Raw genomic sequence first — 230,686 nt, 5'->3', positions numbered from 1 at the left:
CCGTCGTGGGCGGCGAGCGGATCGAGGTCTCGGCGGTCCAGGCCCAGGCGGCGGACGTCCGTGCCGCCCAGGAGAGCTCGCCCGAGGCGGCCCAGCTGGTCAACAAGTCCGGCCAGCTCAACCGGGCCAAGCTGCACGGGCTGATCTTCGGCCGGATCCTGGACCGGGCCGCCGAGGACGCCGGGGTCACCGTCACCCGCAAGGAGATCCAGGAGGCCCGGACCGCGAGCCGCGCGCAGGCGGGCGGCGAGGAGCAGCTGCAGGCGATGATGCTCCAGCAGCGCTGGGTCGCCCCGGACCAGATCGACGGCGACATGCGCCAGGAGGTGCTGCTGCCGAAGCTCGCCAAGGCGCTCGGCGCGGACCTCGGCACCCCCGAAGGGCAGCAGGTCGTCGGCGAGGCGCTGACCAAGGCGTCGAAGCAGCTGGACATCGGCGTCAACCCGCGTTTCGGCGCCTGGGACGACCAGAAGATGCAGCTCGGCAACTACCAGGCGCCGTGGATCACCCAGGTCACCGAGTTCGCCCCGCAGGAGCCGGAAGCGGGCGCCTGACCGGGGCTCCTGACCGCGAGGGCGGGCCGGGCGGTAGGTTCGGGCGGTGTGAACGCTGAAGCCCCCGACCACGCCGGCGAAACCGGCCGGATCGTCCTGCTCACCGCCAGCCACCGGGTCGCGCCCGGCCTGCTCTCCTGGCCGGCCTGGCAGACGCTGCACGCCGCCGACCAGGTCCTGTGCGGAGACCCGGACCACCCGCAGCTGCCCTACCTCCGCGAGGCCGGCGTCCGCGTCGAGCACGCGGCGCCCTCCGCCGACGAGCTGGTCGCCGCCTGCGCGGGCGGCCGTACGGTCGTGGTCCTGGTCGGCGGCGAGGGCGACGGCCGCCTGACCGACGGCCTGGCCCGGCTCGGCGGCTCCGGCCGGGTCGCCATGCCGGACCTGGAGCTGCTCCCCGGCTCGTACGACCTGCCCGGCGCCCGCCTCCTGGACCTGATCCAGGTCATGGACCGCATCCGCCGCGAGTGCCCCTGGACCTCGCAGCGTACGCACCAGGGCCTCGCGAAGTACGCCATCGAGGAGGCGTACGAACTGGTCGAGGCGATCGAGGACGGCGACCGGGACGAGCTGCGCGAGGAGCTGGGAGACGTGCTCCTCCAGGTCGTCTTCCACGCGCGCATCGCGCAGGAGGATCCCGAAGAGCCCTTCGACGTGGACGACGTGGCGGGCGGCCTCGTCGAGAAGCTGATCCACCGCCACCCGCACGTCTTCGGCGACGAGAGCGCCGAGACCCCGGAGGACGTCCACGCGCACTGGCTCCGCACGAAGGCGATCGAGAAGCAGCGCACCTCGGTGACGGAGGGAGTCCCCCTCAGCCAACCCGGTCTGGCCCTCGCCGCGAAGCTCGGCAGCCGCGTCCGTACGGCCGGACTCACCGTCCCGCTGCCCACCGGCGACACCATCGGCTACGAACTCCTCGCCCTGGCCGTGACCGCCGAGGCGAACGGCACCGACCCGGAGGCCGCCTTGCGCGCGGCGGCCCGGGTCTACCGGGATGCGATCGTGGCGGCGGAGGGCGGGGCGGGTTAGTACGGTGACCTGAGGGGCCGTACGAGGGGTGGGGGACGGGCGTGGACGCCGAGTTGAGGACGCTGGCTCTGACGGTGGCGCGGATCATCGAGAGCCCCGACCAGAGCGCTTACCGGCTCATGTCCGAGACACTGCGGGGCACCCGGAACACCTTTCTGGAGGTGCGGTTCGACAACCTGTGGGGGATCCGCCTCCGTGGTGAGGACACGGGCACGCCGAGCGCCGTACACGAGCTCCTGGTCGAAGTGAAGCGGACGGCGCCTTCCGCGTACGAGGAGCTGCAAGCCATCGCCGAAGCCTTCGCCGAGGACGAGCAGGCACGCGCGGTCGGTGGTGGCCGGACACCCGATCCCGTTCCGCCCGGTCCCGCCGCCCGCGCCACGGCCAACTCCGTCCAGGACGGCACCTTCCACGCCCCGGTCGTCCAGGCCGGCACCTTCTCCGGCGGCGTACACACCTATTACGCTCAGCCGCCGCACTCCACCCTGCCCCCGGTCGCCGACTGGCCGCACCTGCAGACGGCCGACCCGGTCACCCTCGGCGTGCACCGCACCCGGCGGCTGCCCGGCGAAGCGCCGCTGCCGCCGTACGTGGAGCGGGACTGCGACGCCGAGTTGGGTGACCGGGTCCGCGAGGCGGCCCGGGAGGGCGGTCTGGTGGTGGTGACCGGGGCGCCGCTCTCGGGCAAGACCCGGACGGTGTGGGCCGCCCTGGCGGCGAACCTGCCCGGTACGACCCGGGTGTTCGCGCCGTCGCCCGGGACGGACCTGCGCGGGCTTCCGGCGGTGGTACGAGGACGGGGCGAGGCGGACCGCGTCCTGTGGCTGGACGACCTGAGCGGCCACCTCGGGGAGCACGGGCTGACCCCGGCGGTCCTCGCGGAGCTCGTACGGCTGCGCGTGCCGGTGCTGGCCACGATGGAGGACGAGGCGTACGACGCGCGCCGGTTCGGGACGGCGGACCGCGCCCGGGTGCTCGACGGGACGCGACCGGTCGAGCTGAACCGGGTCTGGAGCGACAGCGAGTGGGCACGCCTTGAGGCGCTGGACGAGGAGCCCCGACTGCGGAGCGCCCGGCTCTGGCGCGGAGCGCACACGGTGCCCGAGTACCTGGCCGTCGGCTCCGACCTCGTCGAGGAGTGGCGGCGGGCGGCCCGGCCGACCCGCCACCCGCGCGGCCACCTGCTGGTGCGCGCCGCGGCCGACCTCCACCGCTGTGGAGTCCCGCACGCGGCGATCTCCGACAGTGTGCTGCGCGGCGCGCAGAAGCTGCATCCGGAGGCGTACGCGGCAGCCGAGGCGGAGTCGTTCGACGACGGGCTGGCCTGGGCTGCCGAGCAGCGGTACGGGGTGAGCGGGCTGCTGGTTCCCGGGGAGAAGGAGGGCACCTGGGGCGTCTTCGGCGCGCTGCTCGCCGATGCGGTCGACCGGCCCGACGGCTGGCCGGTCCCGCTCGGCCTGTGGATGTTCGCGCTCGAAACGGTGGGGACGGAGGGCGCGCGCTGGACCGTCCGGTCGAGCGCTCACGCGCACCTGGTGGAGCGGGCCAAGGGCGATCCGATGGCCGCGGCGGTGCTCGGCGACATCAACGTGGCCCTCGGTGATCTGGAGACCGCCGAGTTCTGGTGCCGCGCGGCGGCGGACGCCGGTCACATCGAGGCGGCCGCCGCCGCGGGAGAGCTGATGGTCGCGCGCGACGCGACGGCGGAGGCGATCCCGTACCTGGAACAGGCCGCCGAGGCGGGCGTCGTACGGTCGCAGTTCGCCCTGGGCATGCTGCTGATCGACCGCGCCAAGAGCTGGATGAACCGGGCGGCCGAGGCCGGCCACCCCTTGGCGGCGCGGGTGCTGCCCCGGCTCCACGCCGTGACGTACACGCCGCCCGATACCGTCAAGGAGTGACCGACACCCCCGCCTGCCCCCGCACGCCTGACGCGCCCGAACTCTTCACCTGGGAGTTCGCCACCGACCCGTACCCCGCCTACGCCTGGCTCCGCGAGCACAGCCCCGTGCACCGGACCGCGCTGCCCAGCGGGGTCGAGGCGTGGCTGGTGACGCGGTACGGGGATGCCAAGCAGGCGCTCGCCGACGCGCGGCTCTCCAAGGATCCGGCGAACCACGCCGGGTCCGCGGCCGCCAAGGGGAAGACGGGGATCCCGGGGGAGCGCAAGGCGGAGCTGATGACGCATCTGCTCAACATCGATCCGCCGGACCACACCCGGCTGCGCCGGCTCGTCTCCAAGGCGTTCACCCCGCGCCGGGTCGCGGAGTTCGCGCCCCGCGTGCAGGAGCTGACGGATCGGCTCATCGACGGCTTCGTCGAGAAGGGAGAGGCGGACCTCATCCACGACTTCGCCTTTCCGCTCCCCATCTACGCCATCTGCGACCTGCTCGGCGTCCCGCGCGAGGACCAGGACGACTTCCGGGACTGGGCGGGCATGATGATCCGCCACGGCGGCGGGCCGCGCGGCGGGGTGGCCCGGTCGGTGAAGAAGATGCGCGGCTATCTCGCCGAACTCATCCACCGGAAGAGGGAGAACCCCGGTGACGACCTGATCTCCGGGCTCATCCGGGCCAGCGACCACGGCGAGCACCTCACCGAGAACGAGGCCGCGGCGATGGCGTTCATCCTGCTCTTCGCCGGGTTCGAGACGACGGTGAACCTGATCGGGAACGGTACGTACGCCCTGCTCCGCCATCCCGGACAGCGTGCCCGGCTCGAGGAGTCGCTGGCGGCGGGGGAGAGTGCGCTGCTGGCCACCGGGATCGAGGAGTTGCTCCGGTTCGACGGGCCGGTCGAGCTCGCGACCTGGCGGTACGCCACCGAGGCGCTGACGCTCGGCGGGCAGGAGATCGCGGCCGGGGACCCGGTGCTGGTGGTGCTGGCCGCGGCGGACCGGGATCCGGAGCGGTTCGCGGATCCGGACGCGCTCGACCTCTCACGCAGTGACAATCAGCATCTCGGTTACGGTCACGGCATCCACTACTGCCTGGGAGCACCGCTGGCCCGGCTGGAGGGCCAGGCCGCGGTGGCGACCCTGCTGAAACGCCTTCCTGGCCTGCGACTTGCGGGGGAACCTGACGATTTGCGCTGGCGTGGCGGGCTCATCATGCGCGGACTGCGCACGCTGCCGGTCGAGTTCGAGCCGGGACGGCGCCTTGAGGAAGGTGACACGCTGTCACCTCTGTGACTTTCACGTGATCTGCGCTGCATCGACTTGTGACATGCGTTCGAGTCCCGCTAGGTTCACGGTTCGACGCGTCGGCCCACCGTTCACCGTTGGCCCGTCCGTCACTTGCGTATCAGCTTCACGCACGCGCGTAAGAGCTTCACGCACGCGCGCAACAGCTTCACGCTTCTCAGTTCCTGCTTGTCAGTCGCACGGAAGGCAAACTCCATGGGCTCCGCGAACGGCAGACACCGCCGCCCTCGTCAGGCACCCGCCATCGTCGTCGCCGCAGGTGTGACCGGATCGGCCATCGCCATTCCGCTCCTCGGCGCGGCAGGCGCACACGCGGCCGACGCCACCACCTGGGACCGGGTCGCGGAGTGCGAGAGCGGCGGCATGTGGAGTGCCGACCTCGGCAACGGCTACTACGGCGGGCTCCAGTTCTCGCAGGAGACCTGGTCGGCGTACGGCGGCGACGCCTTCGCGGAGCGGGCCGACCTGGCCAGCCGTTCGCAGCAGATCTCCGTCGCCGAGAAGGTCCTGGCGGACAAGGGCCCGCAAGCGTGGCCGAGCTGCGCGGTGATCTCGGGCCTCGCGGTGGACGGCAGCCTGCCCGGCGTCGACCCCGGTACGGTCCCCTCCGTCGACCCCACGAGCCCCACCACTCCCACTCCGGACCCGACGACCGCCCCGGCGAACGAAGCGGATGAAAAGGGTGGAGCGGAGGATTCCGACAAGACGGACTCCACCGGCACGACGGATGCAACCGGCAAGGGCGAGAGGAAGGGTGGCGGCGACACGCTCGACCCCTCGGCCGAGCCCTCCGCGCCTCCGGCCGCCGGAAAGACCGGAACGCCCGGCTCTCCTGACGCCTCGCAGCCCGCCACCTCCGCCCCCGACGCCTCGAAGGACGCCGACCGCACCGGCGGCAAGCACCGAGGCGCGCCGGCCCCCGAGGAGGCCGGCACGGTGGGGCAGGAGGACGGCCCGCGCGAGTCCGGCCGGCACGCCTCGCGCGGCGAGGGTGACGCGCGGGACGGCGGCGCGGTCACCGGCGGCGGCTACACCGTGCAGCCCGGCGACAACCTCTGGGCCATCGCCGACGCGCAGGAACTCCCGCAGGGCTGGACCGGCCTGTACGAGGCCAACAAGGACCTCCTCGGCACCGACCCGGACCTGATCCTGCCCGGACAGAGCCTGGACCTGGGGCTGGAGCAGGCGGGGCAGCAGACCGGTCAGCAGGCCGGTGAGCAGGACGGTCAGCAGGCCGGTGAGCAGGACGGTCAGGCGGACGTCCCGGAGGGCTCCGAGGTGCCTGCCGCCAACTGATCGAATTCGGGAAAACACCCCAAAAACGCGGGTAGTTCAGAGGCCTATGTCCACTTATGCGTAAGTGAGACATGGGTCTCTTTGCTGCAACTGGCGTGTTGCGTCCGCCTGCTCGGCGTAGATCGCCTCCGACCTGCGGAAACACTCCGTCAGGGCAGGCAAGTAAGCGCCGATTGAGTCGGTATGTCCATCTTTGAATGTCGGGGTTGCCTGTGTTTACGGTCGGAACCGCTCGCACCGCGGGCCCCGTCGACCGTCACGCCGAATCCTGCCGTCGGTCGAAGGGAACAGACGCGTAAAGCGCCGTAGGCAGGAGCGGGGGACCCAGGTAGGCCGCCGGGTCCGGACGGCCTCGTCGAAGACGAAGACGGGGACGTACGGGAACGGCTTGGGGTGAAGTCGCGCGCAAGGTCGCGCGACCGGGCAACTCATCAGCCCGAACCCGACAGCTCACCTCGTAGGCGTCGGTGAGGAGATCCGTTCCATGCTGCTGAACAGCAAGGGCAAGCACCGCCGCCCCTCGAAGACCGTCCGTCTCGCCACCCTCGCGGGTGTCACCGGTGCCGCCGTGGCCGTCCCGCTGATGGGTGCGACCAACGCTTCCGCCGCCTCCGTCGAGACCTGGGACGCCGTCGCCCAGTGCGAGTCCGGCGGCAACTGGTCCATCAACACCGGCAACGGCTACTACGGCGGACTGCAGTTCTCGCAGTCCAGCTGGGCCGCCGCCGGCGGTACGCAGTACGCCTCCCGTGCCGACCTGGCCTCCAAGGACCAGCAGATCGCCACCGCCGAGAAGCTCCTCGACATGCAGGGCCCGGGCGCTTGGGCCTGCGCCGGCGCCGGCGGCCTCACCAACGACGGTGTGGACCCGGGCGTGAACACCGGTTCCGGCCAGTCCGCGAGCAAGCCTGAGCAGGCGCAGCCCGAGCGCAAGGCCGAGCAGCCCACCACGCGCAGCGAGCAGCGCGAGGCCCCGAAGGCCGAGAGCTCCAAGAAGACCGTCACCACCCCGACCGGCGAGAAGGTCCAGAAGGGCGACGGCGAGTACAAGGTCAAGGTCGGCGACACCCTGAGCAAGATCGCCGACAAGGAGGGCGTCAAGGGCGGCTGGAGCAAGCTCTTCAAGCTCAACGACGACATCGTCAAGGAAGCGGACCTGATCTTCCCGGGTCAGCAGCTCCACCTGAAGTAACAGCCGTCTCTCCTCCCCGGAGGGAGGGGGTCCGGCGGCACCCTCCCTCCCTCGGCTCCCCGGCCCGGCGCGCTCTCCCCCCGTGCGCGCCGGGCCGGGGTTCTTCCGTGTGAAGGGCGCCGGCGGGTGAGGTGATGCGTTCACCTCTTGTCGCCAACACTTGTTACCAGCCAGTAGATTTCTGGAGTTTTGTCCCGTGATGCTGGCCCTTGGGTCCTTTTTCGTCCCAGGAGACGGGCGGTCGGCCGACTGACGCGGCCGGGCCGGTTAGGCTCGTGTCGCAAGGCCACAGTGACCCTGCACAACCAGCGTCATATCCCAGAAGGAGATGCCTCGTGCCGTCCATCGACGTCGTCGTAGCCAGGGAAATCCTCGACTCCCGGGGCAACCCCACGGTCGAGGTCGAGGTCGGCCTCGACGACGGCAGCACCGGTCGTGCTGCTGTTCCGTCCGGCGCCTCCACCGGCGCCTTCGAGGCCATCGAGCTTCGCGACGGTGACCCCAACCGCTACCTGGGCAAGGGCGTCGAGAAGGCCGTCCTCGCCGTCATCGAGCAGATCGGGCCGGAGCTCGTCGGGTACGACGCCACCGAGCAGCGCCTGATCGACCAGGCGATGTTCGACCTGGACGCCACCGAGAACAAGGCCTCGCTCGGCGCGAACGCCATCCTCGGTGTCTCGCTCGCCGTCGCGCACGCCGCCTCCGAGGCGTCCGACCTGCCGCTCTTCCGCTACCTCGGCGGCCCGAACGCGCACCTGCTGCCCGTTCCGATGATGAACATCCTGAACGGCGGCTCGCACGCCGACTCCAACGTGGACATCCAGGAGTTCATGATCGCGCCGATCGGCGCGGAGTCGTTCTCCGAGGCCCTGCGCTGGGGCGCGGAGATCTACCACACGCTGAAGAAGGTCCTCAAGACCAAGGGCCTGTCCACCGGCCTCGGCGACGAGGGCGGCTTCGCCCCGAACCTGGAGTCCAACCGCGCCGCCCTGGACCTCATCGTCGAGGCCATCAAGGAGGCCGGTTACGTCCCGGGCCGCGACATCGCGCTCGCGCTCGACGTCGCCGCGTCCGAGTTCTACAAGGACGGCGTCTACGAGTTCGAGGGCAAGTCCCGCTCGGCCGCCGAGATGACCGAGTACTACGAGGAGCTCGTCTCCGCGTACCCGCTGGTCTCCATCGAGGACCCGCTGTACGAGGACGACTGGGCCGGCTGGAAGGTCATCACCGACCGCATCGGCGCCAAGGTCCAGATCGTCGGCGACGACCTCTTCGTCACCAACCCCGAGCGCCTGGCCCGTGGCATCGAGGAGGGCTCCGCCAACGCCCTGCTCGTCAAGGTCAACCAGATCGGTTCGCTGACCGAGACCCTGGACGCCGTCGAGCTGGCCCAGCGCAACGGCTTCAAGTGCATGATGTCGCACCGCTCCGGCGAGACCGAGGACGTCACCATCGCCGACCTCGCCGTCGCCGTGAACTGCGGCCAGATCAAGACCGGCGCCCCGGCCCGCTCGGACCGCGTCGCCAAGTACAACCAGCTGCTGCGCATCGAGGAGATCCTCGACGACGCCGCGGTGTACGCCGGCCGCTCCGCCTTCCCGCGCTTCAAGGGCTGACCCGCAGCCCTTGGGCGGTGGCCTCCGTCCGTCCCCGCACTCGGTCCCGTACCGTGTGCGGGGACGGACGTGCGTCAGAGCTTGTCGTCAAACTGCCGCCTGCCGGGCGGCGTCTGGCACGCACGCTCGCGGCGTTGCCGAAATGGCCAAGTAGCTCCGCTACGAGACCATCTCGGCGCCTTGCGATCGCACGCACCAGTCGCCGCCCGGCCGCCCTTCGGGCGACGACGGCAGTTTGACGACAAGCTCTGGGAGGCGGGAGACATGGCCGGGAAGGACCGGGACCGGTTCTCCACCGCGACCAGGCTGCGGCTGCTCGGCGAGCAGACCGCGGCCCGCGTGTACCGCTCGCAGAACCGCCGCCAGGCCCGCCGCTCCCGGCTCACCGGCCGGGCCGCGTTCCTGGCGCTGGTGGTCTGCTCGCTGATCGTCGCGCTCGCCTATCCGATGCGTCAGTACGTCTCCCAGCGCGACGAGATCGCCGAGCAGGAGCGGCTCTCGCAGGAGGCGAAGGCGCGCACCGAGGAGCTGCGGGACGAGAAGGCGCGGCTCCAGGACGACGCGTACATCATGCGGCTGGCCCGCCAGCACCTCCACTACGTCCTCCCCGGCGAGACCGGCTACACCGTGGCCGACCCCGACGCGGCGGAGGACCGGCGCGGAGAACCCGGCGCGAACCACCGCCCCTGGCACTTGAACGTCTGGGACGGCGTCGACAGCGCCGACCGCGACTGACACCCCTCCCACCACCTCTTTCCTCCTACGAGCTTTCGACGAGCTTCCGAGCAGAACCAAGGCAGGCATGGAAACGCCCCCTCCGCAGACCGAGTCCACCAAGCCCACCGACGCGGACATCGCCGCGTTCGAGCAGCAGCTCGGCCGCCCGCCGCGCGGCCTGCGCGCCATCGCGCACCGCTGCCCGTGCGGCAACCCGGACGTGGTGGAGACCCAGCCCCGTCTGGAGGACGGCACGCCGTTCCCGACGACGTACTACCTGACCTGCCCCCGGGCGGCCTCGGCGATCGGCACGCTGGAGGCGAACGGGGTCATGAAGGAGATGACGGCCCGTCTGGAGACCGACCCGGAGCTGGCCGCCGCCTACCGGGCCGCGCACGAGGACTACATCACCCGCCGCGACGCCATCGAGGTGCTGGAAGGCTTCCCGAGCGCCGGTGGCATGCCGGACCGGGTGAAGTGCCTGCACGTCCTGGTCGGCCACTCGCTGGCCGCCGGACCCGGGGTGAACCCGCTGGGCGACGAGGCCATCGCGATGCTGCCGGAGTGGTGGGCCAAGGGCGCGTGCGTCACGCCGTGTGCCGTGAGCTCCGAGGGCTCCGAGAGCTCCGAAGGGCAGGGCGCATGACCCGGGTCGCCGCCGTCGACTGCGGTACGAACTCCATCCGGCTCCTCGTCGCCGACGTGGACCCCGCCACCGGCTCGCTCACGCAGCTGGACCGGCGGATGACGATCGTCCGCCTGGGCCAGGGCGTCGACAGGACCGGCCGACTCGCTCCGGAGGCGCTGGAGCGGACCTTCGCGGCCTGCCGGGAGTACGCCGCCGTGATCGAGGAGCTGGGCGCCGAACGCGTCCGCTTCGTCGCCACCTCCGCCTCCCGCGACGCCGAGAACAGCGCCGACTTCGTGGCCGGCGTCCGGGACATCCTGGGCGTCGAGCCCGAGGTGGTCACCGGCGACCAGGAGGCGCAGCTCTCCTTCGACGGCGCCACCAAGGAGCTGACCGGCAGCGACCACCTGGCGAAGCCGTACCTGGTCGTCGACATCGGCGGCGGCTCCACCGAGTTCGTGCTCGGCTCGGACGCCGTCGACGCGGCCCGCTCGGTCGACATCGGCTGCGTACGGATGACCGAGCGTCACCTGACCGTGGACGGCACCGTGGTGGACCCGCCCACCCACGAGCGGGTCGCCGCGATCCGTACGGACATCGAGGCCGCCCTGGACGTGGCCGCCGGGACCGTGGCGCTCACCGAGGCGGCGACGCTGGTCGGCCTGGCGGGCACGGTCACCACGATCGCCGGGATCGCGCTGGAGCTGGCGGAGTACGACTCGGAGGCCATCCACCACTCCCGGGTCTCCCGCGGCCAGGTCCGCGCGATCACCGAACACCTCCTCCAGTCCACCCACGAGGAACGCGCCGCGATCCCCGTGATGCACCCGGGCCGCGTCGACGTGATCGCCGCGGGCGCCCTGGTGCTGCTCGCCGTGATGGAGCGGACGGGCGCGCACGAGGTCGTCGTCAGCGAGCACGACATTCTGGACGGGATCGCGTTCACAGCGGCAGAAGACGGACCGCTCGGCGGCTGACACCGGCGATGTCCGACGGGATCGCCTGGAGCGCCGCGTAACCGTCCGATGGGGGCGCACGACATGACCGACACCGGCACGCCGCGCGGGGCCGTCGAGCGGATGGAACACCACCAGGTGGCCGTCTATCTCGCGGCGATGGCCCTCGGCGCCCTCCTCGGGCTCGCGGCGCCGTCCGCCGGGCCGGGGCTCGAGCATCTGATCAACCCCGTCCTCGGCGCGCTGCTGTTCGTGACCTTCCTTCAGGTGCCGGCCGCCGAGCTGCTGCGCTCGCTGCGTGACGGGCGGTTCCTGACCGCCGCGCTGGTGGTGAACTTCCTCGTCGTACCGCTCGTCGTCGCCGCCCTGTTCACTTTCCTGCCGGCCGACCGGGCGGTGCGGCTCGGGGTGCTGCTCGTGCTGCTCTGCCCCTGCGTCGACTACGTGATCGTCTTCAGCGGTCTCGCCGGAGGTTCGGCGCGCCGGCTGCTCGCCGTGACCCCGGTCCTGCTGGTCGCGCAGATGGTGCTGCTGCCGGTGTTCCTGTACGGGTTCCTCGGCTCTGGGCTCGCCGACATCGTGGAGGCCGGACCGTTCCTGGAGGCGTTCGCCTTCCTCATCGTCATCCCGCTCGCGCTGGCCTGGGGGCTGCAGGCCTGGGCGGGGCGGCGGGAGAGCGGGCGGAAGGTGTCGGACCCGGCCGCCACGACGATGGTCCCGCTGATGGCCGTGACCCTGCTGGTCGTCGTCGCATCCCAGGTGCCGAAGGTGGAGGGGAACCTCGCCGATGTCGCCGCCGTCGTCCCCTTCTACGCCGCGTTCCTGGTGGTGATGGCGTTCGCCGGGAAGGCGGTGGCCCGGCTCTTCCGGCTGGACGTGCCCGGTGGGCGGGCGGTGGTCTTCAGCGGCGCGACCCGCAACTCCCTGGTCGTCCTGCCGCTCGCGCTCTCCCTCCCGGACCCGTACGCGATCGCCGCCGTCGTCGTGGTCACGCAGACCCTCGTCGAGGTCGTCGGCATGGTGGTCTACGTCCGTGCCGTGCCGCGCCTGCTGCCCGCTCAGCCGGAGCGTCACCTGCACCTTTGAGCCTCCGCGAGGCCCTGGTCGGCCGCTCGGGGGACCCTTCCCGGGACACGCCGCCACGAAGTTCGTGAACTTCTTCACAAGGAATTCGGCCCTCTTGGGCGCAATGAGGAGCCGCAAGGGCCGTCCGGGCCGTTCGCGGGGCCCGGTGGCCGTCGTACGGGGGTGTTCCAGGGGTGTTGCGTACGCATGAAAAGGGCGGCCGTCGCGGCGCTTCCGGAGGGCCAAGGGCCAGCTCACAGGCGGTCAGGAACGTTTCCCGGGGCGTTGCGGTTCCCTTGCGGGGTCATGACCTGGGTCACGTGGGCGGCGAAGTGTAGCAGAGGGTGGATGAATCCTTGTGAAGGGGCTCACGAGCACCCCCCTGAGGGGAGGTGGATACTCGATGGCATGAGCACCACGGAGCGTCCCAGGATCCTCGTTGTAGGCGGTGGGTACGTAGGCCTGTACGCAGCTCGTCGCATTCTGAAGAAGATGCGATACGGAGAGGCGACCGTCACGGTCGTCGACCCGCGGTCGTACATGACGTACCAGCCCTTCCTCCCCGAAGCTGCCGCAGGCAGCATCTCGCCTCGGCATGTCGTCGTCCCGCTGCGACGCGTGCTGCCCAAGGCTGAGGTTCTCACCGGTCGTGTCACGACCATCGACCAGGACCGCAAGGTCGCCACGGTCGCGCCGCTCGTCGGCGAGGCCTACGAGCTGCCCTTCGACTACCTGGTCATCGCGATGGGCGCGGTCTCCCGTACCTTCCCGATCCCCGGCCTCGCCGAGCAGGGCATCGGCATGAAGGGCATCGAGGAGGCCATCGGCCTGCGCAACCACGTCCTGGAGCAGCTGGACAAGGCTGACTCCACGACCGACGAGGACGTCCGCCGCAAGGCGCTGACGTTCGTCTTCGTGGGCGGCGGCTTCGCCGGCGCGGAGACCATCGGCGAGGTCGAGGACATGGCCCGCGACGCGGCGAAGTACTACACCAACGTGAAGCGCGAGGACATGCGCTTCATCCTGGTCGACGCCGCCGACAAGATCCTTCCCGAGGTCGGCCCGAAGCTGGGCGCCTACGGCAGGGAGCACCTGGAGAGCCGCGGCGTGGAGGTCTACCTCTCCACCTCGATGGACTCCTGCGTCGACGGCCACGTGGTGCTCAAGAACGGCCTGGAGGTCGACTCCAGCACCATCGTGTGGACCGCCGGTGTGAAGCCGAACCCGGCGCTCGCCCGCTTCGGCCTGCCGCTCGGTCCCCGTGGTCATGTGGACACCTCCGAGAAGCTCCAGGTGCAGGGCACCGACTACATCTGGGCCGCCGGCGACAACGCCCAGGTGCCGGACATGGTCGGCCGCCGCGCCGGCAACCCGAACGCCTGGTGCCCGCCCAACGCCCAGCACGCGCTGCGTCAGGCCAAGGTCCTCGGCGACAACGTGATCTCCGGCATGCGGGGCTTCCCGCAGAAGGAGTACAGCCACGCCAACAAGGGTGCGGTCGCCGGTCTCGGCCTGCACAAGGGCGTCGCGATGATCGTCATGGGCAAGGTGAAGATCAAGCTCAAGGGCCGTCTCGCCTGGTACATGCACCGTGGCTACCACGGCATGGCGATGCCGACCTGGAACCGTAAGATCCGGATCTTCGCCGACTGGACCCTCGCGGTCTTCCTCAAGCGCGAGGTCGTCTCGCTCGGCGCCATGGAGACGCCGCGCGAGGAGTTCTACGAGGCCGCCAAGCCGGCCCCGGCTCCGGCCGTCGCCGCCACCAAGCCCGAGGGCGAGAAGGCCAAGGCCTCCTGACCCTCCGGTGACCCGCTCCGCGAGAAGCGTCCCGCAGTACGCCCGAAGGGGCCGTCCGCCATCCGTGGTGCGGACGGCCCCTTCGCCGTGTCCGTGGCCGGGCGCGCTGCCTCGCGGAGGGCTTTTGCCCTTTCGTTGCCTGGTAGCGGGATGACGGAGCGTGGAGGAAGAGTTGACACAGACGTACCTCGTCATGGCACCGATCCCTGCCACGGCGGGACTATGGGCACGTCGTTACGCATCGGGCTTGTTGTGTTTGTCGGGAACACCACCACGGAGGTGTGCGCCATGGCACGCGCCGCATCGCGGCTGACCGCTCTCGCCGAAGAGTTGCTCTCGGAACCCCTACCGGTCCGCATCCGGGCCTGGGACGGCAGCGAATCGGGTCCGCCCGGCGCCCCCGTCCTCGTGATCCGCCACCGCCGCGCCTTGCGCAGACTCCTGTGGAAGCCCGGCGAACTGGGTCTGGCCCGCGCCTGGGTGGCCGGGGAGATCGATGTCGAGGGCGATCTGTACGAGGTGCTCGACCGGATCGCCGGGCTGCTGTGGGACCGCGGCGCCGACGCCAAGGACGCCGTCCACCCGCTCCGCGACCCCGCCGTACGCGCCTTCGGCCGCGGCCTCCTCCGGCTGGCCGGCCCCTGGCCGCCGCCCGCCCCGCCCGCCGAGGAGGTCCGCCGCCGCACCGGTCCGCTGCACACCAAGCGGCGCGACAAGGAGGCCATCAGCCACCACTACGACGTGGGCAACGACTTCTACGGCCTGGTCCTCGGCCCCTCCATGGTCTACTCCTGCGCCTACTGGCAGGACGGCGGGACCTTGGAGGACGCCCAGCGCGACAAGCTCGACCTGGTCTGCCGCAAGCTCGCCCTGAAGGAGGGCGACCGGCTCCTGGACGTCGGCTGCGGCTGGGGCTCCATGGCCATCCACGCCGCCCGTGCGTACGGAGCCCAGGTCACCGGCATCACCCTCTCCCAGGAACAGGCCACCCACGCCCGCAAGCGCATCGCCGAGGAGGGCCTGACCGACCGGATCGAGATCCGCGTCCAGGACTACCGGGACGTCCCCGACGGGCCGTACGACGCGATCTCCTCGATCGGGATGGCCGAACACGTCGGCTCGGTCCGCTACCGGGAGTACGCCGACGACCTCTTCGCCCTCCTCAAGCCCGGCGGACGCCTGCTGAACCACCAGATCGCCCGCCGCCCGGAGCGGGACGAGGACGCCTACCGCATCGACGCCTTCATCGACTCCTACGTCTTCCCCGACGGCGAACTCGCCCCGCTCGGCCGCACCCTGACGACCCTGGAGGAGGCCGGCTTCGAGGCCCGGGACGTCCAGGCGCTGCGCGAGCACTACGCGCTGACCCTGCGGCAGTGGGTGGCCAACCTGGAGCGCCACTGGGAGCAGGCGGTACGTGCCACCTCGCCGGGCCGGGCCAGGGTCTGGCGGCTCTACATGGCCGCCTCCGCGCTCTCCTTCGAGCACAACAAGATCGGCGTCAACCAGATCCTCGCCGTGCGCCCGCTGGACGGCGGCTCCTCCCGGCTGCCGCTGCGCACCCGCGCCTGGACGGAGGAGGCGAGGGAGGCGGGCGGCTGACCCGTATGCGTACCTCTGTAGTACGTACCTCTGTCAGACGTACGCCGGTGGTACGGGCGAGGGGCCGGTGCACCGCTTCCTCGGCGGTGCACCGGCCCCTCGTCGTCCCTTGCCGTCCCGTCCCGGTCCCCGGGACCCCGGCTACTCGGTCTTGATCGCCGTCAGCATGTTGAGCTTCGCGGCGCTGCGGGCGGGCCACAGCGAGGCGAGGACGCCCACCAGGCCGGCCAGGGCCAGGAAGACCGCGAGGCGGTCCCACGGGATGACCAGCGCGTAGCCCGGGATGTCGGCGGCCAGGGTCTGGCCGATCGCCCAGCCGAGGAAGACACCGAGGCCGACCCCGATCACCGCGCCGAAGACCGAGATGACGACGGCCTCCAGGCGGATCATCCGCTTGACCCGGCCGCGGTCCAGGCCGATCGCCCGCAGCATGCCGATCTCCTGCTGACGTTCGAACACCGACATGGCCAGGGTGTTGACGACCCCGAGGACGGCGATCAGCAGGGCCATGGCGAGCAGCCCGTACATGATGTTCAGCGCGGTGTTCACGAAGCCGCCGAACATGTCACGGATGTCCTGTCGGTCCATGACGCTCATCGCCGGGTTGTCGCCGAGCGCGTCCACGATGGCCTTCTCGTGGGCCTGGCTCGCGCCGCCGTCCGTCTTGATCCAGATCTCGCGGATCTCGGGGCGGGAGGAGGCGCTGTGCCGGTCGGCGAGCTCCTTCGGCATGACGAAGGGCGAGAGGAACTCGTTCTCCTTGTAGAGCGCCCCGATCGTGACCTTGCCCTTCTTCTCGTCGTCGAACGTCACGGGGAGGGTGTCGCCGGTCTTCCAGCCGTTCGACTTCGCCGTCTTGGAGCCGACGGCGACCTGGCCGTCCTTGAGCGAGGCGAGCGAGCCGGAGACGGTGTCCAGCGAGAAGACCTTCTCCACGTCGCCCGGGGTGACGCCGGAGGCGGAGTGGTACTCCCCGTCCACCTGGAGGGACGACGCCTGCTGCGGCGAGAGCGCGGAGACGCCGTCCGCCTTCGACAGGGCGGTGAGCGCCGACTCGTCGAGCGAGTCGCCACTGGCCATCGAGACCATGTAGTCGGCCTTGATGTTGTCCGTGGTCATCTTGTCGATGGCCTGGCCGAGGGTGACGCCGAGCACCGAGATGCCGGTGACCAGGGTCAGCCCGATCGCCAGGGCGGAGGCGGTGGCTCCGGTACGCCGCGGGTTGCGGACCGCGTTCTGGGAGGCCAGCTTCCCGGAGACGCCGAACAGCTTGGTGATCGCCGGCCGCACCAGCGCGATGACCAGGCGGGAGAGCAGCGGGATCAGGATGATGACGCCGATCAGCGCGAGGAACGCGCCGACCGCGACCAGGTAGCGGCCGTTCGTGCCCCCGGTGGCCGCGCCGCCGACGATGCCGACGGCACCCACCAGGGCGATGAAGCCGCCGATCGAGTTCCGTACGACCAGGGACTTGGTGGAGGCGGTGGCGTGCACGCTGCTCATCGCGGCGACCGGGGCGATCTTCGCGGCCCGGCGGGCGGGCAGCCAGGCGGCCAGGATGGTGATCACGATGCCGACGGCGAAGGCGGAGAGGATCGCGGTGGGCGAGACGATCAGCGGTCCGGCCGGGATCTTGCCGCCGAGCAGGCCCATCGCGGAGCGCAGACCGGTGGCGAGGCCCAGGCCGAGCGCGAAGCCGATGACGGAGGCGAGCGCGCCGACGACGGCGGCCTCGATCAGCACCGAGCGCTTGACCTGGCGGCGCGTGGCACCGATGGCCCGCATCAGGGCCAGCTCACGGGTGCGCTGGGCGACCAGCATGGTGAAGGTGTTGGCGATGAGGAAGATGCCGACGAAGAGGGCGATGCCGGCGAAGGCCAGCAGCATGGTGTTGAGGCTGGTGAGACCGGACTCGATCTGCCGGGCCTGCTCGTCCGCGAGCGCCTTGCCGGTCTGCGCGGTGGCTTCCTCCGGCAGCAGCGGGACGATCGCGTCGACCAGCTTCCGGTCGGAGGCGCCCGCCTCGGCGGCCACGGTGGCGTTCTGGAAGACGCCGGGCTTCAGGTAGAGCTTCTGGGCGGTCGCGGTGTCGAACAGCACCAGGCTGCCGCCCGCGTTGACCGCGCCGTCCTCGGTGGTGAAGACGCCGGAGAGGGTGTACTCCTTCACCGGGCCGTTGGTGGCGACCCGCACCGGGTCACCGACGCGGTACTTGCCCTTGGACGCGGTGTCCTTGTCGAGCGCGATCTGCCCGTTCTTCACCGGGCCGGTGCCCTGGGTGAAGTCGTACGCGGTGTCCTTGCCGTCCTTGCCGGGGGCGAAGTTGGCACCGGTGTTGGACCAGCCGTTGCCGATCAGCTTGCCGTCGGGGTCGGCGACCCCGGCGAAGCCGTCGACCCGGCCGGTGACGGAGGCGACGCCGTCCACGGCGCGGATCTTCTCCAGGGTGGCCTCGTCGAGGCCGGGGGTCTTCTCGTCGCGGCCGCCGGCGTACGTCTCCACGGCGACGGCGACGTCGTCGTAGCTCTTGGCGGACTGGTTGCGGAAGGCGTTGCCGAGGGTGTCGGTGAAGACCAGGGTGCCGGAGACGAACGCTACGCCGAGCATGACGGCGAGCACGGTCATCAGCAGCCTGGCCTTGTGCGCGAGCACATTGCGCAGGGCGGTACGGAACATGTCTGTGTGTCCTGGGATGGGTTCCGGAAGGGGGGACGGGGACGCGCGGGGTTCGGCGGCCGGGGTGCGGCAGGCGTACGGGGCCGCCGCGGGCGTCAGCTCGTGCGGCCCTTCGCGTCGAACGCCTTCATCCGGTCGAGGACCCCGTCGGCGGTCGGGTGCATCATCTGGTCGACGACCGCACCGTCCGCCAGGAAGATCACCCGGTCCGCGTAGGAGGCGGCCACCGGGTCGTGGGTCACCATCACCACGGTCTGGCCCAGCTCGCGCACCGAGTTGCGCAGGAAGCCCAGGACCTCGGCGCCGGAGCGGGAGTCCAGGTTTCCGGTCGGCTCGTCACCGAAGATGATGTCGGGCTGCGAGGCCAGCGCGCGGGCCACGGCGACCCGCTGCTGCTGGCCGCCGGAGAGCTCGGTGGGCCGGTGCTTCAGCCGCTCCGAGAGCCCCACCATGTCGATGACCTTCTGCAGCCACGCGGCGTCGGGCTTGCGGCCCGCGATGTCCATGGGCAGCGTGATGTTCTCCAGCGCCGTGAGCGTCGGCAGCAGGTTGAAGGCCTGGAAGATGAAGCCGATCTTGTCCCGGCGCAACTGCGTGAGCTGCTTGTCCTTCAGCGTGGACAGCTCGGTCTCGCCGATGCGCACCGAACCGCTGCTGAAGCTGTCGAGACCGGCGACGCAGTGCATCAGCGTCGACTTGCCCGAGCCCGAGGGGCCCATGATCGCCGTGAACTGGCCCTGCGGGAAGTCCACGGTCACCCGGTCCAGGGCGACGACCTGCGTCTCACCCTCGCCGTAGACCTTCGACAGCTCCGTGGCGCGGGCGGCCACCGCGGTGGCGCGGTGAACGGTGGGGGTGGTGGTCACAGGGACTCTCCAGGATCGGTGATGCGGATGCATGCGGTGGTGACATGGCCCGCGCTGACGGCGGTGCCTCGGGACTACTCCATCGTCACGTCCCGATCGCCCGACGTCGTCACTCCCTGAGCCCGTTCCCGTGGCCCTCTTGAGTCGCATCAGATGGGTGGGGCCGTCCTCCTCGGGTATGACACCGACCCTGATGCCTCATCCGACGGGCACCTCCGTCACTCAGCGTGACCGATGCTTCCCGGGCCGCGGCGACGCCCTCGCGACCAGGGCCGGAGCATCCCCGGGCACCCCGGATCCCGAGGGTGGCGCACCCCCTGGCGAAGCATGGCGCGCACCTGGCGCGTTGGGCCGTACGGGTGCGGCGACTTTCCGTCAATCCCGCAGGGCGTCCGGTCGGCCGGGATCGGGTGCGGGCGCGTGGTGAGGCCGCGCGAATATGCTGACGGTCCCTCAAGCGGTCAATAAAATAGGACAACATCGCGCCACTGTTCCGCTGATCGGGGGACGCCCCCGGATAGGGTCAGTTGCCAACGCGGAGCCGCGCGGCACGCCCGGATGGTGGAACGTAGACACGGCGAGCTTAAACCTCGCTGCCCCTCGGGGGCGTGCCGGTTCGAGTCCGGCTCCGGGCACCACGCAGCGTACGGAGCGTGACCTGGACGGCCCTGTCCGTAGCCTCGGGCCGACGTCGTTCGTCCTCTGCCCGCGCAGGGTCTCATCCATCCGTGCCGGTACCGGTGAGAAAGATCCTCCTCTGGCACTGGGTGCTTCTTTTGCCTACCCATTACTCTTGTCGCAAGGCCGCGCAGTGTGGCCATGGAGGAGTGAGATGAGGAGCAGCAACCCGGTCTTCTCGCGACGGGGGTTCAGCCGCGACAACGGCCACGCGGGCTTCAACGCGGCGCCGCAGGCCGGGGCCGCCGCGACGGGGGCCAACCCGTTCGCCCAGGGCACCGCCGCAAACCCGTACGCCACCAACCCGTACGCCCAGGGCACCCAGCCCGGCGCACCGGCGCGCACCGACGCGATGACCATCGACGACGTGGTGACGCGTACGGCGATGACGCTCGGACTGGTCGTCGTGGCCGCCGCCATCGCCTGGTGGGTCATGCCGGTCGACCAGGCGAACCTGGGCAGTGCCTACGGCGTCGCCATCGGTGCCGCGATCATCGGCTTCGTGCTGTCGCTGGTGAACTCGTTCAAGCGTCGGCCCTCGCCGCCGCTGATCCTGCTGTACGCGGCGTTCGAAGGTGTCTTCCTCGGCATCGTCAGCAACATCGTCAGTGTCTACGTCGCCCCCGGCGCCGCGATGCAGGCGGTGCTCGGCACGATGGCGGTCTTCGCCGGTGTGCTGATCGCCTACCGCACCGGTCTGATCCGGGTCACGCGCCGTTTCTACGGCTTCGTGATGGCCGCCGCCATCGGCTTCATGCTGCTGATGATGGTGAACCTGCTGTTCGCCGTCTTCGGCGGCGGTGACGGCCTGGGCTTCCGCAGCGGTGCGCTCGGCATCATCTTCGGCATCGTGGCCATCGTGATCGGCGCGTGCATCCTCGCCCTCAACTTCAAGCAGGTCGAGGACGGCATCGCGTACGGCGCTCCGCGCGAGGAGGCGTGGTTGGCCGCCTTCGGCCTGACCGTGACCCTGGTGTGGATCTACATCGAGATGCTGCGCCTGGTCGCCATCCTCCAGGGTGACGACTGACCGGAACGGCATCGGCCGTCACCGGCAAGCACATCGGAAGGGCCCGCAGGCATCGCGCCTGCGGGCCCTTCCGCTTGCACCGGTGTGTGAGGGGCGCGTGTTGGCACCGGTGCGCGAGGGGCGCGTAGGGTCGGGCGCGTGCTCGATACGACGCCTTTGATCCAGGTCGTGGACCGATTCGCCGACCGGCTGCGCTCCGCCCCGCAGAGCCGCCTCCAGCGCGGCGCGGCCGCCGAAGGGCTGGCCGCCGCGCGCGAGCTCGCCGTACGGGCGCAGCGCTTCGAGAGCCCCGGGGCCGAGCCGCGGGTGCTGCCGGACGCGGGGGTGTTCGCCGTGGGCGACCAGGTGGCCGTCGCCGGGCGGGATCTGGCCGTGGCACTGGTGACGGCCCCGTCCGGTGAGCTGGACGAGGCCGTGCGGTACGTCGAGGAAGCGGCGGCGCGGGCTTTCGCGTAGCCGGAGGTGGCGGCGGGTCAGAACGAGGCGATGACGCGGTCCGCCAGGATGTAGACGTTGTCCTCGCCGCAGGAGAAGGTCAGCGCGTAGGCGCCGGAGACGCCCGAGCCGCCCAGCAGCACCGGCTGCCGGCCCGCCCGCAGCGCGTCCGCGAGCCGCTCGGCCGTCTCACGGTGGCCCGGGGTCATACAGAGCGTGGTGCCGTCGGCGAACACGTACACATCGAGCGTGCCCAGCGGTCCCGGCCGCACATCGGTGAGCTCGGTGGCCAGGTCGGCCAGCTCCTCCAGACGGCTCACGGTGCGCTCGTGGTCGGTGACCACCGGCGTCTGTACGGGGACGAAGTCCGGGTGCGAGGGGTGGCGGCGGCGGGCGGCGGCCAGCTCGGGCGAGTCCTCGGGGTGGTCCGCGATCTCCGGCAGGTCCGTGAACTCACCGGCGAACTCGCCCGCGAACTCACCGGCCTCGTGCTCCGCGAGCGTCCGCTCGCTCAGCTCCGCCAGCTCCTCCATCGCCTCGGCCGATTCGAGGTCCAGCGACTCCAGGCCGGCGAAGTCGGCCTGGCGCGGCAGGTAGAAGGGGGCGTCCTCACCCAGCACCGGCATCCCGCCCAGCAGCGACGGGGCGTCGGCCGCGTCACGGGCCTCCTGGGCGGCCCAGAAGGCACGCGCCTCGGCCAGCTCGCGCTCGCGCTCCTCGGCCAGCGCCTCGGCCACGGCCGCGCGTATCTCCTCGGCGGGGGTGGCGGTACTACGGCTCTGCGGTGGCACCGACACACCGGGAGCGCGGCCCTCGGCCAGCTCCGTGCGCAGGCCGACGACCTGCTTGCGCAGCCCGTGAGCGGCATGCAGCGCGGCGGCGCCGACGGCCGTGGCAGCGGCGGTGGTCAGCAACAGGGCAAATGACATGGCGCTCACTGACAACTCCCGGTTTCAATCGATACCCCCGACTTCCTACATCAGCTTGGCCTGTACCCGTACCGCCTGTCAGTGCATTACGTCACGAAATGGACAGGTCTTTCGGTCCTAGGTTTACCCCCATATCCGCTGTGACCTGCTAAAACGACTCTCCCCCGGGATGCAGATCACATCCTGGGGGAGATTCGGTCACGGTCGGGGCTCGGCGGGGTTCGGACACCCCATGGTGAGGGAAGCCCTGCGCCGCGTAAGGAAAGCCCCTGGTAGGGCCCAGCTCAGCCGCTCGTGCTGGCGGTCGCGCTGAGCTTCGCCTCCGCTGCGGCTCAGCTCAGCCGCTCGCTCTGGTGGTCGCGCTGAGCTTCGCCTCCGCTGCGGGCAGGTGCCGCACTCGTCCCTCGCGCGACCCCTACCCTCCGCTGCGGCTCAGCTCAGTCGCTCGATCACCATCGCCATGCCCTGGCCGCCGCCCACGCACATCGTCTCCAGGCCCCACTGCTTGTCGTGGAACTGGAGGCTGTTGATCAGCGTGCCGGTGATCCGGGCGCCGGTCATGCCGAAGGGATGGCCGACCGCGATCGCGCCGCCGTTGACGTTGACCTTCTCCAGCGGCAGGCCGAGATCCCGGTAGGAGGGGATGACCTGGGCGGCGAACGCCTCGTTCAGCTCGGCGAGGTCGATGTCGCCGATGGTGAGGCCGGCCCGCTTCAGCGCCTGCTTGCTGGCCTCGACGGGGCCGTACCCCATGATCTCGGGGGAGAGGCCGGAGACGCCGGTGGAGACGATCCGGGCCAGCGGGGTCAGGCCCAGCTCGCGGGCCTTGGTGTCGGACATGATCACCAGGGCGGCGGCGCCGTCGTTGAGCGGGCAGCAGTTGCCCGCGGTGACCAGGCCGTCGGGGCGGAAGACCGGCTTCAGGCCCTGCACGCCCTCCAGCGTGACGCCGGCGCGCGGGCCGTCGTCCTTGGAGACGACCGTGCCGTCGGGCGTGGTGACCGGCGTGATCTCCCGCTCCCAGAAGCCGTTCTTCAGGGCTTCCTCGGCGAGGTTCTGCGACCGTACGCCGAACTCGTCCATCTCCTGGCGGGTGACGCCCTTGGACCGGGCCAGGTTCTCCGCCGTCTGCCCCATCGAGATGTACGCGTCCGGGACGATGCCGTCCTCACGCGGGTCGTGCCAGTCGGCGCCGGACTCCTCGGCACGCGCCGCAGTGCGGGCCTCGGCCTCGGCGAAGAGCGGGTTGTGCGTGTCCGGGAGGCTGTCGGAGTTGCCCTTGGTGAAGCGGGACACCATCTCGACGCCTGCCGAGATGAAGACGTCGCCCTCGCCCGCCTTGATCGCGTGCAGCGCCATCCGGCTGGTCTGCAGCGAGGAGGAGCAGTAGCGGGTGACCGTACAGCCCGGAAGGTGGTCCATCCCCATCTGCACGGCGATGATGCGGCCCAGGTTGTTGCCCTGCTCGCCGCCGGGCAGACCGCAGCCCAGCATCAGGTCGTCGATGTCCTTCGGGTCCAGCTCGGGGACCTTGGCCAGCGCGGTCTGGATGATCGTGGCGGTCAGGTCGTCCGCGCGCAGGTCCTTGAGGGACCCCTTGAAGGCGCGGCCGATCGGCGAACGGGCGGCAGAGACGATCACGGCTTCGGGCATCACGCGGCTCCATGAGGGCTGGAAAGCTGGGTGGGCAGGGGGAACTCCCTTGGAAGCTACCCGGGCGTATGGCCCGGGTCACCCGGCAGGCCGTGTGATGAGGGACTCTTTTCTAAGCGCTTGCTCAGCCCTCTGTGGCCTGCCGGGTCCTCATGCGCGTCCGGGCCGTTCTACGTGGGTCCGTGCGCCGCGTCCGGGTGCGGATGCGGCGCCGCCGGTTCCGTATCCGTGGAGGCGGGCAGGCGCCGCCGCCTGCGGTGCTTGAGGAGCGCCCAGGGAGCGCGCGCCCCCGTGACCTCCGTGCCGGCCTCGCGGGCCGCCTGGGAGGCCGCCTTGGCCACCGGGAGGATGTCCTCGCGGCGCGATCCGTCCAGCCGGTCGGACTCCGGCCACAGGCCCAGCACCGCGCAGAGCGTCGGCAGCACCGCCATCGCCGCCGTCGCGTACCCCTCGGCGGACGGGTGGTAGTTGTCCGGGCCGAACAGCTCGCGCGGGTTCGCCGCGAACTCCGGGCCCAGCAGGTCGCCCAGCGACACCGTCCGCCCGCCCTGCTCCACCGAGCCGATCGTCTGCGCCGCCGCCAGCTGCCGGCTCACCCGGCGGGCCAGCCACCGCAGCGGCTGGTACACCGGCTCGATCGTGCCCAGGTCCGGGCAGGTCCCCACGACCACCTCCGCCCCCGCCGTCCGCAGCCTGCGCACCGCCGTCGTCAGACAGCGCACCGACTGGGTGGCGGGCATCCGGTGGGTGACGTCGTTCGCCCCGATCATGATCACGCAGACGTCCGGCGTACGGGCCGGGTCCGCGAGCAGCAGCGAGACCTGCCGCTCCAGATCGTCCGACCTGGCCCCCGGCAACGCCACGTTCCGCAGGTCCACCGGCCGCTCCGCCACCGCCGCGAGCCCCGAGGCGAGCAGCGCCCCCGGTGTCTGCCCGGCCCGCCGCACTCCTTGGCCCGCCGCCGTCGAATCCCCGAGCATCCCGAGCCGCAACGGATCGTTCGGGCCGGCGAACGCCACCCCGTACCGCCCGTCCGCGCTCGGCGGAACCGGCGCCGTACCGCCGCCCACCTGCCTCTTCGCGAGCTGGACCTCCGCCAGGAACACGCCGACGGCCGCCGCACCGATCAGTCCGATGCTGCCACCGCCGTAAGCCGCGCCCGCCGCGATCCGCCGTGCCACCCTTGCTCTCGACACAGTCCGGTCCACCTCCTTCTCGCCGTACCGCCCTACATGTACCTACCTGCCCCGCGAAGTGCGCCGTCCAATCGCACCCCGTGTCTCCGGGCCCGTACGCTCCGTGTCCGACCTCACTTTCCGGTCTCCCTCTCCCGAGGCGGAGCCCGTACGTACGCATCGTCCCGCTCGTACGCATACTCTGGGCCGGACCATCTCGGAGATCCCGGAGTACACGGTGCAATTCCACGATTCGATGATCAGTCTTGTCGGCAACACCCCGCTGGTGAGGCTGCGCAACGTCACGGCAGGTATCCAGGCGACCGTCCTGGCCAAGGTCGAGTACTTCAACCCCGGCGGGTCGGTGAAGGACCGCATCGCGCTGCGCATGATCGAGGCGGCCGAGCAGAGCGGCGAGCTGAAGCCCGGCGGCACGATCGTCGAGCCGACCAGTGGCAACACCGGCGTCGGGCTCGCCATCGTCGCCCAGCAGAAGGGCTACAAGTGCATCTTCGTCTGCCCGGACAAGGTGTCCACGGACAAGATCAACGTGCTGCGCGCGTACGGCGCCGAGGTCGTCGTCTGCCCCACCGCCGTTGACCCCGAGCACCCGGACTCGTACTACAACGTCTCCGACCGGCTGGTCACCGAGACGCCGGGAGCCTGGAAGCCCGACCAGTACTCCAACCCGAACAACCCGCGCTCGCACTACGAGACCACCGGTCCCGAGCTGTGGGAACAGACGGAGGGGAAGATCACCCACTTCGTCACGGGCGTCGGAACCGGCGGCACGATCAGCGGCACCGGGCGCTATCTCAAGGAGATCAGCGACGGCGCGGTCCAGGTCATCGGCGCGGACCCGGAGGGCTCGGTCTACTCCGGCGGCTCCGGACGGCCGTATCTGGTCGAGGGCGTCGGCGAGGACTTCTGGCCGAGCGCCTACGACCGCAATGTCACCGATGAGATCGTCGCGGTGTCCGACAAGGACTCCTTCCAGATGACCCGCCGGCTCGCCAAGGAGGAGGGCCTGCTCGTCGGCGGCTCCTGCGGCATGGCGGTCGTCGGGGCCCTGGAGGTCGCCAAGCGGCTCGGCCCGGACGACGTCGTCGTGGTGCTGCTGCCCGACAGCGGCCGCGGCTACCTCAGCAAGATCTTCAACGACGAGTGGATGGCCGACTACGGCTTCCTGGAGGACTCCGGCACCTCCGCCAACGTCGGTGCGGTCCTGGACTTCAAGGAGGGCCCGATGCCCTCCCTCGTCCACATGCACCCGGACGAGACGGTCGGCCAGGCGATCGACGTCCTGCGCGAGTACGGCGTCTCCCAGATGCCGATCGTGAAGCCGGGCGCCGGACACCCCGACGTGATGGCCGCCGAGGTCATCGGCTCCGTCGTGGAGCGGCAGCTGCTGGACGCGCTGTTCACCCAGCGCGCCTCGCTCACCGACCCGCTGGAGAAGCACATGTCGGCCCCGCTGCCGCAGGTCGGCTCCGGCGAGCCGGTCGAGGACCTTATGGCCGCGCTCAGCGGTGCCGATGGTGCGGACGCGGCGATCGTGCTGGTCGAGGGCAAGCCGAAGGGCGTCGTGAGCAGGCAGGACGTGCTGGCCTTCCTCGCGAAGGAAGCCGGATCCGCGAAGGCCTGACCCGGCGGGGGCCGGGGCTCCGTGAAGGTCTGACAGCCCGGGGCAGGGGCTTCGCGAAAACGGTACGAGCGCGTCACGTCCACGCAGCACCCGCTTAACACGGCTCCGGCACATTGGTGGGTGTCGGCAGGGAAACCCGCCGGCACCCAGAACGGCGACACTGGACTACGGAGCGGCTCCCGGACCTCCACCGTCGCCCGGACGCGGGCATCCGGCCCTGACCCGGACCGCGTCCTTCGCGGGGACCGCCGTCGTCCCGCCCCCCGGGCCACCGGGGGTGCGGCGGCCCCCGCGACATACTTCGCCACGCGGCCGGACCCTCGGTGGGTCCGGCCGCGCGGCCGTTCCCGGCCGCCGGAAACCGCCCTCAGCCGCCCTCCCACTCCGACGCCGGGCCCGCGCGCCGCTCCCGCTGCCGGAACAGGCCCTCGTCGCGCGCCGCGTGGACCGCGTTCACCCCGACGATGCCCATCCATGCCACCACCAGTCCTTCGATGCCCGCGTTGGCAGCCCCGATCGCCGAGAGCGGGACGGCCAGCACCAGCGAGACGACCCCGAATCCGAACCGCTCCGCGAAGCCGGGCGATATCCCGGCGGCGGACGGCGCCCGCAGGGACCGGGGGTCCCGGGCGGCCGTCACCTGCTGCTCGGCCAGGTGGCGCCGGACGCGGCGGTCCAAGGTGGTGTCGAGGCGCTGCTCGACCTTCTCCAGGAACGAGTCGATGAGCGCGGACTCGTACTCCGGCCCCAGCTCACCGCGTGCCTGGAGGGTGGCGGCGAGCTCCCTCTTGAGCTCGTGGTCCCGTGCTTCCATACCCGTGACGTTACGAGCGCCGACGGGCCGGAACACGGGTGCTAACCCCCGTATTTCCCGGCCGGGAGGCCTCCGCCCACCCGCTGCATATGGACATGCAGGAGTCTTCCTGGCTGAATGGATCTGTCGGCGCCGGAGCTCGCGCCGACCCGGGGCACGATGGATCCAGCAAGGGGACAGCATGAGTGGGAGCAGCCCCGCCGCGCGGTTGCAGCAGCTCTTCGAGGGGCACCGGCTCACGCCCACCCAGCGGCGCATCGCGCACTGCATGGTCCGCCGGGCGGCCGACGCCCCGTTCCTCTCCAGCGTCGAGCTGGCCGAGCTCGCCGGAGTCAGCCAGCCCTCCGTCACCCGTTTCGCCGTCGCCCTCGGCTTCGACGGCTATCCGGCGCTCCGCCGCCACCTGCGCGAGGTCGCACCCGCGGACGCGGACCAGGAGGAGGCGGGGGAGACGTACAACGAGTACCAGCAGGCCGTCCGCGCCGAGATCGAGAACCTCCAGCACCTCTCCGACCTGCTCGCCGACCCCGGACCCGTGGAGCGGGCGGGCCGCCTGCTGGCCGGGTCCCGGCCGCTGCCCGTGCTCGGCCTGCGCGCGGCCTCCTCGCAGGCGCGCGGCTTCGGCTACTTCGCCGCCAAGGTGCACCCCGACGTCCGGGTGCTCGACGAAGGCGGCTCCATGCTCCTGGACCGCATCGACTCCGCCCGCCGGGCCGGCGCCACCGCCCTGATGTGCTTCGCGCTGCCGCGCCACCCCAAGGAGTGCGTCGAGGCGCTGGCGTACGCCGGAGCGCAGGGCCTCACCGTGGTGACCGTCGCCGACTCCGCCTTCGCGCCCGTCGCCAAGCACAGCGACCTGCTCCTCCCGGCGGCCATCGGCTCCGGCCTCTCCTTCGACACGGTCTGCGCGCCGATGCTGCTGGGGCGGGTGCTCCTGGAGGCGATGTGCGACGAACTGCCCGACGCCCAGGCGCGGCTGGAGGAGTTCGACGTACGGGCGGCGGCGCGGGGCCTGTTCGTGGAGTGAGGCCTCCCGGCCAGGCTCCCGCGCCCACCGATTGCGCGGATTCTCACGCACCCCTCATCTGCGGCCGCTAATCTCCGCGCGCAGAACGACCGGCGGGGACCGGCTGATGTGGTGCGAGCGAGAGGGGTACGGACGTGGGGCGCGGAGGGCAGTCGCTGGCGAGAGTGGCCGTGATCGTACGGGCCGGAGCGGCACCGCTCTGGTGGGCCGGGCTGGTGGCCACCGTCGCGGGAGCGTTCGTACCGGGGCTGACCGGGCGTCGCATCGGGCTGCTGGCGGGGGCGGCGCTCTTCATCGTCGTCGCGGCCGCCGTGCTGCTGGTGCGCGGCGGGCGGTACGCGGAGCTGGCCCGGGGGGCCTCGCGGGCCGGGCGCGGGGACTTCCTCCAGGACCGGGCCGTGACCGTACGGGTGTGGCGGCGCGGGCACCGGTGGTGGCTGCTGGCGGCGTTCGTGGTGGCGGTGGCGTCCTCGTTCGCGCTGCCGGGCGCCGGCGGACTGGTCCTCGCGGGCGTGGGCGCCGGTCTCTGGGCGAAGGCCGTACGCATCGGGCAGCGGGAGCGCCGGGACGACGTCCTGTACTGGGTGCGCACCGACCGGGCCGGGCACGGCAGCCCGGTCGCGAAGCGGGTGCAGGGCCACCGGACGACGGGGCCGGAGGCGGGGGACGCCGCGCCGGGCGGGGCGCGGCGTCGCCGCCGGCAAGGTCGGACCTTTGAGGGCTCAGACCTCCAGTTCGGCCTCGATCCTCTTCAGCTGGTGGCGGGCCATCGCCAGGTTGGCGCGGCTCGCGTCCAGCACCAGGTAGAGGAAGAGGCCGTTGCTGCCACGGGTCTTGAGCAGCCGGATCAGGTGGTACTGGCTGCCCAGCGTGATGAGGATGTCCTCGATCTCCTCCTTGATGCCCAGGTGCTCCATGGTGCGGAGCTTGGCGCGGATCACGTCGGTGTTGCCCGCGGCGGCGACCTCCAGGTTGAAGTCCTTGCCGCCGCCGAGCGTGCCCAGGGCCATTCCGCTCGTGTAGTCGACGAGGGCGACACCCGTGGTGCCCTCGATCGAGCTCATCGCTTCCTTCAGTGACGCTTCGGTGTTCGCCATGGAGGCTCGTTTCCTTTCCGTGGCCGGTCGTGGTGACCGGGTCCGTTTGCGCGTGAGTGGCATGGGTGGGGTGTTGGTTGTCGTGCGTGGGCGTGGGAGGAGGAGCGGTTACGTGGGGCGTTGCGGGAGCGTGCGGTTGGGGAGGCCGCGCGCCGGGGCGGTGCGGGGCATGGGGGGTGTGCGCTCGGCGCGTTCCAGGGCGGTGTCGACGAGTTCGCCGATCCGGGCGCCCGCGCGGCGGCCTTCCAGATGGAGCCGGCCGACGTTGATGCGGTCCTCGGCCAGCAGGGTCAGGACGGCGGAGGAGCCGGCGGCGTACGTGGCGATGTAGCCGCTCTCGCCGCGGACCAGGAGCTCCCGGAAGCCGCCGCGGCCGGTGGCCTCCGTCATCCGGATCGAGACGCCGAGCGCGGCGGCGGTGAGGGCGGCGACGCCCTCGGCCTCGATGCCCGGTGTGTCGTGGGCCAGGACCAGGCCGTCGGTGGAGGCGGCTAGTGCCCCGGAGAGCAGGGGGACCCGGGCCCGTAACCGCTGGAGCTCGTCGAGGACACCGCGCGTCTCGGTCTCGGGAACCATCAGCTGTCTCCTCCCGGCACGCTGTCTGAGCGCGCGTATCACAGGGCCTCCAATGCGTCTCGGAGCCGGCGCAGCAGGGCGATATCGGGGTCGGCGGTCACCTCGGGGAGCGTGATCCGGCCGGGTGCGGAGGCGGCGGCGGGCAGCGGCTGCGCGCGGACCGCCTCCACCAGGCCGGCCGCGGCGAGTCGCCGCAGGTCGACCAGGATGTGGAACGCCGAACGGCCCAGCGCCTGCGCGATGTCGGAGGCCGTACGCACCCCGTCGGCCAGCTCCAGCACCGCGCGCTGCCGGGCGGGTACGGGGCTGTCGCCCGGGTGCGCCGACGATCGGATCACGGGCGCGCTGTCGCAGGCGGCGTCGGGCCAGATCCGGTCCAGCAGCTCCCGTCTGCGCAGCGTCTCGCGCTGGACGGCGGCCACCGGGACCGGCCGCACCGGCCCGATCCAGTGGGACACCCCGTAACGGAATCGGGCGGGTGTGCCGGTCGGGGCGAGGGCGAAGAACGCGGCGTCGTACAACGCGCCCAGGTGGCACAACTCCAGCGCGCCGCCCGGCACATGGCCGCTGTCCACGAGGTAGCGGCCGACCCGCTGCCCGGCCCCGGCCTGCGCCACCGCGTCCCACCAGCCCTCGTGGCGCAGCGTGCCGCCGGTGGTGAGGAGGACGTCGATGCCGGGGGTGGCGGGGCTCTCGGCGTGCACCACCTGGCCGTCGGCGAGGTAGAGCGTGCCGCGGTCGCGCATCAGGGCGCCGGTGGCCCGCTCGGCGGCGAGGCGCTGGAGCATCGGTGAGAGGACCGGGAGCCGGTCCGTCTCCGGGGCGCCGGGGTCGGCGGCTATCGCGCTCATGCCAGCACCAGCCGCTCGGCCAGCTCGCCCAGCCGTAACCGGGCCATCGCGAGGTTGCCCTCGGAGCGGCTCAGCCAGAGATGGAGGAAGACGCTGCTGTCGAAAGCCGTCTCGACGAAGCGGAGCATGTGGTAACCGTCTTGTGTGGTGACGATGACGTCCTCGACGGCGGTGCTCGGCGCTTCCCCGGAGCCTTCGGTTCCGCCCCCTGAGGCCAGGTGGGCGAAGGCGGGCTGTTCGGCGGTCATGCGGGCGACCTCGGCGGTCTCGGCCGCCGTCGCCTCGTGGTCGCCGTTGGGGGACTCGCCGATGGTGCCGAGCGCGAGGCCGCTCGTCCAGTCGACCACCGAGGCGCCACGGGCGCCGGGCAGCCTCATGACTTCGAGCAGGCACTCGTCGATTCCGGGCACGCGGATTCCCCTCCCGACGCGGCGTACGGCTGTGACCCTGAGGCTACGCAACGTGCTCACGGCTGGTGGAGGTTCTGGCATTTTCCTTTGGTACATGCGCTCCGGGGTGTAAAGGAGCGGCTGAAATGTGCTGGCCGGGAAAGGGGGTGGCGCCCCGTCAGCCGTCCGCCTTGCCGGACTTCTCGCGGGCCGTCATCACCGCCTTGTTCACCGCCCAGAGCCCGATCCCGATCAGCAGCAGGATCCCGGCCCGTACATAGACGTCGGAGCCCCGGTCGGCGAGCGGGCTGGCCAGGACCAGCGAGGTGATCGCGCCGAGGACCGGCAGAGCGGTCGGCGTACGGAAGTGGCGGTGTTCCACGCGGTCCTTGCGCAGCACCAGTACGGCGATGTTGACCACGCCGAAGACGCAGAGCAGCAGGAACGAGGTGGTGTCGCCGAGCCCTTCGATCTCGCCGGTGGAGACCAGGCCGATCGCCAGGAGGGAGACGAAGACGATGCCGACCCAGGGCGTGCGCCGGCCCGCCAGCACCTTGCCCATGCCGGGCGGGAGGATGCGCTCGTTGGCCATGCCATAGCAGAGCCGCGAGGCCATCATCAGGTTGATCAGCGCCGAGTTGGTGACCGCGAACAGGGCGATCAGCGCGAAGAGTTTCGGCGGAAAATCGACGCCGCCGGCCTTCACCACTTCCAGCAGCGGGCCACTGGAGTCGGAGAGGGTGCGGGAGTCGACCAGGAGCGAGGAGACGAGCGCGACCAGGATGTAGATCGTGCCGGTGACGGCCACGCCGATGAAGATGGCGCGCGGGAAGTTGCGGGCCGGGTCCTTGGTCTCCTCGGCCATGTTCACCGAGTCCTCGAAGCCCACGAAGGCGAAGAAACCGAGCGCGGTGGCGCCGAGCACGCCGGTGAGCAGCGCGTATCCGGTGCCTCCTGCCTCGATCTGGGTCAGCCGGGCGGGTTCCCCGTCGCCGTTCAGTACGGCGTACGCGCCGATCGCCAGGATCACCGCGAGGCCGCTGACCTCCACCAGGGTCAGCACGACGTTCGTCTTCACGGACTCGGAGACTCCGCGCAGGTTGATCGCGGCCAGCGCGAGGATGAAGAGGATCGCGATCAGCGTCGGCGGTACCGCGTCGGTGAATTCACCCAGGTAGTCGCCGCTGAACGCCCGGGCCGCCGCGCTCGCCGAGGAGAGCCCGGAACACATGACCATGAAGGCGACGATGAAGGTGAGGAAAGGGACCTTGAACGCCTTCTGGGTGTAGAGCGCGGCCCCGGCCGCCTTCGGGTACTTGCCGACGAGCTCCACGTACGAGGCCGCCGTCAGCAGCGCCACGACGAACCCGATGGCGAACGGCAGCCAGAGCGCGCCGCCCACCTTGCCCGCCACGTCGCCGGTGGTGGCGTAGATGCCGGTGCCGAGGATGTCGCCGATGACGAAGAGGATCAGCAGCTTGGGGCCGAGCGCGCGCTTGAGCGGCGGTGACGCGTCAGGGGCCGCGGGTGTGCCGGGTGTGGCTGGTGTGCCGGGCGTGCTCATCGGTGCCTCCGGTGCCCTCGGGTCGGGGATGGAACACCTCTTCCCGGGCGCGGCGCGAACCGCACCTGTTGACTACGACTATTCAGCGCCTCAGGATGTGAATAGATATTCACCGTCGCGAGGAGGCACCGCCATGTCAGGACCCCGCCCCGTACGAGCGCCGCGCGGCAGCGCCCTCAGCACCCTGGGATGGCAGCAGGAAGCCGCCCTGCGCATGCTCCAGAACAACCTGGACCCCGAGGTCGCCGAGCACCCCGACAAGCTCGTCGTCTACGGCGGCACGGGCAAGGCGGCCCGCGACTGGCGCTCGTTCGACGCGATGGTCCGCACCCTTCGGACGCTCAAGCAGGACGAGACGATGCTCGTCCAGTCCGGGCGGCCGGTCGGCGTCATGCAGACCCACGAGTGGGCGCCGCGCGTGCTGATCGCCAACTCCAACCTGGTCGGCGACTGGGCCAACTGGGAGGAGTTCCGCCGCCTGGAGGCGCTCGGCCTCACCATGTACGGCCAGATGACCGCCGGGTCCTGGATCTACATCGGCACCCAGGGCATCCTCCAGGGCACGTACGAGACCTTCGCCGCCGTCGCCGCCAAGAAGTTCGGCGGGACCCTGGCCGGGACGATCACCCTGACCGCCGGGCTCGGCGGCATGGGCGGCGCCCAGCCGCTCGCCGTCACCATGAACGACGGCGTCGCGATCTGCATCGACGTCGACCCGCGCGCCATCGACCGCCGCATCGAGCACCGCTACCTGGACGTCAAGGCCGACAACCTGGAGCACGCCCTCCAGCTCGCCGTCGAGGCCCGCGACGCCCGCCGCCCGCTCTCCATCGGCCTCCTCGGCAACGCGGCCGAGCTGCTGCCCCGGATGCTCGCCGAAGGCGCGCCGATCGACATCGTCACCGACCAGACCAGCGCCCACGACCCGCTGGCCTACCTCCCGCTCGGCGTCGACTTCGACGACATGGCGACGCTCGCCGCCGAGAAGCCCGCCGACTTCACCCAGCGCGCCCGCGAGTCGATGGCCCGCCATGTCGAGGCCATGGTCGGCTTCATGGACGCCGGTGCCGAGGTCTTCGACTACGGCAACTCCATCCGCGGCGAGGCCCAGCTCGCCGGGTACGACCGCGCCTTCGACTTCCCCGGCTTCGTCCCCGCCTACATCCGGCCCCTCTTCTGCGAGGGCAAGGGCCCCTTCCGCTGGGCCGCGCTCTCCGGCGAGGCGTCCGACATCCACAAGACCGACAAGGCGCTGCTGGAGCTCTTCCCGGAGAACGAGTCCCTGCACCGCTGGATCACGATGGCCGGCGAACGCGTCCACTTCCAGGGGCTGCCCGCCCGCATCTGCTGGCTCGGCTACGGCGAGCGCGACAAGGCCGGCGAGCGCTTCAACGACATGGTCGCGAGCGGCGAACTGGCCGCCCCGCTCGCCATCGGCCGCGACCACCTGGACTGCGGCTCCGTCGCCTCCCCGTACCGCGAGACCGAGGCCATGCTCGACGGCTCCGACGCCATCGCCGACTGGCCGCTCCTCAACGCCATGGTCAACGTCGCCTCCGGTGCCTCCTGGGTCTCCCTCCACCACGGCGGCGGTGTCGGCATGGGCCGCTCCATCCACGCGGGCCAGGTCTCCGTCGCGGACGGCACGAAGCTGGCCGGCGAGAAGATCCGCCGCGTCCTGACGAACGACCCCGGCATGGGCGTGATCCGCCATGTCGACGCGGGCTACGACATCGCGGAGTCGGTCGCCGAGGACAAGGGCGTCCGCGTCCCGATGACGGAGGGCAACTGATGCCCACGGGCACCATGCCGAACGGCACCCCGCCGAACGGCACGAGCGTGAGCACGTCCGGCGCGACGGGGAGCACGTCCGGCGCCCCGTGGCGTACAGGTGACTCCTTCCTCTCCATGTGGCGCGAGCTGGCCCCCGTCGGCCGCCACCCCGACAGCGGTGGCTACCGGCGTTACGCCTGGTCGGCGGCGGACCTCGACTGCCGGGCCTGGTTCCGTACGCAGGCCGAGGCGCGCGGGCTCACCTACGAGGCCGACCGCAACGGCAACCAGTGGGCCTGGCTCGGCGACCCCCTGGCCGGCGACGCCGTCGTCACCGGCTCGCACCTGGACTCCGTCCCCGACGGCGGCGCCTTCGACGGGCCGCTCGGTGTGGTCTCCTCCTTCGCCGCGCTCGACGAACTCCGCTCCCGGGGCGCGGCGTTCACCCGCCCCCTCGCCATCACCAACTTCGGTGACGAGGAGGGCGCCCGCTTCGGTCTCGCCTGTGTCGGGTCCCGGCTCGCCGCCGGACAGCTCACCGTGGCCGACGCCCACCGCCTCCGGGACGCCGACGGGATCACCCTGCCCGCCGCCATGGAGAGCGCCGGATACGACCCCGACACCATCGGCCCCGACCCGGAACGGCTCGCCCGGATCGGCGCGTTCGTCGAACTCCACGTCGAGCAGGGCCGCGCCCTCGACCTGACCGGCGACCCCGTCGGCATCGCCTCCGCCATCTGGCCGCACGGCCGCTGGCGATTCGACTTCCGGGGCGAGGCCAACCATGCGGGCACCACGCGCCTGGCCGACCGCCGCGACCCGATGCTCACGTACGCCGAGACCGTGCTCGCCGCCCGCCGCGAGGCCGAACTCACCGGCGCCCTCGCCACCTTCGGCAAGATCGCGGTCGAGCCCAACGGCGTCAACGCCATCCCCTCCCTCGTCCGTGGCTGGCTCGACTCCCGCGCCGCCGACCAGGCCACCCTGGACGCCGTCGTCACCGACATCGAGCGCGCCGCCCGGGAGTGCGCGGACCGGGCCGGGATCGACCTCGACGTCGTACGCGAGTCGTTCACGCCCGTCGTCGAGTTCGAGCACGCCCTGCGCGACGAGCTCGCCAAGATCCTGGAGGGGACCGGCGACACGGGGCGCCCGGTCCCCGTCCTCGGCACCGGCGCGGGCCACGATGCGGGTATTTTGTCCGCTTCGGTGCCCACCGCCATGCTCTTCGTACGGAACCCCACCGGCATCTCGCACTCTCCGGCCGAGCACGCCGCCGAGGACGACTGCACGGCCGGGGTGCGGGCACTCGCCGACGTACTGGAAGGTCTCGCGTGCAGCTGACGAACCGGACCGCGGAGACGGCAGGGACTGCGGTGACACCACGGACCGCGGAGACGGCACGGGCGGCGGGCGGGCCCGTCACCGCGACGTACTGGATGGACCACGCCTGGCTCGGGACGTACGTGGAGCCCGATGTCCTGGTCGAGGTCGCAGGCGGCCGGATCGCCGGGGTCAGGACCGGGGTGCAGACGCCACCTCCCGGCGCCACCGCGCTGCGCGGCCTGACCCTCCCCGGCCTCGCCAACGCCCACTCCCACGCCTTCCACCGGGCCCTGCGCGCCACCGTCCAGGTGGGCACCGGGACCTTCTGGACCTGGCGCGAGCTGATGTACCAGGTGGCCTCGCGGCTCACCCCGGACAGCTACTTCGACCTGGCCCGGGCCACGTACGCGGAAATGGCCCTGGCCGGGATCACCGCCGTCGGCGAGTTCCACTATCTGCACCACGCGCCCGGCGGCACGCCGTACGCCAACCCCAACGCCATGGGCGAGGCGCTGATCGCGGCGGCGGGCGAGGCGGGCATCCGGATCACGCTGCTGGACACCGCCTACCTCGCCGCCGGCTTCGGCGAGCCGCCCAACCGGCACCAGCTGCGCTTCTCCGACACCACCGCCGACGCCTGGGCCGAGCGCGCCTCCCTCCTCAAGGGCGACGACCACGCGCTGATCGGTGCGGCCATCCACTCCGTCCGCGCGGTCCCGGCGGACCAGCTGGCCACCGTGGCCGCCTGGGCCGAGGAGCGGAGCGCCCCGCTCCATGTCCACCTCTCCGAGCAGACGGCGGAGAACGACGCCTGCCGGGCCGCCCACGGCCGCACCCCCACCCGGCTCCTCGCCGACCACGGCGTCCTCGGCCCGCGCACCACGGGCATCCACAACACGCATCTGACGGAGGAGGACATCGCCCTGCTCGGCTCCTCCACCACCGGCACCTGCATGTGCCCCACCACGGAGCGCGATCTCGCCGACGGCATCGGCCCCGCCGTCGCCCTCCAGAAGGCGGGCTCGCCGCTCTCGCTCGGCAGCGACAGCCACGCGGTCATCGACCTCTTCGAAGAGGCGCGCGCGATGGAGCTGAACGAGCGCCTGCGCACCCACATCCGGGGCCACTGGACGGCCGCCGCCCTGCTGAGGGCGGCCTCCGCCGACGGGCACGCCGCACTCGGCCGCCCCGACGCGGGCGTCCTGGAACCGGGCGCTCCGGCCGACCTGACGACGGTCGCCCTGGACTCCGTCAGAACGGCAGGGCCGGTGCCCCGACTGGCAGCGGAGACCGCCGTATTCGCCGCCTCCGCCGCTGATGTGCGGCACACGGTCGTGGCAGGACGCCACATCGTCCGCGACGGCCGTCACGCGCTGATCGAGGATGTGCCCGGAGCGCTCGCGGCCGCCGTGGCAGCCCTGCACCACTGATCCCATCCCCGACAGCGGACCCGGATCCCCCGGAACGCAAGGAGAACACTCTCCAGATGACGACCACCGCCGTCACCCACATCGCCAGCCTGGTCACCAATGACCCCTCCCTCGGCAACGGGACCCCCCTGGGCCTGATCCAGGACGCGGCCGTCGTCATCGAAGGCGACCGCATCGTCTGGACCGGTGAATCAAGCAAAGCACCCGCCACTGACAACGTCCTCGACGCGGCGGGCCGGGCCATGATCCCGGGCTTCGTCGACTCCCACTCGCACCTGGTCTTCGCGGGCGACCGCACCCAGGAGTTCAACGCCCGGATGTCCGGGCAGCCCTACACCGCCGGCGGCATCCGCACCACGGTCGCCGCCACCCGCCAGGCCTCCGACGAGCAGCTCTCCGCCAACGTCGCCCGCTACCTCGCCGAGGCCCTGCGCCAGGGCACCACCACCCTGGAGACCAAGTCCGGCTACGGCCTCACCGTCGAGGACGAGGCCCGCGCCCTGCGCATCGCCTCCCGCCACACCGACGAGGTCACCTACCTCGGCGCCCACGTCGTCTCCCCGGACTACGCCGACGACCCGGCCGGCTACGTCGACCTGGTCACCGGCCCCATGCTGGACGCCTGCGCCCCGCACGCCCGCTGGATCGACGTCTTCTGCGAGCGCGGCGCCTTCGACGGCGACCAGGCCCGCGCCATCCTCACGGCGGGCCGCGCCAAGGGCCTCCACCCGCGCATCCACGCCAACCAGCTGACGTACGGCCCCGGCGTCCAGCTCGCCGTGGAGCTCGACGCCGCGTCCGCCGACCACTGCACCCACCTCACCGACGCGGACGTGGACGCGCTGGGCCAGGGCGACACGGTCGCCACGCTGCTCCCCGGCGCCGAGTTCTCCACCCGGGCCGCCTGGCCCGACGCCCGCCGACTGCTGGACGCCGGGGCCACGGTCGCGCTCTCCACGGACTGCAACCCGGGCTCGTCGTTCACCTCGTCCATGCCGTTCTGCATCGCCCTGGCCGTACGCGACATGGGGATGACCCCCGACGAGGCGGTCTGGTCCGCCACCGCGGGCGGCGCCGCGGCCCTCCGCCGCACCGACATCGGCCGCATCACGCCCGGCGCCCGTGCCGACCTGGTCCTCCTGGACGCCCCGAGCCACGTCCACCTCGCCTACCGGCCGGGTGTCCCGCTGGTCAGCGCGGTGTGGCGGGGCGGGGAGCGGGTGGAGTAGGCGGTATGGGAAGGGCCCGCCCCTGGAACGTCATGCAGCGACGTTCCAGGGGCGGGCCCTTCCGTGAGTGCGCGGGCCGTCACTCCTCCAGGGTCAGCCCCTTGCGGAGCTTGACCAGCGTCCGCGAGAGCAGCCGGGACACGTGCATCTGCGAGATGCCCAGCTCCTCCCCGATCTCCGACTGCGTCATGTTGCTGACGAAGCGGAGCGAGAGGATCATGCGGTCCCGCGAGGGCAGCGCGGCGATCAGCGGCTTCAGGGACTCGACGTACTCGATGCCTTCGAGCCCGTGGTCCTCGTAGCCGATGCGGTCCGCGAGGGCGCCCTCGCCGTCGTCCTCCTCGGGCTTGGCGTCCAGCGAGCTCGCGGTGTACGCGTTGCTCGCGGACATGCCCTCGACGACCTCGTCCGGCGTGATGCCGAGGCGCTCGGACAGCTCCGCCACGGTGGGCGCGCGGTCCAGCTGCTGGGAGAGCTCGTCGCCCGCCTTGGCCAGGTCGAGCCGGAGCTCCTGGAGCCGGCGCGGGACGCGCACGGACCAGCTGGTGTCGCGGAAGAACCGCTTGATCTCGCCGACGATGGTCGGCATCGCGAACGTCGGGAACTCGACACCGCGGCTCAGCTCGAACCGGTCGATCGCCTTGATCAGGCCGATGGTGCCGACCTGGACGATGTCCTCCATCGGTTCACTGCGCGAGCGGAACCGGGAGGCGGCGAACTTGACGAGCGCGAGGTTGAGCTCGACGAGGGTGTTGCGGACGTACGCGTACTCGTGCGTGCCCTCTTCGAGGGATTCGAGGCGCTCGAAGAGCGTCTTCGACAGGGCCCTGGCGTCCAGGGCTCCTATTTCGGCGTAGGGCGGAATCTCAGGCAGTCCTTCGAGCCCCGTGAAAGGTCCCGTGAAAGGCCCCGTGAAGCCCTCAAGCCCCTCGCCGGAAGATGATTCGGGGGTGGTGCTGCTGCGCGGGCCGGGAACGGCGCTCGCGGCGGGGGAGTCGGAATTGGTCGGTCCCTGAGGACATGCCGACGACGCGTTGGGGGTACGCGCTTCGTCGAGCCGGGGTGACATGGTTCTCCTCCATCGTTCTCGGCATATGGCTGCCGATGCCCATACGTGTTTCCTGCGGTGAAGCGGCGCCTCCAAAGCCGGTCGTCCGGTCATGTTTCGGGTGTCCCTCTACCCTTACCCGGTTCCCACCAGCAGTTACAAGCTCCAATTGACCGCTTATGTCCGGTTTGTTGAGGTCTCCGACTACCGCGTGGCGAACGAAACGCGTACTGTTTTACGCACGTCGGCGGCAGCTCTGCATGGAGCCGCTCAGGCAGTGACGCGCATAGTGACGGACGGCGAAGAGGTACTGGGCATGGACCGCGGGACGGTCGGCAGTGCGAACCGGGGTCGGCTTCAGGTCGAGGCCCGGACGGAGGGGCACAGCGAGGTCGTGACTCCGGTGGGTGAGCTCGATCACCACACCGCCGATCTGCTGCGGGAGCCCCTGGAGAGCGCGGTCGAGCAAGGGCGGTCACGCCTGGTGGTCGACTGCTCACGCCTGGACTTCTGCGACTCCACCGGGCTGAACGTGCTGCTCGGTGCGCGCCTCAAGGCGGAGGCGGTCGGAGGAGGGGTCCATCTGGCCGGAATGCTGCCGGTCGTGGCGAGAGTCTTCGAGATCACCGGGGCCGAGGCGGTCTTCACCGTCCACGCCACGCTCGAAGACGCTCTGCGGACCTAGCGCGGGTACGGCGCACTCCGCGTCGTCCCCGATGACGGCCGTGTCGCGCGATCGACAGCCCGAAGGGGGTGTCGTAGCGGTGCGGCCGGGCAGGAGACACCCCGTCGGTATCCCGCAAAGATCCGGCACACTCGGTAACTGATCATTTCTGTTCCATGGCGGCATGGTGACATGGCGAACGACATGGCGAATCGGTGAGGTGAAGCGCTGATGAGCACCACCCGGCAGCATCCGCCGGGCGACCTCGGCCGCGAGCCGGAGGGAGCGGGCGCGGACTCGCCCGTTCCGGCCGAGCGGCAGTGGCGCACGCTCTCACTCGGGCAGGCCAGCGGAATCGTTCCGATGGCCCGTGATTTCGCCCGGCAGGCCCTGCACGACTGGGGGTGGCTCCCGGCGTCCAGCGCGGACCGCCGGGCCGCGGCCGAGGACGTCCTGCTGGTCGTTTCCGAGCTCGTGACCAACGCCTGCCTCCACGCGGAGGGCCCCGAGGAGCTCCGGATCGGCTGTACGCCCAAGGCGCTGCGCGTCGAGGTCGTCGACCGCGGGGCCGGCCAGCCCGCTCCCCGTACGCCGCACCGCGCCGGCCGTCCCGGCGGGCACGGCATGTTCATCGTGCAGCGGCTCTGCCTGGACTGGGGCGTGCAGCGTACGCCGGAGTCGCCGGGCAAGACCGTCTGGGCGGAGCTCGCCGCGCCCGCGTAACAGGCCAGAGGTATTCCGTACACCGAAGAGCGCGCCGGATCCGGCGCGCTCTTTGTCTTCCCTCCGTCAGGCCCCGGGCGTACCTTGAGCGCCCAATCTGATGTGTCGTCAGTAACGTGCGTCCGTAAGGATCTTGCGGCCGTCGCGGGTGGCGGCGTCCGGCATGAGGGGAACACGAGGTGGCGAACCAGAAGCGGACAGCTCTCGCGCTGACGGCCGCGCTCACGGTCGCGACGGCGGGCTCGGTGGTGCTGATGGCCGCGCCCTCCGCCCACGCCGAGGTCGTGGACGTCAACTACCAGTGCGAGACGCCCATCGGGCCCAAAGGGGCCGTCTCGCCCATCGACATCAAGAGCGTCAAGGACGGCAGCGGCTACAAGCTCACCATGTCCTTCCAGAAGGGCGTCTCCTCCAGCCCGGTCGAGCTGGGCAAGGGGGCGATGAACCCGAGCGCCGTGATCGAGATGGGCGGTGCGGAGACGGGGAAGATCCAGGTCTCGGGACCGGCGAACGCCGAGGCGATTCCGGCCAACACCCCCATCAAGATCAGCGACTTGTCGGGGACGTACACCCCGAAGAAGAGCGGCAAGGTCACCTTCACCGCCGGGGTGCTCACCATCAAGGCGCTCGGTACGACGACGACCTGCACGCCGAAGAACAGCCCGGGCCCCTCGCTGCAACTGGACGTCCAGGGCGCCGGAGGCTCCACGGGCGGCTCGACGGGTGGCTCCTCCGGCGGCAGCACCTCCGGTGGCGGCTCCTCCGGTGGCGGCGAACTGCCGAAGACCGGCCCGCTCGACTCGGCGGCGGCGCTCGGCACCCTCGGCGGGACGGTCCTGCTGACCGGAGCGGCCGGAGTGCTCTGGCTGACCCGGCGAGGACAGCGCCCCACGGGCTGAACGCCGGAACCGCCGGCGCGAGGGAGCCGCCCATGCCGTACGTACGTCTGCTCGTCGCCTTGGTGCTGCTCGCCGCTCCTCCGGCGGCGGCCGGGGAAGGCTCCGGCTGGACGGCCCGGCCTGCGGGCGGCGGGAGTGGCGGGCGGCCGTACGCCTACCTGGAGGGCACCCCCGATGCGGTGCTCCAGGACCGGATCTCGGTGACCAATCCCGCCCGCGCCCCGCTGACCGTGCGGCTGCGCGGCGACGGCCTGGCCGGGCCCTGGCTCCGGTTCGCGGCGGAGACGGTCACCGTGCCGGCCCGGACCCGCGCCGACGTGCCGTTCACGCTCGCGGTGCCAGTCAACGCGACGCCGGGTGACCTCGCGGGAGAGATCGTGGCGGCGGCGGGTGGCGGTGAGGAGAAGCGCGTACCGGTACGGGTACGGGTCGGCGGTCCCGCGCTGGCGGCGCTCACCGTGGAGGACGTCGAGGTGGAGGGCCGGACCGTCCGGTACGCCCTGGTCAACCGGGGCAACGTACCTCTGCGGCCGCGGCTGGCCGTGCGCGCGGACGGGGTGTTCGGTGAGCTGCTGGACCGGCCGGCCCGGCCGCTCGACCTGGAGCTGGCCCCCGGCCGCCGGGTGGAGCTCACCGAACCCTGGTCCGACGCACCGGAGTTGGACTCCGTCACCGTACGGCTCCGGGTCGCCGCGGAGGGCGGGGCGCGGGACGAGGCGGTGGCCTCCGCGGCGTACGTCCCGGTGGCGCCGGTCGCCGGTGGCGGGCTACTGGCGCTCGGCGTGCTGGCGGTGCTCTCCACCGGCGCGTACCGGAGGCGGCGTACGCGTGGCGGACCGCGAGAAGCCGGGGTGGACGACGGTGAAGGCCTGCAACCGGCCGAAGAGGCACGGCCCTTGACGAAGGCGGGAGCGGAATTGTGAAGCGACACCTGGGCAGTGGAAGCCGCGTACCGACAACTCTCCTGCTCCTCCTGGCCGTTCTTCTCGGCCTCGCGGCTCCGACCGTGCAGGCGGCCGAAGACGACGGCCCCTCCGTGACGCTCTCCAAGAAGGAGGCGGGCAAAGGCGGTGAGATCACCGTCAAGGGCAGTGGCTGGCGCTCCGAGGCGTTGCTGATGCTTCTGATCTGCGGCCGGTCCTCGCCGGAGCGGGGTGTGATCGGCGGGACCAACTCCTGTGCCAACGCCGAGGGTCGGGCCGTCACCACCGACAGGAAGGGTGCCTTCAGCAAGAGGCTGCCGGTGGCCGAGCCGCCCGTGCCCTGTCCGTGCGTGGTGCACGTCGCGACGGTGACGGGTGAACAGGCCATGGCCGACGCGGTGTTCACCGTAGCGGGTCATCCCACGGCCCCGCTGCCGCCGCCGGCCGACGACGGCAGGCTCGCAGTGCTGGCCACCACCCGGCTGGAGGGCGAGAGTTCGCTGCTCACCTGGTTCGGCGCGCCGCCCGCACGGCAGCTGGTCTTCACCGTCGGCAACCTGGGCACCGCGCCCGTCGACGATCCTGTCTTCGAGATTGGCACCGCACACGGCGTCTACGCCCCGCAGTGGGAGGAACGTCAGTGGCGCGGCACGGTCGCTCCCGGCTCCAGGGCGCAGATCAAGCTGCCGGTCGAACTTTCCGCCGGCGCGCACGGCGACTACCAGGTCTCCCTGCGGTACGGGACGAAGGTGCTGGCCGAACAGCCGTGGGGCGTGGGCCGCCCGTGGGGCGTGACGCTCTTCTGGGTGCTGCTCTGCCTGGTCGTCCCCGCCGCGGTCTTCCGTATCGGCATGGCCGTCGTGGACAAGGTCCGCCCGCCCTCCGCCGGGACCTCGGCCCGCCACGCCCACCGCCCGCGAGCACGGCCCACGAGCACCGGTACGGCCGCGCTGCCGTGGTTCACCCAGGATTCCGCACCGCCAGACATCCGGCGTTCCGCACCGTCGGCGAACCCACCACCACCCACGACGAAGGGACACGTGTGAGGACGCAACGGAGGTTGAGCGCGGCCGGAGTGGCGCTGATGCTCGGCGGCGCGGGCATCGTGCTGGCCGCGAGCCCGGCCAGGGCGGCCGAGGTCAGTTACGCGACGGAGTGCGTTCCGCCGCCCATCTCGGGACTGCCGCCGGTCCAGGGCACCACGAAGGTGGAGCTGACCGCACCGGCCGAGGCGAAGGTCGGCGACGAGATCGAGGTCGTCTGGAAGACGGTCGAGGCCGCGTCGCGGAACCCGGACGTGCTGGACCTCGGCAAGGACACGGTGAAGCCGACCGGCACGATCACGCTGGGCGGCGCGGCGAGCGGCGAACTGAAACTGGAGGGCCCGCGGCAGAACCCGCCCATCCCCAAGAACAGCCCCATGCTGCTGCCCGACATGACGGCGAAGCTGAAGCTGGAGAAGGCCGGTGAGATCACGCTGACCCCGGGCGCGTACAGCATCAACGTCTCGAAGCCGATCTCCACGGACACCAAGTGCGCTCCGAAGGAGACGGTCCGGCCGGGCGCCACGATCAAGGTGACGGAGGCGGGCTCCACGACCGGCGGCACCACGTCCGCAGGAGGCACGACGTCCGGCGGTACGACGACGGGTGGCACGACGTCCGGCGGTACGGCGTCAGGTGGCACGACCACCGGAGGCACCACGACCACCGGAGGCACCACGACGGGCGGCACGACCACCGGCGGCACCACCTCAGGCGGCGGCACCGGCGGCACCGGCGGCGAAACCGACTTCCCCGGCAAGGAGGTCTCCGTCGCCTACGCCTGCAAGACCCCCATCGGCGACAAGAACGCCACCTCCCCGGTCCGTATCAGCGCCAGGAAGAACGGCGGCGCGTACGACCTCACCGTGAAGTTCGGCAAATCCGTGATGGACAGCCCGATCGACATCCCGGCCGACCAGGTCAAGCCGTCGATGGAGGTCAAGCTCGGCGGTGCGGACAAGGGCACGGTCAAGGTCGAGGGCCCGCTGAACAAGGAGGTCATCAAGACCGGCGCCCCGATCGAGATCCCGGACCTCACCGGCACGTACAAGCCCGGCGCGAGCGGGAAGTCCACGCTCAGCCCGGGCGTCCTGACGGTGATGGCCGCCGGTACGACGACGACCTGCACCCCGCCCGCCGATGTCGCGGTCTCTCTGGAACTGGACACCTCGGCCCAGCCGGGCGGCGCGTCCGGATCCACGGGCTCCAGCGGCGGCGGCACGGCCGGCTCCGGGGGCACGGCCGGCTCCGGCGGAGCGGCGGCCTCCGGCGGCGGTACGGACTCGGGCGGCGGCCTCGCGGCGACCGGCGCCGAGGACGACGGCGCCCTGCGCGCGCTCGGCCTGGTCGCGGGCACGGCGATCCTGCTGGGCGGCGCGGTCTTCACGTTCACCCCGTGGCGGCGGCTGCGCGGTACGCGCTGACCACGACCGCGAGTCGGGCGTCGCCGGAAGAGACATGATCTTCCGGCGACGCCCCGGCATGCTCTGGGCTTGCTCAAATCACCTGTTCTGCCTTGCCTGAGCAAGATCGGCAGGGATAGGTTCCTTGAGCGCTTCTTCGCAGGAGCGAAGGTAACCGTCCAAGTGCGGCGCCCTTCGGCAGGCTTGACCACCTGTCTCGTGCCGCACACGTTGAAGAAGGAACAAAATGAATGTGACCTGGGGGAAGAAGGCTGCGACGGGTGTGCTCGCGGGCCTTCTGATGACGTCCGGACTGACGCTGGCCACCGCGGCCCCGGCTCAGGCGGCCGGGGCGAAGTACACCTGCAAGGCAACGCCCAGCCTCTCGCTGGGGCGTCCGGTGTCGACTTCCTCGTGCAAGAAGTCCGCCAAGGGGAAGACCGTCAAGAAGCACCGTGCGGTGCTCCTCTGTGACGTCGTTCGCGGCCGTGGTGCCCCGCACGATGTCACGTGGACGCTGTTCGGCGACTGGAAGAAGCCCGGCGAGAAGTCCTCGGTGAAGTGCGGGTTCAGCAGCTTCCTGCGCAGCGTCAAGGTCGAGACCAAGGCCAAGTAGCTCCAGCCGCCCGACCGGCGGCAAACGGAACGGGTCCGCACGAACCTCTCGTGCGGACCCGTTCTGCGCGGCTGGACGACCAACCGCCGTGCGCCTACTTGACGCCGCCCATGAGCGCGCGGATCTTCCGTCCCGCCACCATGAACGCGAGGCCCGCGGCGACCGCCACGAGGGCCTGCAGCGTGTAGTACGCGGCGTCGCCCAGCGGCGCGTTGAGCTTCGTGGTCCAGCCGTTCAGGGCGTTGCCCGTCGACGTGGCCAGGAACCACAGGCCCATGATCTGGCCTACGAACATCTTCGGAGCCAACTTCGTGGACAGCGACAGGCCGACCGGCGAGAGGCACATCTCACCCATGGTCTGCGCCAGGTAGACGGCGAGCAGCCAGAAGACGGTGACCTTGCCGGTCTCACTGTTGGCCGCGGCGGCGCCCGCCAGGCCCATGATGCCGAAGGAACCACCGATGAGGAGCATCGCCAGGGCGAACTTCATCGGGGTGCTGGGCTCACGGTTGCGCTTGGCCAGCTTGACCCAGAGTGCGGCGAAGATCGGGGCCAGGATGATGACCATCGCGGGGTTGACCGACTGCAGCCAGGAGGCCGGGAACTCCCAGCCGCCGACGAAGCGGTCCGTCTTGTTGTCGGCGAAGATCGTCAGCAGCGAGCCGGACTGGTCGTAGATCATCCAGAAGAGGACGGCCGTGATGAAGAACCACACGTACGCCTTGATCTTCGGCCGGTCCTCGGCGGTCAGCGCCGGGTCGCGGAAGATCGTGATGAAGTAGATGATCGGCACGACGACACCCAGCACCGCCAGGACGTTGACGATGTGCTCGATGTTGTACGTACCCAGCGCGAGGTCGATGAGCAGCGCGGCGACCGCGAGGCCGGACCAGAGGGCGACCTTGCGCAGGACCTGCCTCCGCTCCTCCGGTGAGGCCGGCTTCGCGGGCAGCTTGCCGACGTCACCGAGGTGCTTGGCGCCGAGGACGTACTGGACGACCGCGAGGCTCATGCCGACGCCGGCGACACCGAAGCCGAGATGCCAGTTGACGTGCTCACCGAGGTAGCCGACGATCAGCGGCGCCGCGAGGCCACCGATGTTGATCGCCATGTAGAAGAGGGTGAAACCGGCGTCGCGGCGGGCGCTGGACTGGCCCTCGTAGAGCTCGCCCACCATCGCCGAGATGTTCGGCTTCAGCAGGCCGGTACCGACCGCGATCAGCGCGAGGCCGAAGAAGAACGCGATGTCGCTCGGGAGAGCGAGGGTGAAGTGGCCGAGCGCGATGACGATGCCACCGACCAGAACGGCCTTGCGGGCGCCCCAGAGGCGGTCGGCGACCCAGCCGCCGGGCATCGCGGCCATGTAGACGACGGCGTTGTACACACCGTAGATGGAGGCGGCCAGCGCCTCCTTGCCCTCCAGAGGGCCGTCGAGCACGGCGGCCACCAGGTACAGGGTGAGGATGGCCCGCATCCCGTACCAGGAGAAGCGTTCCCACATCTCCGTCATGAAGAGGGTGGCCATACCGCGGGGGTGGCCGAAGAAGGTCTTCTCGCCGGAACTGGCCGAGTCCTTCGTCAGGCTGGACGCCATGGTCGATCCTTGCTGGTCGGGACGCGCGCTCGCCTCGTGAGCGGTGCGCGCCCGGTGGGGGGTAGCCGGCACCGGCGCGGCCGCACCCCGTCCCCACGCCTGAGGGGGACTCGCCCCGGGGCCGGGCTCCGGTTCCGGAGCGTTCGGCGGCGGGGCGGGGAAGTGTCGCGTCGGGATCCACGCCCGGTGCGCGTTCTCTCGCTCCGGGCCCGGCTCACAGGTCATTCACTCAGGACGGGCCGGCGTGAACCGGCCCAGCACACAGAAGAGACCCTTGGCGCTCATGGCGGCCCAAAGGTCCTCCCTGTAGTGCAACAGGCGTCGGAACACCATACGACACGACACAGCGGGATATGGAAGGACTTGAGACATGGATCACAGGCAATAGTGGAACCAGACTCCCATATTCAAAGGTCCGTGTCCGGATTTCGACGGTGACCTGCAGGTGGTGGTGAGAGCCTCACCCGGGACGTCCCGGCCGGACTACCATCAGTCCATGACCCGTGTACTGCTCGCCGAGGACGACGCATCCATCTCGGAGCCACTGGCCCGCGCCCTGCGTCGGGAGGGTTACGAGGTCGAAGTCCGCCAGGACGGCCCGACGGCGCTCGACGCCGGACTCCAGGGCGGCATCGATCTCGTGGTCCTCGACCTCGGGCTGCCCGGGATGGACGGCCTCGAAGTCGCCCGCCGCCTCCGCGCCGACGGCCACACCGTGCCGATCCTGGTGCTGACGGCCCGCGCCGACGAGGTCGACACGGTGGTCGGTCTGGACGCCGGCGCCGACGACTACGTCACCAAGCCGTTCCGCCTCGCCGAGCTCCTCGCCCGGGTCCGCGCCCTGCTCCGCCGCGGCGCCACCGAGCCCGTCGCCCAGCCGGCCACCCACGGCGTCCGGATCGACGTCGAGTCGCACCGGGCCTGGATGGGCGAGGAGGAACTCCAGCTCACCGCCAAGGAGTTCGACCTCCTGCGGGTCCTCGTCCGGGACGCCGGCCGGGTCGTCACCCGCGACCAGCTGATGCGCGAGGTCTGGGACACCACTTGGTGGTCCTCCACCAAGACGCTCGACATGCACATCTCCTGGCTTCGCAAGAAGCTCGGCGACGACGCGGCCAATCCCCGCTACATCGCCACGGTCCGGGGCGTCGGCTTCCGGTTCGAGAAGAGCTGACGTACGAATCGGAGAAGAGCTGACGTACGAAGCACTCATGCACCTCGATGACGCGGGACGACGATGCGCCGCCGGCTGATCAACTCCACGCTCGCCGTGGTGCTCGTGGTCATCGCCGTCTTCGGCGTCTCCCTCGTCATCGTGGAGACGCGCACCATCAGCGCCAGCGCCCAGGAGAGCGTCGAATCCGAGGCGCTGCGGCTGATCAGCGTGGTCGACAGCCGGCTGCTCGGCGACGAGGTGATCAACTCCGGCGTGCTGTCCGAGCAGATCGACCCGTCCCGGTTCGCGCTGATCGAGATCCCGGGCCGCGCCCCGATCGCCGTCGGCGAGCGCCCCACCGGCAGCGTCCTGCGCGCCGTCGAGACCGGTGAGCAGGGCGAGAAGGTCACCGTCGAGGAGTCCCGCTCGTCCGTCACCCGCGAGGTCGGCCGCACGCTCCTGATCATCGGCGCGGTGGCGCTCCTCGCGATCATCTCGGCCGTGCTCCTCGCCGTACGCCAGGCCAACCGGCTCGCCTCCCCGCTCACCGACCTCGCCGAGACCGCCGAACGCCTGGGCTCCGGCGACCCGCGCCCGCGCCACAAGCGGTACGGCGTACCGGAGCTGGACCGGGTCGCCGACGTCCTGGACTCCTCCGCCGAGCGGATCGCCCGGATGCTGACCGCCGAGCGGCGGCTCGCGGCGGACGCCTCGCACCAGCTCCGTACGCCGCTCACCGCGCTCTCCATGCGGCTGGAGGAGATCTCGGTGACCGACGACCCGGATACGGTGAAGGAGGAGGCGAACATCGCGCTGACCCAGGTCGAGCGCCTCACCGACGTCGTCGAGCGGCTGCTGACCAACTCCCGCGACCCGCGCACCGGCTCCGCCGTCGTCTTCGACCTGGACGAGGTCATCAAGCAGCAGATCGAAGAGTGGCGTCCCGCCTACCGCTCCACCGGCCGCGCGCTGGTCTGCTCGGGCAAGCACGGTCTGCGGGCGGTCGGCACCCCGGGCGCGGTCGCCCAGGTCCTGGCGGCGCTGATCGAGAACTCGCTGATGCACGGCGGCGGCACGGTCGCGCTCCGCACCCGCGTCACCGGCAACCAGGTCGTCATCGAGGTCACCGACGAGGGCCCCGGCGTCCCGGCCGAGCTGGGCGCGCGGATCTTCGAGCGGACGATCAGCGGCCGCAACTCCACCGGCATCGGCCTGGCCGTCGCCCGGGACCTCGCGGAGGCGGACGGCGGCCGGCTGGAACTGCTCCAGCAGCACCCGGCGGTCTTCGCGCTCTTCCTCAGCCGCATCCCGCTGGACCGCAGGGACCCGGAGCGCCCGGTGCGCTGAGCGGTGTCACGAGCCCCTGATACGGCCCGGGGGATCAGTTCCGTACGGGATCGGGTTCTACGGTCTCCGCCGACCGCCGCTGCTCCAGAAACCGCTCCGCAGGGCGCGGGGCCTCCTCGTCGGCCGGGGGCTCCGCGGGAAGGGCCTTGAAGACCCACGTCCGGTAGGACCAGAAGCGGAAGAGGGTCGCGATCCCGATGCCGAGGATCTTGAAGACGTTGCTCTGGACCGGGGTGTTCCAGTCGAAGCCGTACGTCGCCAGGTACAGCACGCCGTTCTCGATCACCGCGCCCGCCGCGCTGAACAGCACGAAGAGGGACAGTTCACGGGTCCGGCCGGTCTTGTCGCGGTCCCGGTAGGTCCAGTAGCGGAAGCCCACGTAGTTGCAGAGGATGGCGACGAAGGTCGCCAGCACGCTCGCCCGGACGACCTGGAGATCCGTGGTGTGCCGGAGCAGGTTGAAGACGGCGATGTTGACCAGCAGCCCCACCGCACCGACCGCGCCGAACTTGGCGACCTCCCGGGCCAGCAGATCAAGCCGGGTCCGCAGTGCGCCCCGTTCGCTCATGGTGATCGCTCAGTCCGTCCGTTCGGGGGCGTCGACGGTTCCGTCAACTCCGCCATGCTAACCAGCCCTCCCGTGTGACGGGCCGGGGACGGCCGGGAGCCCGCCGGAGGCGGCACCCGGACGGCGTCCCGGCCGCCCCGGCGCGCCCGATACCCTGGGGGTGTGACGTTCCCGGTAGTCGGCATGGTCGGCGGCGGTCAGCTCGCCCGTATGACCCACGAGGCGGGCATCCCCCTCGGCCTGAAATTCAAGCTCCTCAGTGACACGCCCCAGGACTCGGCGGCCCAGGTGGTCAGCGAGGTCGTCATCGGCGACTATCGCGACCTGGACACGCTGCGCGCCTTCGCGCAGGGTTGCGACGTGATCACCTTCGACCACGAGCACGTGCCCACCGAGCACCTGCGGGCCCTGGAGGCGGACGGCATCCCCGTCCGCCCCGGCCCCGATGCCCTGGTGCACGCGCAGGACAAGGGGGTGATGCGCGCGAAGCTCACGGAGATCGGCGCGCCCTGTCCCCGTAACCGCATCGTCAGCGACCCGGCCGACGCCGCCGCGTTCGCGCAGGAGGTCGGCGGCTTCCCGGTCATCCTCAAGACCGTGCGCGGCGGGTACGACGGCAAGGGCGTGTGGGTGGTCCGCTCCGAGGCGGACGCGGCCGATCCGTTCCGCGCCGGGGTCCCGGTCCTCGCGGAGGAGAAGGTCGACTTCGTACGGGAGCTGGCGGCCAACATCGTCCGCTCGCCGCACGGCCAGGCCGTCGCCTACCCGGTGGTCGAGTCGATCCAGGTCGACGGGGTCTGCGACACGGTGATCGCCCCCGCCCCGGATCTCTCCGAGGAGCTGGCCGGCGAGGCCCAGCAGCTCGCGCTCCGCATCGCCGCCGAGCTGGACGTCGTCGGCCACCTGGCCGTCGAGCTGTTCGAGACCCGTGACGGCCGGATTCTGGTCAACGAGCTGGCGATGCGCCCGCACAACTCGGGCCACTGGACCCAGGACGGCGCGATCACCTCCCAGTTCGCCAACCACGTACGGGCGGTCCTCGACCTTCCCCTCGGCGACCCGCGCCCGCGCGCCCCCTGGACGGTCATGTGCAACGTCCTGGGCGGCGACTACCCGGACATGTACCAGGCGTACCTGCACTGCATGGCCCGCGACCCGCAGCTCAAGATCCACATGTACGGAAAGGACGTGAAGCCCGGCCGCAAGGTCGGCCACGTCAACACCTACGGCGATGACCTGGCGGACGTGCGGGAGCGCGCCCGGCACGCGGCCGACTACCTGCGAGGAACGATCACCGAATGACTTCCCCCGGCACCGGATCCCCCGCCGCCCCCCTCGTCGGCATCGTGATGGGCTCGGACTCCGACTGGCCCGTCATGGAGGCGGCGGCCAAGGCGCTCGACGAGTTCGAGATCCCGTACGAGGTCGACGTCGTCTCCGCCCACCGCATGGTGCACGAGATGATCGCGTACGGCGAGGACGCGGCCGGCCGCGGCCTGAAGGCGATCGTCGCGGGCGCGGGCGGCGCGGCCGCGCTCCCCGGAATGCTGGCCTCGGTCACCCCGCTGCCGGTCATCGGCGTCCCGGTGCCGCTGAAGTACCTGGACGGCATGGACAGCCTGCTCTCCATCGTCCAGATGCCCGCCGGGGTCCCCGTCGCCACCGTCTCGGTCGGCGGCGCGCGCAACGCGGGCCTGCTGGCCGCCCGGATCCTGGCCGCGCACGACCCGGCGCTCCAGGAGCGGATGCAGGAATTCCTGTCCGAGCTGAACGCCCAGGCCACCGAGAAGGGCAAGCGCCTGCGCTCCAAGGTCCAGGGCTCGGACTCCTTCGGCTTCGGAAAGTAGGGGCGGCTTTCATGGACCATCTCGCCCGCGCCCACGAGCTCCTCGCCGCCCACCCCATCGTCGATGGCCACAACGACCTCCCCTGGGCCCTGCGCGAGCAGGTCGGCTACGACCTGGACGCCCGGGACATCGCCGCCGACCAGCGCGGCCTGCTCCACACCGACCTGGCCCGGCTGCGGGCCGGCGGGGTCGGCGGCCAGTTCTGGTCGGTGTACGTCCGCACCGACCTGACCGGTGACGCGGCGGTCAGCGCCACGCTGGAACAGATCGACGTCGTCGCCGAGCTGATCGCCCGCTACCCGACCCACCTGCGGCGCGCGCTCACCGCCGACGACCTGGAGAAGGCCCGCGCCGAGGGCCGTATCGCCTCCCTGATGGGCGCCGAGGGCGGCCACTCCATCAACAACTCGCTGGGCACCCTGCGCGCCCTGTACGAGCTGGGCGTCCGCTACATGACGCTCACCCACAACGACAACATCGACTGGGCCGACAGCGCCACCGACCTGCGCCGCCTCGGCGGCCTCTCCGCCTTCGGCCACGAGGTCGTCCGCGAGATGAACCGCATCGGCATGCTGGTCGACCTCAGCCACGTGGCGGACGGCGTCATGCGCGACGCGATCGCCACCAGCACCGCGCCGGTGATCTTCTCGCACTCCTCGGCCCGCGCCGTCTGCGACCACCCGCGCAACATCCCCGACGACGTGCTGGCGGCGCTGCCGGCCAACGGCGGGGTCGCGATGGCGACCTTCGTCCCGAAGTTCGTGCTGCCCGCCGCCGTCGCCTGGACCCAGGCCGCCGACCGCAACATGCGCGAACACGGCCTGCACCACCTGGACACCACCCCGCAGGCGATGCGCATCCACGAGGACTTCGAGGCGGCCCACCCCCGCCCGCAGGCCACCGTGGCGACCATCGCCGACCACCTCGACCACATGCGCGAGGTCGCGGGCGTCGACCACATCGGCATCGGCGGTGACTACGACGGAACGGCGTTCACGCCGTACGGCCTGGAGGACGTCTCCGGCTACCCGAACCTGATCGCCGAGCTGCTCCGCCGTAACTGGTCCGAGGGCGAGCTCGCCAAGCTGACCTGGCAGAACGCCGTACGGGTGCTGCGCGACGCGGAAGCCGTGGCCCGCGACGAGCAGTCCACGCGCGGCCCGTCCCACGCGACGATCGAGGAGCTGGACGGGCCGCGCCTGCGTTAGGGCGCGGCGGCGAACGGTCCCCCCGGGCCGAAGGCGTACGTCCCGAAGCGCTCGCCCATCCGGCGGTGGGCGGCCGGGCCCGGGTGGAGCCGGTCGGGCAGCGGCAGCTCGGCGGAGTCGGCCTCGCCGTACAGGGTGCGGCCGTCCAGGTAGTGCAGGGCCGGGTCCTCGGCCGCCCGCTCCGCCACGATCCGGGCGAGCTCCGCCCGTACGGTCCGCAGGGTCAGCTTCCCGAGAGCCGCCTCCGCCGGGTCGCCCAACGCGGCGAACTCCACCCGCCCGTCCGCGATGTCCGGCGCGGCGGGTCCGGGGGTGTCCTCCTGGGCGGGGCAGAGGATCGGCGAGACCACCAGCAGGGGCGTGGTGGGGTGGCCCTCGCGGAGGGTGTCGAGGAACCCGTGCACGGCCGGGCCGAAGGCGCGCAGCCGCATCAGGTCGTGGTTCACGACGTTGATGCCGATCTTGATGCTGAGCAGGTCGGCGGGGGTGTCCCGCAGGGCGCGCGCGGTGAACGGATCGAGCAGGGCGCTGCCGCCGAGCCCCAGATTGATCAGCTCCACGCCTCCCGCCGCGGCCGCCAGCGCGGGCCAGGCGGTGGCCGAGCTCTCGGCGGCCGACCCCTGGCTGATCGAACTCCCGTGGTGCAGCCACACCCGCCGTCCGCCCGGCTCCACGGCCGCGACGGGCGCGTCGGTGCGCAGGGCCATCAGCTCGGTGGTCTCGCTGTACGGCAGCCAGATCTCGACGTCCTTCTCCCGCCCGGCCAGCCCGTCGAACCGGACCGTACCGATCCGCCCCGGGAACGTCTCCCGGGACCCGTCGCTCAGGTCCACCACCACCAGATCGCCGCCGCCCGCCGTGGCCCGCCCGGCCGGCTCACCGTCGACGAACAGGTCGTACGCGCCGTCCGGACGGGGCGGGACACCGCGGTAGCCGACCACCGTACGCAGGACGTCCAGCTCGACGGCGGTGGCCCGGGTGCGGAACACCACCCGTACGCCGGAGGGCTGCGACTCGGCCTGGGCCACCTGCGGGTCGCCGCCGGACTGGGCCCGGGCGCGGGCGGGCAGCCGGTGCGGGAGGAGGCCGCCGCGCGCGGTGCGCTCCAGGTCGAGCGCGCCGCGCACGAGGGCGTCGGTGAGGGGGGTGGCGGTCAGGCCAGGGGAGTGGTCCATGGTGTCCAGCCTGTCCACCGAGGCGCGATCTAGCAGGCGCAGAGACAGCTGACACACGCGGCGACCGCTAACAGGCGCAGAGGCAGAACGGATGCCCGGCCGGATCGGCGTACACCCGGAAGGACCGCTTCCGGTCCTCCGTGTCCAGCGGCCGCGCCCCCAGCGCCAGCACCTCCCGCTCCGCCGCGTCCAGATCCTCCACGGTCAGGTCCAGGTGGAACTGCTGGGAGCCGTCGGTCCGGGGCCACTGCGGCGGTACGAAGCCGGGCGCGGCCTGGAACGCGAGCGGCGTGCCCGGGGCGTCGACGAGATCGACCCAGCGGCTGTCGCTGTCGCCCTTGACGGTGCCGCCGATGACGGCGGCGTAGAAACGGGCGAGCGCGACGGGGTCGGGACAGTCGAGCACTACGGCGCCGAGTGTGGCGATGGGCATGACGCATACCTCCCGGTGGTTACCGCCCTGTTGCGGTACGGAGAGACGCTTACCCCGTACCGCCGCCGGGAGTGCGGCCATTCAGGCGGCGGGCTCAGGCCTTCGGCCGCCCCATCGCCCGGTACGTCCACCCGGCATCCCGCCACACCGCACTGTCCAGGGCGTTCCGCCCGTCCAGGATGATCCGCCGGGACACCGCCTCACCGAGCGCCGCCGGGTCCAGCTCGCGGAACTCGCGCCACTCCGTCAGGTGCAGCACCACATCCGCGCCGCGCACGGCCTCCAGCGCGGAGTCGGCGTACCCGAGCGTCGGGAAGAGCCGGCGGGCGTTCTCCATCCCCTTCGGGTCGAAGACGGTCACCTGGCCGCCCTGGAGGTGGATCTGCCCGGCGACGTTGAGCGCGGGGGAGTCGCGTACGTCGTCGGAGTCCGGCTTGAACGCGGCGCCGAGCACGCCCACCCGCGTACCGAGGAACGAACCGCCGCCCACGGCCTCCCGGGCCAGCTCGACCATGTGGCCGCGGCGGCGCATGTTGATGGAGTCGACCTCGCGGAGGAAGGTGAGCGCCTGGTCCGCGCCCAGCTCGCCGGCGCGCGCCATGAAGGCCCGGATGTCCTTGGGCAGGCAGCCGCCGCCGAAGCCGATCCCGGCCCGCAGAAACTTCTTCCCGATGCGGTCGTCGTACCCGATGGCCTCGGCGAGCTTCACGACGTCCCCGTCGGCGGCCTCGCAGACCTCGGCCATGGCGTTGATGAAGGAGATCTTGGTGGCGAGGAAGGAGTTGGCGGAGGTCTTCACCAGCTCGGCGGTCGGGAAGTCCGTCACCACGAACGGGGACCCCTCCGCGACCGGCCCGGCGTACACCTCGCGGAGCAGCTTCTCGGCCCGCTCGCTCTCCACGCCGACCACGATCCGGTCGGGGTGCAGGGTGTCGTTGACGGCGAAGCCCTCGCGCAGGAACTCCGGGTTCCAGGCCAGCTCGGCGTCGGCGCCCGCCGGGGCCAGCTCCGCGAGGCGGGCGGCGAGGCGGGCGGCGGAGCCGACGGGCACGGTGGACTTGCCGACGACGAGGGCGGGCCGGGTGATATGCGGGGCGAGCGCGTCGAAGGCACTGTCCACATAACTCATGTCACAGGCGTACTCGCCGTGCTTCTGCGGGGTGTTCACACAGACGAAGTGGACGTCACCGAACTCCCCGACCTCCTCCCAGGAGGTGGTGAAGCGCAGCCGCCCGGTCGACCCGGGGATACCGTCGACATGCCGCTGAAGCATCTCCTCGAGCCCCGGCTCGTACATCGGCACGCGCCCGGTGGACAGCAGCTCGATCTTCTCCGGTACGACGTCGAGCCCGAGGACCTCGAATCCCAGCTCGGCCATGGCGGCGGCATGGGTGGCGCCGAGATAGCCGGTGCCGATCACAGTGATCCTGAGGGCCATGGGTGCTCCTGGAAGGTACGGACGGACGTGCGAACCGAGCATAGTCGCGGCGGGTGGCCCCGCCTTTCCTCACCTGATCCGCCGCTTACCTCCCGTTCTGCCCGACCCCTGTCACGAAGCTCACGTGGCACTCACGTATGCCGTCCCGGGGCTTCCGCACTAAAATTGAGTTACTTAACGGTAGTTAGCATCTGGGGAGTGAGCGTCTTGGCGGGTTCGACCGATTTCGACCTGTACCGTCCGGCCGAGGAGCACGACATGCTCCGCGACACCATCCGTGCGCTCGCCGAGACGAAGATCGCCCCCTTCGCCACCGCGGTCGACGAGGAGGCCCGCTTCCCGCAGGAGGCGCTGGACGCCCTGGTCGCCTCGGACCTGCACGCCGTCCACGTCCCGGAGGAGTACGGCGGCGCCGGCGCCGACGCGCTCGCCACGGTCATCGTGATCGAGGAGGTGGCCCGCGCCTGCGCCTCCTCCTCGCTGATCCCGGCCGTCAACAAGCTCGGCTCGCTCCCGGTGATCCTCTCCGGCTCCGAGGAGCTGAAGCGCAAGTACCTGGGCCCGCTGGCCAAGGGCGACGCGATGTTCTCGTACGCGCTCTCCGAGCCGGACGCCGGCTCCGACGCGGCGGGCATGAAGACCAAGGCCGTGCGCGACGGTGACTTCTGGGTCCTCAACGGAGTGAAGCGCTGGATCACCAACGCGGGCGTCTCCGAGTACTACACGGTCATGGCGGTCACCGACCCCACCAAGCGGTCCAAGGGCATCTCGGCGTTCGTCGTGGAGAAGTCCGACGAGGGCGTCTCCTTCGGCGCCCCGGAGAAGAAGCTCGGCATCAAGGGCTCCCCGACCCGCGAGGTCTACCTCGACAACGTCCGCATCCCCGCCGACCGCATGATCGGCGAGGAGGGTACGGGCTTCGCCACGGCGATGAAGACCCTGGACCACACCCGCATCACCATCGCGGCCCAGGCCCTCGGCATCGCCCAAGGCGCGCTGGACTACGCCAAGGGGTACGTCCAGGAGCGCAAGCAGTTCGGCAAGCCGATCGCGGACTTCCAGGGCATCCAGTTCATGCTCGCCGACATGGCGATGAAGCTGGAGGCGGCCCGCCAGCTCACCTACTCGGCCGCCGCCAAGTCCGAGCGCGTCGACGGCGACCTGACCTTCTTCGGCGCCGCGGCCAAGTGCTTCGCCTCCGACGTGGCCATGGAGGTCACCACGGACGCGGTCCAGCTCCTCGGCGGCTACGGCTACACCCGTGACTACCCGGTCGAGCGCATGATGCGCGACGCCAAGATCACCCAGATCTACGAGGGCACGAACCAGGTCCAGCGCATCGTGATGGCGCGCAACCTGCCGTAACGCCTCTCGCTGTCCCTGCGGCCCCCGGTGCGTGATGCCGGGGGCCGTACGTGTGGCCCGGTCGGGGCGTCAGCGCACGACATCGAACACGTTCTTCTGGATCCCGTTCGCGTACGCCTCGTACTCGACCAGCTTCAGCTTCTGGGCGTCCTTGTCGCTCGCGCTGAACAGCCGCTTGCCCGCGCCGAGCAGGAGCGGGAAGACGAGCAGGTGGTAGCGGTCGATCAGCCCGGCGTCGGACAGGCTGTGGTTCAGGCCGATGCTGCCGTGGACGATGACCGGTCCGCCCTCGGTCTCCTTGAGGGCGGCGACCTCGTCGAGCGAGCGCAGAATGGTCGTGTCGCCCCAGTCGGAGACCAGGTCGTCCTCCTTGAGGGTGGTGGAGACGACGTACTTCGGCATCACCTTGTACTGCCCGAACTCCTCCATCCCCGGCCACACCGAGCTGAACGCCTCGTAGCTGGCCCGGCCCAGCATCAGCGCGCCGGCCTCCTCCTGCTCCCGGCCCTTGATCTCGTACGCCTCCGGGAGGAACTCCATGTCCTTGAAGGTCCACCCGGAGTTCCGGTAGCCGGGCTCGCCGCCCGGGGCTTCCATGACGCCGTCGAGAGAGACGAAGGCGGTGCTGATCAGCGTGCGCATCAGGGGCTCCTGGATTTCTCGTACGGGCGCTTCGTGTGAGCATCGGCTCTTACGGACGTACTGACCGTGCGCCCCGCCGAAACTCATCGGTCCGGTCGGCCCCATCCATCCGGACCCACGGCCGGTACCCTCCCACCTCATGACCGAACTCGACAGGCTCACCGCCCTCTTCCGCGCCCTGGGAGCGGACGACGACGCGCCGGACTGGGCGGAGTCCGAGGCCGAGGAGGGGCTGCCGCAGCTCGCCCGCTACCGGTTCCTGCGGACGGTGTGGCAGGACGTCGACGCCTGGACCACGGAGGCGCCCCGCTGGGTGTCCGCCTACCGCAGCGACGGCGTGGCGGCCGGAGCCGTCGACCGGGCCCTCGCGGCCGGGCTCACGCCTGAGGACCTCGGCGAGCTGGCCCGCGAGGTGGCCCGGGAGACCGCGTTCGGGGTGCTGTACGCCCTGGCCGACCCGGCGGACGGCTCGCTGCCCGCCGAGGTGGAGGAGCAGTTGCCGGGCTGGCGGCTGGCGGAGCTGGACTCGGCGGGGGAGCCGACGGGCCGTCATCTGGAGGCCCTGCACGAGGACTTCGCCGGCCTCGAACCGAAGGGGATCGTGCCGTAGCCGGGACCGTGTGCGGCTGTGGTCGGCGGGCTTGAGCCGGGTGCGGTCATCACGCGTCGTGCGCCCGAGGGTTGCGCCCACGCGCCGCCCTGTGCGACTGCCTCCTCGTCATGGCGGACGGACAGCCTGAGGAGCCCGTCGTTCGTGCACGGCCGACCCCAGGGAGCCACCATGTTCCGGTACGCATCCGCACCCCGTCTTCGCACGGCCGCCGTCGCCGCGTGTCTCACCGCGACCCTGGCGGTGACCGCGCCCGCCGCAGGCGCCGCGCCTGCCGCCGTACAGGGCACCAAGTCCGTGCAGTTGCAGTGGGCCTCGGCCTGGCCGGCCGATCCGCCGTTCCGCAGCGGCGTCCTCACGGTCGGCGGCGTGTACACGTGCACCGAACCGGCCGGTACCAGCGTGGCTGTCTCCTTCAACGCCCTCCAGATCCTGCCCCTGGCCATGCCCTCCGGCTCCGGCACCCTGCCCTGCGGGCCGGGGGTGATCGACGCGCCCTGGGAGCTGGCCAGCTTCCCCAATGCCGACGTGCACAGCGGCTGGACCAACGTCCTGCTCACCTTCGACGGGCAGAGCCTGCCTTCCCAGGAGTTCACCGCCTGAGACGTGGGTCCCGGCCATGGGGAACCGCCGTGGGGAACCAGGGGCTCGGGGCCGTACGTCCCCCGTACATGCTGATCTTCCTGGGGATACTCTTCGCCGTCGCGCCCGCCGTCGTCTGGATGACGCTCGCCCGCACCCGCCCCATCGGCTTGGCGATCGGCGGGACGCTGCTCGCCGGAGCCGGTCTGCTGATCGGTGTCCAGCGGGGCTGGATCGACGTCCCCGGACCCGACGCCCATCTCCTGTTCACGGCTCTCGCGCCCCTGCTCATCGCCTGCGGCGTGCGACGGGAAGCACGGCACGGGAACCCCCCACCCCCGCGATGGACCCTCCGCCGCAACGGAGCGATCGGCTTCCTGGCGACCCAGTTCGCCCTCACCCTCCTGGTCGGCCTCGGGTACGCGCTGCTGCTCAGCGAAGGCTCGGACGCCCCGCCGTCCAAGGCCCTCCCCGTATTGCCGCCCGGCATCAGCATCGCCGACGAAGGCATCGGCTGCGGTTCCGGCGGCTGCTACCGCGAGGCGACGGTCACCAGCGAGGACGGCTTGTCCCGCCCGGATATCATCCGCGAACTGGGCCTCCAGCAGGAGAACTGTCGCGCCAGCGGCTGGCTGCTCGACTGGAGAGACGTCTGCGTCGGAGCCAGGGACAACGGCAGGAATGTCATCGTCTACGCCGCCTGGGGATATTGAGGGGCTGCGCGACAGAAGGGCTGCCGAACAGAGAGGCGTACGACAAGTCGAGTGCCGTCTACGCCTTCTGAACGCGCTTGACGACCCAGGTCAAGGCCAGCCAGGGAGTGCAGGCAGCCGCGAGAGCCAGGAGCCAGCCCGCCCACGTGGAGGTCTGGTAGAACGCGCCGGGCAGCAGGAGGAGCACCCCGAGGCAGAGCACCAGCGCGGCCACTCCGTGGACGTCACCGCGGAACCTCCGGGCCGAGTGGACCTCGTCGCGGCCGAAGAGCCCGGAGCCGAACGCAGCCGCGAAGAAGACCACCGCCCAGATCCACAGGAGCGCGGCGCCGCTGTCGAAGAAGCCGGAGTCGTGGTGCCGCCCGCCGAGCCCGGGACGGCCGGGGGCGTAGATGACAGTCACCGAGTCACCCTCGTCCGGTACTCCGACGGTCCTCGCACCCCGGATGGTGGTCCGGCGGGAGCTGTCGTCGAACCGGAGGGTCACGACGACGTCAGCCGCGTACTCGTCGACACCGTCCACGTTCACGCCGGTCGGCCGTGGCTCGCTCACCGTCCGCTCGATGGGAACCTCGTGGACGCCCCCTCCGGCCGTGTACACCTCCGAAACCCAACGACCCTGCTCACCATCCGGGCCGACCGCCTGGACCAGCGCCGCACCGCTCGTCATCGGGAGCAGGACGGCGAGGAGGAGGGGCAGGCTGCGGGAGGGACGTCGCGCCGGCCCTACGGGTTTGTCCAGGTCGACCCCGCCCGCGCGCCGTGAGCGCACGGAGACCGCCATCCACATCAGTACGCACACCAGCGAGCAGCCGAACAGTGCGAGCCGCAGACCCCGCGATTCCGCCCGGGGTGACAACGGCAGGATGCCCACGATCAGCGTGGCGCTCACGGCCGTCACCATCAGAATCCCGGTCACCCGCGTGCGCACCGACGACGCTCGCGACGATCCTGTGCGCAACATCCCACGCCCCTCCCCCCCCCGAGCCTCCGTGTGGTCACCACCCGTCGGCCTCGAACGCCCCCGCGCCCGGTGGGCCGAGCGTATCCCCGGCCTGACACCTCGACGACGACAACTTCTAGGCTGCGGCCGCCAGGTCGCGGCAGCCCCGGCAGTGGCCCGGCTCCCTTGAGCGGAACGCGCGGTCGCAACGGTCGCAGTTCTGGAGGGGGATCACCAGCGTGCGGCGGGCAGCCGGGGCCAGCTCCTCGGCGTCGGGGAGCGGTGGGGGCAGGAGCATGGTGAGGCGGTGCCTGACGATCTTCGCCGGGTACTTGGGCGGCTGCGGCAGGTCGGCCGTCAGGGCGTGGCGGATGGCGTCGGGGCGAACCTCCCGCTCCAGCCAGGCGGCCACACCCGGGACCAGCTCCTCGACATCGGCCTCGGAGAGCACCAGCTCTTCCGCGTGATTCCGCAGGTCGGCGAGGATCGCGGAGGCGGTCTGCCGCAGTTCCGGGGTGAGTGCGCGGGGCTGGGGGAGCGGCCGGCGCGGCGGCTTGGGCGCGGTGCGCGGCGGTACGCGGACCGGGGGGAGCGCCTCTTCCGGTACGGGGGTGGGTTCGGGCGCAGGCGGGGGTGCGGGTGCCGGTGGGGGTTCAGGCACGCTGGGCGCCACCTCCGGCACCACCACCACCCTCCCGGCCCGCTCCACCGCCCCCGGCTGGTTGCAGAAGACCGTGCGGGTGGTCATCCGGCCGTTCGCCAGCCTCACGTGCGCCCGGCGCAGGTAGCCGTGGGCCTCCAGCTCGCGCAGAGCGGCGGCGATCCTCATCTCGCCCTCGGCGAAGCGGGCGGTGAGCGCCTTGATGCCGACCAGGGAGCCGACGGGCAGCGACTGGATGTGGACGCCGATGCCGATCGCGACGAGGGAGAGCTCGGCATGCTGCGCGAGGTGGTTGCCGACGATCGTGAACCGGCTGGTGTGCGGGATCGCGATATGGATCACGCCGAAGGCCGGAAGGGGCCCGGGAAGCTCGGCCAGGGCGCGGGTGAGGGCGATATTGTGCTGGGTAGCCATGGGGAAGGTGTCGCTTCCTTGGTGGTCAGGTCCTCGCTCGGGATTGCCGTCCCGGCGGGGGCCGTCTCATGTCTGGTGTTGTGGTCAGCGTGAGCATATGCCTGCCAACCCGTGCGAAATCCAGCTCAGTTGGCGAATCTCACCCGTGTGGGTGACCAGCCTCTCCCGCAGATGACCACCGGGATCAGGTGGGGTGGGGTTGGGTTATTTCTCTTGGTTCTTTACGTAGTTGATGGCGTGGCTCACCGGGTCGCGGCGAGCCACGATCCGGTGTCCCCTCACCGGATCGTGACGCGCAACGACCCGGCCTGAGCTGCGATTTCGGGTGGATTTCCGGGTATCCGCCCCGCACTGGGGCTTGCCGTCCTTACGCTGCGCACCATGGCTGACGACGACGTATCCGAGCCCGATTCCGAGCCCGATCTCGACCTGGACATCGATCCGACGGACGATTCGAGCGCGGTGATGGCCGCCGTGGGGCGGCAGATCAGACTCTGGCGGGAGACGGCCGGGCTGCGCGCGGCCGAGCTGGGTACGGCGATCGGCTACAGCGAGGATCTCGTCTACAAGGTCGAGGGCGGACGACGCATCCCCAAGCCGGAGTTCCTGGACGGGACGGACAGGGCAGTGGGCGCGGGCGGCAAGATCTCCGCGATGAAGAAGGACGTGGCCGAGGCCCGTTACCCGAAGAAGGTGAAGGACCTCGCCAAGCTGGAGCGGGAAGCGGTCGAGCTTGGCGCGTATGGCAACCACAACGTCCACGGGCTTCTCCAGACCGCTGAATACGCCCGTGCGCTGTACGAGATGCGGCGGCCGGCCTTCGGGCCCGATGAGGTCGAACGGTATGTCGCGGCGCGGATGGCACGACAGGAGATCCTCCGGCGGAAGCCGTTGACCATGCTGACCTTCGTCCAGGAGGAGGTGACGATCCGGCGGCCGTTGGGCGGTCGTGCCGTGCTGCGCCGCCAGCTCGAACACCTGCTGGAGATCGGTCAGTTGCGGAACGTCGAGATCCAGGTGATGCCGACTGACCGTGAGGACCACGCGGGTATGGGCGGTCAGCTCCAGCTCCTTAAGTTCAAGGACGGAACGGCGGTGGGACACTGGGAGGGGCAATTGTTCAACCGCCTCACCTTCGACCCCAAGGAGATCCGGATCCTGGAGCAGCGGCTCGGTCTCGTCCGGGCCCAGGGTCTCACTCCGCGGGAATCGCTGGCCTTCATCGAGAAAGTGCTGGGAGAGACATGACGCGCATGACCCCGAGTGGTGACGGCTCCGCTCTGGAGTGGTTCAAGAGCAGCTACAGCAGCAATGACGGCCCCGAGTGCGTCGAGGTCGCCGCTGCCCGCAGCGCCGTGCACGTCCGTGACTCCAAGGACCTCGCCAGGTCACCGCTCGGCTTCACCTCCGCCGCCTGGGCGGACTTCGTCCCGTACGCCTCCGGTAGCTGAGGCGCACGCACCGCCACCCTCGTACGCTCCGGGAGCGCCCGGCCCCCTTCGCGGGCGGCCGGGCGCGCTCATGTCCGTCAACTTCACTCCCGTACGCCCTTTGTGGCGGAAACCCAGACACCGGCACCCCCCTTCGGCACACTGAGTGCATGGACGATCACCCGGGGAAGTCGCCGGACCACCTCACCATCAACGTCACGCACCGGGACGACCCGGTCTTCGAGGTCACCGAGGCGGACGCGTTCGCCTCGGTGCGGAAGTATCCGAACATCGTGGTCCGGGGGCCGCTGTTCGGGCTCGCCGCGCAGGGGCGCGGGGAGCGGCCGCGGTGGCGGCTGCTGGGTGAACTCGACACCGGGTTCCCGCAGATGGCCCGCGACGAGCTGAACTCGCACCTCTGGTTCAAGGCCAAGGACCACACCGAGGACCGGGCCGTGCGGCGGTCGTTGCTGGAGGCTGTGGCCCGGCTGGAGAAGGACCCGGTCAACGAGGTGACGGCGGACGGCGTCCGCTACCGCGTCGTGCGGGCCGACGAGTTCGCCCGGATCGGTGACGCGCGCCTGGAGCCGCCCCGGGCCACCGACCCGGACGAGGACGGCTGGGACCTGGACGCGCCCGACCCCTCCCGCACCAAGGGGTTCGTGGTCGACCACGCGGCCGCCGTCGGGCTCGCCGAAGGGATCAACCGGGCCGGGCTGCTGCAGCTCTCCTACACCGCCGACCGCTTCCCCGATGACGTACGGGCCGACTCCCAGAAGGCGTTGTTCACCCACCCGGGCGTCGTGCTCCTCCCGACGACGTTCCGGGTGGTGGAGCGGAAGGAGCTGTCCTGGTCGATGGTGACCGGGCAGTACGCGACCCCTCAGGGCGCCCGCCGCGCCCTCGTCCACCACCTCACCCGGCCCGTGCCGAAGCTCCCGGACCTGCCGGACATGCCGGAGCTGCCCGCCTGGATGAAGGTGGACGAGAAGGAGCAGGCGATCCACGACCGGGCCGCGAAGAAGTTCATGGCGCGCCGCAGGCCCAACGAACTCCTGGTGCGGGGGCGCCGGTACGAGGTCGTGCGGGTCGAGCGGGTGATGCGCATCGGGCCCGACGGACCGGAGAAGCCGCGCCCGTCCGACACGGACGACTACGGCCCCTCCCAGATCCATCCCCTCATGGACGAGGAAGGGAACATCACCTACAGCTCGTAGCCCAGTAGGTGATGTTCCCCGGCCCCCCTCGCAACGACCTTGCGAGGGGCCTCAGTTGTCCCGGCTGCCTTAGTTGCCCTTGACCGTGACCTTCTCGTCGTTCTTCAGCTGCTCCACGAGCTGCTTCACCTTGGCCTTGTCCCAGACGAGGTTGCCGCCGTTGCTGCCGGAGATAGGCATGTTCATCGACGTACCGTCGCCGCCCGTGACGCCCTTCATCGCGAAGAACATGTTGGCCAGCGACCAGAGCGACATGTCCTTGTCCACGATCAGCGTGTCCAGGCCCGCACCCATCGTCGGGTACAGCTTGAACGGGTTGAGGATCGTGGACGGGGTCGCCGTCTGGCTCGCCAGCGCCGCGAGGAACTTCTGCTGGTTCTTCGTACGGTCCAGGTCGCTGCCCGCGAACGCGTACCGGGTGCGGACGAAGGCCAGGGACTGCTCGCCGTTCAGCGTCTGCTTCCCGGCCTGGAAGTCGGCGCCGGACTTCTTGTCCTTGAACGCCTTCGGGATGTCCATCTCGACCCCGCCGATCGCGTCCACGATCTGCGCGAAGCCGCCGAAGCCGATCTCGACGTAGTGGTCGATGCGCAGCCCGGTGTTGAACTCGACCGTACGCACGAGGAGTTCGGGGCCGTCCTCGGCGTACGCGGCGTTCAGCTTCACCTGACGGCCCGTGCCCTGGAATATCTTGCCGGACTCCGACCCCTTGAAGGTGGGGATCTCCACCTGGGAGTCGCGCGGCAGGGAGATCAGCGTCGGGCCGTTGGAGCCGTCGTGCAGGATCATCATCGAGTCGGTGCGCTTGCCGTCGGCGGAACCGGTGCGCAGCCGCTTCTTGTCCTCGGCCGACATGCCCTCACGGCTGTCGGAACCGACGATCAGGTAGTTCGTCCCGTCGCCCGCTTCCGGCCGCTCGATGACCTTGGCGAGGTCGACCTCGCGCTTCAGCTTGCCGTCGGCCCAGAAGTACGTGGAGACGGAGACCACGAGGAACACGACGACCAGCGTCAGCGCGCCGAGCTTGATCCGGCGGCGCCAGTCGACCGGCGGACGGCCCTGGACGTAACCCGCGTCACCGCCGCCGCGACCGCCTCCACGGCCGCCGCCGCCACCGCCGTAGACCTGGCCGGTGTTGTAGCCGCTGTCGTAACCGGGCTCGGGGCTGTTGCCGTAACCGGGCTGTCCGCCCTGGTAGCGGTCGTCGTACCCCTGGCTCTGCGGGGGCACCGTCGGCCTCTGCGGCGGGGCCGGGCGGCGCTGGATGTGGGGCATCGCGCGGGCGCTCTCGGGCTGGGGGCTGGCACTGCCCCGTCCGTAGCGCTCGCCGCGGTCGCCGGTCCGTCGATCGGGCCAATCGTTCATCCGAACAGTGTGCCGCGCCGACCCACAGCTATTACAGGGTGTAAGGGAAATCGCACCAGGGCTGTTGCGAAGCTGATGCATTCTGCGGGATCCGGGCCCGCGCATAAGGTGGACTGTATGACAGATCAGGCCACCCGCACGGACCGCTCGGAGGAAGAGATTCCGGGCAAGCCCACCGCCGCGTCCCGCACCACCCTCAGCCACATCATGACCGGCAGCGACACCAACCTCCTCGGCACGGTGCACGGTGGCGTGATCATGAAACTGGTCGACGACGCGGCGGGCGCCGTGGCCGGACGGCACTCCGGCGGGCCCGCCGTGACCGCCTCGATGGACGAGATGGTCTTCCTGGAGCCGGTCAGGGTCGGTGACCTCGTTCACGTACGCGCGCAGGTGAACTGGACCGGCCGCTCCTCCATGGAGGTCGGCGTCCGGGTGATGGCCGAGCGCTGGAACGAGTCGACCCCCGCCCAGCAGGTCGGCAGCGCCTACCTCGTCTTCGCCGCCGTCGACGTGGACGGCAAGCCGCGCCGCGTACCGCCGGTGGTCCCCGAGACCGAGCGCGACAAGCGGCGCTACCAGGAGGCGCAGATCCGGCGCACGCACCGGCTGGCACGCCGTCGCGCGATCAAGGAGCTGCGGGAGAAGCGCGTGGCCGACGGCATCGACGACTGAGCCCGACAGGCCGCCGGAACGGCCCTACGGGCAGACCACCTCGTCGCCCGTCACCGTCGCGAACTCGCCCGTCTGCTTCGTCTCCGCCCGCACCGGCCGCACCTCGGTGAAGTCCGATCCGGCCGTCACCTCCATCGTCGCGCCCTGCCCCTTCACCGCCTTCAGCTCGCTGCCGGGCAACGCGGCGGCCAGCGACTTCGCCGACCGGTCCCAGCGCGGGTCGTACGTCACGAGCGTCCGCTCCAGGTCCCGCAGCTTGCCGTTGAGCGGGGCGTCGGTGGTGTTGAAGCCGGTCGCGCGCAGGCCGGCGTCCACGTCCTTGCCGAGGCCGTCCTTCGGGGTGCCGTTGTAGACCTGCACCCGGATCTCCTCCGGCGCCACGTCCACCAGGGCCGCCTGGGCCTTCTTCGGGGCGCCGGCCGCCGGCTTCGGCTTGGCGGGGGCCAGCGGCCGGTCCTCGCGCAGCGCCTCGAACAGCTTCTTCGCCTTCGCCGCGTCCCACTGGACCGTGGAGCCGATGCCCTTGACCGGGAAGCTCGGATTGCCGATCGGTACGGAGGTGAACTCGGACGACGCCGGGCTGAAGTCCTTCATCGCCTTGCCGAGCGCCAGCATCTGCTCCGTACCGAACCCCTCGTCCGCCCGGACCGACCCCAGCACCGACGCCGAGACCTGCTGGAACCGCACCGGGTTCAGCAGCACCCCGTTGCTCGTCGCCTGCTTGATCAGCGCCGCCATGAACTTCTGCTGGCGCTGCATCCGGCCCAGGTCGGAGCCCACGTCGACATGGCGGGAGCGTACGTACTGCAGCGCCTTGCCGCCGTCCAGCTGATGGGTTCCGGCGGGCAGGTCGAGCCCGGTGTACGAGTCCTTCATCGGCCGGGCCGTACAGATCTGCACCCCGCCCACCGCGTCGACCGTCTTCATGAAGCTGGTGAAGTCGACCTCCAGATAGTGGTCGACCTTGACGCCGGTCATGTTCTCGACCGTCCGCACGGTCAGCGCCGGCCCGCCCTCCGCGTAGGCGGCGTTCAGCTTCACCGGGTGGCTGTTGTGGCGCTTGCCGGTGGTGCGGTCGGTGTGCGCGGGCATCTCGGCGTAACTGTCGCGGGGCAGGCTCACGACGCTCGCCCGCTGCTTGTCCGCCGAGAGGTGCACCAGCATGATCGTGTCGGTGCAGTGGCAGGGCGCGCCGCCGAGCTTGTACTTCTGCTTCTCCGCCTGGGTAATGGTGTCCCGGCCGTCGGTGCCCACGAGCAGCAGATTGGTCCCCTGCCCGGACTGCGGGCGGTTCTTCATGTCCTTGAACGGGTCGACCCGGCCGATCCCGCCCTCCAGGTTGCTCACCACGGCGTGACCGATCCCACCCGCGCCCAGCACCAGCACCGAGAGCCCGGTCGCCACCCGCATGCCCCAGCGCGGCCGCTCGTCCTGCTTCCGGGAGCGCGGGGCCCGCACGCCCTGCGGTGGACGGCGGCGCGGCGGAGCGGTGCGGGGGCGGGGCGGGCGCTGCGGTGGGCGGGGGGCGGTCACGGGCGGAGACACCTCCGGGTGGTCACGGCGGGGAGACACCTCCGTGGTGCGAGGGGACCATCGCACGGTAGGCCCATACGATCTCCGTCCCGGCCCGCCACCCGGCGGCGCGCGCACCGGTGTCCCCCATTCGCGGTAACGTGGCGGCCGAATGACGCCGCCTCCCGGGGCGCCCGCCGCCTGCGGTGCGGAGCCCCCGGCGCCCCCGAGGACCCCCTGAGGACCACATGTCTGCCGCGCAGTACCCCGCCGTCTCCGTGATCATGCCGGTGCTCAACGAGGAACGCCATCTCAGGAACTCGGTCCGGCACATCCTGGAGCAGGAGTACGCCGGTGAGATGGAGGTCGTGATCGCGCTCGGCCCCTCCGCCGACCGCACGGACGAGATCGCCGCCGAGCTGGTCGCCGAGGACCCCCGGGTCCACACGGTCCCCAACCCCACCGGCCGCACCCCCGCCGCGCTCAACGCGGCGATCAAGGCCTCCCGCCACCCCGTCGTCGTCCGCGTCGACGGCCACGGCATGCTCTCGCCGAACTACATCGCCACCGCCGTCCGCCTCCTGGAGGAGACCGGCGCGCAGAACGTCGGCGGCATCATGCACGCCGAGGGCGAGAACGCCTGGGAGGAGGCCGTCGCCGCCGCGATGACCTCGAAGATCGGCGTCGGCAACGCGGCCTTCCACACCGGCGGCCAGGCGGGCCCGGCCGAGACCGTCTACCTCGGTGTCTTCCGGCGTGAGGCGCTGGAGAAGGCCGAGGGCTACAACGTGGAGTTCATCCGCGCCCAGGACTGGGAGCTGAACTTCCGCATCCGCGAGGCCGGCGGGCTGATCTGGTTCTCGCCGGAGCTGAAGGTCCAGTACCGCCCGCGCCCCTCGGTGAAGGCGCTCGCCAAGCAGTACAAGGACTACGGCCGCTGGCGCCACGTCGTCGCCCGCTACCACTCCGGCTCGATCAACCTCCGCTACCTCGCCCCGCCGACCGCCGTCGTCGCCATCGCGGCGGGCCTGGTGGCCGGCGCGGCCGTCACCCCGTGGGCCCTGGTCGTCCCCGGCGGCTACCTGGCCGCGATCGTCGCCGGGTCGCTGCCCGCAGGCAAGGGGCTCCCGCTGAAGGCCCGCGCGCAGATCCCGGTGGCGCTGGCGACCATGCACATGTGCTGGGGCTTCGGCTTCCTCACCAGCCCGCGCTCCCTGGCCAAGCGGGTCATCGCGAGCCGCCGCCCGTCGCTCGCGGCCAGCAACAGCAGCAGCAGCGAGACGGTCTGATCCGGCGGCCGCTTCTGTTTCCGCTTCCGTTTCCGTTTCCGTACGAGGAGGGCCCCACCGGCGACCGGTGGGGCCCTCCTCGTACCGTACGCACGGTCGCACTGCTGCGAGGTCACGTCACCAGCTGTACTTCGGGTCGACCTCCATGCAGCCCTTCTCCTCGCCGTTCTGCGCGCCCGCCGACTCCGGCGTCTTCTCCTTGCCCTTGGAGACGGGGTAGGCCCCGTCCTCGCGCCAGTCGGCGCCCACGGCGAGCGAGATGCCCGAGACGTCGGTCGACCTCTTAACCTGCGAGAGCGGGATGCCGAGCGCCTTGGCGACCGCCTGGGCGTCGCCCTCCAGATCCGCGCTCGGGAACAGGACCGAGGTCCGCGCCGACGCCGTCACGTTGTCCGGGTCGACGGTGGCCTTCGCGAAGCCGGACTCCTTGAGCAGCCCCTCCACGTCACCCGCGCGCCCCGAGACCGGTCCGAGCGCGTCGGTGGCGGTCCCGTTCCGTACGGCGACGGCGATCTCGCCGACCGGGGCGGACGGGTCCTTCGGCTCCTCCGGCTTCCGCTTCGACGCCTTGCCGTCCAGCGGCATGTCCTCGCGGACCATCCGGAACAGCTGCTCGGCGTCGCCCGCCTTCGGGTACACCCGGCCCGCGTTGGCGCCGGTGCCGTACACGTTCGGCATGGTCGACATCGTGATGCGCTTCGTCGGGACCTTCTTCAGCTCCTCGGCCAGGTCGTAGAGCTTCTTGACCGTGTCGAGCCCCTTGTCGACCGTCAGCGCCGTGGTCGCGGCCTCGGCCAGGTTCATCAGCTTCGCCGGGTCGCTGAGCTTGGTGCCCTTGCGCAGCTGGCGCACCATCGAGTTCATGTACTGGTGCTGGGCCTTGGCCCGCGCCAGGTCGCTGCCGTCCTCGAAGCCGTACCGGGTACGGAGCCACTGGAGGGCCTGCTCACCCTTGACCGAGGTGGTGCCCGCCTCCAGCTTCAGCCCGGAGCCACCGCGGCCGTTGGCGCCGCGTGAGTGGATGTTGGCGGTCACGCAGACCGGGACGCCGCCGATCGCGTCGGCCATCGAGACCACACCGGCGAAGTCGATCATCATGAAGTGGTCGATCCGGATGCCGGTCAGCTCGTACCAGGCGGCCACCGTGCACCCCGGACCACCGCGGCGCAGGCTCTGGTTGGTCTGCACGTCCACCGTGCTGGCCGGGAAGACCTCGCCGCCGGGCGCCGTGCACTTGGGCATCTTGAGCATGGTGTCGCGCGGCATGGTGACCACGGAGAGGTTGGAGCGGTCCGCGGAGAGGTGGAGCAGCATCTGCACGTCGGCGAGCGGCGGAGAGCCGAAGGTCTCCTTCGCACCGCCCAGCTTCTGGTTCTCCGCGGAGTCCCGGGCGTCGGAGCCGATGAGCAGGATGTTGAGCGGGGTCTGCCCGGCGGCGTTGGCCTTGTGGTCGGCCATCCGCTTGTCGCCGAGGGTCAGATCCTCTTTCCTGATGTTGCCGTTGAGGTGCTCGTAGTAGAGATAGCCGGCCCCACCGGCGACGAGTATCAGCAGCGCGAGTACGGAGGAGCCCCAGCGCAGTACGCGCCGTTTACCGCTCTTCGGCGCGCGGCGGCTGCTCCGGCCGCCTCCGACCCCGCCCCGGCTGCTCCGCCCCCGCGGCCCGGCCCGGCGGCTGGAGCCGCCTGTGCGGTCCCCACCGCCGCCGTCCCCGTTCCCGTTCTCGTACGGGCTCTCGCCCCCGGCGGGCCGGTCCGCGTGGCGTACGCGTGACCGTGTCCCCTCCCCGGGTGTGCTGCTCCGACCCACCGGACCCCCCATGCTGTTCAGATTTCCGCGGCGACGGTGACGCGGTGGCGTCGTGTCACTGGGCGCAGACCGCCTTGTCGGCGCTGGCCCGCTGGATGTTCTCCGGCGCCTTCGCCGGTCCGGTGATGGGTATGCCCGCGCCCTTGAAGTCCGCCCCCAGCGTGAGCACCATCGCCTCCAGCCCCTCGGCGTCGGCGGTGCCCTGCTTCATGGCCGTGGCGGGCAGCCCCATCATCGCGGCGAGCGCGCGGGCCTGGTCGGCCTGGTTGGGCGCGTACTCCAGCGTCGTCTTCTTGGTCTTCTCCGGGGCGTTGGCCTTGTTCGTGGACTTCAGCACGCCCTGCTGGTTCTGCAGCCAGGTGACGGTCGCACCGGCCGCACCGGCGATCTCGCCGCCGTTGAGGACGTCCACGCGTACGTCGGCGGGCTCGGCCTTCGGGCCCCTGAGGAGGGCCGCCTGCGCGCTCTTGGCGGCCTTCTCCTTCTGCTTCACCTCGGTCAGCGAGGTGTCGGAGCGCACCATCGCGAAGAGCGGTTCGGCCCTCGGCTCGTCCACGACCACGGTGATGGGCGTCGGCTCGGCCGGGTTGTCCTTGACCGGGACGGTGACGAAGGTGATGTTCTTGGTGTTGACCTTGCCGATCTCCTGGGCCAGGGTCATCAGCTTGTTGGCGCTGCCGATGCCCTGGTCGACCGTCAGCGACTTGGTCGCCGCGTCGGCCAGCTTGAACAGCTTCGTCGGGTTGGTCAGGGTGTCGTTCGACTTCATCTCGCGGATCATCGAGCCGAGGAACTGCTGCTGCACCTTGATCCGGTCGAGGTCGCTCTCGTTGCCGAAGCTGTGCCGGGTCCGCAGCAGGGCCAGGGCCTGCTCGCCGGCCACCTTCGACTTGCCCTCGGGGAGCTTCAGGTGGGACTTCGGGTCGTCGATCGCCTTGGCCATGCAGACCTCGACGCCGTCGACGGCGGTGGTCAGCTCCTTGACGGCGTTGAAGTCGACCATCATGAAGTGGTCGGGCTTGACGCCGGTGATGGACTCGACCGTCTGCATGGTGCAGCCGGGGTCGCGGCCCTCCTGGCCGAGGCTGACGTTGAAACGCTCGCCCGCGATGCCCGGGATCACCTTCGTCGACCCGTCGGGCTGCTTCGTCTCGCAGTCCGGGATGTCCGTCCACAGGTCGCGCGGGATGCTCAACGCCGTCGCGTTGGTGCGGTCCTCGGAGACGTGGAGCAGGATCGTGGTCTCGGCGTGGCCGGCGCTGTCCTTGTCGCCGTACCCGCCGTTGCCCTTGCCGGTGCGCTTGTCGGTGCCGATGATCAGGATGTTCATCGGGCCGTCGACGATGACGTTCTTGCTGCCCGCGTCGCCGATGTCGACGGTGTCGATGTTGCCGTTGAACCGCTCGTACAGGAGGTACGCGCCCAAGGACGTGCCGACCACGAGGAACGCGGTCACCCCGCCCGTCCACATCAGCGCCTTCTTGCGGCGCGCCTTCGGAGCCTTGCGCTTACGGCGCCCGGCGCCACCGGCCGCCGAAGCCTCCGCGCCGCGCCCGCCGTTCTGGGAGGACCGGCGGCTGCGCTGGCCGGGCACCTCGCGGCGAGGGCTCTCGGAGCCGGTGCGTGTGTCGGAGCCGGTGCGCGCGTCGCCGCGACGGCCGGAATCCTCGGCAGTGACCGTGCGCGCGGCGGCCGGCGACTCCCCTGCGGATCGGTCCAGTCGCAGTTCGTAATTGCCGGTGTGCGGGTTGAGCACCCACTGGTCTGCGGGGTCGATATCGTCCGCCCGCCCACGGCTTTGCGCATCCACGGTTGCTCGAGTCCTCCGTCGGTGCCACGCGAGGCGCCTTCCCCCGGCAAGGCGCTCGTTCCTTCGCTCCGGCGGTGCACGACCTGAAGGCCGGAAACACCGGATCGCGTCACACTATCCGCCCGGTTCGTGAAGGAGCGACGTGCGTGACCCACACCACGCCCCTTACAACCGGTCATTCTTCCCATTGAGTGCTGATTGCCTTCTATGTCTTGGTGATTGCTTTACTGCTCACACAGGTCGTCCGCGGCGCTCGAACCCGAATAGGTGGGGGTGGGGGTCGGGCTTTCGGAGCCGGATCCGGCGTCGTCCGGCTTCTCGTCCTGGTCCTGAGCCTTCTCCTTTTCCTTCTCCTCGAGCTCGTCCGCCGGAACCACCGCCACGGGCTTGTCCTCGCGCAGCTGCTTGAAGAGTTCGCTCGCGTCCGGTTCGACGAGTTCGTCCCGGTTCGTGTTCTGGCGGTACGGCTGCCGGGGCACGGTCAGGAACTGCACCTGGTCGGTCGGCACGTCCCGCATGCTCCGCACCAGGTCGTACAGGTCCCGCAGCGAATCGAGACCCGAGTCGGTCGTCAGCGACTTGGTCGCCGCGTCCAGGACCGGGTAGAGCCGCGTCGGGTTGAGCAGGACGCCGTTGCTCTGCATCTTGTTGACCAGGGCGCCGAGGAACCTCTGCTGGCGCTCCATCCGTTCGGTGTCGCTGCCGTCGCCGAGGGTCTTGCGCGCCCGTACGTAACCGAGCGCCTCCTCGCCGTTGAGCGTCTGGCGTCCGGCCGGGAGCTCCAGACGTGCGTCCTTGTCGTCGATCGGCTCCTTGAGGCAGATCTGGACGCCGTCCACGGCGTCGACCATGTCCTTGAAGCCGTTGAAGTCGACGACCATGTGGTGGTCGATCCGGATGCCGGTCAGCCGCTCCACCGTACGGATCGTGCAGGCGGTGCCGCCGAGCTCGAACGCCGAGTTGAACTGGGTGAACTGCTCCCGGGTCTCCTTGTCGTCCCCGGTGCGGCACTTGGGGACCTCCACCATCAGGTCGCGGGGGATCGACACCGCGGTCGCGCTCTTCCGGTCCGCCGCGAGGTGCAGCAGGATCGTGGTGTCGGAGCGCTGGCTGCCGCCGTCGTCGCGGCCGTACTTCTTGTTGTCGCCGGACCGGCTGTCCGACCCGATGAGCAGGATGTTCTGGGCGTCCATGGCGACCGGGGTGGGCCGCTCCTTCTCGTACACCTTCAGCTCGGCGGCGGCGCTGGTGTCCGTGGTGATGTTGCCGTCGAGCTTCTTGTACAGCCACCAGCCCGCGCCGGCGGAGACCAGCACGAGGAACGAGGCGCCGAGCGCGGCCCACCGCAGCCAGGGCCGCTTACGTCGGGAGGCGCTGCCGTCCTTGGGATGGTCGGCCCAGGTCTGGACGCCGGTGCCGACGGGTCCAGCTCCGGCGGAGGCCTCTTCGCCTCCGCCGGAGGGCTTGGCCTTGTCCTGAGGGGCGTCGGCCTTGCCCGCGTCGTCCTCGTCACCGGAGTCCTGAGACGCGTCGGCGTCCGTGGCCTCGCCCGGAGGAGCAGCGGATCCGGACCCGGACCCGGGCTCGCCCTTGGAGTCCGTGGCGCCCGGCTCCTCCTGCGACCTGCCCTGCGGCGTCTCCCCGGCCGGGTGGTCCGGGTCGGCCGGCGTGCCAGCACTGTCGGTCACGTCTGCGTCCATCCTTCACGGTCGGCGGCGCGATGGGCCGCCGGTCGCAGGAGTAGACGGCTGAACCTCACGCTTGGTTGTGCACTACGGGAGAGTGGTCTGTACCGCCGATCATCTACCCCCGTCGTCGATCGTTACCGGGGGCTCGGCCCGCTGTGGGCCGGACGAGTGCACCTCAGCGCGCTTGTCATACCGCCGTGTTGGTGACCCGCTCGCTCTCGACCCGCTTCGCCAGCCCTTCCGCGCCGAGCTGTCCGAGGTGGCGGCAGAGGACCACGGACCCGCCGGAGGCCAGCGGCGCGAAGAGACCGGTGCTCAGTCCCTCCCAGGTGTCGTACGTGTGCCCGGACAGCAGCCGCGATCCCGGTACGAGCCCGAGGGCCTCGGCGTCCTCGCGGGCCTTCGCGACGAGTTGCGCACCGGTCAGCTCGACCCCGCCCACGGCCAGCGCGGGAGCCTCCGGGTCCACCGGTGCGAAGGGCGCGAAGCGGTCGCCCTGGCTCGGCACCTCCACCGCGTAGTCCGCGAAGCCCTCGGGCGGCTGCGGGAACCGGCCACCCAGCGGGCGCAGGGCCAGCGCGACCCGCTCACCGCGGCAGGCCCGGGCCCGCTCCAGCGTGTCCGGGCCGCTGACCACGAGGTCGGCGGCGGCCGGGTCGCCCTGGACCTCCGCGACGACCCCGACCGAGGAGCAGGCGAGCAGCCAGACCGCGGACTGCCAGTGCGCGGGCAGGAGCAGGGCGAGCCGGTCACCGGGCTCGGCGGCCAGGTCGCCCTGGAGCAGGTTGGCGGTCTTGGCCACCCAATTGGCGAAGGTGGCCACCGAGAGTTCGACGCGCTCTCCGGTGGCGTCGTCGTAGAAGGTGACCAGGGGGCGGGCCGGGTCCGCGGCGAGGGCGGATCGCAGCAGGTCGGCGGCGGTGCGGTCGCTGGAGTTCATCCGCGCAAGAGTACGCGGGGACGCGGTGTTGGGCGGGCTGAACGGGTGTCACGTACACCGGTTCGGCAGACACGGCATCAGATGCGGCACTCCGTACCGGTAGCCGGACTTGTCTGCTTATGGCCAGGATCGTGCGTATGCGTGCACTAGTGGTCACCTCAGTCGGCGTCACCTGCGCAGCGGCCCTCACTCTGCCGCTCGCCACCCCCGCCGCCTCCGCCCCCGCTCCCCACTCCGCCTCGGCCCGGCCTCCCTCCATGTCCCCGGAGGCACCGGGTGCGGGCCCGCCCTCGGCGCAGGTCGAAGCGACCACAACCGAAGCGACCACAACCGAAGCGGCCACCAGGGAAGCCCCCGCCCCCGACACCTCCCAAGCCGAACCTCTCAAGGCCGAGTCCGCGGCCGAACCGGCCGGCTCGACCCAGTCCCTGCCCCTGGCTCCCCTCGCCACCCCCTCCGACCGCGTCGCGGGAGCACCGGCGGCCCAAGGCCTGCCCCAGCGCGACGCCCGCCCGTTCTCCCTGGTCGGCGTGGTCTGGGACGACGCCGAGGCCGAACTGCACGGCACGGTCCAGGTCCGGACCCGCGCCACCGGCACCACCCGCTGGTCCGACTGGCAGGACGTCGAGACGCACAACGCCGAGCACGCCGCCGACCTCGGCAGCGCCGAACGCGAAGGGCGTACGGTGCGGGGCGCGACGGCTCCGCTCTGGGTCGGCGACTCGGACGGCGTGGAGGTACGCGTACGTCCGGAGGCCCCGGACCCGCAGGACCGCGCCGCCACCTCCGTACCGCTGCCGGAAGGCATGCGCCTGGAGCTCGTCGACCCCGGCGAGGGCCCGGGCGATGACCGGGCCCCGGAGCCCGCCCGAGGCGCCCCCGCAGGCCGTGCGGCGGCCGTCCCCGCCGGCTTCGCCGACACCCCGGCGACCACCGCCGCCCTGCCGGAGGTCCTCACCGCCGAGACCGCCGCGGCCTCGGCGGTCAACGCGGAGCTCGCCGAGCTCGGCGCCACCGTCATCCCGGCCCTCTCCCGGGCCCAGACGCTGGAGTCGGTGGAGCTGGCCCCGGGCGCGAAGCCGTACATCGGTCCGCGGCCGGGCATCGTCACCCGCAAGGGCTGGGGCGCCGACGAGAAGCTGCGCGAGAAGAACTTCGCGTACACGAAGACCGTCAAGGCGGCCTTCGTGCACCACAGCGCGACCGGGAACAACTACACCTGCAAGCAGGCCCCTTCGGTGCTGCGCAGCATCTACCGCTACCACGTCAAGAGCAGCGGCTGGCGCGACTTCGGGTACAACTTCGCCGTCGACAAGTGCGGAAACATCTACGAGGGCCGGGCCGGCGGTGTCACCAAGGCGGTCCTCGGAGCACACACCCTGGGCTTCAACAGCAACACCATGGGCATCGCGGTCCTCGGCTCGTACGCCTCCACCAACCCGCCCGCCGCCGCCGTCACGGCCGTCTCCAAGCTCACGGCCTGGAAGCTCGGCCTGTTCGGCGGAAACCCGAAGGGCAAGGTGACGCTCGTCTCCGGCGGCAGCAACAAGTACAAGGCGGGCGTGAAGGTCAAGATGAACGTCATCTCGGGCCATCGGGACGGGTTCGCAACCGAATGTCCCGGAGCGCGTCTTTACAAGAAGCTCGGCACGGCCCGGACCAGCTCCGCGAAACTGCAGGGCCGCTGACCGGTGCATGTCGGACCGGTCTGCTTAGACTGGCCAGCCATATCCAGGCCAGGCCACCAGCAGGAAGCAGAGACGGTGCTGTGACAGAGGCAAAAGAAGCGATCCTCCTGGTCGGTGGCAAAGGCACCCGGCTGCGGCCGCTCACGGTGCACACCCCGAAGCCGATGGTCCCGGCGGCGGGCGTCCCCTTCCTGACCCACCAGCTGGCGCGGGCCAGGGCGGCCGGGGTGGAGCACATCGTGCTCGCCACGTCCTACCTGGCCGAGGTCTTCGAGCCGTACTTCGGCGACGGCTCCTCGCTCGGTCTGCACATCGAGTACGTCACCGAGCAGGAGCCGCTCGGCACCGGCGGAGCCATACGCAACGTCGCGGCCAAGCTGTCCTCCGGCCCCGACGAACCGGTCCTGATCTTCAACGGCGACATCCTCACCGGGCTCGACATCCGGGCCCTGGTCGCCACGCACAACGGTTCCGGAGCGGACGTCTCGCTCCATCTGACCCGGGTGGAGGACCCGCGCGCCTTCGGTCTCGTCCCGACGGACGGGACGGGCCGGGTCACGGCCTTCCTGGAGAAGCCGCAGACGCCCGAGGAGATCGTCACCGACCAGATCAACGCCGGTGCGTACATCTTCCGGCGCTCGGTCATCGACACCATCCCCGAGGGCCGCCCGGTCTCCGTCGAGCGCGAGACCTTCCCCGGACTGCTCGCCTCCGGAGCCCACCTCCAGGGCATGGTCGACTCCACCTACTGGCTGGACCTCGGCACCCCGCAGGCCTTCGTACGCGGCTCCGCCGACCTGGTCCTGGGCCGCGCCCCGTCCCCGGCGGTCCCGGGCCGCTGCGGCGACCGCCTGGTCCTGGAGACGGCCACGGTGGCCGCCGACGCCAAGCTCACCGGCGGCACGGTGATCGGCGCCGACGCGGTGATCGGCGCGGGCGCGCGGATCGACGGTTCCACGGTCCTGGCCGGAGCGGTGGTCGAGGCGGGCGCGGTCGTCACGGACTCGTTCGTCGGGGCCGGCGCGCGGATCGGCAGCCGTACGGTGCTGAGCGGCGCGGTCATCGGGGACGGCGCCCAGGTCGGCGCGGACAACGAGCTGCGCGACGGGGTACGGATCTGGTGCGGGTCGGTCCTGCCGGACGCCGCGATCCGCTTCTCCTCGGACCAGTAGCCCGGCTCGGCCCCGTACGCTCATAAGCGCACTTCCCGCACCACGAACACCCGAGGCCCCACCCGTGGCAGGACGATTCGCCCCCCGCACCGCACGCCCGCCGCTGCCCTACCAGGCGGCGCCGGTGCGCTCGGCTGCCGTGGCGCGGGGGGCTGCGGCGCGGCCCTCGGCCGGCTCGCCGGGCCCGGCCGTCGCCACGTCCTCGCCCTCCGATCCGCCCCTGACCCGTGAGTGGACGCCGCCGGGCCCGCTGGACCTGCGCCTGGTGCTGAGCCCGCTGCGCCGGGGGCCGGCCGACCCGACGTTCCGGATGACGGCGGCCGGCGAGTTCTGGCGGGCCACGCGCACGCCGGAGGGGCCCGGCACGCTGCGGGTGACCGCGCGCGGGGACCGTGTGCGGGCCGAGGCGTGGGGCCCGGGCGCGGAGTGGCTGCTGGCCGGCCTTCCCGCGCTCCTGGGCGCCGACGACGACCCGGACGCCTTCGTCCCGCACCACCGCCTGCTCGCGGCGACCCGGCACCGGCGCCCGGGCCTGCGGCTGCTGCGCACGGGCCTGGTCATGGAGTCGCTGATCCCCTCCATCCTGGAACAGAAGGTCACCACGGACGAGGCGTACCGCGCCTGGCGCCTCCTGCTCCGCCGCTACGGCACTCCCGCCCCCGGCCCGACGGCCCCACTCGGCCTCCACGTCATGCCGGACGCCCGCACCTGGGCGATGATCCCGTCCTGGGAGTGGCACAAGGCAGGCGTCGACACCAAGCGCTCGTCGACCATCCTTCGGGCGGTACGGGTGGCCGGCCGGCTGGAGGAGGCGTCATCGATGCCCTTCCCCGAGGCCAAGGCCCGCCTGGAACTGATCCCCGGCATCGGCCCCTGGACCTCCGCCGAAACCCTCCAGCGCTCCAACGGCGCCCCCGACGCGGTGACGGTCGGCGACTACCACCTCCCCGGCATCGTGGGCCACGCCCTGGCGGACAACCGCCACGCGACCGACGAGGAGATGCTGACGCTCCTGACCCCGTACGAGGGCCAACGCCACCGGGCAACACGCCTGATCCTGCTGTCGGGCCGCATCCCGGAGCGCAGGGGCCCGAGGATGACACCGGGAAACATCGCGGCACTGTAGAACCTGGTCACCCCGGGCCCCTCGGCCCCTTCAGCCCTTCCGGCGCTTGAGGAGCGAGCCCCGAAACCCAGCCTGTTCCGGCTGCCCCCGTCCAGCCCTTCCGACCCTGCTGCCCTTCCTCTGCTTCCCCCTGCTCCCCTTGCCCCGGCTTCCCCGCTTCCCCCTCCGCCCCGTTCAGCCCCTCCGGCGTTTGAGGAGCGGGGTCCGGGGCGGAGCCCCGAAAGCCTCAGCCCGTCCGGCGCTTGAGGACAAGGGGGCCCGGGGCAGAGCCCCGGTTTCGGGAAGGGGCGGGTAGGGGAAAGGCCCCGCGCAGCGGCCCCACCGCAACCGCACCCCCCCGGCCCCCCGCCCCACCTCACCGCACGGTGAGAAAATCCTCCGCCGCCCGAACACTCCGCTCCCGAGCCACCCCCACCCCATGCCCCACAGCCACCGCCCCCAACGGATCCCACGAGGCCGGCAGCGCGAGCACCTCCCGCACCACCTCACGACAGAACATCGTCGAGGACACCCAGGCCGACCCCAACCGCTCACCGGCCAACGCCACCAGGAAGTTCTGCACCCCCGCCCCCGCCGCGACCACGAACATCTCGCGCTCCGCCGTGTCCCGCCGCTCGTCCCCGTACGTATGGGACCCGTCCATCACCAGGCACGGCACCGCCAGATACGGCGCGTTGCGCAGCACATCCCCGCGCCGCACCCGCTTCGCGATCGACTCCTCGCTCTTGCCGTCGCGCCGCAGATCCGCGATCCAGGCATCCCGCATCGCATCCAGCAGTCGCGTCCGCGACTCGGCGGACTCCAGCAGCACGAACCGCCACGGCGTCGTGTGATGCGGCGCGGGCGCGGTCACCGCCGCAGCCACCGCCCGCCGCACGGCCCCCGGATCCACCGGCTCGTCGCTGAACTCGCGCACCGTACGCCGCAGGGTCACCGCCTCGCGCACCGCCTCCGACGTTCCGAGCCGGAACATGTCATCGGCCGCACTCCGTACGAGCGCACGAGCACCGGGCTCGTCGTCCCCGCCGGGCGCCACGACATGCGGCAGCCCCCGCACCACCGCCACCGGCAGCCCCGCCGCCTTGCCCTTGACCAGGTCCCCGGCGGCGGCCAGCTCGTCCGCCGTCGCCACGACCGTCGCGCTGAGCGGATTGCCGTACGCGTCCGTCCCGCCGCGCAGATCGTCCAGCACCCGCACCCCCGCCGCACCGATCGCCACATCGGTCAGCCCGTTGCGCCAGGGCCGGCCGAAGGTGTCCGTGACGACGACGCCGACCTCGACGCCGAGGGTGTCCCGCACCCCGTCCCGGACGGCCCGCGCGGAGGCGTCGGGGTCCTCGGGGAGCAGGAGCACGGTCCCGGCCGGAGTGTTGGAGGCGTCGACCCCGGCGGCGGCCATCACCAGCCCCTGCCGGTTCTCCACGATCCGCAGGGCACCGCGCCGCGCCACGACCCGTACGGTCTCGGCGTCGATGGCGGCCTCACGGTCCTCCGCCTGCACGATCCGGCCCTCGGCCTTGGAGACGATCTTCGAGGTGACGAGGAGGACGTCACCGTCGACGAGCCCCGGCTCGGCCGCGGCGATCAGCTTGGCGAGATCGTCGCCGGCCCGCACTTCGGGAATCCCGTCCAGCGCCCAGACCCGAAAAGAGGGAGCCCCACCGTCCCCACCGTCCCCACCGTCCCCACCGCCCGCGCCGGAAGAACCGCTCACGCCCGCACCTCCCCGGCCAGCTCCAGCGCCCGCCGGGCCATCTCGGCCGTCGTGTCCACGTCCGTCATCATCAGCGGCACCGCCCGGCACCGGATGCCCGCCGCCTCGACCTCGTCGACCGCACCGGCGTCCACCGTGTCGACCAGCCACCCGTCCAGCAGCCCCGACCCGTAGTGCTGGGCCACGGCGGCCGCCGTCGACTCGACGCCGACGGCCGCGAGCACCTTGTCCGCCATCCCGCGCACGGGCGCGTCGCCGACGATGGGGGAGAGGCCGACGACCGGCACCCCGGCCTCGGCGATCGCCTCCCGGATGCCGGGCACGGCGAGGATCGTCCCGATCGACACCACCGGGTTCGACGGCGGGAAGACGATGACGTCGGCGGCGCCGATCGCCTCCAGCACACCCGGTGCCGGCTTCGCCTGCTCCGCGCCGACCGGCACGATCGCCTGCGCCGCGACGGAGGCGCGCAGCTTCACCCAGTACTCCTGGAAGTGGATGGCCTTGCTCTCGCCGTCCGTCTCGACGGCGACATGCGTCTCGACCCGGTCGTCCGACATCGGCAGCAGCCGAACGCCCGGCTGCCAGCGGGCGCAGAGCGCCTCGGTGACCGCGCTGAGCGGATAGCCCGCGCCGAGCATCTGCGTACGGACGATGTGGGTCGCGAAGTCGCGGTCACCGAGACCGAACCACCCCGGCCCCACCCCGTACGCCGCGAGCTCCTCCTTGACCTGGAAGGTCTCGTCGGTCCGCCCCCAGCCCTGCTCCTCGTTGATGCCACCGCCGAGGGTGTACATCACGGTGTCGAGGTCGGGGCAGACCTTCAGCCCGAACAGATGGATGTCATCACCCGTGTTGCCGATGACCGTGATGTCCGCGTCGGGCGCGGCCTGCTTGAGGCCACGCAGAAAACGAGCACCACCGATACCGCCGGCCAGAACAACAATGCGCATGCACAGCAGTTTGTCAGGCGGGTACGACATCCACGGCCGTCGGGGCGCATTGCGCGGCGTGCATCGGCATCTCGGTCAGACCCGGGTAGTAGATGTGCAGGCTGACGGCCGGTTCGAGCGAGTCGTTGACCACTTCGTGGACGTATCCGGGGGCGAAGGCGCGCTGCGCTCCGGCACCGAGCGCCTGATGGCCACGCTCGGTGTGCTCGGTCAACTCGCCTTCGAGGACCGTGAGTACACCGGCGGAGCGGCCGTGGTCGTGGCGCCCGCTGCCCTGTCCGGGCACCCAGCTGAGCAGCCAGACCTCGTAGCCGGGGCCCGTCTGGAGGCGGTGGTACCAGCGGGTGGTGGTGTCGTACCGGACGAGTCCGGCCCAGCGCGAGCGGTCGGCCGCGATGGAGCGGGCGAGGCCGACGAACTCGGAGACGGTGGAGGGATGCTCGCGGGCGGGCTGCAGGAGGTGCTGGACCTCAAGGATGTCGCCGGCGATCTGAAGGTCGCTGTCGCTGTTCATGGGGTGCGGTGGTTCCTCGGCATGGGGGGTGCACGTGCGGGGAGTCGCGTGAAGCGTCGGCAGCCGCGGCTGCGGAGAAGAAGAGCCGCGGGGAAGCCGGAGAAACGGGGGAGAGCTGAAATCAGAGCTGGAGCACTACGGCATCAACAGCTGTGACAGCTGGAACAGCAACAGCGGGCCTGGACAGCGCTGCGGAACCCACGGACGTGGGTGACGTGCATCGCTGGGATCGCTGACATGAGATCTAGGAGACCGGCTCCATCGCTCCCTGTCAACTCGATGCCCGATATGGGGGCAATGTTTCACCCCTTCCGGTTGTCGCGCGAGCAGAAAGGTTTGCTCACCGCTAATGCGGGAGACATGGCGCATCACCCGTCTCTCCAAACGTGGTTGTGGGTCCGTGATCTGACTGTGATCTTGATCGCTACAGTGATCGAATCGCAACGCAAGGGCACCCCTGATCGTCTTGACCGGGGGGAGGCGCGATGGAGTGGGGCCCGTGGCATATGTCAGGTTTTTGGTGATTTGAACACTTTCTGCATACGCTTGGTTCCGCAGAGTGAATCCCTGGGCCAATAGCAGATCCTCGCTTGACTGCCTCGGAGATACACACTTGTAATTTCACTCGTGTCGTTCGGCCGTGACCAGTCAGTAGCGGCCGCATCGCGGGACGCAAGAAACAGACGAGGGGCGCACATGACCGAGCTGTTCCAGCAACTGCTGGTCGAGGACGCGGATGAGGAACTCGGCTGGCAGGAGCGCGCACTGTGCGCCCAGACCGATCCCGAGTCCTTCTTTCCCGAGAAGGGCGGATCCACCCGCGAGGCCAAGAAGGTCTGTCTCGCCTGTGAGGTGCGGTCGGAGTGCCTCGAGTACGCGCTGGCCAACGACGAACGCTTCGGCATCTGGGGCGGGCTTTCCGAACGGGAACGACGGCGCCTGAAGAAGGCAGCGATCTGAGCGCCCCGACAAGGCTCTGAGCGCCCCGACAAGGCCATCGATCCAGGCGCCTCTCCCGGCCCGGCCCCGGCAGCCCTTTCCCGAGCAGGGCTCCTCAAGGACCACACCCCGACGGCCCGCCGCCCACCACTCCCTCCCCGGGGAGCGGGCGACGGGCCGTCGGCATGTCCGGCTCATCCGCGTACCGCCCACGGAACGCCCGCGCACCCGCCCGCGCACCAGGGGGCCTTCACCCGCTCCGGGCCACCCCCGCGGATCCGTACCGTTAGTGTGGGGCCCCGTCCGAGATGCGCCAACGCCCCGCCGGGGCGCGCGTGTACACCGATGCAGCCCCCGGGGATACGCCCCGGACCCGGCCGGAGGGCCCGTACCTCGATGTCCGTGCACAGCCACTCGGCGGCGCCGAACGCGGCCGCCGCCGCCCCAGAGTTCCCCCGGCACGTCGTCACCGCCGTGCTCGTCTCCCACGACGGCGCCCGCTGGCTGCCCGACGTGCTGGCCGGGCTGCTCGGGCAGGAACGCCCCGTACAGAACGTCGTCGCCGCCGACACCGGCAGCGCCGACGACTCCGCCCGGCTGGTCACCGAGGCGCTCGGCGGCGACCGCGTCCTGCACCTCGCCCGCCGTACGAGCTTCGGCACCGCCGTCGACGAGGCGGTCCGCACAGCGGGCCCGCTGACCCCCGACGACCTGCCGTACCTCAAGCGCCCCGGCGGCTGGGACCCGGCCACCCGGGCCTGGGTGGACGAGAACTACGACCTGCCCGAGCTGCCGCACGGCGAACCGGTCCAGTGGCTCTGGCTGCTCCACGACGACTGCGCCCCCGAGCCCGACGCGCTCGCCGAGATGCTGCGCGTCGTCGACACCGACCGGTACGCCACCATCGTCGGGCCCAAGCTGCGCGGCTGGTACGACCGCAAGCAGCTCCTCGAAGTCGGCGTCTCCATCGCCAACAGCGGCCGCCGCTGGACCGGCCTGGACCGCCGCGAGCAGGACCAGGGCCAGCACGACCAGGTCCGCACCGTCCTCTCCGTCTCCTCCGCCGGCATGCTCATCCGCCGCGACGTCTACGAGGAGCTCGGCGGCTTCGACCGCAACCTCCCGCTGATGCGCGACGACGTCGACCTGTGCTGGCGCGCCCACCTCGCCGGCCACCGCGTCCTCGTCGCCCCGGACGCCGTCCTGCGCCACGCCGAGGCCTCCGCCCGCGAGCGCCGCCCCATCGACTGCGCCGGCCGCTCGGTCGCCGGCCCGCACCGCGTCGACAAGGCGGGCGCGGCCTACACGATGCTCGTCAACGCGCGCGGCAAGGCCCTGCCCTGGGTCCTGCTCCGGCTCGTCGTCGGCACCCTCCTCCGGACCCTCGCCTACCTCGTCGGCAAGGTCCCCGGCCAGGCGCTCGACGAGGTCACCGGCCTCCTCGGCACCCTGCTCCGGCCCGGCCGCGTCCTCGCCGCCCGCCGCGACCGCGGAAAGGGCACGGTCGACGCGGCCGAACTGCGCGCGCTCTTCCCGCCGCCGGGCGCCACCGTCCGCGCCACCGTCGAACAGGTCGCGGGCAACTTCGGCAACAAGGGCGAGGCCGAGTCGAGCGGTTCACGGCACGGAGCCGTCGAGTCCGGCCCCGGCGGCGACGACGCCGACTTCCTGGAGGTCGACCAGTTCGCGCGGCTCAAGAGAATCGGCCGCAAACCCGGCCCGGTCCTCTTCGCCCTGCTGCTCCTGGTGTCCCTCATCGCCTGCCGCAACCTGCTCACCGGCGGCTCCCTGGCAGGCGGCGCGCTGCTGCCCGCCCCCGCGGAGGCCGGCGAGCTGTGGGGCCGGTACGCGGACGCCTGGCACACGATCTCCACCGGCTCCACCGCGACCGCCCCGCCCTACCTCGCGCTCCTCGCCGCCCTGTCGGCCCTCTTCCTCGGCTCCACCGGCCTCGCCGTCGCCGCCCTGCTGGTCTGCTCGGTCCCGCTGGCCGGCCTCACCGCGTACTTCGCCTCCCGCCCGCTGCTCCCCTCGCGGCTGCTGCGGGCCTGGGCGAGCGTCGCGTACGCCTTCCTGCCCGCCGCGACCGGCGCCCTGGCCACCGGCCGCCTCGGCACCGCCGTCCTGCTCGTGCTGCTCCCGCTGATCGCCCGCGCGGCCGTCGCCGCCCACGGGTTCCGCGACGGCACCGACCCGGACGCGCCGCGCGGCAGCTGGCGCGCGACCTGGGCGTACGCGCTGCTCCTCACGATCACCACCGCGTTCACCCCGATCGTCTGGCCGCTCGCCGTGGTCCTAGGCCTCGGCGTGTTGGCGCTGCGCCGCCGTGACATCACGGCGTACGGACTCCGCTTCCTCGCCGCCGTCGGCACCCCGATGCTGGCGCTGGCCCCCTGGTCGCTCACGCTCCTCACCGACCCGTCCGCGTTCCTGCGCGAAGCGGGCCTGGACATCGGTACGGGGACGGCTTCGGCGTACGACCTGCTCGGCATCAGCCCCGGCGGCCCGAAGGCGGCCGGCAGCTTCCTGCTGCTCGGCATCGTGCTGGCGGCGCTCGCGGCCCTGCTGCGCGGCGAGCGGCAGTTCGCCGTCCGGGCCGCCTGGGCCACCGCGCTCACCGGCCTGCTCTTCGCGGCGCTCGCCAACGGCTCGACCTGGGCCGGGCCCGCCACCCTCGTCTACGGCGCCGCGCTGATCGCCGCCGCACTCGTCGGCGCGGACGGCGCCCGGGTCCGGGTCGCCGAGCAGAGCTTCGGCTGGCGTCAGCCCGTCGCCGCCCTGATCGCCCTGGTCGCCGGGCTCGCCCCGGTGCTCGCCGCCTTCGGCTGGATGTTCGGCGGCGCGGACGGCCCGCTGGAGCGCCGCGACCCCGTACAAGTGCCCGCGTTCGTGGCCGAGGAGAGCTCGACCCAGGACCAGGCGCGCACCCTGGTCCTCGGCGGGACCTCGCCCGGCTCCGTCTCGTACAGCCTGGTCCGCGGCTCCGGCGCGCGCCTCGGCGACGGCGAACTGACCGAGGCGGCGGGCTCCAACAGCCACCTCGACAAGGTCGTCGCCAACCTGGTCGCGGGCTCCGGCGCTGACCAGGGCGGCCAGCTCGGCAACTTCGCCGTCCGCTACGTCCTCGTACGCGACGGAGCACCGCGCCAGATGAGCCGCGTCCTGGACACGACCCCGGGCCTCAGCCGCCTCAGCCAGCTCGACGGCAGCGCCCTGTGGCGGGTGGACCGCCAGGTCGCCCGCGTGATGGTGGTCCCGGCCGGCGGTGAGGGCGAGCGCCTTCCGGTCGGCTCCGGGCCGGTCGAGGCGCACTCCGAGATCCCGGCCGGCGACGAGGGCCGCATCCTGCGGATCGCCGACGAGGCCGCGCCCGGCTGGCAGGCCACGGTCGACGGCCGGGCACTGACCCCCGTGACCGTCGACGGCTGGGCCCAGGGCTTCGAACTGCCCGCGGGCGGCGGCCGCCTGGACCTCACGTACGACGCTCCCTTCACGCACACCGTCTGGCTCTGGGCGCAGGGCGCGCTCGCCGTGGTCCTGGTGGTCATGGCCCTGCCGGGCCGCCGCCGGGAGATCGACGACGACCTGCCGGAAGAGGCGCTCGCGGTCGCCGCGGCCGACGCGGACGGCGACGGCCGCCGGGCCCGCAGGCTCCGCGCGGCGGCCGAGGCGGAGGCGGCGGCAGCCGAGACGCCGGAGGAGGGCCACCCGGCGGACGAGGCCGGTCCGGGCCCGGGTGCGGGTGCGGGTCCGGGTCCGGGGGAGTACGTCCCGGATTCGGGTCCGGGGGAGTACATCCCGGAGCAGCAGAGCGGCGGGTACGACCCGCAGGAGACCACGGCCGGCTACCCGCCGCTCCCGCAGCAGAGTTACGGGGAGTGGGACGGGCAGCAGTACCAGGACGCGGGCCGGCAGTCGGCCGACGCCTACCAGCAGGGCGAGTACGCCACGTACCAGCAGGACCCGTACACCCAGCAGGACACCACCGGCTACTCCGCCACCGGCTCCGGCTACCAGGACCCGTACGGACAGCAGCAGTACGGCGGCCCCGGCCCGTACGACCAGCACGGTCAGCAGACCCAGCAAGGCCAGCACGCTCAGTACGACCCGTACGGGCAGTACACCGGCGAGCAGCCCTCGTACGACACCGGCGAGCAGCCCCCGTACGCCGATCCTGCCCAGAACCCCGCCCAGAACCCGGCCCAGCGCCCCGCCGGGAACGGCGAGCACCCCGACACCCCGGGCCAGGCCCCCTGGCAGACCCGTAACGCATCGCGAGGCGAGTCCGAGTGAAGTCCACCCAGCTGTCCCTGATCGCGGGCGCCGTCGCCCTGGCCGCCCTCACCGGCTTCGCCTCGCTCAACGCGCCCGGAGGCCCGGCCGCCGAAGAGACCGCGAGCGCCTCCTCGCTGCCGGTCGAACGCTCCAGCCTGGTCTGCCCGGCACCCAGCACCTCCGACCTGGCGGAGACGAGGTACACCTCGTTCACCCCGCCGGGGAAGCCGGGCGGAGGTGAGGGCGCGAAGGACAGCGCCGAGCTGAAGCCGGCCCTGGCGGCCCTCGACGACGAGATCGAGACCGACCCGAAGAAGGCGAAGAAGGCCGAGGAGGCCGCTAAGAAGGCGAAGGCCAAGGCCGACAAGCCGGTGCTCGCCGTGAAGGAGCCCGGAAAGCCGGTCCTCGCCGACGCGAACGGCTCCGCCGCCCCGGCCCTCGTCGGCACGGCCACCGGAACCCTGGCGCCCGGCTGGGCCGCCCAGCAGACGACCACGGTCACCGCGGGCGGCGCGCGGGGCGTCCTCGGGGTCAGCTGCACCGCGCCGGACACCGACTTCTGGTTCCCGGGCGCCAGCACCGCGCGCTCGCGCCAGGACTACATCCACCTCACCAACCCGGACGACGGCGCGGCCGTGGCCGACGTCGAGCTGTTCGGCGCCAAGGGCGCGGTCAGCTCCGAGGTCGGCGACGGCATCACCGTGCCCGGCCGCTCCAGCGTCGCGCTCCTGCTCTCCACGCTCACCGACGAGTCCGTCAACGACCTCACGGCCCATGTCACCACCCGCTCCGGCCGGGTCGGCGCGGTCCTGCTGACCGCCGACGACGGCTCGGGCACCGACTGGCTCACGGCGGCCGCCGACCCCTCCGGCACGCTGGTGATGCCCGGCATCCCGGCCGACGCCACCTCCGTACAGCTGGTGGCGTTCGCTCCCGGCGAGAGCGACGCGGACGTGAAGATCCAGCTGATGGGGAAGAACACGACGTTCGCCCCGGCGGGGAACGACACCCTCCACATCAAGTCCGGGATGACCGCCACGGTCGACCTGAAGGACATCACCCGGGGCGAACCGGGCTCGCTCCGCCTCACCCCGGTGGAGAAGAACCGAGCGACCCCGATCGTCGCCGCCCTCCAGGTGGTCCGGGGCACCGGCGCCAAACAGGAGTACGCCTACATCCCGGCCACCGGACCGGTCGGCGCCCGGGCGAGCGTCACCGACAACCGGGCCAAGGGCTCCACGCTCTCCCTGGCGGCACCCGGCGCGGACGCCGAGGTGAAGGTGACCACGTCGGCGGGGAGCGGAGGCGGCGAGGCGGCCGTGCAGACGTACACGGTCAAGGCCGGCACGACGATGGCCGTCACCCCGAAGCCCCCGGCCGGCCTCAAGGGCACGTACGCGCTGACGGTGGAGACGGTCTCGGGCGGCCCGGTCCACGCGTCACGCGCGCTGGTCCTCCCGGAGGACGGCGTACAGATGTTCACGGTCCAGACGCTGCCGGACGACGGCGGCACGGTGGTGGTGCCGTCGGCGCGCCAGGACCTGTCGGTACTGGACGACTGAGGCGTACGGCAGCCCGTGAAACGCGTCCGGGTCCCAGCGCGGACCCGGGCCCTGGCACTGGCCCGGGCCCTGGCACTGGCCCGGGCCCGTACTCAGTCCTGCCCGTACCGCGGATCCACCGACTCCGGGGCCAGCCCCAGCAGCTCGGCGACCTGCTCCACGACGACCTCGTGGACGAGGAGCGCGCGCTCGTCGCGGTTCTTGGTGCGGATCTCGACGGGCCGCCGGTAGACGACGATCTGCGCCGGCCGCCCCTTGGCCGCCGATACGGCACTGCCGAGCGGAACGCTCTCCTCCAGATCGCCGGGCACATCCAGGACGACGAAGTCGACCTCGGCCAGCTGGGGCCAGCGCCGCTCCAGCCGCTCCACCGAGTCCTGGACCAGATCGCGGAAGACCTCGCCCCGGCTGGCCGACAGCGGCACCTGGGGCGGCGCGACCGGCCCCCGCATGCCGCGGCCATGACGATCGCGGCGCCGGGGCCGCGGCTCGAACGGGTGGGGGGAGGGTACGGAGCTGTCCATCACCGACGCAGCGTAACGCTCCCGGGCACGGCCCGATCGTGCCGAGGACGCGGCCCGCGACCGTTTCCCCGGACCTTCCCGCGAGCGTTCCCCCGGCCGGAACATTCCGGCGGTCCACCCCGATGTGGGGCTCCTGTCCGCAGTTGAACATTCAGGCCAAGGTTGAGCCCTTTTCAGGCCCCTGATCCGATCACCGAGAGCCGGTGGAACGCCGGGATCCACTCCGGCGCGTGCTCCCCAGCACCACCCGCCCCGCCCCACGCGCCCGCCGCGACGCAGGTCAGAGGGTTGCCGGAGGCAGGCGTGTGGCGAGGACCACAGGGCGACACGGTGGGGTGAGCCGGGGGAGAGTCGTCGCAGCCCGCTCAAGAGTGCGGTACCGTCCAACATCGTGAGCCCTGTACGTCGCTGTTCGCGCACCGCGTGCGGCCGCCCTGCCGTCGCGACACTGACGTACGTCTATGCCGATTCGACTGCGGTCCTCGGCCCGCTCGCCACCTACGCCGAGCCCCACTGCTACGACCTCTGCGCCGAGCACAGTGAGCGGCTGACCGCGCCACGCGGCTGGGAGGTGGTGCGCCTCTCCGACGGCTCCGCACCCGCGCACCCCAGCGGCGACGACCTGGAAGCGCTGGCCAACGCGGTACGGGAAGCGGCCCGGCCGCACGACCGCAGACCGGACGGCGGCGGCAGGGGCCCGCGCTCCGCGGACCCGGTGGAAGTGGCCCGCCGGGGCCACCTGAGGGTGCTGCGCTCCCCGGACTCCTGACGCTTCCTACGGCCGGGTAGTTTGGGCTCCCCGTAAACACCAGGAGGACCGGCCGTGGTCGCTGATCTGTCGCAGCTCGTGAAGGCGTACGACGTACGTGGCGTGGTGCCCGACCAGTGGGACGAGTCGCTGGCCGAACTGTTCGGAGCGGCGTTCGTCCAGGTCACGGAGGCCGACGCGATCGTGATCGGCCACGACATGCGCCCCACCTCGCCGGCCCTGTCCGGTGCCTTCGCCCGGGGCGCGGCGGCCCGCGGGGCGGACGTCACGCTGATCGGCCTCTGCTCGACGGACCAGCTGTACTACGCGTCGGGCGCGCTGGACCTGCCGGGCGCGATGTTCACCGCCTCGCACAACCCCGCGCAGTACAACGGCATCAAGATGTGCCGGGCGGAAGCGGCACCGGTGAGCCAGGACACCGGCCTCCGCGAGATCCGCACGCTGGTGGAACAGTGGTCCGAAGGCGCCCCGCAGCCCGCCGCGTCCGCCACCCCCGGCACCATCACGGAACGCGACACCCTCACCGACTACGCGGCCCACCTCCTGGGCCTGGTCGACCTCAAGGCGATCCGCCCCCTGAAGGTCGTCGTCGACGCGGGCAACGGCATGGGCGGCCACACGGTCCCCACGGTCTTCACGGGCCTGCCCCTCGACCTGGTCCCGCTCTACTTCGACCTCGACGGCACCTTCCCCAACCACGAGGCCAACCCCCTCGACCCGAAGAACATCGTCGACCTCCAGGCCCGCGTCCTCGCCGAGGGCGCCGACCTCGGCCTCGCCTTCGACGGCGACGCGGACCGCTGCTTCGTCGTCGACGAACGGGGCGAGGGCGTCTCCCCGTCCGCGATCACGGCGCTGGTGGCCGCCCGCGAACTGGCCCGCAACGGCGGCCGGGGCACGGTCATCCACAACCTGATCACCTCCTGGTCGGTCCCCGAGGTGGTCCGCGAGAACGGCGGCACCCCGGTCCGCACGAGGGTCGGCCACTCCTTCATCAAGACGGAGATGGCCGAGCACGGCGCGATCTTCGGCGGCGAACACTCGGCGCACTACTACTTCCGCGACTTCTGGAACGCCGACACGGGCATGCTCGCCGCCCTCCACGTCCTGGCCGCCCTGGGAGGCCAGCCAGGTCCCCTCTCCGAACTCGTCGCCGCCTACGACCGCTACGCCGGCTCCGGCGAGATCAACTCCACGGTCGCCGACCAGACAGCCAGCCTCACCGCGATCAGGTCCGCCTACAGCGACCGCGACGACATCACCTTCGACACCCTGGACGGCCTGACGGTCACGTCCACGGACTGGTGGTTCAACCTCCGCGCCTCGAACACGGAACCGCTGCTGCGCCTGAACGTGGAGGCGAGGGACGGGGAAACGATGGAAACGGTACGGGACGAGGTACTGGCGCTGATCCGCTCCTGAGGACCCCAGCCCCCCACCATCCAGCCCGTCCGGGCGCCCACCCCAGCCCCTCCGGCGTTTGAGGAGCGGGGCCCGGGGCGGACCCCCGAAACTCCAGCCCGTCCGGCGTTTGAGGAGCGGGGCCCGGGGCGGACCCCCGAAACTCCAGCCCGTCCGGCGTTTGAGGACGAACGGGGCCCGGGGCGGACCCCCGAAACTCCAGCCCGTCCGGCGTTTGAGGACGAACGGGGCTCGGGGCGGAGCCCCGGTTTCGGGAAGGGGCGGGTAGGGGAGAGGCTCGCCGCAGGCGCCCCACCCGCACCCCGCCCCGGCACCCCACCCCACCGCCCCATCCCCAGAACCCCACCCCCGGCCGACCCGCGCCCTCGTCCCCCCAGCGGTAGGCTGACCACGCCTGATCCACGTGAATCAGAACCGCACCGCTCGAAGGGACCCACCCCATGCCGCTCGAAGCCGGCCTCCTGGAGATCCTGGCCTGCCCGGCCTGCCACTCCCCGCTCGACGACCGCACCGCGGCCGACAGCCCGGAGCTGCTCTGCACCGGCGCCGACTGCGGCCTGGCCTACCCGGTCCGGGACGGCATCCCGGTCCTGCTCGTCGACGAGGCCCGCCGCCCCGCCTGACCGCGAGCGAAGCGCGTACGGGCACATCCCACCGCGGCACGGCCCCGGCCCGACCGGAGAGCAGGGCGCACGCACCAGACCCCGCGCCCACCCCCGTAAGGGCAAGGCCCCCGCCACCGACCCCCGCACCCGCATCCCGCACCCCGCCCGGTGATCGGAGGCCCACCGCCATGCTCGACGAGTCCTTGCTCGACGCCCCGGAAGCCCTGGCCAGGGCCGACCGCCGCGACCTGCTCCGCGGCGCGGCCGAGGCCGGCGCCCGGGTCCGTACCGCCGCCCGGCACGCCGCCGAAGCCGGCATCGGCGGCCTGAACCCGGAGGGCCGCCCCCGCGCCGTCCTCGTCGCCGGCCCCGGCACCGCCGCATCCGGCGTCGCCGACCTGATCGGCGCACTCGCGGGCGCGGCCGCCCCCGTGGCCCGGATCCACCCCACGGGCGTCGCCCCCGCCCCCGGAGCCCTGCGCTGGACCCTGCCCGGCTGGGCCGGCTCCGTGGACCTCCTCCTCATCGCGACCGCCGACGGCTCGGAACCCGGCCTCGCCCTCCTCGCCGAGCAGGCGTACCGCCGCGGCTGCACCGTCGTCGCCGTCGCCCCCACCCGCTCACCGCTGCGCGAGGCGGTCGACGGGGTGCACGGCCTGGTGGTGCCGATGGCGGCCGCCCCGCACGGCGAGTACGACGCGGAGGTCTCGGCCGCCGGCCCCGGCACCCTCTGGGCGCTGCTCACCCCGCTGCTGGCCCTGCTCGACCGGGTCGGCCTGGTGACCGCCTCCGCCGAGGAGCTGCAGAAGGTGGCCGACCGCCTGGACCGCACCGCGGAACGCTGCGGTCCGGCCATCGCCACGTACAGCAACCCGGCCAAGACGCTCGCCGCCGAGCTGGCCGACAGCCTGCCCCTGCTGTGGACGGAGGGCGCCGCCGCGGGCCCGGTCGGCCGCCGCTTCGCCGCCGTACTGTCCGAGCTCGCGGGCCGCCCCGCCCTCGCCGCCGAACTCCCCGAGGCGCTGCCGTCGCACGGCACCCTGCTCGCCGGGGACTTCGCGGCCGGCGCCGACCCGGACGACTTCTTCCGCGACCGGGTGGAGGAGGGCGAGACCCTCCGGGCCAGGGTCGTCCTGCTGAGGGACCGCCCGACGGGCGGCCTCAGCGCCTACCCGGCGGCCCGTGAACTGGCCCTCGGCCACGACACCCCGGTCAGCGAACTGGAACCGGAGCAGGGCAGCGACCTGGAGACGCTGGCCGAACTGCTGGCCATCACGGATTTCGCCGCCGTTTACGTGGCTCTGGCATCAAGGCCCACGTAACGAGAAGCACCACACGCCGCACAACCCACCAGCGAGGACGACTCCATGGACCGGCTGTCCAACACCGTGCGCCCCTACGCCTGGGGCTCCACCACGGCCATCCCCGCCCTGCTCGGCACCGCCCCCACCGGCGAACCGCAGGCCGAGATGTGGATGGGCGCCCACCCGGGAGCCCCCTCCCGCATAACCCGCTCAGCGACAGGCACCACTTCCGCGGACCTCCCCCTCACCGACGTCATCGCCGCAGACCCCGAAGGCGAACTCGGCGCGGCCACCGTAGCTAGGCTCGGCCCCCGCCTCCCCTTCCTCCTCAAGCTCCTCGCGGCCGGCGCCCCTCTCTCCCTCCAGGTCCACCCCGACCTGGACCAGGCCCGCAGGGGTTACGAGGACGAGGAGGCCCGGGGCGTTCCGATCGACGCCCCCCACCGCACGTACAAGGACGCGAACCACAAGCCCGAACTCATCTGCGCCCTCACCCCCTTCGACGGCCTCTGCGGCTTCCGCAGGCCCACCGAGGCGGCGGACGCGATGGAGGCCCTGGGAGTCGACTCCCTGAAGCCGTACGTCGACCTCCTCCGCGCCCACCCCGAGGAGGCCGCCCTCCGCGAGGTGCTCACGGCCATCCTCGGCGCCGACCCGGCCGAGATGGCCGGCACCGTGGCCGAGGCGGCGGCCGCCTGCGAACGCCTCGGCGGCCCCCACGCCCCGTACGCCCGCATCGCCCACCACTACCCCGGCGACCCCGGCGTCCTCGCCGCGATGCTGCTGAACTACGTCCAACTCCAGCCCGGCGAAGCCCTCTTCCTCGGCGCCGGCGTCCCGCACGCCTATCTCGACGGCCTCGGCGTCGAGATCATGGCCAACTCGGACAACGTCCTGCGCTGCGGCCTCACGCCCAAGCACATCGACGTCCCCGAACTCCTGCGCATCGTCCGCTTCGAGGCCACCGAACCCGGCGTCCTGCGCCCCGAGGCCGCACCCTCCGGCGAGGAGCGGTACGAGACCCCGGTCGACGAGTTCGCCCTCTCCCGCTACACCCTCGCGCCCGGCGCCGCGCCCGCCGCACTGACCGCCCCCACCCCGCAGATCCTCCTCTGCACCGCGGGCGCGGTCCGGGTCGGCGAACTCGACCTGGCCCCCGGGCAGTCCGTCTACGTACCGGCCGCCGAAGCGGTGGAAGCCACGGGATCGGGCACACTCTTCCGTGCCACGGTGGCGGCCTGACGAAGCGTCCCTCTCCGTGGCTGCAACAATGTGCCGCCGCAACGCGGCACCACCTGCCGTACACCGAGGAAGGGACACCACGCACTCATGAGCGCGTCCGGCGGAACCAAGGCGATCGTGGCGGCACTCGTCGCCAATCTCTCGATCGCCGTGGCCAAATTCGTAGCGTTCCTCTTCAGTGGTTCCTCGTCGATGCTCGCGGAGAGCGTCCACTCGCTCGCGGACTCGGGCAACCAGGGCCTTCTGCTGCTCGGCGGCAAGAAGGCCAAGCGCGAGGCGACTCCGCAGCACCCCTTCGGCTACGGGCGTGAGCGCTACATCTACGCGTTCCTCGTCTCCATCGTCCTCTTCTCGCTCGGCGGGATGTTCGCGCTCTACGAGGGCTACGAGAAGATCAAGCACCCGCACGAGATCACGGCCTGGTACTGGCCGGTCGGGGTCCTGGTCTTCGCGATCATCGCCGAGATCTTCTCCTTCCGTACGGCGATCAAGGAGTCGAACCAGACGCGCGGCGACCGCTCCTGGACCGAGTTCGTCCGCCGCTCCAAGGCTCCCGAACTCCCGGTCGTCCTCCTGGAGGACCTCGGCGCCCTCGTCGGCCTGATCCTCGCGCTCGGCGGCGTCGGCCTCGCGCTCGCCACCGGCGACGGCGTCTGGGACGGCATCGGCACCCTCTGCATCGGCGTCCTGCTGGTCGTCATCGCGATCGTCCTCGCCGTCGAGACGAAGTCCCTCCTGCTCGGCGAGTCCGCCGGCCTCGAAGAGGTCGAGAAGATCAAGGCGGCCGTGGTGGACGGCGACACCGTCACCGGCATCATCCACATGCGTACGCTCCACCTCGGCCCCGAGGAGCTGCTGGTCGCCGCCAAGATCGCGGTGCAGCACGACGACACCGCGACCGAGATCGCCAACGCGATCAACGCCGCCGAGAACCGGATCCGCGAAGCCGTCCCGATCGCCCGGGTCATCTACCTGGAGCCGGACATCTACAACGCGGAAGCGGCCGCGGCCGGCACCGACCCGGGCAAGACACCCGGCGGCCCGGCCCCGAAGGATCCGGGGGCCCCGAAGGATCTCGGCCACTGACCCACCGCACTCCGGCCCCGATCGGCCCGGTGACCCCTCACACACGTCCGTCTCCATGAACGGGCTGGGGGTCACTGGGCCGTTCGGTGTAGATTCGGATACGGAACAGACGTCGCTGCTGATGGCGGTCGACCGGTCCGCGGACGCGAGCCGGGCGAGGGACAGAGGGCCTCCGACGGACTGCACTGCGAACGCGCTCGGGCATTCGTGTGCCCGTCGCCGCAGAGTCAGCCCAGACAGCCCACCTCGACCCATCACGAGGAGCAGCCCCGTTATGACGACGGTCACCAACCGCCAGGACTTCAAGGTCGCCGACCTTTCTCTCGCCGCCTTCGGCCGCAAGGAGATCACTCTCGCCGAGCACGAGATGCCCGGCCTGATGTCGATCCGCAAGGAGTACGCCGCCACCCAGCCGCTGGCCGGTGCGCGGATCACCGGCTCGCTGCACATGACCGTGCAGACGGCCGTCCTCATCGAGACCCTCGTGGCCCTCGGTGCCGAGGTCCGCTGGGCCTCCTGCAACATCTTCTCCACCCAGGACCACGCCGCCGCGGCCATCGCCGTCGGCCCGAACGGCACCCCGGAGGCCCCCGCGGGCGTCCCGGTCTTCGCCTGGAAGGGCGAGACGCTGGAGGAGTACTGGTGGTGCACGGAGCAGGCGCTGACCTGGCCGAACACCCCCACCGGCGGACCGAACATGATCCTGGACGACGGTGGCGACGCCACCCTCCTCGTCCACAAGGGCGTCGAGTTCGAGAAGGCCGGCGCGGCCCCGGACCCGTCGACGGCGGACAGCGAGGAGTACGCGCACATCCTCACCCTGCTGAACCGCACCCTCGGTGAGGCCCCGCAGAAGTGGACCCAGCTGGCGTCCGAGATCCGCGGCGTGACGGAGGAGACCACCACCGGTGTCCACCGCCTCTACGAGATGCACCGCGACGGCACCCTCCTGTTCCCCGCGATCAATGTGAACGACGCGGTCACCAAGTCGAAGTTCGACAACAAGTACGGCTGCCGCCACTCGCTGATCGACGGCATCAACCGCGCCACCGACGTCCTGATCGGCGGCAAGACCGCCGTCGTCTGCGGCTACGGCGACGTGGGCAAGGGATGCGCGGAGTCCCTCCGTGGCCAGGGCGCCCGCGTGATCATCACGGAGATCGACCCGATCTGCGCGCTGCAGGCGGCGATGGACGGCTACCAGGTCGCCACCCTCGACGACGTGGTGGAGCAGGCCGACATCTTCATCACCACGACGGGCAACAAGGACATCATCATGGCCTCGGACATGGCCAAGATGAAGCACCAGGCCATCGTCGGGAACATCGGCCACTTCGACAACGAGATCGACATGGCCGGCCTGGCCGCCATCGACGGGATCGTCAAGGACGAGGTCAAGCCCCAGGTCCACACCTGGACGTTCTCCGACGGCAAGGTCCTCATCGTGCTCTCCGAGGGCCGCCTGCTGAACCTCGGCAACGCGACCGGCCACCCGTCCTTCGTGATGTCGAACTCCTTCGCCGACCAGACCCTCGCGCAGATCGAGCTCTTCACGAAGCCCGCGGAGTACCCGACCGACGTCTACGTGCTGCCCAAGCACCTGGACGAGAAGGTCGCCCGTCTCCACCTCGACGCCCTCGGCGTCAAGCTGACGACGCTCCGCCCCGAGCAGGCGGCGTACATCGGCGTCGAGGTCGACGGCCCGTTCAAGCCCGACCACTACCGCTACTGATCCGGCACCGTCGGCGGCCGGGAGGCTCGCACCTCCTCCTCCCCGCCGCCGCACGGCACCGCGCCTCAGCAGCAGTACGCATCAGCGGTACGCACCACGTAGCAAGCAGCAGCGGCCAGTGGCCGGCAGCTGACGAGACAGGCCCCCGCACCCCCGTGTCGGGGGCTTGTCTCGTCACCGCCGTCCGGTCACCGACCCCGCACAGCCCGAGGAACCCGAAGGACCCCATGCCCCGCGGCAGGTATTCGCTCCACGATCTTCACGATCACACCCCCCTCGGCGAAGAACACTTCCACTGCGCCCCCGGCCCCTCCGGCTGGCGCTACGTCTCCCAGACCACGTCCCCCTCGGGCGACCACCTCGGCTCCGTCGACCTGGCCCTGGACGAACTGGGCCGGCCGATCCGTCTCGAACTCCACTCCGCGAGCTGGCAGGTACGGGGAGCCGCCCTGGAAGGCGTCACCTGGGTCCGTACCGACCCGACCGGCACCCACGCCACCGAAGGCAACGTCCGCGCCCACGCCTTCTCCGGAACATCCCCCGCGTTCCTCGTCGCTCTGACCCGACTTCTGCGCCTCACCCCCGATTCCCCCGAGACCCGCGTCCGCGTGGTCACCTTCACGGACCCGGTCCTCGCGCCACGTACCAGCGACCAGTCCTGGGCTCTGATGAACAGTGAAGCGCACGCCACTGACAACGGCCCCCTGATCGTGGACGAATACCAGGTCAGCGCCCTGGACACCGGCGACCGGCACACCGTTCACGTAGCCGGGGATGTCATCCTCGCGGCCCCGGGCATCGAGCTGGAACACCTGGAGACACCCCCGTCCCCGCGTCCGTCGCCGCACACCGACTAACCGGGCGGAGCGAACCCGGCGGAGGAGCCTCCCGCCCCTCCCCGCTCCTCCGCACGAGGAACACCCCCGACAGCCTCACCAACCTCAACAGGCGCAGTAACCCCAGCAGGCGCAGCAAACCCCCCGGACACCGTCGGCACGGAGGCTGGCGGCACAGGCACAGGCTCCGGCGCCCGGGAGGCCGCCGCACCCCCAGCCCCCGAGAACACCCGCCGGGCATCACGCGCCTGCCGCTCATGAACCACCGCGGCCAGGAAGGCCGCCGCCGGAATCCCCTGGGGCGGGGAGATCCCCGTACGCGCCACCAGCTCATCGGCCAGCCGCCCGGCGATCGAGCCGCCGACACCGGCATCCAGCTGGTGCATCCGCGTCAGGTACTGCCGTATCGCGAGCCAGAGTTCGTCCGGTACGGCGGACAGGTCCAGCTGCGAGAACCGGCCGACCAGCCACGGCGGAGGCGGCGGCATGACGCCCGGCCGCTTGGCCGACACCCGCTCCCGAATGACCAGCGTCCCCGCGAAGACATCGCCGAGCCGGCGCCCGCGTGCCGACACCAGCGACGCGACCGAGGCCACGGCCCCGAACGTCATCAGGATCTCCACGGCCCCCATCGCCCCTCGAACGAGCGCGTGCCGGAACCGGATCGGCCCGCCGTCGTCCCGCACCACGCGCAGCCCGCAGGCCAGCTTCCCGAGGGAACGGCCATGGCTCAGCGTCTCGACCGCGATCGGCCCTCCGATCAGCACCAGCAGGAACAGAGCGACCCCGATGGCCGCGACGGCGGCTTCGTCCAGGGTGACGGAGGCGATGCCCACCACGACCGAGACCAGGATGAAGACGCAGAAGACCACGGCCAGATCGATCGCCGCGGCCAGCGCCCGGCTCGGCAGCCTCGCCGGCCTCAGCTCCAGGACGACCGCGTCCCCGGTCACCAACTCGCTCATCGCGCCCCCACTCTTCCCCGGCCTTCACTGCCCCTTGGCCGACCCAGTCTGCCAAGCTGACCCGCAGCGCGCCGCAGTAGTACGGCCCGTACGCACCCATGCCTGGAGCAACAGCCGCCCATGGACCTCGACGTCTTCGTCACCGCCCACCGCACGGAGTGGGACCGCCTCGACCACCTCCTGCGCCGAGGGCGCCGCCTGACGGGCGCGGAGGCGGACGAGCTCGTCGTCCTCTACCAGCGCACGGCCACCCACCTCTCCCTGATCCGCTCGACCACCCCGGACCCGCTGCTCACCGCCCGCCTCACTCAGCTCGTGGCCCGCGCCCGGGCCACGGTCACGGGCACCCGCAAGGCCTCGTGGCGCGACGCGGCCCGCTTCCTCACCACGGGTTTCCCCGCGGCGGTCTACCGCTCGCGTCACTGGTGGGTCCCGACGGCGATCCTGTCCACGGTGGTGGCCGCACTCCTGGGCTGGTGGATCGGCACGCACCCGGAGGTCCAGGCGGCGATAGCCGCGCCGGAGGACCTGCGCGCCATGACCCGCCCCGGCGGGGAGTACGAGACGTACTACTCCAGCCACCCGGCCGCGTCGTTCGCCGCGCAGGTGTGGACGAACAACGCACAGGCCGCCGCGATGTGCCTGGTCCTGGGAGCGTTCCTCTGCATACCGGTGATCTGGATCCTCTTCCTCAACATGCTCAACCTCGGCGTCGGCATCGGCCTGATGTCCTCCGCGGGCCGCCTGGACGTCTTCCTCGGCCTGGTCCTGCCGCACGGCCTCCTGGAACTGACCGCGGTGTTCGTGGCCGCCGGTACGGGCCTACGCCTCGGCTGGACGGTGATCGACCCCGGCCCCCTCTCCCGCCGAACCGCCCTCGCCCAGCAGGGCCGCGCCGCACTGGGCATGGCCATCGGCCTGGCCCTGGTCCTGTTCGTCTCCGGCCTCATCGAAGGCTTCGTGACCCCTTCAGGCCTCCCGACCTGGGCCAGGATCACCATCGGCATCACCGCTGAGCTGGCCTTTCTCGCGTACGTCTACATCCTGGGCCGCCGCGCGGTACGGGCCGGCGACACCGGCGACCTCACAGCGGTCGAACGCAGCGCCGAACTTCCCTCCGCCGCCTGACCACCGGTGTGCGTCGGCCCCCGCTGAGCTGCTAGTCTCCTCATCGCCCACAAAAATCGTTGACACGACGGATGTGGGGAGGTAGATTTAAACGGTTGCCTCGGACTAGACAGGTTCGAGTGAAGCGCATAGTGTCTATCTAGCTCGTACCGGGAAGTTAGCAATATCCCGCAGAGCCGATGATCCTCACCTTTATCTCGAATCGCAGGCTGTTCATTCGGCCGACCCGCTTCTGATAAAGTCGGATCCGCCGAAAGGCAAGGCCACTCCAGAGGCCACCGGAAATCGAATTCGGACCGGAAACGGAACGAAAAAGAGTCTGGTAAAGTTGGAACCGCCGGAAAGGGAAAACGCGAAAGCGAAGAACCTGGAAAGCGAAACTGCACGGCCCGCTTCGACCGGGAGTCAGACACTGGAAAGCGTCTGATAGAGTCGGAAACGCAAGACAGCAAGACAAAGAAACACGAAGGGAAGCGCCCGGAGGGCCCCGGTGAGACGGGACCGAAGGAAGCGTCCGTTCCTTGAGAACTCAACAGCGTGCCAAAAGTCAACGCCAGATATGTTGATACCCCGGCCTGCACCTGGTGCAGGTTGGTGGTTCCTTTGAAAAGTCCTGCACGGGCCGCTTCGGCGACACCGGGCAGGCAATACACAGCGAGGACGCTGTGAACAACGGGTCTTATTCCGACCGGTTGTTCCGCTCTCGTGATGTGTGCACCCGATGACGGGTAAACATTCACGGAGAGTTTGATCCTGGCTCAGGACGAACGCTGGCGGCGTGCTTAACACATGCAAGTCGAACGATGAAGCCTTTCGGGGTGGATTAGTGGCGAACGGGTGAGTAACACGTGGGCAATCTGCCCTTCACTCTGGGACAAGCCCTGGAAACGGGGTCTAATACCGGATAATACTCTGTTCCGCATGGGACGGGGTTGAAAGCTCCGGCGGTGAAGGATGAGCCCGCGGCCTATCAGCTTGTTGGTGGGGTAATGGCCTACCAAGGCGACGACGGGTAGCCGGCCTGAGAGGGCGACCGGCCACACTGGGACTGAGACACGGCCCAGACTCCTACGGGAGGCAGCAGTGGGGAATATTGCACAATGGGCGAAAGCCTGATGCAGCGACGCCGCGTGAGGGATGACGGCCTTCGGGTTGTAAACCTCTTTCAGCAGGGAAGAAGCGCAAGTGACGGTACCTGCAGAAGAAGCGCCGGCTAACTACGTGCCAGCAGCCGCGGTAATACGTAGGGCGCAAGCGTTGTCCGGAATTATTGGGCGTAAAGAGCTCGTAGGCGGCTTGTCACGTCGGATGTGAAAGCCCGGGGCTTAACCCCGGGTCTGCATTCGATACGGGCTAGCTAGAGTGTGGTAGGGGAGATCGGAATTCCTGGTGTAGCGGTGAAATGCGCAGATATCAGGAGGAACACCGGTGGCGAAGGCGGATCTCTGGGCCATTACTGACGCTGAGGAGCGAAAGCGTGGGGAGCGAACAGGATTAGATACCCTGGTAGTCCACGCCGTAAACGTTGGGAACTAGGTGTTGGCGACATTCCACGTCGTCGGTGCCGCAGCTAACGCATTAAGTTCCCCGCCTGGGGAGTACGGCCGCAAGGCTAAAACTCAAAGGAATTGACGGGGGCCCGCACAAGCAGCGGAGCATGTGGCTTAATTCGACGCAACGCGAAGAACCTTACCAAGGCTTGACATATACCGGAAAGCATCAGAGATGGTGCCCCCCTTGTGGTCGGTATACAGGTGGTGCATGGCTGTCGTCAGCTCGTGTCGTGAGATGTTGGGTTAAGTCCCGCAACGAGCGCAACCCTTGTTCTGTGTTGCCAGCATGCCCTTCGGGGTGATGGGGACTCACAGGAGACTGCCGGGGTCAACTCGGAGGAAGGTGGGGACGACGTCAAGTCATCATGCCCCTTATGTCTTGGGCTGCACACGTGCTACAATGGCCGGTACAATGAGCTGCGATGCCGCGAGGCGGAGCGAATCTCAAAAAGCCGGTCTCAGTTCGGATTGGGGTCTGCAACTCGACCCCATGAAGTCGGAGTTGCTAGTAATCGCAGATCAGCATTGCTGCGGTGAATACGTTCCCGGGCCTTGTACACACCGCCCGTCACGTCACGAAAGTCGGTAACACCCGAAGCCGGTGGCCCAACCCCTTGTGGGAGGGAGCTGTCGAAGGTGGGACTGGCGATTGGGACGAAGTCGTAACAAGGTAGCCGTACCGGAAGGTGCGGCTGGATCACCTCCTTTCTAAGGAGCACTTCTTACCAAGCTTGCTTGGTCAGAGGCCAGTACACCGGCGAATGTTCGGTGCTGGTTGCTCATGGGTGGAACGTTGACTATTCGGCACGATGGTTTGTTGGTCACTAGTACTGCTTCGGCGTGGAACGTGGTGAACAGGGCATTGTGTCGGGCACGTTGTTGGGTGTCTGAGGGTGCGGCCGTATGGCTGTCCTTCTGATCCGGCCCCAGTGAACTCGCCCGTTTGGGTGGGGTGGTGGGTGGCTGGTCGTTGTTTGAGAACTGCACAGTGGACGCGAGCATCTGTGGCCAAGTTTTTAAGGGCGCACGGTGGATGCCTTGGCACCAGGAACCGATGAAGGACGTGGGAGGCCACGATAGTCCCCGGGGAGCTGTCAACCAAGCTTTGATCCGGGGGTTTCCGAATGGGGAAACCCGGCAGTCGTCATGGGCTGTCACCCGCTGCTGAACACATAGGCAGTGTGGAGGGAACGAGGGGAAGTGAAACATCTCAGTACCCTCAGGAAGAGAAAACAACCGTGATTCCGGGAGTAGTGGCGAGCGAAACTGGATGAGGCCAAACCGTATGCGTGTGATACCCGGCAGGGGTTGCGCATGCGGGGTTGTGGGAGTTCTCTTTCATAGTCTGCCGGCTGTGAGACGAGTCAGAAACCGTTGGTGTAGGCGAAGGACATGCGAAAGGTCCGGCGTAGAGGGTAAGACCCCCGTAGCTGAAACATCAACGGCTCGTTTGAGAATCACCCAAGTAGCACGGGGCCCGAGAAATCCCGTGTGAATCTGGCGGGACCACCCGCTAAGCCTAAATATTCCCTGGTGACCGATAGCGGATAGTACCGTGAGGGAATGGTGAAAAGTACCGCGGGAGCGGAGTGAAATAGTACCTGAAACCGTGTGCCTACAAGCCGTGGGAGCGTCGCTGGCAGCACTTGTGCTGTCAGTCGTGACTGCGTGCCTTTTGAAGAATGAGCCTGCGAGTTAGCGGTGTGTAGCGAGGTTAACCCGTGTGGGGAAGCCGTAGCGAAAGCGAGTCCGAATAGGGCGTTTGAGTTGCACGCTCTAGACCCGAAGCGGAGTGATCTAGCCATGGGCAGGTTGAAGCGGAGGTAAGACTTCGTGGAGGACCGAACCCACCAGGGTTGAAAACCTGGGGGATGACCTGTGGTTAGGGGTGAAAGGCCAATCAAACTCCGTGATAGCTGGTTCTCCCCGAAATGCATTTAGGTGCAGCGTCGTGTGTTTCTTGCCGGAGGTAGAGCACTGGATAGGCGATGGGCCCTACCGGGTTACTGACCTTAGCCAAACTCCGAATGCCGGTAAGTGAGAGCGCGGCAGTGAGACTGTGGGGGATAAGCTCCATGGTCGAGAGGGAAACAGCCCAGAGCATCGACTAAGGCCCCTAAGCGTACGCTAAGTGGGAAAGGATGTGGAGTCGCAGAGACAACCAGGAGGTTGGCTTAGAAGCAGCCACCCTTGAAAGAGTGCGTAATAGCTCACTGGTCAAGTGATTCCGCGCCGACAATGTAGCGGGGCTCAAGCGTACCGCCGAAGTCGTGTCATTCACACATTGAGGGCTAACGCCTGTGTGGATGGGTAGGGGAGCGTCGTGTGCCGGGTGAAGCAGCCGCGGAAGCGAGTTGTGGACGGTTCACGAGTGAGAATGCAGGCATGAGTAGCGATACACACGTGAGAAACGTGTGCGCCGATTGACTAAGGGTTCCTGGGTCAAGCTGATCTGCCCAGGGTAAGTCGGGACCTAAGGCGAGGCCGACAGGCGTAGTCGATGGACAACCGGTTGATATTCCGGTACCCGCTTTGAAACGCCCAGTACTGAATCAGGCGATGCTAAGTCCGTGAAGCCGGCCCGATCTCTTCGGAGTTGAGGGTAGTGGTGGAGCCGATGAACCAGACTTGTAGTAGGTAAGCGATGGGGTGACGCAGGAAGGTAGTCCAGCCCGGGCGGTGGTTGTCCCGGGGTAAGGGTGTAGGACGCACGGTAGGTAAATCCGTCGTGCATGAAGTCTGAGACCTGATGCCGAGCCGATTGTGGTGAAGTGGATGATCCTATGCTGTCGAGAAAAGCCTCTAGCGAGTTTCATGGCGGCCCGTACCCTAAACCGACTCAGGTGGTCAGGTAGAGAATACCGAGGCGTTCGGGTGAACTATGGTTAAGGAACTCGGCAAAATGCCCCCGTAACTTCGGGAGAAGGGGGGCCATTCCTGGTGATCCGATTTACTCGGTGAGCTGGGGGTGGCCGCAGAGACCAGCGAGAAGCGACTGTTTACTAAAAACACAGGTCCGTGCGAAGCCGTAAGGCGATGTATACGGACTGACGCCTGCCCGGTGCTGGAACGTTAAGGGGACCGGTTAGTGCACTTTCGGGTGTGCGAAGCTGAGAACTTAAGCGCCAGTAAACGGCGGTGGTAACTATAACCATCCTAAGGTAGCGAAATTCCTTGTCGGGTAAGTTCCGACCTGCACGAATGGCGTAACGACTTCTCGACTGTCTCAACCATAGGCCCGGTGAAATTGCACTACGAGTAAAGATGCTCGTTTCGCGCAGCAGGACGGAAAGACCCCGGGACCTTTACTATAGTTTGATATTGGTGTTCGGTTCGGCTTGTGTAGGATAGGTGGGAGACTGTGAAGCGGCCACGCCAGTGGTTGTGGAGTCGTCGTTGAAATACCACTCTGGTCGTGCTGGATGTCTAACCTGGGTCCGTGATCCGGATCAGGGACAGTGTCTGATGGGTAGTTTAACTGGGGCGGTTGCCTCCTAAAGAGTAACGGAGGCGCCCAAAGGTTCCCTCAGCCTGGTTGGCAATCAGGTGTTGAGTGTAAGTGCACAAGGGAGCTTGACTGTGAGACCGACGGGTCGAGCAGGGACGAAAGTCGGGACTAGTGATCCGGCAGTGGCTTGTGGAAGCGCTGTCGCTCAACGGATAAAAGGTACCCCGGGGATAACAGGCTGATCTTCCCCAAGAGTCCATATCGACGGGATGGTTTGGCACCTCGATGTCGGCTCGTCGCATCCTGGGGCTGGAGTCGGTCCCAAGGGTTGGGCTGTTCGCCCATTAAAGCGGTACGCGAGCTGGGTTTAGAACGTCGTGAGACAGTTCGGTCCCTATCCGCTGTGCGCGTAGGAATATTGAGAAGGGCTGTCCCTAGTACGAGAGGACCGGGACGGACGAACCTCTGGTGTGCCAGTTGTCCTGCCAAGGGCATGGCTGGTTGGCTACGTTCGGAAAGGATAACCGCTGAAAGCATCTAAGCGGGAAGCCTGCTTCGAGATGAGTATTCCCACCCTCTTGAGGGGTTAAGGCTCCCAGTAGACGACTGGGTTGATAGGCCAGATGTGGAAGCCCTGTAAGGGGTGGAGCTGACTGGTACTAATAGGCCGAGGGCTTGTCCTCAGTTGCTCGCGTCCACTGTGTTAGTTCTGAAATAACGAACAGCCGTGTCAACACCGGTTTTGTTCAAATTTTCATAGTGTTTCGGTGGTCATTGCGTTAGGGAAACGCCCGGTTACATTCCGAACCCGGAAGCTAAGCCTTTCAGCGCCGATGGTACTGCAGGGGGGACCCTGTGGGAGAGTAGGACGCCGCCGAACAATTATTGCGGGAAAGCCCCGCACCCTTGTGGTGCGGGGCTTTTCTGCGTTCTGAAGGTGTCCAAAATCTTCGGCTCCTTCTGGTGAGCGATGGGCCTGCGACCGTGCATCGCTCACCAGAAGGAGCCGGCTCCTCAGAGGCGGCCCGCTGCCTTGAGGGCCAAATAGGCGTCGGCGAGTGCGGGGGCCAGGTTGTCCGGGGTGGCGTCCACGACGACGACTCCATGGCGCTGGAGTTTCTCTGCCGTGCTGCGGCGTTCCGCCTGGGCCCGGGTGCCGGCGGCAGCGTCGTACACCGCTTCCACCGTTCCCCGGCTCCCCGCCATCTCCTCGATCCGCGGGTCGGAGACGGCTGCCAGCAGAACCGTATGGCGCTGGGTGAGCTGAGGGAGCAGCGGGAGGAGGCCCTCCTCGATGGGGGCGGCCTCCAGAGATGTCAGGAGAACGATCAGCGAACCGCGGGGAGCATCCGAGAGGGCTGCGGTGCTGAGCCCTCTGGCATCCGTCTCGACGAGCTCGGGCTCCAATGAGGCCAAGGTGTCGACGACCGCTGCCAGGGCATCACCGGCGCTGGTCCGGCGCTGTACCCGGGCTCGGACGCGGCGGTCGTAGGCGAGGAGGTCCACGCGGTCGCCGGCGCGTGTCGCGAGCGCGGTGAGGAGGAGCGTTGCGTCCATGGCCGCGTCGAGGCGTGGGACGTCGCCCACGCGGCCTGCGGAGGTGCGTCCGGTGTCCAGGACGATGAGGATGTGCCGGTCGCGCTCGGGGCGCCAGGTCCGGACCGCGACGGCCGACTGGCGTGCTGTCGCCCGCCAGTCGATGGAACGGGTGTCGTCCCCCGGTACGTACGGTCGCAGGCTGTCGAACTCCGTGCCCTCACCCCGTGTCAGAACGCTGGTACGGCCGTCGAGTTCCCGGAGCCGGGCGAGCCGGGAAGGCAGGTGCTTCCGGCTGGTGAAGGGGGGTAGTACTCGCACGGTCCATGGGACGCGGTGGTGGCCCTGGCGTGCGGCGAGGCCGAGCGGGCCGTACGAGCGGACCGTGATGCGCTCGGCCTGGCGGTCCCCGCGGCGGGTCGGGCGGAGGACGGTGGCCAGGCGCCGCTGTTCACCGGGCGGAATCGTCAACGTGTGCCGTGACGAGGCCCGTTCGGTGCCGACGGGCCAGCTGCTCGGCGGCCAGGCATCGCGGAGCTGGGCCCGGAGCCGCCGTCGCGAGCTGTTGGTCACGGTGAGTTGCACGGTCGCCGCGTCACCCAGTCGAACAGATGTATCACCGGATCGAGTGAATCGGAGCGTTCGCACTGGCGCTGCCAGGGCGTAGTCGCACAGAATTGCCAGTGAGAGCGGTGCGTTGACCGCGAGCATCCCGGTCCAGCTCGGAGCGAGGATGCCTACGGGGAGTGATCCCAGTGCGGCCAGCAGTGCGGTACGTCCGGTGAGGGCCATGGTCACCGCCTCATCGGGGTACGGGGACGTGGGCGAGCACCGAGGTGATGACGGAATCGGGGGTGACTCCCTCCATTTCCGCCTCGGGCCGCAGGTGGATGCGATGACGGAGTGTGGGGAGCGCCAAGGCCTTCACGTCGTCCGGGGTGACGTAGTCCCGGCCGGTGAGCCAGGCCCAGGCGCGTGCGGTCGAGAGCAGTGCGGTGGCGCCTCGGGGGGAGACGCCGAGGGCGAGCGAGGGGGATTCGCGCGTGGCACGACAGATATCCACGACATAGCCGGCGATCTCGGGGGAGACGGCGGTCCTGGCGACAGCTGATCGGGCCGCCTCCAGGTCGGCGGGGCCTGCGACGGGCCGTATGCCTGCTGCCTTGAGGTCGCGGGGGTTGAAGCCGTCGGCGTGACGGGTGAGGACGTTGATCTCGTCCTGCCGGGAGGGGAGAGGCACCGTCAGTTTGAGCAGGAAGCGGTCCAGCTGGGCTTCCGGGAGCGGGTAGGTGCCCTCGTATTCGAGCGGGTTCTGGGTGGCGGCGACCAGGAAGGGGTCCGGGAGCGGTCGGGGGGTGCCGTCGACGGTGACCTGACGTTCCTCCATCGCTTCCAGGAGGGAGGCCTGAGTCTTGGGAGGGGTGCGATTGATCTCGTCGGCGAGCAGCAGGTTGGTGAAGACCGGGCCCGGCTGGAAGGAGAACTCGGCGGTGCGGGCGTCGTAGACGAGTGAGCCCGTCACGTCACTCGGCATGAGGTCGGGGGTGAACTGGACGCGCTTGGTGTCGAGTTCGAGGGAGGCGGCGAGGGCTCGGACGAGGAGGGTCTTGGCTACGCCGGGGACGCCTTCGAGGAGTACGTGTCCGCGGCAGAGCAGCGCGACGACGAGTCCGGTGACAGCCGGGTCCTGGCCGACCACGGCCTTGGCGATCTCGGCGCGGAGGGCCTCCAAGGACGCGCGGGCGCCGCCGGCGGGCTCCGGAGTCGCAGGGGTCGCGGGGACCGCTGCGGAGTCGGCCGGCTCGGGGGTCGGGGCGCTCATGAAGTGCGTACCTCTCTTTCGAGGGCGTCGAGGTGCTCGGCCAGCGGGACCAGGGCCGCGTCGTTGGCGGGGGCCGGGCCGAAGAGCAGGGTGCTCAGGTCGTCGCCTGTGGTGGTGGTGCGGGTGGAGACGGCAGGAAGGAGGACGTCAGCGGTGTGGGCCTCGCGGGCGGTCACCCCGGTGAGGCGGGCGATACGGGTTCGGGCGGCGGCTCGTAGCGATTCGGCGGCCCGGTCACGGGCGTTGGCCTTGCGGTAGAGGCCGGCGCGGCCTTCCGCGGATTCCGATGCGCGGATGGAGACCGGCAGTTGTTCCACGACGAGAGGGCCGAGCCGGCGGGCCCGCCAGATCGCGGCGAGGCAGGCGGCGAGGGTGAGTTGGAGCGTTCCCCAGATCCAGCCGGAGGGGATCAGGTCGAGGAAGCCGCTCTCGTCGCCCGAGGTCTCTTCGCCGCTGCCGTCGTTGTCGTGGTTGCTGTCGCCGGGGGTGCCGTCATCGGTGGTGGCGGATGGATCAGCGAGTGAGGGGAGGTACCAGACCAGATGCGGTCGCGAACCGAGGAGTTGCAGGGCGAGAGAGGCGTTTCCCTGTTGGTCGAGACGCTCGTTGTGGAGGAGGTCGGGGGAGCCGAGCAGGACGGTGTCGCCGTCCTCGCGGTCCTTGAGGATCAGCAGGCTGGGGGCCTGGTCGCTGGGGTAGCAGGCGGTGGCGGTGGAGTCCGGTGCCGTGTAGCGGACGCCGCCCATGTCCGCCGGGCCGGCGCTGCGGGCGGCGGGGAACGCGCAGGACGGAGGGAGCACGCTCACCGGGCGGTGGGGCTCGGCGCGTACGCCGGGGGCCAGTCGGGATACGGCTGCGGGGCCGGGGGCGATGAGGAGGGTGCGGCCGGTGGAGGCGGCGGTCGCCTTGTGGAGCCGGCGCTGTTGCGAGGGGGTGAGGAGGTTGGGGCCGGTGACCAGGAGCGTGGTGTTGGGCCCGGCGGCGGTGGTGGCTTCGTCGAGGGTCGTGGCGACGGTGACGGACACTCCGCGTTCCTTGAGGAGTTCCGCCGCGGCGCGGCTGCCCTTCGGGTCGGGGGAACGGGGGTCGAGGTGGCCGTAGTTGGTGCCGGAGCGGACCGCGGCGAACGTGATGCCCGCGATCACGAGGACGAGCAAGGCGATCAGCAGCCCGCGCGAGCGCTTCCAGACCTGGTGTGCGGTGGGCGCGGTCGAGGTGGGGGAGGAGGCGGTGGCCGTGGTCATCCGGCGGCTCCTCGGGAGGCTCCGGGAAGTACGGGTTTCGCCTCGTCGAGCTCGGTGTCCAGGGTGCGCAGGGCGAGATATGTGGGCTGGCCCGCGGCGCGGCCGCCGTATGTGACGTCGTCGAAGTCGCGGGCGGCGGAGCGCAGCCGGGTGGCGTGGTCGGGCAGGGCGCGGCCTGCCTCCGCCGCGGCTTCGTCGGCCGTGCGGCCGGGGCGGGGGTCGAGCAGGGAGCGTTCCTCCAGGGACCGGACGACGGCTCGCATGCGTTCCTGGACGGCCTCGGTCCAGCGGAGGGCGGCGGCGTGTGCTTCGGCCGCGGCCCGGTGCTGGGCGGCGCTGCGAGGGCCGTCGCTCTCGAAGAGGGCGTCCGCGGCGGGGCGGGAGGAGCGTTGCGGGGTGCCGAGCCGCCACCAGAGCGCGGCGGCGAGGCCGATGACGAGGAGAACCAGGACGACGAGTCCCGCCGGGCCGCCGGGGGCGGCGCCCGCGGCGGCGTCGAACACTCCGGCGACCCAGTCCCAGAACTCGTTCAGGGCGCGCTGGAGGAAGTTCGGATCGTTCTCGTGGTACATCGGTTTGGACAGTTCGGTCTCGGCCGCCTCCCGGGCGGGGACACGTGGAGTGTCCACGGGTATGTCGCCCGCGCCGATGACCTGCCGTGCTGTTGTGGCGCCCCCCGCCCCCGACACCCCATCAGCTCCGAGCGGTGTCGGTGTCGTGGCCGGGAAGGCCCGCGGCCCGGGCGAGGTCGAGGTCGAGCGCCTCGCGGCGGATGCGCTGGTCGATGTAGAGCAGGGCCATCACGCCTGCGAGGAAGGGGTAGGCCAGCGTGGAGACGATCACTTCGCCGATGCCGGTGATGATCAGGAAGGGCCAGCTCAGGGAAGCGGCGCCGGCTTCGGGGAAGTCGCCGATGCCGACCGCATCACCGATGGCCATCAGGACGACGAGCAGGGTGGAGACCACGAGGCTCAGCAGGAGGGCGAGCAGCTGAGACAGCGCGAGGATCCCGAAGGTGCGCCACCACGCGCCGCGGACCAGCTTCGCCGACCTCCGCAGCGCCGCGACGATGCCCTGCCGTTCCAGCACCAGGGCGGGGGAGGCGAGGGCGAAGGTGACGTACAGCCAGGGGGTCAGCACGCAGGCGACGACGAGGCCGAACAGCGCGAGCACCGCGCCCGCCTCCGCGCCCACCAGCAGTCCGGGGCCGATGCTGACGGTCATGACCGTCGTGAGCATCAGCATCACCAGGAGGGTCAGCCCGATCAGCGGGAGGATTCGCGGGCGTACCTCGGCCCAGGCGTCGGTGAGCGTGACCGGGCGGCCCAGCACCGAGCGGCTGATCACCACGGTGACGACGGAGGTGGTGAACAGCATGGCGATCAGAGCGAGGAGGGTGGCCGGGGCGAGGGAGAACAGCGTCGTCCGGAGGTATTCGGAAGCCTGGCGGAGGGCTTCGGTGCCGGAAGCGTTCGGGTCGATGGCGGTCGGTCGGGGCAGGAGATAGCGCTGCATGAGGACGACGGCGATCTGCACGACCACGGAGACCGCGAGGCTGAAGCCGAGTGCGGTGCGCCAGTGGGCACGCAGGGCCGAGACGGAGCCGTCAAGGATCTCGCCGAGGCCGAGCGGGCGCAGCGGGATGACGCGGGGCTTCGCTGCCGGAGGCTTCGGTGCCCAGCCCGGATGCTGCGGGCCGCCGCCCCAGCCGGAGGCGGGCGGGCGGGTGCCGGGGCCGCTGCCGGGGTTGCTCGGCGGGGACCACTGCCCGGGAGGCGGCTGCTCGGGAGACCACTGTCCCGTGGGCGCGCCGGTGTCCTTGGGCTCGGAGGGGCGGGGAATGGCCGCCTCCTGGCCGTCCGAGGGGGCGGATCCGGGCGTCGCCCAGCCCGGAGAGTCGTTCATTCTCGCTCCTTCACCGTCCTGTCCGCTCATCGGGGCGGCAGGTTGGCAGCCATCGTGCCACGGGCCGGTGCGGGGCGGACGGGGAGCCTTCTCTCCCTCGTGCCTTCATTTGTGGGCGGCTCACCGGGCAGACTGGACGGATGGCTGATCAGGACGCGCAAACGCCGGTGGGCAGCGAGCCTCCCGCGCTTCCCGTACTCCGTTGGGACGAGCTTCCGGAAGGTCCCGTTCTGGTGCTCCTCGACCAGACGCGGCTGCCCGCGGAGGAGGTCGAGCTGGTGTGCACGGATGTGCCCGCGCTGGTGCGGGCGATCCGGACGCTGGCGGTACGGGGGGCTCCGCTGCTCGGGATCGCCGGGGGCTACGGGGTGGCGCTCGCGGCGGCACGGGGCTACGACGTGGCGGAGGCCGCCGGGCTGCTGGAGCGGGCGCGGCCCACCGCGGTGAACCTCGGTTACGGGGTGCGGCGGGTGGCCGCGGCCTACTGGGCGGCTGCCGGGAAGGGGGCGGGAGCCGAGGAGGCCGCCGTCGTGGCGCTGGCCGAGGCTCAGGCGCTGCACCGGGAGGACGCCCGGGCCAGCGTGCGGATGGCGGAGCACGGGACGGCGCTGTTGGAGGAGCTGCTGCCGGGGCGGGGCTATCAGCTGCTGACCCACTGCAACACCGGGGCGCTGGTCTCCGGGGGCGAGGGGACGGCCTTCGCGGTGGCCCTGCGGGTGCACCGGCAAGGGCGGCTGCGCCGGCTGTGGGTGGACGAGACCCGGCCGCTGCTCCAAGGGGCGAGGCTGACGGCGTACGAGGCGGCGCGCAGCGGGATGGCGTACAGCCTGCTCACGGACAGTGCGGCGGGTTCGCTGTTCGCGGCGGGTGAGGTGGATGCCGTGCTCATCGGGGCGGATCGCATCGCGGCGGACGGCTCGGTGGCCAACAAGGTGGGGAGCTATCCGCTGGCCGTGCTCGCGAAGTACCACCACGTGCCGTTCATCGTGGTGGCGCCGACGACGACCGTGGACATGGAGACGGCTGAAGGCACATCGATCATCGTCGAGCAGCGTTCCGGGCAAGAAGTGACGGAGGTCACATCGTCGCAGGGCGTATCGGCGGGCGCCGGAGGTGGGAAGGTCGTCGCACCCCTCGGGGCCCCGGTGTACAACCCGGCTTTCGACATCACGCCGCCCGAATTGATCACGGCGATCGTCACCGAGGAGGGGGTCGTTTCCCCGGTCACGGGGGTCGCACTGGCGGAGCTGTGTGCCAGGTCATCGCAGGTAACGATTAGCTAATGGGATGATGTCGATTATGAAGGGACGCGTCCTTGTCGTCGACGACGACACCGCACTGGCCGAGATGCTCGGGATTGTGCTGCGTGGAGAAGGTTTCGAGCCGTCGTTCGTAGCGGACGGCGACAAGGCACTGGCCGCATTTCGTGAGGCCAAGCCGGACCTGGTGCTGCTCGACCTCATGCTGCCCGGAAGGGACGGCATCGAGGTGTGCAGGCTGATCAGGGCCGAGTCCGGTGTGCCGATCGTCATGCTCACTGCCAAGAGCGACACCGTCGATGTCGTGGTCGGCCTGGAATCAGGGGCCGACGACTACATCGTCAAGCCGTTCAAACCTAAGGAGTTGGTCGCCCGGATCAGGGCCCGCCTGCGGCGGTCCGAAGAGCCCGCGCCCGAGCAGTTGACCATCGGTGACCTGGTCATCGACGTGGCCGGTCACTCCGTGAAGCGGGAGGGGCAGTCCATCGCCCTCACCCCGCTGGAGTTCGACCTGCTGGTCGCCCTCGCCCGCAAGCCGTGGCAGGTCTTCACCCGTGAGGTCCTGCTGGAGCAGGTCTGGGGCTACCGGCACGCGGCCGACACCCGGCTGGTGAACGTGCACGTCCAGCGGCTGCGCTCCAAGGTCGAGAAGGACCCGGAGCGGCCGGAGATCGTCGTGACCGTCCGAGGGGTCGGTTACAAGGCCGGACCGAGCTGACATGGCCGAAGGCAGCGCTGCTCCGAACCCCGGGGAGCCGGGAGTCCGTGCGGAGCGGGCTGCCGGTCCGGGACGGAAGGCCTCTCGTATGAGCCGTTTCCTCCAGGGCGGCCGGTTGTTCGAGGACCGGGCGCCCGGTGGGCCCGTACCGCGTCTGCTGATGCGGTGGGTTCGCCGTCCCCTGCTGCCCGCCGTGCGGTTGTGGCGGCGCAATCTGCAGCTCCGCGTCGTCGCGGGCACGCTGCTGATGTCGATCGGCGTGGTGCTGCTGCTCGGCTTCGTCGTGATCGGGCAGGTCCGCAACGGTCTGCTCGACGCGAAGGGCAAGGCCGCCCAGACCCAGGCCGCCGGCGGTTTCGCCGCGGCCCAGGAGAAGGCGAATGCCTCCCTGGCGCCGGGCACCGAGGGGCCCGACGGCATGACCGCCAACACCTCGTGGCGCACCGAGCTCGTCGACCAGCTCGCCAGTGGCGGCAAGAACGCCTTCAACGTGGTCGCGCTCAGCGCGGACTCGGTGAGCGAGGGCGCGGGCGGCCGTGCGCCACGTGGTTCGGGCAGCGTCGAGGCCTCCAGCGTGCCCGAGCGCCTGCGACAGGACGTGGGCAAGGGGCAGGGCGCGTTCCAGACGTACTCCCTGATCCGCTATTCCAACGGCAACGAGTCCCAGCCGGGCCTCGTCGTGGGCAAGCGGCTCTACGACATCGACCAGCAGCCGTACGAGCTGTACTACCTCTTCCCGCTCACGCAGGAGGAGAAGTCCCTGACGCTGGTCAAGACGACCCTGGCGACCGCCGGTCTCTTCGTCGTGGTGCTGCTCGGCGCCATCGCGTGGTTCGTGGTGCGGCAGGTCGTCACACCGGTGCGGATGGCGGCCGGTATCGCCGAGCGGCTCTCCGCCGGGAAGCTCCAGGAACGGATGAAGGTCACCGGCGAGGACGACATCGCCCGGCTCGGTGAGGCCTTCAACAAGATGGCGCAGAACCTTCAGCTGAAGATCCAGCAGCTGGAGGAGCTCTCCCGGATGCAGCGGCGCTTCGTCTCCGATGTCTCGCACGAGCTGCGGACCCCGCTGACGACCGTACGGATGGCCGCCGACGTCATCCATGAGGCGCGCGCCGACTTCGATCCCGTCACCGCGCGCTCCGCCGAGCTGCTCGGCGACCAGCTCGACCGCTTCGAGTCGCTGCTGGCCGATCTGCTGGAGATCAGCCGGTTCGACGCGGGCGCGGCGGCGCTGGAGGCCGAGCCGATAGACCTGCGGACCGTGGTGCACCGGGTGATCGGCGGTGCCGAACCGCTCGCCGAGCGCAAGGGCAGCCGGATCCTGGTCCTCGGCGACGACCAGCCGGTGATCGCCGAGGCCGACGCCCGGCGCGTCGAGCGGGTGCTGCGCAACCTCGTGGTCAACGCCGTCGAGCACGGCGAGGGACGGGACGTCGTCGTGCGGATGGGCGTGGCGCAGGGTGCGGTCGCCGTGGCCGTACGGGACTACGGGGTCGGGCTCAAGCCCGGCGAGGCGACCCGCGTCTTCAACCGGTTCTGGCGCGCCGACCCGGCGCGCGCCCGGACCACCGGCGGGACCGGTCTCGGGCTCTCCATCGCCGTCGAGGACGCCCGGCTGCACGGCGGCTGGCTCCAGGCGTGGGGCGAGCCGGGCGGCGGGTCCCAGTTCCGGCTGACCCTGCCGCGTACGGCGGACGAGCCCCTGCGCGGTTCGCCGATACCGCTGGAGCCGGAGGATTCCCGGCGTAACCGGGAGAGCCGGGAGCGCGACGAGGCGCCGGCCGGCGAGAACCGGCTGGTCTCCGTACCGAGCCAGTCCGGGGCCAAGGAGCGCTCGTCGCTGCCCGTGCCCGGCCGCGGCTCCACGGTGCCGCACCCGGCGCCCGCCTCGGCGCACCCGGCGGCGCTGCCCGGCAGCGGAGCCCGGGTCGTGGCCCGCCCGGCGCCGGAGCGTTCCGGCGGCGCCGGTTCCGCCGCGCAGAATTCCGACCAGGAGGACACCACTCGTGGGTACTGACCGCCGTCGTGGTGGCCCCGGACGCGGCGTGCGGATCACCGCGCTGCTCGGCTGCTCCGTCCTCGTGCTCGTCGGCTGCGGGTCGATGCCGGTGACCGGTGACGTCAAGGCGGTCGACGCCTCGCAGCCGGGCGACTCCCAGGTGCAGGTGTACGCGGTGGAGCCCCGCGAGGGCGCGGCGCCCAGCGAGATCGTCGACGGGTTCCTGGAGTCGATGACCAGCGACGATCCCGGCTTCCGGACCACCCGCATGTATCTGAGCGAGGACGCCGCCGAGACCTGGCAGCCGGGCGAGGGCACCACGGTGCTCTCCCAGGCCCCCAACCGCAACGGCCCCCTGCTCCACGACGAGGAGCGCCGGGACTCCGAGACCTCCTACACGCTGACCGGCGAGAAGGTGGCGGCGGTCGACGCCCAGAGCTCCTACCAGCCGCTTGCCCCCACCGACTACTCCCAGGTGCTGCACCTGGTGCGGGAGAAGCTGGCGGACGGCAAGACCGAGTGGCGGATCGACATCGTGCCGGACGGCCTGGTCCTCGGGCAGTCCGACTTCAAGCGGCTCTACCGCTCCGTGAACAAGTACTACTACGCCACCGGCCGGACGAACGGGCAGCCGACGCTCGTCGCCGACCCCGTCTACGTACGCACCGGCACCGATCCGGTCACCCGGATGAGCACGGCGACGCAGACGGTCAGGACGCTGCTGGAGGGACCGACGAACTGGCTGCGGCCCGTGGTCGACTCCCGCTTCCCCACCGGGACCGCCCTGCGCAAGGACGTCGTCGCGCTGGCCCCCGACGATCAGAACGTCCTGAAGGTGCCGCTCAACGGCAAGGCCGACAAGGCGGGCCGGACGGCCTGCCGGATGATGGCCGCCCAGGTGCTCTTCACCCTGCGGGACCTGACCTCCGCGCGGGTCGAGCAGGTGGAGCTGGAGGGCGGGCGCGGCCGGCTCTGCGCGCTGGACGCGGACGAGGCGGCGAAGTTCTCCTCCGACAGCGGCTCCGACGGGCCCGACAGCCAGTACTTCATCGACGCCAAGGGCAAGGTCCAGCGGATCCCCAGCGTCACCGAGGGCATCGGCACGCCCGAGGTGGTGCGCGGCCCCCTGGGCGCCGGCACGGTCGCGATGGGCGCCATCGGCGTGGCCCGGGACGAACGGCGGGCCGCCACGGTCTCGGCCACCGGGCAGAACCTGTACGTCGCGTCCCTGGACGCGGAAGGTGAGCTGGCCGCTCCCGCGGTGACCAGCGCCGGCAAGAAGACCGCCGACCGGCTGTCGTCGCCGAGCTGGGACGGGCGGGGTGACCTGTGGGTTGCCGACCGCGACCAGGCGCGCCCGAGACTGCTGCGGCTGGCCGAGGGTGAGGGCGAGCCGCAGGAGGTGCGGGTCCCGGGGCTGGACGGCGGGCGGATCGAGGAGCTGCGGCTGTCGGCGGACGGGGTGCGGATCGCCCTGCTGGTGACGGAGGACGGCCGTACGACGCTGAAGATCGGCCGGGTCGAGCGACGCGGGACCGACGAGGCGCCCGAGATCTCGGTCGAGGACCTGCGCCAGGCCGCGCCGCAGCTCACGGACGTGACGGCGATCTCCTGGTCGGGCCGCAGCCGTCTGGTGGTGGTCGGCAAGGAGGCGGGCGGTGTCCAGCAGGTGCGGTACGTGCAGGCGGACGGGTCCACGTCGTCCTCCGGCGCCTCCGGGGTGCTGCCCGGGGTCAATCAGGTCCAGGCGGTCGCCGCGGCGGACGACGAGCTGCTTCCGCTGATGGCGGAGACCGAGAGCGACGGCATAGTGAAGCTCTCGCCGGGGGACAACTGGCAGACGGTCCTGGAAGAAGGCACCTCGCTGGTCTACCCGGGCTGACCTGGCGCTTCCGAACGCGGTTTTCCACAGGGGTGGACGGCTCGGCGGGGGCCGGGCACCGTGGACGCATGCGGGATTGGTGGCGGGAGTTCTCCGGCCTGGTCCTGCCGGTGGCCTGCGCGGGCTGCGGCAGGCCGCGTACGGAGCTGTGCCCGGCCTGCGGGGCCGCGCTGAACGGTGCGCCGGCCCGCAGCGTGCTCCCCTCGCCCCGGCCCGCGGGGCTTCCGGCGGTCCATGCGGCGGCGCCGTACGCGAACGCCGTACGCGCGGTGCTGCTGGCCCACAAGGAGCGCGGGGCACTCGGGCTCGCCGGACCGCTCGGACGGGCCCTGGCGGCCTCCGTACGGGCCGGGACGGGGCAGGCGGGAGCCGTGGGGCCCCTGCTGTTGGTGCCCGTGCCCTCCGCGCGCTCCGCGACCGCGGCCCGCGGCCATGATCCGGTGCTCCGGATCGCCCGCGCGGCGGCGGACGAGCTGCGGCGTACGGGCGGGCGGGTCAGGGTGCTCCCGGTGCTGCGGCAGCTGCGCGCGGTCGCCGATCAGTCGGGTCTCCGGGCGCACCGGCGGCGGGCCAATCTCGCCGGGGCGCTGGGCGTCGCCGCGGGGTCGGTGCGGCTCCTCGACCACGGGAGGGTGGTTCTGGTGGACGACCTGTTGACGACGGGATCGACGCTGGCCGAGGCCGCGCGGGCGGTCACCGAGGCGCTCGGGAGCGGCGGAGGACCCTCAGGCCGCGCGGTGTGCGCGGCGGCGGTCGTCGCTGCTTCTCCGTCCGCCTTCGAAATAAACCGGAACTGACCGAGAACTTGCATCGTTGCAGGTAATGAGAGGGCAAAACCCCCTGAACGGAGGGAAGTACCGGTAGCGGGTGCCGATACCCCGGTGTGCAGGCTATGTTCGGTGGTGAGGAGTGGTGAAGGCCGAATCTCGATGAATGCACCATGAGGTTTCGGGCAGGTAACTCACCGAAGAACCGGACGTGCTCAAGCCGGTGGGGTTGTGACCTCTCCGACGGGGGAGGAGGAGGCGAAAGTCACCGAGTCCGAGGCCCCTGGGGATCACCGGGGGCTGGTGCAAAAGGGAGATGCCCCGCCGCCGAAGCGGGGCGATCCGGGAACGGAGTTCTGCGTGGACATCGTCGTCAAGGGCCGCAAGACCGAGGTGCCCGAGCGGTTCCGCAAGCACGTGGCCGAGAAGCTGAAGCTGGACAAGATCCAGAAGTTCGACGGCAAGGTGATCAGCCTCGACGTCGAGGTGTCCAAGGAGCCGAATCCCCGTCAGGCCGACCGTTCCGACCGGGTGGAGATCACGCTCCGCTCGCGCGGTCCGGTCATCCGGGCGGAGGCGGCGGCGGGCGACCCGTACGCAGCGCTCGACCTGGCCACCGGAAAGCTGGAGGCCCGGCTGCGCAAGCAGCACGACAAGCGCTACAGCCGCCGGGGCAACGGCCGTCTGTCGGCCGCCGAGGTCGGGGACGTGGTGCCGGGTGTCGCCTCGTTCGACGAGGACGGCGAGTTGGTCGGCGAGCAGCCGTCGGAACCCGTACCGACCACCAAGGTCGGATCGATCGAGGTGCAGGGCGAAGGGCCTCTCGTGATGCGCGAGAAGACCCACACCGCCGCGCCCATGGCGCTCGACCAGGCGCTCTACGAGATGGAACTGGTCGGGCACGACTTCTACTTGTTCGTCGACTCCGAGACGAAGGAGCCCAGTGTCGTCTACCGGCGGCACGCCTACGACTACGGCGTCATCCACCTGAGGACCGACCCGCTCGCCGCTGATGAGGCAGGCGGCGCGGGCGGCGCACTCGGCGGCTGACACCACACCGTCACGGTGCCCCTGGAGCGTTTTCACGCCACCAGGGGCACCTGCGCGCGGGTGCGGGATCACCGCTTCGGCCTCGCGGCATGGAATCATGGCGCCCCAAGCCAATCGGTGGCCGGTGAAACGCCGTTGGCGGACGACCGATGACTATCAGGCCGTGGCCTTCAGGGGGAGGAACGATGGCGGACACCTTCGGGCCCGTGCGTGACGCGAGCGGTTCCGACGACGGCGGTGACCGTGCCGGTGACGCCCCGGACGGCGCCTCGCGCAAGGAGCCCATCCGGGTCCTCGTGGTGGACGACCACGCGCTCTTCCGCAGGGGTCTGGAGATCGTTCTCGCGCAGGAGGAGGACATCCAGGTCGTCGGTGAGGCCGGTGACGGCTCCGAGGCGGTCGACAAGGCCGCGGACCTGCTGCCCGACATCATCCTCATGGACGTGCGGATGCCCAAACGTGGTGGCATCGAGGCGTGCACGGCCATCAAGGAGGTGGCCCCCAGCGCGAAGATCATCATGTTGACGATCAGCGACGAGGAAGCCGACCTCTACGACGCGATCAAGGCGGGCGCCACCGGATACCTCCTCAAGGAGATCTCCACCGACGAGGTGGCGACGGCCATTCGCGCCGTCGCGGACGGGCAGTCCCAGATCAGCCCGTCGATGGCCTCCAAGCTGCTCACCGAGTTCAAATCGATGATCCAGCGCACCGACGAGCGCCGGCTCGTCCCCGCGCCCCGGCTCACCGACCGGGAGTTGGAAGTGCTGAAACTCGTGGCGACCGGCATGAACAACCGGGATATCGCCAAGGAGTTGTTCATTTCCGAGAACACGGTGAAGAACCACGTCCGCAATATCCTGGAGAAGCTGCAGCTGCACTCCCGCATGGAAGCCGTGGTCTATGCGATGCGCGAGAAGATCCTGGAGATCCGGTAGCCACCGCGGCCCTCAGCGGTAGGCGCGCTGCAGCGCCCGGCCGATCTCGTCCCTGAGCGGGTCGCGCAGCTCCGGCGCGTCGATCCGCTCCAGCCGGATGTCCGTGCAGCCCACCCAGGCCGCCGCCTCCACCAGGGCCTCGGCCATCGGGACCACCGCCTTCGGACCGGCCAGCGAGGCCTGCCGGGCGACCAGCGTGGTGCCGTCGCGCGCCGGGTCGACGCGGCCCTGGAGCTTCCCGCCTGCCAGCAACGGCATCGCGAAATAGCCGTGGATCCGCTTCGGCTTGGGGATGTACGCCTCCAGCCGGTGCGTGAAGCCGAAGATCCGCTCGGTGCGCGCCCGCTCCCACACCAACGAGTCGAACGGCGACAGCAGCGTCGTACGGTGGCGGCCGCGCGGCTCCTTGGCCAGCGCCTCGGGGTCCGCCCAGGCGGGCTTGGCCCAGCCCTCCACCGTGACCGGGACCAGGCCCGAGTCCGCCACCACCGCGTCGAACTCCTCGCCCCGCAGCCGGTGGTAGTCCGCGATGTCGCTCCGCGTGCCGACGCCCAGGGACTTGCCCGCCAGCGCGACCAGCCGCCGCCGGCACTCGGTGTCGCTCAGGTCGTCGTGGAGCACGGCGTCCGGGATGGCGCGCTCGGCCAGGTCGTAGATCCGCTTCCAGCCGCGCCGCTCGGTGCAGACCACCTCGCCGTACATCAGGGCTCGTTCGACGGCGACCTTGGAGCCCGACCAGTCCCACCACTCCCCGCCGTTCTTCGCGCCGCCGAGCTCGGTCGCCGTCAACGGGCCCTCGGCACGCAGCTGCTTGATCACCGTGTCGTACACGCCGTGGGGCAGGTCGTGGTGCCACTGCGGGCGGGCGCGGTAGGCGCGGCGGCGGAACGCGAAGTGCGGCCACTCCTCGACGGGCAGGATGCACGCGGCGTGCGACCAGTACTCGAAGGAACGGCCCCCCGACCAGTACGCCTCCTCCACCGTGCGCCGGCCGACCGCGCCGAGCCGGGCGTACGGAATCAGCTCGTGCGAGCGGGCCAGCACCGAGATGGTGTCCAACTGGACGGCCCCGAGATGCCGCAGCACCCCCGGAACCCCCGCCCGGCGGTCCGGAGCCCCCAGGAAGCCCTGGGCGCGCAGCGCGATGCGGCGGGCCTGGTCGGCGGAGAGTTCGACTGCGGGAGGAGGCACAGGCGTCATACGGGGAACCCTAGACGGCACCACTGACACCGGGGGAGGGGATCCGGCCACCACCTCCGGCCGCGCGCACTCCGGATCCCACCGGTCCGCTCACCGGTCCGCTCACCGTTCACGCGCCGGGTCCGGAGCGCCGCCCGGCTGACCGGCGTGGCGCCCGGGCAGGTACGGATGGGCGCCGGGCAGCCCCAGGTCGGACGGGAGCAGCGCCGCCGTCCACGCGTCGCGCCGCACGCCCTTGTTGAGCAGCCCGGACCGCTGGTCGCCCTCCAGCCGGAACCCGGCCCGCAGCGCCACGGCACGGGAGGCCAGGTTGCCGATCTCGGCCCGCCACTCCAGCCGGTCCGCCCGGAGCGCGGTGAAGGCCCAGCGGGCGGAGCCGAGCACCGCCTCGGTGACGTACCCGCGACCTCGGTGCTCCTTGGTGGACCAGTACCCCACCTCGTACGTCCCCGGCCGGCTGCGGCGGTCGATGGAGAGCGCCCCGACGAGCGTCGCGGACTCCGGCAGCTCCAGGGCGAAGCTGTACGCGGAGTCGTCCCGCCAGCCCGCCGGAGCGAGTTTCGCGGTGAACAGCTCCGCGTCGGTCAGCCGGTACGGGGAGGGGATCACCGTCCAGCGCTGGATGTCCGGATCCTGGCAGGCCGCGTGCACCCGGTAGGTGTCCCGCGGACCGAACGGGCGCAGAAGAAGTCGTCGCGTGGTGAGAGTGGTCGGCTCCATACGGTGATTCTCATGAGCGGAGAGCCGCGATGCGAGCACTTTCGGCGCTTCCCGGCACCTTCCGCGCCTCTGGCACGTTGTCCGGAGAGGGTGCGGCGAGGTCCACGCGACGGCAGCCCTCCCGACGCGGTGGTGTCCTCGCTTACGATGGCCGTTGCGGTGGGGCCCACCTGCCGTGCCCGCGCCAGAGTCCATCACACGACCCAGTGCCAGGCCCGACCGGCAAGGAGACCAGCCTCAGTGTCCGTCTTCAACAAGCTCATGCGTGCAGGCGAAGGCAAGATCCTGCGCAAACTGCACCGCATCGCGGACCAGGTCAGCTCCATCGAAGAGGACTTCGTCAACCTCTCCGACGCCGAGCTGCGGGCGCTCACCGACGAGTACAAGGAACGGTACGCGGACGGCGAGAGCCTGGACGACCTGCTCCCCGAGGCGTTCGCCACGGTCCGCGAGGCCGCCAAGCGCGTTCTCGGACAGCGTCACTACGACGTACAGATCATGGGCGGAGCCGCCCTGCACCTCGGCTATGTGGCCGAGATGAAGACCGGTGAGGGCAAGACCCTCGTCGGCACCCTGCCCTCGTATCTCAACGCGCTCTCCGGCAAGGGCGTGCACCTGATCACGGTCAACGACTACCTCGCCCAGCGCGACTCCGAGATGATGGGCCGGGTCCACCAGTTCCTGGGCCTGACCATCGGTTGCATCGTCTCCAACATGACGCCGGCGCAGCGCCGCGAGCAGTACGGCTGCGACATCACGTACGGCACGAACAACGAGTTCGGTTTCGACTACCTCCGCGACAACATGGCGTGGTCCAAGGACGAGCTCGTCCAGCGCGGCCACAACTTCGCCGTGGTCGACGAGGTCGACTCGATCCTGGTCGACGAGGCCCGGACGCCGCTGATCATCTCCGGCCCGGCCGACCAGGCCACCAAGTGGTACGGCGACTTCGCCAAGCTGGTCACGCGCCTCACCAAGGGTGAGGCGGGCAACCAGCTCAAGGGCATCGAGGAGACCGGCGACTACGAGGTCGACGAGAAGAAGCGGACCGTGGCCATCCACGAGACCGGCGTCGCCAAGGTCGAGGACTGGCTCGGCATCGACAACCTCTACGAGTCGGTCAACACCCCGCTCGTCGGCTATCTGAACAACGCCATCAAGGCGAAGGAACTGTTCAAGAAGGACAAGGACTACGTCGTCATCGACGGCGAAGTCATGATCGTCGACGAGCACACCGGCCGTATCCTCGCCGGCCGCCGCTACAACGAGGGCATGCACCAGGCGATCGAGGCGAAGGAAGGGGTGGACATCAAGGACGAGAACCAGACCCTCGCCACGATCACCCTGCAGAACTTCTTCCGCCTGTACGACAAGCTCTCCGGCATGACCGGTACGGCGATGACCGAGGCCGCCGAGTTCCAGCAGATCTACAAGCTCGGCGTGGTGCCGATCCCGACGAACCGGCCGATGGTCCGGGCCGACCAGTCGGACCTGATCTACCGCACCGAGGTCGCCAAGTTCGCCGCCGTCGTCGACGACATCGCCGAGAAGCACGAGAAGGGCCAGCCGATCCTGGTCGGCACCACCTCGGTCGAGAAGTCCGAGTACCTCTCGCAGCAGCTCTCCAAGCGCGGTGTCCAGCACGAGGTGCTCAACGCCAAGCAGCACGACCGGGAGGCGACGATCGTCGCCCAGGCCGGCCGCAAGGGCGCGGTCACGGTCGCCACGAACATGGCCGGCCGAGGCACCGACATCAAGCTCGGCGGCAACCCGGACGACCTCGCCGAGGCGGAGCTGCGCCAGCGCGGCCTCGACCCGGTGGAGAACGTCGAGGAGTGGGCGGCCGCGCTGCCCGCCGCGCTGGAGTCCGCCGAGCTGGCCGTGAAGGCGGAGTTCGAAGAGGTCAAGGACCTCGGCGGGCTGTACGTGCTCGGCACCGAGCGGCACGAGTCGCGCCGGATCGACAACCAGCTGCGCGGTCGTTCCGGCCGTCAGGGCGACCCGGGCGAGTCCCGGTTCTACCTGTCGCTGGGCGACGACCTGATGCGGCTGTTCAAGGCGCAGATGGTCGAGCGCGTCATGTCGATGGCGAACGTCCCGGACGACGTGCCGATCGAGAACAAGATGGTCACCCGTGCCATCGCCTCCGCCCAGTCGCAGGTCGAGCAGCAGAACTTCGAGACGCGTAAGAACGTCCTGAAGTACGACGAGGTGCTCAACCGGCAGCGCGAGGTCATCTACGGCGAGCGCCGCCGCGTCCTGGAGGGCGAGGACCTGCAGGAGCAGATCCGGCACTTCATGGACGACACGATCGACGACTACATCGCGCAGGAGACCTCCGAGGGCTTCGCCGAGGAGTGGGACCTGGACCGGCTGTGGGGCGCCTTCAAGCAGCTCTACCCGGTGAAGGTCACCGTCGAGGAGCTGGAGGAGGCGGCCGGCGATCTGGCGGGCGTCACCGCCGAGTTCATCGCCGAGTCGGTCAAGAACGACATCCACGAGCAGTACGAGGAGCGCGAGAAGACCCTCGGCGCCGACATCATGCGTGAGCTGGAGCGGCGCGTCGTCCTCTCCGTGCTGGACCGCAAGTGGCGCGAGCACCTCTACGAGATGGACTATCTCCAGGAGGGCATCGGCCTGCGGGCCATGGCGCAGAAGGACCCGCTGGTCGAGTACCAGCGCGAGGGCTTCGACATGTTCAACGCCATGATGGAGGGCATCAAGGAGGAGTCCGTCGGCTACCTGTTCAACCTGGAGGTCCAGGTCGAGCAGCAGGTCGAAGAGGTTCCCGTGCAGGACGCGGCCGAGCGCACCTCGCTCGCCAAGGAGGGTGCTCCCGCCGCGCGTCCGGAGATCCGTGCCAAGGGCCTGGAGGCTCCGCAGCGTCCGGACCGGCTGCACTTCTCCGCCCCCACGGTGGACGGCGAGGGCGGTGTCGTCGAGGGCGACTTCGCCACCGACGGTGCGCAGTCCGGTTCCTCGGACGGCATGACGCGTGCCGAGCGCCGCAAGGCGCAGAAGAGCGGTGGCGGCGGCGGTCGCCGTCGTAAGAAGTAGCGCCAGCAGCGCCGCACCGGCCGGGGCCGGACACCGCAGGGTGTCCGGCCCCGGCCGCGTCGTGAGGGTCACCGGCGGGCGGGGACGAGGCGTTCGCCGCCCAGTTCCACGGCCGCGCAGCGCCAGCGCTGGTCGGAACCCTGCTCCAGGCGGAAGGCCATGGCCTGGACCCGGTCGCCCGCTGCGATGCTGGCGAAGGCCTCGACCACGCCGGTGGCGGGCTGGGCGCCGTGGCAGTGGCGCAGGACCGGGCGGTGGCCCCGGGCGGTCCCGAGCGGGGTGGTGGGGGCCAGTTCGGCGAGCTGGTCGTAGGCGTCGCCGATGGTGTGGCCGAGCATCCAGTGCACCGGGCGCTGGCCGCTGAGGACCGCGAGCAGCCGTTCGGCGAACCACTGGTGGGGCCGCGGCGGGCGGTGCGGCTGGAGGCGCCGGGACCGCTGCGGAGGTACGGCCTGGGGCCGGCGCTGGTCGCGGCGGCCGGCGGGCCTCGTGCTGTTCGTGCTCATGTTCGTCGCCCCCGTGAACCGGGCCCGGAAATACCGGGCGGTAACTTGTGCTGGGGATCTTCTACGGGGACGGTCGGCAACACCGCAAGGGGCTCCCGCGCCCGGTCAGGGGCTCGGGACGATTCACCTATCCGGGTTGCGGGCCTTGGGGCGCAAGGGCCGGCGCGGGGGTGACGGAGCGTCGCGGGTGGACGTGGGCCCCCGGTTGCCGAAACCCGAAAGGGGACGGTCCCCACGTATCCTGAAGGCGTCTTCCGACTACGAAAGCGGCCTGCCATGCGCGTGTACGTCCCCCTGACCCTCTCCGGTCTCGCAGCGGCACACGCGTCCGGCGAGGTCGGTCCGGGCCCGCTGACGGCCTACGCGGTCACCCCCGGGCTGCGCGAGTGGTACGTCTCCGACGACATCGAGGAGCTGGAGTACGCGGCGCTCAACCGGGCCGCCGCCGCCTCGCTCCGCCTGATCGCCGGAGACCCGGACGAGGCCCGGCGCCGTATCGTCGTCGCCGTCGACGTCTCCGACGGGGCCGCCACCGCCGACCCGGACCACGGGCTGAGCGCCGCCTCGATCGGTGAGGTGCGTCTCGCCGCCTCGCTGCCGCTGGCCAAGGCGGCCGCGGTGCACGTGGACGCCGACGAGGCCGAGAAGGACGTGGCCGCGGCCGCGGCGGCCCTGGGCGCGGCGGACCTCGGCGACGACGACGCGCAGTTCACGGTGGACGGCGCTGAGGACCATGAGCTGCTCTGGTTCGGCGTCCAGGAGATTCCGCAGCTCATCGGCTGAACCTCATCGGCTGAAGCTCGTCGGCCGGGGCCTCGGCGTTGTCAGACCCTGCGGGTACGTTTTCTGTATGACACCCGGGAAGACACGCACGCATCTGGTCTGGGACTGGAACGGCACGCTGCTCGACGACATCCACGCCGTCATCCACGCGACGAACGCCGCGTTCGCCGAGGTGGAGCTGGCGCCGCTCACCCTGGAGCAGTACCGCGAGATGTACTGCGTGCCCATACCCCGCTTCTACGAGCGGCTCCTGGGCCGGCTGCCCACCGAGGCCGAGTGGGAGCGGATGGACGACATCTTCCACCGGTACTACGCGGAGCGCCGCGTCGCCTGCGGGCTCACCGCCGGGGCGGAGGACCTGCTCGCGCGGTGGACGCTGGCCGGGCACAGCCAGTCCCTGCTGAGCATGTACGGGCACGAGCACCTCGTCCCGGTGGTGCGCGGGTACGGGATCGAGTCGCATTTCGTCCGGGTGGACGGGCGGACCGGGCCGTCGGGCGGAAGCAAGGCGCTCCACATGGAGCGGCACTTCGAGGCGCTGGCGCGCGCGGGCGGGATATCCCCGGAGAACTCGGTGGTCATCGGGGACGCGGTGGACGACGCGGTGGCCGCGGCGCATGTGGGGGCGCGGGCGGTGCTGTACACCGGGGGCTCGCACAGCCGGAGCAGTCTGCTGGCGGCGGGGGTGCCGGTGGTGGACAGCCTGGGGGAGGCGGTGGCGTTGGCGGAGACGTTCTCGGCCTGACGGCCTGAAGGACGTCCTCAAGCACCGGACGAGCTGAAAGGGATGTCCTCAAACGCCGGACGGGGTTGGAGGGGCGATGCACCGCACTGTCCGAAGTGTCAAAGTTCGGTGTCTTCTTTTGTACACATGCGGCTCATGACGGGGTGGGGTGCCGGGGCGATAGCCTGGTGCCGTGATCAGCGCGATACGCCTCGGGGGCAGCGAAGCCCCCGGCCGCCGCCCGGAGTGCCACCGCACCCGGGCGATCCGCGATCTTCCGACCCCGGACCGGCCGTCAAAAACGGCCCATGCGGTCCCGGGTAACTCTCGAAGCGGCATAGCGTCGACCCAGACCGGAAACCCCGTGTCGTGGCGGTACGTCGTTTTTCTCACCTACGTCACGCAACGGCGCGCGACAGGAGCCAGAGGACATGCAGACCAAGCTGGACGAAGCCAAGGCCGAGCAGCTCGCACGGGCCGCCCAGGTAGCTGACAACAGCCCGGGCGGTGGTGTCGGTGGCCCGGGCGGTACCCCCCGGGTGCGGGTCGCCGCCGCCGGGGCCGACGAGGACGCCCGTCCGGGGCAGGACGCCACGCTCGCCTACCTTCAGCGCTACTACCTGCATACGGCTCCCGAGGACCTCAGCGGCCGGGACCCGGACGACGTCTACGGCGCCGCCGCCTCGCACTACCGGCTGGCCGAGAACCGGCCCCAGGGCACCGCCAACGTCCGGGTGCACACCCCGACCGTCGAGGAGAACGGCTGGACCTGCAGCCACTCCGTCGTCGAGGTCGTCACCGACGACATGCCGTTCCTGGTGGACTCCGTCACCAACGAGCTGTCCCGGCAGGGCCGCGGCATCCACGTCGTGATCCACCCTCAGGTCACCGTCCGCCGTGATGTCACCGGCAAGCTCATCGAGGTCCTCGCCGGCGGCCCCGGCGCCCCGAAGCCCGGCGTGAAGGCCGAACTGCCGCACGACGCGCTCGTCGAGTCCTGGATCCACGTCGAGATCGACCGCGAGACCGACCGCGCCGACCTCCAGCAGATCACCGCCGACCTGCGCCGCGTCCTGTCCGACGTACGGGAGACCGTCGAGGACTGGGGGAAGATGCGCGACGCCGCCCTCCGGATCGCCGACGACCTGCCCGGCGAACCGCTCGACGATCTGGCCGACGAGGAGGTCGAGGAGGCCCGCGAGCTGCTGCGCTGGCTGGCCGCCGACCACTTCACCTTCCTCGGCTACCGCGAGTACGAGCTCAAGGACAGCGACGCGCTCGCCGCCGTACCCGGCACCGGCCTCGGCATCCTCCGCTCCGACCCGCAGCACAGCGAGAGCGAGGACCACCCGGTCAGCCCGTCCTTCGACCGGCTGCCCGCCGACGCCCGCGCCAAGGCCCGCGAGCACAAGCTCCTCGTCCTGACCAAGGCCAACAGCCGCGCCACCGTGCACCGCCCCAGCTACCTCGACTACGTCGGCGTGAAGAAGTTCGACGCCAAGGGCAACGTCGTCGGCGAGCGCCGCTTCCTCGGCCTCTTCTCCTCCGCCGCCTACACCGAGTCCGTGCGCCGGGTGCCCGTCATCCGCCGCAAGGTCGCCGAAGTGGTGGAGGGCGCCGGATTCTCGTACAACAGCCATGACGGCCGCGACCTGCTCCAGATCCTGGAGACCTACCCGCGCGACGAGCTGTTCCAGACCCCCGTCGACCAGCTCCGCGCCGTCGTCACCTCCGTCCTCTACCTCCAGGAGCGCCGCCGGCTCCGGCTCTACCTGCGCCAGGACGAGTACGGGCGCTACTACTCCGCGATCGTCTACCTCCCGCGCGACCGGTACACCACCGGCGTACGCCTGCGGCTGATCGACATCCTCAAGGAGGAGCTCGGCGGCACCAGCGTCGACTTCACCGCCTGGAACACCGAGTCGATCCTCTCCCGGCTGCACTTCGTCATCCGGGTCCCGCCGGGCACCGAGCTGCCGCACCTCACCGACGCCGACGCCGACCGCATCGAGGCCCGCCTGGTCGAGGCCGCCCGCTCCTGGGCCGACGGCTTCGGAGAGGCGCTCAACGCCGAGCTGGGCGAGGAGCGCGCCGCCGAACTCAGCCGCCAGTACGGCCACTCCTTCCCCGAGGGCTACAAGGCCGACCACTCGCCGCGCGCCGCCGTGGCCGACCTGGTCCACCTGGAGACCCTCAAGGAGGGCGAGAAGGACTTCGCGCTCAGCCTGTACGAGCCGGTCGGCGCGGGCCCCGGCGAACGCCGCTTCAAGATCTACCGGACCGGCGAGCAGGTCTCCCTCTCCGCCGTCCTCCCGGCGCTCCAGCAGCTCGGTGTCGAGGTCGTCGACGAGCGTCCGTACGAGCTGCGCTGCGCGGACCGCACCCACGCCTGGATCTACGACTTCGGGCTGCGGATGCCGCAGGCCGACGGGCACACCGGCCACCTCGCCGACGACGCCCGCGCCCGTTTCCAGGAGGCGTTCGCCGCCGTCTGGAAGGGCGAGGCGGAGAACGACGGCTTCAACGCGCTGGTGCTGGGCGCCGGGCTGAACTGGCGCCAGGCCATGGTGCTGCGCACTTACGCGAAGTACCTGCGGCAGGCCGGTTCGACGTTCAGCCAGGACTACATGGAGTCCACGCTCCGCAACAACGTCCACACCACCCGGCTGCTCGTCTCGCTCTTCGAGGCCCGGATGTCGCCCGGCCGCCAGAGCGCGGGTCTGGAGCTGACCGACGGGCTCCTGGAGGAGCTGGACGGAGCGCTCGACCAGGTCGCCTCGCTCGACGAGGACCGGATCCTGCGGTCCTTCCTCACCGTCATCAAGGCGACCCTGCGCACCAATTTCTTCCAGAACGCGGACGACGGCACCCCGCACAGTTACGTCTCGATGAAGTTCGACCCGCAGGCCATCCCGGACCTGCCCGCGCCCCGCCCGGCGTACGAGATCTGGGTCTACTCGCCGCGTGTGGAGGGCGTCCACCTGCGCTTCGGCAAGGTCGCCCGCGGCGGGCTGCGCTGGTCGGACCGGCGCGAGGACTTCCGTACGGAGGTCCTCGGCCTGGTCAAGGCACAGATGGTGAAGAACACCGTCATCGTGCCCGTCGGCGCCAAGGGCGGCTTCGTCGCCAAGCAGCTCCCGGACCCGTCCGTGGACCGCGACGCCTGGTTCGCCGAAGGCATCGCCGCCTACCGCACCTTCATCTCGGCGCTCCTGGACATCACCGACAACATGGTGGCCGGCGAGGTCGTGCCGCCCGCCGACGTCGTCCGCCACGACGAGGACGACACCTACCTCGTCGTCGCCGCCGACAAGGGCACCGCGAGCTTCTCCGACATCGCCAACGAGGTCGCCGTCGCGTACGGCTTCTGGCTCGGCGACGCGTTCGCCTCCGGCGGTTCGGCCGGGTACGACCACAAGGGCATGGGCATCACCGCGCGCGGCGCCTGGGAGTCCGTCAAGCGGCACTTCCGCGAGCTGGGCCACGACACCCAGACCGAGGACTTCACCGTCGTCGGCGTCGGCGACATGTCCGGTGACGTGTTCGGCAACGGCATGCTGCTCTCCGAGCACATCCGCCTGGTCGCCGCCTTCGACCACCGGCACATCTTCATCGACCCGGCCCCGGACGCGGCCACCTCGTACGCCGAGCGCCGCCGCCTCTTCGACCTGCCGCGCAGCTCCTGGGCCGACTACGACACCGGCCTGCTCTCCGCGGGCGGCGGCATCCACCCGCGCAGCGCCAAGTCGATCCCGCTGAACAACCACATCCGTGAGGCGCTCGGCATCGACGCGTCGGTGAGCAAGATGACGCCCGCCGACCTGATGCAGACCATCCTCAAGGCCCCCGTCGACCTGGTGTGGAACGGCGGCATCGGCACGTACATCAAGGCCGTCTCCGAGTCGAACGCCGACGTCGGCGACAAGGCCAACGACGCGATCCGCGTCAACGGCGAGGACCTGCGGGCCAAGGTCGTCGGCGAGGGCGGCAACCTCGGCGCCACTCAGCTCGGCCGCATCGAGTTCGCCCGCAGCGGCGGCCGGATCAACACCGACGCGATCGACAACAGCGCCGGTGTGGACACCTCCGACCACGAGGTGAACATCAAGATCCTGCTCAACGGACTCGTCCGGGACGGCGACATGACCGTCAAGCAGCGCAACAAGCTGCTCGCGGACATGACCGACGAGGTCGGCGCGCTCGTCCTGCGCAACAACTACGCGCAGAACGTCGCCCTCTCCAACGCCTCCGCCCAGGCCCCCTCCCTGCTCCACGCCCAGCAGCGCTTCATGCGGCGCCTGGAGCGGGACGGCGCGCTGGACCGGGCGCTGGAGTTCCTGCCCGCCGACCGGCAGATCCGTGAGCTGCTCAGCAACGAGACGGGGCTCAGCCAGCCCGAGCTGGCGGTGCTGATCGCCTACACCAAGATCACGACGGCGGATGAGCTGATCTCGACTGTCCTGCCCGATGACCCGCACCTCCAGAAGCTGGTGCACGCCTACTTCCCGAGCGAGCTGCGCCAGCGGTTCCCGGAGGCGGTCGACGGGCACGCGCTGCGGCGCGAGATCATCACGACGGTGTTGGTCAACGACACGGTGAACACCGCGGGGTCGACCTTCCTGCACCGGCTGCGGGAGGAGACCGGGGCGTCGATCGAGGAGATCGTGCGGGCCCAGTTCACGGCCCGCGAGATCTTCGGGCTCTCCTCGGTGTGGGACGCGGTCGAGGCGCTCGACAACCAGGTCGCGGCCGATGTCCAGACCCGGATCCGGCTGCACTCGCGGCGGCTGGTGGAGCGCGGTTCGCGCTGGCTGCTGGGCAACCGGCCGCAGCCCGTCGCCATCGCGGAGACCATCGCGATGTTCCGGGACGGCGTCGAGCAGGTCTGGAACGAGCTGCCGAAGCTGATGCGCGGTGCCGACCTGGACTGGTACCACTCGATCCTGGACGAGCTGACCGCCGCGGGTGTTCCGAGCGAGCTGGCGGGCCGGGTCGCCGGGTTCTCCTCCGCCTTCCCGGCGCTGGACATCGTCGCCATCGCGGACCGGACGGGCAAGGACCCGCTGGAGGTCGCCGAGGTCTACTACGACCTGGCGGACCGGCTGCGGATCACCCAGCTGATGGACCGGATCATCGAGCTGCCGCGGGCCGACCGCTGGCAGTCCATGGCCCGCGCCTCCATCCGCGAGGACCTGTACGCGGCGCACGCGGCGCTCACGTCGGACGTGCTGAGCGTGGGGAACGGGACGTCCACGCCGGAGGAGCGGTTCCGGGCGTGGGAGGAGAAGAACGCGGCGATCCTTGCCCGGTCGCGGGCGACGCTGGAGGAGATCCAGGGGTCGGACGCGTTCGATCTGGCGAATCTGTCGGTGGCCATGCGGACGATGCGGACGTTGTTGCGTACGCACGCTTAGGCGGTGGCCGTACGGGGGTGAGGGGGCCGGGGCCTGTTGGGGCGCCGGCCCCCTCGGCGTGGGGTTCCGTCCTCAAACGCCGGACGGGCTGAATCCCCTACTTGCGCTTCGTGAACTTTGCGTATTCCGCCACTACTTCCTCCGCCGGGCCGTCCATCCTCAGCGTGCCCGCCTCCAGCCACAGCGCCCGGTCGCACGTCTCGGTGATGGACTTGTTGCTGTGGCTGACCAGGAAGACCGTGCCCGCCTCCGCGCGCAGCTCCTGGATGCGGGCCTTGCTGCGGCTCTGGAACTTCGCGTCGCCCGTGGAGAGCGCCTCGTCGATCAGGAGGACGTCGTGGCTCTTGGCGGCCGCGATGGAGAAGCGGAGCCGGGCGCCCATGCCGGAGGAGTACGTGCGCATCGGCAGCGTGATGAAGTCGCCCTTCTCGTTGATGCCGGAGAAGTCGACGATGTCGTCGTAGCGTTCGCGGATCTGCTCGCGCGTCATGCCCATCGCCAGCCCGCCGAGCACCACGTTGCGCTCGCCGGTCAGGTCGCTCATCAGCGCCGCGTTCACGCCGAGCAGTGACGGCTGGCCCTGCGTGTGGATCTTGCCGTGGGACGGTGGGAGCAGGCCCGCGATGGCCTTGAGCAGGGTCGACTTGCCGGAGCCGTTGGAGCCGATCAGGCCGATCGCCTCGCCCTTGTACGCGGCGAAGCTGACGCCCTTCACGGCGTGCACCTGGCGTGCGCCGGGGGTACGGCGGCGCGAGGTGATCCGGCTGAGCGCCGAGGTCGCGCTGCCCTTGCCCGTACGAGCGCCGTTGACGGTGTACGTGATGTGGACGTCGTCCACGACGACGGTCGGTACCCGGAGGTCGGTCGGTACCCGGAGGTCCCCGGGGGAACCGGTGATGTCAGCCACGTCCGTACGTCTCCTCGGCCTTCCAGAAGTACACGAATCCCGCCGCGCCGCACAGCAGCGCCCAGCCGGCCGCGGCCGCCCACACGTGCGGCGGCAGCTGCGCCGCGCTGTAGCTGTCGATGAGCGCGTACCGCATGAGGTTGATGTAGATCGCCGCCGGGTTGTACTCCAGTACCACCATCACCGCGTGCGGCACCCGCTCGCCCTGGAGCAGGTGGTCCAGGCTCCACATCACGCCGGAGGAGTACATCCAGGTCCGCAGTACGAACGGCATCAGCTGCGCGATGTCCGGGGTCTTCGCCGTCAGCCGGGCCACGGCCATCGACACGCCGGTGTTGAAGACCGCCTGGAGCGCGAGCGCCGGGATCGCCAGCAGCCAGGACGGGCGCGGGAACTGGCCGAACACCAGCAGGATCAGAGTCAGCGCGCCCAGCGAGAACAGCAGCTGCTGCAACTGCTGGAGCGCCAGCGCCACCGGCAGTGACGCGCGCGGGAAGTGCAGGGCCCGCACCAGCCCGATGTTGCCGCTGATCGCCCGCGTCCCCGCGGTGATCGAGCTGCTGGTGAAGGTCCAGATGAAGACCCCGGTCACCAGGAACGGAACGAAGTCCTCCACCCCGCGCTTGGTGTCCAGCAGGACGCCGAAGATGAAGTAGTAGACCGCCGCGTTCAGCAGCGGCGTCGCGATCTGCCAGATCTGGCCGAGCTTCGCCTGGCTGTACTGGGCCGTCAGCTTGGCCGTCGCGAACGCGGCGATGAAGTGCCGCCGGCCCCAGAGCTGCCGGACGTACGCGGGCAGCGAGGGCCGGGCGCCGCTGACCTTCAGGCCGTGCCGGGCGGCGAGGGCGGCCAGCTCACCGGGTGCGTAGGCGGGGACGGCCGGGGCCGGGGAGCTCACCGGAGGTGGCGGGGCTGCTGTCTGGCTCACCACGAACGATCACTTTCGACGGAAAACGGATGGGGATGGCGGGAACGGTACGGTCCCGTAGGGACGCCCTCGTTGGGACGGGACCGTACCGTCGTAACGCCGAGAGTAGGACGCTTGTACGTCGCAACGCAACCGTTCCGTCGTCGCCGACTATCATTCGGGCCATGACCACCGAACGGGGAACCCGCCGCCGCGCCCCCGCAGGCGCCGCCGTCCTGCGCGAGGACGTCACCGACGCCATCCGCGCGGCCGTCTTCGAGGAGCTGGCCGCGGTGGGGTTCGCCCGGATGTCCATCGAGGGCATCGCGCGGCGCGCCGGGGTCGGCAAGACCGCCGTCTACCGCCGCTGGAAGTCCAAGCTCGCGCTCGTCCTCGACCTGGTCGCGGCCGTCGCCGCGCAGGGCATGCCCGCACCGGCCACCGGTTCGCTGTACGGGGACGTGCGCGCGGTCCTCGAACTCGCCGCCTACGCCCTCCGCCACCCGGTCGCCTCGCAGGTCATCCCGGACCTGCTGGTGGAGTCGGCCCGCAATCCGGAGATCTCCGAGGCGATCAAGGGCGCGCTCCTCGACCAGCAGCAGGGCGTGGCGGCCGTGGTGGTGCGGGAGGCGGTGGCGCGGGGCGAGCTGCCGGAAGGGAGCGATCCGGACCGGGCGCTCGACCTGATCGTGGGGCCGCTGTACTGGCGGCTCGTCGTGGTCCGCAGCGAGCTGCCCGACGGGTACCTCGACGACCTGGCCGCCTCGGCGGTCGCGGCGCTGCGCAACGGCTGAGGCGCAGGGAACCTCACCGCTGCGCAACGGCTGAGGCCCAGGGAACCTCACCGCCGCGCAACGGCTGAGGCCCAGGGAACCTCACCGCCGCGCAACGGCGACCCGCAACCTCACCGCTCCGGTACGCGCGCCAGCACCTCGCCCGTACGCGGGCTGTACGCCAGCACCGACGCGTCCGCCGGCAGCTTCTGGAACCGGGTCAGCAGCACCCACCGCACCCCGTACCGCGCGCTGATCCGGTCCCGTTCCTCCTGCCCGGTCGCCGCGTCCAGGTAGGCGGTGACCGCCCGGCTCCGCGCGCGCCGCTCCGCCGCCGGAAGTCCCGCGTCCGGCACCGCCTCGGCCAGGACGAACGCCCCGTGCCCGGCCAGCGCGTACATCGCCGGGACGCTGTCCGTCAGCACCACCTCGCCGGGCGGCACGTGCGCGGTGGCCCAGGTGTACGGCTCGCCGGTCGTCGGCTTCCCGCCGGACTCCGGGCTGCTCGTGGTCCCGGTGGACAAGGGGGGCTGCGCGGCGGTGAGCCCGTTGTAGTACGGCCACACCGCCGCCACGGCCACCGCGCACAGCCCGGCCAGCGCCCACCGCCGCAGCGTCGGCCGGATCCGGGTCCGCTGCTTCACCGCGACGAGCGCCACCACGCCCAGCGCCGCGCCCAGCGCCGTCGGCGGATGGACCAGCAGGACGAGCCCGAGCAGTACGCCGATCCCGGCCGCCTCCGCCCACCGCGGCGTCCTCCCCGGCAGCGTCCCGGAGCTCGCGCGCGGGAGCCGGGTGACCGCGTGGCCGGTCCACGCCCACAGGTGCAGGGTGACCGCGACGGCGAACGTGCTCGGCGCGCTCCACCGGCCGGGATCAGCCCAGTGGATCAGCGCGAGCGGGACCAGCGCGAGGACCGGCACCCAGCGGTTCGGGGTCAGCAGCCGGGCCAGCCGGCCGATCCCGGTCAGCAGCAACGCCAGGTTCACGGCGGCCGACAGCGCCAGCACCGACTGCCCGGAGAGCCCGCTGGCCCGGGCGGTCAGGCCCTGGAGGAGGGCGTACGGCGAGTAGTGCGCGCTGGCCACGGCGGGCAGGTCCGTCATCGGGAACGCCGGATGCAGCAGGCTGGTCCGCAGCCGCTCGACGACGGCCGCGTTGAGCCCGGCCTCGCAGCACATCGGCACGTTCCAGGCGGCCGCCGACAGCACCGCCCACAGCACCCCGCCGAGCAGGACGTACGGCGAGGGCAGCCACCGAGGCGCTACGACGTGTGCGTCGTCCTCGGTCGGCGTCGGAGGAGGAGCAGGGGTAGGAGTGTCGGACGGGGCGGGTGTGGGAGAGGAGAGGGACACACGTCATGGGTTCCGTGCGCGGGGCCGTCCCTCCCGCCCGCCACTCTTCCGGGGGATGTACGAAAAGCTCTACGACAGGCCCTTAAAGTGCGGCGCGTCCTTAGAGTGCGTCAGGCCCTTGAAGAGCGTCCGCCAGCAGCCGGTCCGCCACCCGGCCCGCCGCCCCGCCGTCGTCCAGGTCGCAGTAGTCGCGGCGGAAGCTCTCGTACGCGTCGGCGTGCCGGGCCGCCACCGCCGCGAGGCCGTGCAGCGCCTGCGCCACCTCCTCCGTCGTGACCAGCAGCGGACCGGGCGCCCGGGTCTCGAAGTCCAGGCAGAAGCCGCGCACGGTGTCGCGGTAGTGCTCCAGGTCGTACGTGTGGAAGAGCATCGGGCGGCCCGTCAGCGCGAAGTCGAACATCAGCCCCGCATAGTCCGTGACCAGGACGTCCGCGATCAGGAGCAGCCCGGCCGCGCCCGGATGGCGCGAGACGTCGAGCACGCCGGGCCCGTCCTGGAAACCGCCGGTGACCCGAGGATGCCGGCGCACCAGCACGGTGTGGCCCGGGCCCAGCGAGCGGGCCAGCGCGTGCGGGTCGAGCGCCGGATCCCAGCGGTACGGGCCGGGGGCCGTGCGGTCGGGCGCGTCGCGGGTCGCGGACGGAGCGTGGGCCAGGTGGTCGCGGTAGGTGGGCGCGTACAGCACGACGCGGTGGTCCTCCGGTACGCCGAGCGTGCGCCGGAGCTCTTCGGCGGCCTTGTCCCGGTCGGGGGCGCACAGCACGTCGTTGGCCGGCGACCCGGCTTCCAGGACCTCACCCGCGTACGCCAGTGAGCTGCGCAGCAACGGGGTGGCGAAGCGGCTCGGTGAGACCAGTACCGACCATTGGGCCGAGCGATGCGCCAAGGTGGCGAGATGCTGGTGGTCGGCGTAGAGGGTCTCCGCCAGGCCGGTACCGAAGCGGCCGAGCGGGGTGCCGTGCCAGGTTTGGACGACGGTCTGGCCGGGCCGCCGCTCGAACCACACCGGCAGCTGCTCGTCCGTGACGATCCGCCGGGAGCGGGCCAGCGCCTCGTACCAGGCGGCGCTGTGCACCGGGACGGCCCGCGCGCCGGGCGGCACATGGGTCGCGCGGCCGGGAGCGATACCGGTGACCCACAGGTGCTCGACCTCCGTACCCCGGCGCACGAGCTCGGCGTGCACAGCGCGCGGCGAGTCGCCACCGGCGTAGAGGACGGTGTCCAGGAGCGGGAGGGGCGGGAGGAGCGGGAGGGGCGTGGTGGTGCGCCGCGCGGGGTGGTGCGCGTCGCGCAGGAGCCGTCTGCTGTACGCGCTCCGCTCGGCGACCGGGAGCGCCCCTCCCGCCACCACGGTCAGCCGGTCGCCGTTCCGCCGCTCCAGAGCGAGGGCGGAGTCACCGCAGGGGAGGTGTCCGGCGAGGGAGGTGAGGACGCGGACGGGGTGGCCGTCCAGGTGGAGGGTCCAGCGGCCTTCGGGAAGCGGCGGGGCGATCCGCGCGGAGAACCGGCCGGCCGCACGGTCCACGGTGACGTCGGTGACCGGCACGGACTCGTGCAGCGTCTCGTGCCGGAGGACGAGCCGGGCGCCCGCACCGGACGCAGGGCCGGCGCCCAAGGCTGCGGAGGCCTTCAGCGCGTACGCCCCCGAGACCGTGGAGGCCTTCGGCTCGTACGTCCCCGAGACCGTGGAGGCCTTCGGCGCGTACGCCCCCGAGACCGTGGAGGCCTTCGGCGCGTACGCCCCCGAGACCCGCAGCGCCCCGTCCCCCACCCGCTCCACCTCATCCGCCACCGGCAGCCCGCCCAGCTCCACCACCAGCTCTCCCGCCGCGTCCGCGCACGCCGGCGGCGGCAGGTCCGGGGCGGCGGGCAGCGGGGTGCAGGTCCCGTCGGCCAGCAGCAGGCGGGCCCGCCAGCGCGCGCCGGCAGGCTCGACCTCGCGCGGGGCCCGGTGCGGGACGGGCGGCACGGCGGCGAGATCGTCGAGCGGGACCGACACCGCGAACCCGCCGTCGTCCCCGTACTCCACCGGGCACGAGCGCTCCTCGGCTCCCTCACGCGTCAGCAGCACCGCCGCAGGCCGCGCGGCCCCGCCGAAGAGCCGCCCCCTCAACTCCAGCCGCTCCCCGTCGTCACCGACCTCGCGACCGCCACCGTGCGCCTCCACCAGGGCCGGAAGCCGCGACACGGTCAGCCGCAGCCGCCCGCCCCGGTGGTCCAGCACCGCCCGCCGCCCGTCGCCCAGGTCGTGCACCAGCGGCTGGGCCGCACCCGCGTCCGCCGCGCGCACCGCGACCCGCCGTACGGTCCCGTGCGCCGCGACGACCACCCCGACCAGCCAGCCGCCGCCACCCGCACCCGTCGCGGACAGCCGGTCCGGATCGAGGACCATCTCGAAGCCCGCGTGGTCGTAACCGTGCAGCTCCTGACCGGAGTTCACCGTCGCCTCGGGCGCACTCACCGGCCGCACCGGCACGATCCGCACCCGCCGCCCCCGCTCCGCCCGGACCATCCCCACCGTCAGCTGCTGCCGCGCCGAGTCGGCCGGCAGGTTGCGCAGATAGGCGTACCCGCGCAGCCGGAGCTTTCCGTCCGCGCCCCACCGCGCCTCCACGAGCCGTGCGACCGCCGGTACGTCGGTGCGTGCGAGCCGGGCGCTCGCGCCGTGCACGCCGGGGTATACCGCCCGCCGCCGCCCCGGCAACCCCTCCACCGCGAACGTCCCGACCCCGTTGGCCCGTTCGAAGGCCAGGACCGCCAGCAGCGCGCCCAACCGCCGCTCCCGCACCAGCCGCCACTTGATGCGCAACTCCACCGGCAGCCCCTCCAGCACCCCGTCCCCGGCCCGGTCCACGAACGCCCCGGCCCCCTCCAGGAACGCCGACCGGTACGCCTCGCCGCCCATCGGCAGCCCGTCCAGGAAGTACCCGAAGTCGTCGCGCAGACAGGACGCGTCGTACGCCCGCCGCTGCGCCGCGCCTCCGTGCTCGCCCAGGAACGCGCTGACCTGCTCGCACGCGTCGATCCGGTCCCGTACGCCGGTGACATCCGTACGCCGCCGGGTGATCGAACCCTCCCGCACCCGCCAGTAGTAGACGTGCTCGTGCAGAACGTCGACGGTCCCGGCGAGGTGGTGCGCCGGAATCATCACCGGCGTGTCCTCGTACAGCTTCCCCTCGGGGAACGCGAAGGCGTGCCGGTCCCAGAAGGAGCGCCGGAACACCTTGTTCCACGCCACCCGGTCGGCCAGCAGACGCGGATCCCGGGTGATGTGGGTGCGGGGCCGGGTGGCGGTCAGCCAGCGGTACTGCCACGCCTGCTGCCGCCCCTGACCGGTCAGCCGCCACACGTTGCCGGTCACCAGATCGGAGCCGGTCGACTCCAGCGAGGCCACCATCCGCTCGTACGCGTCGTGGACGACGACATCGTCGCTGTCCGCGAACGCCAGGTACGGCACGGCCGGAGTGGTGTGCCGGACCCCGGTGTTGCGGGCCGCGCTCAGGCCGGCGTTCGGCTGCCGGACCAGCCGGAAGCGGCCGTCCCGGGCGGCGAAGTCCTCGGCGATCGCCGCGCTGCCGTCCGTCGAGCCGTCGTCGACCATCACCACCTCGATCGCGCCGAGGCTCTGTTCCGCCACCGAGCGCAGGCAGTCCTCCAGATAGTCCTCGACGTTGTGGACCGGGACGACGACGCTGAGGAGTGGCTTCATGCTCTGGTCAACAGAGGGCGGCCCCCGGGGTCACCGGCGCTGACCCGAACGGGTGAACGCGGAGTGCCCGTCGCCGGCCTCCGGGATTACGCTCGGCTGCCATGCCCTCCAGAGCCTCCGCCGCGTCCGTGAAGCGGTTCGTCCGCCGGCAGGCCATGCGGGCCGCCTACCGCACCGACCTCCGCCGCCCGCTCGACCCGAACCTCGCCGTCTACGGCGCCTATTGGAACCGTGGCGTCGCCTGCAACCCGGCCGCCATTTACGCCAAGGCCCGCCAACTCGCCCCGCACATCAAGGGCGTGTGGGCCGTCTCGTCCCGGCACCGCGACCGGATGCCGCCAGGCGTGCCGTACGTCATCGAGGGCTCGCGGCCCTACTGGCGGGCCATGGCCACCGCCACGTACCTGGTCAACAACTCCAGCTTCCCCGGCGGCTTCACCAAGCGTCCCGGCCAGCACTACCTCCAGACCCACCACGGCACCCCGCTCAAGACGATGGGCCTGGACCAGCGCGCCTACCCCGACCTGGCACGGAAGACGGACTTCGCCAAGATCCTTGCCCACGTGGGCCAGTGGGACGCCAGCCTCTCCGCCAACCCGCACAGCACCGAGGTCTGGGACCGCGTCTACCCGGGCTCGTACCAGCGGCTCGACCTCGGCTACCCCCGTAACGACGTCTACTTCACCGCCACCGCCGACGACATCGCGAAGATCCGCGCCGAACTCGGCATCCGCACCGGCCAGACCGCCCTCCTCTACGCCCCGACCCACCGCGACTACCGCGAGGGCTTCGTCCCCGATCTCGACCCCGAGCACCTCGCCCGCGAACTCGGTCCGGAGTACGTGGTGTTGATGCGCGCCCACTACTTCTACGGACGGTCCGCCGGAATCGGCGGCGCGTCGGACGGCCGCGTCCTCGACGTCACCGCGCATCCCCGCGTCGAAGAACTCTGCCTGGCCGCCGACGCGTTGATCACCGACTACTCCTCCCTGACCTTCGACTACGCCTGCCTGGACCGCCCGATCGTCGTCCACGCCCCCGACTGGGACGCCTACCGAACGGCCCGGGGTACGTACTTCGACCTGCTCTCCGGCCGGCCCGGCGACACCCCCGGCACCGTCACCACCACCCCGGAGGAGCTGGCCGAGGCGTTCCGGACCGGCGCGTGGCGCTCGGCCGCGTCGGCCGCGCTGCGCACCGCGTTCCGGGAGCGGTTCTGCCCGTACGACGACGGGCACGCGGCGGAACGGGTCGTACGGCGGTTCTTCGGCGTCCCCTTTGCCCCGCCCAGTCGTTGATTCCGACAGCTCACGCACACCGCCAGGTTGGGAGACGTCCATGCACCGGTCCGCCTACGAGCAGATGGAACTCTGCGTCCAGGAGTATCTGCCGGTCGAAGGGCCCGCGTCCGGCAACGGCACGTACCGGGTCGTCGACCTCGGCTCCCGTATCTCCGGCAAGCAGACCCGCACCCACCGGGCGCTCCTCGCCGCCCACCCCGTCGACTACTTCGGCGTCGACGTGCAGGACGGGCCCAACGTGGACGCGGTGATGAAGAAGCCGTACCGCATCCCCGCCCGCTCCAACAGCGCCGATGTCGTGCTCTCCGGGCAGGCGTTCGAGCACATTCCGTTCTTCTGGGCCTCCATGCTGGAGATCGCCCGGGTCCTGAAGCCCGGCGGCCACGCCTTCATCACCGCACCCTCGCGCGGTCATGTCCACGATGCCCAGGACTGCTGGCGCTACTACCCGGACGGGTTCCGCGCGCTGGCCGGCCACTCGCGGCTCGAACTCCGCGAGGCCTACACGGACTTCCCGCCGCAGAAGGGCATCTGGCACGACTACCGGGCCATCGACAAGAAGGCCGCCTACTGGGGCGACTCGGTCGGTGTCTTCCGCAAGCCGCAGCGCTATCCCCGGCTGACGATGTTCGCCGTACGGGAGGTGGCGGTCTGGTGGGCCAACCGGGTCGGCGGCGTCGACGCCGTCCCGCTGCCCGCGCCGCTGGACGGCCGCGAGCAGTGCGGGCGCCCGAAGACCGTTCCCGTACAGGCGCCCTCACTCGAACAGGAATCGGCCCGATCAATGACAGGTTGACGAAAAGTGACATGCGCCACAAAGCGCGCGTACTGTCCCGGTCCATGGCTTGGCGCAACGCCGTCAACGGCGTCCTTCAGCAGCTCACCGGCTACCAGCTCAGGCGCGTGACGGTGCCCGCCGCCCGCACGGCCCCGGCCGAATCCCTCGCGGCCTCGACCCCTGCCCCCGCTCCCGCCCCTGTGGCGGCGCCGGCCCCGAAGCCCGCCGCGAAGAAGCCCACCGCGAAGAAGGCCGCCCCCGCCTTCCCGGAGGACTACGACGACGAGGCCAGGGACATCATCCGGGCGGTCAAGCCGTACTCGATGACCTCGCCGGAGCGGCTCAACGCCTTCATCCTCGCCACCCGGTACATCGCCCGGCACGACATCCCGGGCGCCGTCGTCGAGTGCGGCGTCTGGCGCGGCGGTTCCATGCAGGCCTGCGCCAAGACCCTGCTCTCCGTCGGCGAGACCGAGCGCGACCTGTACCTCTTCGACACGTACGAGGGCATGACCCCGCCCACCGCCGAGGACCTGCGGCGCGACGGCCGCCCGGCGCAGGAGCTGCTGGACGCCCAGGGCAAGGACCGGCCGATCTGGGCGGTCGCCTCGCTGGAGGACGTACAGGCCGGGTTCGAGAACGTGCCGTACCCGAAGGAGCGCATCCACTACGTGCAGGGGCGGGTGGAGGACACGGTTCCGGAGCAGGCGCCCGAGCAGATCGCGATCCTGCGGCTCGACACCGACTGGTACGCCTCCACCAAGCACGAGTTGGAGCACCTCTACTCGCGGCTGGTCAGCGGCGGTGTGCTGCTGATCGATGACTACGGCTACTGGCAGGGTTCGCGGCAGGCCGTCGACGAGTTCCTCGACAAGACCGGCGAGCGGCTGTTGCTGCTGCGCATGGACGAGGGCCGGATCGCCGTCAAGCCCTGATCCGCCGGACCTGACCCGAGCCCCGTGCCCTTTCCCGGCGCGGGGCTCGACCGCGTCACGGGCGCGCCCCCGAACGCCTGAACCCGCCGTCGCCGTCACTCGAATGGCTCTCCTCGGGTGACCCGTCCCAGTGGCGCGGGTTGTACACCGTGGCCCCCTCATACCTCTTGATGGTCATCTCCCCGATGTCGTCCGCCCGGAAGGATCGTGCGCTGCGATGGCACCCCGTCTCACCGTCGTCGTCCCCCTCTACAACGTCGAGGAGTACCTCGGTGCCTGCTTGACCTCGCTCGCCGAACAGACCATGGCGGACCTGGAGGTCGTCCTCGTCGACGACGGCTCCACGGACAACGGGCCTGCTCTGGCTCAGGAGTTCGCGGATCGCGACCCGCGCTTCCGGCTGATCCGGCAGGAGAACGCCGGCCTCGGCGCGGCCCGTAACGCCGGGGTCCGCGAGGCCGATCCGGAGGCCGAGTTCCTCACGTTCGTCGACAGCGACGACGTCGTCCCGCCGGGCGCGTACGCACGGATGCTCGGCGAACTCGACGACTCAGGCTCCGACTTCGCCACCGGCAACGTGTTGCGGCTGCGTGCGAACGGTGCGCTCGAACAGTCGCCGATGTTCCGCAAGCCGATGGAGAAGGCCCGCCGGGCCACCCATGTCACCCGGGACTGGATCCTGTTGGGCGACCGCATCGCCTGCAACAAGGTGTTCCGCCGCACCTTCTGGGACGAGCACGCCTTCGCCTTCCCGACGGGTGTGCTGTACGAGGACATCGCCGTCGTCCTGCCCGCGCACTTCCTGGCCCGCTCGGTCGACGTCGTCGAGGCGCCCGTCTACCACTGGCGCGACCGGGACGGCTCGATCACCACCCGCCGGGCCGTCCCGAAGGGCATCCGCGACCGGGTCACCGCCGTCACCACCGTCAGCACCTTCCTCGCCGGCCGGGACGGCATGGCCGAGGCCAAGCGGCGCTACGACGCGCACGCGCTCTCCGGCGACCTGTGGCTGTTCATCGAGGCGCTGCCGGACGGCGACGAGGAGTTCCACACCGCCTTCCTCGACCACGCGGGTGCCTTCGCCGCCACCGTCGATCCCGAGGTCTTCGCCGGTCTGCCGCTGGACCTGCGGGTCAAGTGGCAGCTCATCCGGGAGCGCCGGACCGCCGAACTCCTCGCGCTGCTCGGCGAGGAGAAGAACGACCGGGACACCTTCCACGTACGCGGCCTCCTCCGCCCCCGCGCCCACCACCCCGCCGTCCGCGACCCGCTGCCCTCCGCCACCACCGCGCTCACCTCCGCCGACCTCCCCGTCCACGCCCACCTCACCGAGGCGGTGTGGCGGGACGGGCTGCTGCGGCTGACCGGGTACGCGTACGTACGGAACGCGCCGGGCGGGGCGCCGCGCCTCGGCTGGCTGCGGTCCGGGAAGCGGCTGATCCCGCTGCGGCTGCGGCCGGCCGCCGGTGACGAGGCCACCGCCCGCTCCGGACGCTCGCTGCACCGCTACACGCGCGCCGGGTTCACGGCGGTCGTCGACCCGCGCGCGATCGCTACCAAGGCCAAGGCCAAGGCCGGTCGTACGACGTGGAAGCTGGAGGCCGCTCTGTTCGGCGCGGGCCGCCTCCGCCGGGGCCCGATGCGGCTCACCGGCACCCCGGCCCCGCCCGCCGTCCTGTACACCGACGAGCGGACCCGGGTCGTCCCCGTCCTCGCCGGCAACAAGCTGGAGCTCCGCACCGAACGGGTCGCGGCCGTCCTGACCGGCCACTCGGCCGCCGACGACTCCCTCCACCTGGACGTGAAGGTCCTCGACGACGACGGGCCCGTCGCGCTGCGGCTGACCGAGTGGCGCACCAAGGAGACCCAGGAGTTCGCTCTGCGCGGCTCGCTCGGGTCCCGGTCCGCCGATATTCCGCTCAGCGCCTTCCGGGGCGGCGACGACATCTGGGGCGTACAACTGGTCGGCGGCAAAGGCCGGTTGACGGTGGCCGCCCGGACCGACGCCGAAAGCGGCCGTCATCCGCTCCCGGACGGCCGCTATCCGCTCCCGGACGGCCGCTATCCGCTCCCGGGCGGACGCGAGCTGTACGTGGCGCCCAACCCGTCCGGCGACCTCGTCCTCACCGACCGGGCCGTGCAGCCCCTCGTCACCTCCGTGCAGTGGTCCGAGGGCGGTGAGCTGGTCCTCGAAGGAGCCTTCCCGGAGCCGTCCGGCACCATCGATGAGCTGGTCCTGCGGCACAGCGGTCACCACGAAGAGGCCGTGTGTGAGGTGGGGTTGGAGGCGGATGGCTCCTTCCGGGCCGTCATCCGTCCCGCCGCCGTCGACGGGCCCGCCGGGCCGCTGCCGCTCGCCGAAGGGCGCTGGTACCTCTTCCTCCGCGAGCCGGGCGAGCGCGACCCCGACGCGTACCGTCCGCTTCGCCTGACCACCGCGCTCCACGCCACGCTGCCCCGCCAACGGGCTTCACCTGGAAGGCCTTTCACCCTCCAGCGGCGCTACCACGACCGACTCGTCCTGGAGTCCGGCAGCGCTCTGCCGACCGCCGAGCAAGGTTCGTACGGGCAGCGGATCCAGCGCGAGCGGTACGCCGGACTGCGCACCGCCGACCGGGCCCACCTGCGCCCGGCCGTCCTCTACTCCAGCTTCGACGGCCGCCAGTTCTCCGACTCGCCCCGCGCCGTCCACCGCGAACTGGCCTCCCGCGCACCGGACATCGAGCACCTCTGGACCGTCCGCGACCAGCAGACAGCCGTGCCCGAAGGCGTCCGCGCCATCGCGCTGCACAGCGCCGAGTGGTACGAGGCGCTCGCCCGGAGCCGCTGGATCGTCACCAACACCCACCTGCCCCAGTGGTTCGAGCGGGCCGAGGGCCAGTGCGTCGTCCAGACCTGGCACGGCACGCCGCTCAAGCGCATCGGCCGCGACCTCGCCGGCACCCCGCACGCGGACGCCGCCTACATGGCCTCCATGGAACGCCGGTCCGCCCAGTGGAGCGTGCTCGTCTCACCGAACAGCTTCTCCACGCCCGTCCTGCGCCGCGCCTTCGGCTACCGGGGCGAGGTGCTGGAGTGCGGCTACCCGCGCAACGACCTGCTGTACGCGCCCGACCGGGCGAAGGTCGCCACCGCCGTACGGGAGCGGCTCGCGATCCCCGAGGGCCGACGGGTCGTCCTGTACGCGCCGACCTGGCGCGAGGACCGGCCGCGACGGGCCGGGCGGTACGACCCGGGCCACCAACTCGACCTGGACCAGGCCCGCGAGGCGCTCGACGGTGACCATGTCCTCCTGGTCCGCCGCCACTACCTCGTCGGCGGCAGCGTCCCGGACACCGACACCGTCCGGGACGTCTCGCGCCACCCGGATGTCGCCGAACTCCTGCTGATCAGCGATGTGCTGGTCACCGACTACTCCTCGATCATGTTCGACTTCGCGCAGACCGGCCGCCCGATGCTCTTCCACACCTACGACCTGGCCCACTACCGCGACACCCTGCGCGGCTTCTGCTTCGACTTCGAGCGCCGGGCCCCCGGGCCCCTGATCCCCGACTCCGCCGGCATCGTCGCCGCCCTGCGCGACCCGGAGGCCGCCGTCGCCGGGCACCGGGAGGCGTACGAGCGGTTCCGGGAGGCGTTCTGCGATCTCGACGACGGGAGCGCGGCCGCTCAGGTCGTCGACCGGATGCTCAAGGACGGCTACGGGAACGAGGACGGCTCCCGGACCGAGACCGGCTCAGGGACCGAGACCGGCTCCGGGACCGAGACCGGCTCCGGGACCGGCAACGGCTCCGGGACCGAAAACGGCTCCAGGACCGAGGAGGCGCGGGCATGACCGACTTCAGCTGTGTGATCACCGCAGGCGGGGACGGCGAGGCCGCCGGAGACGCAGCCGACGCCCTGCGCGCCTCCGTCGACTCCGTCCTCGGCCAGTCGCTGCGCGCCGCCGAGGCCCTCGTCGTCCTCGCCTCCACCGCCGACGCGCCCACCCGCACCGCCGCCCGCGCGCTGGCCGACCGCGCCCCCGACCGGGTCCGCCTGATCCACGCCGACCCGGCCGTCCGCACCACCGGCGCCCTGCGCAACGCGGGCCTGGACGCGGCGACCGGCCGGTACGTGCTGGTCCTCACGCCCGGCGAACGCCTCCACCGCCACGGCTGCCGCAACCTCTGGCAGGCGGGCGAACGCAGCCGCGCCGACCTGGTGGCCGGGCGGTGGAGCCGGACCGTGGGGGAGGGCGGCAAGGAGCAGGAGCCGCCGTGGCAGGACGAGCTGTACGCCCGCTCCCGTACCGTCGCCCGGTTCGACGAGGCCTCCCAACTCGTCGTCCGGGACGCCCTGGTGACCGGCTTCTGTCTGCGCCGGGAGGCGGCCCGGCGCCACGGGCTGCGGTACGAGGAGGACCTGGCGCACGGCGAGATCCTGTTCGGCCCGCTCGCCGCGGTGGCCGTCGGCCGGATCGCGCTGGTCCGGCGGCTCATCGTGACCGGCCGGGCCGTACCCGACCGGCCCCGCGACCTCACCGCCCTGGTCGCCGCCCACCGCCGGGTCGCCTCCACCCTGGACGCCCTCGGGCTGCCCGCACTGAGCGAGGAGCGCGAGCGGGCCTTCGTACGCGACCATCTGGTGCCGCTGGCCCGCTCCTTCCCGCGCCTGCCCGCCGCCCGCCGGACCCGGACCGCCGCCACGGCCGCCCGCGTCCTGACCGTCCCCGTACCGCAGGAACTGCCGGCGCTGGAGCGCGTCGCGGTCACGCTGCTCGCGCGCGGCGACGCGGAGGGCGTGGTGGCGGCGGCGTACGCGCTGAGCCGGCCCGCCACCGTCTGCGCACCGGTCACCACCGGTGAGGACGGGCGGGTGGAGTGGGACGAGCACTGTCCGGTCGACGTCACCGAACTCGGCCACCAGTACCGGGTGTTCGGCGAGGCCCGGCTGATGAACCGGCTCACCCGCTGCACCGCCGGGCAGGGCCGGCTGCTGCTGGAGGGCCGCCTCGTGCTGCCGCCGCACACCGCACCCGACGGCCCGTTCACCGCCACGCTGGAGTTCCGGGCACGCGGAGGGGCGCGCGCCGTCGCGTTTCCGGTGGCGGACGTCCGCCGCGACGGGAACGGAATCACGTGGGGGGCGTGCGCGGATGTCACCCGCCTCCTGCGCCCCGTCGGCGTCCGCGACACCGCCTGGGACGCGCGGCTGATCGTGGAGGCGGGAGGAGTGCGGTCCGTCAGCGATCTCTTCGGGCCGCAGGACCTGGTGGAAGGGCCGGTCCGGTTCGCCGCCCGGCCCCGGCTCGGGCCGCTCGCCGGAGACACCTGGGAGCCCTACATCACCCTCAAGGACCACCTGGCCCTCCGCCTCACCGCCCGCCGCCGCCCGGCCCGCGCCACCCGCCGCCTGGTCCGGTACGCCACCCACTTCCGCCCGGCCCGCAAGGCCAAGCTCCTCCTCCGCGCCCTGCGCAAGCGCGCCGACCGCTACCGCTCCCGGCCCTTCAAGGCGGCCGCCTACAACACCTGGCTCACCCGGCTCCCCGTGCGCAAGGGCTCCGTCGTCTTCGAGAGCCACATGGGCCGCTGCTACGGCGACAGCCCGCGCGCCCTCCACGAGGAGATCCGCCGCCAGGGCCTGAAGCTCCACGCCACCTGGTCCTACGACACCTCACCGGCCGGCTTCCCGGCCGACGCCCGCCTCGTACGCCGCTGGTCCTGGCGCTACCTCTGGGCGCTGGCCCGCGCCGAGTACTGGGTCGACAACCAGGGCTTCCCGCAACACCTCCGCAAGCCCGCCCGCACCACCTACCTCCAGACCTGGCACGGCTCCGCGTACAAGAGGATGGGCTTCGACGAGACCCGCGTACGGCTGCAGAACGCCCCCCAGCGCGAACGCCTCCAGCAGGCCGTCCACCGCTTCGACCACTTCCTCGTCCGCTCCGAGCACGACGTGGCCACCCTCGCCCGCGCCTACCGCCTCCCCGAGGACCGGCTGCTGCGCACCGGCTACCCGCGCAACGACGCGCTGATCGCCGAGCGCGTCCGGGCCGAGACCGAGGGCCGGCTGCCGCGCCCGCCGCTGGCCGGGGCGCTGGGCATCGACGACCACAAGAAGGTGGTCCTGTACGCGCCCACGTTCCGGGGCGGACCGGGAGCGGGCGGTAAGCAGGCCAGGCGCCGACTGCTCCTGGACGTACGGGAGTTCGCGGAGCGGTTCGGGGACACGTACACGCTCCTCGTCCGCGCGCACTACCTGGAGGCCGCCCGGCTCCCGGTCTGCCCGCCCGGCACGGTGATCGACGTCTCGCGCCACCACGACGTCAGCGAGATCCTCGCGCTGGCCGACGTCCTGGTCACCGACTACTCCTCGATCATGTTCGACTTCGCGCTGCTGGACCGGCCCGTCATCCTGTACGCCCCCGACCTCGACGCGTACGCCGCCGAGCGCGGCAGCTACTTCGACCTGCGGGAGAAGGCGCCGGGCCCGGTGACCGCCACGCAGGAGGAACTCTTCGCCGAACTGGCCGAGTTGAAGCTGTCCGACATCCGTTGCGCGCCCCAACGCGCGGCGTTCGCAGCCGAGTTCGGCGGCTACGACCGCGGGGACGCGGCCCGCCGTACCGTCGCCGCCGTGTTCGGCCCGCAGAGCGCCCACCGCACCACCGACCACCAGCAAGGGGCCGGCCGATGAGCCGTGACATCTTCATCGTCTCCAACAGCACCGACGAACTCGGCGGTGTCACCGCCTGGATGCACCAGACCGCCCGCCTCTTCACCGAGCAGGGCCACCGCGTCCACACCATCGGCATCCACGCCTCCGACCGCAAGATGGCCCTGCCCGCCGACTCCGCCCACCCCGTCACCGCCCTCTATCCCGCCCATCCGCCGACCCCCTGGACGCCTCACGGCCTCCGGGACCGCTTCCGCATCCCGACCCGGCGCCGGGAGGCGGCCCGGGTCGTCGAGAAGCGGCGGGCGGTCGCGCGGCTCTCCGAACTCTTCGCCGCCGCCCGGCCCGGCGCGGTCGTCGTGGTCACGCAGGTCTGGGCGATGGAGTGGGTCGGCGAGGCCGACACCAGCGGGGTGCGGACCATCGGGATGAGCCACGAGTCCTACGACTACTCGCGCGCGAGCCACCGCTACCGCTGGATCAGGAACCACTACAAGGACATCGACCACTGGCTCGTCCTCACCGAGGAGGACGCCGACCGGTGGGCGGGCGACGGCATGAACAACGTCGGCTTCCTCCCGAACGCGCTGGCCCGCCTGCCGCACGTCCCCTCCCCGCGCACCGCGAAGACCGTCGCCAGCATCGGCCGCCTCAGCGACCAGAAGGGCATCGACCTCCTGCTCGACACCTGGGCCCTGGTCGCCCCGCAGCGCCCCGACTGGCGGCTGCGCGTGTACGGGACGGGGGAGGACGAGGCCGCGCTGAGGGAGCGGTGCACGGGCCTCGGGCTCGACGGGTCCGTGGAGTGGAAGGGCCGGACCGACGACGTGGAGGCGGCTCTCGCGGAGGCCTCCGTCTTCGTCCAGTCCTCCCGGGGTGAGGGCTTTCCGCTGGCACTCCTGGAGGCGATGGCGAGCGGTGTGCCGTGTGCCGCGTTCGACTGCGCGCCCGGGGTCCGCGAGATCGTCCGGGACGGTGAGGACGGGCTCCTCGCCCCCGCCGGGGACGTTGCCGCCCTGGCCGACCGGCTGCTCCGGCTGACCGGCAACCCGCGGCTGCGCGACGCGCTCGGGAGCCGGGCGCGCAGCGGCGCCCAGCGGTTCTCCGAGCCGGAGGTGGGACGGCGCTGGGAGGAGCTGTTCGCGTTCCTGGAGCGGTGAGCGGTGAGCGGGGCCGGGCGGGGTGCTTCACGGGCTGCGCCCCGGCCCGGTTCAGCCCCGGGACACCTGCGCGCCCGCCGGGTTCTGCTGCAGCGGGAGAGCGTCCCGGCGGGCCGACGGCGGGACCGGCAGCGGCAGTCCGTCCGTCTCGCCGAGGAAGACCCGCCGCACCACGCGCTCGGCCGCGTGCCCGTCGTCGTACGGACAGAACCGGGCCCGGAACGCCGTCCGCAGCTGCGCCGAGCGTGAGCCCCGCCAGTGGTCCGTGGCGAAGATGTCGAACAGCTCGTCCTGGCCGCGCGCGACGACGCCGGGCGGGAACGCCGTGATGTCGAAGTAGGTTCCCCGGGCCGCCTCGTACGCCTCGATGTCCTCCAGATGCAGGACGACCGGGCGGTCCAGGTTGACGTAGTCGAACATCAGCGACGCGTAGTCCGTGATCAGCGCGTCCGAGGCGAGCGCCAGCGTCTCCGGGCAGGGGTGGCCGGTGACGTCGATGATCCGGGGGTGGGCCGTACGCGGACGACCGCTGCCGGGAGCGCGGTCCAGGATCACGAACTGCGGGCCCAGCACCCGGATCAGCCGCTCCAGGTCCAGGCCGGGCCGCTGGACGCGGCGGTAGTCGCGGTGGGCCGGGGCGTACAGGAGGGCCGTCGCGCCGGCCGGGACGGCGAGCGTCTCGCGGAGGCGGGCCACGTCGTCGGGGCCGGTGCGGTGGTGGACGTCGTTGCGCGGGGAGCCGTATTCGAGCGTCGTGTATCCGGACGGGTAGGCCCGCTCCCGTACGAGGGTGGAGTGCGGGTTGGCGGAGAGCGCGAAGTCCCAGCGGTCGACGTCGCGCAGCAGCTGCTCGAAGTCGGTGGACCGGGCGGCGGCGGGCCGGTCCAGGAGATCGGTGCCGATGGTCCTGAGCGGGGTGCCGCGGTGGGTCTGGAGGAGGAGCTGGCCGCGCCGCTTCACCAGCCGCGGGTCGAAGGCGCCGTCGTTCACGAGGTACGTGGAGCGGGCGAGGGCGCTCCAGTACGCGAAGGAGCCCGGCGCGAGCGTGCGGGTGGCGGGCGGCACGGTGGGGCCGTGGAGCGGACGGCAGATCCACGCGGTCCGCAGGCCCGGGACCAGTTCGCGCGCCTTCGCCTCGATCGCGGCCGGCTCGCCCGCGTACGGCCCGTCGCCGCCGGTGGCGAAGACCGCGTCCCGGGCGCGCAGGGGCAGTTGGCGCTGGAGGCGGTAGTGCGCCCGGAGCGCCGCGCCCCGGACCGCCCGGCGCAGGCCGGCCGTGCTCCGCCGCAGCCCGTCGCCGATCCGCCGGCTCGCGGCCAGGGCCCGGTAGGTGCGGCGCGCGCCGAGCCGGACCAGGCCGTGGCGGAGCCGGGCGCGGCGGGGGACCGGGGCGCCGGGGGTGGCGTGGCGGCGGCAGGAGGCGGTGGCCCGGCGGAAGAAGGCGGCGCGGCTGAGGTGCGGGAGGCGGTCCCGGGAGGCGTACACGGCACAGAAGTGGTCGACCATCCGGCGGAACAACACCGGGCGCCAGAGCGCCAGTTCGGGGCGCGCGTCGAGGAACGCGAAGACCCGGTCGTACTGGTCGAAGATGTCGAAGTGCTTCTCGCTGGTGGTGGAGAGGATGTTGCCGCGCCGCCGCTGCCGGTAGGAGACGCAGACCGCGTCCAGGACCGCGATCGACCCGGCGGACATCAGCACCGGATAGGTCCAGGGGGTGTCCTCGTAGTAGCCGGGCGGGAAGGTGAACCCTTCCGCCTCGACGAACGCACGGCGGTACGCCTTGTTCCAGACGACCATGAGGAGCTGGAGGAGCTCGGGGCGGTCGGCCAGCCGGAAGGAGGCCGGACCGTGTTCCGCGAGCCGGTCCGCGAGGACGTTGCGTACGCTCCGGCCCGACCAGTACGTCCGCGTGTAGTCGTACATCAGGACGTCGGGGTCGCCGGTCGTGCCGAGCCGGTCCGCGATGGTCTGGAGCGCGTCGGGGAGGAGGGTGTCGTCGCCGTCCAGGAAGATCAGGTAGTCGCCGGTGGCCCGCTCCATGCCGGCGTTGCGGGCCGGTCCGAGGCCGGCGTTGCGGGGGAGGTGGAGAGCGGTGAAGCGGGGGTCCCGGCGGGCGTACTCGTCGGCGATCGGGCCGCAGGTGTCCGGGGAGCAGTCGTCGACCACGACGACCTCGAAGTCCTTGAAGGACTGGCTCAGCACGGAATCCAGACACGCGTGCAGATACGCCTGGACCCGGAATGCGGGCACGATGACGGAGAACCGGGGCACTACACATCCATGGGTCGTTCGCGGGAACCAGGTGGCCCGCAAACGTCGGATGGAATGACAGGGTTACGCCGGGCGTGGCATTCGGGCGATGTGCGCGCCGAAACGGCCCGGTTCCGGGGAACCGGGCCGCTCCGGGTTGACGTACGGCTGTGCGTGCCGTCGTACGTGAGGGCGTTGCCCCAGGTGTTGTCTGCCGCAGGTGCTACTTGACCGCACCCGCCATGACGCCGGACACGAACTGCCGCTGGAAGGCGAAGAACACCACCAGCGGGATGATCATCGACACGAAGGCGCCGGGCGCCAGGACGTCGATGTTGTTGCCGAACTGGCGTACCTGCTGCTGGAGCGCCACGGTGATCGGCGGCGAGTCGGAGCCCGCGAAGATCAGCGCCACCAGCATGTCGTTCCACACCCACAGGAACTGGAAGATCCCGAGCGAGGCGATCGCCGGACCGCCGAGCGGCATCACGACCCGGGTGAAGAGACGGATCTCGCCGGCTCCGTCCAGCCGTGCGGCCTCCAGCAGTTCGCGCGGGATCTCCGCGAAGAAGTTCCGCAGCAGGAAGATCGCGAACGGCAGCCCGAAGGCCGTGTGGAAGAGGACGACCCCGAGCGTCGTCTCGAAGATCCCGATGGTGCCGAAGAGTTCGGAGACCGGGATCAGCGCGACCTGTACGGGGACCACCAGCAGGCCGACGACCAGCAGGAACCACCAGTCGCGGCCGGGGAAGTCCATCCACGCGAAGGCGTACCCGGCGAGCGAACCGATCACCACCACCAGGACGGTGGACGGCACGGTGATCATGATGGTGGAGACGAGTGAGCCGGTGATCGTCGAATTGTCCAGCAGGCGCTGGTAGTTGTCGAAGGTCAGCTCGGACGGGGCGGTGAAGATCTTCCACCAGCCGGTGGCGGCGATGTCCTCGGGCCCGCGGAGCGAGGAGAGAAACAGGCCGATGGTCGGCATGATCCAGAACAGGGCGACCAGGATCAGGAAGACCCGCATCACCCCGCCGCCGAGACGCGCGGCGATCCGGGCGCCGAGGGACTGCCTGGCTTTGGATTCCGTCGATGTGCTCATCGCTGCGCCTCCTTCCGCATCCGCCGGATGTTGAACAACATCACCGGCAACACCAGCAGCAGCAGAAGCACCGCGATCGCGCTGCCGATGCCCAGGTCGGCGTCCGTGCCGAACGAGGAGCGGTACAGCTGGAGCGCCAGGACGTTCGCGTCGTCCTGGCTGGAGCCCGGCGCGATGATGAAGACCAGGTCGAAGACCTTCAGTACGTTGATCATCAGCGTCACCAGCACCACCGCCAGGACCGGCGCCAGCATCGGCACCGTGATCCGGCGGAACACCTGCCACTCGTTGGCGCCGTCCACCCGGGCCGCCTCCAGGAGCTCGCGCGGCAGACCGGCCAGCCCGGCGGCGATCAGCACCATCGCGAACCCGGCCCACATCCACACGTAACTCCCGATGATCCCGGGTGTCACGAGCGATGGGCCGAGCCAGTCGACGCCGTTGTAGGGCTCGCGGAAGTTGTCGGCGGGCAGGCGGAGTTGGGCTCCGTCCGCCGACGCGGGCAGCGTGAACACGCCGTCGGCGCCGGCGGTCGCGGTGGCGATCACCTTGCCGTCCTTGACCGCCTCCACCTTGAGGCCCTTCAGGCCCAGCTCCTCCGGGTCGACGACATTCGGCTTTCCGCCGCCGCCCCGGGTGAAGTCCAGCCAGGCCGTACCGGTGATCCGGTCGCCGTCCGTCGCCGGGTCCGCCTGCGCCGGGCGGGCGTCGCCGGGCATCTTGGCCGGGGCCACGCCGACCAGCGGCACCTGGACCGGCTCCCCGGCCCGTACCGGCTGCTTGGAGACGTACGACCCGCCCTCACCCTTCTCCAACGGATGGACCGGCAACGGCTTCGCCTTCGGGAAGCCCGCCGACTCGTTGAACGTGTCGTGCACGCTCACCGCGACGGCGTTGGCCACTCCGCGCTCGGGCGCCTGGTCGTAGACGAGGCGGAAGATGATGCCCGCCGCCAGCATCGAGATCGCCATCGGCATGAAGACGATCAGCTTGAACGCCGTGCCCCAGCGGATCCGTTCGGTCAGCACCGCGAAGATCAGGCCCAGCGCGGTGGCGACGGTCGGCGCGAACACCACCCAGATCGCGTTGTTCTTCACCGCGGTGAGGATCGTGTCGTCGGTGAAGAGCGCCGTGTAGTTGTCGATCCCGGCGAAGCCGGTACCGGCCTGGTCGAAGAACGACCGGTAGACGGAGTAGCCGATCGGATAGACCACCAGCGCGCCGAGCAGCACCAGCGCGGGCAGCAGGAACGCCGCCGCGATGAGGCGGCGGGTCCCGGTCACGCTCCTGTTCTTCGCGGGCTTCGGAAGGTCCGTGTCTGCGGAGGCGGAGGGCGCCGGGCCGGCGCCCTCCGCGTTCGTGGTGGCCACCGCGTCAGCTCTTGTACGCCTTGGCCGCTTCGGACTCCAGCTTCTGCTGGGCCCCCGCGATGTCCTTCGGGTTCTTCAGGAAGTCCTGGAGGATCTTCCACTCGCCCTTCCCGGGCGTCCCGCCGAACGACTGCGGGGCCTGGTCGGACATGTCGAACCGGACGTCGTCACCGGCCGCGACGAGCGCCTCGGCCATCGTGCGCTGCACGTCGTTCGGGTACGCGGCCGTGTCCAGGGACTTGTTCGGCGAGATGAACCCGCCCGCCTCGGCCCAGATCTTCGCCGCGTCCGCCGAGGCCAGCCAGGTCAGCAGCGCCTGCGCGCCCTTGCTGTCCTTCAGCGCCACGGCCGCGTCGCCACCGGTCACCACGGGGGAGTCCGCGCCGACCGCCGGGAACGGGAAGACCTTGGCGTCCGTACCGATCTTCGCCTCGGTCTGCGCGATGTTGATGGAGACGAAGTCGCCCTCGAAGACCATGGCGCCCTTGGGCTGGTCGCCGCCGGTGAACGTCTGGGTCACCGAGGCCGGGAACTCCGTCTGGAGGGCCCCGTCCGCGCCGCCCGCGATCAGCTCCGGCTTGCCGAACAGCTCGGCCAGCGTGGTCAGCGCGTCCTTGACCGAGGGGTCGGTCCACGGGATCTCGTGCTTGGCCAGCTGGTCGTACTTCTCCGGGCCCGCCTGCGAGAGGTAGACGTTCTCGAACCAGTCGGTGAGCGTCCAGCCGTCGGCGCCCGCCACGGAGACCGGGGTGACGCCGGAGGCGGAGATGGTCTCCGCGGTGGTGATGAAGTCCTTCCAGGTCTTCGGCTCGGCCGCGCCCGCGTTGTCGAAGGCCGCCGCGTTGTACCAGATCAGGGACTTGTTGGCGGCCTTGAAGTAGACGCCGTACTGGGTGCCGTCGACCGCGCCGAGGTCCTGCCAGACCTTGGCGTAGTTCTTGGTGAGCTGGGCCTTGGCCTCGTCGCCGACCGGCTTGGCCCACTTCTTGGCCACCGCCTGCTGGATGGCGCCGACCTGCGGGATCATCGCGACGTCCGGGGGCTGGCCGCCGGCGATCTTCGTACCGAGGAAGTTGACGATGGGGTCCTGGGCCGGGACGAAGGTGACCTTCGCGCCCGTACGCTTCTCGAACTCGCCCAGCACCTTGGTGAAGTTCTCCTGCTCGGGTCCGGTCCAGACCGCGGCGACGGAGATGTTCTCGCCGTCCAGCTTCGGCAGGGTGACGGTGGGGGCGCTGTCGGTGCCCTGGTCCGTCCCGCCGCCCGACTTCTTCGGCTCGCCGCCGTCCCCGCAGCCGGTCAGCGCCAGCGCGCCGACCGCCGTGAAGACGAGAGCGGCCCTGCGTATGGAAAGGGTTGTCCGCATTCCTGCCCCGTCTCTTCCGTACGCGCCCGACCTCGCTGTCGTCGCCCGGGCTGCGTCGTCCGTGCGCACAGTCCTACGCCCGGCGCACGGGCCCCGCAATACCGCCGTCCGGCCCAACACGGTGATCGTGATGGCCTCGTGACGTGGCGTCAGCGGATGTGCGCGGATGTGGCGGAATGAGGTGAGGGCCGGGCGGGCAGGGGCAGGAGTGACAGGTCGGGGGTGGGCCTCAAGGGCTGGATCCGTAGCTCGTCAGGTTCACGGCCGCACGCATGGCTCACGTCGGGAACGGGATCAACGGAGGCAGGCGCTCGGCGTTGACCGAGCGGGCCGCGCGTTCCAGGGCGCTGGCGAGCAGGGCCAGGTCCGTCGGCCCGTTGCCCAGCTCGCGGACCGGGCGGCGGGTCGGCGGATCGCCCATCCGCTCCCACTCCAGCGGTACGACGGTGGGCCGCAGGGTCGCCGTACGCGGAATGCGGCCCGTGACCCGGCCGCCCTGGAACGGCGTCACCCGGCCGTCCGGATGGCCCAACCGGCCCCGGCCCGGCGCCGGTTCGTCCGGAGAGGGCGGCAGGACCGGCGCGTCCAGCACGATGCGCAGCCTCGCCCCCCGGGCCAGCTCGGTGTCCTCCGTGCGGTCCGGGCGCGCCGAGGTGGCGACCAGGTGCACCCCGAGCCGGCCGCCGTCCCGGGCCACGGCCTCCAGCGCCCGCACCACGGAACCGGCGGCGGGGCGGCCGGGGCTGCCGAGCCCCGGGGCGACCAGTGCGTCGAAGTCGTCGGCCAGCACGACCAGGCGCGGCAGCGGTGAGGGGCCCGGGTCCGACGCCCGCGGCGCGACCTGGCGCAACCGCAGCGTGCCGCTGGCCGGGGACTCCAGGTCGCCCCGGTGCTCGGCACCGCTCGGCGGACGCTGGCCCACGACCCGCCGGGACTCCTCCTGCTGCTGGGCCGCCTCCGCGTACCGGGCGTGCCAGGCGGCGAAGTCCAGTGGGCCGAGCAGCTCGGCGCGGCGCTTCAGCTCGCCGCCGAGGGCCTGCGCGAACTCCCGCATCCGGACCGGGTCGGAGGCGACGAGGTGGGTGAAGACGTGCGGCAGCTCCGTACAGGGGAGCAGTCCCGGTGCGGAGCTGTCGCGCTCCTCGGGCTTCCCGCCGGCACCGTCGACGAGCAGGATGCCGAGCCGGTCGGGCCGGGCGGAGGAGGCGAGCGAGGCGGCGATGGCTCGCAGCAGTTCGGTACGCCCGCTGCCGGCGGGCCCTTCGATGAGCAGGTGCGGGCCCTCGTCGGCGAGATCGACGCTGAGGGCACCCCGGGGCCCGGCCCCGAGCACGAGCACGGGCCGGCCGGCCTGCGGTGTATGGCCGGACCGCCCTTGGGCCTCGCCGCCTTGCGGGCCGACCCGGTGGGCGGTGCGGGAGGGGTGCGGTGTGCGGCCGGAGTCCCGGTGCTCGGCGGAGGGGTACGGCGTACGGCTGGAGTCGTGGGCTGAAGCGGCCGGGTGCGGCGTACGGCTGGAGTCCCGGCTGTCCGGATACAGGGTGCGGCTGGAGTCCCGGCCGTCGGCCGACGGGTACGGCGTGCGGGCTGAGTCCCGGCCATCGGCTGCCGGGTACGGCGTGCGGGCTGAGTCCCGGCCGTCGCCCGACGGGTACGGCGTACGGCCGGAGTCGTGGGTCGAAGCGCCGGGGTACGGCGTACGCCCCGAGCCCCTTCCCTCGCCGGCCGACGGGTACGGCGTACGTTCCGAGTCCCGGTCGCCCGGTGACGCCGTGCGCTGGGGGCCGACGCGAGGGCCCGCGCTCAAGGTGCGGCCCGAGCCGGGGGTCTCCAGGTCTGTCCGGGGCGGGGGCGCGGCGGCGGCCCGGGGGACCGAGGCGCCCGGTTGGTCCTCCGCCGTGGAGGCCCAGCGGGCCATCAGGGACGCCGGGGTCGCGCGGGCCAGGCCCAGCTCGTCCAGCAGGCGGGCCGAAGGCGGCAGCGCGGCCGTCGTCGGGCGGCCCGCCAGCGCGGCCGAGCCCTCGTCCCGCAGCGGGGCCAGCGCCCGGCCGAACCGCTCGGCCCAGGCCGCCGACACCGCGTCCACCGCCGCCACCGTGCCGTGGCCCGCCGCCTGACCGCCCGCCGTTCGCAGCAGGCGCAACGCCGTCGCCACATCACCGCTCAGCATCGCGACCGCCCCGCACTCGCGGAAGGCGATCGAGGCCCGGCAGGCGGTGTCGTACGTCGCGGCCACCGGCGAGGTCGGCGAGGCCGCCGGGGTCTCGGCCAGGCAGATCAGGTGGATGCCCGCCGCCGCCCCCGCACCGGCCAGCCGGGCCGTCGCCTCGCGCAGCGCCGCCGTACCGGGGTCGCCGTCCACGACGACCACCGTGTGCGGGCCCTTGTGCGCGCGGGCCGCGTCGGCCACCTCCGTACGGTCCAGGTTCGGCCAGCCGGGACCGAGCGGGCCCTCGTCCAGGCGGCGGACCAGCTCGGCCGTCCGGGCGGCCGCCTGCTCACGGTCGTACGCGAGGAGGAGTCGGCAGTCCTGCCCGTGCATCGGGCGCAGATGCGGTAGCCACCCCAGCCAGGACCACTCGCGCCGCCGCTCCTCCAGCGAGCGGGCGCGGTCCGTGGAGATGAGCACGATCTCCAGGTCGAACGGCGAGTGCAGCGCGGCGAGCTGCGCCACCGTGGCGCGGGCCAGCCCCGCCAGCCGCGCGCGCGGCCCGGCCAGACCCAGCGAACCGGCCTCCCGCAGCCCCACCGTCACCGGCACCGACTCCACATCGGCCCGGTCGGTCGTCCCGAGCCGCACCACCAGCGCCTCCGGATGCCCGTCGTGCCGCTCCCACAGCCGGGGCCCCGGGCCCAGCGCGGTCAGCAGCACCGCCGCCGGATCCGGCCAGGTGCCTTCGGGCGCCGACGGCACGGCGGAGAACGGAGAGAGCGGCGAGGTGGGGGAGGCGAGATGCGCGTGCCCGGAGTCGCCGGCCGAACCGTAGGAGCCGACGGAGCCGACGGAGCCGACGGAGCCGACCGAGCCGGAGTCGCCTGGCGAGCCCACCGAACCGACCGAACCGGAGGAGCCGTACGACGATGTGCCCGGGGCCTCCGGATAGTGACCGGACGAGGCGCTCCCGGCCTCCTGCCACGCCTCCCGGCCCGGCCGCTCCGCGCCCGGCGCCTGCTCGCCCCTGCCCCCGCCGCCCTTCAGCCGCCGCGCCCAGGCGCCTATGCCGCCGCGCCGAGGCGCCTCGCCGCCACCGAACGGCTCCCGGCCGCCGTGGGTGCCCCGGTGCGCGGCCGCCTCCGGTCCGCCCTGACCGGGCCCGGGCTCCTGAGCCCCGTAAGCCGCCGGCTCGGGGCGGGACGCGTACGCGGTCGCCGGCCCGTCGCCGTACGCGTGAGCGGTGGCCGCGGAGACGGAGGCCTGACCCGGCGCGTACGCCTCCACCTCGGCGCGGCTCACCCGCAGGTGGCCCTCGCCGTCCGGGGCCGTCGGCAGCTTCACCGTGCGCCCGCCCGCCGTGAGCCGGAGGGCCGATTCGCCGAGCCGCAGCAGGGCGCCGGACGGGAAGGGGACGGGCCGGTCGCGGACCTCCGTACCGTCCAGAGAGGTGCCGTTGGTCGAGCCGAGGTCGGCGACCGCGACCCGGCCGTCCTCGGAGACCGTCACCGCGCAGTGCAGCCGGGACACGTCCGGATCGTCCAGCGGCACATCGGCCTCGGTGGAGCGGCCGATCCGGATCCGGCCGCCGTGCAGCAGGTGGACCCCGCCCGCGTCCGGCCCGGCGACCACATGGAGCTGGGCCGGAACGGTGTCGTCCGTCGCCTCGTCCTCGCCGGGGACCTGGAGCGAGAGCACCGCGCCGTCCACCAGCGGCGGCTCACCGAGGGCGATGCGGTGGGCGTCCAGCCGCTCCCGCCCGGCGAAGAGCACCACCGCCCCGCCGCCCTGGGACCCCTCGGGCCCGGAGACGGCCTGGGCCAGGCCGGAGGCGACCGCGGCCAGCGCCGTCCCGGCGGGGGCGGTGACGAGCACGTCGCAGGCGCGCGCCGGGGTCTGGCCGCTGCGCGGCGCGAGGACGGTCAGCCGGATCTGCATCGCCGTCGGCGGTCCCTTCTGCGCGGGGTGCCCGGCAGGGGAAACGCCCTGTGATTCCCCCCACCCGGCACGGACAGGTCGTCCGTACAGGTCGTCACGGACCTCGGGCTCCCGACCCGTCAGATCCGTCCTTGGAGGCATCCTCGCACCTGCCACTGACAACACGCCCGGCGGTCACCTTTAAATGATCTTGAATGGTCGGCTGTGGGCGCAAAAGTGCCTGCTTGCGTCCTGTTCCCGCCGCCCGGACGCTGGTGGCGAGGGTTACCCGCCGCATTCCGCGCAGGCGTACGGAACTGCTGTTCGAGCATTCGGATGTCCGAGCGTCAACCGCGTGCGGCAACCATCTGTCCGGTGTGCGCGTCTTCCCCCGAAACGCGACTCCCCGGCCTCTTGTCCGGCGGCATTAGAGTGGCCCGGAACATGGGCCGGAGCGTCGGCCCGGAACATCCGGGTGGGCCCGGGGGACCGCAAGCACCACGATCAGCAGGGAGTGCAAGACGTGCGGCCTGTAGGCAGCAAGTACCTCCTGGAGGAGCCGCTCGGACGCGGGGCCACGGGCACCGTCTGGCGAGCCCGCCAGCGGGAGACCGCGGGCGCCGAGGCGGCCGTCGCCGGGCAGCCCGGCGAGACCGTGGCGATCAAGGTCCTCAAGGAGGAGCTGGCCAACGACGCGGACGTCGTGATGCGGTTCCTGCGGGAGCGCTCGGTCCTCCTGAGGCTCACGCACCCGAACATCGTGCGCACCCGCGACCTGGTCGTCGAAGGCGATCTGCTCGCGCTGGTGATGGACCTGATCGACGGTCCCGACCTCCACCGCTACCTCCGCGCCAACGGCCCGCTCACGCCGGTCGCCGCGTCCCTGCTCACCGCGCAGATCGCCGACGCGCTCGCCGCCAGCCACGCCGACGGCGTCGTCCACCGCGACCTCAAGCCGGCCAACGTGCTGCTCGACGAGCGCGACGGCGGTATGACGCCGATGCTCACCGACTTCGGTATCGCGCGGCTCGCGGACTCCCCGGGGCTGACCCGGACGCACGAGTTCGTCGGCACCCCCGCCTATGTGGCACCGGAGTCCGCCGAGGGCCGCCCGCAGACCTCCGCCGTGGACGTCTACGGCGCCGGCATCCTGCTGTACGAGCTGGTCACCGGCCGCCCGCCGTTCGCCGGCGGCACCGCCCTGGAGGTCCTGCACCGCCACCTCAGCGAGGAGCCCCGCCGCCCCTCCACCGTCCCCGAGCCGCTGTGGACGGTCATAGAGCGCTGCCTGAGCAAGAACCCGGACCGCCGGCCCAGCGCCGAGAACCTGGCCCGCGGCCTGCGTACGGTCGCGGCCGGCATCGGCGTCCACGCGAACTCGGCCCAGATCGCCGCCGCCGACGGGGTGGGCGCCCTGCTCGCCCCGGACCCGGCGCCGACGGCCGTCCCGGAGACCCCCGGCGCCGCGGACCCCACGCAGGTGCTGCCGAGCAACGCGGGCTCGTACGACCCCGGCGCGGCCACCAGCGTGCTCCCGCAGACCGGAGGCCCCGGCTCCCACCAGGGCCACGGCAACCAGGGCCACGCCGACCCGACCGCCGTCATGCCGCCCGTACCGCCGCAGCACCCCGACGGGCAGCAGCAGCCGGACGGCCCGCACCCCTGGCAGTCCCAGCTCCAGGCGGCCCGCGACCGCAACGACCAGACGCAGGTGCAGTACCTGGACCCGAGCCAGGACCCGCTGCGCCGCCGCCCGCAGCGCCAGGCGCCCCAGCAGCCTCCGCAGCGCCGGCAGCAGCCGCAGAACCGGCAGCAGCCGCTCCAGCAGCAGTACCCACAGCACCAGCAGCAACAGCAGCACCAGCCTCAGCGCTACCAGGCCCCGCAGCAGCCCCAGCGCCAGCAGTACGCGCCTCAGCCGCAGCAACCTCAGCAGCCCGCCCAGCGCCCGCCGCGCGAACCGCGTCCGCCGAGGCAGCGCAGCGCCAACCCGATGCGCATCCCCGGTCTCGGCTGCCTGAAGGGCTGCCTGTTCACCGTGGTGCTGCTGATCGTCGCCGGCTGGCTCATCTGGGAGCTGACCCCGCTCCAGGACTGGGTCGCCCAGGGCAAGGGCTACTGGGAGGCGATCGGCGACGCGATCAGCACGGTCACCGACTGGATCTCCAAGATCGGCGAGACCACCGGCGGCGGAGGCGCGAGCGGCGCCTGACGCCCGGGGCGGTCCTGAAGGTCGCAGGTGAGCGCCTGACGGCCGCGGGCGAGGGGCTCGACGCTCCCGACTCTGTCCCTTTGTCGACTTCTCCGGGCCGATTCGGCCCGGAGAAGTGCAGGTTGGCGCCATCCCGGGCACGCACCACCCCGAACGCCGCGTAACTTTGTCGACCGGGGGTCCACCGCCAGCCGCTGAGGGAGCAGTCTTGGCACGGAATATCGGCAGCCGGTACACGGCCCACCAGATCCTGGGGCGCGGCAGCGCCGGCACGGTGTGGCTCGGCGACGGGCCCGAGGGGCCGGTCGCCATCAAGCTGCTCCGTGAGGACCTCGCGTCCGACCAGGAGCTCGTGGGCCGCTTCGTACAGGAGCGCACCGCCCTGCTCGGGCTCGACCACCCGCACGTGGTCGCCGTCCGGGACCTCGTGGTGGACGGCAACGACCTGGCCCTGGTCATGAACCTCGTACGCGGTACCGATCTGCGCACCCGCCTGGACCGCGAACGCCGCCTCGCTCCCGAGGCCGCCGTCGCGATCATCGCGGACGTCGCCGACGGCCTGGCCGCCGCGCACAAGGCCGGAGTGGTCCACCGGGACGTCAAGCCGGAGAACATCCTGCTCGACATGGAGGGCCCGCTCGGCCCCGGCGGCGCCCACCCGGCGCTGCTCACCGACTTCGGCGTCGCCAAGCTCATCGACACCCCGCGCCGCGCCAAGGCCACCAAGATCATCGGTACGCCGGACTACCTGGCCCCGGAGATCGTCGAGGGCCTCCCGCCGCGCGCCGCCGTCGACATCTACGCGCTCGCGACCGTGCTGTACGAGCTCCTCGCCGGGTTCACGCCCTTCGGCGGCGGCCACCCCGGCGCGGTCCTGCGCCGCCACGTCACCGAGACCGTCGTCCCGCTCCCCGGCATCCCCGAGGAGCTCTGGCAGCTCCTCGTCCAGTGCCTGGCCAAGGCCCCGGCCTCCCGGCTGCGCGCCTCCGAGCTGGCCGTACGCCTCCGGGACCTCCTCCCGCTCCTCGCCGGCATCCCGCCGCTGGACGTGGACGAGCCCGGCGGCGACGAGGCGGAGCAGCAGCCGGCCGCGTACGACGAGCAGCAGTACACGCCGTCCGCCGAGGAGCCGCGCCGCCGCGGGGCCGTCCCGCTGGTGCCCGGCTCGGCCCCGGACTCCAACCGGGACACCCACACGAGCATGCGCGTCCCGGCCCCGGACGAGCTGGCCGGCGGCCCGCTCGGCACCGCCCGCGCCCCGCGCGCCCCAGGGAAGCCGCGCCCCGGCTCCGCCCGTAACAAGGCGGCCGCCGTCCGCAAGCGCCGCATCACGCTCGGCGCCGCGGCCCTCCTGCTCTGCGGAGCCGTGGCGGTCGGCGGCTGGCTGGCCACCGGTGGCGGCGACGGCGACCCGGCGGGCCCGCAGGACAGCGAGAACTCGGCCCCGGCGACGCCCTAGGGCCTGTCGTCAAACTGCAGCCTGCCGCGCGACGCCTGGCACGCACTCCCCCAAGCTCTCGGCTTCGCTCGAGCAGGGAGGGACCCCCTCCGGCGTTGCCGAAATGGCCAAGTAGCTCCGCTACGAGACCATTCCGGCGCCTTGCGATCGCACGCACCATGCGCCGCGCGGCCGCCCTTCGGGCGACGACGGCAGTTTGACGACAGGCCCTAGGAGCCTCCTTGGAGGACGAGGCTTCCCGGGGGAGGGCAAGCTTCATCCGCCATGCCGTTACGCTGGACCCGTGGCAGTCGTCGATATTTCCGAAGAGCTGAAGTCCCTCTCCTCGACCATGGGGTCGATCGAGGCCGTCCTGGACCTGGATGCGCTGAGGGCGGACATCGCCGCGCTCGAGGAGCAGGCAGCGGCACCGTCCCTCTGGGACGACCCGGACGCGGCCCAGAAGATCACCAGCAAGCTTTCGCACCTCCAGGCCGAGGTCCGCAAGGCCGAGACCCTGCGCGGCCGCATCGACGACCTCGGAGTCCTCTTCGAGCTCGCCGAGGACGAGGGCGACGCCGAGGCGCTCGCCGAGGCCGAGGCCGAGCTGGAGTCGGTGCGCAAGGCGCTGGACGAGATGGAGGTCCGCACCCTCCTGTCCGGCGAGTACGACGCGCGCGAGGCGCTGGTGACCGTCCGCGCCGAGGCCGGTGGCGTGGACGCCGCCGACTTCGCCGAGAAGCTCCAGCGCATGTACCTCCGCTGGGCCGAGCGGCACAACTACAAGACCGAGGTCTACGAGACGGCGTACGCGGAAGAGGCCGGCATCAAGTCGACCACCTTCTCCGTCCAGGTCCCGTACGCCTACGGCACGCTCTCCGTCGAGCAGGGCACGCACCGCCTGGTCCGGATCTCGCCCTTCGACAACCAGGGCCGCCGCCAGACCTCCTTCGCGGGTGTCGAGGTGCTCCCGGTCGTCGAGCAGACCGACCACATCGAGATCGACGAGTCCGAGCTGCGCGTCGACGTGTACCGCTCCTCGGGCCCCGGCGGACAGGGCGTCAACACCACGGACTCCGCGGTCCGTCTGACCCACCTGCCGACCGGCATCGTCGTCTCCTGCCAGAACGAGCGCTCGCAGATCCAGAACAAGGCGTCCGCGATGAACGTCCTCCAGGCCAAGCTCCTCGAGCGCCGCCGTCAGGAGGAGCAGGCCAAGATGAACGCGCTCAAGGGCGACGGCGGCAACTCCTGGGGCAACCAGATGCGTTCGTACGTCCTCCACCCGTACCAGATGGTCAAGGACCTGCGTACGGAGTTCGAGATGGGCAACCCCGAAGCGGTCTTCAACGGCGAGATCGACGGCTTCGTCGAGGCGGGCATCCGCTGGCGCAAGCAGCGCGAGAAGTAGCCTCAGCGGTACGAAGGTTGGGCCCGGACGGGGAACTGTCCGGGCCCTTCTCCGTCGGTGCCCGGCTGCGGCGAGTTGAGGGGGAGCTGTGCCCGATGCGTCACAGTCGTGCTGCCGAATAGTCGTCAAGAGCACCTATAAGGGTGCGTACCGCACACAACGGCCTTGACGGAATCCTTAACTCTGGCAAGGGTGCTGGAGCAGCATGCGTATGTCTGGGACGGGTGCGAACCGGGGGGCTGGCGGGGTGGTCACGACACGACGTGGCCGCACCGAGGCGATTCCCCGCAGGGCCGTGGCCCCGCATATGGCTGCTCCAATGACGAGATCGGCTACTGGGGGTAGCAACAGATGACGAAAAGGACGCGTATTCGCGTCGCGCGGATAGCCGCTGGTGCGGTTATTGCCGCAGGTGCCTCGCTGACCGCTGCGGGTGCGGCGCAGGCGCTGGACTTCGGTGGCGACACCGGTGTCGCCGACGTCCAGATCCAGACGACCGACGGGGAGGACGGTCAGGACGACCCGACCAACCCGGAGGACCCGAACAACCCGGGCGGACCGCTCGACCCGCCGGTGGACCCGCCCGTCGATCCTCCGGTGGACCCGCCGGTGGACCCGCCCGTTGACCCTCCGGTCGACCCCCCGGTTGACCCTCCGGTCGACCCGCCCGTGGACCCGCCGGTCGATCCTCCGGTGGACCCGCCGGTCGACCCTCCGGTTGACCCGCCCGTGGACCCGCCGGTCGACCCCCCGGTTGACCCGCCCGTCGACCCGCCGACGGACCCGGTGGACCCGCCCACCGACCCGACCGACCCGTCGGACCCGAGTGACCCGACCGTTCCGTCGGACCCGACCGTTCCGTCGGACCCGAGCGACCCGTCGGACCCGGCAGACCCGTCTGTCCCGGGCACCGGTGGCGGCGACGACGCCTGCACCGTCGAGTCCGGGGTCGTCGAGTGCGCCGACAACACCGGCCCCAACAGCGTCGGCAACCAGCCGGTCGAGCAGAGCAAGGGCAAGGAAGAGCTCGCCGAGACCGGTGCGGCCGAGACCGGCTTCCTGGTCATCGGTGCCGCGACGATGATCGCGGGCGGCATCGGCTTCCGCATCCTGCCGCGTCTGGTCGGCGGCGGACGCACGGTCGCCTAGGGTCCCGCCAGGACCCGCTGAACACCCCGTACGGGCGCAGCTGAACCCCGTACACGGCTCGGCATGACACACAGAAGGGCCCGGGAGGCCGTACAACGCCTCCCGGGCCCTTCTGCGCGCACCAAAGCGCCAACCGGCTCTCCGGCGGCGTACGCGGACGTTCTGAGGCGCCTCTCAGGGCGCGATGGGCCTCACAGCGGCCTGCGGTCGGCTCACGCTGTCTGGTACCCCACAGCGGCCCCGGGCCGGCTCACGCGGTCTGGTGGGCCAGCAGCGCGAGCGCCGCCAGCAGCACGACCATCAGCGCGATCAGCGTGGCCGGATTCATCCCGGCGAGCGGGCCCTGCCCCTGCTCCTCCAGCATCTGCTGGCGGACCGCACGGCAGACGCGGCAGCGCCCCTCACTGACGGGGGCCGCGCAGTTCGCGCACACCAGTCGGTCATAGGTCATGCGCATTCCTCCTCCCGCGCGGCGGAGCCGCTGACTGCTCTCTCTCCGCACAACGCTCCGGGAAACGCAACCGTTCCCCCCACCACTGTGCCAGCTCCCGCCGGTTTCGGCGCGGCCCGCCGGACAAGGGAGGGTCCGACCCGATGCGTTCCGTACGACGATCCGCCATAAATCACCCATTGCCGGACGCCGCCTGCACGCGTGAGCCCGGTTCGCGTATGGTCACGCTCACCTACTCCCGGCCGACCGTGGTGCATCCGTGATCCGATTCGACAACGTCTCCAAGACCTACCCGAAGCAGACCCGACCGGCTCTGCGCGATGTCTCGCTGGACATCGAGAAGGGTGAGTTCGTCTTCCTGGTGGGCTCCTCCGGCTCCGGCAAGTCGACCTTCATGCGGCTGATCCTGCGCGAGGAGCGCGCCAGCACGGGCATGGTCCATGTGCTCGGCAAGGACCTCGCGCGGCTCTCCAACTGGAAGGTGCCGCAGATGCGCCGCCAGCTGGGGACGGTCTTCCAGGACTTCCGCCTGCTGCCCAACAAGACCGTCGCGCAGAACGTGGCCTTCGCGCAGGAGGTCATCGGCAAGCCGCGCGGTGAGATCCGCAAGGCCGTGCCCCAGGTGCTCGACCTCGTCGGCCTCGGCGGCAAGGAGGAGCGGATGCCCGGCGAGCTCTCCGGTGGTGAGCAGCAGCGCGTGGCGATCGCCCGCGCTTTCGTCAACCGTCCGATGCTGCTGATCGCGGACGAGCCGACCGGCAACCTCGACCCGCAGACCTCCGTCGGCATCATGAAGCTGCTGGACCGGATCAACCGGACCGGCACCACCGTGATCATGGCGACCCACGACCAGAACATCGTCGACCAGATGCGCAAGCGCGTCATCGAGCTCGAATCGGGCCGTCTCGTACGCGACCAGGCACGCGGCGTCTACGGCTACCAGCACTGACCGAGGGGCCCGCGGGCCCCTCGCGCACTTCGAGCATCGAGTACTGAAAGGACGCCATGCGCGCCCAGTTCGTCCTGTCGGAGATCGGCGTCGGTCTCCGTCGCAACCTCACGATGACCTTCGCCGTCGTGGTCTCCGTCGCCCTCTCGCTCGCCCTGTTCGGCGGCGCGCTGCTGATGCGTGAACAGGTCAGCACGATGAAGGACTACTGGTACGACAAGGTCAACGTCTCGATCTTCCTCTGCAACAAGAACGACGCCAAGGACATGCCCAAGTGTGCGAAGGGCGCGGTCACGGCGGAGCAGAAGGCCCAGATCAAGGCCGATCTGGAGAAGATGGAAGCGGTGCAGAAGCCGGTCCACTTCGAGACGGTCGACGAGGCGTACAAGCACTACCAGGAGCAGTTCGGCGACTCCCCGATGGCGGGCAACATCACGCCCGACCAGATGCAGGAGTCGTTCCGCGTCAAGCTCAAGGACCCGCAGAAGTACAAGGTCGTCGCGACGGCCTTCGCGGGACGGGACGGGGTGCAGTCCGTCCAGGACCAGCGGTCCATCCTGGACAACCTCTTCGAGCTGATGAACGGTATGAACGTCGTCGCGATCTACGTGATGATCCTCATGCTCGTCATCGCGCTGATCCTGATCGTCAACACCGTGCGCGTCTCCGCGTTCAGCCGGAGACGTGAAACGGGCATCATGCGCCTGGTCGGGGCCTCCGGCTTCTACATCCAGGCCCCCTTCATCATGGAGGCGGCCGTCGCCGGTCTCATCGGCGGTCTGCTGGCCTGCGCGATGCTGCTCGGCGGCCGGTACTTCCTCATCGACGGCGGTCTCGCGCTCCAGGAGAAGCTGAACCTCATCAACTTCATCGGCTGGGACGCGGTCCTCACCAAGCTCCCGCTGGTGCTCGCGATCGGCCTCCTGATGCCGGCCGTCGCCGCTCTCTTCGCGCTGCGCAAGTATCTGAAGGTATGACATACGCCTCCTGGGGCGCACGGCCGATCACCCGTGCGCCCCAGGAGGCTTGTCCTAGACTCGGCGCCATGTCCGGTTGTTCGCACCGCTTCCGGCCCCGCGGCCTCTGCCGTGGGGTGACCCTGACTTTGGTCTTCGGGTGTGTCCTCGCCACCGGCGCGGCGACCGGTTCGCTGCCCCAGGACCCCGACCCCGTACCCGAACTCCCGGCGCGTACGGTCGCCTCCCGCCACGCCCCGGTCGACCGCGAGGAGATCGAGGACGCGGCGGCGAAGGCGCAGGCCGACGGGAAGTCGGTGAAGGAGGCGGTGGGCGAGGTCGTCAGCCGCAGCGGGGACCGGTGGGGCGCGGTGTACGACGAGCGGGAGTACGAGGAGTTCGAGCAGGCCCTCGACGGCTCGTACCTCGGCGTCGGCCTCTCCGCCCGCCGCACCGCGGACGGCGGCGTCGCCGTCTCCCGGGTCCAGCCCGGCGGTCCCGCCGACCGGGCCGGCATCCGCGCGGGCGACCTGCTCCGCACGGTCGACGGCCGCCGCGTCGACAAGCGCCCGGTCCCGGAGGTCGTCGCCTTACTCCGCGGTGACGGTACGGGAGCCGGGGAAGGCACCCGCGTCGTCCTCGGTCTCGTACGCGACGGAGAACCCACCACGCAGACCCTGAAGCGGGCCCGGCTGACCCCTGAGGCTGTCACCGTGAGCCGTCTGGGCACCGGCCGCTCCTCGGCGCTCCTCGTCAAGGTCGCCGCCTTCACCAAGGGCGCCGGACAGGACGTACGGGACGCGGTCCGCGAGGCCCCCGAGGACGCCGGGATACTCCTGGACCTCCGTGCCAACTCCGGAGGCCTGGTCACCGAGGCCGTCACCGCCGCCTCCGCCTTCCTGGACGGCGGCCTGGTCGCCACGTACGACGTGCGCGGCGAGGAGCAGGCCCTGTACGCCGACCCGGGCGGCGACACCGAGCGGCCCGTGGTGGTCCTGGTCGACGGCGGCACGATGAGCGCGGCCGAGCTGCTGACCGGCGCGCTCCAGGACCGAGGCCGCGCGGTCACCGTCGGCTCGCGCACCTTCGGCAAGGGCTCGGTCCAGATGCCCAGCGAGCTCCCGGGCGGTTCGGTGGCCGAGCTGACCGTCGGCCACTACCGCACCCCGGCCGGCCGCAGCGTCGAGGGCACGGGCATCACACCCGACCTGGTGGCGGGGGATCGGGCCCAGCAGCGGGCCGAGACGGTATTGAGTGGCCTCGGGGGTGGGTCGTAGTGCGAAAATGACCGCACTATGGCTAAGGAAAAAGACACCGGGCGCAAGATGATCGCGCAGAACAAGAAGGCGCGGCACGACTACAGCATCCTCGACACCTACGAGTGCGGCCTCGTCCTCATGGGCACCGAGGTGAAGTCCCTGCGCATGGGCCGGGCCTCCCTGGTCGACGGGTTCGTCCAGATCGACGACCACGAGGCGTGGCTGCACAACATCCACGTCCCCGAGTACGTCCAGGGGACCTGGACCAACCACGCGGCCAAGCGCAAGCGCAAGCTGCTCCTCCACCGGGCCGAGATCGACAAGCTGGAGTCCAAGTCCCAGGAGACCGGCCACACGATCGTGCCGCTCGCCCTGTACTTCAAGGACGGCCGGGTGAAGGTCGAGATCGCGCTCGCCAAGGGCAAGAAGGAGTACGACAAGCGCCAGACCCTCCGGGAGAAGCAGGACACGAGGGAGACGAACCGCGCCATCTCGGCGGCCCGCCGGCGCCAGCGCAGCGCCTAGGAGCCCCCTCCGGAGGAATACGCTGGCATCGTCCCGCGTTGGTCACGTACGATGGGCCGTGCACCTCAGCGCAGGTGCGCGTTTTGAAAAATCAACATGGGGATGATCGGTTTCGACAGCGGATGTCGAAGCAGGGGAAGCGAGTCGAGGAAGCGGCAATGATCTCGTAAACCATATGTCGCAAACAATAATCGCCAATTCCAAGCGCGATTCCTCCGCCTTCGCCCTCGCTGCCTAATTAGCAGCTAAGCGAAGACTCTGCGGAGTGTCAGCCCGGGGGTGATCCCGACCCGGATCCTGGCATCAACTAGGGATCTAAACTTCTAGGCCCGGCCACGGGGCCTGGAAGGAAATCAAACAGTGGCTGGGCCTGTCGGAGGCTTGTTCGCGTGACCTCCGGGGCCAAGAAAAGCGTAGCGAACTGCACTCGGAGAAGCCCTGGTTCCGCACCGTTGGACGCGGGTTCGATTCCCGCCATCTCCACCACCCCATGTAAACCTCTGCCCCGCGAGTTCGCTCGCGGGGCAGAGGTTTTTTTCATGGCGTTTTTCCATGGCGCTCTTCAGATCAGCGAGCGGGTGAGCCAGGCCAGTTCCTTGGCGCCTTCCATGGAAACGCGGTCCCGCTCGAACCCGAGCTTCTCCAGGACGCGGAGCGACGGCGTGTTCCAGGTGCCGACGGTGGACCAGAGTCGCTTCCGCCCGGTCGCGCCTGCGGCGCCGACCACCGCGCGGGCCGCCTCGGTGGCATAGCCGCGCCCGTGCGCGTGCCGGAACAGCTCGTACGCGATCTCGGGCTCCTCCAGGGTGGAGCGGCCGATGATCAGACCGCAGTAGCCGATGAAGTCGCCCTCTTCACGGCGCTGGATGGGCAGCAGGGCGATTCCCGTGGTCTCGGTCGCGGCGAGCAGTTCCGCGATGCCCTTGCGGCCGCGTTCGACCGTGTACGTCTCGCCGTCGCCGCGTTCGGAGAGGAGGGCGCTGAACCCGGCCGCGTCCGACTCCGCCCACGGCCGCAGTATCAGCCGCTCGGTCTCCAGGTGGTACGCCATGGTCTCGTAGCTCGACATGCCCCCACCCTGCCCCATGACGAGGCCGGGCCGCAGCGGTCATCCCGTGCGGCCCGGCCCCGTACTGGTGTTGTGCCCGTCAGCTCCCGTACACGTCGCTCTTCACGCCGTCGGTGAAGGCGGTCCACTGCGCGGCGGCGAAGTGGAGGCGGGGGCCGTGCTGGTTCTTGCTGTCGCGGACTGCTCGGCCGCCGTCGGAGAGGGGGGCCACCTCCACGCAGTTGTCCTGCTGGCCGCTGGCGGTGGCCTTGACGAACGGGCCGACGACGGTGGGGGTGGCGCTGGTCATGATGGGTTCCTCTTGTCTCGTTCTCGGCGCATCAGGTCCATGATGTCGGTGATGCGCGTCAGTGAATCTGCCGGGCTCAGTGCGCTGGCCCGGAGGTTGTCGAACGCGTCGGAGAACGCGTTGAGCTGTCCGGACTGGTCCATGAACAGCGTCCCGGTCAGGTTTGCCACGCAGGCGATGCTGGGGTCCGCCGGGAAGTCGAAGAGTACGAAGGGGCTTTGAACGCCCGCGTGCGCGCCCGCCTCGAACGGCAGCACCTGCAACGTGATGTTGCTCCGCTCCGTGAGGCGCACCAAGTGGTTGAGCTGGTCCAGCATCACCGCGTAGCCGCCGACCACCTGGCGCAGCGCGCCCTCGGTCACGATCGCCCAGATCTTCGGCGGCTGTTCGGCGTCCAGGATGGACTGGCGCTCCATCCGCACGGTGATCAGCGAGTCCACATGGCCGGGCGGCAGCACCGCAGGGCCCGCCGTGATGATGTGGCGCGTGTACTCCGGCGTCTGCATCAGACCCGGCACGATCATGCCCTCGAACGTCCGGATGCCGGCCGCCGAGCCCTCCAGCGCGATGAAGTCGCGGTACTCGCGCGGCAGCGCGTCCTCGTAAGCGATCCACCAGCCACGGGACTTGGCGTCCTTCGCCGCCTCCAGGAAAGCGGTGACCTGCTTCTGGTCCGTGACGTTGTAGAGCGCGAGCAGGGCCTTCAGGTCGGTGCGGGAGACGCGGACGTCGCCGCTCTCTATGCGGCTCATCTTCGACTGGGAGAAGCCGAGTTCGGCGCCGACCGCCTCGGCCGTCAGGCTGGCCTTGCGGCGCAGTTGCCGCAGGTCCGAACCCAGGCGGCGGCTCCTGATCGTCTGGCCCATCGTGCTCCTCGTGAGGTGTCGGTGCTCAGTTTGCCCGCTGGTCAGGCCCGGGCGCCAGCAAGTAGATATGCATACATGCGAAAGGGTAGTTGCAGATCGAGAGTATGCAGCGCTACGGTGTTCCTGTCGGTCACGCAACGTCATTCCATGATGGCGAAGCGTGGCAACGCCCGTGGTGGGGTCGGCGATTTCGCCTGTCCGCACCGCATGCCGAGAGGTGAACTCTGGTGTCCAGCGAAGAGCCGACCTTTACCTTTCCCGCCGCCGAGGGGTCCGTCCCGGCGGCTAGAAAATCTGTACGCGGGGTGATGGCGGACTGGGGGATCGAGGGCGAGCTCTCGGAGGCCGCCGAGCTCCTCGTCAGCGAACTCGTCACCAACGCCGTTCTGCACGCCACCGGCAGCACTTTCTGCCGCGTGACCTGTACGCGGTCCTCAACCACCTTCACCGTGACCGTCGTTGACCGGGGAGGCGGCCTGCCGGCCGTCCGGCGCGGCGATCTGCACGCCACCTCGGGCCGGGGGCTGCTCCTGGTGGAGAGCCTCGCCGACGACTGGGGCGTACGCGCTCTGCCGTACGGCAAGGCCACCTACTTCGTCCTTTCCGTGCCGCAGCCGCCCCCCGGCGTGCCGGCCGCCGGAGGGCCCCGCGCTCTGGAGGAGCCGCGTGACAGACAGGTACGGACCGGGGCCGGGTACGACCCCGGGGCTCCGGGTGTCGTTGATCCGGGGGGAGCCGGCCGCGTACGTCCTGCTCTTCGGCCCGCACGGGGAGCGGCGCGAGGCGCTCACCACCGCTCAGCTCATGTCGCTCGTCGTGGACGCCGCCCGGGAGCTGGGGTTCGTGCTCTCGGCGCCGCCGCGCGGCTCGTCGCGGGTCAACTCGCCGCCCACGTAACCCTCTTACCGTCGAAAGGCTGATCCCCGTGCAGCATCACCGACCGCAGTACGCCGATGCCCTCGTGGAGGGCAGCCAGGCCGCCCACGACCTCGCCGACGCGCTGAAACTGGCGGGCTTCTCCCTGCCGTCCCTCTGCGGCGACCTCCCCACCATCACCGACAAGGCGCTCGTCCACCTCGGTGGCGCCTCCGCCGAACTCGTACGCGAGTTGGCCGCGTGGATCCGGGAGCGGGCCTGAGGCGCACCCGAATCGCGCCCGGTTCACCGCCCCCGGTCGCGCCCGGTTCATCGCCCCCTGGTCACGCCCGGTTCGCGCCCCGCCGCCACCCGTACGTCCCCGCGGCCGCGACGGCCAGGGCCAGGGCCGCCGCCCCCATCGGGGCCGCGTAGCCGGCGGCCGTGCCCGCGTGTTCCACCAGCCAGCCGCCCGTCGCCGCCCCGGCCGCCACTCCGCCCAGCAGCGCGGTGACGGAGAGCGTCATGCCCTCGTTCAACTGGCCCGGCAGCGTGGCACGTTGGACCAGCGTCATGCCGGTGACCATGGTGGGCGCCGTCGCCGCGCCCGCCAGCAGCAGGCAGAGCGCCAAGACCGGGAGCGAGGCGGTCGAGGTGGCGGCGAGCAGTGGCAGGGACATCAGTGCGGTCATGGCGGCCAGGCAGAGCAGCAGCCTGCCGTGGACGTTCCGGGCGGGCCGCAGCGAGCCGTAGACCAGACCGGCCGCACCGGACCCCGCCGCCTGGAGCGCCAGGATCGCGCCTCCGGCGTGCGCGATCGACACCACCTCCAGCGCCCCGAACACCGCTCCCGTGGCGAGGAAGACCGCCAGCAGCGCGGGCATGCCGGGCGCACGGAGTGGGGAGACGGCCGTACGCGTACGGGGAGTCGGCGGCGGTTCCGTCGCGCGCTGGGCCGCGAAGATCAGGACGCCGGTCAGCAGCAGGAACGCGCCCACCAGCGTGCCCGCCTCCGGGAACAGCGCCCCGCAGAGCGTCGCCGCGAGCACCGGGCCGAGCATGAAGCAGAGTTCGTCGGCGGACTGCTCGAAGGAGTTCGCGGTGTGCAGGGCCGCCGGGTCGCCCCGGTGGAGGTGCGCCCAGCGGGCCCGGGACATCCCGCCGGTGTTGGGCGTGGTCGCGGTGGCGGCGTACGCGGCGAAGAGCGTCCAGGCCGGTGCCTCGTACCGTACGCAGAGCACCAGCGCGAGCGATCCCAGCACGGCGAGCACGGTCGCGGGCACGGCGATCCTGGCCTGGCCGTAGCGGTCCACCAGCCGGGCCGTGAAGGGTGCGACGAGAGCCGTCGCGGCGAGGCCGGTCGCGGTGACGGCTCCGGCGAGCGCGTACGAGTCCCGGGACCCGGCGATCATGATGATCGCGCTGACACCGAGCATCCCCATCGGGAGCCGCGCGATCAGGTTGCCCGCCGTGAAGGCGCGCGCGCCGGGGGTGGCGAGCAGCCGGAGGTAGGGGTTGGTGGACGGCGGCCGTCGTGCGGCCCGGGGCGCCGTGCGCGGGGCCGCCACCAGTTGGCTCCCGGCGACCGTCAGCAGCGGGGCGGACGTCGTACGGGCAGGGGGAGCGGGGGCGGGTGATCTCGGCATGGGGCCAGCCTCGCCGCGCTCCGCCTCCCCGGTCCAACACCTTCTCGCGGCCCATTCACGCACCCCTGTTGTGAATGGCCCGCCACGTTGTAGATTCGCCGCGTGCCCGCCCCCGACACCGCCCCCCGTCTCCTGCGCGCCTTCCTCGCCGTCGCAGAGGAGCTGCACTTCACCCGGGCCGCCGCTCGCCTCTTCGTCGCGCAGCAGGCGCTCAGCCGGGACATCCGGCGGCTGGAGCGCGAGCTCGGCGCGGAGCTGTTCGTCCGCACCACCCGGCAGGTGACGCTCACGCCCGACGGTGAGCGCCTGCTGCCGTACGCGCGCCGCGTGCTCGACGCCCACGCCGGGCTCGCCGCGGCCTTCGGCGGCGGGTCCGCCCGGCCGCTGCTGGTCGACCTGAACACGGACGGGATGACCGCCGCCCGGGTGCTGGCGCGGGCCCGGGAGATCGCCCCGGAGTGCGAGCTGATGGCCCGGTTCGAGTCCGGGCTGACCTGGGCCGCCTCCGAGATCCTGGCGGGCCGGCTCGACGTCTCCTTCGGTCGGGCCGCCGGGCTCGCTCCGGCGGTGCGGACCGGTCTCTCCGTACAGCCCGTGCGGTACGAGCCGATGGCGCTGATGCTGCCCGCCGCGCACCCGCTCGCCGGGCGCGCGGCCATTCCGCTCGCCGAGCTGTCCGGGACGACCGTCTACGCGGGTGCGGGCAACGAGCGGACGCGGGAGTGGACGGAGCTCGCGGCGCTGCTCTTCGCCGCGTGGGGGATCGCGATGGCCCCGCCCGTGCCGCTCGCGGTGGGGGTGGCCGAATTCCAGCGGGTCATGGCGAAGGGCGGCCACCCGGTCCTGGCCGTGGTGGACTTCCCGCCGCTGCCGGGAACCGTGGTGCGTCCGCTCGTCGATCCCGTTCCGCTGTCGCCGCTGGCGCTGGTCCGGCGCAAGGGCCTGGACCATCCCGGTGTGGACGCGCTGCGTACCGCTGTCGGCCAGTTGGCCGCGGCGAACCGGTGGCTCGAACGGCCCCCCGGCAGCTGGCTGCCGGAGGGCGACCTGGCGCTGATGCGGAACCCTTCCTGACCGAGGCCCACCTCACCGGGCCGCCTCCGGCCCGGTGAGAGCAAGGTTGCCCACCGGTCACCTCACGGCACCGCACCGAAACGCGCGCTCCCTAGCGTCGGGACGACACCCCGCGGCGACGGGGACACCACCCCGACCCCCCTGTGGAGGCGCGTGATGGCAGGCCGTTGGATCGAGACCTGGGAGCCGGAGGACGAGACGTTCTGGCGGGAGAAGGGCGAGCGCGTCGCCCGCCGCAACCTGTGGTTCTCCGTGCTCTCCGAGCACATCGGATTCTCCGTCTGGACGCTCTGGTCGGTGATGGTCCTGTTCATGGGACCGGAGTACGGCGTCGACCCGGCCGGCAAGTTCTTCCTGATCTCCACCGCCACGCTGGTCGGGGCGCTGGTGCGGGTGCCGTACACCTTCGCCGTCGCCCGGTTCGGCGGCCGCAACTGGACGATCTTCACCGCGGTGAGCCTGCTCGCGCCGACGCTCGCCGCGTTCTGGGTGATGGAGCCGGGGACCTCGTACGGCACGTTCGTGGCGGTCGCCGCGCTCACCGGGATCGGCGGCGGCAACTTCGCCTCCTCGATGACCAACATCAACGCCTTCTTCCCGCTCCGCGAGAAGGGCTGGGCGCTCGGCCTCAACGCGGGCGGCGGCAACATCGGCGTCCCCGTCGTCCAGCTCATCGGCCTCCTCGTCATCGGCACGCTCGGCGCCGCCCACCCCCGCCTCGTCCTCGGCGTCTACATCCCGCTGATCGTGGTGGCCGCCGTCTGCGCCGCGCTGTACATGGACAACCTCCGGCCCGTACGCAACGACACCGGGGCCGCGCTGGCGGCCGCCCGCGACCCGCACACCTGGATCATGTCGACGCTCTACATCGGCACGTTCGGCTCGTTCATCGGCTACAGCTTCGCCTTCGGCCTGGTCCTCCAGACCCAGTTCGGCCGCACCCCGCTCCAGGCCGCCTCGCTCACCTTCATGGGCCCGCTCCTCGGCTCCCTGATCCGGCCCTTCGGCGGCAGGCTCGCCGACCGGCACGGCGGAGCCCGGATCACGCTGGCCGCCTTCGCCGCGATGGGCGCCGCCACCGCGATCGTCATCTACGCCTCCGCCACCGCGTCCCTGCCCGTCTTCCTCGTCGGCTTCACCGCGCTCTTCGTCCTGACGGGGCTCGGCAACGGATCGACGTACAAGATGATCCCGGGCATCTTCCACGCGCAGGCGGTCGAGAAGGGGCTCGACGGCGAGGCGGCCGCCGCGCACGGACGGCGGCTCTCCGGCGCCGCGATGGGCTTCATCGGAGCCGTCGGCGCGCTCGGCGGCCTCGCGATCAACCTCGCGTTCCGCCAGTCCTTCCAGACCACCGGCACCGGCACCGCTGCCTTCTGGTCCTTCCTCGCCTTCTACGCCGTGTGCTCCGCGCTCACCTGGGCGGTATACCTTCGCCGCCCCGCGGCCGTACCCGCGAAGGCCCAGGTCGGTTACGCAGAGGTGTAGGGAAACGACTACCGGGCCACGGGTGACGTAACGGCCGGGAAATACGGGGGAACCGAGCCTGTCACGCACCGTTGGCAGTCTCGGGCCTCCGCACATCGCGTACCAGCAGGACCAGCGGGACCAGCCCATCGCGTACCAGCAGGACCACGGGAGCCGGGAACACGCCATGCAGGACGACGACACCACGCACGGCCCCCTCGCGGGCTTCACGGTCGGAGTGACCGCCGCCCGCCGCGCCGAGGAGCTCACCACGCTCCTCAAGCGGCGCGGCGCCGCCGTCCAGCACGCCCCGGCCCTGCGGATCGTTCCGCTCGCCGACGACAGCGAACTCCTCGACGCCACCAAGGAGTTGATCGACCACGCGCCCGACGTGGTGGTCGCCACCACCGCGATCGGCTTCCGCGGCTGGGTGGAGGCGGCCGACGGCTGGGGCATCGGCGACGCGCTCCTGGAGCGGCTGCGCGGCGTCGAACTCCTCGCCCGCGGGCCCAAGGTCAAGGGCGCGGTGAGGGCCGCCGGGCTCACCGAGGCCTGGTCACCCGGGTCCGAATCGATGGCCGAAGTGCTCGACCGGCTCCTCGGCGAAGGCGTCGCGGGCCGCCGCATCGCGCTCCAGCTGCACGGCGAACCGCTGCCCGGCTTCATCGAGTCCCTCCAGGCGGCGGGCGCCGAAGTCGTCGGCGTCCCCGTCTACCGCTGGATGCCGCCGCAGGACATCGCCCCGCTCGACCGGATGCTCGACGCCACCGCCGCCCGCGCGCTGGACGCCGTCACCTTCACCAGCGCCCCCGCCGCCGCCTCGTTCCTGGGCCGCGCGGAGGTACGCGGACTGCTGCCGGAGATCCTCGGCGCGCTGCGCGACGACGTCCTGGCCGCCTGCGTCGGACCGGTCACCGCGCTCCCGCTCCAGGCCCGCTCCATCCCCACCGTCCAGCCCGAACGGTTCCGCCTCGGCCCGCTCGTCCAGCTGGTCTGCGCCCAACTCCCCACCACCGCACCGGTCCTGCCCATCGCCGGCCACCGCGTCGAGATCCGCGGCCACGCCGTGCTGGTCGACGACGAACTCCGCACGGTCCCACCCGCCGGCATGGCCCTCCTGCGCACCCTGGCCCGCCGGCCCGGCTGGGTGGTGGCCCGCGCCGACCTGCTGCGGGCCCTGCCCGGCAGCGGCACCGACGAGCACGCGGTGGAGACGGCGATGGCCCGGCTGCGCTCCGCGCTGGGCGCGCCGCGCCTCATCCAGACCGTCGTCAAACGCGGCTACCGGCTCTCGCTGGACCCGACGGGGGACACACTGGGCGCGCGCTGAGCGATGACCGTGCCCTCCGGCGTCAACGGCGCCCGACGCACATGCAGATGGCCCTGCAGCGGGAACTCCGGCGGCAGCGCGCTCAGCAGCTCCGCGAACGCGTAACCGGCCTTCTCCGCCACCCGGCACGACGCCACGTTGTCCACCTGGTGCAGCAGCTCCAGCCGGACCAGCCCCTCGTCGGCGAAGGACGTGAACGCCCAGGCGGTGAGCGCCTCCAGGGCCCGGGACGCCACCCCCCGACCGCGCGCCCGCGCCGCCGTCCAGTACCCGACCTCGGCCCGCCCGGCGTCCGGGTCCGGCCGCTTCAGCGCGAGGTTGCCGACCAGCTCCCCGCCCCGGCCGGTGTCGATCACGGCGAAGCTGAACCGGGTCCCGGACCGCCACCCCTCGTCCTGCGACTCCAGCCAGCGGGCGGCCTCTTCGGGCGTGGACACGGGCAGCCGCACCCACTGCCGCATCACCGGATCGTCGTACGCCTCCAGCAGCGCCGGGACGTCCTCCGCGCGCCAGGGCCGCAGCAGCAGCGGGCCGGCGGCGAGCGTGATACCCGGCCCGTGCGTTCCCCCGTGATCGTTCATGCCGTCACGGTAGCGGGGGTTACGGCCGGGGCCCGGCGGGGGCACTCTGGAGGGTGGCATCCGACCGGTGACCCCGAGGCGGTGACAGGCGCATGGCAGCGGGCAGGGGCGCGTACGTGTGGCGGTTCGACTCCGGCCGGATCTGTCTCGACCTGGTGGCCACCGGGCCCGCCGGCGGGACACCGCGCGCGCGGGACCAGCTGGAAGGGCCGGCGCGGCTCGCCGACTGGCTGGCCGCCGCCCGGCTCGTCCCGCCCGGCACCGTACTGACCTCGCTGGACACCACCTGGCTGTCCCGGTTCCGGGAGCTGCGGGCGGACGTGGACCGGTTGATGTCGGCCCAACTGGCGTACGAGTGCGGGCAGATCGGACCGCCGTCGCCCCAACTCGCCGGCACCGCCTACGGAAGATCCCTGGACCGTCTCAACTCCCTTGCCGCGCACGCACCGCCCGGCCCGCGTGCGGTGCGTGGTGAAGGCGGTGCGCTGGTACGGACCCTGAGCGCCGAACCCGACTGCGCGGGGCTCCTCGCGGTCGTGGCGCGGGACGCGGTGGACCTGCTCACCGACCCGGTGGCGTGCGCGGCGCTGCGCCGGTGCGCGGGCGGCGCCTGCCACCGGCTCTACCTGGACACCTCGCGCGGCGGGCGGCGCCGCTGGTGCTCCGGCGAGGTCTGCGGCAACCGCGAACGGGTCGCCCGGCACCGCCGCCGGAGGATCTCGACGAAAGAAATATGAAGCGACGTTGAATGATCCGGCGCCCGTCCCCGTATCCCTCCCCGAAGAGCTCCATTCAGGGTCTCGACCAGGAGGTTCGGGTGCGCAAGGATGCGGCCGTGGCCGATGACCGTCCGCACAGGGCTCGACATCGCAGTGAGCCGCCCACGCCCCCTGACGGGATACCCGACGAGGAGCTGATGCGGGCGCTCTACCGCGAACACGCCGGGCCGCTGCTCGCGTACGTCCTCCGGCTCGTGGCGGGCGACCGCCAACGGGCCGAGGACGTGGTGCAGGAGACGCTCATCCGTGCCTGGAAGAACGCCGGCCGGCTCAACCGGGCCACCGGCTCCGTCCGCCCCTGGCTGGTGACGGTCGCCCGGCGCATCGTCATCGACGGCCACCGCAGCCGGCAGGCCCGGCCGCGCGAGGTCGATCCGTCGCCGCTGGAGGTCATTCCCGCGGAGGACGAGATCGACAAGGCGCTGTGGCTGATGACGTTGTCGGACGCGCTCGACGATTTGACGCCCGCGCACCGGGAAGCATTGGTCGAGACCTACTTCAGGGGACGTACGGTGAACGAGGCGGCCGAGGTGCTCGGCATCCCCAGCGGCACGGTGCGGTCCCGGGTCTTCTACGCACTCCGCTCGATGAAGCTCGCACTCGAAGAGAGGGGGATCACGGCATGAGCGACCAGCAGTGGCAGCCCTTCGGGCCCCGGCCTCCGGAACCCCGTATGCCCACCGGTCCCTCGAACGTCCCGCACCCCTCCAACTCCCCGTATCCCGCGGGTCCTGCACACCCCTCAGGGCCCGCGTACCTCTCCGGCCACGGCCACGGCCACGGCCACGGCCTCAGCCACGGCTCCGGCGCCGGCCACGGTTCCGGCAGCGGTCCCAGCCACGGCCACGGCCATCCGGTCGGTCCCGTCGGGCCCGGCGGCCCCGGGCCGTCGTTCGGCGGTGGGCCCGAAGGCGGCGAGCACGACGCGGCCGCCGCCTATGTGCTGGGCATCCTGGACGACGCGCAGGCGAGCGCCTTCGAGGCCCATCTCGCGGTCTGCGCCCGGTGTTCCGCGCATCTGGACGAGTTCGCCGGGATGGAGCCCATGCTCGCGATGCTGGCCGAGGCGCCGGCGGCCTCGCCCGGCGCCCGTCCCGTACCGCACGTTCCCGAGCGGCCCGCGCCGAAGGTGCTCGGCGGGCTGATGGACGAGGTCGCGCACCGGCGCCACCGGCGGACGAAGCGGAGCCGGTACCTCATCGCCGCGGCCGCCGCCCTGATCATCGGCGGGCCGGTCGCCGCCGTCGCCGTCACGGCGGGCGACGAGGGCGGCCGCAGCGTCGCCGCCGTCGACCCGCACCCCACCAGCCCGGCCGAGGACGCCTTCTTCCAGCACATGACGGAGAAGGTCTCCGCGACCGACCCCACCACCCGGGTCGGCGCGACGGTCGGCATGGAGGAGAAGGCGTGGGGCACGCACACGGTCCTGGAGCTGAAGAACGTCAAAGGACCGCAGAAGTGCACGCTCGTCGCCGTCTCCAAGACCGGCGAGGAGGAGATCGTCACCTCCTGGTCCGTACCGAAGTGGGGGTACGGCATCGAGGGCGCGACGCACGAGTCGGCGAAGAACCCGCTGTACGTGCACGGCGGCGCGGCGATGGACCGTGCGGACATCGACCGCTTCGAGGTGCGCACGTTCGACGGGGAGCGGCTGGTGGAGATCGGCACCTGAGCGGACCCGCCGTCCACGGTTCCGACGCGCAATCGCAACACGCGTGACGGTGGACGGCAGGTGCGCCCGGGCCCCCCTTCGCATAGGGTTGACGGCTGCCCGATGCACGTCAGAAGGGGGCCTCGGTGGCCGCGCAGGATGCCGCTGTCGATTCGCTGCGGGACCGGGAAATCGGTGTCGAGCAGGATCATCTGGACCGCGTTTACCACCGTCTCGAAGAGAAGATCGACGAGGCGGAATTTCTCATGCACGACGCCGTCAAACGCGGGCAGGTCGGCACGCCCGGCGCCCTCGCCGAACGGGACGCCCAGGTCTTCCGGGCCGGCGTCCACCTCAACCGGCTCAACAGCGAGTTCGAGGACTTCCTCTTCGGCCGGATCGACCTGCTCCTCGGCAAGGACGGTGAGCGCGGCCCGGACGGCGCGTACACCTCCGTCGAGCCGGCCGACGACGCCGTACGCGACGACGCCACCGCCGACATCGCCGAGACGCTCCACATCGGCCGGATCGGGGTCCTGGACTCCGACTACGCGCCGCTGGTGATCGACTGGCGGGCCCCGGCCGCCGCGCCGTTCTACCGCTCCACGCCGAAGGAGCCGGGCCGCGTCGTACGCCGCCGGGTCATCCGCTCCAAGGGCCGCAAGGTCCTCGGCGTCGAGGACGACCTGATGCGCCCGGAGCTGACGGCGTACCTGGACGGCGGGAAGCTGCCGGTGATCGGCGACGGCGCCCTGATGGCCGCGCTCGGCCAGGCCCGCAGCCACACCATGCGGGACATCGTCGCCTCCATCCAGGCCGAACAGGACCTGGTGATCCGCGCCCCCGCCGCCTCGGTCACCGAGGTCACCGGCGGCCCCGGCACCGGCAAGACGGCCGTCGCCCTGCACCGGGCCGCCTATCTCCTCTACCAGGACCGGCGGCGGTACGCGGGCGGCATCCTGATCGTCTCGCCGACCCCGCTCCTGGTCGCGTACACCGAAGGCGTGCTGCCCTCGCTCGGCGAGGAGGGCCAGGTCGCGATCCGCGCGATCGGCTCGCTGTCGGAGGAGGCGGCGGGCGTGGAGGGCGCCACCGCCTACGACGAACCGGCCATCGCCCGGATCAAGGGCTCCTCGCGGATGCTCCACGTGCTGCGCAAGGCGGCCCGGGGCGCCCTGGAGGCGCCGAAGCCACCGAACAGCGGTGGCGGCCAGCTCTCCTTCGGCGAGGAGCCCGAGCAGAACGGCACGGGCACCACCCCGACCCGGCTGCGCGTCGTCGCCTTCGGCGCCCGGGTCGAGCTGGAGGCCGACGAGCTCCAGCGCATCCGGCACAACGTGCTCAGCGGCACCGCCCCCGTCAACCTGCTGCGCCCGCGCGCCCGCAAGCTGCTGCTCGACGCCCTGTGGAGCAAGTCCTCGGGGCGCGGCCGCTACACGGACCCGCAGCTGGTGGCGGAGTTGCGGTCCTCCTTCGACGAGGACGTCTCCACCGAGACACCGTTCCTGGAGTTCCTGAACGCCTGGTGGCCCGAGCTGACCCCGCGCCGCGTCCTGGCCGCGATGGCCGACGAGAAGCGGCTGGCCCGCTGGTCCCGGCGCATCCTCAACCAGGGCGAGGCGCGCCGCCTGGCCCGCTCGCTCAGGCGGCTGGACGCGGCGGACGGCAGCGGCCCCGTCTCCGTACACGATGTGGCGCTCCTGGACGAGCTCCAGGCGCTGCTGGGCACGGTCGTCCGGCCGAAGCGGAAGCGCGAGATGGACCCGCTGGACCAGCTCTCCGGGCTGGAGGAGCTGATGCCGCAGCGCGAGGAGACCCAGTGGGAGCGGGCCGAGCGGCTCGCGGCGGAGCGCACGGAGTACGCGCACGTCATCGTCGACGAGGCGCAGGACCTGACGCCGATGCAGTGGCGGATGGTGGGCCGCCGGGGCCGCCACGCCACCTGGACGATCGTCGGCGACCCGGCGCAGTCCTCCTGGTCCGACCCGGACGAGGCGTCCGCCGCCCGGGACGAGGCGCTCGGCTCCCGGCCCCGCCGCCGCTTCACCCTCACCGTCAACTACCGCAACCCGGCCGAGATCGCGGAGCTGGCCGCGAAGGTGCTGGCGCTCGCCATGCCGGGCATGGAGTCGCCGTCGGCGGTGCGTTCGACCGGTGTGGTGCCGCGCTTCGTGCCGGTGGCGGGCGGCGACCTGGCCGCCACGGTCCGCGCGGAGGCGCGCCGGCTGCTGGCGGAGGTGGACGGCACGGTCGGCGTGGTCGTGGCGATGGACCGGCGCGCCCAGGCCCGCGAGTGGCTCGCGGAGCTGGGGGAGCGGGTGGTGGCGCTGGGCAGCCTGGAGGCGAAGGGGCTGGAGTACGACGCCACGGTGGTCGTCTCGCCGGCGGAGATCGCGGACGAGTCACCGGCGGGGCTGCGGGTGCTGTACGTGGCGCTGACCAGGGCCACGCAGCAGCTGACGGTGGTGTCGGGCGAGCGGGACATGCCGGACGGGGACGGGGTGCCGGACCTGCTGCGGGAGTGACCGTGGAGGCTTTCGGGAGTGAGGGTGGAGGCTTTCGGGAGTCAACCCGGCGCACGGGAATCACTTTTCCGGGGTCTTTGTTACCGTGGTACTGGCACCGGCTCGATCCAAGCCCCCGGGCCCAACCTTCGTCGCTTCGAGCGACCACTTGCCGCGAGGCGAGCATGGCGGGCCGGTGCCACCTAAGTGAAGAAGACAGACCCGTGTCACCTGATGGTGGCGCGGGTCTGTTCTCGTTCACGGGACTCTTGAGGGTTCTCGAGGGCCCGTGAGGGTTCTCAGGGGCTGTTGGGGGTTCCGCCGAACGGGTGACTTCTCGTATGGTGGAAAACACTTTCCGAAAGGTGGCACTCATTATCGGCTACCAGTCGGTAGGTGCGACGATCGGGAAGCGTGACCGGAACGAGGGTTCCGGATGCGAAGCAATGAAGCTTGAGGAAAGTGAAGGACTCGGCCATGGCAACGGCGCCCAGCGTCTCGTACTCGATGACGGTCAGGCTGGAGGTGCCCGCGAGCGGCACCGCGGTCTCCCAGCTCACCACGGCCGTGGAGTCGTCGGGGGGTTCGGTCACCGGCCTCGACGTCACCGCGTCCGGCCACGAGAAGCTCCGGATCGACGTCACGATCGCGGCCTCCTCCACCTCGCACGCGGACGAGATCGTGGAGAACCTGCGCGAGGTCGAGGGCATCGTCCTGGGCAAGGTCTCCGACCGTACGTTCCTCATGCACCTCGGCGGCAAGATCGAGATGGCGTCCAAGCACCCCATCCGCAACCGTGACGATCTCTCGATGATCTACACCCCCGGCGTCGCCCGGGTCTGCATGGCCATCGCCGAGAACCCCGAGGACGCGCGCCGCCTCACCATCAAGCGCAACTCCGTCGCAGTCGTGACGGACGGCTCCGCGGTGCTCGGCCTCGGCAACATCGGCCCGATGGCCGCGCTGCCCGTCATGGAGGGCAAGGCGGCCCTCTTCAAGCGCTTCGCGGGCATCGACGCCTGGCCGATCTGCCTGGACACCCAGGACACCGACGCCATCGTCGAGATCGTCAAGGCGATCGCCCCCGGCTTCGCGGGCATCAACCTGGAGGACATCTCGGCGCCCCGCTGCTTCGAGATCGAGGCCCGGCTGCGCGAGGCCCTGGACATCCCGGTCTTCCACGACGACCAGCACGGCACCGCCATCGTCGTCCTGGCCGCCCTGACCAACGCCCTGCGCGTGGTGGGCAAGAGCATCGGGGACGTACGGGTCGTCATGTCCGGTGCCGGGGCCGCCGGTACGGCCATCCTGAAGCTGCTGATCGCCGCCGGTGTCAAGCACGCCGTGGTCGCCGACATCCACGGAGTCGTCCACTCCGGACGGGAGGACCTGGTCGCCGCCGACCCCGACTCGCCGCTCTGCTGGATCGCCGACAACACCAACCCGGAGGGCGTCACCGGCACCCTCAAGGAGGCCGTCGTCGGCGCCGACGTCTTCATCGGCGTCTCCGCCCCGAACGTCCTGAACGGCGACGACGTCGCGGCGATGGCGGACGGCGCGATCGTGTTCGCGCTCGCGAACCCGGACCCGGAGGTCGACCCGACCATCGCCCGCGAGACCGCCGCCGTCGTCGCCACCGGCCGCTCCGACTTCCCCAACCAGATCAACAACGTGCTGGTCTTCCCGGGCGTCTTCCGCGGTCTGCTGGACGCTCAGTCCCGCACCGTCAACACGGAGATGATGCTCGCCGCCGCCGGAGCCCTCGCCGACGTGGTCGCCGAGGACGAGGTCAACGCGAACTACATCATCCCGTCGGTCTTCAACGACAAGGTGGCCGGTGCGGTCGCCGGAGCCGTCCGCGCGGCCGCCAAGGCCGCCGCCGGCACCGGAACGGCACCCTCCGACGCCGTCTAGGGCACGCGGTTTCGCGGGGTCCATCAGGGGTACGCGCCGAAGACCCCGGGCCGCACCCGCCCGTGCCGTACGGCGCGTCGCGGGTCGCGGCGCCCCAAACGCCCCTTTAGGGTGGGCGGGCAGTGGGCCCTGTAGGGCCCGGCATCCGCTGCGGACCGCTAAGGGAAGCCGACGGAACGTCACCACGAGCAGACAGTGGCGCTTTTCGTTGACCCTGAAGGGTTCCGGATTGGCTTTCCCGCCGCAGGTGGGGGCAGGATGCGTAATCGGGCGCGAGGGTCTGACATCAGACCCGGGTCCGGGGACTGTCAGAGGGCCCTGGCAGCATCGGCTTCGATCTCACGCCTCACAGGCAAGAAGAACACGGGAGTAACAACATGAACCGCAGTGAGCTGGTGGCCGCCCTGGCCGACCGCGCCGAGGTGACTCGCAAGGACGCCGACGCCGTGCTGGCCGCGCTCGCCGAGACCGTCGGTGAGATCGTCGCCAAGGGCGACGAGAAGGTCACCATCCCCGGCTTCCTGACCTTCGAGCGCACCCACCGTGCCGCTCGCACCGCGCGCAACCCGCAGACCGGCGACCCGATCAACATCCCCGCCGGCTACAGCGTGAAGGTCTCCGCGGGCTCGAAGCTCAAGGAAGCCGCCAAGGGCAAGTAACCCACCAGGCGCAAGGAGGGCGGTCACCCCCGACCAGGGGTGGCCGCCCTCGCGCATGCCAGGGGCACATGCGCGCCGCACATGCGCCCGTACGCCGCAGCCCGCGCCCGTACGCCGCAGCGCCCTCAGGGATGCATCCGCGCGCCCTTCAGGGCCTTGTCCACGGCGTTGCGGGGCCCGTACACGAGCAGCCCCACCAGATCCAGCGCGTCCCGCCCCACCGCCCGTACCGCCGCCCGGTTGTCCCGGTCGTTCCCCGTACCGAACAGGTCCGAGGTGAACACGGCCACCGTCAGCGACCGGGAGAGCGCCTTCGTGTGCGCGGCGGTCAACGTCTCCTTCGGCCCTTCGAAGACCAGCACCGGCTGCCGGATCATCGGCAGGTACGCGGTGGAGTCGGCGTCCTCGTACGGCTCGCCGATCACCTCGGGCACCGCCGACCCCAGGCCGCTGACCAGGAAGGCGGTCACGTTCAGGCGCTGCCAGGTCTCCAGGTCGTCGCGGAGCAGCACCGCGACCTTGGTGTCGAAGCGGACGGGGGCCTCGTCGGGTTCGCCCGCAGTCTCGTGCGTGTTTCTCATGGTGCGAGACTGGCCGGTGGCCCCGGGCCCGGTCTTGTACGTTCTGAGCGTGGTGGCACGGCAGGAGATCTCGGCCTGGCGTCCGGCGGTCCCGGGCGTCGTGGAGGTCTTCCACGCCCGCTTCACCGAGCATGCCTATCCCATGCACGTGCACGACGCCTGGACGCTCCTGATCGTCGACGACGGGGCCGTCCGCTACGACCTGGACCGCCACGAGCGCGGTACGCCGGACGGCACGGTGAGCCTGCTGCCGCCGCAGGTCCCGCACAACGGTTCGCCCGCGACCTCCGACGGCTTCCGCAAACGGGTGCTCTACCTGGACATGACGCTGCTCGACGCCCGCTACATCGGGCCCGCCGTGGACACCCCGGATCTCGCCGACCCGCTGCTGCGCGCCAGGGTCGGCCGGCTCCACACGGCCCTGGCGGACCCGGACGGGGGCTTCGAGGCGGAGAGCCGCCTGGCGTTCGTCGGCGAGCGGCTGAGGGGCCACCTGGGGCCCGTGGAGGCGCCGACGGGCCCGCCGCCGGGTCCGGGCGTCGCGCGGGACCTGCGCGAGCTCCTGGACGAGCGGCTGGGCACGGGGCTCACCCTGGCCGGGGCCGGCCGGCTGCTCCACGCGCACCCCGCCCATCTCGTACGGGCGTTCAGCGCGGCGTACGCGATCGCGCCGCACCAGTACCTGACGGCCCGCCGGGTCGACCGGGCCCGCCGGCTGCTGCTGGACGGGATGCCGGCCGGCGAGGCGGCGGCCGCCGTCGGCTTCCACGACCAGTCCCACCTGACCCGGCACTTCAAGCGGATCGCGGGCACCACCCCGGGCCGGTTCGCGCGCTCCCGGGAAAGCCCGGTGCCCCGGACCCTGTGAGGGGCCGGGGCACCGGATGCGCAGTGCTGTGTGCGGCAGCGCTGTGCGGGGTCAGACCAGGGAACCGCCCGGCAGCTCCACCTTGGCGCCGAGCTTCTCCAGCTTCTCCATGAAGTTCTCGTAACCGCGGTTGATCAGGTCGATCCCGTGCACCCGGGAGGTGCCCTGGGCCGCCAGCGCCGCGATCAGGTACGAGAAGCCGCCGCGCAGGTCGGGGATGACCAGATCGGCGCCCTGGAGCTTCGTCGGTCCGGAGACGACCGCCGAGTGAAGGAAGTTGCGCTGGCCGAAGCGGCAGTCCGAGCCGCCCAGGCACTCGCGGTACAGCTGGATGTGCGCACCCATCTGGTTGAGCGCGGAGGTGAAGCCGAGCCGCGACTCGTACACCGTCTCGTGGACGATGGACAGCCCCGCGGCCTGCGTCAGCGCCACCACCAGCGGCTGCTGCCAGTCGGTCTGGAAGCCGGGGTGGACGTCCGTCTCCAGCGCGATGGCGTTGAGCGCGCCGCCCGGGTGCCAGAAGCGGATGCCCTCGTCGTCGATCTCGAAGGCGCCGCCGACCTTGCGGTAGGTGTTGAGGAAGGTCATCATCGAGCGCTGCTGGGCGCCGCGCACGTAGATGTTGCCCTCGGTCGCCAGCGCCGCCGACGCCCAGGAGGCCGCCTCCAGGCGGTCCGGGATCGCCCGGTGGGTGTAACCGTCGAGCTTGTCGACACCGGTGATCCGGATGGTCCGGTCGGTGTCCATGGAGATGATCGCGCCCATCTTCTGCAGTACGCAGATGAGGTCCTCGATCTCCGGCTCGACGGCCGCGTTGGACAGCTCGGTGACGCCCTCGGCGAGGACGGCGGTGAGCAGCACCTGCTCGGTGGAGCCCACCGAGGGGTACGGCAGCCGGATCTTGGTGCCGCGCAGCCGCTGCGGGGCCTCCAGGTACTGGCCGTCCGCCCGCTTCTCGATGGTCGCGCCGAACTGGCGGAGCACCTCGAAGTGGAAGTCGATCGGCCGGCCGCCGATGTCGCAGCCGCCGAGGCCCGGGATGAAGGCGTGGCCGAGGCGGTGCAGCAGCGGGCCGCAGAAGAGGATCGGGATGCGCGACGAACCCGCGTGGGCATCGATGTCGGCGACGTTGGCCGACTCGACGTGCGAGGGGTCGAGGATCAGTTCGCCCGGCTCGTCGCCGGGGCGGACGGTGACGCCGTGCAACTGGAGCAGTCCGCGGACCACCCGTACGTCACGGATGTCGGGAACGTTGCGGAGGCGGCTGGGCCCGCTGCCGAGCAGCGCGGCGACCATGGCCTTCGGCACCAGGTTCTTGGCGCCTCGGACGCGGATCTCGCCCTCCAGCGGGGTGCCGCCGTGGACAAGCAGGACATCGTCTGTGCCGGTCATGTATCTCGCGTTCCGGAGTGGTCGGGCAGGGGGCCAACGAAAAGGGTAATGGCCTCCTACCCCCGTTCCGTAAGGCGAAGGGGGGTGTACGAACGTCATGAATCCGCCACAACACCCTCCGCGCACCCGATCTTGCGGAGGGTCACCGTCCGGATGGCTCCCGGATCCCGCCCGCGTGGTGCGCTCCCCGTGCCTCCGTGCGCCCTGAGCTGCGCTCGCTCTCCTGAGGTGGTCATCACGGCCGCCGGACCCCCGCGGAGCGCGAAGATGCGGGATCATTTCTGCCATGACGGAGGTGTCCTCGCTCACAGGGCGACTGCTCGTGGCCACACCCGCCCTCGCGGACCCGAATTTCGACCGCGCGGTGGTGCTCCTCATCGACCACGACGAGGAGGGCTCCCTCGGCGTGGTCCTGAACCGCCCGACCCCGGTCGGCGTCGGTGACATCCTCGGCTCCTGGGCCGGTCTCACCGGTGAGCCGGACGTCGTCTTCCAGGGCGGCCCGGTCTCGCTGGACTCCGCGCTCGGCGTCGCGGTGATCCCCGGCGACGAGGGCCCGGTCGGTTGGCGCCGGGTGCACGGGGCGATCGGCCTGGTTGATCTGGAGACCCCGCCGGAGCTGCTCGGACCGGCGCTCGGATCGCTGCGGATCTTCGCCGGGTACGCGGGGTGGGGGCCCGGTCAGCTGGAGGGCGAGCTGACCGAGGGCGCCTGGTACGTGGTCGAGTCGGAGCCTGGTGACGTCTCCTCCCCGCGCCCGGAGAACCTCTGGCGCGCGGTGCTCCGGCGGCAGCGCAGCGAGCTGGCGATGATCGCCACGTATCCGGACGACCCTTCGCTCAACTGACGGCCCTCTCTTTCAGTACCCTTGGCGGTTATGAGCACTCTTGAGCCCGATCGCGGGGCAGGTACGGGGACCCTCGTAGAGCCGACGCCACAGGTGTCGAGGGGCGACGGCGACCACGAGCGCTACGCCCATTACGTCCAGAAGGACAAGATCATGGCGAGCGCCCTGGAGGGCACTCCCGTGGTCGCGCTGTGCGGCAAGGTCTGGGTGCCGGGGCGTGACCCCAAGAAGTACCCGGTCTGTCCCATGTGCAAGGAGATCTACGAGTCCATGGGCGCCGGCGGCGACAAGGACAAGGGCAAGGGCGGCAAGGACAAGGGCAAGAAGTAGGGCCAGGGTCCCACTCCGTCTTCCGAAGGCCCCCGGTACACGCATCGACCGCGTACCGGGGGCCTTCGTCATGCCCGCGCGTGTACCGGGGGCCCTCGGCGTGCCCGGGTGCCGGCCCCCGTGTCGCCGGTGACGGATCGTGACCATGCGTGCTCGCGTTGCGCGGGGTGCGTCGGCTGGTCACAGAGTGGTGGAGACCACTTGTCGGGCGCCGGAACCGGACTTACTCTCCTGCCAGTTGTGCAGAACGAAACGCACGTTGCACATGATGCAACGATGGACCGGTAGGGGTTCCCGGATGAAGCTTTCTGCCCGAATTGCCGCCCCGGTAGCGGCGCTTGTGCTGGCGGGCCTCACCGCCACCGCCTGCGCGCCGCAGACCTCCGACACCAGTGCGAAGGGTGACGAGAAGAGCGGGACTCTCCGTGTCTGGCTCTTCCAGGAGGTCGGCAACAAGCCCAAGGAGAAGGTCGTCGACGACGCGGTCGCCGCGTTCCAGAAGCGCCACGAGGGCGCGAAGGTCGAGGTCGAGTACATACCCGTCGACACCCGCGCCCAGCGCATCAAGGCCGCCTTCAACGACCCCAAGAGCGCCCCGGACCTCATCGAGTACGGCAACAGCGACACCGCCGGATACGTCAAGGACGGCGGACTCGCGGACGTGACCGAGGAGTTCGGCGCCTGGGAGGAGGCCAAGGACACCGACCCGATCGCCAAGCAGTCCGTCACCGTCGGCGGCAAGGTCTACGGCGCCCCGTTCTTCGTCGGCGTCCGCGCTCTCTACTACCGCACCGACATCCTCAAGGACCTCGGCATCCAGCCCCCCAAGTCCCAGGCCGAGCTGATCTCGACGGCCAAGAAGATCCGCAAGGCGAAGCCGGACCTCTACGGCCTCGCGGTCGGCGGCGCCTACACCTACGGCGCGATGCCCTTCATCTGGTCCCACGGCGGCGAGATCGCGGGCGAGAGCGGCGGTACGTACACGTCGGCCATCAACAGCGAGAAGGCCCGCAAGGGCATCGAGGCCTACACCTCGCTCTTCGGCGACGACAACTGTCCGGCCGCCAAGTGCGCCTCCATGACCGGCAACTCCACCGTGACCGCCTTCGCCTCCGGCAAGGCCGCCATGGCGATCGGCGGCGACTTCAGCCACGCGGCGGTCGAGGCGAGCGCGGTCAAGGGCAAGTACGCGGTCGTCCCGCTGCCCGGCATCGCGCCGAACTCCATCGCCCCGGCCTTCGCGGGCGGCAACAACATCGGCGTACTGAAGAGCAGTTCGCACCGCACGCTCGCCGTCGACCTGATGAAGTCGCTCACCGGCAAGAAGACCCAGGCCGAGATGTTCGACGCGATGGGCTTCCTGCCCACCTACACCGACGTCCTGGGCAACGCCGCGAAGAAGCAGCCCTTCGTCGCGCCGTTCGTCCAGACCCTCGGCGCCGGCGCCAAGTTCGTCCCCGCCTCGCCCGCCTGGGGCCAGATCGACGCCTCGCTGGTCCTGCCGACGATGTTCCAGGAGATCGTCTCGGGCCGTAAGGACGTGGCACAGGCCTCGGACGACGCGGCGAAGAAGATGGACGCGGCCTTCACCGACGCGGGCTGACCATGACCACGCCCACCACCGCTCTCAAGGCCCCGGCCCCCGCGGCCGGGGCGGGCACCGACACTCCCGCCGGCCGCCCGCCCCGGCGCGGCCGCACCGTGTCGCCCAAGGGCCACTCCGGCTGGACCCCCTGGCTTTACCTCCTGCCCGCCCTCGTCCTGCTCGCCGGGCTGCTGGTCTACCCGATCTACCAGCTCGGCCTGATCTCGTTCCTGGAGTACACCCAGGCCCAGGTCAGCGGCGGCGAACCGACCACCTTCAAGGGCTTCGACAACTACGCGACCCTCTTCAACGACGGCCAGTTCTGGCAGGTCCTCCTCGCCACCGTCCTCTTCGCCGCCGCCTGTGTGGTCTCCACGCTCTTCGTCGGCTGCGCGCTGGCCGTCCTGCTCACCCGCATCCGCGCCCTGCCCCGCCTGGTGCTGATGATGGCCGCGCTCGGCGCCTGGGCCACCCCCGCGATCACCGGCTCCACGGTCTGGGTCTTCCTCTTCGACCCCGACTTCGGACCCGTGAACAAGGTGCTCGGCCTCGGTGACTTCTCCTGGACGTACGGCCGCTACAGCGCCTTCGCGCTCGTACTCCTCGAAGTCCTGTGGTGCTCGTTCCCGTTCGTCATGGTCACCGTCTACGCGGGCATCCGGGCCATCCCCACCGAGGTGCTGGAGGCCGCCTCGCTGGACGGCGCGTCCCAGTGGCGGATCTGGCGGACCATCATGGCGCCGATGCTCAAGCCGATCCTGATCGTCGTCACCATCCAGTCGATCATCTGGGACTTCAAGGTCTTCACCCAGATCTACGTCATGACCAACGGCGGCGGCATCGCCGGCCAGAACCTGGTGCTCAACGTCTACGCGTACCAGAAGGCGTTCGCGTCCTCGCAGTACAGCCTCGGCTCGGCGATCGGCGTCGTGATGCTGGTGATCCTGCTGGCGGTCACGCTGGTCTATCTGCGCCTGGTGCGGCGCCAGGGGGAGGAACTGTGAGCGCGACGACCGACAGTGCCGCACGTGGGGGCACGCGCGGCATACGTACGCTGCTGCGCGTCAAGCGGCCCGGCAGGCTGGCGGCCGAGGCCGCGGCCCTGCTGATCGCCGTGGCGGTCGCCTTCCCGCTCTACTGGATGGTGCTCTCCGCCTTCAAACCGGCCGGGGAGATCCAGTCGACCGAGCCCCGCCCCTGGACGCTCGCCCCTTCGCTCGACTCGTTCCGCCGGGTCTTCGAACAGCAGGACTTCGGCCGGTACTTCCTCAACAGCCTGCTGGTGGCGGGCACGGTGGTCATCCTCTCGGCGCTGATCGCCTTCCTGGCCGCCACCGCCGTGACCCGGTTCCGCTTCAAGTTCCGCACCACGCTGCTCATCATGTTCCTGGTGGCGCAGATGGTGCCGGTGGAGGCGCTGACCATCCCGCTCTTCTTCCTGATGCGGGACTTCGGCCAGCTCAACACGCTCGGCTCGCTGATCCTGCCGCACCTGGCCTTCTCGCTGCCGTTCGCCATCTGGATGCTGCGCGGCTTCGTCAGAGCCGTCCCCGAGGCCCTGGAGGAGGCCGCCTACATCGACGGCGCCAGCCGCACCCGCTTCCTCTGGCAGATCCTCTTCCCACTGGTCTTCCCGGGCCTGGTCGCGACGAGCGTCTTCTCCTTCATCACCACCTGGAACGACTTCCTCTTCGCGAAGTCGTTCATCATCAGCGACACCTCGCAGTCGACGCTGCCGATGGCGCTGCTGGTCTTCTTCAAACCGGACGAGAACGACTGGGGCGGGATCATGGCAGCCTCGACCGTGATGACCATCCCCGTCCTCGTCTTCTTCGTACTCGTACAGCGGCGCCTGGTCTCCGGACTGGGTGGCGCGGTTAAGGACTGACGTCTCATGACATCCGACGACACGACGGCCCCCGGCCTGATCCCCGCCCCGCGCGAGGTGACCTGGGGTGCGCCGGGAGCGGAGCCGTTCCGGCTGGACGCGGCGACCGCGCTCATCGCTCCACCGGGAACCGAGGGCGTCGCCCGGTGGCTGGGCGCCACCGTCGGCGCGGCCACCGGACTGCCGCTCGCCGACGGCACGGACGGCTCCCGCGTGGAGCTGGCGCTCGACGCGGCCCTGGCCCCGGAGGCGTACGGACTCGTCGTCGACGGCGGCGCCGTACGCATCACGGGCGGCAGCGCGGCCGGGCTCCTGCACGGCGCGCAGACCTTCCGCCAGCTCCTCGGCCCGGACGCCTTCCGCCGCGCGCCGATCGCCGCGGGGCGCACCTGGGGCGTCCCGGCGGTGGTCATCGCGGACGAACCCCGCTTCTCCTGGCGCGGCCTGATGCTCGACGTCTCCCGGCACTTCCTGCCCAAGGACGACGTGCTGCGCTACCTCGACCTCCTCGCCGCGCACAAGCTCAACGTCTTCCACTTCCACCTCACCGACGACCAGGGCTGGCGCATCGAGATCAAGCGCTACCCGCGCCTCACCGAGGCCGCCTCCTGGCGCGCGCGCACCAAATACGGCCACCGGGCCTCCGAGCTGTGGGACGAGACCCCGTACGGCGGCTACTACACCCAGGACGACATCCGCGAGATCGTCGCCTACGCCGCCGAGCGGCATATCCGCGTCGTCCCGGAGATCGACATCCCGGGCCACTCGCAGGCCGCCATCAGCGCGTACCCCGAGCTGGGCAACACCGACGTCATCGACACCACCACCCTCTCCGTCTGGGACACCTGGGGCATCAACCCGAACGTACTCGCCCCCACCGACAACACCCTCCGCTTCTTCGAAGGCGTCTTCGAGGAGGTGCTCGACCTCTTCCCGGCCGCCACCTCGCCGTTCATCCACGTCGGCGGCGACGAGTGCCTCAAGGACCAGTGGAAGGAGTCGCCGACCGCGCAGGCCCGGATCGCCGAACTCGGCCTGAAGGACGAGGACGAGCTCCAGTCCTGGTTCATCCGCCACTTCGACGGCTGGCTCACCGCACGCGGCCGCCGCCTCATCGGCTGGGACGAGATCCTCGAAGGCGGCCTCGCCGAGGGCGCGGCGGTCTCCTCCTGGCGTGGTTACGCCGGAGGCGTCGCGGCAGCCGAGGCCGGGCACGACGTGGTGATGTGCCCGGAGCAGCAGGTGTATCTGGACCACCGTCAGGACGGCGGCCCCGACGAGCCGATGCCCATCGGATACGTACGCACCCTGGAGGACGTCTACCGCTTCGAACCCGTTCCGCCGGGGCTGAGCGAGGAGGCGGCCCGTCACATCCTGGGCACGCAGGCCAACGTGTGGACCGAGGTCATGCAGAACAGGTCACGCGTCGACTACCAGGTCTTCCCGCGCCTCGCCGCCTTCGCCGAGGTCGCCTGGAGCGCCCTGCCGGCCCCGGCCGAACGGGACTTCGCCGGATTCGACGCGCGGATGACCGACCACTACGCCCGGCTCGACGCCCTCGGCGTCGACTACCGCCGGCCCGGCGGCCCGCTGCCGTGGCAGCGCCGGCCCGGCGTCCTCGGTCGCCCGATCGAAGGAGCGCCGCCGGTGGTGTGAGCCGCGGTTCGATCCGCGCCGGACACGCTCCGGTGCGGATCGAACGGCCCCCGGAACGAACGGAATAAGTCGTACAAGCATCGCTGAAGAGTGGCAATTCACCCTCCACTCCGAAGAGGTGCGAAATCGGGTCATCCCCCAGGTCAGGGACGGATCCACCCTTCGCGGACCCTCGCGCCGGTCTCATCGGAAGATGTGCCAGAGTTGCCACGTCCGGCCTGTGAACACGTACCGTACGGCGCAACAGGCGGACCAGCCGGGAGACCGGGAAGGGGCAGCTGGGTTGACCACGCACGCACCGCAGGCGCTGCAGTCGGTGACGCTGCCGGCCTCGCTCGACGAGGCCGTGGCGGCGCTGGAAGCCATGCCCGCCGCCGTCCCCGTGGCGGGCGGAACGGACCTGATGGCGGCCGTGAACAAGGGGCTCCTGCGCCCCTCGGGACTGGTCGGCCTCGGCCGGATCAGCGAGCTGCGCGGCTGGCACTACCAGGACGGCCACGCCCTGCTCGGCGCCGGCCTCACCCACGCCCGGATGGGCCGGCCCGACTTCGCCGCCCTGATCCCTGCCCTCGCCGCCTCCGCGCGCGCCGCCGGCCCGCCCCAGATCCGCAACGCCGGAACCCTCGGCGGCAACATCGCCACCTCCGCGCCGACCGGCGACGCGCTGCCGGTGCTGGCCGCGCTGGAGGCCGAACTGGTCGTCGCCGGACCCGGCGGCACGCGCCGCGAGATCCCCGTCTCGCACCTGCTGGCCGGCCGCGAGATGCTCGGCCCGGCCGAGCTGATCGGCTTCGTCCGGGTCCCACTGCTGCACGCCCCGCAGGTGTTCCTGAAGGCCACCGGCCGCACCGGTCCCGGCCGCGCCACCGCCTCGGTCGCCATCGTGCTCGACCCGGCCCGGCGCGGCGTGCGCTGCGCGGTCGGCGCCATCGCCCCGATGCCGCTGCGGCCGCTGGAGGCGGAGCGCTGGATCGCCTCGCTGATCGACTGGGACGGCGAACGCGGCCTGGCCCCCGACGCGCTGGCCGCCTTCGGCGAGTACGTCGCCGCCGCCTGCATCCCGGACCACGAACCGCCGGCCGACGGGTCAGAGGCCCCGCCGCTGTCCCCGGCCGTCCTGCACCTGCGGCGCACCGTCGCCGCGCTCGCCCGACGCGCACTGGGGAGGGCACTGTCGTGAGCAATGAGGAACACCCCGACCCCCGGTACGAGGGCTGGGAGCCGACGCCGCAGAGCGGTGAGTACGACGCCGACGCCACCGCCTTCGTCCAGCTGCCGCCGGAGGACCTGGCGGCCATCCCGCTGGCCGCGCCCGGCCACGGATACGTACCGCCGATGATCGTGCCGCTGACCCCGGCCGCCGGTCTGGACCCGGCCGCGACGGGCAGCTGGGTCGTGCGGACGCAGAGCCAGCAGCAGGCCGAGGCCGACCGCCGCGCCCAGGAGCAGCCCCCCGGCGCGGTGCACTGGCCGGACCCGAACGACCAGGGCGGCGGCTACGCGCAGCAGCCGTACCAGGACACGTCGCACTCCACGGCGCAGTGGAACTTCACGGAGGCGATCGGGGAGCAGGCGGGGCAGCCGGGCGCGGGCGAGTACGCGGACCAGGCGGGCCAGGCAGGCCAGGCAGGCCAGGGCGACTACGTAGGCCACACGGACCACGCGGACCACACCGCCACCTCCGGTCACACAGACCACACCGCCACCTCCGGTCACACAGGCCACGCGGACCACACCACCCCCTCCGGCCACACCGGCCAGTGGACGATTCCGGTCGCGGACGGGGATCTTCCGGACGAGTCGGGCGAGTTCCTGGCCTCGGCGGCGGCCTCGCAGCAGTGGTACGCGGACGACACGCGCCCCGCGACGCTCCCCGGCGGCGCCCCTGCGCCGTGGGCCACGCAGCCGCAGCCCGAGGAGCCCCCGGCCGCCGCCCCCGAGACCGACGGCCACCCGCTCCCCGGCGACGAACCGGAAGCGGAAGCGCCGCCGACGGAACCGCACGCCACAGCAGACACAGCACCGGAACCGGAAGCAGAAGCGGAACCCCCGGCCGACCCCGCATCGGAAGCACTCACCGACCCCGCATCGGAAGCACCCGCCGACCCCGACGCCGCAACCGCCGCCCCCCAGACGGACGCGGAACATCCCTCCGAAGCGGAACCCGAGCCGGACCCGTCCCACGAGCCCGCCCACGACCCCGCGCCCGACCCCGCCCACGACCCGGTCGCCGCACCCCTGGACGTACCGAGCGAGCACCCCGCCGCCTCCTACGTCCTCCATGTCAACGGCGTGGACCGCCCGGTCTCCGACGCCTGGATCGGCGAGTCCCTGCTCTACGTGCTCCGCGAGCGCCTCGGCCTCGCCGGAGCCAAGGACGGCTGCTCGCAGGGCGAGTGCGGGGCGTGCAACGTCCAGGTCGACGGCCGCCTCGTCGCCTCCTGCCTGGTGCCCGCCGCCACCGCGGCCGGCAGCGAGGTCCGTACGGTCGAGGGGCTGGCCGTCGACGGCGAACCCTCCGACGTCCAGCGTGCGCTCTCCGCCTGCGGGGCCGTCCAGTGCGGCTTCTGTATTCCCGGCATGGCGATGACCGTCCACGACCTGCTGGAGGGCAACCACGCCCCGAGCGAGCTGGAGACCCGCCAGGCCCTCTGCGGCAACCTCTGCCGCTGCTCCGGCTACCGGGGCGTGCTCGACGCGGTCGCGGACGTCGTGGCCTCCCGCGAGGCGAGCGCCGAAACGGCGGCGGCCACCGCCCAGGACGAGCCCCGCATCCCGCACCAGGCCGAGCCCGGCGCCGGCGGCGTACAGCAGCAGCACCAGCACCACTCGCACGAGGGAGGCGCGCAGTGATCCACGCGCGCAGACCCGTGCCATCCGGACAGCACCCCGCGACACCACAGGTCACCCCCCGCCCCCGTAGCGGCGGGGCGAACGACAAGGAGGCGGCGTGAGCGGCGACGCAGCCACCGCGGCCAACGCGACCAGCACCAGCCTGCCCAGGATCGACGCGGCCTCGGGCGGGCCGGGCTCGGGCGACGGCCCCGGCCAGGAGCCACCGCTGATGGGCCTGGGCGCCTCGCTGCCGCCCGCCGACACCCGTGCGAAGACCGAGGGCACCTTCCCGTACGCCGCCGACCTCTGGGCCGAAGGCCTGCTCTGGGCCTCCGTGCTCCGCTCGCCGCACCCGCACGCCCGCATCCTCTCCATCGACACCTCGGCCGCCGCCGCGATGCCCGGGGTCCGCGCGGTCGTCACGCACGAGGACGTGCCCGGGGACAGCAACTACGGCCGCCGGGTCGTCGACCGCCCGGTCTTCGCCGCCGAGCTGGTCCGCCACCACGGCGAGCCGATCGCCGCGGTGGCCGCCGACCACCCGGACACCGCGCGCCTCGCGGCCGCCGCGATCGCGGTCGAGTACGAGGTGCTGGAGCCGGTCACGGACCCGGAGAAGGCGTTCGCGGCCGAGCCCCTGCACCCCGACGGCAACCTGATCCGGCACATCCCGCTCCGGTACGGCGATGCCGAGGCGACCGGCGAGGTCATCGTCGAGGGCCTCTACCGCATCGGCCGCCAGGACCCGGCCCCGATCGGCGCGGAGGCCGGCCTCGCCGTACCCCGCCCCGACGGCGGCGTCGAGATCTACACCGCCTCCACCGACCCGCACACCGACCGCGACCTGGCCGCCGCCTGCTTCGGCCTGGAGCCGGACCGGGTCAAGGTCGTCGTCACCGGCGTCCCCGGCGCGACCGGCGACCGCGAGGACCCGGGCTTCCAGATCCCGCTGGGCCTGCTCGCCCTGCGCACCGGCTGCCCGGTGAAGCTGGCCGCCACCCGCGAGGAGTCCTTCCTCGGCCACGCCCACCGCCACCCCACCCTTCTCCGCTACCGCCACCACGCGGACGCGGACGGCCGGCTGGTCAAGGTGGAGGCCCAGATCCTGCTGGACGCGGGCGCGTACGCCGACTCCTCCTCGGAATCCCTCGCGGCGGCCGTGGCGTTCGCCTGCGGCCCGTACGTCGTCCCGCACGCCTTCATCGAGGGGTGGGCGGTCCGCACGAACAACCCGCCCTCCGGCCATGTCCGCGGCGAGGGCGCGATGCAGGTGTGCGCGGCGTACGAGGGCCAGATGGACAAGCTGGCCGCGAAGCTCTCCATCGACCCGGCCGAACTCCGCCTCCGTAACGCCTTGTCGACGGGCGACATCCTGCCCACCGGCCAGACGGTGACCTGCCCGGCCCCGGTGGCCGAACTGCTCCGCGCGGTCCGTGACGCGCCCCTCCCCGCCCTCCCCAAGGACAGCCCGGAGGACGACTGGCTGCTGCCCGGCGGCCCCGAGGGCGCGGGTGAACCCGGGGCGGTGCGCCGAGGCGTGGGGTACGGGGTCGGCATGGTCCACATGCTCGGCGCCGAGGGCGCGGACGAGGTCTCCACGGCCACGGTCCGGGTCCACGACGGCGTGGCCACGGTGATCTGCGCGGCGGTGGAAACAGGCCAGGGCTTCACCACCCTCGCCCGCCAGATCGTCCAGGAGGTCCTGGGCGTGGACGAGGTCCACGTGGCCGCCGTCGACACCGACCAGCCTCCGGCGGGCCCGGCGACGCACGGCCGCCACACCTGGGTCTCCGGCGGGGCGGTGGAGCGGGCGGCGAAGATGGTCCGCACGCAGCTCCTCCAGCCGCTGGCCCACAAGTTCGGCATGTCCACGGAGCTGCTCCAGATCGCCGACGGCAAGATCACCTCGTACGACGGCGTCCTCTCCACCACCGTCATGGAGGCGATGGACGGCAAGGAACTCTGGGCCACCGCCCAGTGCCGCCCCCACCCCACCGAGCCGCTGGACGGTTCCGGCCAGGGCGACGCGTTCGTGGGCCTGGCGTTCTGCGCGGTACGGGCGGTGGTCGACGTCGACATCGAGCTCGGCTCGATCCGCGTGGTCGAGATGGCGGTGGCCCAGGACGTGGGCCGCGTCCTGAACCCGAAGCAGCTGGCGATCCGTATCGAGGCAGGCATCACCCAGGGCATCGGCGCGGCCCTCACCGAGAACCTCCGCACCGCCCGCGGCATCGTCCGCCACCCCGACCTGACCGGATACGCCCTGCCGACCTCGCTGGACGCGCCGGACATCCGTATCGTCAAGCTGGTCGAGGAACGGGACGTCGTTGCCCCCTTCGGCGCCAAGCCCGCCTCGGCCGCCCCGGTCGTGACGGCCCCGGCGGCGGTGGCCTCGGCGATCCGCTCGGCCACCGGCCGCCCGGTGAACCGCCTGCCGGTACGGCCGCAGGCGGCGGTGGCGGCCACGAAAGGCTGACACGACGCACGCGCGTGCGTCGTTTTCTTGACCAGGGGGAGTACCGGACATGATTTCTGAGCCGGAGTTGGTGGGGGAGTTCGGGCCGGAGCACAGACCGGAGGCGGTGGGCGGCTTCGACCACAGGCCGCCCCCCGGCCGCCGGCGCGGCCACGGCCTGCTCTGGGCCCTGGCGGGAGCGCTGACCGCGTCCGCGATATGGGCGGCGGCCGTCTTCGCGTACGGGGACAACCCCGAACGGAAGCCGGACATGCACGGCTACGAGCTGGGCGGACGCTCCTGCTCCGCACTGCAGATGAAGGCGCTGACCGCATCAGTGGGAAAGCGGTACGAGGCACCGAGCCTGAGCCCCGGCAGGATCGGACATCCGGCCTTCGACAGCATCTCGTGCTCCATGGCCGTCACGGCTCCGAAGGGAAAGGGCCCGGACGAAGAGTGGACCTACAGCGTCTACGTGGGGATGTCGGTCGAACTCCACAAGGAGACCGACCCCTTGCCCGAGTTCGAGGCCCGCAGGAACACGGCGTCCGAATGGGGAGAGGACGCGGTGCGTTCGGAGCTGGTACCCGGTCTCGGGGACCGGGCCTATCTCCTGGTCGCGAGTGAGCGGACCTCGGAGCTGAGAGTGGTCGAGGGCGGCGCCGTCATCATGCTCTCCATCTCCGCGAACTGGGACGACCAGGGCTATGAGGACGGGACGGAGCCGTCGTCCGACGCGCCTGACGACACTCTCGACGTGGAGCCGTACCACGCCGACCTGATCAGTGACATGCGCGACGTGATGAAGGCGCTGAAGACGGCGGCCTGAGCAGGGCCGAGGAACGCTCAGCAGAAACCAGGGGGACATTCATGACGTTCGACGAGGAGTGGGCCGAACTGCGCACGGCAGCGGCCGAACGAGGCGCCATGCGGATCAACGGCGTACCGGCCGAGGGCGGCGGGGGCGGCGGCGCAGCCGACCTGGTGGTGAACCGGGACGACCTCGGCGCCATCGGGAACGACGCCTACGACCTGAGGACAAGGCTGTCGAAGGAGGGCGACCACGCCCGCCCCGCCACCTTCGACGCGTCGATCGCGCTGACCAACGGCAACTTCGCGAGCGGCGCGGCGGTGCTCAAGGTGCACGACCGCTGGCAGACCCAGCTGAAGACGCTCCTGGACTCCTGCGCGCACATCTCGAACCACCTGGACTACACGAAGGCCCAGCACGCGAAGGACGAGGTGAAGGTCGTGGGTGACCTGACGCCGATCTCCAAGCTCACGGAATATCTGCAGTAGGACGCGGGGGAGAACGTACGTGCTGAGCTACCGGGACATTGTCGACGCGCCCGTGGGAAAGCTGAAGGCCGCGGCCGACGACTGGTCGGAGATGGCGCAGAAGCTGGAGAAACTGGCCACCCAGGCCGCCGACGGGATGAAGACGAAGGCGGACAAGGCCGACTGGGAGGGGCTCAACGCCGGGGTCACCAAGGCCTTCATCGGCAAGACGGCCAAGGAGTTCACGGACGCGGCGGCCCAGGCCAAGGGCGTGAGGATGATCCTTGAGGACGGCCTCGCGGCCATCAAGAAGGCCAAGGACGATCTGATCGGCATCCAGGATCACGAAGGTCCGGCCGCCGGCATCCGGGTCGACGCGGACGGCAAGGTGTCCGCGCGCCGGCCGCTCGCGGACGTGCCTCCCGCACAGCGCCACGACCCCGACTACCCCCAGGCGGTACGGCAGGAGAAGGAGAACATCGCCGCCTGGCAGAGGAAGATCGACCTGATCGTGGACAACTGCAACGACGCCGACGTGTCGTTGAAGAACGCCCTCGAAGCGAACGTCACCGATCGCAAGGACTTCAGCGCCCCGAAGTACACGAAGCTGGACCAGGAGGAGGCCGCCAGGGCCGCCGCACTGGCCGCCAAGGGCCGCGACCTCACGCACACCGAACTCCAGGCGCTCAACGAACTGCTGAGGGACAACAGCACATCGATGGAGTTCTCGAAGAACTTCTACGAGAAGCTCGGCCCGGAGAAATCCCTGTCCTTCTTCGGGCAACTGGCGACGGACACGCACCGGGGGCTGAAGGCCGACAAGGAGCGGCTCAAGGACGTCCAGGCGCTCCAGAAGAACCTCGGGCTCACCTTGGCCACCGCCTCGCACGACAAGGCGTTCTCGGCGGAGTGGGGCCCGGAGCTGCGCAAGCTCGGGACGCAGCAGATCCCGCTCTCCAGGTACGCCGCCCCCGGCGACCCGTACGGGTACCAACTGCTCGGCGGCATCATGCGGTACGGGAAGTACGACGCCTCGTTCCTCAACCCGATCGCCGAGCATGTCGCGCAACTGCACCAGAAGGATCCGTACCGGTTCGCCGGCAACAAGCAGGTGAACGGCTTCCTGGAGAACCCGTTCAATCCCTCGGGCACGAACGGTTCCGGCTACGACCCGGTCACGGCGATGCTGGAGGCGCTGGGGAACAGCCCGGACGCCGCGAAGCGCTTCTTCACCGACGACCCGACGGCCTACAACGAGGACGGCACGGTGGACAAGGGAGCCACCGCCGACCTCGGCAAGCAGGACGGCGAGGCTGTCGACAACTACCTCGATTTCTTCGGAAACGAGAAGTGGGAGTCGTTCCCGGACATGAACTCCACCGACCCGGACAAGCTGGAGGCCACCCTCCAGCACATGCCGGACGCGCTGGGTCACGCGCTGGAGGCGGCGACACTCGGCTATCCGGCCGGTCATCCGGACGCGACTGTGGTGCGGGACGCCGACAACGCGGCCGTCATGCGGCAGGTCATGGAGAAGTACGGAGAGGACGCCGGGCTGCTCAAACAACAGGAGAGTCTGGCCGACAGCCTCGGGGTCATGGGGTCCGGGTACATCGGCGACATCAACTGGGCTCTGGACAAGGGTAGTTCGGACAGTGTCTTCGCTCCGGCCAAGAGTCTGGAGGGGCACGTCTCCTTCAATGGCGAGGAGGAGGAAGGCAGGAGCACCGCCCGCCGCTTTCTCAGCGCACTCGGTCAGCATCCGGATGCGTACGCCACCCTTTCCGCGGCCGAGCAGGTCTACACGAGGAGTGTGCTCGAAGGGCAGGTGGGGCCCGATGGGAAGATCGATGAGGGGTCTGCCCGATCCGCCGTTCACGTCGGAGCTGAGGTGCAGGGCATGCTCGACCAATCCCGGGCCGACCAAGTCGCGGCGAACCACATGAAGACGCACGAAGATTTCGAGAAAGCGGTGGCCAAGCGTGCCGGATGGGTGGAATTCGGTGCGGCGGCGGGGATCGCGGCCGGTGTCGCCTTCCTGCCGGCGACGGCCGCCGTGGGAGCCGCAGCAGTGCTGATCCCTCTGGCGACCGACACCGCGAGCGGTGCGGCAGAGCAGGTGATCGGCCAATTCGTCGGCGATATCTCGGACAACTCGGTCGATAAGAGCAAGGAGAAGGCCGAGGAGCTCACCGAAGGGGATTGGAACAGGATCTACCGGTCCGGCGAGGCCATGGCGGAGGCTCCGATGGAGGAGTTCCTGGCGCGTCATACCACCGAAGAGGATTCCGGATTCCGCCAGGACATGAAGGAATCGATGCGCTCGGGCTACTCGACCGGAAACGACCGTGAGAACCAGCAGGGCACAAGTCCGGAGACAGGCTGAGAGGCGTGGCTGTGAGTGAGTTGCGGTACAGGAGGGTGCTGACGGCTGCCCTGGTCATGACGGTGGGTTTCGGCGGAGCGGCCTGCGGATCGGAGCCTGAACCCGAACCGGCTTTCGTGGGTGCGGGCCAGGTGTGCGAAGGCGTCTTCCCGGCCCGCATGGAGAAGACGGTGGAAGCCGTCGCCGGAGCTACGTCCTTCGAGTGGCGCGCCGGAGGAGGCATGGCCCGGGTGATCGAGAAGATCAAGGAGGGGTATGCGTCGGACCGCTCCTGGTCGACCAGCGAGAAGCTCTGCCGGATCCCCGTAAAGGGAATCAGCTCCCGTGAGAGGACCTCTCTGTCCTTCAGTATCTACGCGCCCCAGGATGTGGGTGACCCCCGTAACCCTGAGGGCATTCGACTGTTCCCGCTGGGCAAGGAAGCGGTGGCCGGCGAGCGTTCGGCGGGTCTCTACTTCGAATGTGTGAGCCCGCGGCTCGAAGGGTCGGAGCGCGTTCCGGCCCGTATCCGTGGGGGACTGGGGAACGCGCATGGCCGGGGCGATGCCGTGAGCGATCTGGTGGCCAACCTCACGGTCCTGCACGCTGCCTCTCTTGCCGTGGCGAAAGAGCTCGAATGCGAGGGGAACGGCGGGCTTCCCGAGAAGGTGGACCCCGAACTGAAGCCTCTGCCCTGAGCTGGGGGTGCGTCGGCCAGGAGCCGGATGTGCGGCGAGCCATCGGTGGCCCCGGCCGTCTTCCGGCCCACCGGCCGTCCGATTCTCAGGCGCCGTCCGCGACCGTCGCGGTCAGGTCGTACCGGGCGAGGGAACCGCTGCCGCACCCGCGTCCGGCACCGAGATCACGCCCTGCGCGGGCCTTAACCTCTGGTGTCCCCGTGACCTCGGACACGACAACGGCCGCCCCGCGGAACAGGGGCGGCCGTAGCCTTTCGATGCCTCGAACTGGAGGCCGTGACCGGAATCGAACCGGTGTAACTCGAGTTGCAGTCGAGCCCCTGAGCCTCTCGGGCACACGGCCGTGCGTTTGTCGCTGTGCCCTCGACGTTAGGGGCCGCGCCGTACCGGTCACAAGGGCGGCGGCCGGTACGCAACACGACTGCCATACGCCGTTCACGCCCGGCCCCGCGGCCTACGACCAAGGGACGACCCCGGGCGGGGCCGGGGACAGGGCTCAAACCGCTCCACGCCCCTTACGCTGGGGCCATGACCGCCCCCGAACAGCGCGACGGCACCGACGCCGCGCGTCCCGCGCCGACCGATCCGCCGCATGACCACCGCCAGGCCGGCCTGCCCCACGATCACCGTGGGGCTCACCTGCCGGGCGGCCCCACCGACCCGGCGACCGGGCTGCCGGCGGACCTTCCCGCCGATCTGAAGACCGGCATACCCGGGGACCTGCGGCCCGGGATGCCGGACGCGCTGCCCGAGGATCTGACCGGGGCGGTCACCGAGGCGGCCGCGGAGGGGGTGCTCGGGCGGACCTACCGGGCGCTCAGCATCGGGATCGTCTCCGTGGTGTTCCTCATCGCGTTCGAGGCCACGGCGGTCGGTACGGCGATGCCGGTGGCCGCGCGGGAGCTGCACGGCATCCCGCTCTACGCGTTCGCCTTCTCCGCGTACTTCACCACCAGCCTCTTCGCCATGGTGCTCTCCGGCCAGTGGGCCGACCGGCGCGGGCCGCTCCAGCCGCTCGCCACCGGGATCACCGCGTTCGGCGCGGGGCTGCTGCTCTCCGGGGCGGCGGGCTCCATGTGGGTGTTCATCGCGGGCCGGGCGGTCCAGGGGCTCGGCGGCGGGCTGGTGATCGTCGCCCTGTACGTGGTCATCGGGCGCGCCTACCCCGAACGCATCCGGCCCGCCATCATGGCCGCCTTCGCCGCGAGCTGGGTGATCCCGTCCGTGGTCGGGCCGCTGGCCGCCGGAACGGTGACCGAGCACCTCGGCTGGCGCTGGGTCTTCGTCGGCATCCCCGCCCTGATCGTGATCCCGCTGGCCCTGGCCCTCCCGCAGATCCGCCGGATGGCCTCGGGGCCCGCGGACCCGGACGCGCCGCCGCAGCCGTACGACCGCCGCCGTATCCGCCTCGCGCTGGGGATCTCGGCGGGGGCCGGGCTGCTCCAGTACGCGGGCCAGGAGCTGAACTGGCTCGCCGTGCTCCCCGCCGCCGCGGGCGTCGCGCTGCTGGTGCCCGCCGTACGGGGCCTGCTGCCCACCGGGACCGTACGGGCGGCGCGCGGGCTGCCGTCGGTGATCCTGTTGCGCGGGGTGGCGGCCGGTTCGTTCATCGCGGCCGAGTCCTTCGTACCGCTGATGCTGGTCACCCAGCGCGGCCTCACCCCGACCATGGCGGGCCTCTCGCTGGCGGTGGGCGGCGCGACCTGGGCGCTCGGTTCGTACGTCCAGTCCCGGCCGCGCCTGGAGCCGTACCGGGAGCGGCTGATGGTGAGCGGGATGGTGCTGGTGGCCGCGTCCATCGCCGTCGCCCCGACCGTACTGATCCCGGCCGTCCCGGTCTGGATCGTCGCCGTGGCCTGGGCCTTCGGCTGCTTCGGCATGGGCATGGTGATCGCCTCCACCAGCGTGCTGCTCCTGAAGCTCTCGGCCCCCGAGGAAGCGGGCTCCAACTCCGCCGCCCTCCAGATCTCCGACGGCCTCTCCAACGTCCTGCTCCTGGCCCTCGGCGGCGCCGCCTTCGCGGCCCTCGGCGGCGAGGCCCTGGGCGCGGCGGCCCACGGCACGGCGGCCGGCGCGGCCACGGGCTCGCACCCGGCGGCCTTCGCGGCGGTGTTCGTGCCGATGGCGGTGGTGGCGGTGGTGGGGGCGTGGGTGGCCACGCGGGTCGTCGTACGGGAGAAGTGAGCGGTACCACTCTGGCCCCATCCGGTGGTACCGTTCTGGTATGGCTATGAACCTGCGTCTCCGCGACGACCAGACCGAGGCCCTCAAGCAGCGTGCCGAGCAGGAGGGCACCAGCATGCACGCCATACTGCTCCAGGCCGTGGACGACTACCTCGCCAGGACGGCGCAGCAGGCCATCGTCCGCAAGACGGCGAAGGAGCAGGCGGCCAAGTGGAGCGAGCTCATGGAGCGGCTGAAGTGAGCTGCGTCTACCTGAGCTCCGAGGACGTGCTCGTGATCGCCGGGTACGCCTGCGACGACATGCAGATCGTCGTCCGGGACGCCGGTCTGCTGGAGTCGGCGGTCCATCGCCCTTCGGCCGCCATGTTCGGCGAGGAGGCCTATCCCGACCTGATCGACAAGGCCGCGGCGCTCCTCCAGTCCCTGGCGGTCAACCATCCCTTCTTCGACGGCAACAAGCGGACGGCCTGGCTCTCCTGCGTCACCTTCCTCGCCATGAACGGCGTCGACCTGCGCCCGGACATCGACGCGGCGGAACGGCTGGTCATCGACGTGGCCACGGGTGAGACGGACGAGATCAAGGTCATCTCCCAGGGGCTGCGGGACCTGGTCGTCGACGCGATGTGAGCACGGTCTCCTCGGGCGTCGGCGCGGCTCGTTCGTACCGGGTTTCCACCGGCCCCCCGGTAGGGTGGCCCGGTTGTCGTATCGCGGGCCGGGTCCTTCGGGCCGGGGCCGGCAGCGGCAGCGACCCACGTACCCGAGCGCCCCGAACCGGAGACCGTGACTACTACCACCGCCTCCCACCACCTCTCTCCCGCCTTTCCCGGCCGTGCTCCCTGGGGCACCGCCAACAAGCTGCGAGCCTGGCAGCAGGGGGCCATGGAGAGGTACATCCAGGAGCAGCCGCGCGACTTCCTCGCCGTCGCCACGCCCGGCGCCGGCAAGACCACCTTCGCGCTGACCCTCGCGTCGTGGCTGCTGCACCACCACGTCGTCCAGCAGATCACCGTGGTCGCCCCGACCGAGCACCTCAAGAAGCAGTGGGCGGAGGCCGCCGCCCGGATAGGAATCAAGCTCGACCCGGAGTACAGCGCCGGTCCGCTGAGCAAGGAGTACCACGGCGTCGCCGTGACGTACGCCGGTGTCGGCGTCCGGCCCATGCTGCACCGCAACCGGTGCGAGCAGCGCAAGACGCTGGTCATCCTCGACGAGATCCACCACGCCGGTGACTCGAAGTCGTGGGGCGAGGCCTGCCAGGAGGCGTTCGACCCGGCGACCCGGCGGCTCGCGCTGACCGGTACGCCGTTCCGCTCGGACACCAACCCGATCCCCTTCGTCCAGTACGAGGAGGGCAACGACGGCATCCGCCGCTCCTCGGCCGACTACACCTACGGCTACGGCAACGCGCTCGCCGACGGCGTCGTCCGCCCGGTCATCTTCCTCAGCTACAGCGGCAACATGCGCTGGCGCACCAAGGCCGGCGACGAGATCGCGGCCCGGCTCGGCGAGCCGATGACCAAGGACGCCATCGGCCAGGCCTGGCGCACCGCGCTCGCGCCCACCGGCGAGTGGATCCCCAACGTGCTGGCCGCCGCCGACAAGCGGCTCACCGAGGTCCGCAAGGGCATCCCGGACGCGGGCGGGCTCGTCATCGCGACGGACCAGGACTCGGCCCGCGCGTACGCCAAGATCCTGAAGAAGGTCACCGGCGAGACGCCGACCGTCGTCCTCTCCGACGAGAAGGCGGCCTCGAAGAAGATCGACAAGTTCAGTGCGGACGAGTCGCGCTGGATGGTCGCCGTGCGGATGGTGTCGGAGGGCGTCGACGTGCCGCGGCTCGCCGTCGGCGTGTACGCCACCACCATCTCGACGCCCCTCTTCTTCGCCCAGGCCGTCGGCCGCTTCGTGCGCTCCCGCAGGCGCGGTGAGACGGCCTCCGTCTTCGTACCGACGATCCCGATGCTCCTCGACTTCGCCAACGAGATGGAGGTCGAGCGCGACCACGTCCTCGACAAGCCGAAGAAGGGCAGCGACGAGGAGAACCCGTTCGCGGAGGAGGACCAGCTCCTCGCCGACGCCGAGCGGCTGGAGGACGAGGAGACCGAGGACCAACTGCCGTGGGAGGCACTCGAGTCGGACGCGGTCTTCGACCGGGTGCTGTACGACGGCGCCGAGTTCGGCATGCAGGCCCACCCGGGCAGCGAGGAGGAGCAGGACTACCTCGGCATCCCCGGCCTCCTCGAGCCCGACCAAGTGCAGCTCCTCCTCCAGAAGCGCCAGAGCCGGCAGATCGCGCACAGCCGCCAGAAGCCGGCCGAGGAGGCCGACCTCCTGGAGAAGCCCGCCGAGGCGCGGCCCGTCGTCACCCACAAGCAGCTGCTCAGCCTGCGCAAGCAGCTCAACACGATGGTCTCCGCCTACACCCACCAGAGCGGCAAGCCCCACGGCGTGATCCACAACGAACTGCGCCGCGTCTGCGGCGGCCCGCCGAGCGCCGAGGCGACCGCCCACCAGATCCAGACACGGATCGCCAAGGTCCAGGAGTGGGCCACCCGCATGACGTGAGACGGGGGGCGCGCCCTGCGCTCCGTGCGGCTCGTTCCGGTCCGTCCGGGACGGGCCGCACACCCGTTTCCGGCCACACTCCACCGTCCGGCCGGGAAATTGCGCAGGCTTCAATTCACCGTGAGTTAACGCCAGTTCACATGAGGTGCACGAAGGGTCACCTCCACGTCTGTCGACCTGGACGCGCGTAGATGTTCGCGTTCCGGACGCCACCGCGCTGACCGGCGGTTATGCCGTACGGTCGAGCCCCGGCCCGGACGAGCGCCCGGATTCTGGACGAGGGCTTCCGCTGAGCGGACTGGCTCGCTACTGTCCCCGCCATATGAACGCCCCGTGGCAGAGCCGCCGCGGAGCGCAGCCGGTGCCTATGGCCAGACCGGCGGCCTCTCCGTGCGTCGCCGCTGGGACCGGTGTCGCAACCCCCGGAGCAGGGCCGCCGTCGCTCACCCGAAGAGGAGAGGGCGTCGTGACAGCGGAGACTTCCCAGACGCTCGACCGAGGACTGCGGGTCCTCAAACTGCTCGCCGATACCGACCACGGTCTGACCGTCACCGAGTTGTCCAACAAACTCGGCGTCAACCGGACCGTCGTCTACCGGCTGCTCGCCACCCTGGAGCAGCACGCCCTGGTCCGCCGTGATCTGGGCGGCCGCGCCCGGGTCGGACTCGGTGTGCTGCGCCTCGGCCGTCAGGTGCACCCCCTCGTCCGGGAGGCCGCGCTGCCCGCGCTGCGCTCGCTGGCCGAGGACATAGGGGCCACCGCCCACCTCACGCTCGTCGACGGCAGCGACGCCCTCGCGGTCGCCGTCGTCGAGCCGACCTGGACCGACTACCACGTGGCCTACCGGGCCGGGTTCCGGCACCCGCTGGACCGGGGTGCCGCCGGGCGGGCCATCCTCTCCGCCCGCCAGCACACCACCGCCGGCCACCCCGGCTACACCCTCACCCACGGCGAGCTCGAAGCCGGTGCCAGCGGGGCGGCCGCGCCGCTGGTCGGCGTCTCGGGGGTGGAGGGGAGCGTCGGCGTGGTCATGCTCGCCGACGCCGTACCGGAACGGGTCGGGCCGCGCGTGCTCGACGCCGCCCGCGAAGTGGCGGACGCGCTGCGGTAGGCGGCGCCTGTTCCGTACGTACGTACGTGGCGGGAGCGGGAGAGCCGGGGTGCGGGGCCCGGCCCTCCGCCGGCGGCGCCCCTGCGCCAGTGGTACGTCGGGGGCGTACGCCTGGTCCGTTCCCGTTTCCGTGCGGCGGTCAGAGCCGGGGGCGTACGCCTGGCGCGGTTCCGTTTCCGCGCGCCGGTTAGATTGGACGCGTGCTCTCTCGTCTCTCGCGCCCCCGCGCGCTCGCCCTCTGCGCGCTGCCCGTCCTCGCCCTGTTCGGTACGGCGGCCCTCGCGCCGCTCCCGTTCACCGTGGCGCAGCCCGGCGTGACCGCCGATGTGCTCGGCGAGGACCGCGGCAAGCCGGTGATCACCATCACCGGCGCGGAGACCCGGCCCACCGACGGGCAGCTGCGGATGACCACCATCGTCGCCACCGGGCCCACGGCGGACATCCGGATCGGCAACGTGGTGGACGGCTGGTTCCGTACGGACCGGGCGGTCATGCCCCGTGACTCCGTCTACCCGACCGGCGGCTCCGAGCAGGAGATCGAGCAGCACAACCTGAACGACATGAAGCAGTCCCAGAACGTCGCCGTCGACGCGGCCCTGAACCAGCTGAAGCGCAAGCCCGGCTCGATGCGCGTGACCGTGGACCTCGGCGACATCGGCGGGCCCAGCGCCGGGCTCTTCCTCTCGCTCGGCATCATCGACAAGCTCGACGGCGACGGCAGGGGCGGCGACCTCACCGGCGGCCGCACCATCGCCGGTACGGGGACGATCAGCGCGGACGGCAAGGTCGGTGCGGTCGGCGGCGTCTCCATGAAGACCCAGGCCGCCCACCGCGACGGGGCCACCGTCTTCCTCGTCCCGAAGGCCGAGTGCCGCGAGGCGGAGGCCGAGCGGCCCGACGGGCTGCGGCTGATCCCGGTCACCACGCTCGGCGGCGCGGTGGACGCGCTCAAGGCGCTGGAGCACGGCGGGAAGGTCCCGAGCTGCTGACCGCCTGCGACGACGGTACGGAGACCTCCTGACCCGCCGCCCCGTCCACCGCCGGTCCCTCCATCGTCCGCCACGACGGGAACACCAGCGGGCTCAGCGTCGCCAGGAAGTACACCCCGCCCATCGCCAGCAGCGCCCCCGACGGGCCCATCCCCTCGACCAGCAGACCGGCCGCAAGACCGCCCAGCGGCATCGCGAACTCGCACCCGGCGGTCAGCGCCCCCGAGACCCGGCTCCGCAGCCGGTCCGGAATCCGCTCGTAGATCACCGTCGTCAGGATCGGGTTCAGCACCCCGCCGGCGATCCCGCCGAGCAGCATGGTCACCGCCAGCGGCAGCACCGTCCCGGTCACCCCGGCGACCAGGAAGCGCGGCGCACCGCACAGGATCACGCACACCGTGAACACCGCCCGCCGCGAGAACCGGTGCCCCACCGCCCCGTACAGCAGCGCCCCCGTCAGCCCGCCCGCCCCGAACAGCGCGGTGAGCAGCCCGATGTCCCGGGCCCCGCCCAACTCGGCCTCGGCGTGCACCGGGAGCAGGACGGCGTTCCAGCCCTGGTCGGTGCCGTTCATGAACATCACCATCACCACGACCGCCAGCAGCAGCCGGTTGCCCAGCAAGTAGCCGTAGCCTTCGCGGAGGTCGGTGCCGTACGTCCGCAGGGAGACGGGCGCCCCGCCCTTGCGTGGCGCGGCCGGGCCCAACCCCCGTACGCCGACGGCGACCAGCAGCGCGGACAGCCCGAACGTCGCGGCGTCCAGGAGCAGTACGGTCTCCGAGCCCGCGAAGGCGATGAGCACGCCGGCCAGCGCCGCGCCGACCATCCTGGCCCCGCGCGAGACCGCGTCGAAGAGGCTGGCGGCCCGGGGGAGCGTGGTGCCGGCGTGCTCCGCCAGGTCGGGGGTCAGCACGTACCGGGCGGTGTTGCCCGGAGTGTGGGCGAAGCCGTTCAGCGCCATCAGCGCGCAGAGCATCCAGAATTCGAGCGCGCCCACGTGGTGCAGCAGCGGGATCGCGGCGATGGCGAGGCCGCACACCGTGTCCGAGGCGACGGCGACCCGGCGGCGGCCGATCCGGTCGATGAACGGCCCGCCGATCAGCGCGGCGAGGACGATCGGCAGGGTGGCGCAGAACGCGACGACGCCCGCCCGGCCCGCGCTGCCGGTGGTCTCCAGGACGAACCAGGGCACCCCGATCAGGGTGAGTGAAGTCCCGGCGGTGGAGATGGAGTTGGCCGCGAGCGTGGCGGCGAGGGGTATGCGGTGGTGGCGCATGGTTTCTCTTCCCCCGTATGCCTGCCGTCAGGCCGTGCGGAACGGGCGGGTGCCGTTCGCCCTGCCGCCCTGGGCCAGCCGGAGGCCGACCGCGACCATCGTCCAGCCGATCCGGGCACGGAGACGGGAGCGGAGGTGAGGGTGGAGGTGAGGGTGGAGGTGAGGGCTGAACTCCCTTGCCTCGTGGCGCAGTTCGGTGGCCCGGTCGGTGTGCAGGGCGAGGTGGATGTCTGCGTGCGTGTCGGCGTGCATGAGTAATTCCCTTCGGGCCCTCGGCTGTTGGGGTGCGCTGCTCATTCGGGCGGGCGGGGGAAGGTGTGCAGATGGGTCCGCACGACCGCCGAGCCCTCGGTGTCCTCCGGGACGCGGTCCCGGTAGCTCTCCACGACGTCGTGGAGCTTCTCGTGCAGCTCCTGCGCCAGCTCGGGCGTGAGGCGCAGCTTGAAGTCGCTCATGTCCCAGCTCCGCTGCCACTCCTGCGGCCACTCGTCCATCGTGCCGAGCCAGGTGTTCAGCTCCTGGGCGTGGGTCGTGGCCGTCTCGTGCAGGACGACGTCGATGGCCCCGCGTACCTCCGGGTCGGCGTGCGTCCGGAAGCCGGCGGTCTCGACCATCGTTCCGTCGTGCACCGACCGCCACCAGCGCTCGCGGCCCTTGCCCAGCTCCGGAGCGTCCTCGACCAGGCCGGATTCCGCCAGTTGGCGCAGGTGGTAGCTGGTCGCGCCGCTGGACTCGCCCAGCCGCTCGCCGAGCCCGGAGGCGGTGGCGGGGCCGAACTCCCGCAGGGCGTTGAGCAGTCGGATCCGCAGGGGGTGCGCGAGGGTGCGCAGCGTACGGGCGTTGATGTTGTGGATGTTCCGCCCACCGGCGGGGGCGTCGGCAGGGTCGGGGGCAGGGGCGTCGGCGGGGGCAGGGTCAGGGGCGCGCCGCGCGGTCTCGTTCTCCGTCATGCCTCGACCGTAGACTTGCAAAGCTCCCTTTGCAAGAAGTTTTTGCAACGCACTCTTTGCAACTCCCCCCGCCCTCTCACCCCTCCTCGATGAACCCCTCCGCCACCAGCCACTCCTTCGCCACCTCGTGCGGGTCCTCCCCGTCCACGTCCACCTTCGCGTTCAGCGTCCGTGCGACCTCCGTGGTCAGCTTCTTGGCCAGCGGGTCCAGCAGCTCCGCGATCACCGGGTACTTCTCGAAGGTGGCCAGGTGGACGACCGGGGACGCGTTGTAGTTGGGGAAGAAGTCCTTGTCGTCCTCCAGCACGTCCAGGTCCATCGCCTCGATCCGGCCGTCGGTGGTGAACACCTCGCCGAGCAGGCAGGAGTCGGACCCGGAGACCTGGGTGTAGATGATCCCGGCGTCCATCTTCTGGATGTTGCCCGCCGGGATCTTCATCCCGTACCGCTTCTCCATGCCGGGCAGCCCGTCGTCCCGCGAGGCGAACTCGTTCTCCACGCAGATCGTCACCGCGGACGGGTCCTTCTTCGCCAGCGCCGCCACGTCCGACAGCGTCTTCAGCTGGTACTTGGCGTTGTTCTTCTTGCTGATGGCCAGCGCGTACGTGTTGTCGAGCGGGGCCGGCGGCAGCCAGACCACCCCGTTGCCGCGGTCCTCGTCCCGTACCGCCTCGTACTGCTTCTGCGGGTCGACGATCGGATCGGCGTGGCCGAGGAAGGTGATCCAGCCGGTGCCGGTGTAGTCCCACTGCGCGTCGGCGTCGCCGTTGATGATGGCCTCGCGGGCGCTGATCGAGCCCGGCAGGTTCGTCCGGTCCAGCACCTCCGCGCCGGCCGCCTTGAAGACCAGGCCGGTCATCTGGCCGAGGATGATGTTCTCGCTGAAGTTCTTCGACGTCACCGTCAGCGTGGCGCCCTTGAGCGGCCTGCCCTGCCCGACCGACCCGGGCGACACGTCGTCCACCATCGGCGAACCGCTCTTCAGCCCGCAGCCGCCCACCAGCAGCACCGGTACCAGCATCAGCAGCAGTTTCCTTCTCACCGCTCCTCCAACCCGCGCGGCGTCAGCGCCAGTTCGGCCAGCGACGCCAGCCAGTCCACCAGCAGCGCCAGCACCACCGTCAGCACCGAGCCGATGATCAGCACCGGCATCCGCTGCGTCTGGATCCCCGAGGTGATCAGGTCGCCGAGCCCGCCGCCCCCGCCGAACGTGGCCAGTGTCGCCGTACCGACGTTCAGGACCAGTGCCGTACGCACTCCCGCCAGGATCAGCGGCACCGCCAGCGGCAGCTCCACCTTCAGCAGCACGCCCCGCCCGGACATCCCCATCCCGCGCGCCGCCTCGATCATGTTCGGCTCGATCGCGCGCAGACCCGCCACCGTGTTGGAGAGCACCGGCAGCACCGCGTAGATCACGATGCCGATGATCGCGGTCCGGGGCCCGATGCCCAGCCAGATCACCAGCAGCGCCAGCAGGCCGATCGCCGGGGTCGCCTGGCCGATGTTGGCCAGCGCGGTGAACGCCGGGGCCGCCTTCCGCAACCGCCGCCGGGTCAGCGCGATGCCCAGCGGGATCGCGATGATCAGCACCCAGAAGGTGGAGATCGCCGTCAGCCGCACGTGCTGCCACCAGCGCAGCTGTACGTTGCCGCCGCTCAGCGAGTTCTCCGCGATGGAGTCCAGGTGGATGTTGGTGATCCACACGTACGTGATGACCAGGATGGCCACCAGCACCGCCGGCAGGACCACCAGCTTCCGCCAGGTGATCCGGCGCGCCGGGGCGGCCGGAGCGGGGGAGGGGTCGCTCTCCTCGTCGTGGAAGGCGTGGCCCTTGACGTCGTGTTCGCCCGGCGGACGGGTGGGGGTGGCCGGGCCCTTGCCGGAGCCTGACTGGTGGCTGGGGCTCATACTCCGCCGCCACCTCCCTCCAGCTCCTGTTCGGTCTGGTGGACGCGCTGCTCCTCCAGCTCGTGCTGGTGCTCCATCGCGGTCAGTCGGTCGGCCTCCAGCAGCTCCTGCACGTTGTCCATCAGCGTCTTCATGTCGACGACCCCGATGAACTCGCCGCGACGCCCGGTCACCGCGACCCGCCCGCCGCTGTCCGTCAGCACCGCCTCCAGCGCGTCGTGCAGCGTGGCGTCCCGGGTCACCGTGTCGTGCACCAGCTGCCCGGCCCGCGCCAGCGAACCGCGCGCCCGCATCAGGTCGCCGCGCCGCAGCCACTTGTACGGGCGGTTCTGCCGGTCCAGCATCAGCAGCTCGTTGTGCGGGCCGTTGCGCAGCTTGTTGAAGATCGTCTGGAGCGGGTCCTCGACCGTCACCGTCGGGAACTCCGCGATGCCCACATCCCGTACGCGGGTGAGGTTGAGCCGCTTCAGGGCCGCGCCCGCACCGACGAAACCGGAGACGAAGTCGTCCGTCGGGTTGGTCAGGATCGCCTCGGGCGTGTCGAACTGCGCGATGTGCGAACGCTCCCGCAGCACCGCGATCCGGTCACCGAGCTTGATCGCCTCGTCGAAGTCGTGGGTCACGAACACGATCGTCTTGTGCAGCTCGTGCTGGAGCCGGATCAGCTCGTCCTGGAGGTGGTCGCGGGTGATCGGGTCGACCGCCCCGAACGGCTCGTCCATCAGGAGTACGGGAGGGTCGGCGGCCAGCGCCCGCGCCACGCCCACCCGCTGCTGCTGGCCCCCGGAGAGCTGGCGCGGATAGCGGCCGTGGAATTCGCGCGGGTCCAGACCCACCAGGTCCAGCATCTCCTCCACTCGGTCCTTCACCCGGGACTTGGACCAGCCGACCATCTTCGGGACCAGCGCGATGTTGTCCGCGACCGTCATGTGCGGGAAGAGGCCCGAGGACTGGATCGCGTACCCGATCTTGCGGCGTAGCTTCACCGGGTCGATGTCGGTGACGTCCTCGTCGCCGATCCGGATCCGGCCCGAGGTCGGCTCGATCAGCCGGTTGATCATCTTCAGCGTGGTGGACTTTCCGCAGCCGGACGGGCCGACGAAGATCACGGTCTCGCCGGCCTTGATCTCCATGGAGACGTTGTCGACGGCCGGGTTCGGGTTGCCCGGGTACTTCTTGGTCAGGTTCTCCAGCTGGATGGTGGCCCCGGAGGTGGCGGTGCTCTCCCTGGCAGGGACGGTCTCGGTCTCAGGCACGGATCCCCCTCGGGATGGTCAGCCGCCCCAGCAGGACGTACGCGGCGTCGAAGAGCAGAGCGAGGACGACGATGCCGAGCGTGCCCGCGAGGACCTGGTTGATCGCGTTGGCGCTGCCCAGCGAGGCGATGCCCCGGAAGATCTCGTTGCCGAGGCCGGGCCCGGAGGCGTACGCGGCGATGGCGGCGATCCCCATCAGCATCTGGGTCGCGACCCGGATGCCGGTCAGGATCGGCGGCCAGGCGAGCGGCAGCTCCACCCGGCAGAGCCGGGCCACCCGTGACATCCCGATGCCCGTCGCCGCGTCGACCAGCGCCGGATCGACGCCCCGCAGCCCCACGATGGAGTTCCGGACGATCGGCAGCAGCCCGTACAGCGTCAGTGTGATCACCGTCGGCGCGACACCGAGGCCGACCAGCGGGATCAGCAGACCGATCGCGGCCAGCGACGGGATGGTGAGGATCGTCGCCGTGGAGGTGATCGCCAGCGAGCCGCCCCAGCCGCTGCGGTAGCTCACCACGCCGATCACCACCCCCAGCACGGTCGCGATGACCATGCACTGGAAAACGGCGCTGACGTGCTGGAACGCATCCGTCAGGAGCTGCTGGTGGCGGGTGTTCAGATACTCCCAGAAGCTCACACGGCACTCCCTCGGTCCGGGGCCTGCCGCGTGGGTCAGGCGCTAGTCGGTGTCCTGGGCCGCCTGTTCCACCAGCGGGATGATCCGCAGCGGAACCGGGTTCTCCATGACGATCGCCGTGGAGGCCCGGACAATGCCATCAAATCCGACAACCCGGTCGATCACCCGCTGGAGATCGGCGTTGGAACGGGCCACCAGCCGGCAGAGCATGTCCCCGTGCCCGGTGGTGGTGTGCAGCTCCAGCACCTCCGGTACGCCGCCCAAATGGGCCCGTACGTCGGCGCCTTGGCCCTGCTTGATCTCCAGCGTCGCGAACGCGGTGACCGGATAGCCGAGCGCCGCCGGGTCCACGTCCGGGCCGAACCCGCGGATGACGCCATTCGACTGAAGGCGGTCCAGCCGCGCCTGGACGGTCCCGCGCGCCACGCCGAGCCGCCGGGATGCTTCGAGGACGCCGATGCGCGGCTCCCGCGCGAGCAGCACGATGAGCCGGCCGTCCAGATGATCGATCGCCACGAGCCCGCCTCCGGTGGTCACCCTGTACAGATAGTCCGGCCATCATGGCGAGTCACTGAACACATTGACCAGTGAATACGCGAACTATTGCGCACCTTGCGATGCGGGGAGAGCCTTCGAACATGACTGAGACTCTGCACACCAGCCCTGACACCGCCCGGCAGGCCGACCCCTTCCCGGTCAAGGGAATGGACGCGGTCGTCTTCGCCGTGGGCAACGCCAAGCAGGCCGCGCACTACTACTCGACCGCCTTCGGCATGAAACTCGTGGCCTACTCCGGACCGGAGAACGGCAGCCGCGAGACCGCGAGTTACGTCCTGGAGAGCGGCGCCGCCCGGTTCGTCCTCACCTCTGTGATCAAGGCCTCCACCGACTGGGGCCGCTTCCTCGAAGGCCATGTCGCCGCACACGGCGACGGCGTCATCGACCTCGCCATCGAGGTCCCGGACGCCCGCGCCGCGTACGCGTACGCCGTCGAGCACGGTGCCACCTCGGTCGCCGAGCCGTACGAGGTCAAGGACGAGCACGGCACGGTCGTCCTCGCCGCCATCGCCACCTACGGCGAGACCCGCCACACGCTGGTGGACCGCAGCGGCTACGACGGCCCCTACCTGCCCGGATTCGTCGCCGCCGAGCCGATCGTCGAGCCCCCGGCCAAGCGCACCTTCCAGGCCATCGACCACTGCGTCGGCAACGTCGAACTCGGCAAGATGAACGAGTGGTGCGCCTTCTACAACGAGGTCATGGGCTTCACGAACATGAAGGAGTTCGTGGGCGACGACATCGCGACCGAGTACTCGGCCCTGATGTCCAAGGTCGTGGCCGACGGCACCAAGAAGGTGAAGTTCCCGATCAACGAACCGGCGATCGCGAAGAAGAAGTCGCAGATCGACGAGTACCTGGAGTTCTACGGCGGCCCCGGCGTCCAGCACATGGCGCTCGCCACCAACGACATCGTCTCGACGGTGCGTGCCATGCGCGCGGCGGGCGTCCGGTTCCTGGACGTCCCCGACTCGTACTACGACACCCTCGGCGAGTGGGCCGGCGAGACCCGGGTGCCGGTCGAGACGCTGCGCGAGCTGAAGATCCTGGTCGACCGCGACGAGGACGGCTACCTGCTGCAGATCTTCACCAAGCCGGTCCAGGACCGCCCGACCGTCTTCTTCGAGATGATCGAGCGCCACGGCTCCATGGGCTTCGGCAAGGGCAACTTCAAGGCCCTCTTCGAGGCGATCGAGCGCGAGCAGGAGAAGCGCGGCAACCTCTGAGCCCAGCCTTTCCGCGGATACACACGCCACCGCGGCCCGGGGCAGCACCCCGGACCGCGGTGGCGTACGCCGTTTCCGGCAGCCGTTCTACGGAGACTTCGACGCGTCCGCCTCCACCGCGGCCGGGCTGCTCGGGGCCGCCTTCGACGGGGCCGGAGCCGTCTGCGAAGGAGCGGGCGCCGGGGCCTCTGGCTTGGGGGACTCCCGCTTCGGCTCGGGCTTCGGTTCCTGCTTCGGCTCCGGCCTGGCCTCCCGCTTCGGCTCAGGCGCCGGCGGGGGCGGAGGCGGCGGCTGCATGTCCCCCGGCCCGCCCGGCGGCGGCTCGCCGAGCGTCTCCAGCGCCTCCCGGGCCTTCGGCGCGTCCAGCGGCGAGAAGGCCGGGTTGGTGCGCAGCGCCTCCTCCAGATGGCGGCGGGCCGGACCGTACTGCGCCAGCTTCCGTTCGATCACGCCCAGGTGGTACGCGTACGAGGCGTTCCGCACGCCCGTCTCCACCGCCTGCCGCGCGTACTCCAGGCCCTCCTCCGACCTGCCCGCCCGGTGCAGCGCCCAGCCCAGCGCGTCCGCCACCGCCGCACTGCGGTGCTGCTTCCTCCACTGGCCGCGCAGCAGCTCCACCGCCACCGCCGGGTCCCCGTGGTCGCTCTCGTACCGGGCCCGGACCAGCGACTCGTCGACCCCAGCCGCCTTCGCCTGCTCCAGCAGCCCGCCCAGCTTCTCGTACTGGCTCTTCGCGTCGCCGTCGAGCTCCAGGGACGCGTACAGCTCGCCGAGTTCGAGGGCGTACGCCGGGCGCGGAAGCTTGGTGAGGGCGGTCTGGTACGTGGCCACCGCCTCGTCCGTCCGGTCCAGCGCCACCAGCGCCCGCGCCTTGCCGGCGAGCGAGGCGTGGTGACCGGCGTCCGTGCGCAGCGCCGCGTCGAACTGCGCCACCGCCTCCTCCGCCTCACCCCGCTCCCAGGCCAGCTCGCCGAGCCGGTGCAGCGCCTCGGCCTTCTCGGCGGGCGTCGTCGCGTGGTCGGCGGCCTCCCGGGCGGTGGCCAGCGCGTCCTCGCGCCAGCCCTGGCCCCGGTAGAGGTCGGCGGTCCGGGCCAGGGCCGGGACGCCCTTGCGCAGTTCACCGAACTTCTCCGTCGCCGCGGTCGCCGCCTTCACGTCCCCGAGACCGGTGTAGGCGTCGATGAGGACCGGATACACGCGCCAGGTCTTCGGTTCCTGCTTCCGTACCGTCTCGCCCCACCGCTTCGCCGCCAGGAAGTCGTGGCGCGCGTTGGCCAGCGCCGCCATCCCCACCCACGCCTCCCCGTTCCCGCGCTCACCCGGTTGCTCCGCCAGCGACCGCTTCAGCGCCTCCTCCGCGCGCCCGAAGTACGCCGCGTCCGCCGAGCGCCGCCCCCACTCCACGTACGCCGAACCGAGCGTCGCCCACGACGGCGCGTCACCCGGATGCGCCTCCACCCACTTCTGCCGGTCCCCGATCAGCGCGGTCAGATCGGAGAGGGAGGCGGGCGAACCCGCGGTCGCCGCCGCCTCGGCCCGCTCCACCGGACCCGGCTCCTTCGCCCGGTCGTCCTTCCCGTCCGGCACGGCCACCAGCGCCCCGGCCAGCAGCACCCCCGCCGCCAGCGCCCCGAACGCGGCCCGGCGCAGGGTCGTCCGCAGCGTGGGCGGCGGAGGCGGTACGGCGGTGGCGCCTTCGGCGGGCATCACATAGGGGTCGTGCGAGTCGTGCGGGCCCTCCGAGGACGGCTCGGGCGGCCGGCGGGACTCGGGATCCTGCTGGGGCATGACATCCATGGCCATCACTGTGCGTCAGTCATACGAGCACACCGCGCCTTGGGATCGCTCCCGCCGACGGGTTCACACCATTGGCCCCCGAGTGCCACGCTGGAACCATGAGCGATCTTCTCGAACGCCTGCGCACCGGGCTCCCGGCCGAGGCCCTGATCACGGATCCGGACGTCACCGCGTCCTACGCCCACGACATGGCGAGCTTCTGCGAGGCCGGCACCCCCGCCGTCGTCGTGCTCCCGCGCACGGTCGAGCAGGTCCAGCACGTCATGCGCACCGCCACCGAGCTGCGCGTCCCGGTCGTCCCGCAGGGCGCCCGTACCGGCCTGTCCGGCGCGGCCAACGCCTCGGACGGCTGCATCGTGCTCTCGCTGGGGCGGATGGACCGGATCCTGGAGATCAGCCCGGTCGACCGGATCGCCGTCGTCGAGCCGGGCGTCATCAACGCGGTGCTGTCACGCGCGGTGAACGAACACGGCCTCTACTACCCGCCGGACCCCTCCAGCTGGGAGACCTGCACCATCGGCGGCAACATCGGCACGGCCTCCGGCGGCCTGTGCTGCGTGAAGTACGGGGTCACCGCCGAGTACGTCCTCGGTCTGGACGTCGTCCTCGCCGACGGGCGGCTCCTGACCACCGGCCGCCGGACGGCGAAAGGCGTCGCCGGATACGACCTGACCCGGCTCTTCGTCGGCTCCGAAGGCAGCCTCGGGATCGTCGTCAAGGCCGTCCTCGCGCTGAAACCGCAGCCGCCGCAACAGCTCGTGCTGGCCGCCGAGTTCCCGTCGGCAGCCGCCGCCTGTGACGCTGTGTGCCGGATCATGGAGCGCGGTCACACCCCGTCACTCCTCGAACTGATGGACCGGACGACCGTGCGTGCCGTCAACCAGCTGGCCGCCATGGGACTGCCGGAGACCACCGAGGCGCTCCTCCTCTGCGCCTTCGACACACCGGACCCTGCCGCCGACCTCGCCGCCGTCGGAGCGCTCTGCACGGCCGCCGGAGCCACCGAAGTGGTCCCGGCCGACAACCCGGCCGAGTCCGAACTCCTCCTCCAGGCCCGCCGGATGTCGCTCACCGCGCTGGAGGCCGTCAAGTCCGCCACGATGATCGACGACGTCTGCGTACCGCGCTCACGGCTCGGCGAGATGCTCGCGGGCACGGCGGCCATCGCCGAGCGGTACGACCTCACCATCGGCGTCTGCTCCCACGCCGGCGACGGCAACACCCACCCCGTCGTCTGCTTCGACCACACCGACCCCGACGAGTCCCGCCGGGCCCGGGAGTCCTTCGACGCGATCATGGCGCTCGGTCTGGAGCTGGGCGGGACCATCACCGGCGAACACGGCGTCGGCGTCCTCAAGAAGGAGTGGCTCGCCCGCGAACTGGGCGAGACCGGTATCGAGCTGCAGCGCGGTATCAAGGCCGCCTTCGACCCGCTCGGCCTCCTCAACCCCGGCAAGCTTTTCTGAGCCTCGCTGCGCACGGGGCCCTCACGTCCGCTTCGTACGGGGGCCCTCACGCCTCACCGTCCTGGGACGGCGACTCGTCCGCCGACCACGGGTCGCTCAGCCACAGGTCGTCCGCCGGCAGCGGGGCCAGCAGCTCGGCCAGCGCCTCGTCGATCCCGAGCCGGTCGCTCTCCGTGCCCGGCGGCACCACGCGCAGGGTCCGCTCGACCCAGGCGGCCACGGCGGCCGAGGGGACCTCAAGGAGGGCGTTGCCGTCGGGGGAGGTGAGGGCCACGCAGATCACGCTGCGGTTCTGGATCTTCGTCGGCCAGATCCGTACGTCCCCGTGCCCGCACGGCCGGAACACCCCTTCCACCAGCAGCTCCCGGGCGAACGTCCAGTGCACGGGCGAATCGGAGGAGATGTGGAAGGCGATGTGCACGGCGTACGGGTCGTCCGTGCGGTACGTCAGCCGGGCGGGGACCGGGATGGACCGCTCGGGGGAGAGGACGAGCTTCAGCTCCAGCTCACGTTCCACGATGTTCATCACGAGAATGCACGACCTTCCGGTGCTCCTGGGCCGGTCCCGCTGACCGTCCCGCACAAGGAGAGAGCGCCCTCCCCGCCACCTATTACGCGACTTCTCAAAAAAACTTCGATCCATCGTGAAAGTGGTCCCAAACAGGCGGACCGGCCCGGGGATACGTGGCGGTCTGATAGATGTGGACCCTTGTATGGAGGCCGTCCGCCCTCCCGGCGCCGAACGGCCTGAGGCCTCGAAGAGATACGGGACCCGCTGATGAGCGCGCCAACTCCGGCACCCGGTGACGACAGCCCCCGTGAGGGCTACTACCCCGACCCCTCCATCCCCGGTTACGTCCGGTACTGGAACGGCGCGTCCTGGGTGCCGGGTACGAGCCGGCCCGCGCCGCAGCAGGCGGCTCCGGCCGCCGGCCCCGTCACGGCCGCTCCGCAGGCGGGTGCGCAGGCCGGGCCGGTGGAGGAGACCGGGCCGATCTTCTTCGACGAGGAGGACGGGCTTCCGGAGGGCTCGGACGGGTCGGGCGGTCCGGGTGGGCCCGGTGGGTCTGCGGGGGCGGACGCCGGGTCCGTCTGGCAGGCGGACTCCGCGCGCCAGACCGGTTTCGGCGGCGAGCGGGACCGCCGGGTCTCCTGGCCCGACCCGGCATCGGAACCGGCCGCCGACCCCCGGGCACCTCGCGCGCAGGACCCGACCGGCGGCGCGCTGCCGGGGATGCGGGACGGCGGAGGCGCCGGCCGGGCGGCGGAGGAGGCCGGTGCGCGGCCACCGGCCGAGGGCACGGTGACGATCCGCGCGGTGGGCCCGCAGAAGGTGACCGGCGCGCAGAACGTGAGCGGGGCGCAGAACGTGAGCGGGGCGCAGAGCCGGAGCGGGGCGCAGAACGTGAGCGCGGCGCAGAACCTGAGTCCCGCTCAGGCGCCCGGACCCCGGGCGCTCCCGACCCCGACCCCGGCACCCGCCCCGGCCCTTCCCGCCCAGCCCCTCCCGGCCCAGGCCGCCGCCCCTCAGGAGGCCCCGCAGGGACCGGTCCAGGCCCCCGCCGCCACCTCCGTACCCACGCCGTCTCCGGCGCCCGCTCCGCCGGCGGCCCTGCACACGCCGCTCACCCCGGGCCCCGGCGGCGGTTCGGCGTCGTGGGCGCAGCAGGCCCACCCACTGGCTCAGCCGGAACAACAGCACCAGCACCAGCAGCAGCCGCAGCAGCACCAGCAGCCCCTGCAACAACAGCAGTACCAGCAGGCCCCGCAGCACCACCAGCAACAAGCACCCCACCAACACCCCCTGCCCCACCAGCAACAGCAGCCTTCCTTCGCGCAGTCCGGTTCCGGCGCGGCGCCGGACCAGCCCGTCGTGCCCTGGAAGCCGCCGGTGGCCGATGACCCCTTCCAGCAGCTCGTCCGCTCGCAGGCGGCGGCCCGGCCCGCCGGGCTCGGCAAGCGGTTCGCGGCGCGGCTGGTCGACAACCTGGTGCTCGGCATGGTCGTCGGCGCGGTGGCCATCCCTCTCGGCACCCAGGCGATGGACCACATCGACCGGAAGATCACGGCGGCGAAGCAGACCGGCGAGACCGTCACCGTCTGGCTGCTGGACTCCACCACCGGGACGCTGTTGGGAGCGCTGTTCGCGGCCTTCCTCCTCCTCGGTTTCCTCCTGGAGGCGCTGCCCACCGCCAAGTGGGGCCGGACGCTCGGCAAGAAGCTGTTCGGGCTCGACGTCCGGGACATCGAGTCCCACGAAACGCCCACCCTCGGGGCGGCCCTGCGCCGCTGGCTCGTCTACGGGCTGCTGGGGCTTCTGGTCATCGGCGTGGCCAACGTGCTGTGGTGCCTGATCGACCGCCCGTGGCGCCAGTGCTGGCACGACAAGGCGGCCCGCACGTTCGTGGCGGGCTGAGCGGGGATCGGACCCGGCTGAACGGGCAGGGCCCGCGGCCCCGCCGTAAACTCGTTTGCCGCTCCGCGTCCCCCGAACGCACCTGAGCCGTTGCGGCCCCCGGTGGCCCGGGATGCACTGCCCCCATGAGCAACGACCAGCCGACGCCCGGCCAGCCGCCCGAGGACGACGATCCGTTCCTCAAGAAGCCGCAGGAGCCTCCGCCGCCGTCAGACGGTCAGCCGCCGACGGGAGGTCAGCCGCCCTACGGTGAGCCGCCCTACGGTGAGCCGCCCTACGGTGAGCCGCCGTACGGGAGTGCGCCGCCCCCGCCGCCTCCTCCGCCCCCGCCGAACGACCCGTACGGAAGCGGCGGCGGTTTCGGGGCGCCGGATCCGCTGGCCGGGATGCCGCCGCTGGCCGAGCCGGGCAAGCGGATCCTGGCGCGGCTGATCGACCTCCTCATCATCTCGATCCCGCTGTACCTGATCTCGCTGCCGTGGGGCGGGGCCATCGATGTCGACGGGGACGGCGGTGACGGGTTCGACGCCGCCTACAGCGGCCACCAGTTCCTGTGGTCGCTGATCGGCCTGGTCGTCTACGTCGCGTACGACACGTACTTCACGCACAAGGACGGCCGGACCCTCGGCAAGCGCCTGCTCAAGCTCCGCGTGGCCATGCTGAACGACGGCCGGGTGCCGGACACCGGCGCCGCGCTGATGCGGGCCGTCGTCCTGTGGGCTCCGGCGCTGCTGTGCTGCCCGTGCCTGTGGTGGCTGATCAACATCGTGCTGATGTTCACGGACAAGCCCTACCGGCAGGGGCTCCAGGACAAGGCGGCCAAGACCGTGGTGGTCGTGGCCAGGTAGGCACGCGGAAGCAGCCGGGCGGGTGCGTCGTCCTCCCGTCCGGCTGCCGAAAGCGCGGGTCGCTCAGCGGCGCAGCGAGTGCTGCCGATCCGCCTGCCGGTCCGCCTGCCGGGACGAGCGGGCGGCCGGCACCCGCTGCCGGGCTCCGACGCCGTCCAGGGCGTGGTGCGCACGGGCGGTGGAGGCGGCGGCGGCGTGGGCGGTGTGCGGATGCGCCGTCCGGGCCGTGGCGGTGGCCGGCCGGGGCCGGGCCTGCGGCAGGCGCAGGGCCACCAGCAGGCCGAGCGCGAGCCCGGTGGAGGCGGCGATGCCCACGCCGATGCCCGATTCCGTACCGGAGAGCAGCAGCAGGGCGAGGGTCGTACAGATGACGGTGGCCGAA

Annotated in this window: 185 protein-coding genes, 2 tRNA genes, 3 rRNA genes, 1 other RNA gene, 2 pseudogenes and 1 riboswitch (2 of these 194 cut by a window edge); of the genes and pseudogenes, 125 read left to right on the top strand and 68 right to left on the bottom strand. The window is 71.2% G+C overall.

The features are described 5' to 3' along the window. From ACQP09_RS12520 to ACQP09_RS12460, 13 genes are all read left to right on the top strand, one after another. Positions 1-554 carry the 3' portion of a SurA N-terminal domain-containing protein gene (locus ACQP09_RS12520; protein ID WP_433398445.1) on the top strand. 103 nt of this gene lie to the left of the window's left edge, so the window shows 554 of its 657 coding nt (coding positions 104-657); its start codon lies beyond the left edge, outside the window; its stop codon occupies positions 552-554. Positions 555-602: 48 nt separating this feature from the next. Next, positions 603-1,586: a nucleoside triphosphate pyrophosphohydrolase gene (locus ACQP09_RS12515; protein ID WP_433398443.1), complete on the top strand. Its 984-nt coding sequence runs from the start codon at positions 603-605 to the stop codon at positions 1,584-1,586. A gap of 41 nt (positions 1,587-1,627) precedes the next feature. Beyond that, on the top strand, positions 1,628-3,487 hold the full coding sequence (locus ACQP09_RS12510; RefSeq protein WP_433398441.1) for a tetratricopeptide repeat protein: 1,860 nt from the start codon (positions 1,628-1,630) through the stop codon (positions 3,485-3,487). Next, entirely contained in the window at positions 3,484-4,776 is a 1,293-nt protein-coding gene (locus ACQP09_RS12505) for a cytochrome P450 family protein (protein ID WP_433398439.1), read from the top strand. The genes ACQP09_RS12510 and ACQP09_RS12505 overlap by 4 nt, the downstream gene beginning before the upstream one ends. Positions 4,777-4,983: 207 nt before the next feature. Further along, positions 4,984-6,084 carry a transglycosylase family protein gene (locus ACQP09_RS12500; RefSeq protein ID WP_433398437.1) on the top strand — a complete coding sequence of 367 codons (1,101 nt, stop codon included), beginning with the start codon at positions 4,984-4,986 and terminating at the stop codon, positions 6,082-6,084. Between the two features lie 291 nt (positions 6,085-6,375). Next, a riboswitch (cyclic di-AMP (ydaO/yuaA leader) is annotated at positions 6,376-6,563 on the top strand. Positions 6,564-6,568: 5 nt separating this feature from the next. Beyond that, positions 6,569-7,276, top strand: coding sequence for a transglycosylase family protein (locus ACQP09_RS12495; protein WP_433398435.1), 708 nt, complete (start codon positions 6,569-6,571; stop codon positions 7,274-7,276). A gap of 335 nt (positions 7,277-7,611) precedes the next feature. Continuing rightward, positions 7,612-8,892, top strand: coding sequence for a phosphopyruvate hydratase (gene eno, locus ACQP09_RS12490; RefSeq protein ID WP_356746380.1), 1,281 nt, complete (start codon positions 7,612-7,614; stop codon positions 8,890-8,892). Between the two features lie 264 nt (positions 8,893-9,156). Further along, entirely contained in the window at positions 9,157-9,627 is a 471-nt protein-coding gene (locus ACQP09_RS12485) for an FtsB family cell division protein (RefSeq protein ID WP_433398433.1), read from the top strand. Positions 9,628-9,694: 67 nt separating this feature from the next. Continuing rightward, entirely contained in the window at positions 9,695-10,255 is a 561-nt protein-coding gene (locus ACQP09_RS12480; RefSeq protein WP_433398431.1) for a DUF501 domain-containing protein, read from the top strand. Further along, positions 10,252-11,214, top strand: a complete 963-nt coding sequence (locus ACQP09_RS12475) for an exopolyphosphatase (RefSeq protein ID WP_433398429.1) — start codon at positions 10,252-10,254, stop codon at positions 11,212-11,214. Before ACQP09_RS12480 ends, ACQP09_RS12475 begins: the two co-directional genes overlap by 4 nt. Before the next feature lie 63 nt (positions 11,215-11,277). Then, positions 11,278-12,279: an arsenic resistance protein gene (locus ACQP09_RS12470; protein ID WP_433398427.1), complete on the top strand. Its 1,002-nt coding sequence runs from the start codon at positions 11,278-11,280 to the stop codon at positions 12,277-12,279. A gap of 387 nt (positions 12,280-12,666) precedes the next feature. Beyond that, the gene (locus ACQP09_RS12465) at positions 12,667-14,058 is read left to right on the top strand and encodes an NAD(P)/FAD-dependent oxidoreductase (protein ID WP_433398425.1); all 1,392 of its coding nucleotides are present in this window, start codon (positions 12,667-12,669) and stop codon (positions 14,056-14,058) included. Positions 14,059-14,346: 288 nt separating this feature from the next. Then, on the top strand, positions 14,347-15,660 hold the full coding sequence (locus ACQP09_RS12460) for a class I SAM-dependent methyltransferase (RefSeq protein ID WP_433398423.1): 1,314 nt from the start codon (positions 14,347-14,349) through the stop codon (positions 15,658-15,660). Positions 15,661-15,801: 141 nt separating this feature from the next. Here the strand turns inward: ACQP09_RS12460 and ACQP09_RS12455 are convergent, their stop codons facing one another. Continuing rightward, positions 15,802-18,336, bottom strand: coding sequence for an ABC transporter permease (locus ACQP09_RS12455; protein ID WP_433398421.1), 2,535 nt, complete (start codon positions 18,334-18,336; stop codon positions 15,802-15,804). Positions 18,337-18,431: 95 nt separating this feature from the next. Then, a complete protein-coding gene (locus ACQP09_RS12450) occupies positions 18,432-19,202 on the bottom strand; it encodes an ABC transporter ATP-binding protein (protein WP_433398419.1) in 771 nt (256 codons plus the stop codon). 552 nt (positions 19,203-19,754) lie between these two features. Here ACQP09_RS12450 and ACQP09_RS12445 point away from each other — a divergent pair. The 3 genes from ACQP09_RS12445 (at position 19,755) to ACQP09_RS12435 (ending at position 21,366) form a co-directional block, all read left to right on the top strand. Next, a tRNA-Leu gene (locus ACQP09_RS12445) sits at positions 19,755-19,840 on the top strand. A gap of 194 nt (positions 19,841-20,034) precedes the next feature. Beyond that, entirely contained in the window at positions 20,035-20,910 is an 876-nt protein-coding gene (locus ACQP09_RS12440; protein WP_433398418.1) for a Bax inhibitor-1/YccA family protein, read from the top strand. A 138-nt stretch (positions 20,911-21,048) separates the two neighbouring features. Further along, the gene (locus ACQP09_RS12435) at positions 21,049-21,366 is read left to right on the top strand and encodes a hypothetical protein (protein ID WP_432151495.1); all 318 of its coding nucleotides are present in this window, start codon (positions 21,049-21,051) and stop codon (positions 21,364-21,366) included. A 17-nt stretch (positions 21,367-21,383) separates the two neighbouring features. On the opposite strand, the gene ACQP09_RS12430 is transcribed toward ACQP09_RS12435, so the two are convergent. From ACQP09_RS12430 to ACQP09_RS12420, 3 genes are all read right to left on the bottom strand, one after another. Then, positions 21,384-22,259 (bottom strand): hypothetical protein, encoded by an 876-nt coding sequence (locus ACQP09_RS12430; RefSeq protein ID WP_433406570.1) that lies wholly within the window; start codon positions 22,257-22,259, stop codon positions 21,384-21,386. A gap of 447 nt (positions 22,260-22,706) precedes the next feature. Next, positions 22,707-23,927, bottom strand: a complete 1,221-nt coding sequence (locus ACQP09_RS12425; protein WP_433398415.1) for an acetyl-CoA C-acetyltransferase — start codon at positions 23,925-23,927, stop codon at positions 22,707-22,709. A gap of 170 nt (positions 23,928-24,097) precedes the next feature. After that, entirely contained in the window at positions 24,098-25,108 is a 1,011-nt protein-coding gene (locus tag ACQP09_RS12420; protein ID WP_433406569.1) for an SGNH/GDSL hydrolase family protein, read from the bottom strand. Between the two features lie 232 nt (positions 25,109-25,340). Here ACQP09_RS12420 and ACQP09_RS12415 point away from each other — a divergent pair, with 232 nt between their 5' ends. Beyond that, entirely contained in the window at positions 25,341-26,747 is a 1,407-nt protein-coding gene (locus ACQP09_RS12415; protein WP_404068754.1) for a cystathionine beta-synthase, read from the top strand. Positions 26,748-27,114: 367 nt separating this feature from the next. Here the strand turns inward: ACQP09_RS12415 and ACQP09_RS12410 are convergent, their stop codons facing one another. Further along, entirely contained in the window at positions 27,115-27,561 is a 447-nt protein-coding gene (locus ACQP09_RS12410; RefSeq protein ID WP_433398413.1) for a hypothetical protein, read from the bottom strand. A gap of 181 nt (positions 27,562-27,742) precedes the next feature. Between ACQP09_RS12410 and ACQP09_RS12405 the strand changes: the two genes are divergently transcribed. Continuing rightward, positions 27,743-28,588 carry a MurR/RpiR family transcriptional regulator gene (locus ACQP09_RS12405; protein WP_433398411.1) on the top strand — a complete coding sequence of 282 codons (846 nt, stop codon included), beginning with the start codon at positions 27,743-27,745 and terminating at the stop codon, positions 28,586-28,588. A 164-nt stretch (positions 28,589-28,752) separates the two neighbouring features. Then, positions 28,753-29,289: pseudogene (locus ACQP09_RS12400) on the top strand (hypothetical protein); the annotation flags it as partial. Positions 29,290-29,310: 21 nt separating this feature from the next. Here ACQP09_RS12400 and ACQP09_RS12395 read toward each other — a convergent pair. The 5 genes from ACQP09_RS12395 to ACQP09_RS12375 form a co-directional block, all read right to left on the bottom strand. Further along, positions 29,311-29,685, bottom strand: a complete 375-nt coding sequence (locus ACQP09_RS12395; RefSeq protein ID WP_404068745.1) for a hypothetical protein — start codon at positions 29,683-29,685, stop codon at positions 29,311-29,313. Between the two features lie 108 nt (positions 29,686-29,793). After that, positions 29,794-30,261, bottom strand: a complete 468-nt coding sequence (locus ACQP09_RS12390) for a roadblock/LC7 domain-containing protein (protein ID WP_432151933.1) — start codon at positions 30,259-30,261, stop codon at positions 29,794-29,796. A 38-nt stretch (positions 30,262-30,299) separates the two neighbouring features. After that, positions 30,300-31,112 carry a helix-turn-helix domain-containing protein gene (locus tag ACQP09_RS12385; RefSeq protein WP_404068739.1) on the bottom strand — a complete coding sequence of 271 codons (813 nt, stop codon included), beginning with the start codon at positions 31,110-31,112 and terminating at the stop codon, positions 30,300-30,302. After that, the gene (locus tag ACQP09_RS12380) at positions 31,109-31,522 is read right to left on the bottom strand and encodes a hypothetical protein (protein ID WP_432151931.1); all 414 of its coding nucleotides are present in this window, start codon (positions 31,520-31,522) and stop codon (positions 31,109-31,111) included. The genes ACQP09_RS12385 and ACQP09_RS12380 overlap by 4 nt, the downstream gene beginning before the upstream one ends. 157 nt (positions 31,523-31,679) lie before the next feature. Then, positions 31,680-33,065 (bottom strand): APC family permease, encoded by a 1,386-nt coding sequence (locus ACQP09_RS12375; RefSeq protein ID WP_433398408.1) that lies wholly within the window; start codon positions 33,063-33,065, stop codon positions 31,680-31,682. A gap of 133 nt (positions 33,066-33,198) precedes the next feature. On the opposite strand from ACQP09_RS12375, the gene hutU reads away from it, so the two are divergent. The 4 genes from hutU (at position 33,199) to hutI (ending at position 38,823) form a co-directional block, all read left to right on the top strand. Continuing rightward, entirely contained in the window at positions 33,199-34,857 is a 1,659-nt protein-coding gene (hutU, locus tag ACQP09_RS12370) for a urocanate hydratase (protein ID WP_433398406.1), read from the top strand. A gap of 14 nt (positions 34,858-34,871) precedes the next feature. Next, a complete protein-coding gene (locus ACQP09_RS12365) occupies positions 34,872-36,182 on the top strand; it encodes an allantoate amidohydrolase (protein WP_433406568.1) in 1,311 nt (436 codons plus the stop codon). A 95-nt stretch (positions 36,183-36,277) separates the two neighbouring features. Beyond that, positions 36,278-37,594: a formimidoylglutamate deiminase gene (locus ACQP09_RS12360; RefSeq protein ID WP_433406567.1), complete on the top strand. Its 1,317-nt coding sequence runs from the start codon at positions 36,278-36,280 to the stop codon at positions 37,592-37,594. A gap of 56 nt (positions 37,595-37,650) precedes the next feature. Continuing rightward, the gene (gene hutI / locus ACQP09_RS12355) at positions 37,651-38,823 is read left to right on the top strand and encodes an imidazolonepropionase (RefSeq protein WP_433398404.1); all 1,173 of its coding nucleotides are present in this window, start codon (positions 37,651-37,653) and stop codon (positions 38,821-38,823) included. A 79-nt stretch (positions 38,824-38,902) separates the two neighbouring features. On the opposite strand, the gene ACQP09_RS12350 is transcribed toward hutI, so the two are convergent. Next, the gene (locus tag ACQP09_RS12350) at positions 38,903-39,892 is read right to left on the bottom strand and encodes an RNA polymerase sigma factor SigF (RefSeq protein ID WP_433398402.1); all 990 of its coding nucleotides are present in this window, start codon (positions 39,890-39,892) and stop codon (positions 38,903-38,905) included. A 295-nt stretch (positions 39,893-40,187) separates the two neighbouring features. Here ACQP09_RS12350 and ACQP09_RS12345 point away from each other — a divergent pair, with 295 nt between their 5' ends. From ACQP09_RS12345 to ACQP09_RS12315, 7 genes are all read left to right on the top strand, one after another. Continuing rightward, positions 40,188-40,556, top strand: coding sequence for an STAS domain-containing protein (locus tag ACQP09_RS12345; protein WP_433406566.1), 369 nt, complete (start codon positions 40,188-40,190; stop codon positions 40,554-40,556). A 210-nt stretch (positions 40,557-40,766) separates the two neighbouring features. Further along, complete coding sequence (locus ACQP09_RS12340) at positions 40,767-41,258, top strand: ATP-binding protein (RefSeq protein ID WP_433398400.1); 492 nt, start codon at positions 40,767-40,769, stop codon at positions 41,256-41,258. Positions 41,259-41,437: 179 nt separating this feature from the next. After that, on the top strand, positions 41,438-42,157 hold the full coding sequence (locus tag ACQP09_RS12335; protein ID WP_433398398.1) for a peptidase: 720 nt from the start codon (positions 41,438-41,440) through the stop codon (positions 42,155-42,157). 32 nt (positions 42,158-42,189) lie between these two features. Continuing rightward, positions 42,190-43,080, top strand: a complete 891-nt coding sequence (locus ACQP09_RS12330) for a COG1470 family protein (protein WP_433398396.1) — start codon at positions 42,190-42,192, stop codon at positions 43,078-43,080. After that, positions 43,077-44,126: a hypothetical protein gene (locus ACQP09_RS12325; RefSeq protein ID WP_433398394.1), complete on the top strand. Its 1,050-nt coding sequence runs from the start codon at positions 43,077-43,079 to the stop codon at positions 44,124-44,126. The genes ACQP09_RS12330 and ACQP09_RS12325 overlap by 4 nt, the downstream gene beginning before the upstream one ends. Before the next feature lie 38 nt (positions 44,127-44,164). Continuing rightward, positions 44,165-45,547, top strand: coding sequence for a hypothetical protein (locus tag ACQP09_RS12320; protein WP_433406565.1), 1,383 nt, complete (start codon positions 44,165-44,167; stop codon positions 45,545-45,547). A 226-nt stretch (positions 45,548-45,773) separates the two neighbouring features. After that, entirely contained in the window at positions 45,774-46,142 is a 369-nt protein-coding gene (locus ACQP09_RS12315) for a hypothetical protein (protein WP_433398392.1), read from the top strand. A 94-nt stretch (positions 46,143-46,236) separates the two neighbouring features. Here the strand turns inward: ACQP09_RS12315 and ACQP09_RS12310 are convergent, their stop codons facing one another. Next, positions 46,237-47,736: a peptide MFS transporter gene (locus ACQP09_RS12310; RefSeq protein WP_433398390.1), complete on the bottom strand. Its 1,500-nt coding sequence runs from the start codon at positions 47,734-47,736 to the stop codon at positions 46,237-46,239. 496 nt (positions 47,737-48,232) lie between these two features. Between ACQP09_RS12310 and ACQP09_RS12305 the strand changes: the two genes are divergently transcribed. After that, complete coding sequence (locus ACQP09_RS12305; RefSeq protein WP_404068710.1) at positions 48,233-48,910, top strand: response regulator transcription factor; 678 nt, start codon at positions 48,233-48,235, stop codon at positions 48,908-48,910. Positions 48,911-48,973: 63 nt separating this feature from the next. After that, positions 48,974-50,239, top strand: coding sequence for an ATP-binding protein (locus ACQP09_RS12300; protein WP_433398388.1), 1,266 nt, complete (start codon positions 48,974-48,976; stop codon positions 50,237-50,239). A gap of 34 nt (positions 50,240-50,273) precedes the next feature. Here ACQP09_RS12300 and ACQP09_RS12295 read toward each other — a convergent pair whose 3' ends face one another. Then, positions 50,274-50,807 carry a GtrA family protein gene (locus ACQP09_RS12295; protein WP_433398386.1) on the bottom strand — a complete coding sequence of 178 codons (534 nt, stop codon included), beginning with the start codon at positions 50,805-50,807 and terminating at the stop codon, positions 50,274-50,276. 162 nt (positions 50,808-50,969) lie between these two features. Between ACQP09_RS12295 and ACQP09_RS12290 the strand changes: the two genes are divergently transcribed. From ACQP09_RS12290 to ACQP09_RS12280, 3 genes are read left to right on the top strand one after another with little or no spacing between them, the layout of a single operon-like run. Next, on the top strand, positions 50,970-52,109 hold the full coding sequence (locus tag ACQP09_RS12290) for a 5-(carboxyamino)imidazole ribonucleotide synthase (RefSeq protein ID WP_433398384.1): 1,140 nt from the start codon (positions 50,970-50,972) through the stop codon (positions 52,107-52,109). Further along, the gene (purE, locus tag ACQP09_RS12285) at positions 52,106-52,654 is read left to right on the top strand and encodes a 5-(carboxyamino)imidazole ribonucleotide mutase (RefSeq protein WP_018515573.1); all 549 of its coding nucleotides are present in this window, start codon (positions 52,106-52,108) and stop codon (positions 52,652-52,654) included. The genes ACQP09_RS12290 and purE overlap by 4 nt, the downstream gene beginning before the upstream one ends. Positions 52,655-52,665: 11 nt before the next feature. Next, positions 52,666-53,862 (top strand): dipeptidase, encoded by a 1,197-nt coding sequence (locus ACQP09_RS12280; protein WP_433398382.1) that lies wholly within the window; start codon positions 52,666-52,668, stop codon positions 53,860-53,862. On the opposite strand, the gene ACQP09_RS12275 is transcribed toward ACQP09_RS12280, so the two are convergent. The 3 genes from ACQP09_RS12275 to ACQP09_RS12265 form a co-directional block, all read right to left on the bottom strand. Next, entirely contained in the window at positions 53,859-55,037 is a 1,179-nt protein-coding gene (locus ACQP09_RS12275; protein WP_433398380.1) for a GDSL-type esterase/lipase family protein, read from the bottom strand. The two genes, ACQP09_RS12280 and ACQP09_RS12275, sit on opposite strands and share 4 nt — an antisense overlap. A gap of 67 nt (positions 55,038-55,104) precedes the next feature. Continuing rightward, positions 55,105-55,470 carry a VOC family protein gene (locus tag ACQP09_RS12270; protein WP_433398378.1) on the bottom strand — a complete coding sequence of 122 codons (366 nt, stop codon included), beginning with the start codon at positions 55,468-55,470 and terminating at the stop codon, positions 55,105-55,107. 94 nt (positions 55,471-55,564) lie between these two features. Beyond that, positions 55,565-56,908: a UDP-glucose dehydrogenase family protein gene (locus ACQP09_RS12265; RefSeq protein WP_433398376.1), complete on the bottom strand. Its 1,344-nt coding sequence runs from the start codon at positions 56,906-56,908 to the stop codon at positions 55,565-55,567. Between the two features lie 207 nt (positions 56,909-57,115). Here ACQP09_RS12265 and ACQP09_RS12260 point away from each other — a divergent pair, with 207 nt between their 5' ends. Continuing rightward, on the top strand, positions 57,116-58,273 hold the full coding sequence (locus ACQP09_RS12260) for an acyl-CoA dehydrogenase family protein (protein ID WP_433406564.1): 1,158 nt from the start codon (positions 57,116-57,118) through the stop codon (positions 58,271-58,273). 69 nt (positions 58,274-58,342) lie between these two features. On the opposite strand, the gene ACQP09_RS12255 is transcribed toward ACQP09_RS12260, so the two are convergent. Beyond that, positions 58,343-58,915 carry a dihydrofolate reductase family protein gene (locus ACQP09_RS12255; RefSeq protein ID WP_433398374.1) on the bottom strand — a complete coding sequence of 191 codons (573 nt, stop codon included), beginning with the start codon at positions 58,913-58,915 and terminating at the stop codon, positions 58,343-58,345. A gap of 139 nt (positions 58,916-59,054) precedes the next feature. On the opposite strand from ACQP09_RS12255, the gene ACQP09_RS12250 reads away from it, so the two are divergent. From ACQP09_RS12250 to ACQP09_RS12240, 3 genes are all read left to right on the top strand, one after another. Beyond that, positions 59,055-59,525, top strand: coding sequence for a hypothetical protein (locus ACQP09_RS12250; protein WP_433398372.1), 471 nt, complete (start codon positions 59,055-59,057; stop codon positions 59,523-59,525). A 171-nt stretch (positions 59,526-59,696) separates the two neighbouring features. After that, positions 59,697-60,128 carry a hypothetical protein gene (locus tag ACQP09_RS12245; RefSeq protein ID WP_433398371.1) on the top strand — a complete coding sequence of 144 codons (432 nt, stop codon included), beginning with the start codon at positions 59,697-59,699 and terminating at the stop codon, positions 60,126-60,128. Positions 60,129-60,157: 29 nt separating this feature from the next. Beyond that, positions 60,158-60,820, top strand: a complete 663-nt coding sequence (locus tag ACQP09_RS12240; RefSeq protein ID WP_433398369.1) for a hypothetical protein — start codon at positions 60,158-60,160, stop codon at positions 60,818-60,820. A 58-nt stretch (positions 60,821-60,878) separates the two neighbouring features. On the opposite strand, the gene ACQP09_RS12235 is transcribed toward ACQP09_RS12240, so the two are convergent. Next, positions 60,879-61,712, bottom strand: a complete 834-nt coding sequence (locus ACQP09_RS12235) for a hypothetical protein (RefSeq protein WP_433398367.1) — start codon at positions 61,710-61,712, stop codon at positions 60,879-60,881. 187 nt (positions 61,713-61,899) lie between these two features. Further along, on the bottom strand, positions 61,900-62,838 hold the full coding sequence (locus ACQP09_RS12230; RefSeq protein ID WP_433398365.1) for a hypothetical protein: 939 nt from the start codon (positions 62,836-62,838) through the stop codon (positions 61,900-61,902). Between the two features lie 381 nt (positions 62,839-63,219). Here ACQP09_RS12230 and ACQP09_RS12225 point away from each other — a divergent pair, with 381 nt between their 5' ends. The 3 genes from ACQP09_RS12225 to ACQP09_RS12215 all read left to right on the top strand — a co-directional run bounded on the left by ACQP09_RS12225 (position 63,220) and on the right by ACQP09_RS12215 (position 65,485). After that, on the top strand, positions 63,220-64,086 hold the full coding sequence (locus ACQP09_RS12225; protein WP_433398363.1) for a helix-turn-helix domain-containing protein: 867 nt from the start codon (positions 63,220-63,222) through the stop codon (positions 64,084-64,086). 5 nt (positions 64,087-64,091) lie between these two features. Continuing rightward, positions 64,092-64,289, top strand: coding sequence for a DUF397 domain-containing protein (locus tag ACQP09_RS12220; RefSeq protein WP_433406563.1), 198 nt, complete (start codon positions 64,092-64,094; stop codon positions 64,287-64,289). Between the two features lie 149 nt (positions 64,290-64,438). Continuing rightward, a complete protein-coding gene (locus tag ACQP09_RS12215; RefSeq protein ID WP_433398362.1) occupies positions 64,439-65,485 on the top strand; it encodes a DUF5954 family protein in 1,047 nt (348 codons plus the stop codon). A gap of 69 nt (positions 65,486-65,554) precedes the next feature. Here the strand turns inward: ACQP09_RS12215 and ACQP09_RS12210 are convergent, their stop codons facing one another. Beyond that, on the bottom strand, positions 65,555-66,850 hold the full coding sequence (locus tag ACQP09_RS12210; RefSeq protein WP_433398360.1) for an LCP family protein: 1,296 nt from the start codon (positions 66,848-66,850) through the stop codon (positions 65,555-65,557). A 117-nt stretch (positions 66,851-66,967) separates the two neighbouring features. Between ACQP09_RS12210 and ACQP09_RS12205 the strand changes: the two genes are divergently transcribed. After that, entirely contained in the window at positions 66,968-67,525 is a 558-nt protein-coding gene (locus tag ACQP09_RS12205; RefSeq protein ID WP_433398358.1) for an acyl-CoA thioesterase, read from the top strand. Between the two features lie 24 nt (positions 67,526-67,549). Here the strand turns inward: ACQP09_RS12205 and ACQP09_RS12200 are convergent, their stop codons facing one another. Next, entirely contained in the window at positions 67,550-68,935 is a 1,386-nt protein-coding gene (locus tag ACQP09_RS12200; protein ID WP_433406561.1) for an LCP family protein, read from the bottom strand. A 350-nt stretch (positions 68,936-69,285) separates the two neighbouring features. Between ACQP09_RS12200 and ACQP09_RS12195 the strand changes: the two genes are divergently transcribed. Beyond that, complete coding sequence (locus tag ACQP09_RS12195; protein WP_433398357.1) at positions 69,286-70,326, top strand: glycosyltransferase family 2 protein; 1,041 nt, start codon at positions 69,286-69,288, stop codon at positions 70,324-70,326. 117 nt (positions 70,327-70,443) lie between these two features. Here ACQP09_RS12195 and ACQP09_RS12190 read toward each other — a convergent pair whose 3' ends face one another. From ACQP09_RS12190 to ACQP09_RS12175, 4 genes are all read right to left on the bottom strand, one after another. After that, entirely contained in the window at positions 70,444-72,147 is a 1,704-nt protein-coding gene (locus tag ACQP09_RS12190) for an LCP family protein (protein WP_433398355.1), read from the bottom strand. Positions 72,148-72,190: 43 nt separating this feature from the next. Next, positions 72,191-73,945 (bottom strand): LCP family protein, encoded by a 1,755-nt coding sequence (locus tag ACQP09_RS12185; protein ID WP_433398353.1) that lies wholly within the window; start codon positions 73,943-73,945, stop codon positions 72,191-72,193. Between the two features lie 224 nt (positions 73,946-74,169). Continuing rightward, positions 74,170-75,645 carry an LCP family protein gene (locus ACQP09_RS12180; RefSeq protein WP_433398351.1) on the bottom strand — a complete coding sequence of 492 codons (1,476 nt, stop codon included), beginning with the start codon at positions 75,643-75,645 and terminating at the stop codon, positions 74,170-74,172. 175 nt (positions 75,646-75,820) lie between these two features. Beyond that, entirely contained in the window at positions 75,821-76,573 is a 753-nt protein-coding gene (locus ACQP09_RS12175) for a TIGR03089 family protein (protein WP_433398349.1), read from the bottom strand. Between the two features lie 137 nt (positions 76,574-76,710). Between ACQP09_RS12175 and ACQP09_RS12170 the strand changes: the two genes are divergently transcribed. From ACQP09_RS12170 to ACQP09_RS12160, 3 genes are all read left to right on the top strand, one after another. After that, positions 76,711-78,261 (top strand): peptidoglycan recognition protein family protein, encoded by a 1,551-nt coding sequence (locus ACQP09_RS12170; RefSeq protein ID WP_433398348.1) that lies wholly within the window; start codon positions 76,711-76,713, stop codon positions 78,259-78,261. 80 nt (positions 78,262-78,341) lie between these two features. Continuing rightward, positions 78,342-79,433 carry a sugar phosphate nucleotidyltransferase gene (locus ACQP09_RS12165; RefSeq protein ID WP_433398346.1) on the top strand — a complete coding sequence of 364 codons (1,092 nt, stop codon included), beginning with the start codon at positions 78,342-78,344 and terminating at the stop codon, positions 79,431-79,433. Positions 79,434-79,497: 64 nt separating this feature from the next. Further along, positions 79,498-80,559, top strand: a complete 1,062-nt coding sequence (locus ACQP09_RS12160) for a DNA-3-methyladenine glycosylase family protein (RefSeq protein WP_433398344.1) — start codon at positions 79,498-79,500, stop codon at positions 80,557-80,559. Between the two features lie 355 nt (positions 80,560-80,914). On the opposite strand, the gene ACQP09_RS12155 is transcribed toward ACQP09_RS12160, so the two are convergent. The 3 genes from ACQP09_RS12155 to ACQP09_RS12145 are packed head-to-tail and all read right to left on the bottom strand — an operon-like array spanning position 80,915 to position 83,740. Further along, complete coding sequence (locus ACQP09_RS12155) at positions 80,915-82,273, bottom strand: coenzyme F420-0:L-glutamate ligase (RefSeq protein WP_433398343.1); 1,359 nt, start codon at positions 82,271-82,273, stop codon at positions 80,915-80,917. Further along, positions 82,270-83,226 carry a 2-phospho-L-lactate transferase gene (cofD, locus tag ACQP09_RS12150; protein WP_433398341.1) on the bottom strand — a complete coding sequence of 319 codons (957 nt, stop codon included), beginning with the start codon at positions 83,224-83,226 and terminating at the stop codon, positions 82,270-82,272. The genes ACQP09_RS12155 and cofD overlap by 4 nt, the downstream gene beginning before the upstream one ends. Before the next feature lie 13 nt (positions 83,227-83,239). Then, a complete protein-coding gene (locus tag ACQP09_RS12145) occupies positions 83,240-83,740 on the bottom strand; it encodes a cysteine dioxygenase (RefSeq protein ID WP_237326213.1) in 501 nt (166 codons plus the stop codon). A 696-nt stretch (positions 83,741-84,436) separates the two neighbouring features. Between ACQP09_RS12145 and ACQP09_RS12140 the strand changes: the two genes are divergently transcribed. The 3 genes from ACQP09_RS12140 to ACQP09_RS12130 all read left to right on the top strand — a co-directional run bounded on the left by ACQP09_RS12140 (position 84,437) and on the right by ACQP09_RS12130 (position 90,516). After that, positions 84,437-84,700: a WhiB family transcriptional regulator gene (locus ACQP09_RS12140; protein ID WP_014046372.1), complete on the top strand. Its 264-nt coding sequence runs from the start codon at positions 84,437-84,439 to the stop codon at positions 84,698-84,700. Positions 84,701-85,075: 375 nt separating this feature from the next. After that, complete coding sequence (locus ACQP09_RS12135; RefSeq protein ID WP_433398339.1) at positions 85,076-88,972, top strand: glycosyltransferase; 3,897 nt, start codon at positions 85,076-85,078, stop codon at positions 88,970-88,972. Next, positions 88,969-90,516 (top strand): DUF5719 family protein, encoded by a 1,548-nt coding sequence (locus ACQP09_RS12130; protein ID WP_433398337.1) that lies wholly within the window; start codon positions 88,969-88,971, stop codon positions 90,514-90,516. The genes ACQP09_RS12135 and ACQP09_RS12130 overlap by 4 nt, the downstream gene beginning before the upstream one ends. A 92-nt stretch (positions 90,517-90,608) precedes the next feature. On the opposite strand, the gene ACQP09_RS12125 is transcribed toward ACQP09_RS12130, so the two are convergent. Then, on the bottom strand, positions 90,609-90,968 hold the full coding sequence (locus ACQP09_RS12125; protein ID WP_432151888.1) for a metallopeptidase family protein: 360 nt from the start codon (positions 90,966-90,968) through the stop codon (positions 90,609-90,611). 463 nt (positions 90,969-91,431) lie between these two features. On the opposite strand from ACQP09_RS12125, the gene ACQP09_RS12120 reads away from it, so the two are divergent. The 8 genes from ACQP09_RS12120 to ACQP09_RS12085 all read left to right on the top strand — a co-directional run bounded on the left by ACQP09_RS12120 (position 91,432) and on the right by ACQP09_RS12085 (position 100,057). Next, a complete protein-coding gene (locus ACQP09_RS12120; protein WP_433398335.1) occupies positions 91,432-91,809 on the top strand; it encodes a DUF3499 domain-containing protein in 378 nt (125 codons plus the stop codon). A 54-nt stretch (positions 91,810-91,863) separates the two neighbouring features. Continuing rightward, on the top strand, positions 91,864-93,231 hold the full coding sequence (locus ACQP09_RS12115) for a phosphomannomutase/phosphoglucomutase (RefSeq protein ID WP_433398333.1): 1,368 nt from the start codon (positions 91,864-91,866) through the stop codon (positions 93,229-93,231). 440 nt (positions 93,232-93,671) lie between these two features. Continuing rightward, on the top strand, positions 93,672-93,854 hold the full coding sequence (locus tag ACQP09_RS12110; protein ID WP_356168503.1) for a Trm112 family protein: 183 nt from the start codon (positions 93,672-93,674) through the stop codon (positions 93,852-93,854). A 170-nt stretch (positions 93,855-94,024) separates the two neighbouring features. After that, entirely contained in the window at positions 94,025-95,158 is a 1,134-nt protein-coding gene (locus ACQP09_RS12105; RefSeq protein ID WP_433398331.1) for an SIS domain-containing protein, read from the top strand. A 45-nt stretch (positions 95,159-95,203) separates the two neighbouring features. Next, entirely contained in the window at positions 95,204-96,382 is a 1,179-nt protein-coding gene (gene manA, locus ACQP09_RS12100) for a mannose-6-phosphate isomerase, class I (protein ID WP_433398328.1), read from the top strand. 87 nt (positions 96,383-96,469) lie between these two features. Further along, complete coding sequence (locus tag ACQP09_RS12095) at positions 96,470-97,468, top strand: cation diffusion facilitator family transporter (protein WP_432151884.1); 999 nt, start codon at positions 96,470-96,472, stop codon at positions 97,466-97,468. Between the two features lie 274 nt (positions 97,469-97,742). Beyond that, complete coding sequence (ahcY, locus tag ACQP09_RS12090) at positions 97,743-99,200, top strand: adenosylhomocysteinase (RefSeq protein WP_432151883.1); 1,458 nt, start codon at positions 97,743-97,745, stop codon at positions 99,198-99,200. A 227-nt stretch (positions 99,201-99,427) separates the two neighbouring features. Next, a complete protein-coding gene (locus tag ACQP09_RS12085) occupies positions 99,428-100,057 on the top strand; it encodes a hypothetical protein (protein ID WP_433398326.1) in 630 nt (209 codons plus the stop codon). Here ACQP09_RS12085 and ACQP09_RS12080 read toward each other — a convergent pair. Next, on the bottom strand, positions 100,054-101,001 hold the full coding sequence (locus ACQP09_RS12080; protein WP_433398324.1) for an RDD family protein: 948 nt from the start codon (positions 100,999-101,001) through the stop codon (positions 100,054-100,056). The genes ACQP09_RS12085 and ACQP09_RS12080 overlap by 4 nt on opposite strands. A gap of 120 nt (positions 101,002-101,121) precedes the next feature. On the opposite strand from ACQP09_RS12080, the gene ACQP09_RS12075 reads away from it, so the two are divergent. The 4 genes from ACQP09_RS12075 (at position 101,122) to rrf (ending at position 108,010) form a co-directional block, all read left to right on the top strand. Then, positions 101,122-102,129, top strand: a complete 1,008-nt coding sequence (locus ACQP09_RS12075; RefSeq protein WP_433398322.1) for a stage II sporulation protein M — start codon at positions 101,122-101,124, stop codon at positions 102,127-102,129. 735 nt (positions 102,130-102,864) lie between these two features. Further along, positions 102,865-104,390: ribosomal RNA gene (locus ACQP09_RS12070) — 16S ribosomal RNA — on the top strand. A 298-nt stretch (positions 104,391-104,688) separates the two neighbouring features. Continuing rightward, positions 104,689-107,813, top strand: a 23S ribosomal RNA gene (locus tag ACQP09_RS12065). Positions 107,814-107,893: 80 nt separating this feature from the next. Continuing rightward, positions 107,894-108,010 (top strand): 5S ribosomal RNA (rrf, locus tag ACQP09_RS12060). Together the 16S, 23S and 5S rRNA genes form the textbook arrangement of a ribosomal RNA operon. A 134-nt stretch (positions 108,011-108,144) precedes the next feature. On the opposite strand, the gene ACQP09_RS12055 is transcribed toward rrf, so the two are convergent. From ACQP09_RS12055 to ACQP09_RS12035, 5 genes are read right to left on the bottom strand one after another with little or no spacing between them, the layout of a single operon-like run. Continuing rightward, complete coding sequence (locus tag ACQP09_RS12055; protein WP_433398320.1) at positions 108,145-109,458, bottom strand: DUF58 domain-containing protein; 1,314 nt, start codon at positions 109,456-109,458, stop codon at positions 108,145-108,147. Between the two features lie 10 nt (positions 109,459-109,468). After that, entirely contained in the window at positions 109,469-110,488 is a 1,020-nt protein-coding gene (locus ACQP09_RS12050; RefSeq protein WP_433398318.1) for an AAA family ATPase, read from the bottom strand. Further along, positions 110,485-111,732 (bottom strand): DUF4350 domain-containing protein, encoded by a 1,248-nt coding sequence (locus ACQP09_RS12045; RefSeq protein ID WP_433398316.1) that lies wholly within the window; start codon positions 111,730-111,732, stop codon positions 110,485-110,487. Before ACQP09_RS12045 ends, ACQP09_RS12050 begins: the two co-directional genes overlap by 4 nt. Next, positions 111,729-112,421, bottom strand: a complete 693-nt coding sequence (locus ACQP09_RS12040; RefSeq protein WP_433398314.1) for a DUF4129 domain-containing protein — start codon at positions 112,419-112,421, stop codon at positions 111,729-111,731. Before ACQP09_RS12040 ends, ACQP09_RS12045 begins: the two co-directional genes overlap by 4 nt. A gap of 4 nt (positions 112,422-112,425) precedes the next feature. Next, positions 112,426-113,637: a hypothetical protein gene (locus ACQP09_RS12035; RefSeq protein ID WP_433398312.1), complete on the bottom strand. Its 1,212-nt coding sequence runs from the start codon at positions 113,635-113,637 to the stop codon at positions 112,426-112,428. Between the two features lie 140 nt (positions 113,638-113,777). Between ACQP09_RS12035 and mtnA the strand changes: the two genes are divergently transcribed. From mtnA to ACQP09_RS12000, 7 genes are all read left to right on the top strand, one after another. Then, entirely contained in the window at positions 113,778-114,920 is a 1,143-nt protein-coding gene (gene mtnA / locus ACQP09_RS12030) for an S-methyl-5-thioribose-1-phosphate isomerase (protein ID WP_433398310.1), read from the top strand. 4 nt (positions 114,921-114,924) lie between these two features. Then, positions 114,925-115,614: a two-component system response regulator MtrA gene (gene mtrA / locus ACQP09_RS12025; RefSeq protein WP_007448372.1), complete on the top strand. Its 690-nt coding sequence runs from the start codon at positions 114,925-114,927 to the stop codon at positions 115,612-115,614. 1 nt (position 115,615) lies between these two features. Beyond that, positions 115,616-117,634 carry an MtrAB system histidine kinase MtrB gene (mtrB, locus tag ACQP09_RS12020; RefSeq protein WP_433398307.1) on the top strand — a complete coding sequence of 673 codons (2,019 nt, stop codon included), beginning with the start codon at positions 115,616-115,618 and terminating at the stop codon, positions 117,632-117,634. 28 nt (positions 117,635-117,662) lie between these two features. Beyond that, complete coding sequence (locus tag ACQP09_RS12015; RefSeq protein WP_433406560.1) at positions 117,663-119,498, top strand: LpqB family beta-propeller domain-containing protein; 1,836 nt, start codon at positions 117,663-117,665, stop codon at positions 119,496-119,498. Between the two features lie 68 nt (positions 119,499-119,566). Further along, positions 119,567-120,295, top strand: a complete 729-nt coding sequence (locus tag ACQP09_RS12010) for a ComF family protein (RefSeq protein WP_433398305.1) — start codon at positions 119,567-119,569, stop codon at positions 120,293-120,295. Between the two features lie 330 nt (positions 120,296-120,625). Then, positions 120,626-121,315 (top strand): ribosome hibernation-promoting factor, HPF/YfiA family, encoded by a 690-nt coding sequence (gene hpf / locus ACQP09_RS12005; RefSeq protein WP_018512285.1) that lies wholly within the window; start codon positions 120,626-120,628, stop codon positions 121,313-121,315. A 185-nt stretch (positions 121,316-121,500) separates the two neighbouring features. Continuing rightward, complete coding sequence (locus ACQP09_RS12000) at positions 121,501-122,253, top strand: response regulator (RefSeq protein WP_433398303.1); 753 nt, start codon at positions 121,501-121,503, stop codon at positions 122,251-122,253. A gap of 12 nt (positions 122,254-122,265) precedes the next feature. Here ACQP09_RS12000 and ACQP09_RS11995 read toward each other — a convergent pair whose 3' ends face one another. After that, entirely contained in the window at positions 122,266-123,453 is a 1,188-nt protein-coding gene (locus ACQP09_RS11995; RefSeq protein ID WP_433398301.1) for a winged helix-turn-helix domain-containing protein, read from the bottom strand. A 102-nt stretch (positions 123,454-123,555) separates the two neighbouring features. Further along, positions 123,556-124,173, bottom strand: a complete 618-nt coding sequence (locus ACQP09_RS11990) for a GNAT family N-acetyltransferase (protein WP_433398299.1) — start codon at positions 124,171-124,173, stop codon at positions 123,556-123,558. 240 nt (positions 124,174-124,413) lie between these two features. Between ACQP09_RS11990 and secA the strand changes: the two genes are divergently transcribed. Then, positions 124,414-127,230 carry a preprotein translocase subunit SecA gene (gene secA / locus ACQP09_RS11985; protein ID WP_433398297.1) on the top strand — a complete coding sequence of 939 codons (2,817 nt, stop codon included), beginning with the start codon at positions 124,414-124,416 and terminating at the stop codon, positions 127,228-127,230. 68 nt (positions 127,231-127,298) lie between these two features. Here the strand turns inward: secA and ACQP09_RS11980 are convergent, their stop codons facing one another. After that, positions 127,299-127,736, bottom strand: a complete 438-nt coding sequence (locus ACQP09_RS11980) for an Rv3235 family protein (RefSeq protein WP_433398296.1) — start codon at positions 127,734-127,736, stop codon at positions 127,299-127,301. Between the two features lie 276 nt (positions 127,737-128,012). Here ACQP09_RS11980 and ACQP09_RS11975 point away from each other — a divergent pair, with 276 nt between their 5' ends. From ACQP09_RS11975 to ACQP09_RS11965, 3 genes are all read left to right on the top strand, one after another. Then, a complete protein-coding gene (locus tag ACQP09_RS11975; RefSeq protein WP_433398294.1) occupies positions 128,013-128,519 on the top strand; it encodes a DUF6912 family protein in 507 nt (168 codons plus the stop codon). Between the two features lie 67 nt (positions 128,520-128,586). After that, the gene (locus ACQP09_RS11970; RefSeq protein WP_432150488.1) at positions 128,587-129,264 is read left to right on the top strand and encodes an HAD family hydrolase; all 678 of its coding nucleotides are present in this window, start codon (positions 128,587-128,589) and stop codon (positions 129,262-129,264) included. A gap of 410 nt (positions 129,265-129,674) precedes the next feature. After that, positions 129,675-134,657 carry an NAD-glutamate dehydrogenase gene (locus ACQP09_RS11965; protein ID WP_433398292.1) on the top strand — a complete coding sequence of 1,661 codons (4,983 nt, stop codon included), beginning with the start codon at positions 129,675-129,677 and terminating at the stop codon, positions 134,655-134,657. Positions 134,658-134,754: 97 nt separating this feature from the next. Here the strand turns inward: ACQP09_RS11965 and ACQP09_RS11960 are convergent, their stop codons facing one another. Both ACQP09_RS11960 and ACQP09_RS11955 read right to left on the bottom strand, forming a co-directional pair. Then, on the bottom strand, positions 134,755-135,564 hold the full coding sequence (locus tag ACQP09_RS11960) for an ABC transporter ATP-binding protein (RefSeq protein WP_433398290.1): 810 nt from the start codon (positions 135,562-135,564) through the stop codon (positions 134,755-134,757). Further along, positions 135,557-136,462: an ABC transporter permease gene (locus ACQP09_RS11955; RefSeq protein ID WP_432150589.1), complete on the bottom strand. Its 906-nt coding sequence runs from the start codon at positions 136,460-136,462 to the stop codon at positions 135,557-135,559. Before ACQP09_RS11955 ends, ACQP09_RS11960 begins: the two co-directional genes overlap by 8 nt. Before the next feature lie 194 nt (positions 136,463-136,656). Between ACQP09_RS11955 and ACQP09_RS11950 the strand changes: the two genes are divergently transcribed. Then, positions 136,657-137,265 carry a TetR/AcrR family transcriptional regulator gene (locus tag ACQP09_RS11950; protein WP_432150491.1) on the top strand — a complete coding sequence of 203 codons (609 nt, stop codon included), beginning with the start codon at positions 136,657-136,659 and terminating at the stop codon, positions 137,263-137,265. 110 nt (positions 137,266-137,375) lie between these two features. On the opposite strand, the gene ACQP09_RS11945 is transcribed toward ACQP09_RS11950, so the two are convergent. Continuing rightward, positions 137,376-138,599, bottom strand: coding sequence for a hypothetical protein (locus ACQP09_RS11945; RefSeq protein ID WP_433398288.1), 1,224 nt, complete (start codon positions 138,597-138,599; stop codon positions 137,376-137,378). 100 nt (positions 138,600-138,699) lie between these two features. After that, complete coding sequence (locus ACQP09_RS11940) at positions 138,700-142,308, bottom strand: bifunctional glycosyltransferase/CDP-glycerol:glycerophosphate glycerophosphotransferase (RefSeq protein WP_433398287.1); 3,609 nt, start codon at positions 142,306-142,308, stop codon at positions 138,700-138,702. 101 nt (positions 142,309-142,409) lie between these two features. Here ACQP09_RS11940 and ACQP09_RS11935 point away from each other — a divergent pair, with 101 nt between their 5' ends. The 6 genes from ACQP09_RS11935 to ACQP09_RS11910 all read left to right on the top strand — a co-directional run bounded on the left by ACQP09_RS11935 (position 142,410) and on the right by ACQP09_RS11910 (position 153,142). After that, complete coding sequence (locus ACQP09_RS11935) at positions 142,410-143,606, top strand: CDP-glycerol glycerophosphotransferase family protein (protein ID WP_433398285.1); 1,197 nt, start codon at positions 142,410-142,412, stop codon at positions 143,604-143,606. A gap of 40 nt (positions 143,607-143,646) precedes the next feature. Then, positions 143,647-144,405, top strand: a complete 759-nt coding sequence (locus tag ACQP09_RS11930) for a methyltransferase domain-containing protein (protein WP_433398283.1) — start codon at positions 143,647-143,649, stop codon at positions 144,403-144,405. Between the two features lie 11 nt (positions 144,406-144,416). Beyond that, positions 144,417-145,322, top strand: coding sequence for a TylF/MycF/NovP-related O-methyltransferase (locus ACQP09_RS11925; RefSeq protein ID WP_433398281.1), 906 nt, complete (start codon positions 144,417-144,419; stop codon positions 145,320-145,322). Between the two features lie 217 nt (positions 145,323-145,539). Further along, complete coding sequence (locus ACQP09_RS11920; RefSeq protein ID WP_433398280.1) at positions 145,540-149,157, top strand: bifunctional glycosyltransferase/CDP-glycerol:glycerophosphate glycerophosphotransferase; 3,618 nt, start codon at positions 145,540-145,542, stop codon at positions 149,155-149,157. Further along, on the top strand, positions 149,154-152,003 hold the full coding sequence (locus ACQP09_RS11915; RefSeq protein WP_433398278.1) for a CDP-glycerol glycerophosphotransferase family protein: 2,850 nt from the start codon (positions 149,154-149,156) through the stop codon (positions 152,001-152,003). Before ACQP09_RS11920 ends, ACQP09_RS11915 begins: the two co-directional genes overlap by 4 nt. Further along, entirely contained in the window at positions 152,000-153,142 is a 1,143-nt protein-coding gene (locus ACQP09_RS11910; RefSeq protein WP_433398276.1) for a glycosyltransferase, read from the top strand. The genes ACQP09_RS11915 and ACQP09_RS11910 overlap by 4 nt, the downstream gene beginning before the upstream one ends. 51 nt (positions 153,143-153,193) lie before the next feature. Here ACQP09_RS11910 and ACQP09_RS11905 read toward each other — a convergent pair whose 3' ends face one another. The 5 genes from ACQP09_RS11905 to ACQP09_RS11885 all read right to left on the bottom strand — a co-directional run bounded on the left by ACQP09_RS11905 (position 153,194) and on the right by ACQP09_RS11885 (position 163,320). Beyond that, a complete protein-coding gene (locus ACQP09_RS11905) occupies positions 153,194-155,413 on the bottom strand; it encodes a bifunctional glycosyltransferase/CDP-glycerol:glycerophosphate glycerophosphotransferase (protein ID WP_433398274.1) in 2,220 nt (739 codons plus the stop codon). A gap of 202 nt (positions 155,414-155,615) precedes the next feature. After that, the gene (locus ACQP09_RS11900) at positions 155,616-156,494 is read right to left on the bottom strand and encodes a carbohydrate ABC transporter permease (protein ID WP_433398272.1); all 879 of its coding nucleotides are present in this window, start codon (positions 156,492-156,494) and stop codon (positions 155,616-155,618) included. After that, positions 156,491-157,777 (bottom strand): carbohydrate ABC transporter permease, encoded by a 1,287-nt coding sequence (locus tag ACQP09_RS11895; protein ID WP_433406558.1) that lies wholly within the window; start codon positions 157,775-157,777, stop codon positions 156,491-156,493. Before ACQP09_RS11895 ends, ACQP09_RS11900 begins: the two co-directional genes overlap by 4 nt. Positions 157,778-157,868: 91 nt before the next feature. Continuing rightward, positions 157,869-159,230: an ABC transporter substrate-binding protein gene (locus ACQP09_RS11890; RefSeq protein WP_433398270.1), complete on the bottom strand. Its 1,362-nt coding sequence runs from the start codon at positions 159,228-159,230 to the stop codon at positions 157,869-157,871. Between the two features lie 277 nt (positions 159,231-159,507). Beyond that, complete coding sequence (locus tag ACQP09_RS11885) at positions 159,508-163,320, bottom strand: FHA domain-containing protein (protein ID WP_433398268.1); 3,813 nt, start codon at positions 163,318-163,320, stop codon at positions 159,508-159,510. 502 nt (positions 163,321-163,822) lie between these two features. On the opposite strand from ACQP09_RS11885, the gene ACQP09_RS11880 reads away from it, so the two are divergent. The 4 genes from ACQP09_RS11880 (at position 163,823) to ACQP09_RS11865 (ending at position 169,509) form a co-directional block, all read left to right on the top strand. Next, positions 163,823-165,511: a serine/threonine-protein kinase gene (locus tag ACQP09_RS11880; protein ID WP_433398266.1), complete on the top strand. Its 1,689-nt coding sequence runs from the start codon at positions 163,823-163,825 to the stop codon at positions 165,509-165,511. Positions 165,512-165,719: 208 nt separating this feature from the next. Continuing rightward, complete coding sequence (locus ACQP09_RS11875; RefSeq protein WP_433398264.1) at positions 165,720-166,970, top strand: serine/threonine-protein kinase; 1,251 nt, start codon at positions 165,720-165,722, stop codon at positions 166,968-166,970. Positions 166,971-167,253: 283 nt separating this feature from the next. Further along, the gene (prfB, locus tag ACQP09_RS11870) at positions 167,254-168,360 is read left to right on the top strand and encodes a peptide chain release factor 2 (protein WP_433398262.1); all 1,107 of its coding nucleotides are present in this window, start codon (positions 167,254-167,256) and stop codon (positions 168,358-168,360) included. Positions 168,361-168,711: 351 nt separating this feature from the next. Beyond that, the gene (locus tag ACQP09_RS11865; RefSeq protein ID WP_433398260.1) at positions 168,712-169,509 is read left to right on the top strand and encodes a hypothetical protein; all 798 of its coding nucleotides are present in this window, start codon (positions 168,712-168,714) and stop codon (positions 169,507-169,509) included. A gap of 250 nt (positions 169,510-169,759) precedes the next feature. Here ACQP09_RS11865 and ACQP09_RS11860 read toward each other — a convergent pair whose 3' ends face one another. Next, entirely contained in the window at positions 169,760-169,960 is a 201-nt protein-coding gene (locus ACQP09_RS11860; RefSeq protein ID WP_432150508.1) for a hypothetical protein, read from the bottom strand. 259 nt (positions 169,961-170,219) lie between these two features. Here ACQP09_RS11860 and ftsE point away from each other — a divergent pair, with 259 nt between their 5' ends. From ftsE to ssrA, 5 genes are all read left to right on the top strand, one after another. After that, on the top strand, positions 170,220-170,909 hold the full coding sequence (gene ftsE, locus ACQP09_RS11855) for a cell division ATP-binding protein FtsE (protein WP_015608884.1): 690 nt from the start codon (positions 170,220-170,222) through the stop codon (positions 170,907-170,909). 56 nt (positions 170,910-170,965) lie between these two features. Beyond that, on the top strand, positions 170,966-171,886 hold the full coding sequence (gene ftsX / locus ACQP09_RS11850) for a permease-like cell division protein FtsX (RefSeq protein WP_018512317.1): 921 nt from the start codon (positions 170,966-170,968) through the stop codon (positions 171,884-171,886). A 68-nt stretch (positions 171,887-171,954) separates the two neighbouring features. Further along, on the top strand, positions 171,955-173,142 hold the full coding sequence (locus tag ACQP09_RS11845) for a S41 family peptidase (RefSeq protein ID WP_433398257.1): 1,188 nt from the start codon (positions 171,955-171,957) through the stop codon (positions 173,140-173,142). 18 nt (positions 173,143-173,160) lie between these two features. After that, complete coding sequence (gene smpB, locus ACQP09_RS11840) at positions 173,161-173,649, top strand: SsrA-binding protein SmpB (protein WP_200720983.1); 489 nt, start codon at positions 173,161-173,163, stop codon at positions 173,647-173,649. Between the two features lie 98 nt (positions 173,650-173,747). Beyond that, positions 173,748-174,135, top strand: a transfer-messenger RNA (tmRNA) gene (gene ssrA / locus ACQP09_RS11835). A gap of 76 nt (positions 174,136-174,211) precedes the next feature. On the opposite strand, the gene ACQP09_RS11830 is transcribed toward ssrA, so the two are convergent. From ACQP09_RS11830 to ACQP09_RS11820, 3 genes are all read right to left on the bottom strand, one after another. Continuing rightward, on the bottom strand, positions 174,212-174,718 hold the full coding sequence (locus ACQP09_RS11830; protein ID WP_433398255.1) for a GNAT family N-acetyltransferase: 507 nt from the start codon (positions 174,716-174,718) through the stop codon (positions 174,212-174,214). A gap of 79 nt (positions 174,719-174,797) precedes the next feature. Next, positions 174,798-175,007, bottom strand: coding sequence for a DUF397 domain-containing protein (locus ACQP09_RS11825; protein ID WP_433398253.1), 210 nt, complete (start codon positions 175,005-175,007; stop codon positions 174,798-174,800). Next, on the bottom strand, positions 175,004-175,873 hold the full coding sequence (locus tag ACQP09_RS11820) for a helix-turn-helix domain-containing protein (protein WP_433398251.1): 870 nt from the start codon (positions 175,871-175,873) through the stop codon (positions 175,004-175,006). The genes ACQP09_RS11825 and ACQP09_RS11820 overlap by 4 nt, the downstream gene beginning before the upstream one ends. Positions 175,874-176,100: 227 nt before the next feature. On the opposite strand from ACQP09_RS11820, the pseudogene ACQP09_RS11815 reads away from it, so the two are divergent. The 3 genes and pseudogenes from ACQP09_RS11815 to ACQP09_RS11805 form a co-directional block, all read left to right on the top strand. Beyond that, a pseudogene (locus tag ACQP09_RS11815) lies at positions 176,101-176,475 on the top strand (ATP-binding protein); the annotation flags it as partial. Between the two features lie 64 nt (positions 176,476-176,539). Then, on the top strand, positions 176,540-176,770 hold the full coding sequence (locus tag ACQP09_RS11810) for a hypothetical protein (RefSeq protein ID WP_433398249.1): 231 nt from the start codon (positions 176,540-176,542) through the stop codon (positions 176,768-176,770). Between the two features lie 28 nt (positions 176,771-176,798). Then, a complete protein-coding gene (locus ACQP09_RS11805) occupies positions 176,799-177,011 on the top strand; it encodes a hypothetical protein (RefSeq protein WP_433398247.1) in 213 nt (70 codons plus the stop codon). A 61-nt stretch (positions 177,012-177,072) separates the two neighbouring features. On the opposite strand, the gene ACQP09_RS11800 is transcribed toward ACQP09_RS11805, so the two are convergent. Further along, on the bottom strand, positions 177,073-178,374 hold the full coding sequence (locus ACQP09_RS11800; RefSeq protein ID WP_433398245.1) for an MFS transporter: 1,302 nt from the start codon (positions 178,372-178,374) through the stop codon (positions 177,073-177,075). A 102-nt stretch (positions 178,375-178,476) separates the two neighbouring features. On the opposite strand from ACQP09_RS11800, the gene ACQP09_RS11795 reads away from it, so the two are divergent. The 3 genes from ACQP09_RS11795 to ACQP09_RS11785 all read left to right on the top strand — a co-directional run bounded on the left by ACQP09_RS11795 (position 178,477) and on the right by ACQP09_RS11785 (position 182,245). Next, positions 178,477-179,448, top strand: a complete 972-nt coding sequence (locus ACQP09_RS11795) for a LysR family transcriptional regulator (protein ID WP_433398243.1) — start codon at positions 178,477-178,479, stop codon at positions 179,446-179,448. A 156-nt stretch (positions 179,449-179,604) separates the two neighbouring features. Then, complete coding sequence (locus ACQP09_RS11790; RefSeq protein ID WP_433398241.1) at positions 179,605-180,936, top strand: nitrate/nitrite transporter; 1,332 nt, start codon at positions 179,605-179,607, stop codon at positions 180,934-180,936. A gap of 166 nt (positions 180,937-181,102) precedes the next feature. Then, positions 181,103-182,245, top strand: a complete 1,143-nt coding sequence (locus tag ACQP09_RS11785; RefSeq protein WP_433398239.1) for a uroporphyrinogen-III synthase — start codon at positions 181,103-181,105, stop codon at positions 182,243-182,245. Here the strand turns inward: ACQP09_RS11785 and ACQP09_RS11780 are convergent. Continuing rightward, positions 182,197-182,826, bottom strand: coding sequence for a GNAT family N-acetyltransferase (locus ACQP09_RS11780; protein ID WP_433398237.1), 630 nt, complete (start codon positions 182,824-182,826; stop codon positions 182,197-182,199). The two genes, ACQP09_RS11785 and ACQP09_RS11780, sit on opposite strands and share 49 nt — an antisense overlap. A gap of 92 nt (positions 182,827-182,918) precedes the next feature. Here ACQP09_RS11780 and ACQP09_RS11775 point away from each other — a divergent pair, with 92 nt between their 5' ends. The 6 genes from ACQP09_RS11775 (at position 182,919) to ACQP09_RS11750 (ending at position 190,333) form a co-directional block, all read left to right on the top strand. Next, complete coding sequence (locus ACQP09_RS11775; RefSeq protein WP_433398235.1) at positions 182,919-183,563, top strand: CGNR zinc finger domain-containing protein; 645 nt, start codon at positions 182,919-182,921, stop codon at positions 183,561-183,563. 80 nt (positions 183,564-183,643) lie between these two features. Next, positions 183,644-184,231 carry a sigma-70 family RNA polymerase sigma factor gene (locus tag ACQP09_RS11770; RefSeq protein WP_076966337.1) on the top strand — a complete coding sequence of 196 codons (588 nt, stop codon included), beginning with the start codon at positions 183,644-183,646 and terminating at the stop codon, positions 184,229-184,231. Then, a complete protein-coding gene (locus tag ACQP09_RS11765; RefSeq protein WP_433398233.1) occupies positions 184,228-185,277 on the top strand; it encodes an anti-sigma factor family protein in 1,050 nt (349 codons plus the stop codon). Before ACQP09_RS11770 ends, ACQP09_RS11765 begins: the two co-directional genes overlap by 4 nt. Positions 185,278-185,402: 125 nt before the next feature. After that, entirely contained in the window at positions 185,403-187,781 is a 2,379-nt protein-coding gene (locus ACQP09_RS11760; RefSeq protein WP_433398231.1) for a HelD family protein, read from the top strand. Between the two features lie 456 nt (positions 187,782-188,237). After that, positions 188,238-189,674, top strand: a complete 1,437-nt coding sequence (locus ACQP09_RS11755; RefSeq protein WP_433398229.1) for an NAD-dependent malic enzyme — start codon at positions 188,238-188,240, stop codon at positions 189,672-189,674. A gap of 377 nt (positions 189,675-190,051) precedes the next feature. Beyond that, on the top strand, positions 190,052-190,333 hold the full coding sequence (locus ACQP09_RS11750) for an HU family DNA-binding protein (RefSeq protein WP_003968811.1): 282 nt from the start codon (positions 190,052-190,054) through the stop codon (positions 190,331-190,333). A 125-nt stretch (positions 190,334-190,458) separates the two neighbouring features. On the opposite strand, the gene ACQP09_RS11745 is transcribed toward ACQP09_RS11750, so the two are convergent. Beyond that, positions 190,459-190,914 carry a DUF2000 family protein gene (locus tag ACQP09_RS11745; protein WP_433398226.1) on the bottom strand — a complete coding sequence of 152 codons (456 nt, stop codon included), beginning with the start codon at positions 190,912-190,914 and terminating at the stop codon, positions 190,459-190,461. On the opposite strand from ACQP09_RS11745, the gene ACQP09_RS11740 reads away from it, so the two are divergent. Then, a complete protein-coding gene (locus ACQP09_RS11740; RefSeq protein WP_433398224.1) occupies positions 190,913-191,782 on the top strand; it encodes an AraC family transcriptional regulator in 870 nt (289 codons plus the stop codon). The two genes, ACQP09_RS11745 and ACQP09_RS11740, sit on opposite strands and share 2 nt — an antisense overlap. A gap of 51 nt (positions 191,783-191,833) precedes the next feature. Here the strand turns inward: ACQP09_RS11740 and murA are convergent, their stop codons facing one another. Beyond that, positions 191,834-193,174 carry a UDP-N-acetylglucosamine 1-carboxyvinyltransferase gene (gene murA / locus ACQP09_RS11735; protein WP_006124927.1) on the bottom strand — a complete coding sequence of 447 codons (1,341 nt, stop codon included), beginning with the start codon at positions 193,172-193,174 and terminating at the stop codon, positions 191,834-191,836. Between the two features lie 286 nt (positions 193,175-193,460). Between murA and ACQP09_RS11730 the strand changes: the two genes are divergently transcribed. From ACQP09_RS11730 to ACQP09_RS11670, 13 genes are all read left to right on the top strand, one after another. After that, positions 193,461-194,021 carry a YqgE/AlgH family protein gene (locus tag ACQP09_RS11730; protein ID WP_433398222.1) on the top strand — a complete coding sequence of 187 codons (561 nt, stop codon included), beginning with the start codon at positions 193,461-193,463 and terminating at the stop codon, positions 194,019-194,021. Positions 194,022-194,051: 30 nt separating this feature from the next. Continuing rightward, positions 194,052-194,351, top strand: coding sequence for a DUF3039 domain-containing protein (locus ACQP09_RS11725; RefSeq protein WP_029395429.1), 300 nt, complete (start codon positions 194,052-194,054; stop codon positions 194,349-194,351). Positions 194,352-194,649: 298 nt separating this feature from the next. Beyond that, positions 194,650-195,954, top strand: coding sequence for an extracellular solute-binding protein (locus tag ACQP09_RS11720; protein WP_433398220.1), 1,305 nt, complete (start codon positions 194,650-194,652; stop codon positions 195,952-195,954). 2 nt (positions 195,955-195,956) lie between these two features. Next, positions 195,957-196,940 (top strand): carbohydrate ABC transporter permease, encoded by a 984-nt coding sequence (locus ACQP09_RS11715; protein ID WP_433398218.1) that lies wholly within the window; start codon positions 195,957-195,959, stop codon positions 196,938-196,940. Next, entirely contained in the window at positions 196,937-197,824 is an 888-nt protein-coding gene (locus ACQP09_RS11710; protein ID WP_433398217.1) for a carbohydrate ABC transporter permease, read from the top strand. Before ACQP09_RS11715 ends, ACQP09_RS11710 begins: the two co-directional genes overlap by 4 nt. 6 nt (positions 197,825-197,830) lie before the next feature. After that, complete coding sequence (locus ACQP09_RS11705) at positions 197,831-199,480, top strand: beta-N-acetylhexosaminidase (protein WP_433398216.1); 1,650 nt, start codon at positions 197,831-197,833, stop codon at positions 199,478-199,480. A gap of 283 nt (positions 199,481-199,763) precedes the next feature. Further along, positions 199,764-200,660, top strand: a complete 897-nt coding sequence (locus ACQP09_RS11700; protein WP_366424257.1) for an FAD binding domain-containing protein — start codon at positions 199,764-199,766, stop codon at positions 200,658-200,660. Further along, positions 200,657-202,333 (top strand): (2Fe-2S)-binding protein, encoded by a 1,677-nt coding sequence (locus ACQP09_RS11695; protein WP_433398214.1) that lies wholly within the window; start codon positions 200,657-200,659, stop codon positions 202,331-202,333. The genes ACQP09_RS11700 and ACQP09_RS11695 overlap by 4 nt, the downstream gene beginning before the upstream one ends. 97 nt (positions 202,334-202,430) lie before the next feature. Then, entirely contained in the window at positions 202,431-204,791 is a 2,361-nt protein-coding gene (locus ACQP09_RS11690) for a xanthine dehydrogenase family protein molybdopterin-binding subunit (RefSeq protein ID WP_433398212.1), read from the top strand. 49 nt (positions 204,792-204,840) lie between these two features. Then, positions 204,841-205,599 (top strand): hypothetical protein, encoded by a 759-nt coding sequence (locus tag ACQP09_RS11685; RefSeq protein ID WP_433398210.1) that lies wholly within the window; start codon positions 204,841-204,843, stop codon positions 205,597-205,599. A 41-nt stretch (positions 205,600-205,640) separates the two neighbouring features. Next, positions 205,641-206,069 (top strand): hypothetical protein, encoded by a 429-nt coding sequence (locus ACQP09_RS11680; RefSeq protein ID WP_433398208.1) that lies wholly within the window; start codon positions 205,641-205,643, stop codon positions 206,067-206,069. A gap of 19 nt (positions 206,070-206,088) precedes the next feature. Next, complete coding sequence (locus ACQP09_RS11675) at positions 206,089-208,434, top strand: hypothetical protein (RefSeq protein WP_433398207.1); 2,346 nt, start codon at positions 206,089-206,091, stop codon at positions 208,432-208,434. A gap of 158 nt (positions 208,435-208,592) precedes the next feature. Continuing rightward, positions 208,593-209,111: a hypothetical protein gene (locus ACQP09_RS11670; protein WP_433398205.1), complete on the top strand. Its 519-nt coding sequence runs from the start codon at positions 208,593-208,595 to the stop codon at positions 209,109-209,111. A 268-nt stretch (positions 209,112-209,379) separates the two neighbouring features. Here the strand turns inward: ACQP09_RS11670 and ACQP09_RS11665 are convergent. After that, a tRNA-Cys gene (locus ACQP09_RS11665) sits at positions 209,380-209,454 on the bottom strand. Positions 209,455-209,639: 185 nt separating this feature from the next. On the opposite strand from ACQP09_RS11665, the gene ACQP09_RS11660 reads away from it, so the two are divergent. The 6 genes from ACQP09_RS11660 (at position 209,640) to ACQP09_RS11635 (ending at position 215,963) form a co-directional block, all read left to right on the top strand. After that, positions 209,640-211,295 (top strand): MFS transporter, encoded by a 1,656-nt coding sequence (locus ACQP09_RS11660; RefSeq protein ID WP_433398203.1) that lies wholly within the window; start codon positions 209,640-209,642, stop codon positions 211,293-211,295. 40 nt (positions 211,296-211,335) lie between these two features. After that, positions 211,336-211,536: a ribbon-helix-helix protein, CopG family gene (locus ACQP09_RS11655; protein ID WP_026290595.1), complete on the top strand. Its 201-nt coding sequence runs from the start codon at positions 211,336-211,338 to the stop codon at positions 211,534-211,536. Continuing rightward, the gene (locus tag ACQP09_RS11650) at positions 211,533-211,922 is read left to right on the top strand and encodes a type II toxin-antitoxin system death-on-curing family toxin (protein WP_433398201.1); all 390 of its coding nucleotides are present in this window, start codon (positions 211,533-211,535) and stop codon (positions 211,920-211,922) included. The genes ACQP09_RS11655 and ACQP09_RS11650 overlap by 4 nt, the downstream gene beginning before the upstream one ends. Before the next feature lie 156 nt (positions 211,923-212,078). Beyond that, positions 212,079-213,863, top strand: coding sequence for a DEAD/DEAH box helicase (locus ACQP09_RS11645; protein WP_433398199.1), 1,785 nt, complete (start codon positions 212,079-212,081; stop codon positions 213,861-213,863). Between the two features lie 466 nt (positions 213,864-214,329). Beyond that, complete coding sequence (locus ACQP09_RS11640; RefSeq protein ID WP_018488589.1) at positions 214,330-214,974, top strand: IclR family transcriptional regulator; 645 nt, start codon at positions 214,330-214,332, stop codon at positions 214,972-214,974. A gap of 200 nt (positions 214,975-215,174) precedes the next feature. After that, positions 215,175-215,963 (top strand): S16 family serine protease, encoded by a 789-nt coding sequence (locus ACQP09_RS11635; RefSeq protein WP_433398197.1) that lies wholly within the window; start codon positions 215,175-215,177, stop codon positions 215,961-215,963. Here ACQP09_RS11635 and ACQP09_RS11630 read toward each other — a convergent pair. The 8 genes from ACQP09_RS11630 to ACQP09_RS11595 form a co-directional block, all read right to left on the bottom strand. Next, positions 215,923-217,239, bottom strand: a complete 1,317-nt coding sequence (locus ACQP09_RS11630; protein WP_433398195.1) for an MFS transporter — start codon at positions 217,237-217,239, stop codon at positions 215,923-215,925. The two genes, ACQP09_RS11635 and ACQP09_RS11630, sit on opposite strands and share 41 nt — an antisense overlap. Before the next feature lie 27 nt (positions 217,240-217,266). Beyond that, entirely contained in the window at positions 217,267-217,491 is a 225-nt protein-coding gene (locus tag ACQP09_RS11625; protein WP_433398193.1) for a hypothetical protein, read from the bottom strand. Between the two features lie 41 nt (positions 217,492-217,532). Beyond that, positions 217,533-218,189 (bottom strand): ArsR/SmtB family transcription factor, encoded by a 657-nt coding sequence (locus tag ACQP09_RS11620; RefSeq protein WP_433398191.1) that lies wholly within the window; start codon positions 218,187-218,189, stop codon positions 217,533-217,535. A gap of 76 nt (positions 218,190-218,265) precedes the next feature. Then, on the bottom strand, positions 218,266-219,231 hold the full coding sequence (locus ACQP09_RS11615) for a glycine betaine ABC transporter substrate-binding protein (RefSeq protein ID WP_433398189.1): 966 nt from the start codon (positions 219,229-219,231) through the stop codon (positions 218,266-218,268). After that, positions 219,228-220,097, bottom strand: a complete 870-nt coding sequence (locus tag ACQP09_RS11610; RefSeq protein WP_433398187.1) for an ABC transporter permease — start codon at positions 220,095-220,097, stop codon at positions 219,228-219,230. The genes ACQP09_RS11615 and ACQP09_RS11610 overlap by 4 nt, the downstream gene beginning before the upstream one ends. Beyond that, positions 220,094-221,353 carry a betaine/proline/choline family ABC transporter ATP-binding protein gene (locus ACQP09_RS11605; RefSeq protein WP_433398185.1) on the bottom strand — a complete coding sequence of 420 codons (1,260 nt, stop codon included), beginning with the start codon at positions 221,351-221,353 and terminating at the stop codon, positions 220,094-220,096. The genes ACQP09_RS11610 and ACQP09_RS11605 overlap by 4 nt, the downstream gene beginning before the upstream one ends. Continuing rightward, complete coding sequence (locus tag ACQP09_RS11600) at positions 221,346-221,993, bottom strand: ABC transporter permease (protein WP_018512361.1); 648 nt, start codon at positions 221,991-221,993, stop codon at positions 221,346-221,348. The genes ACQP09_RS11605 and ACQP09_RS11600 overlap by 8 nt, the downstream gene beginning before the upstream one ends. 42 nt (positions 221,994-222,035) lie before the next feature. After that, positions 222,036-222,509, bottom strand: coding sequence for an Lrp/AsnC family transcriptional regulator (locus tag ACQP09_RS11595; protein WP_266779334.1), 474 nt, complete (start codon positions 222,507-222,509; stop codon positions 222,036-222,038). Between the two features lie 122 nt (positions 222,510-222,631). Between ACQP09_RS11595 and hppD the strand changes: the two genes are divergently transcribed. Then, entirely contained in the window at positions 222,632-223,777 is a 1,146-nt protein-coding gene (gene hppD / locus ACQP09_RS11590) for a 4-hydroxyphenylpyruvate dioxygenase (protein WP_356073449.1), read from the top strand. Between the two features lie 87 nt (positions 223,778-223,864). Here hppD and ACQP09_RS11585 read toward each other — a convergent pair whose 3' ends face one another. Beyond that, on the bottom strand, positions 223,865-225,574 hold the full coding sequence (locus ACQP09_RS11585; RefSeq protein WP_433398181.1) for a tetratricopeptide repeat protein: 1,710 nt from the start codon (positions 225,572-225,574) through the stop codon (positions 223,865-223,867). Positions 225,575-225,672: 98 nt separating this feature from the next. On the opposite strand from ACQP09_RS11585, the gene ACQP09_RS11580 reads away from it, so the two are divergent. Continuing rightward, a complete protein-coding gene (locus tag ACQP09_RS11580) occupies positions 225,673-227,040 on the top strand; it encodes an FAD-binding oxidoreductase (RefSeq protein ID WP_433398179.1) in 1,368 nt (455 codons plus the stop codon). A gap of 46 nt (positions 227,041-227,086) precedes the next feature. Here the strand turns inward: ACQP09_RS11580 and ACQP09_RS11575 are convergent, their stop codons facing one another. After that, a complete protein-coding gene (locus ACQP09_RS11575; RefSeq protein ID WP_403380904.1) occupies positions 227,087-227,569 on the bottom strand; it encodes an SsgA family sporulation/cell division regulator in 483 nt (160 codons plus the stop codon). 249 nt (positions 227,570-227,818) lie between these two features. On the opposite strand from ACQP09_RS11575, the gene ACQP09_RS11570 reads away from it, so the two are divergent. Further along, on the top strand, positions 227,819-229,456 hold the full coding sequence (locus ACQP09_RS11570) for an RDD family protein (protein WP_433398178.1): 1,638 nt from the start codon (positions 227,819-227,821) through the stop codon (positions 229,454-229,456). A 125-nt stretch (positions 229,457-229,581) separates the two neighbouring features. Then, the gene (locus ACQP09_RS11565) at positions 229,582-230,304 is read left to right on the top strand and encodes an RDD family protein (RefSeq protein WP_433398176.1); all 723 of its coding nucleotides are present in this window, start codon (positions 229,582-229,584) and stop codon (positions 230,302-230,304) included. A gap of 63 nt (positions 230,305-230,367) precedes the next feature. Here the strand turns inward: ACQP09_RS11565 and ACQP09_RS11560 are convergent, their stop codons facing one another. Further along, positions 230,368-230,686: the 3' portion of a hypothetical protein gene (locus tag ACQP09_RS11560; RefSeq protein ID WP_433398174.1), read on the bottom strand. It continues 35 nt past the right edge of the window; the window shows 319 of its 354 coding nt (coding positions 36-354); its start codon lies beyond the right edge, outside the window; the stop codon is at positions 230,368-230,370.

Origin of the sequence: Streptomyces sp. CA-146814, from assembly GCF_050942385.1 — a bacterium.
Classification (GTDB): Bacteria; Actinomycetota; Actinomycetes; order Streptomycetales; family Streptomycetaceae; genus Streptomyces.
This window is presented reverse-complemented; position numbering and strand designations above follow the sequence as displayed.

Coding starts and splice junctions, on each gene's coding strand:
- ACQP09_RS12500 (WP_433398437.1), top strand. CDS start 4,984: ATGGGCTCCGCGAACGGCAGACACCGCCGCCCTCGTCAGGCACCCGCC.
- ACQP09_RS12495 (WP_433398435.1), top strand. CDS start 6,569: ATGCTGCTGAACAGCAAGGGCAAGCACCGCCGCCCCTCGAAGACCGTC.
- ACQP09_RS12485 (WP_433398433.1), top strand. CDS start 9,157: ATGGCCGGGAAGGACCGGGACCGGTTCTCCACCGCGACCAGGCTGCGG.
- ACQP09_RS12480 (WP_433398431.1), top strand. CDS start 9,695: ATGGAAACGCCCCCTCCGCAGACCGAGTCCACCAAGCCCACCGACGCG.
- ACQP09_RS12475 (WP_433398429.1), top strand. CDS start 10,252: ATGACCCGGGTCGCCGCCGTCGACTGCGGTACGAACTCCATCCGGCTC.
- ACQP09_RS12470 (WP_433398427.1), top strand. CDS start 11,278: ATGACCGACACCGGCACGCCGCGCGGGGCCGTCGAGCGGATGGAACAC.
- ACQP09_RS12465 (WP_433398425.1), top strand. CDS start 12,667: ATGAGCACCACGGAGCGTCCCAGGATCCTCGTTGTAGGCGGTGGGTAC.
- ACQP09_RS12460 (WP_433398423.1), top strand. CDS start 14,347: ATGGCACGCGCCGCATCGCGGCTGACCGCTCTCGCCGAAGAGTTGCTC.
- ACQP09_RS12455 (WP_433398421.1), bottom strand. CDS start 18,336: ATGTTCCGTACCGCCCTGCGCAATGTGCTCGCGCACAAGGCCAGGCTG.
- ACQP09_RS12440 (WP_433398418.1), top strand. CDS start 20,035: ATGAGGAGCAGCAACCCGGTCTTCTCGCGACGGGGGTTCAGCCGCGAC.
- ACQP09_RS12425 (WP_433398415.1), bottom strand. CDS start 23,927: ATGCCCGAAGCCGTGATCGTCTCTGCCGCCCGTTCGCCGATCGGCCGC.
- ACQP09_RS12410 (WP_433398413.1), bottom strand. CDS start 27,561: ATGGAAGCACGGGACCACGAGCTCAAGAGGGAGCTCGCCGCCACCCTC.
- ACQP09_RS12405 (WP_433398411.1), top strand. CDS start 27,743: ATGAGTGGGAGCAGCCCCGCCGCGCGGTTGCAGCAGCTCTTCGAGGGG.
- ACQP09_RS12395 (WP_404068745.1), bottom strand. CDS start 29,685: ATGGCGAACACCGAAGCGTCACTGAAGGAAGCGATGAGCTCGATCGAG.
- ACQP09_RS12390 (WP_432151933.1), bottom strand. CDS start 30,261: ATGGTTCCCGAGACCGAGACGCGCGGTGTCCTCGACGAGCTCCAGCGG.
- ACQP09_RS12385 (WP_404068739.1), bottom strand. CDS start 31,112: ATGAGCGCGATAGCCGCCGACCCCGGCGCCCCGGAGACGGACCGGCTC.
- ACQP09_RS12375 (WP_433398408.1), bottom strand. CDS start 33,065: ATGAGCACGCCCGGCACACCAGCCACACCCGGCACACCCGCGGCCCCT.
- hutU (WP_433398406.1), top strand. CDS start 33,199: ATGTCAGGACCCCGCCCCGTACGAGCGCCGCGCGGCAGCGCCCTCAGC.
- ACQP09_RS12365 (WP_433406568.1), top strand. CDS start 34,872: ATGCCGAACGGCACCCCGCCGAACGGCACGAGCGTGAGCACGTCCGGC.
- ACQP09_RS12360 (WP_433406567.1), top strand. CDS start 36,278: ATGGACCACGCCTGGCTCGGGACGTACGTGGAGCCCGATGTCCTGGTC.
- hutI (WP_433398404.1), top strand. CDS start 37,651: ATGACGACCACCGCCGTCACCCACATCGCCAGCCTGGTCACCAATGAC.
- ACQP09_RS12350 (WP_433398402.1), bottom strand. CDS start 39,892: ATGTCACCCCGGCTCGACGAAGCGCGTACCCCCAACGCGTCGTCGGCA.
- ACQP09_RS12345 (WP_433406566.1), top strand. CDS start 40,188: ATGGACCGCGGGACGGTCGGCAGTGCGAACCGGGGTCGGCTTCAGGTC.
- ACQP09_RS12340 (WP_433398400.1), top strand. CDS start 40,767: ATGAGCACCACCCGGCAGCATCCGCCGGGCGACCTCGGCCGCGAGCCG.
- ACQP09_RS12330 (WP_433398396.1), top strand. CDS start 42,190: ATGCCGTACGTACGTCTGCTCGTCGCCTTGGTGCTGCTCGCCGCTCCT.
- ACQP09_RS12320 (WP_433406565.1), top strand. CDS start 44,165: ATGCTCGGCGGCGCGGGCATCGTGCTGGCCGCGAGCCCGGCCAGGGCG.
- ACQP09_RS12315 (WP_433398392.1), top strand. CDS start 45,774: ATGAATGTGACCTGGGGGAAGAAGGCTGCGACGGGTGTGCTCGCGGGC.
- ACQP09_RS12310 (WP_433398390.1), bottom strand. CDS start 47,736: ATGGCGTCCAGCCTGACGAAGGACTCGGCCAGTTCCGGCGAGAAGACC.
- ACQP09_RS12305 (WP_404068710.1), top strand. CDS start 48,233: ATGACCCGTGTACTGCTCGCCGAGGACGACGCATCCATCTCGGAGCCA.
- ACQP09_RS12300 (WP_433398388.1), top strand. CDS start 48,974: ATGCGCCGCCGGCTGATCAACTCCACGCTCGCCGTGGTGCTCGTGGTC.
- ACQP09_RS12295 (WP_433398386.1), bottom strand. CDS start 50,807: ATGAGCGAACGGGGCGCACTGCGGACCCGGCTTGATCTGCTGGCCCGG.
- purE (WP_018515573.1), top strand. CDS start 52,106: ATGACTTCCCCCGGCACCGGATCCCCCGCCGCCCCCCTCGTCGGCATC.
- ACQP09_RS12280 (WP_433398382.1), top strand. CDS start 52,666: ATGGACCATCTCGCCCGCGCCCACGAGCTCCTCGCCGCCCACCCCATC.
- ACQP09_RS12275 (WP_433398380.1), bottom strand. CDS start 55,037: ATGGACCACTCCCCTGGCCTGACCGCCACCCCCCTCACCGACGCCCTC.
- ACQP09_RS12270 (WP_433398378.1), bottom strand. CDS start 55,470: ATGCCCATCGCCACACTCGGCGCCGTAGTGCTCGACTGTCCCGACCCC.
- ACQP09_RS12265 (WP_433398376.1), bottom strand. CDS start 56,908: ATGGCCCTCAGGATCACTGTGATCGGCACCGGCTATCTCGGCGCCACC.
- ACQP09_RS12255 (WP_433398374.1), bottom strand. CDS start 58,915: ATGCGCACGCTGATCAGCACCGCCTTCGTCTCTCTCGACGGCGTCATG.
- ACQP09_RS12250 (WP_433398372.1), top strand. CDS start 59,055: ATGACCGAACTCGACAGGCTCACCGCCCTCTTCCGCGCCCTGGGAGCG.
- ACQP09_RS12245 (WP_433398371.1), top strand. CDS start 59,697: ATGTTCCGGTACGCATCCGCACCCCGTCTTCGCACGGCCGCCGTCGCC.
- ACQP09_RS12230 (WP_433398365.1), bottom strand. CDS start 62,838: ATGGCTACCCAGCACAATATCGCCCTCACCCGCGCCCTGGCCGAGCTT.
- ACQP09_RS12225 (WP_433398363.1), top strand. CDS start 63,220: ATGGCTGACGACGACGTATCCGAGCCCGATTCCGAGCCCGATCTCGAC.
- ACQP09_RS12220 (WP_433406563.1), top strand. CDS start 64,092: ATGACCCCGAGTGGTGACGGCTCCGCTCTGGAGTGGTTCAAGAGCAGC.
- ACQP09_RS12215 (WP_433398362.1), top strand. CDS start 64,439: ATGGACGATCACCCGGGGAAGTCGCCGGACCACCTCACCATCAACGTC.
- ACQP09_RS12210 (WP_433398360.1), bottom strand. CDS start 66,850: ATGAACGATTGGCCCGATCGACGGACCGGCGACCGCGGCGAGCGCTAC.
- ACQP09_RS12205 (WP_433398358.1), top strand. CDS start 66,968: ATGACAGATCAGGCCACCCGCACGGACCGCTCGGAGGAAGAGATTCCG.
- ACQP09_RS12200 (WP_433406561.1), bottom strand. CDS start 68,935: ATGCGGGTGGCGACCGGGCTCTCGGTGCTGGTGCTGGGCGCGGGTGGG.
- ACQP09_RS12195 (WP_433398357.1), top strand. CDS start 69,286: ATGTCTGCCGCGCAGTACCCCGCCGTCTCCGTGATCATGCCGGTGCTC.
- ACQP09_RS12190 (WP_433398355.1), bottom strand. CDS start 72,147: ATGGGGGGTCCGGTGGGTCGGAGCAGCACACCCGGGGAGGGGACACGG.
- ACQP09_RS12180 (WP_433398351.1), bottom strand. CDS start 75,645: ATGGACGCAGACGTGACCGACAGTGCTGGCACGCCGGCCGACCCGGAC.
- ACQP09_RS12175 (WP_433398349.1), bottom strand. CDS start 76,573: ATGAACTCCAGCGACCGCACCGCCGCCGACCTGCTGCGATCCGCCCTC.
- ACQP09_RS12170 (WP_433398348.1), top strand. CDS start 76,711: ATGCGTGCACTAGTGGTCACCTCAGTCGGCGTCACCTGCGCAGCGGCC.
- cofD (WP_433398341.1), bottom strand. CDS start 83,226: ATGCGCATTGTTGTTCTGGCCGGCGGTATCGGTGGTGCTCGTTTTCTG.
- ACQP09_RS12145 (WP_237326213.1), bottom strand. CDS start 83,740: ATGAACAGCGACAGCGACCTTCAGATCGCCGGCGACATCCTTGAGGTC.
- ACQP09_RS12140 (WP_014046372.1), top strand. CDS start 84,437: ATGACCGAGCTGTTCCAGCAACTGCTGGTCGAGGACGCGGATGAGGAA.
- ACQP09_RS12135 (WP_433398339.1), top strand. CDS start 85,076: ATGTCCGTGCACAGCCACTCGGCGGCGCCGAACGCGGCCGCCGCCGCC.
- ACQP09_RS12125 (WP_432151888.1), bottom strand. CDS start 90,968: ATGCGGGGGCCGGTCGCGCCGCCCCAGGTGCCGCTGTCGGCCAGCCGG.
- ACQP09_RS12110 (WP_356168503.1), top strand. CDS start 93,672: ATGCCGCTCGAAGCCGGCCTCCTGGAGATCCTGGCCTGCCCGGCCTGC.
- ACQP09_RS12105 (WP_433398331.1), top strand. CDS start 94,025: ATGCTCGACGAGTCCTTGCTCGACGCCCCGGAAGCCCTGGCCAGGGCC.
- manA (WP_433398328.1), top strand. CDS start 95,204: ATGGACCGGCTGTCCAACACCGTGCGCCCCTACGCCTGGGGCTCCACC.
- ACQP09_RS12095 (WP_432151884.1), top strand. CDS start 96,470: ATGAGCGCGTCCGGCGGAACCAAGGCGATCGTGGCGGCACTCGTCGCC.
- ahcY (WP_432151883.1), top strand. CDS start 97,743: ATGACGACGGTCACCAACCGCCAGGACTTCAAGGTCGCCGACCTTTCT.
- ACQP09_RS12085 (WP_433398326.1), top strand. CDS start 99,428: ATGCCCCGCGGCAGGTATTCGCTCCACGATCTTCACGATCACACCCCC.
- ACQP09_RS12080 (WP_433398324.1), bottom strand. CDS start 101,001: ATGAGCGAGTTGGTGACCGGGGACGCGGTCGTCCTGGAGCTGAGGCCG.
- ACQP09_RS12075 (WP_433398322.1), top strand. CDS start 101,122: ATGGACCTCGACGTCTTCGTCACCGCCCACCGCACGGAGTGGGACCGC.
- ACQP09_RS12055 (WP_433398320.1), bottom strand. CDS start 109,458: ATGGCCCTCACCGGACGTACCGCACTGCTGGCCGCACTGGGATCACTC.
- ACQP09_RS12050 (WP_433398318.1), bottom strand. CDS start 110,488: ATGAGCGCCCCGACCCCCGAGCCGGCCGACTCCGCAGCGGTCCCCGCG.
- ACQP09_RS12045 (WP_433398316.1), bottom strand. CDS start 111,732: ATGACCACGGCCACCGCCTCCTCCCCCACCTCGACCGCGCCCACCGCA.
- ACQP09_RS12035 (WP_433398312.1), bottom strand. CDS start 113,637: ATGAACGACTCTCCGGGCTGGGCGACGCCCGGATCCGCCCCCTCGGAC.
- mtnA (WP_433398310.1), top strand. CDS start 113,778: ATGGCTGATCAGGACGCGCAAACGCCGGTGGGCAGCGAGCCTCCCGCG.
- mtrA (WP_007448372.1), top strand. CDS start 114,925: ATGATGTCGATTATGAAGGGACGCGTCCTTGTCGTCGACGACGACACC.
- mtrB (WP_433398307.1), top strand. CDS start 115,616: ATGGCCGAAGGCAGCGCTGCTCCGAACCCCGGGGAGCCGGGAGTCCGT.
- ACQP09_RS12010 (WP_433398305.1), top strand. CDS start 119,567: ATGCGGGATTGGTGGCGGGAGTTCTCCGGCCTGGTCCTGCCGGTGGCC.
- ACQP09_RS12000 (WP_433398303.1), top strand. CDS start 121,501: ATGGCGGACACCTTCGGGCCCGTGCGTGACGCGAGCGGTTCCGACGAC.
- ACQP09_RS11995 (WP_433398301.1), bottom strand. CDS start 123,453: ATGACGCCTGTGCCTCCTCCCGCAGTCGAACTCTCCGCCGACCAGGCC.
- ACQP09_RS11990 (WP_433398299.1), bottom strand. CDS start 124,173: ATGGAGCCGACCACTCTCACCACGCGACGACTTCTTCTGCGCCCGTTC.
- ACQP09_RS11980 (WP_433398296.1), bottom strand. CDS start 127,736: ATGAGCACGAACAGCACGAGGCCCGCCGGCCGCCGCGACCAGCGCCGG.
- ACQP09_RS11975 (WP_433398294.1), top strand. CDS start 128,013: ATGCGCGTGTACGTCCCCCTGACCCTCTCCGGTCTCGCAGCGGCACAC.
- ACQP09_RS11970 (WP_432150488.1), top strand. CDS start 128,587: ATGACACCCGGGAAGACACGCACGCATCTGGTCTGGGACTGGAACGGC.
- ACQP09_RS11965 (WP_433398292.1), top strand. CDS start 129,675: ATGCAGACCAAGCTGGACGAAGCCAAGGCCGAGCAGCTCGCACGGGCC.
- ACQP09_RS11950 (WP_432150491.1), top strand. CDS start 136,657: ATGACCACCGAACGGGGAACCCGCCGCCGCGCCCCCGCAGGCGCCGCC.
- ACQP09_RS11940 (WP_433398287.1), bottom strand. CDS start 142,308: ATGAAGCCACTCCTCAGCGTCGTCGTCCCGGTCCACAACGTCGAGGAC.
- ACQP09_RS11935 (WP_433398285.1), top strand. CDS start 142,410: ATGCCCTCCAGAGCCTCCGCCGCGTCCGTGAAGCGGTTCGTCCGCCGG.
- ACQP09_RS11930 (WP_433398283.1), top strand. CDS start 143,647: ATGCACCGGTCCGCCTACGAGCAGATGGAACTCTGCGTCCAGGAGTAT.
- ACQP09_RS11925 (WP_433398281.1), top strand. CDS start 144,417: ATGCGCCACAAAGCGCGCGTACTGTCCCGGTCCATGGCTTGGCGCAAC.
- ACQP09_RS11920 (WP_433398280.1), top strand. CDS start 145,540: ATGGCACCCCGTCTCACCGTCGTCGTCCCCCTCTACAACGTCGAGGAG.
- ACQP09_RS11915 (WP_433398278.1), top strand. CDS start 149,154: ATGACCGACTTCAGCTGTGTGATCACCGCAGGCGGGGACGGCGAGGCC.
- ACQP09_RS11910 (WP_433398276.1), top strand. CDS start 152,000: ATGAGCCGTGACATCTTCATCGTCTCCAACAGCACCGACGAACTCGGC.
- ACQP09_RS11900 (WP_433398272.1), bottom strand. CDS start 156,494: ATGAGCACATCGACGGAATCCAAAGCCAGGCAGTCCCTCGGCGCCCGG.
- ACQP09_RS11890 (WP_433398270.1), bottom strand. CDS start 159,230: ATGCGGACAACCCTTTCCATACGCAGGGCCGCTCTCGTCTTCACGGCG.
- ACQP09_RS11885 (WP_433398268.1), bottom strand. CDS start 163,320: ATGCAGATCCGGCTGACCGTCCTCGCGCCGCGCAGCGGCCAGACCCCG.
- ACQP09_RS11865 (WP_433398260.1), top strand. CDS start 168,712: ATGACGAAAAGGACGCGTATTCGCGTCGCGCGGATAGCCGCTGGTGCG.
- ACQP09_RS11860 (WP_432150508.1), bottom strand. CDS start 169,960: ATGACCTATGACCGACTGGTGTGCGCGAACTGCGCGGCCCCCGTCAGT.
- ftsX (WP_018512317.1), top strand. CDS start 170,966: ATGCGCGCCCAGTTCGTCCTGTCGGAGATCGGCGTCGGTCTCCGTCGC.
- ACQP09_RS11845 (WP_433398257.1), top strand. CDS start 171,955: ATGTCCGGTTGTTCGCACCGCTTCCGGCCCCGCGGCCTCTGCCGTGGG.
- smpB (WP_200720983.1), top strand. CDS start 173,161: ATGGCTAAGGAAAAAGACACCGGGCGCAAGATGATCGCGCAGAACAAG.
- ACQP09_RS11830 (WP_433398255.1), bottom strand. CDS start 174,718: ATGTCGAGCTACGAGACCATGGCGTACCACCTGGAGACCGAGCGGCTG.
- ACQP09_RS11825 (WP_433398253.1), bottom strand. CDS start 175,007: ATGACCAGCGCCACCCCCACCGTCGTCGGCCCGTTCGTCAAGGCCACC.
- ACQP09_RS11820 (WP_433398251.1), bottom strand. CDS start 175,873: ATGGGCCAGACGATCAGGAGCCGCCGCCTGGGTTCGGACCTGCGGCAA.
- ACQP09_RS11800 (WP_433398245.1), bottom strand. CDS start 178,374: ATGCCGAGATCACCCGCCCCCGCTCCCCCTGCCCGTACGACGTCCGCC.
- ACQP09_RS11790 (WP_433398241.1), top strand. CDS start 179,605: ATGGCAGGCCGTTGGATCGAGACCTGGGAGCCGGAGGACGAGACGTTC.
- ACQP09_RS11785 (WP_433398239.1), top strand. CDS start 181,103: ATGCAGGACGACGACACCACGCACGGCCCCCTCGCGGGCTTCACGGTC.
- ACQP09_RS11780 (WP_433398237.1), bottom strand. CDS start 182,826: ATGAACGATCACGGGGGAACGCACGGGCCGGGTATCACGCTCGCCGCC.
- ACQP09_RS11775 (WP_433398235.1), top strand. CDS start 182,919: ATGGCAGCGGGCAGGGGCGCGTACGTGTGGCGGTTCGACTCCGGCCGG.
- ACQP09_RS11765 (WP_433398233.1), top strand. CDS start 184,228: ATGAGCGACCAGCAGTGGCAGCCCTTCGGGCCCCGGCCTCCGGAACCC.
- ACQP09_RS11755 (WP_433398229.1), top strand. CDS start 188,238: ATGGCAACGGCGCCCAGCGTCTCGTACTCGATGACGGTCAGGCTGGAG.
- ACQP09_RS11750 (WP_003968811.1), top strand. CDS start 190,052: ATGAACCGCAGTGAGCTGGTGGCCGCCCTGGCCGACCGCGCCGAGGTG.
- ACQP09_RS11740 (WP_433398224.1), top strand. CDS start 190,913: ATGGTGCGAGACTGGCCGGTGGCCCCGGGCCCGGTCTTGTACGTTCTG.
- ACQP09_RS11745 (WP_433398226.1), bottom strand. CDS start 190,914: ATGAGAAACACGCACGAGACTGCGGGCGAACCCGACGAGGCCCCCGTC.
- murA (WP_006124927.1), bottom strand. CDS start 193,174: ATGACCGGCACAGACGATGTCCTGCTTGTCCACGGCGGCACCCCGCTG.
- ACQP09_RS11730 (WP_433398222.1), top strand. CDS start 193,461: ATGACGGAGGTGTCCTCGCTCACAGGGCGACTGCTCGTGGCCACACCC.
- ACQP09_RS11725 (WP_029395429.1), top strand. CDS start 194,052: ATGAGCACTCTTGAGCCCGATCGCGGGGCAGGTACGGGGACCCTCGTA.
- ACQP09_RS11720 (WP_433398220.1), top strand. CDS start 194,650: ATGAAGCTTTCTGCCCGAATTGCCGCCCCGGTAGCGGCGCTTGTGCTG.
- ACQP09_RS11715 (WP_433398218.1), top strand. CDS start 195,957: ATGACCACGCCCACCACCGCTCTCAAGGCCCCGGCCCCCGCGGCCGGG.
- ACQP09_RS11705 (WP_433398216.1), top strand. CDS start 197,831: ATGACATCCGACGACACGACGGCCCCCGGCCTGATCCCCGCCCCGCGC.
- ACQP09_RS11685 (WP_433398210.1), top strand. CDS start 204,841: ATGATTTCTGAGCCGGAGTTGGTGGGGGAGTTCGGGCCGGAGCACAGA.
- ACQP09_RS11680 (WP_433398208.1), top strand. CDS start 205,641: ATGACGTTCGACGAGGAGTGGGCCGAACTGCGCACGGCAGCGGCCGAA.
- ACQP09_RS11670 (WP_433398205.1), top strand. CDS start 208,593: ATGGAGAAGACGGTGGAAGCCGTCGCCGGAGCTACGTCCTTCGAGTGG.
- ACQP09_RS11660 (WP_433398203.1), top strand. CDS start 209,640: ATGACCGCCCCCGAACAGCGCGACGGCACCGACGCCGCGCGTCCCGCG.
- ACQP09_RS11655 (WP_026290595.1), top strand. CDS start 211,336: ATGGCTATGAACCTGCGTCTCCGCGACGACCAGACCGAGGCCCTCAAG.
- ACQP09_RS11630 (WP_433398195.1), bottom strand. CDS start 217,239: ATGCGCCACCACCGCATACCCCTCGCCGCCACGCTCGCGGCCAACTCC.
- ACQP09_RS11625 (WP_433398193.1), bottom strand. CDS start 217,491: ATGCACGCCGACACGCACGCAGACATCCACCTCGCCCTGCACACCGAC.
- ACQP09_RS11620 (WP_433398191.1), bottom strand. CDS start 218,189: ATGACGGAGAACGAGACCGCGCGGCGCGCCCCTGACCCTGCCCCCGCC.
- ACQP09_RS11610 (WP_433398187.1), bottom strand. CDS start 220,097: ATGAGCCCCAGCCACCAGTCAGGCTCCGGCAAGGGCCCGGCCACCCCC.
- hppD (WP_356073449.1), top strand. CDS start 222,632: ATGACTGAGACTCTGCACACCAGCCCTGACACCGCCCGGCAGGCCGAC.
- ACQP09_RS11585 (WP_433398181.1), bottom strand. CDS start 225,574: ATGGATGTCATGCCCCAGCAGGATCCCGAGTCCCGCCGGCCGCCCGAG.
- ACQP09_RS11580 (WP_433398179.1), top strand. CDS start 225,673: ATGAGCGATCTTCTCGAACGCCTGCGCACCGGGCTCCCGGCCGAGGCC.
- ACQP09_RS11570 (WP_433398178.1), top strand. CDS start 227,819: ATGAGCGCGCCAACTCCGGCACCCGGTGACGACAGCCCCCGTGAGGGC.
- ACQP09_RS11565 (WP_433398176.1), top strand. CDS start 229,582: ATGAGCAACGACCAGCCGACGCCCGGCCAGCCGCCCGAGGACGACGAT.